The organism is Chitinophaga agri (assembly GCF_010093065.1).
Taxonomy (GTDB): Bacteria; Bacteroidota; Bacteroidia; order Chitinophagales; family Chitinophagaceae; genus Chitinophaga; species Chitinophaga agri.
On record NZ_CP048113.1, the window covers coordinates 2,998,915 to 3,229,600 of the forward strand.

The following is a 230,686-nucleotide window of genomic DNA, read 5'->3' on the forward strand; positions in this document are numbered from 1 at the left end:
GCTGACATCACCATCTTTCCTGTTTAAGTGATCTAGTGATGCGACTGTCGGTGGCCGTACAGCACTGCTGTCAGCATAACCGTAGCTGACAGGATCAGACCAGTCATCGCAACCTTCATCACTGCGTACATACACCACATAGGTACCCGGCGTGGCATAGTATAGATACGGCGCATTACCCGCCAGCACTTCTACACCATCACGATACCATCTGTAGAAGTAACCTGTCCACCACTGTGTCTGCGGATAAGCCACCAGGGTATCATTACCAGGTACGGGTGTACCGTGTATTTCAAGAGATGCATTTACGTGCGATGTGATCATGATATACATTGTCTCTTCAGCGCGTAGATGACCTTCATCATCAAACAACCTGGCTGTGTAGTAACCGGATGTACGTGCAATGAATGCATTTCCGCCCTGACCATTCTGCCAGGCGATGTAATAGTGCTTATCTGCCGGTACACGCACGTTGGCAAAGACCCATATAGAATCTACACACGTTACCTGTCCATACGTTTCGAGCTGAATATCCCATGCGGTATCAATTGGTACGTTGTAGTAATAAGGAGACGACAAAGAAGAGCAACCGTTCACACCAGTCACCCGCAGGCGGTAAATACCTGGTTCGGGCATGGATAAAGCACTGGCATTGGAATATACAGTATCATTCCTGTACCAGGTATAACTATACCTGGCCGGTAATGTATCATTCAATGGCCATGCATACAATGTATCCTGACTATACGTTCTGATCTCAGCAGTGAATGGCCTGTTAATGGTCACCTGGATCGTATCCATAACTCTGATGGCAAAACAACTGTCTTCCGCACCAGCTATATAATAACCAGACTCAGTCACCGCAATGGTCTGGGATGTCTGCCCGCTGCTCCAGTAATAATAGCTCGCCTGCGGAGAGCTGTTCAGCGTCAGGAATACGGTATCACCACAGGCATTAGGCTGTGCAGTGATATGGGCAGTCCATGGTGCTACATAAGGGATCACAAACTGTTTTGATACGGATGCAGTTCTTCCGCTGGCAGTGATCACGGAAAAGGAAACATCATAGGTGCCCGGCTGATCAAAGTGCTGATAGGTGTCCTTTGTAGTACCTCCACTGTAATTATCAAAGTCCCACAAATAGCTTACTACGGCATCTCCAGGTGCTACTTTGACAATACCATTGAAGCCGATACTGCGTGGATCACAGGCAGATATCCGGTAAGTATAATCCACCTGCAATGCAGTTGTGTCCACATTATAGTGTAGTGTGTCAGAGATGTCATTACAGCCGGCATCATTTTGTACGAATACTTTATAGACACCTGGCTGCGGATCGTACAACTGAGGCGAGTTCGTATTCAGGATCAGTATATTGTCCCTGTACCATCTGTAATTATAACCGTACCACCATTCTGTGCTCGGAGAAGCGATGAGTGTATCACTACCAGGTACGGCGCCCGGATGTAGTTCCAGTGTGGCCCTGAATGGCTTGTTAAACGTTACGGTAGCAGTATCAACTGCGTGGATATTTCCCTGTAGGTCTCTCAGCACAGCAGTGTACACGCCTTCTGTAGTAACCCTGATATAAGGGGTAAGTTCACCGGTACTCCACACTAAAGCATAGGAACTATCGGGCGTCGTAATATTTGCAAAGAGTTTAAATACATCGCCGCACGGAGATTCCGGCTCCACAGAGATGTTGATCTTCCAGGAAGTATCAACAGGTGTCACCACGACAAGTGTCTGCGCCGTCATAGTACGACCACATGCGGTGTACCTGAGGGTGATCCTGCCTGTATCAGTCACCGTCACTTTACGCGCGGTACTGATCAGTCTATTGCCCCGATACCATTTGTAGGTACCCAGGCTGTCAAATGACAAGGGTGCAGCCAGATTACGGAGTGTGACAGCACCATGGGCAGGCAATGTGACTGTAGCTGGTAGTTGTGCCATAGCTCCTATTCTGACGAGGTTATCGCCGGACAGGGAGTCGGCGCCAATACGTCCGTGTTTGTCGCGCACTACCAGTCTTACAGGAAATACACCATGACGGGTATACCGGTGTGCGACCTTCGGTCCGGAAGTGGAATCAACTGTACCGTCTCCGAAATACCATTTCCAGGAAACAATGCCGGATTTACCGGGATGGGATGTCATGTCTTTAAAGTTGATCGTCACCGGCGCATTACACGACTGACGTCTGGAAAGATCGAAGTGTACCTTAGGGCCGGGTTGTGCGTATAGGAAATGGCACAGGTACACCAAAACAAACAACAATAGTGTCTTTTTCATAAATAATAGGGGGGTAACGTGAGTTAAACAAAATTAGGTTCACACAAATATATGTGAAAGCGGACATAAAAAATAAATCCTGAAGGTTTCCCTTCAGGATTTACTCACTGGATAATTATTCACAAAGTATATATTCAATATTATGTATACTTAGCGTTCTCTCTCCCACACCTGGAAAGTCATGGCATGTGCATGTTTTTCATCCTTTTCATGCCTTTCATTCTTCACCAGTTTCCATCCACGCGGGTCGAAGTCAGGGAAATAGGTGTCTCCTTCCACCACAGCGTGTACACGGGTCAGGTATAATCTGTCTACTATTGACAAAGCCATTTTAAAGATCTCTCCGCCACCAGTGATAAAGATCTCTTCAGTGCCGAAGGTCTTTGCCTTTTCAATACCTGCTTCCAGGGAAGGCACGATGTACAGTCCCTGCGCAGCATAGTCTTTCTGGCGGGTGATCATGATATTAGGTCTTCCTGGTAATACCTTTCCCAGTTCTTCAAAAGACTTTCTGCCCATGACAATAGGTTTGCCCATGGTAGTGTCCTTGAAGTATTTCATGTCAACTGGTAAATGCCAGGGAAGATGATTATTTACCCCGATTACATTGTTTTCGGAGGCGGCAACGATTATAGAAAGTGTCAAGCAGCAAAATTTAATGTTGAAAGTTAGGTGATCTATCTGTTCCCTTATATCGCTACAGGAGCTTTGATATGCGGGTGATGCTGATAGTTCAGCAGTTCGAAGTCTTCAAATTTGAAGCTGAATATATCTTTTACTGCCGGATTGATCTTCATCGTTGGCAATTCATACGGCTGACGGCTTAGCTGCAGCTTTGCCTGTTCCATATGATTACTATACAGGTGTACATCTCCGAAAGTATGTACAAAATCACCAGGTTCAAGATCGCAAACCTGTGCCATCATCATAGTCAGCAGGGCGTAGGAGGCAATATTGAAAGGTACGCCCAGGAATACATCTGCACTACGCTGATACAGCTGGCAGCTCAGGCGACCATCGGCTACATAGAACTGAAACAGGCAATGACAGGGGCTTAATGCCATATCTGGCAGGTCGCCTACATTCCATGCATTGACGATGATCCTGCGGGAATCGGGGTTGTTTTTAATGGTCTTCACTGCATCAGTGATCTGGTCTATCACTCTGCCGTCTTTCGTTTCCCAGCTACGCCATTGTTTACCATAAACGGGCCCCAGGTCCCCATTTTCATCCGCCCATTCATCCCAGATGCTCACCCCGTGATCTTTCAGGTATTTAATGTTGGTATCACCATTCAGGAACCACAGTAGTTCATAGATAATGGACTTCAGGTGTACCTTTTTGGTCGTGATCATAGGGAAACCTTCCTGTAAGTTGAATCTGAGCTGAGCGCCAAAGCAGCTGGTTGTACCTGTACCGGTACGGTCCGTCTTCACACTGCCTTGATCTATAATATGTTGGAGTAGTTTAAGGTATTGTTCCATGCAGCAAAGTAACGAAATTTTACCTAAGCATGTAAGGGTTACCTTTTACGGACAAATCTGGTAGCACAACCTTCGATACATTGGAGATACCACATTTCCAGACAAATAGGATACCGCTACCCAGCTACCCAACAGGTCACCCGGCACATCTCCCACCGGCAGGTTGTTGTCTTTCTTACAGGCAATAACAGTCAATGCCATGGCTGTCGCCATCACCAGTACTTGAGTTTTCATGCTATTTATGTTTAAGTTCTAAAAAACGTGGACCGTTCTTTCGGTTAGTGTTTTTAAGGTATCCGGAAATGCGCAGCGCTTGTTCCCAGCGTCCGGACTTCACGATCAGTACAAAATAAAACAGCGTTTCATAACAGCTGTATATACTGTTATGAAACGCTGTTCATATTGAAAAGTTACAACGTCTTAGAAAAAGCTTAAATACCTCTGCGCTTTCTTTCCTTGCGGATCAGCCCCAGCTCACGGCCTACTTGTCCGGAGATAGAAGTATTTTCCTGTGCACGGCGCAGCAGGTAAGGCATCACATCTTTTACCGGGCCGTATGGCAGGTATTTAGATACATGATAACCTGCATGTGCAAGGTTAAAGGTGATGTTATCACTCATACCCAGTAACTGGGAAAAGCTCAGGTGCGGGTGATTGTGAGGCAGTTGCTGCTGATGTAACATACTGGCGGCCAGCATGCTGCTTTGCTCGTTGTGTGTACCGACAAATAGTGCCAGTTTATCAAGCCGCTCCATACAGAATGTAACAGCTGCATTGTAATCCTTATCGGTCGCTGCCTTATCAGGCTGGATCGGCGAAGGATAGCCCATCTCTTCTGCGCGTTTGCGTTCTTTTTCCATATAGGCGCCCCTTACCAGCTTTGCGCCCAGCAGGTAACCGTGCTGCTGTGCCTTCTCGAAAGAACGTTTCAGAAAGGCCAGTCTGTCATGGCGGTACATCTGGAAGGTATTGAATACAATAGCCTGCCCTTTATTGAACTGTCCCATCAGCTCGTCGGTCAGATCATCAACGGGCTGCTGTATCCAGGACTCTTCCGCGTCTATCAGCAAACCCACCTTATGTTTGGCTGCTGTGGATGCGATAGTCTGAATACGGGTGCGTACACGGGCATATTCTGCCGCTTCTTCGGGAGTCAGCACCGCGTTGCTGTGGATCTTCTCCAGCAGACTAAAACGCGCGAAACCCGTTACTTTGATGGCTATGAAAGGAATGTTAGGATTACCAGCTGCATATTCAATGGCACGAACGAACTCAGGCACGGCATGATCATAGTTTTCCTCTCCCTCCATGGCTTCTACGCCATAATCCAATGCTACACCTACGTGGAACTTACCTAGCTGGCTGGCAGTCTGTGCAGCCTCCTGGAGGTTCTCGCCTCCACAGAACTGGCTAAAGATCGTGTTACGGATGATGCCTTTGATCGGCAATCCTATTTTCAGCGCAAACGGTGTAACGGCTGCACCTAATTTCACCAGCCAGGGCTTACCAATATTGGTAAACAGGAAGTCAGCTTTTTTTAATGCTTTGTCTGTCTTTGATTCAAAAGCTATGGCGGTATTCTCGAATGATAATGATAGCTGCTTTTCCATGGGGCGCAAAGTTAGTATGCGGACACATTACAGCAAAAATGATCTGGTAAGTATAACAATCCGTTTACAATTGATTAGAAAACATCTAAAGAAAATCTCGTTTCCTTAAATGAATCATCTGATAAATAACGCTTAATTAAACCCAATAAAGCTTCCTTCCTATATTTTTTTCTTTAATTTTATATCTTCATCAAAATCAGTATTCTCAGTGCCTTTACATCAGCCGCAAACTACGATCCGCCCTGTAGCGGGCATTTTCGTCCTTCTATCTGTATTTTGTTCTGTCACTTTTTTCTCCGCCTGCACGCAACAGGGGAAAAAACCTGCGCTAACCGGGTTGCAGCAACAGGGGCTTACCTATACCACGCATGAAGGGGTGATCGGAGAACGTAAGAAGATCGCATTACCTAACGGGGCCGCTGTCATACTGAACAGTAACTCCCGTCTCCTGGTACCGTCAGACTTTGCCCAGAGCCATACCCTGCTGCTGGATGGCGAGGCTTATTTTGATACCACGGCCTTTCCATTGACAGTAAAGACCAATATCCTGACCATGACCGCCCAAAAGCCTTCCGCCTTCAAGTTACGTTGCTTCGAAGCGCAGCAGGGAGCCACCGCTTATGTAACGGCGGGCGAAGTGGTTGTAAAAAAGTCTTATCATTCTCAGACTGACAATCAGCCGGAAACGCTGGGATTAGGAAATATGGTGCTGGCGAATAAAGAAATCGACCTGATGGAGAAAGAGACCTATCATCCGGAGGAGATGACAATCTGGTTACAAGACAAGCTGGTATTTGAGAATCTGCCGTTCATGAATGCTGTCAAGAAACTCGAGGAGTGGTACAGCACAGAAATTTATGTGGAAGGTAATGTGGCCGCTGCGGGCAATGTGAGTGGTGAGTTTAGTGCAGCTTCCCTGGCACAGGTACTGGATAAATTGAAAGAGACGGCTAAGTTTAGCTATAAGGTAAAGAAGAACAAAGTGATGGTGGATTTTTAAGATCCGAAGATTTATACTGATGCCACGCATATGTTAATTAAATAAAAAACGGAGGTATATCACCAGGACATACCTCCGCTCTCAATTGCATAATTACATCAGCTTAGCTCTGCGCCTACTTTCTTCAGCAACTCCAGTGTCTTACGTACACCTTCGTCTTCAGAGAGTTTTGCGCCTTCGTATTCTATTCCGATATGACCTGTATAACCGGCGTCCTTCACGATCTTTAACATCTTAGCATAGTCTGTCTCTATACAGTTCCCATTTGCATCAAAATCGTGCGTTTTAGCACTTACACCTTTTGCAAATGGCATCAGCTCCGTCACACCTTCATAACGGTCATACTCTTCCAGGCATTTGGTAGCGGCCCATCCCTGTGGTGTATTATCTACAGGTTTGGTACGATTCAGGCAAAAGTTACCGAAATCAGGTAAGGTACCGCAGTTTGGTCGGTTTACCTGTTTCATCACGTTTGCCAGCCATTTACCATTGGAAGAACTACCACCATGATTTTCTACGATCACGTTGATATTGTGTGTATTGGCGAAGTCAGAGAGTTTTGCCAGGGACTCTGTCACCGCCTTGGAGACGTCATCCGGTTTGCCCTCTCCTGCCGCATTTACACGGATAGCGTGGCATCCCAGATATTCAGCTGCTTCCACCCACTTGTAGTGGTTTTCCACGGCCTTCAATCTTTTCTTCACATCCATATCTCCCATTTCACCTTCACCGTCAATCATGATCAATACGCTGCGCACGCCAACGTCACTGCAACGTTTCTTGAGATCTGCCAGGTATGCCTTATCAGTCGCCTTATCCTTAAAGAACTGATTTACATATTCTACTGCCTCAATACCAAAGTCATTCTTTGCTTTAGCAGGAAAATCAAGATGATTCAGTTTACCTGAAAACAAGGCTTCGTGAAAAGACCATTCTGCCAGGGAGATCTTAAAGAACAGATCTTTGGCCGTTTTTGCCTCCGGGGTCTGGCCGGCATTGGTACTGTCTTTGCTATCATTCGTGGACGCGCCGTTGTTGCACGAGCTGAGAACAGAAGGTAAAAGGCCTACTCCCATTGAATACAGCGCCATTTGCCTGAGGAAGTCCCGACGGTGTTTAGGATTGTTCATATACGTGGTTTTGTATAACAAAATACAATTTATGAGACAAAGAGAATACCCTATTAAAAAAAACTGTAAAAAATTACCTTAAAAGAATAGTTTTTTCACATTTTGTCATTATCTTGATACCCACTTAGTCGCAAATTCCCGTTTGTCTTTATTTATAATTCCACCTCATTAATGTGCAGCACATTGATTTATGCCGCATTATAACATGATAAACTAAAGCCGTTCCGTTTCAAGCGGGACGGCTTTGTCGCTTTCAGGCACGTCCTTCGGCGGATGCCGGTGCCACCAGGATGCCAGGAGCGAACCGGTAACATTCATCAGCGGACCAAACACTGCCGGCGCCAGTCCGATCGTAGCGATCTTACCCATGTTCTTCGCAATAGCTGTTGCCAGTCCGCCGTTCTGCATACCCACCTCTATCGCAATCGTACGGCAATCCTGTTCATTCATCCTGATCAACCTGCATATCCAGTAACCCAACCCATATCCTGACAGGTTGTGGATAAGAGAAGATAGTATTAACAGCATCCCCACATCCAGTAAACTCTCTCTTCCCTTAGCTGTAATGATCACGATAATAAAAGCGATAGCTGACATGGAGACCTTCGGCATGACGTTATCCAGCCACTTTAGTTTACCACTCAGGAAGTGGTTGAATAACAGTCCGGCGGCCACCGGCAGTATCACAATTTTACAGATGTCCCACATCATAGCCGTCACACTGATATCGACATAGCTGCCAGCCAGCCATTGCATCAGGAAGGGTGTTACAAAAGGCGCCAGCATAGTAGATACTGCTGTCAGTGTAACAGAAAGTGCCAGATTCGCTTTGGCCAGATAGGAAATCACATTAGACGCCATACCACATGGCACCGTACCTATCAATACTACCCCCGCGGCTATCTCCGGAGGGAACTGAAAGAGATGCGCGAGCGACCAGCCCACAAAAGGCATAATAGTGAAATGACATACCACACCCGTGAATACACCCATCGGCATTTTTATAACGCCATAGAAATCGCGTACGCTCATCGCGGTACCCATGCCGAACATAATGATCTGTATCAGTGGCGTGATCAGTTTTGACAGGTCAAAACCTCCTACGGTGAGAAAGTATTGAGGATAATACATCGCGGTCGTGACAGCGGCGAATATCGTCAGTGTATATACAAAGCCGCGGGTCTGCGGACGTCTCGAACAAATAACCGCCAGAACGATCCAGAACGCAATGATGAAAGGCCCGGCGGCAGGAAGTAATGTATTCATAAGTGGAAGTGTGCTTTATTAACAGTAAACATGCTGATCACCAGGTTCTTTTTTCGAGCATTTTATCCAGCTCCTGGCGGGTCATCGGACGTAGCCCCTGCTGCCTGTGCTGCCATTCCAGGAATGCCTGGCGTATTCCATCGGGCCAGTTATTATCCAGCTCTCCCGGTGTATATTTCCCAGCCTTCAGCATCTCAAAACTGAACTTATCTTTTATCTGTATAAAAGCGGCAATACCGATCACCTTTTCTGCCAGGTGAGCCGGCACAAATACCACACCTTCGCTGGATGTCAGCACAAGATCACCCGGTAGTACCACTGCCTGGCCGATACGTACGGGTACATTCAATCCCGTCAGCATTACATTCTTCAGAAATGAAGGATGCCAGTCTCTCACCAGTGCATTAAATCCTGCTATTTCTTTAAGACCTTCGAGGTCTCTTGCTGCAGCGTCAAATACAACTCCATTACCGGAACGGGCATAGATGGCATTGCCCAGTGTAGAACCGATCAATGTTCCTTCTGCTATCTTACCAAAACCATCTGCTACATACACATCTCCCTTAGTCAGCTGTTGTATCGGCCAGGAATTAGTGTTACCTTTAAATCCTTTCTGCTGGCCTCTTTCCTTGACATGCGCTTCCACATCCGGACGGGCAGGGATGAACATCGCTGTTACGGCACGTCCCACTATAGGCTTGTCATCATAGATCATTTTCCACCCGCCGTCAAACTGACTATGGTATCCCTCACTGTCGAGTATCGTCCATACGTCATCCAATCCTACTGTTCGGGCCTGTTCAATAACTGCATCCGGTATTTTAGGACGGCCATCCGGAAAACGTTCGCCTGCCCAGTCGGCAGTCAGAAAAATCAGTTCCTCCCGGGAAATGGTCTGTGCCTTTATTAGGGCAGGCAGCAGCAGTAATGGGAGGAAGAAAGCTAATTTCATATCATTAGTAATTAAGAACCATGAATTGATGATAATGGGTTGCTGTTGGGACATCTGTGTTTGGGCTTATTTAGCCTGTACAGCCAGCCCATTCAGATCATATACTACTTTACCGGCACGGACCGTTAGTTCACAAAGTAACCTGCTGTTACCTGCTACCCTGGTACTGGCGTCAGTGAAACCGAATTTACCATTTTCAACACGTAATAACGCGATATCTGCCACACTGTTTTCGGACAAACTCCCCAGCTCTTCATGACGGATTGCCTTTGCCGCTTCCGATGTAGTCGCCTTCACCAGTTCAGGCAATGCCATACCCATATTCAGGAACTTTGACATTACATTCAACAGGTCTTTCATATCTCCGTTCATACTACCGGTATGAATATCTGTACTGATCGTACTGGGGAAGAAACCGGCTTTTAACGCGGGTATAGCCTGTGAGTAACTAAAGCTGGTACCACCATGCCCCACATCGAACACGATGCCTTTTTTACGGGCATCCTGTACAAAAGGACGCAGGTTTCCGTTATCATCCACAATGGACATACGGCCTTTTACTTTCGCATAAGCATGGGTAAAAATATCTCCGGGACGCAGGTGCTGCATGAACAGGTCTTCCAGTGATAACGGCGGATTGTTACCACCAAAATCGATCATCACCGGACAGGACGTTGCCGTTCCTGCTTCTACGGCGCGATCAACTGGTGTCCATTCACCACCTTCGTAGTGAGCCACTTTCACGCCTACCACCCAGTTCTTAAATCTACGTATGGTTAACGCCGTCATCTTAGCATCCATATCATTGAGGTCCTGCTCATAAGGACCTCCCTGCATTCCATTGCCCACAATATTAATGAAGGCAAACACCCGTGTTTTGGAATGCATGATCGTCTGATTGAGGAACAGCTCAAAGTTGCGCCATCCGGAACTACCGGCATCTACCACGGTAGTCACGCCACAGCGAAAGGTGAATCCGTCAGGTGCGATGGCATCATAACTATTGTTCAGATAACGGTTCGGCGTAGTGCCAATAAAATTATGCGTATGAATATCTATCAGACCAGGCGTGACATAGAGCCCGCTGGCGTCAATTACTCTCTTTGCCGTTGCGGGATCAATATGTGCAGCGACCTTTGCGATCGTATCCTCTCTCAGTGCGACATCCATTACCGCATCTATCTTGTTCTTCGGATCGATCACATGTCCTCCTCTGATCAGTAACGTATACTCCTGGCTATACGCACCAGCATAGCAAAGGCAGCCCGATACCAGGAGTACCAGGTATTTAAGAATGCTCCTCATTGACTTACTTTTTAAATATTGAGACCTGTATATGGAGAGAAGAAGGTTTCCGTATCACTAAACACACCATTTATCAACCATGCGCTTCTGACAGTGCTTTTTCTGTCAGCACTTTCTTTAATTGTGTTGCTACTATCTTTTCCTGTCCTGGTACCAGCATCCAGGTTGTGACATTGAAGGTATGCTGATCTGCGCCATCTGCCACCTCTATGGATGGTGTACCACTACGCAGTTTTTCCCTGATCTCAGCTGCGGTAGCAGGTATCTTTTTCGGATCCCAGGAGATATGTAATGTAGGAATATGATTTGCCAGCGGTGGTACTACGACTTTGGTTTCCACCCCTCCTACTGTTTTCACGGCATCGCTGATCAGCTTGATCTGTGCCTCCCACATCTTCCATTCCCTGTCATGATCGGTGGCCAGATAAGTTTCGAGTGCCACCAGCATCCCAAGGATCTCCTCCTTGTTCACTTTTAAGCCTCTGCCAACGGTATTACCGCGTGGCGGCGCACTTAAACGGGCTGCTTCAATGTATTTTTTCCTGCCCAGTAAAAGCCCTGCGCTTTGCGGACCACGGATACCTTTACCGCCTGAAAAGCATACCAGGTCATATCCCATAGCGGTATATCTGAACAGGTTTTCCACCGGCGGTACATCTGCGGCACAGTCGATCATGGTAGGAATACCATGTGCCTGTGCTATCTTCAGAAATTCCTCTACCTGTATCTTACCGTCGAAGTTGTTGGCATTCAGAAAATACATCAGCGCTGTTTTATCACTGATGGTCTTCTCCAGTTCTTCTTTTGTTTCGATGTAAATGATCTTCAGCCCTGTATTCTTCAGCGCATGTGCATACGCGATATCATGCGCTTTCTGAATGATCACTTCGGTCTTCATGCCCGTACCTTCCAGAAAAGGCAGTTGGGCCACTTTCTTCTCATCCATACCTGTCAATACACCGGCGGCGCCCAATGTCATGGCTGCTGCCGCACCTGATGTAACAGTAGCATATTCACATTTCAGCAGCTTTGCAATACGCTGTCCCACCTTATCCTGTAATTCATCCAGCAGCACGTATTCCTTCGATGCATAATTGATGGCGCTCATCACCTCGTCCCGCATAAGGGAGCCTGTCATGAACGTATACGTACCTGCTGCGTTGATAAACGTACGGATACCCAGTTCTTTAAAGTAATCTTTTGCCCCGGTTGCTTCATCTGCCGATCCTTCAGTTATGGGCAATAGTTTAGCGCTGCCTGCAAAAGCCCCGAATACGGGTATTGCAGACATATTTTTCAATAAGTCTCTGCGGTTCATATGTAAAAAGAAAAGAGTAAAGAAAAACGTTCCCTAGAGCATTGCTATGCAATCCATCTCTACGAGCGAATCGCCTGGCACACCGCCATATACGGCTACCGTAGTACGTACGGGCGGATTACTGCCGAAACGACCTTTATACACTTCATTCATCGCTTTGTAGTCATTCAGATCGTGCAGGAACACACTTACCTTCAGCACCTTGTTCATCGAAGACCCTGCCTTGATCAACACCTTTTCCATTTCTATCAATACATGATCTGTATGGGCTTTGATATCTCCTTCAAAGTGAGCGCCGATACCGGCTACATACACCGTGTTTCCATGTATCCGGAAACTGGAGAACAATGGTACGTCCTGATCATAAATCACCTCTCCCTGCGGAGTGGCATCCGGTAATGCCGGTGCTGCGGCTTTTGCAATGGCGTTGATACCTGTTATACCAGCCAGTGTGGCTGCCATCTTCTTTAATACGGAACGTCTCTGGTTTTGCATGATTTCTGTGTTAGTTATTTTTATCCCACCATACGCGGGTTGTCATAAGGTTTGCTCCCTGGCGGCCGATCGCTTCGGCAAGGCTTGCACTGTTTACACTCTCTTCTGAAGGTGGGTACAGCAAGCGGCGGGGAATTGTGCCACCAGTAGTGTTACCAGGTGCATTTACAGGTGTCAGTACCGGATATCCCGTACGACGCCAGTTAGCATGTATCTCCTGTTCATCCAGGAACAAAGCTATCCATTTCTCCTGACCTATCATCGCCTTTTTAGCCTCCGTACTGCCTGTCAGCGGATGAGCCGCCTGATAGGCCGCGATCTTTTCCTGCGCAATCACACCCGCATTGCCAAATAACGCCCAGTTACGCATAGCAGCACCAATGGCATTGGAATAAGCTGCCGCAGCATCTCCTTCCCACCAGCCCAGCAATGCTGCCTCTGCTAACAACAGATTCACTTCTGCTGCACTCATCACAATAAATGGTGCATTGTATTGCAGGATAGTGGCCGGATTAGGTTCAGACAGGCTCGGGAAATCAGTCGGTTTGTTCAGTAATCCGTTAGGCATACCTTTCTGCAATGCAGTGCTGGTATCTGCCTTACCATTGTTCCACACTATTGCTATTACATTCAGACGGGGATCTTTGTTCGTTTTCAGCACATCAATAAATGTCTGTGCCAGTTTACCACCTTCCGTATTGCTATTACCATTTGCGACTGCATAATCATTCGATAACATACTGGCGGCAGCCGGATTACGATTAATGGCCTGTGAACCATCCACATATTTCATCGTAGCGATATCTGCATCAGCTGTTATAACACCTCCCGCAATTGCCTTCTTCACCCATGTTTCTGCCACTGCCGGCGACTTTCTGGAAATACGCATACCCAAACGCAGCATCAGTGAATAAGCGAACTTCTTCCATTTCGTCACGTCTCCTGCATAGATAAAATCACCTGCTCCGAACGTAGGTGCTGCCGGGTCCAGCTTTGCCGATGCTTCATCCAGCTCCTTTAACATGTCGTTATAGATCGATTCCTGTGTATCGTATGCCGGTGTGAAGTCATTATCGGTATACCCTTTCACTGCCGCTGAATAAGGAATATCCCCATACAGATCGGTGATACGATGCATGATATAGACCCTGAATATGCGCGCAATAGCAAGTTTATTCACATCTGCTGCTACATCCGGTTTCAGACCATTGATGGTCGTACCGATTTCGTTAACAGCGGTCGTATACCCTGTAGTGAAATAGTCATATGGGTAGGTACCTTGCTGGAAGTAATATTTATCACCGATACCTGGTACATCCTTGTAAGTTGCAAAGTGCTGCATGGAACCTCCGCACGCCAGTACATCTGTAGAGAAGTAACTGTTGCCAAAGGCATCGAGCAATGCTTTACTGAACATGTATTCCGGTTGTACACTTGTGGACGCATCCGGATTGACATTCATTTCTTCAAATCCTTTATCACAGGACTGGAAAGCCAGCATAGAAGCCAGCGCTGTATATAGTAAGCAGTTAAAGCGCATTTTCATCCGTAGTAGTTTTAAAAGATTAGAATTTCACCATCAGGTTAGCACCGAAGCTTCTTGTACGTGGCATACCGAATGCTTCAAAACCCTGCGCATTACCATTGGTGTAGCTGGATTCCGGATCGAAGTTATCCGTCTGTTTGTAAAGGATCAGCAGGTTACGTGCTACGAAAGAGAGCGAAGCACTCTGCACGACTTTCAGTTTTGCTACCGGCAACTGATAACTGAATATCACCTGGCGTAATTTAACAAAGCTGCCATCATACAGGAAGTGGTCTGTGTAATTCTTGGTGTTATCATAGTACAGACGCAGGTTAGCTACCGGGATCGTGTTATGATATTCGTTTCCTTTTTCATCCACACCGTTCAGTTCCAGTCCATTCTCTCTTCCTTCCAGTGTTCTCTTATGTAATCCAAAGCGAACAGCATATACATCAGTGCCGGAGAACACCTTGTTACCGAATTTACCATCAACCAGGATATCCAGTGACAGGCGTTTGTATTTGAAAGTATTGCTCAGACCCATTGTGAGTGGCGGTACACCTCTTCCCAATGGTTTCAGCTCGCTCTTCTGCTCATAACCTGTTGTGCTGTTGTAGACGGTCTGACCTTTTTCATTCTTCACAGTCGTATAGCCCATGATAATACCATAAGGCTGTCCGACAGTATTGTGGATGAAAGCCCAGCTACCCACACTGGAGGCCATCTGTAAGGTATTCAGGCCAGCAGCCAGCTGTTCTACCTTGCTCTCGTTGTAGGCCATGTTATAGCTCACGTTCCAGGTAAAATCTTTGCCTTTAACAGGTGTGCCGGTCAGGAGTAATTCAACCCCTCTGTTGGATAATTTACCAACGTTCAGGAGGGCGTTATTATAACCGGAAGCGGTAGAGATCGCAGTGCTTACAATATCATCTGTTGTTTGCTTTTTGTAGTAAGTCAGGTCAATGCCTAGTCTGTTATTCAGGAACTGCGCTTCACCGCCTATTTCATATGTTGTTGATGTCAGTGGTTTCAGTGAGGAGTTGGTCACCAGGTTAACCCCGTTGGACTGTGTCACCTGTTGTACCGGACGACCCAGGTGGCCTCCCTGTACCATTGTATACGTCTGATTCAGGATGTAAGGATCAGGCGTAGCACCACCTACCTGTGCCCATGAAGCACGAAGTTTTGCAAAGCTGATCGCCTTCGGCATCTTCACCGCATCAGAGAGGATGAAGCTACCACCTACGGAAGGATAAAGAATGTTATTGCTCAGTGGGCTCAGTGTAGAGAACCAGTCCTGACGCGCCGTGAAGTTCAGGAAGAATATGGATTTATAATCCAGGTCCAGTGATCCGAACACAGAGTTCGTAGCGATCTTACCTCTTGTAGGCGTTGTCGTTGATGTGGTCAGGTTGGTAGCGCTATAGAAGAAAGGAATGATGAACTGTGTACCTGCGATCGCTGTCTGATTTGAAACAAAACGACGGGCGTTGCCCCCTACGAGCGCATTCAGTCCGATAGTACCGGCGATCTTCGTATTGTAACCGGCAGTCAGCATAGAGTTCGTCTCTGCTACTGAGTTCCTGAACTCACTGTATTCTCCTGCGGCGCCTGTTGTATATACCGTTCCTGTCGGAATGATGCCAACATAGTTATAGTCAAAGAAATCGCGGCTCACGGTTCCTTTCACGTACAGGTTTTTCAACAGGTCATACTTCACGCTTGCCTGACCGATAAAACGGTTTTTGGTGTCATTGTTTCTGAACCGGTTGATCACAAAGTAAGGATTGGAAGCATACGCAGTTTCATTCCACTGGATCTCACGGCCTGTCTCATCATACCCAGGATTCATCCAGCGGACATCGACAGTGTTAGCAACCATATACACGCCCCAGTTGGGGTTACCGGTGGCATCCCCGGAGCTGGGACGGTTGGTTGCATTCTCTACATTATATTGCGCTACAGCTTCAATGCTCAGTTTTTTACCCAGGTAAGCATTCAGATTCAGGTTTGCGATCTTCTTGTCAAACTTAGAATTAGGAATGATGGCCTTACTGTTGGTATTGGAGAGCGAGAAGCGAAAATTCACAGCTTCACTACCACCATTGAATGCTACAGTATTAGTGAATGTAGATCCTGTCTGGTAGAAGTTCTTGATATTATCTTTCTGTGCGACATAGGGATGCATCTTTCCATCAAAAGCGATGTACTCAGTACCATCCATCTTTGTACCCCAGGAGCGGCGGCCGTAGGTAATTGCTTCAGCCTGTGATGTTGGTTTCAGTCCTTTATCACCCTGACCATATTCATATTGCCATTCAGGCATTACAGCAGGTGCATCCAGCGTAAGGGTAGAGTTATAATCCACACCAATACCTTTACGGGCAACACCCTTTTTAGTAGTAATCACGATCACACCATTGGCAGCACGGGAGCCATACAATGCTGCGGCAGAACCTCCTTTCAGTACACTGATGCTTTCGATATCATCCGGGTTAATACCACCGATACCATCACCCCTGTCGACGTTCTGACCACCACCACCGGTAGTAGGTGCACCACCGGGTGTAGTGTTATCGATCGGCATACCATTCACCACGTATAAAGGCTGGTTGTTACTACCGAGTGAATTATTACCACGGATCACCACACGGCTGGAACCACCAGGGCCACTGGCCAGACTGGTTGCATTCACACCCGGGATCTTTCCACTCAGTGCATTTGCCACATTGATCTCACGTGCCTGCGTAAATTCGCTACCCTTTACTTCGGATACTGCATACACAAGTGCTTTTTTCTCTTTTCTGATACCCAATGCCGTTACTACGACTTCAGATAATGATTCATTAGATTCAGCCAGGTTGACAGCCAGCGGTGCGTCCAGATCTGTTACACTCACCTCTTTTTTAGCGAATCCCATAGAACTGACTACCAGCACGAAGGGCGGCGTTGCGCCTTTCAGGTTTAGTTCAAAGCTACCGTCTGGTCCGGCCATTGCGGCAACAGTTGCGTTGCCTTTCAGTACCACGCTGGCACCAGGAATAGGTGCGCCATCAGGACCCGTCACTTTACCTTTCAGTTTGTCAGCCATCAGGCTGTTTACATTCAGTATGGTTGCTGTCGTTGGTACATAAATAGAATATTGTGTTTTATTGACACGCATGAAAGCCAGTGAAAAATCAGTAAGCAGCAGGCGTAGTGCAGCTTCTGTCTCCAGGGTCTCCGCCTTTGCCATTACTTCCGCAGTTATCACTTTCCCATCCAGTAATCCTTCCTTATAGGCGATACGGACATTCTGGAATTTCTTCAGCTTGATGAGCGCTTCTTTCAGGGACACATTAGCAGATACATGTTTTACAGGGATTTTATCAGACTGCCTCATGGCATACATCGAGGGCGTCTGTGCGCTGGCAGATAAGGTAATACCTGGCAGCAGGGCACTGGAGAGCAGCCCCAAAATGAGATTTTGGTTCAAAATGTTCATAGTTTTTTTTTACGTGTCCTAGTATTCCCGCATTAAGCGCGTGTTTTTCACACTTTACTTTCCTGAAGCGATTATTAGTTCCTTCTCCGAAGGCTGTTCAACTCTTACGTTGAGCGTAGTGGTAATTACAGTCAATAGTTCTTCTACGTTAGCTACGTTAATATCTCCTTCGATCTTTAGCTTTCTGATTGATTGTTCACTGAGCTTTACAGTATAACCATAGTTATCCTGCAATGTTTCGATAATTTCTCCTAAAGTGGCATCGGTAAACGTCAGCGGTACCTGTGTCCAACGTTTGATCGATTCTGGTTTGTTTATTTTTTTGGTTAGCAATAATTGATTGTCTGCATATTCAATATAGTCACCGGGCAACATGACAACAGCCTTCGGTGATCTGGGCCCATCATTAAATCCTACCTGTATCTTTCCGGTTACCAGTCCTACTTTAGTTCTTCCGTGGCGGCTTCTCACATTAAAGGATGTACCCAGTACTTCAATGGTCAGCCCCTTACTATGCACAAGGAAACGCTGACCGGGTCTCACATTGGTGGTATCCCTGTTAAGATGTGCTACATCAAAGAAGGCCTCTCCGTCTATCCATACTTCCCTTGGTGCGGTAGTATCCCATTTCTCCTGGAAGGTAATGGAGGTGGTGGCGTTCAATGTCACAACAGAATGATCTGGCAGGGTGATCGTTCTTTTTTCGCCATATCCTGTCGCGATCATCTCCATATGCGGCCTGCTCAGCTGATTGTACAACAAATAGCCTCCTGCAGTAGCTAGCAGTGCAATAGCAGCGGCTCTTACCCATATGTTCATCCGTCGGAATATACCCGGGCGGCGTGATTCTTCTGCTGCGATCGTCGCAGTGATCCTGTCCAGTAAGTGTGCCTTATTATCTTTATTCTCCCACACTTCCTGAGAACGATAGGTGCGGATCACACTAACGGCAAAATCAAAGTTAGCAGCAGCAGATGGATACTTTACAGGGAATTCGCTCCAGAACTGTCCTACAGAAACATCCGTTTCTTTTCCGGACACCCATCTGACGAAGTTGTCATCATCCAGGAAATCCTCCAGTGTATACGTTATATATTTTTCATTGTTCATCACGATATCCCCTATTTACTACTATTAGACATGACATGGTTGAAATTATCCCTCGGGAACAGGAATTTTTTTAGAAAAATTTCTGAGAAGGAAAAAGAGTACACCTAAAAGGGTCAGGAAGCGTTTATCTGACACCTTCTGAAGGTTATCGAGGGCTTTATATAATAACTTGTAAGTGGAGCTCATATTAATGTCCATAATGACAGCTATTTCTTCATAGGACATACCTTCATAAAAACGAAGAAATATAATTTCCTGCTGACGCGCAGGTAATGTGTTAACAAGTGCGATCACCTGACCTCTGAGCTCCTGTTCTTCCTGACGGAAGGAGGCATCAGGTATGAAGCTGACAGCAAAAGCACCCTCTCCGGCGGCATTGTCCAGTTCTACAAATTTTGAAAGGGATTGTATTTTACGAAACAGCGTAGAGCGTAAAGCTTTATACAGATAGTTCTTTACAGAGACAGGATTACCAAGCCGTGCACGGGTGGTCCATAGTCTTACAAAAAGATCATGTACCACATCCTGGATCAGGTCCGCATCCTGCGTAAATTTGCGGCCGTAATTGTTCAACAGTTCATAAAATTCGCCGTAGAGCGCAGTAAAGGCGTCCCAGTCCCCCTCTTTAAACGCATTCCACCATAACACGTGACTCTCCGATTGCATTGGCAGTTTAGTTTATCTAGACGATTCCCTAATAATACAAAAAAATACCGGCAGCCAATAACATTTTCGTTGCAATCAGATTTTCACAATGATATTCTTTTTATACATGATCCATACAGGAATGAATAGCAGTAACACAAGTGTGATGGCGGCGGCGAGTGACGCATTCAATGGTGAAAAGATGGAAGAATATCCCTGGAACATCCCTCCTGACAGGCCTTTAAAGATCATCGGTACAACGCCGGACAATACATAAGCCGTAATGGCATTCCTGCCAAACGCAACAAAAGGAGGTGTAATACGTGTGTATTGTTTTACATCGATCAGCCAGTAGGACAATGCCAGCCCCATTGCTGCCAGTCCGCCGGTATACAGTACGAATGAACTTGTCCACAATGACTTATTGATCGGGAAGCATCCATCCCATATCAGGCCTGCTATCACGGCCAGGAAACCTGCGGAGAACAACCAGGAAACCTTTTCGGCATCCGCCACATCTTTCCTGCGCAACCAGTCGCCGGTCATAATCCCCAGCAGCCCTGTAGCAATCGCCGGCAGTGTGCTTAGTAAGCCTTCCGGGTCCCAGGTGCGGGCCTGCTTCCAGAGATGTCGTTCCCCAAGCACTGTACGGTCTACCCAGGCGGCCAGATTAGTAGCCGGTTCCAGGTTAGCCGGGCCGTATCCTGGCACCGGGATCATTGTCATAAGCACCCAGTAGGTGACCAATAGGCCCAAACAGACCCATATGCGGGCTTTTGCCCCTGTTTTGAGGTAGAGTAGGGAAATGATAAGGAAAACGATCGCAATGCGCTGTAAAACGCCTAAAATGCGCAAATTATAGAAGTCGAATGATGGGATGAGACGGAAGGCCAGTCCGATCGCAAATAAGATAGCCGCCCGGCGGAAAATATGAATGATAAGCGTTTTATGTCCGTCCACATCGGCCTTCCGGCTGCTCAGTGCAAACGTGACGGCAACACCAACCATAAAAAGAAAAAAGGGAAAGACGAGGTCTGTAGGTGTGCAGCCATTCCATTTCGAATGTTCCAGTGGAGGATAGATATATGACCAGCTCCCTGGATTGTTCACAAGTATCATCGCAGCGACGGTGAGTCCGCGGAAAAAATCCAACGACAGGAGCCTCTGTTTCATTGACATGGCAATTTAGTTCTGGTTCCTGGTAAGATAACAGAATAATCTGATCACTCCACATTTTTCCTGTAAGCCAGGAACGCTTCCCTGCCATAGTGATCGGCCTTACGGGTTGTTTCCGGCAAACGGTATGTTGTACACATCTTCAGTACCAGTGTCGTTGCCGTATCCAGAGAGATCTTATGCCCGACAGATACAAACACGGGGTTAATCCCTTCCTGTGATCTCAATGCATTACCGATATGTTCTCCGTTATCTTCTGCCAGTAATGGACTGACGGATCCCCTCTCTGCTCCTGGCTGCTCATACGTACCGAATAACCTGGTCTTCCCACATCCCAGTGCAGGCACATCCAGCACTATCCCCATGTGACAGGCCAGTCCGAAGCGACGGGGATGTGCCAGCCCCTGACCGTCACAGATGATCACATCCGGTCTTTGTGTGAGTTTCTTCCAGGCCTCCAGCAATACCGGCATCTCTCTGAATGAGAATAATCCCGGGATATAGGGAAACGTGACCTCCATACAATGGGTTGCCACTTCAACTACTTCCAGTGTGTTAAAATCAAGCAATACGAACGCACCTGCTATCAGGTCACTGTCTTTATCGTATTCCACATCCACACCGGCGATCAGCTTAATATCAGCAGGCAGCATGTCTGTCTGTATGACCTGTGTTCTCAGCTGCTCCTGCACGTCAATTGCTGCCTGCTCCGTCAATATAGTGTTCATGATAATTTTTCTTTAGATCCCATACAATCGGCAGGGTTTCTCTGTAACATTTGAGTCTGCCATCCGTTTCATGAACATTTACGCATTAGCCCTAGTTATTCAACCAGACCTAAACGATATGAAACGCATCATTACTATTTGTGCCCTGATAGCTATGCTGTCCTGCTCTAAAGAAAACGGCAGGTCCTTCAAGGGAATGATAGCAGCGACAGATCATTGCTGTTCTTCAATGGAAGGCGGCAAACTTTACAAGATCAACATTATTGGTACTGACAGCACGATCACCACAGTATTGCCGGCGGACTACCATCCGGGAGAAGCTATTGCTTTCAATATTCACCGGACAGATACGCCGCCCGCTATCATGTGCCTGGCTATCTGTACAATGCCCCAGATCGTAAAGTTATCAGATGTAACAAGAATAGAGTAACAAACGCATTTATTTCTTGATCACCCCGTCGAATTTTAATACTTTATTTAACTCCTCCCTTATCAACTGTGAAAAGGACGACTTAAACACATCTGCCTTACCTGCATCCAGCACGTACACAGCAGGATCATCTTCCAGGGTGCTGCAGTCGAAGAAATAAGAAGAAAGGCCCTGCCACTGGCCAAAGAAGAAGTGGCTGTCTTTTATTTCAAAAGCGGTGTCCCCCATTTCACGGGCGGACTTCACCGCGTCTTTTCTGTTTTGTACCAGATACGCTACCTCACTTGAATAGTTCCGAAGGATACGCCCCTTTTTCTTACCAAAAATAGCGATGAATTCCACGTAGGCTAAGGGCAGTTTTACATTGAACTGCTGTTCAATAGCTTTTATCTCTGTTTCAGTAACGCCCTGCGGATCACCCAGGTGCTTAGGATATTGCTGTAAAAAATCCAGGTATTTTGACATCGGATAGTCTGATAATAAGCTATAATATTAACTATTTTTTTCATAAAATAGGTGGTTTAATTTCAAGGTTCTCAAATAAGATCAGTGCTGTCGCCGCCGTCTGTCACAACAGAAGGCCCTCTCTCCTGTCAACTATGCTGCCCTGGTGGTGGTGAACAATACAATATCAGCCAGTATTCCAACACGTCTTCAAACTGAGTTATATTTCAGGTATGCTCAAGGTATGTTTGAGGTGGCTTTCTCCTACGTTTCTCCTACGTTTTAAGACGTAAGAGAAACGTAGGAGAAAGCCACCTCAAACATACCTCAAAGCTCTCTTCAGTTTCCTACCGTTACGGTACAATAATTAACACTGTATGAAATAAAATAATGGAGAGAATAAAAGTGAGGGAAAATGTAAGTTGGGTCTGTTAATGGATGAAAGGCCTTCGAAATTACGCACCCTCTCTTTCCCAAAATAGATGCCAGAATGTAGGACAATCTACACACCTTATCCTCACAGTATCAGCTGAGTACGATATTACATAGCTATACTCACTACTTTCCCACTGCACAAACTGCTGCATCAGAAATTTGGCATGTGCAGCAGGTATTGCCGGCTATTACTGTTATTCCGGCCCGACTCAGCCGCCGCAATGACTATACTTTTGCATAGATATGCCGGCCCTTCACCGGCTGACATACGAAACTGGTATGATTTTACGCGATAGTTATCAGAGTTCACTTTAAAATCAGACAGGATGACAAACGCTACCAGGGATTTAGCTGTAATTGCAGGTGTGAGCGCCATTGCCGGCTCCCGGGCTACACTGGCTCCCGCATTGTTATTTCCGGAGAACAAGGTACTGTCTATGATGGCAGCAGGTGAGGCTTATGTAGATAAGCTGCCGGGTATAGGTGACCGGATCGAATCAGCGGGGTTAATAGGCAGAAGTATTTCAGGCGCATTTGCGGGTGCTGTAGTGAGTAAGCGTAAGCGCCGGAATATGTGGCTGGGTGCTTTAGTAGGAGCAGCTGCAGCCTGTGCTGGCGCCTATGTGACATACTATGCACGTAAAAAATTCGGGCAGATCACGGGCACACCAGATCCTATAGCAGGACTGGTGGAAGATGTGGCGATGATATGCCTCGGTAGTGTATTACTGGATGACGACCGGATATAGACTATGTATAAACCTAGGGCCGTCCGCCTTCCGGCGAACGGCCTTCTTGTATCTGGTAACATCCATTATAACAATTTAACAACATCGCTATAATAACAAAGCTCCTGGCCAATGACCAGGAGCTTTGTTATTATAGCGATGTTGTTAACAACTATCTTCTTTCATCATATACACCGAATTCAGAGATAGCCGGCGCATCGCTGAACTCGTCGAACAGGATACGTACCTTACCACCCCATACAGCGTCAAAGCGGTGGATCTTTACGCGTCCGCCACCTTCACCCTTGGCCAGTGGTTTCCATACACCATTCTCGTTATATTCGAGACGGTATTTTTTGATATTGTTACCATCTTCCACGATAGTGATCATGTTGAAACGTTTGTCCTTATCAAAGATGATCTCATACCATGGTTGTTTCACCTCCGGGTTAGACTGCCAGCTGCTACCGAAACGATCATCATTACCAAAGTCCATGATGTTCATATCGTTACTCCAGCTCGAATTGCTGCGCTGGAATTTAGCGATGTTGGAAGAGATAATGGGTGCTTCAGCTGGTGTTAATGCAGGGAGCGGACCCGCATTCTTCCAGCGTTTGCCCACTTCTTCGAGTGCTTTCACCGCATTAGGATCGATCAGGCCATCGCGGTTAGGCGCTACATTCAGGATGAAGTTACACCATGCTTTGTTAAGCGGCACCAGGATGTCGTCTACCAGCTTAGCAGGATCTTTTACCGGTGTGGTAGGGAAATCTGTTTTCCAGAACCATGCACTGTTAATAGGCAGGCAGGATAATGCAGGCAGCCTGTTCGCATCTTTAGAGATGTGCTGACCAGCACCCTGCTCATAAGATTTGATATCTGTGTAAAATAAAGCCTCTGTTGGGTATTTAGCCGCATTGAGGTCCATTACCAGACAGTTAGGCTGCAGGGTCTTAATGAGGCGGTAAACCTCCTCAAATGGGATTTCATCATAAGAGATCCTTGACCATGGAGCATCCCATCCATCAATGATCAGTGCAGAGATCTCACCATAGTTGGTCAGCAATTCTGTCAACTGCTCTTTCACCATCTCAATATGCTTACGGGTGATGTCGCGTGGACGCAGTTTGTGGTGCGTATCCAGGATAGAGTAATACAACATTACTTTCAGGCCTTTCGCTCTGAATGCATTTACATACTCCTTTACCACATCTTTCTTGTATGGACTGTTCATCACATTGTAATCAGTCGTTTTAGTATCCCAGATACAGAAACCGCTGTGATGTTTGGTGGTAAGACAGCCGTAGGTCATATTAGCTGCTTTCGCAGTTGCCGCCCATTGATTACAATCCAGTTTTTTTGGATTGAACAGGGAAGCTGGTGCATCCGGATCAGGCCAGTCCTGGTTGGCGAAGGTCGGGATGTTGAAATGGATAAACATACCAAAGCGCAGATCAACAAATTCCTGTTGCAGGGTTGCGAGTGGTTTGGCGGTTGGTTTTACCTGCGCCTTCAGCATAGCGGGCATAGTTAACAGCATGCCCAATGCCAGACGCAAAAAGAATACATTCTTCATGTGTGTGAATACGATTTTGGATTTTGAGACCGAGTTCGTGGATAAATTAATTCTACAGCCACTAAAATAGGACAAACAAATTATGCTTTTCAGGTATGAGAAGACACTATAATGAATTGCGAAATTCCCATTAGAAAGCAGTGCCTATACGTTAGGTCTCCTTCCGAAGCCTGTTTGTTGTCGTTTCCATGTTTGTTCATGTCTTTTAACAATTTAACTGGAGAATGATGAGTACGTAGCAAAAAGTGGCATGGTGTTGGATTTATGCCGGGTACATAGGTTAATAGAAAGAGTCATTAAAAACAAACACAATTTATATGAAATTTAGACCCATAATATTAGGTTTATCTCTTCCCATTTTTTTATTCTCCTGCGTGAGTTCAAAGAAATTTAAGGCATCAGAGGCGAAGTACGCCGACCTCTCATCGCAGTATGCAAGTCTCCAGAGCAAACTGGAAGACTGTCAGCGTACGCTCCGTGATACAGCTTCCGCATTTGAGCGTAGCAGAAATATAAATGAAGAAAGGGTTGAAGGACTCAAACAAAATAACAGCACGCTCCTGAACCAGTTGAAAGATCTTTCTGTGATCAGTAATTCACAGGCGGAGAGTATCAAGAAGTCTCTCGATAATATAGGTGCGAAGGATGCTTATATCCAGGATCTTCAGTCAGCGATTGCACGTAAAGACTCCCTGAATATGGCACTGGTAATGAACCTGAAAGGTGCCATTGGTAACCTGGATGATAAAGACATCAATATTAAGGTAGAAAAGGGTGTAGTATATATTGATATCTCCGATAAAATGCTGTTTGAAAGTGGTAGCTATGATGTCACTCCAAAGGCAAAAGAAGTACTCGGAAAAGTGGCGAAAGTACTGCTGAACCAACCTGATATTGAGTTTATGGTAGAAGGTCATACTGATACCAATCCTTACAAGAAAGGCGTACTGCTGGATAACTGGGATCTGAGTGTGAAAAGAGCTACTGCTGTGACCAGGGTATTGCAGAACGACTATAATATTCCTCCTTCCCATATCACTGCAGCAGGTAGAAGTGAATATCTGCCAATTGCCAGCAATGATACACCAGAAGGACGCGCGACTAACCGTCGTACCCGTATTGTGATATTACCTCAGCTTGACCAGTTCTTCAAACTGCTCGAGAAAAAAGGATAATCATCCATTTCATTATAGCAGAAAAGGGCGCCTCTCTTACCGGGGGCGCTTCTTTATTTTACAGCATCACCGCCTGGGTTGTACGCGTATCTGTATCAAGAATAAGGATACCTTCACTGCTATCATCCAGTTGTTCTACGACAGCACCGGTACTGTCCCATACAGCCGACTTACCGGCACACTGAAATCCGTCGGACTCCCCTACCGCATTTGACAGCAGCACCATCATATCATATTCACATCCAATAGCCGATAACCGCTCTATGGCTTTGTCAATCCCCCCTGTGGATTTAACGGAACTGGCGAGGTAGAACTGCGCGCCACATTTGTAAGCGTCCTCTACATGTTGTGGAACAGATAATTCATAGCAGATGGCCAATGCCACATCACCATCCTCTCCGAGGAGACTAATGGTGCTCTGACCACTTACAAAATAGGGGGCTTCATCGGCGTGCAGGTATTTCTTGGCATATACATGCCTGGGAGCCTGCGGCTGGAATAAGACCATACTGATAGTAACGCCGGCTGTCGTTCTCAGTGGTATACCAACACCGACCGTGACCTGGTGTTCGTCACTGATGGACTGAAAAATATCCAGCCGCTCATCATGTAATTCGGTTGCAAGATCGTGGGCCAGGGTGGGTTCATAGCCTGTGATGGATAATTCGGGAAAAATAATGGCATCTGCGCCGTGGGTAACTGCAAGATGGATGATCTTTTTATGATTTTCAATATTAGTCAGGATGTCCCCTTTTACCGCTCTTGCCTGTGCTACGCAAAGTTTCATAGTCTAGTAAGTTTTTAGATGGACGCCTAATTAGAATAAGACTAAACTAGTGAATTTAGGTAAAACCGGTCATAATTATTAACAGAAATCGTTTAAATAATGCGAAATTTAGCGCGGAATGCATGTTCAATATCCGTAAACAGAGGACGATGGAAGTACAACACCTTTTGGACACTAATGAAGCCAGATTAAAGGCTGTTATTGAGGCGACTCCTGAATGTATAAAAATTGTAAGCCCTGACGGCCAGCTTCAGTTTATGAACAAGGCCGGCTTATGCATGATTGAAGCCACTGACGCTCAAAGCGTTGTAGGCGGGTGCGTATTCGATCTCATTGCACCGGAACACCGCGCCGCATGGATAGATAACCATAACAGGGTCTGCAATGGCGAAAGTCTGCACTGGGAGTTCGACATTATCGGACTAAATGGTACAAGACGCCATATGGAGACACATGCAGTCCCTATGTCCAACAGTGAGGGTACCCTTTCACAACTGGCCGTTACCCACGATATCAGCCTGAAAAAGGCATCTGACCGGGTACTAAAGCGGAATGCCATCATCCTGAAAGGACAGAAATATGCATTGGAACAGGCTGTCCACGGCAGGCCCATTAAAGATGTGCTGGACACGATCGTCAAAACAGTAGAAGAACAGTCTGAGTGCCAGTTATTTGCCTGTATCCTGCTATTAGCGCCGGACGGCAAACACCTGCTCCATGGTGCCTCTCCCAGTTTGCCACAGCATTATAACGAAGCGGTGGACGGTGGAGAGATCGGGCCCTTCGCGGGTTCATGTGGTACCGCAGCATTTAAGGGAGAAGAGATTACCGTAGCTGATATTGAAAATGACCCACTCTGGGCCAACTACAAAGAGCTGGCATTATCTCACGGACTACGTGCCTGCTGGTCAACCCCTATCCTTTCCTCACAAAATAAGCCACTGGCCACTTTCTCGCTGTATTTCAGGACTAAACAGACTCCTTCGCCCGATGACCGGGAGGCCGTAGAATTAATGGCCCGGACAGCTGGCATTGTGATAGAATGGTACAGGGAGATCTCTGAGCGTAAAGCCTTAATGGCCCAACTGGAAACACGCGTCAGTGAAAGGACCACTGAACTGAACAATGTGAATGCGGAACTACAGAGTTCCAATGACACGCTGGAGCAATTTGCACATGTGGCCAGTCACGACCTGAAAGAACCTGTCCGGAAGATCAAGATATTCACCTCCCGGCTGCAGGAAGAAGTGGGCGACCAGCTCACAGACAGGGGAAAGACCTATCTGAATAAGATCCTTTCTTCTGCCGAACGTATGTCTACCATGATAGAAGGCGTGCTGAATTATTCTGTACAGAACGGGGCAGAACAGCTAACTGAAAAGATCGATCTGAATGTCACGATCACTGAGATCAGGAATGACCTGGAGGTGCTGATCCAGCAGAAGCATGCGGAGATCACCGTAGGCCAGCTGCCTGTCATTGAAGGCGACCGTATACTTATCCATCAGCTGTTTTACAACCTGCTGAACAATTCACTGAAATTTACCAACGATACGACCTATCCGAAGATCGGCATTGAAGCGACGCCGGTTGTAAATGGTCATCAGGCGGCTTACAACATCACGATCACTGATAATGGGATCGGCTTTGATCAGAAACAGCGTGAGAAGATATTTGACACGTTCACCCGGCTGAATTCCAAGGATAAATATGATGGAACAGGGCTTGGACTGGCATTATGCAAGAAGATCGTTCAGCGGCATCATGGGATGATCAGCGCTTCGAGCGAGTATGGTAAGGGGGCGGCCTTCCAGGTGGTACTACCGGTGGTACAACCGGGCAGCGGCGGAGAACAACCGGTGTAATGCTACCTGCACACATTCTATACAAATAAAAAAGCGGTCCGCCAATGGCGGACCGCTCGTATAATATAACCGGTTGATTATCCTTTACTCTGCGGATTGGCAGTGGCCAATACCACTTTTGCACCGATCTCACGGGCTACTTCCATCACTTTCACTACTTCTTCCACTGGTACAGATTTTTCTGCATTGATGACGATAGTAGGATCTACTGTCTCACGACCCAGTGCAGGAATCAGCATCTGTTTCAGACTTTCGAAAGGCACTTTATTGGTACCCACGAAAAACTCCCGTTTGTCATTTATGCTGACAACAACCGTCTGCTTAGACTTGGTATTGCTTTTAGCTTTGGGCAGCGTCAGTTTGATCACATTCGGATTGGCGAGTGTTGACACGATCAGGAAGAAAAGCAACAGAATGAACAGGATATCATTCAGTGCTCCATTGTGCAGCTCCAGGTGCCGCTTATTTCTTCTACTGCGTAAGTTCATATTTAAGAATTACAGATGATCAATGATTTACTTTGTTGGTTCCTGCAAAATATCAATGAACTCTGATGAAGCGGCCTCCATTTTATTGATAACCTTGTCTATCTGTGCATTCAGGAAGCTGTAACCGATGAAGGCTACCAGACCAATGATCAGACCTGTAGCGGAAGTGATCATCTTTACATAAATACCACCAGCGATCGTACCGAGGGTGATATCGGAGGTGATGGAGATGTTAAAGAAGGTCTGGATCATACCAGCGATGGTACCCAGGAACCCGAACATCGGCGCAATACCTGCGATGATGGAGAGTATCACGAGGTTCTTTTCCATCTTATAGATCTCCAGTTTACCTACATTCTCCATTGATTTTTCAATGTTCTCAATAGGTTTGCCGATACGCTGGATACCTTTATCGATCATTCTGGCGATAGGACTGTTGGTATTTTTGGACAAAGAACGGGCAGCAGAGATATTGCCATTAGAGATATGATCTCTGATCATTGGCATAAAGTTATCTTCCAGCTTACCTGCTTTGGAGATAGTAAGATACCTTTCCACGAAGGCAAAAATAGCGATCACTGAAAGTATTCCCAGGGGGATCATCAGGATACCACCTTTTACCAGGAGGTCAAGTAATCTGATTTGCTGATCGGCTGTTGCCGCAGCGGCTGCAGTGGCTGCGCTGGCAACGGTGTCCGCCTTTGGCTGTAATAGAGGTTCCTGTAATAATGTAACGAGTCCTAAGAGCATGAATAAATTTTTAACCTTGCAAAAGTATATATTTCAAGTGCAACAAGGCAGGAAGATACCAATAATATGGTAAACATTTAACGTATGTTCAGCCAAAATATTGCGAATCAACCAACTAATTAGCTCCGTTCTTCCCATACCTGGGCCAGATGCACAATCGTTTGCACCGCTTTTTCCATGTCCTGGATACTTACATACTCATTTTTACTGTGCAGCGCCATCTCTCCCGTGAAGATATTCGGGCAGGGCAATCCCATAAATGAGAGCCTGGAACCGTCCGTTCCTCCACGGATGATCAGTCGTAACGGCTCAACGCCTGCGCGGCGGATCGCTTCTTCTGCATTGGCGGTTACCTCGGGATGCAGGTCCAGCACTTCACGCATGTTACGGTATTGCTGTGTAACGGTCAGGGTCGCACTTGCCTGCGGATAGCGGGCCATCACCGTATTCATCGTATTCCGCAGGAAGTCAGCATGGTCTTCCAGCTTCGCCGTTACGAAATCGCGCAGGATAAAATCTATCTCCGCATGCTCCACAATACCGTGTATACGCACCGGGTGGATAAAACCCTGACGGTCTTCCGTAGTCTCGGGAGACAGGCTGTCTTTCGGCAGCGCATCTACTATCTCACTGGCTATTTTAATAGCACTGACAAGTTTATCTTTAGCAGTTCCCGGATGTACGCTCACGCCATCAATAGCGATCTTGGCACCATCCGCAGAGAAACTTTCATTTTCGAGTGAACCACGCTCGCCACCATCCAGTGTGTAGCCAAACTGTGCACCCAGGCGCTGTATATCCAGCTTTTCCACACCACGGCCTACTTCTTCATCCGGCGTGAACAGGATACGGATATCGCCGTGTTTCACCTCAGGATGCGTCATCAGGAACTGTGCTGCGTCCATGATCTCTGCTACACCTGCCTTATCATCTGCTCCCAGTAATGTGTTACCGCTGGCAGTAATGATGTCCTCTCCTTTCTTGGAGACCAGGTAAGGGTGTTCGGCAGCCCTGATCACGGTACCATCGTGCGGCAGACTTATATCGCCGCCGTCGTACTGGCGGTGAATGATAGGCTTTACGTCTTTCCCGCTGCAATCACTGGAAGTATCCATGTGAGAACAGAAGCAGATCACCGGCACCTGTTTAGTGGTGTTGCCGGGGATGGTCGCAAAGACATATCCATGCTCGTCCATGATGGCATCCGTAATACCTATTTCATGTAATTCGCTGACTAACAACCGGCCAAGGTCCTTCTGCTTTTCAGTAGAAGGAAAAGACTTACTCAGCGGGTCTGATTGTGTATCTATCTGCACGTAGCGCGTAAAACGCTCAGTTACCGTGTATTTATAATTGTTGAACATATTGCAAACGTAAGGAATTTCGGATTCCGGGTAATAAGTACCCTGACGATTTCTCCCATCCACAGAAAAAATTACTGTTTGCATGGATTACATTCAACAAAACAGCACACATCTACTTTTAAAATCAATAATAAAGAACAAAACACCAAATAAAAATACTTTTATTACATTTTGTTCCATATTATTAAGTTTGCACAGAAAATAAGAAGACACTTATATCAACAGCGGAAACTTGACATCATTCAATAACTGTTTGTGGTTTCCCTCCTGTAAAGCGGAAGGAATTAAAAAGGAACCGTGTGTAAATCACGGGCTGACGCGCAACTGTAAGTAACCTACCGGGTATGACCACATATGTTCATTGTCCCGCCTGCGGCAGATGAGAAGAACGGTCGTCACTGTTACAAGCCAGGATACTTGCCTCAGACAGCTGCATATATACTTTCGCAAGTCTCCCATTTTTTACACCATTAAAACATCTAAGTATGCAAACAAACATTCTTGGCTATCCGCGTATTGGTAGCAACCGGGAATTAAAGAAAGCGAATGAAGCCTACTGGGCAGGTAAGATCTCCCTCGAAAAATTACAGCTTACTGCCCGGCAGTTACGCCGGCAGAACTGGGAGACATTGCATCAGGCAGGTATTAACCTGATTCCATCTAATGACTTTTCCTACTATGATCAGATACTGGATATGTGTATCATGACCGGCGCCATACCCGCACGTTTCAAAGCTTTAAAAGAAAACCTCGTAAACCCCGGCAGTCCTGAGCTATATTTCGCTATGGCGCGTGGTTATCAGAAAAATGGCTTTGATGCCACCGCCATGGAAATGACGAAATGGTTCGATACCAATTATCATTACCTGGTACCTGAGTTTGATGCCTCACAGCATTACAGTTTGCTGTACAATAAATGCCTGGAAGAATTCAAAGAAGCTGCGACGCTCGGTATCCATACCAAACCTGTGGTGATCGGCCCTGTCAGCTTCCTGCTGCTGGGTAAGATAAAAGATGAAGCACTGCAGCCAGCAGCATTGCTGGATAAATTACTGCCTGTGTACAATCAGCTGCTGCAGTCTTTACAACAGGCCGGCGCTACCTGGGTACAAATTGATGAACCCACATTGGTACTCGACCTCACACCGGAACAACAGGATCTTTTCCTCCAGGCATATGCACAGATGAGAGCTGCTGTGCCGGCACTGAAACTACTGCTGACCACCTATTTCGGCGGACTACAGGACAACACTCCGTTAGCGGTGCAACTACCGGTAGACGCGTTACACATAGACCTTGTGAGAGCACCTGAACAACTGGATACGATACTGCCGCTCTTACCAGCGAATGTACTGCTGTCTATCGGTGTCGTGAACGGCCGTAATATCTGGAAGAATAACTATGAAGCATCACTCGGGCTGATACAGCAAGCGATCGATGTAATCGGCAAGGATCGGGTACTGATCGCGACTTCCTGCTCCCTGTTACATACGCCTTATGACCTCGACCTGGAAACAGATGAGGCAGTGCTCACGCCACAGATTAAAAACTGGATGGCCTTTGCCAAACAGAAGGTAAACGAGGTGATTGCATTAAGAGACATTATTGCAGGTAACAAGGTATTACTGCAGGCCAATCAGGCAACCATGCAGGAAAAAAGCACCGCTGCCATCATCCACAAACCAGCAGTGAAAGCCCGGCTGGCAGCACTGACGGATGCGGATGCAACACGTAAACATCCTTTTGCTATCCGGCAGCAGGCACAGGAAGCAGTATTGCAACTGCCCTTATTTCCGACCACAACCATCGGCTCTTTCCCGCAAACAGAAGATATCAGAAAACTACGTGCTGACTTCAAAAAAGGTATCATCAGCAAAGAAGCATATGATACTTCCATCCGCAAAGCAGTAGCCGACTCCGTGCAGTTGCAGGAAAGCCTGCGCCTGGATGTTCTCGTACATGGGGAGTTTGAGCGGAATGACATGGTGGAATATTTCGGCGAGCAACTGGAAGGATTTGTATTCACGCAAAACGGATGGGTACAGAGTTATGGATCCAGGTGTGTCAAACCACCCGTGATATATGGCGACGTGCAACGTAGCGTACCCATGACCGTTGAATGGAGCAGTTATGCACAATCGCTTACCAATAAGCCAATGAAAGGCATGCTGACAGGACCTGTCACCATTTTGCAATGGTCGTTCGTACGTGACGACCAGCCACGTGCTGCTACTACCTTACAGATAGCACTGGCTATCCGTGATGAAGTGAATGATCTTGAAAAAGCAGGCATAAATGTGATACAGGTTGACGAACCTGCTATCAGAGAAGGTTTACCCCTGCGTGAGGCCGACTGGCCATCCTACCTGGAGTGGGCTGTTAAAGCGTTCAGGGTCGCGGTATCCGGCGTAGCAGATACAACACAGATACATACGCATATGTGCTATGCGGAGTTCAATGATATTATCAGCAATATTGCTGCCATGGACGCAGATGTGATCACGATAGAAACCTCCCGCTCACAGATGGAATTGCTGGAAGTATTTGCTACGTTCCGCTATCCATATGAGATAGGTCCGGGTGTGTATGACATTCACTCTCCGCGCGTGCCGACCGTACAGGAAATGACGGAGTTGCTGGAGAAGGCAGCACAGTTGCTGCCGGCACGTAACATCTGGGTCAACCCTGACTGCGGACTGAAAACCCGCAAATGGCCTGAAACAGAGCAGGCATTACGTAACATGGTGGCTGCCGCACATAACATGCGCGTAGCAGCTAAGACAACGGTATAATTATATCCTGATAACCATCATCCGCCATTCAAAACAGGACAGTGCAGCAGGTCATCTGCTGCACTGTCCTATCTTCTGCAATCAGCACATATCCAGCGCATTGCAAAACAGTTCCCCGTTTACTGATTCCGTTTCGTAACTTTGCGGCATGGCTTGTCATGAAACCATTACCTGCCCACGCTGCCATGCAGCATTTGAATGCCGCGTTGGCTCGATCCTTCGCTGTCAATGCCAGCAGGTAACGCTGACTGAAGAGGAGCGCACCTTTATAGGTGAGACTTATTCCGGATGTCTCTGCGCCGGATGCTTAAATGACATGAAAAAGAATTACAGGCAAACCCGCTTTAAAGAACGCCTGCGACAACTATTCTCCCTGCGGTCAAAAAGATAAACAAGAAGAACAACTATATGGCATACGAAAAACAGATAGCCGAATCCGTTACACGGATATTCAAAGCGGTATTTCCAAACACAGTGAACCATTATGATACCTTATTCGGCGGTACAGCCATGCAGTTAATGGATGAAGCAGCTTTCATTACAGCGACCCGTTTCAGTCGCATGCGCATGGTTACAGTATCGAGTGACAAGATCGATTTTAAGATGGCTATTCCTCACGGAACTATTATAGAACTGGTGGGCACAGTCGTACATGTAGGTACGACCAGTCTGAAAGTAGAGGTGGATATTTTTGTGGAACAGATGTACAACACACACCGGGAGAAAGCTATTTCCGGCACGTTCACATTCGTTGCGATCGATGATCAGAAACGCCCTACGAAGATCGTGCTGACACATGCATAATGCGATATTATAACATGGCTTAAAAGCAGGAACGCTGATCACCTTTAAGGATGATCAGCGTTCCTGCTTAGAGATTTTACTTCCCCTAGTCTGATTGACTACTTGATCTCTACGAGTTCAATATCGAAAATCAGGTCTTCGCCAGCCAGTGGGTGGTTAGCGTCGAGCGTGATAGAGTTGTCGCCAATTGCAGCTACTTTCACAGGGAATACCTGACCCTGTGGGTTGCTCATCTGCAGATCCATACCTACCTGTGGATTCAGATCAGCCGGGATATTGTCTTTAGGGAACTCCATGATCAGCTCCTCATTCTTTGGACCATATGCCTGATCAACAGGAATCTCAAGTGTTCTTTTTTCACCAATTGTCATGTCCACAACACCATTGTCGAAGCCTTTAATAACCTGACCGGAGCCTACTATGAACTCCAATGGGTCCCTGCCCTCGGAAGAATCAAAGGTTGTTCCGTTAGTCAGGCGACCATGATAATGCACACGCACCGTATCTCCGTTTTTAACTGCTTGCATAAGAAAAAAATTAAAAGTGTTATAGATTTATGTTGCAAGGTAATGAAATAGTGAATAGATATTCAATTTAGGATTATTCTGCTAAACTGCCAATCTTATATATGTTCCCCTAATTAAACTACTTTTATGCTATGTATAAGGTCGTTATTATGTTACTATGCTGTCTGTTCATGACCGCTGCCATGCAGGCCCAGGTCATTACAGGCGCCGAAAGGACCGGGGAATATCTGCCCCTGCTGAAAAACAAGAGAGTCGCATTACTGGTGAATCAGACGGCCACTATCGGGCAAACGCATCTGGTCGATTCGCTGCTGAAACTGCATGTGCATATTCAGAAAATATTCAGTCCGGAACATGGCTTCAGAGGTAATGCAGACGCCGGCGAGAAAGTTGCCAGCAGCAAGGATCCCGGTACAGGACTGCCTATTGTATCACTCTATGGCAAGCACCGGAAAGCGACTGCTGCTGATCTGAATGATGTGGACATACTCGTGTTTGATATTCAGGATGTCGGCACCCGCTTTTATACGTACATCTCTTCCCTGCAGGAACTGATGGAATCAGCAGCGGAAAATAACAAACCGATCATTATACTGGACCGCCCCAATCCTAACGGGCACTATGTAGATGGGCCTGTGCTGCTGGATACCAGCCTACGTTCGTTTGTAGGGATGCAGGCGGTACCTGTAGTGCATGGTATGACTGTAGGAGAATATGCCCGTATGCTCAATGGAGAGAAATGGCTGAAGAATGGTGTCAAATGCCGGCTAACAGTCATTAACTGCCTGCACTACGATCATCATACCCTGTATCAGCTGCCGGTAAAACCATCGCCTAATCTGCCGAACATGGCAGCCATCTACCTTTACCCTTCCACCTGTCTGTTTGAAGGTACGGTGCTGAGTCTGGGACGTGGTACTGACCTGCCTTTTCAGGTATTCGGCCATCCGTCATATCCTAAAGAACTGTACAGTTTTACGCCACGCAGCACACCCGGAGCTAAAGAGCCACCATTAAAAAATGTGACCTGCTACGGGTATAACCTCACCGGTACACCGGAAGCTGTCAATGCTGCAATGGACAGTAAACTGCAGTTAAAATGGCTGTTACAGGCATACGATCTGTATGAAGAGAAAGAAAATTTCTTTACTCCCTTTTTCGATAAACTGGCAGGTAATACTACCTTGCAGAGACAAATCAAACAGGGCCTCAGCGAAGAAGATATCCGCCAGAGCTGGGAACCTGCACTGACACAATTTAAAACTATCAGGAAGAAATACTTATTATATGCAGAGTGAGCTAAAGGACCAACAAAATCTCAGGATCATCTTTATGGGTACGCCGGACTTCGCCGTGGCGTCACTCGATATCCTGGTACAGAACGGATTTAATGTAGTGGCTGTTGTCACTGCGCCTGATAAACCTGCCGGCAGAGGATTACAGTTGCAGCAGAGTGCTGTTAAACAATATGCGGTAGCTAACAATCTGCCGGTATTACAACCTGAGAAGCTGAAGAACCCTGCCTTCCTGGAAGAATTACAGGCCTTAAAAGCAGATCTGCAGGTAGTGGTAGCTTTCCGTATGTTACCAGAATTAGTGTGGAATATGCCGCCTTTAGGCACGATTAACGTACACGCTTCCCTGTTGCCTAACTACAGAGGTGCTGCCCCTATTAACTGGGCTATCATCAACGGGGAAAAGGAATCGGGTGTGACTACCTTTAAACTCCAGCATGAAATTGATACCGGTGATATCCTGTTCAACCAGTCTGTCGTGATAAGAGATGATGAAACCGCCGGAGAACTGCACGACGACCTGATGATCACCGGTGCCCGGCTACTGCTGAAAACAGTGCAGGCCCTGGCATCCGGTACTGCCCGGGAGACGCCACAGGCGGATATTAAAGCGGAAGATATCAAACATGCACCGAAGATATTCAAGGAAACCTGTCAGATCAACTGGGAACAGCCGATTGAGCAGATCTATAATCTCGTACGTGGTCTGAGCCCTTATCCGACTGCCTGGACAACACTCGGTGGTAAGATCCTGAAAATATACAAGGCTACCAGAGAACATACCGCACCATCCGTTGCTCCGGGTGAAGTGGTAAGTGATAATAAAACCTATCTTAAGATCGCTGCACCAGATGGCTATCTTGCTGTGCAGGAAGTACAGCTGGAAGGAAAGAAGAAGATGGATGTGGAGTCGTTCCTGAGAGGATACAAGGTGAATTAGTATTAGCTTTTCAACAGTGTTCATCTCTGTCAAATATGTTCCATCGTCATTAGTCAGAGACAATAAAAAAGTAAGAGGCGCTTCAACAATGAAGCGCCTCTTACTTTTTTATCTGTCAGATCGTTTTCGAAGAAACTTGATCTGTTTAAAAACATTCGTTATCGATTCCAAATTCTCAACTATTCTTCGTAGTTCAGCTGACAATAGAATTTCGCCTCATTCGTGCCCAGTGCTTCCAGTGCAGAATCACTCAGTTTGATGATCAGGCCTTCATTCTGCTTGATCTGCGGAATGGCTTCCAGCACTTTCGCGTAGATGAACTTACCATTCAGCGGATTGGTCACTTTAATGATGGTGCCTCTTGGAGCGGTATTATGCAGGGCATAATATTTACCTGCACTCGCATTGCTCTTGAACCATCCACCCGGGCCCTTCTCGGCTGTTACATTTTTACCATTGCTGGTCTGCTGATTATACAGCGCCTCAAAAGAACCACTGGCAACAGGTCTGGTAGCGCCTGTGTTGGTCTCAGGTGTTTTCACTGGTTCTGGTGGTGCCTGCTGATCAGGTTTTGTTACCGGAGGTGCAGGGGTAGTACCTGCCGGAGGCGTGGTCGCTACCGGTGCAGATGGTGCAGGCGTAGGTGTTACCGGCGCCGGATTTGAAGCAGGAGGTTGCGTGGCTGGAGGAGTAGCTGGCGCCGGATTGCTGGCTACCGGCGCAGATGAAGATGGACTACCGGCACCTTTCAGATAACCGATGATCACGTAGCTGTCTTTCTGCAACCCATCGCCGCTCATGTTATTCCAGCGACGGATGTTGTCCAGCGAAACCTTATTATGATTCACGCTGAGCCTGTAGAGGGTTTCTTTTTCCTCTACCTTATGGTATACAGGCGTTCCGCCTGCATCTGATTTCTGTGAGAAGTTAGTGTTGTTTAAGGGGATCTTTACAGACTGTCCCAGCTGCAAACCCTGTTCCGCTGAGATGTTGTTCTCGGTTGCGATCTGTTTTGGAGACAAACTATAGGACCTGCCCAGACTGTAAAGGGTTTCTCCTTTCTTTACAGTATGTTGTACATACAGATCAGGCGAGGTACCCTGTACCTGTACCCTATCCTGTGCCTGTACACCACCGGCAACACATAATACAAGTCCTGCAATTGTCATGAACGTTTTTACCATTACTACGCTGTTTATACCTTTCAGGTAACTAAATTAAAAATTTTTGCCTACACTTCTTTCAGAATACGGAGTTCCTTAGGATAGTAATTGTTGATACGGTTAGGTAATATCTTTGCCCAGCCAAGCGCCATCCCTTCATACATCATCAAAGCCCAGCCTTTCACATCTGTCGTTACCTCAGGGTCTTCTTTTCTCAGGTAGCGTAAGGATTGCTCACGGGTCAACATCACTTGCGGAATTGTTTCCCTGACCATTGTGCTCATCGCCAGCTGATGATCAGGTATCAGCTCTTTCGCTGCAAGCTGACCTGCTTTTACGCCAGCTTTCCGCAAATATAAGTGCTGTTGCAATAAAGATACAACCGGCATCATATTTTCCGGAAATATTAATACCTCTCCCTGATGATCCATCAGGAAAAGGTTATCAAGACTTTTTATCCATTGTGCTACTTTCTCCTGATCCTTCTTTGCAACGGGTGTAATACTGTCCCTGTGTTTCTTCGCAGTGTATACGTCCCCGGAAGTCTTGCGAAAACAGGTGATAAAGAAACCTTCTCCCTTCACCTTATCAGGATAAAAACGGTACCCTTCTGCCTGTTGTGGTCCGGCTGTCGTTGTTACGATATGCCAGTCTTCACTGACCGGTATGGGAATATTTTTAGCTGAAAGGTGCTCCTGTATCCATTCCATGATCTCTTCATCTTCTTCCTTCGAATAGGAGCAGGTAGCATATATCAGTATGCCGTCCTCTTTTAACGCACCCCAGGCATCCGCCAGTATGCGCTGCTGACGTTGACTGCATAATATTACATTTTCAGGCGACCATTCCGACACCGCTTCCGGGTCACGCCTGAAAAGACCTGAGCCTGAGCAGGGTGCATCTATCACCATCACATCAAAGTAACCGGGCAGTCTGCCAAAATCACGCGGATCATTGTTCGTAACGACCACATTGGCACCTCCCCATTTACTGAGATTATCACCCAGAAGAGCCGCCCTGCTTTTGATCACTTCATTTGACACCAGCACACTGTCAGTACTGATCAGCGATTGCAACAGGGTAGATTTGCCTCCTGGTGCCGCACAAAGGTCCAGTACTTTCAGCGGCGCATTCAGGTCACAGGTGTGACGCATTGCCTGTTCCACGAACATAGAAGACGCTTCCTGTACATAGTAGGCGCCCGCATGAAAGAACGGATCAAAGGTAAATGACGGCCGCACAGGCAGATAGTATCCATACTGTGACCATGGTACCCGGCTTACAGTTGTTGCTGTCAGCGATTGCAGCACCTTTTGCACTGCGGCATCCTCCTGTAGTTTATTCGGATTGATCCTGAGAGAAGTGATTTTTTCGCCTGCCTCATGTATACGCAAAAAGGCTGCCAAATCCATACCTGGCAGTCCTGTGAGTGTGTCAGTAAATTTTTTCGGTAAGAAATCCAACCCCTTATTTTTGCAGCAAAATACAGAAAAAACGGGGCATAGCAGTCAACTCATCCATTACAGGGTATTGACTATTTCAGCTACAAGCTGCTGCAGTACCTGTTTGGCGTCGCCAAACAACATAGCCGTTTTAGGCTGGAAGAACAGGTCATTTTCAATACCGGCATACCCGGGTTTCATACTACGCTTATTGACAATCACGCTTCTGGCGTTTTCCACTTCCAGTATTGGCATCCCATAAATAGGGCTGGAAGGATCACTTTTAGCGGCAGGATTCACCACATCATTCGCCCCCAGTATCAGTACCACATCGGTGGTGGAGAACTGCCCGTTCGCCTGTTCCATCTCCAGGAGTTTATCGTACGAAACATCTGCTTCGGCCAGCAATACGTTCATATGTCCCGGCATACGTCCTGCCACCGGATGAATGGCATACCTGACCTCTACCCCTCTTGCTTCCAGCAAAGTCTCCAGTTCATGACAGGCATGCTGGGCCTGCGCTACCGCCAGACCGTAACCCGGCACGATCATCACCTTATGCGCATAGGCCATCACCACTGCTGTATCGGCCAGTCCGATCTCCTTGTAAGCGCCCTGCTCCTTACTGGCACCTCCACTTTTCGCGCCACCGAATGCACCGATCAGCACATTCTTCAGCGAGCGGTTCATCGCCTTACACATCAGGATTGTCAGGATCGTACCGGCAGAACCTACCAGTATTCCACCAGTCAGCATCACCGGGTTATCATACAGAAAACCACCACAGGCGGCGGCAACTCCCGTAAAGGAATTTAACAATGAAATCACAACAGGCATGTCCGCCCCTCCGATAGGCAATACGAAAAAGACCCCATAGATCAGTGAAAGCACCAGTATAACGGCAAACAATATCACAGTGGCTGCCGGCAATGTAACGGTCACGAATAATGCCAGCAGCAGTATGAGTGCCAGTACTGAAAGGTTAACGATATGCTGCCCCTGAAAAGCAATATCCCGGATACGGCCATTCAGTTTTCCCCAGGCAATGACCGATCCGGAGAAGGATACGGCACCAATGATCATACCTGCAAAGATGATCCCCAGCTGCATGTTATCATCCGTTGATCCTGACAGAGCATCTGCCATATGTTCAAACTCCACCACGGATATCAGCGCCGCACACGCGCCTCCCATTCCATTGAACAGACTGACCATTTCCGGCATAGCCGTCATCTTCACTCTTCTTGCAGAGATAAATCCGATCACACCACCTATGAGCAGACCGGCAATGATCCACCCATAGTTATGCAGGCCCTGGCCATGATGCCTGTACAGGAAAATAGTGCCCAGGATAGCGAGCCCCATACCTCCGGCAGCAATGGCATTCCCTTTTCTGGCAGTGGCAGGATTGCTCAGCATCTTTAATCCGACAATAAATGTAACAGAGCCTATCAGGTAGATCAGCGATAACATAAAACAATGATTAGATACAACTATTTAGTCTTCTTTGACTTGAACATCTCCAGCATCCTGTCAGTGACAACAAAGCCGCCCACCACATTGATCGTACCCAGTATCACCGCCAGAAACCCCAGGATCAGCGCGAGATAATTTTCATCACTGGCCTGTCCCATAACGATGATAGCACCGATGATCACCACGCCGTGAATGGCATTCGCGCCACTCATCAGCGGCGTATGTAAAACGGATGGTACACGTGAGATCACTTCCACACCCAGGAAGATGGATAGAATAACAATGTAGGTCAGCTCCAGGTGCTGTTCCAGAAAAGAAAAAACAGGTTCCATTATGTGGAAATAATTGATTTCAGAATGAATGGACAGTAACTATTACAACTTCACACTTTCTGCCTGTTTCAGTCGCTCATTGGTAATAGCACCACTATGGGTAATACAGGCACCCTGCACAATGTCATCAGAAAAATTCAGCACGAGGTCTCCGTTTTTGATCAGCAACTGCAAAAAGTTAAAGACATTCTTTGCATACAGTTTACTGGCATCTGCAGGCATGGCGGATGGCAGATTGGATTCACCGATTATCGTGACACCTTTATGCACGATCGTCCTGTTATTTTCCGTCAGTGCCGTGTTACCACCTGTAGCCGCTGCCAGATCAACAATCACACTACCTACCTTCATCCTGTCCAGCATCTCTGCTGTCACCAGTACCGGCGCCCTGCGACCCGGGATCTGAGCGGTAGTGATAACAATATCTGCCCTGGCAGTACTCTCCGCAATCTTTTCCTGCTGCCGTTGTTTGTAGGCTGCATCCTGCTCTACGGCATATCCGCCGGCAGCAGAAGCATCTGCGGCACCTTCCACTTCAATAAACTTGGCGCCAAGGCTCATCACTTCCTCTTTTACAGCAGGCCGTGTATCAAACACTTCTACCACGGCGCCGAGACGCCTGGCAGTGGCAATGGCCTGTAATCCTGCCACACCTGCTCCGAGTATCAGTACTTTGGCAGGTGCTATACTACCGGCGGCAGTCATAAACATGGGGAAATACCGGCTGTAATTCCAGGCAGCGAGCAACACAGCCTTATAACCGGCGATATTGGCCTGAGAACTCAGTACGTCCATACTCTGCGCTCTTGTTGTACGGGGTATGCTATCCAGACTGAAGGTCGTCAGTTGCCTGTCAGCCCATTGTTGCATCAGAGACGCATTATACAATGGCTGATATACACCGGTCAGTACTTTGCCTGCCGGGATCATCTTCCAGTAAGACGTTTCTGGAGCCTGTATACTGAGAATAATATCTGCCTGTTGCAGGATATCGGCGGCAGGTTTGATCATGGCACCTGCCTGTAAATAGGATTCATCGGGGTAAAATGCCCGGGCGCCGGCATCCGGTTCTATCCAAACCGTCACACCCTGTTTTTCTAACTGCTTAACCATCTCCGGCACTAAAGAAACCCTGTTTTCTCCTGGCTGTTCTTTAAGGACGCCTGCAATCATCTAATGGAATTTATAATCTGAATTTACGGTAGTTTTTCTAAATATAACGTATCACAGCAAGTTGAACAAAAAACTCTGTGGCTCAGCAGGAAAGGCTTGGCAGGATATTGGTGTGCCTATCAGCAGAAGACAGTCCAGAATCAGGCTGAGCTTGTTTTTGTTAATCTAAACTACTTGTTATGCCAAAAGATCAAAATGGAAAATTCACACCGATAAAAGGAAAACCTTCTGGTAATGGAAAAGAAGGACTTGGATTGAGAAGGTCTATTTCCCCTGATGAGCTGGAAGCAGACCTGGAAATGACGGATAAATATACAATGGGACCGGACGAGCTGCAGCCTTCCGTGCACATGCGTCATCCCAACCGGGACACTGCTAAGAAAGCTGTGCAGCAACAGCATGTAAGAGAAGCGCCCGCTGATAAGGCTGTAGAGGAGACATTCGATCAGCCCCAGCACAACATCACTGCTACGCTTTTGTCAGATACGATAGACAAAAACACTTTAGCAGTACTGGCAGGTGTGAGAGGCGATCTGTGCGTCACGATCTATATGCCTACGCATGCATCAGGACAGGCAGTGAATGAACAACAGGACCTGATCATGTTCAAGAACATGCTGCAGCAAACGCAGAAAAAGCTGGAAGAGAAATCTGTTGCACAACCGCTTATTCAGCGCGTGCTGGCGCCGGGATATGAATTACTGAGAGATGAGATGTTTTGGAAGAATCAACAGGAAGGACTGGCCTGCTTTATCACCGAAGATAGTTTCCGTTACCTGAAACTGCCCGTTTCCATGCAGCAACAGGTATACTGCAATCACTCCTTCATGTTAACGCCGTTACTTCCTGTGTTCACAAATAATGAACAGTTCTATCTGCTGACTTTCAGCAAACACAACGCTAAATTGTTCCTGGCAGATGCATTTAGTATGAAAGAAATACGTGTGGAAGGGATGCCAAATGGTATGGACGATGTGATACACTTTGAAGAAAAAGGTGATCAGCAATTATTCCGTACAGGAAGCTCAGGCGGGGGCCAGGGAGCTAATTATCATGGCATGAACTCCAACCCCGACCATAAGACAGATATTGCTAACTATCTGGAAGAAGTAGACCGTACATTATGGAAAGAAGTGCTGAATGATAAGCACATTCCATTAATGATGGCTGCAGTCGATTATCTCCAGCCTATTTTCAGAAAGGTGACCCGCTATCAGCATGTGACTGATGAAGCGCTTACTGGAAATTTTGAACATGAGAAAGCGATAAAAATATACAGACAGGCCAGAGAGAAAATGCAGCCATTCTTTGAAAAAAAGAAAGAGCAGGCGCTTGAAAAATACTATAATGGATCGGCCGGAGCACTGACAGCATCCATTCCTGATGACGTTATACCGGCGACCTATTATGGACAGGTGAACTGCTTATTCGTAAAGAAAGATGCACAACTATGGGGCACTTTCGATGAGAAAGAAAACAGGGTGATCATACATGAATCACCAGCGCCCGAAGACGAATGCCTGCTGAATAATGCCATCACACAAACCATCCTCCATAATGGCGACGTATACATTCTGGAGGAGGGCAAAATGCCAGCTGAGAGCAGCATAGCCGCTTCTTTGCGCTATGCCTAACATAAGAGACTGACCAGGCCATTCCTGGTCAGTCTTTCTATTTTTCACACCTTGTCTGATGAAGAAGCATCATGCGCTGATGACTCCTCCGTTGTGGCAGTAGTAGTTTCAGGTGTACCATTCTCTAACTTATCAGGCCTTTCTTCCTTAGGGGCGGTACGGAATAACACATCAAATACTTCCTTCAGTTTCAGTGTTGCCCTGTCGGTAAACAATCCTGTCAATAAAGAGATCGTCATCAGTCCGTAGATATTGATATTTGAACTGTCATCGCTCATATTGAGAAATCCTCCCCTGAATACAAAGTATACTGCAATGGCCAGTGCAGCGGCCGTAAAAGGCTTAACACAATACCACAAAATCCAGCTTCTTCTGAATTTGCCTGCACCGATAAACGTTGTAAAAGAAGTTGCAATATGTATCATATTGCCCAGGAAGCCTGCAACAGCTACCAGCATCAATAGCAACGTATTAATGTGAATAACCTGATCCGATGGTCCGGTTATATGCCGGTTCGCCGTCGCTTGGCCGTCGCTAGTTCGTCGCTTGTTCGTCGCTTGTACTATCGGGTCATTTATTGCCGCCGGGCCCTGCACTGTATCTGTTGCTGCAGTGTCAGCCGGTGGCAGGACAGCCGTCTTTTGCATGGCAGCAGTATCCGGCAGTGCGTCGATCAGCCTTACATGGAACCATTGATTGGTATACAGATAAGTCGAAGTCTCTTTCGGACCAGGTATCCTGTCCGGCCAGTGTGCGATCAGGTATGTTCCACTGGACAGTGTGAAAAGAACGATCAGCAATCCGGCCAGCCACTTTCCGGCGGTTGTGATCTCATTACCATCAGCGTCTTTGTAAATAGCGGGAGATGGAGGACTGGCATATTGGTTTTCAGGCATAACAGGTGAATTAAACAATGTAAATAATGTCTTCTTACGTTAGGGTTGTATGTCTTTATATGCTCATTTTGTACATGGATATCAACACGACAAATAAGGTAATGGGGATGAGGGGTTAATGCATCTCTAAGTTAACAAAAAAAAGGCATACTAAAAAGGGTGAAATGCCACCTCAGCAACACTTCACCCTCTTTATTATTCGAATAGTTCCTGTTCGTCCGTATAGTAGGTTTTTCGGCCATTCAGCTCCTTTTGAGCAATGGCGCCCCCTGTAGGACTATGCGTTAGTTTAGGCTGGTGTATTTTCAGGAAATCGCGTACTTCACCGGCGATGATATCCGGGTGAGCTTTTCTAATATCTTTCTCCGCTTCTTTCAGCACCTTATGGATAGCAGTATGTAGTGCTTTGATCTTTGCAGCAGGTATCTTGTTACTGACGGAAAAAGGGGATATACCTGCCTCCCATAAGATCTCATCTGCATAGGCATTTCCGATGCCCCTGATGATATGCTGATCCAGTAACACCTTCTTCACAACTGTCTTCTTTTTACTGAGTTGTTCCTGCAGGAATTTAACGGTCATATCGTCCGATAGTGCATCAGGCACATCCACTTCTTCCGGGTTGAGGGTAGGTACTGCCATCCCCTGGTAGTCTGTCAGCACAAGGCCGGTCTTATCCTCAAACAACAGTTCAATGATGGGGTGTTTATTGGTATTCTCTTCTTCGAAGAAAAACAGTTTCCCATGCAGCATCAGGTGCATTCCCAGCACTACGTCATGCTTAAACTTAAACCGCAATTCCTTGCCTTCCCTGTACACCTTTTCCAGCTTCTCTCCTTCCAGTGCTTTTCTAAAAGCAGCCGCACTTTCCTTGGCTCTCTTCGTATTTTTTATGTGTACTTCTTTCACCACTTTTCCGGACAACTGTTTGTCCAGGTTGTGACTGAAAACCTGTAAGTCTGGTAATTCGGGCATATGTATTAGTATTTGGATGATGATACAAAATAATGTTTTTCATGCAGAAGTATGGCGATCCGGAGGGCTGTTCTTCAATTTGTAAATAATATTCAGCCTGCCGTCCAATGGGGCGTTTTCCTTATCGCATCAGGCATTGGTGAGCCTAATAAGTGTTGCTGCATTTTCAATCGCATATCCGTGAATATCGTTGTTGAAAAACACCCATACAGTATGTCCTTCTTCCCGCCAGTCCACCATTTTCTTTGCATACTTCTTCAACACATTGTCGTCATAGGATGTGCCATAAGACCCATCCGGACCATGAAAGCGTACATAGATATGTTTTGCTGTCACAAATGCTCCCGAGGGCCAGCGGTTACCCGATTCTGCGATCACGAAGGCTATCCTGTACTTTTTGAGCAAGGCAACAGCCTCATCTTCCATCCAGGTTTCATGTCGCGGTTCGAGTGCGAACGTATATCCCTTGTATTGTTTCAGTATGTTGAAGAAATGCGTGGCCTTTTCCGCATGAAATTTCAGGTTGGCAGGTAGTTGTATCAGGACAGGGCCAAGATGTTTATGTACCGGATCAAACACATTGAAAAAACGGGGTAAAGTAACTTCCGGATCATTCAGTTTCTTGGTATGGGTAACAAAGCGGCTGATCTTGGGACAGAAATAAAAACGGGGCTTTACTGTATTCGCCCAGGTCTCCACTGTAGATGGTTCAGGGAGACGATAAAAGCTGTTATTGATTTCTGTCGCGCTGAATCGGTCTGCATAGTATGCGAGGTAGTCAGCAGGTTTAACAGCTGGCGGGTAGAAGATCTCCCGCCAGTGTTTATAACTCCAACCGGATGTTCCGATATATATTTTGCCCGTTGCCATATGGATATGCAACAGAAAAAGTGCCAATAGCAGAGCACTCAGCTATAGTTCTTTGCTGCCTGTATAATAGCAGGTACTGCTACGCCCGTCACGTAATTGCCAGCCAGTCTGATACCCGGGTACCGCTGCTCGAAGAAGCGGATCTGTTGTCGTACCTGTGCGTATCCGACGTTCAGTTGGGGGATCGCTTTTTTCCATTCACTGAAACGTTGCATTTCCGGCGGAGTCGTCAGTCCCAGCAGCGCCATCAGTTCTTTTACGACGGTTTGCTGTAACTTCTCCGGCCCCAGCTGATCGAACAGCTGTTCCTGCCTGGCGCCACCTACGAATACGGTGAATAAAGCTTTTCCTTTAGGTGCACGGGACGGGAAGATCGCAGCATTACAGATCGCCCCCAGGAAATGCTTATTTGCTGCATTAGGTACCAGGAATCCGAACCCTGCAGGCGCCTTTTCCAGCGCTTCGGCACCAAAGCCGAGGTGCAGTACGCCCATACGGGGATAGGCAATATCGCTAAGATGGGATGCCAGTGCAGCATCCAGCCCTTGTATAGCAGTGGCTGTGCTGTAGGCAGGTGTGGTAAATATCACCTTCTCAGCATTCAGCATAGCCGTATTACCATTCTCGGTATATTGTACGATATAGTCTTCCGCTCCACGGGTCACGCCTGTAACAGTGCAGTTGAATCTGATCTTTCCGGTAAGCAGGGAATATAATTTGTCGGTCAGCGTGCTGTTTCCGCCTTTAAATGCTATGATCTTACGGCCGCCCATTGCGGCCTTATTCTTTAGTAGTCCCTGAGTGACACTGCCGTATTTCTTTTCCCATTGCGGCAGCATTGGCAATACTTCTGCGATGGACATCAGGTCGGGATTACCGGCATAGATACCGGACAGAATCGGTTCAAAGAGATATTCGTTGATCTCTTTGCCAAAGCGGCGGGTCACGAAGGAAGAAACAGATTCTTCTCCCTCCGGCGATGCCTTTTTACGGAAACGTTCTGTGAACAAACGCCATTTGGCGCCCCCACTGATATAGGAAGACTGCAGTATCTTCAGCGGATGAGGTGATACCGCGTGTAACTGATCATTTCTGACAAGGAAACGGTTTTTACTGACAGCAGCCGCTTCGAGCACCTGATCATGCAAACCCAGCTGATCGATGTAAGTCATCATCTCGGGTGAAGCGGCCAGTGAGTTAGGACCGGCATCCAGCTCATAACCATCGATGTGTAATGACTTCACCAGGCCGCCCGCATAGGAAGAGGCCTCCATGATTTCATAGGGAATGCCTTTCTGTTGTAATTCGTAGGCAATACTTAGTCCGGCGATGCCAGCGCCGGCAATGATAACGGGTTTTGTCTGCATGATTGCGGATATTGGTAATAACAGGTCAGGACAGGGCTGTCATCCATTTTACCACTGCCTGTACCCATAAAGGATGCACGTTCATACATGGTATCATGGTGAAGCTGTCGCCGCCATTACTGATAAAGCTGTGTTTACCCTCCACTGCAATTTCTTCCAGCGTCTCGAGGCAGTCGGACACAAATGCCGGACAAGCCACCAGTAAACGCTTCACTCCTTTCTTAGGTAATTCTTCCAGTGTTGCTGCTGTATATGGCTTGAGCCATTCTTCCCTTCCCAGGCGGGACTGGAAGGTAACGCTCCACTTCTCTCTTGGTATCTTTAACTTCTCTGCTACCAGTTCCGATGTAATATGCACCTGGTGGCGGTAACAGAACTCATGTGCCGGTGAGTCTACGTGGCAGCAGTCGGCAACCTGCATACAATGCTTCCCTGTAATATCGCCTTTTCGTATGTGCCTCTCAGGTACACCATGATAGCTGAATAACAGATGGTCATATTCCTGCTCCACATAGGGACGCATACTTTCTGCCAGTGCATTTATATAATCAGGTTCATTATAATACGGAGGTACGATATTGAGCTTGAAAGCATATCCTTTCTTCTTATGGACCGCTTTTGCATGCTCTACAGCCGTCTCATAGGATGACATGGCATAATGCGGATACAAGGGCAGCAGGATCACTTCTTTCAGACTGGGATTCTGTTTGAGCAGTTTCTCAAAAGCTTCTTCCTGAGAAGGATTACCGTAACGCATAGACACTTCTACCGGCATTGCCAGGTCATGCTGCACAGCGTTCTGTAATTGTTTTGTCAGCACGATCAGCGGAGATCCTTCGTCCCACCAGATAGACTGGTAAGCCTCTGCTGATTTGGGCGCACGCCTGGGTACAATAATACCCTTGATCAGCAGTAAGCGGAACAGATATGGATAATCAATTACCCGTTTATCCATCAGAAACTCGTTGAGATAACGCTTAACATCAGGTACGGCCGTAGAATCCGGCGACCCCAGGTTCATCAGAATAATTCCTTTATCAGATTTAGCTTCCATCCTTATACTTAAAATTCTTGCAAATGTAACTGCTTATCTGTCCTGCAAATGTCATACAATTGTTGAAATAAATGAATTATTCCCGATTACCTGATAGATAACGTCTATCAGTATGTAAACTGATAAAAATCATTTTTCTCCATGTCATATTACCAGGAGGAGAAATGACACACTAATGACAGCCTGTTGCCCTTTCTTGCATTCTATGCGAGTATTTTTGCACCGGAAGCTTATAAGAACAAAATGCAGGGTAGTCATTCAAAAGATATAGCCCATTTTCATATCGTTGGTATCAACTATAAGAAAACAGATGCTGCTATAAGAGGATCGTTCGCTATTAATCAGGTACAATATCAGCACTTACTAGATAGTGCCAAGTCCCTACACCTGGACGATATTTTTGTACTCTCAACGTGCAACAGAACTGAGATCTATGGTTTTGCTGATGATCCGCAGCAACTGGTGGAACTGGTTTGCAATGAAACCGATGGTGATTGCAATCTATTCAGCCAGCTGTCGTATGTGAAAACGGGAGAAGATGCCATTAAACACCTGTATCAGGTGGGCACAGGTCTGGATTCACAGATCCTTGGTGATTATGAGATCATCGGACAGATACGTAATGCCACCAAATTTTCCAAATCCAATGGATGTTTCGGTGGATTCCAGGAAAGACTGGTGAACAGCGTACTTCAGGTATCAAAATTAATCAAGAATGAAACAGGACTCAGCTCCGGTACCGTATCCGTGGCCTTCGCCGCTGTACGTCTGCTGGAACATAAGGTACCTGACATTCACCACAAGAAGATCTTGCTCGTAGGTGTCGGTAAAATAGGCAGGAATACCTGTAAAAATATGATGGACTACCTCGGTGTCACCAACGTAACGCTGGTGAACCGTACAACAGCTGTCGCACAGGATTTCGCCAACCAGCATGGACTGCGTTATGCGCCATATGAGAATCTTGCAGAAGAATTAAAAGCTGCGGATATCGTACTGGTAGCATCCAACGCACCCGAACCGAACGTGCTGGCAGAACACTTCAGTGGTTCCTCTCCTAAACTGATCATCGATCTGTCTATCCCTTTCAACGTCGCGCCGGAAGTGAACGATCTGTCGCATGTTGAACTGGTTAACGTAGATGAACTGTCCAAGATACAGGATGAGACGTTACAGATGCGCCTGCAGGAAGTGCCAAAAGCATTAGGCATCATAGAAGAACACATGAATGAGTTCCTCTACTGGTACAAAATGCGTAAACACGCGGTAGTGCTGAAAGCTGTAAAGGATAAACTGACCGAGATCCATACAAAGGAGATCCAGCAGCAGAAAAACGGCAACCAGTACAATCTGGAAGATATTGAAGCAGTATCTTCCCGCATCATCCAGAAGATGATCAACCTGATGGCTGGAAAAGTACGCCGCGAAACAGATAAAAGTGATCAATATATCGCCATGATCAATGATATCTTTGAGACTGGCGTTAACCAGGAATAATACATGAATAAAGAAATAAAGATAGGTACAAGAGAAAGCCAGCTCGCACTGTGGCAGGCAAATAAGGTAAAAGGCCTGCTGGATGCGCAGGGTTACAACACAACACTTGTACCTATCAAAAGCGAGGGCGATATAGACCTCGTTACTCCACTTTACGAAATAGGCGTACAGGGTATTTTCACCAAAAGCCTTGATATCGCACTGCTCAATGGCCGTATCGATATCGCTGTACACTCTCTCAAAGACGTTCCTACACAACTGCCTAAAAATATTATACAGGTTGCCGTACTGGAAAGAGGTCCTGTAAAAGACCTGCTGGTATACCGCCAGGATACCGCCTTCCTTGATCAGCCGGCATATATTGCCAACATTGCGACCAGCAGTGTAAGGCGTAAGGCACAGTGGCTCCGTAAATATCCGAAGCACCAGCTGCACAACCTGCGCGGGAATGTAAATACCCGTCTGCAGAAACTTGCAGCGGAAAACTGGGATGGCGCCATCTTCGCTGCTGCCGGTCTGGAAAGGATCAATGTACGCCCGTCTACAAGTATAGAACTCGACTGGATGCTGCCTGCTCCCGCACAGGGCGCAGTCGTAGCCGTATGCCGGGAAGATGATGACTTCTGCAGACAGGCATGTGCGCCATTCAATGACCTTGCCACTGCCCTCTGTACCCGTGTAGAACGCGATTTCCTGCGTACCCTCATGGGTGGTTGTACTACGCCTATCAGCGCTTATGCGACCATCAGCAATGATACCATCCACTTTAGTGGAGAACTGTGCAGTATAGACGGACAACAACTGTTCACCATCGCAGAACAGGCGCCCCTCGCGGATGCCGGACTGATTGGAAAGATAGCCGCTGAAAAGATCCTTGCACAGGGCGGCGATAAAATTGTCGCAGAGATCAGGAATGCAATTAAATAAAAGATATCGCCTGTTAAGCACCAAAACTGTCAGTACGGAACTGATCAGCGTTGCCGCGTCAGCAAACGTAGACATCGATGCACAGGCTTTTATCAATACCGCCCCCCTTGTAACAGATGCACTGAAACAGCGTATACACCAGCTGCTCAGGCAAATGGCCACCGTGATCTTTACCAGCGCTAATGCTGTTAGTGCTATCCATGATCACTATCTTACTGCGGACGGTAAATACTATTACGGTGACTGGGTATCCTTTCCACCAGAGACGACAGAAGAAGAGATTGAAGCGTTCCGGCAGAACGGATATTATACACCCGGATGGAAGGTCTATTGCCTGGAAGGTGCTACCGCCAACACGCTGCGCGAATCCGGTATCCGGCATGAGATCATTGCCACCGCTGCTGATGCAGCCGGCCTTGCCCATCAGATCATACAACGGAAAGAAGAAGGCCCGCTGGTCTTTTTCTGTGGTGACAGGCGCCGCGATGAGCTTCCTGATATACTTGCCGGTAATGGTATTCAGCTGGATGAGATCATTGTATATGCCACTACTGCTACGCCAGTCGTTGCCGCCAATGACTATGACGGTATCCTCTTTCTCAGTCCCAGCGCAGTACAGAGCTTCTTTTCCGCTAATCAGCTGCCAACACATACGGTATGCTTTTCTATAGGAAACACGACGGCAAAAGCGCTGGAACAGTACACCGGCAACAAAATTATTATCAGCACGCAGCAGCGTATGACAGACCTGGTGCTGACAGCAATAAATTATTTTAATAACATCAACTGATACGAATGAGCGCCTTAAAGAATGACCTTTTACTGAGAGCTTTACGCGGAGAAACTACAGAACGTGTCCCTGTGTGGATGATGCGCCAGGCGGGCCGCTACCTGCCTGACTATATCAAACTGCGGGAAAAATACTCCTTCTTTGAACGCTGCATGAATCCTGAACTGGCTACAGAGATCACCGTGATGCCTGTACACCAGGTAGGAGTAGATGCGGCCATCATTTTCTCTGACATCCTCGTAGTACCTCAGGCGATGGGTATGGAAGTACAGCTTATTGAGAAAATAGGCCCCGTATTACCTGACCCGGTGAAAGGCGCCGCAGATCTTAAAAAGCTCTGCGTTCCTGATGTAAAGGATACACTCAATTACGTATTTGAAGCACTCGCGCTTACTAAAAAGACGCTCGCCGGTGCTGTTCCGCTGATCGGATTTGCCGGTGCGCCATGGACCCTCCTCTGCTACATGGTACAGGGTAAAGGATCTAAGACTTTTGATGCGGCGAAAGCATTCTGCTACCAGCAACCGGAAGTAGCTCATCAGCTGCTACAAATGATCACAGATACCACTATCGCTTACCTGAAAGAACAGGTTAAAGCAGGTGCTGACTGTATACAGCTGTTCGATTCATGGGGTGGACTGCTGAGCCCAACTGACTTCGAAAACTTCTCTTTACAATATATGCGTCAGATCGTGGCAGCATTGAAAGATGTTTGTCCGGTGACGGTCTTCGCTAAAGGCGCCTGGTTCGCCCTCGAAGAAATGGCGGCGACCGGTGCAAACTGCCTGGGTGTTGACTGGTGTATACAGCCTGCCCGTGCAAGACAATTCGCTGGCGATAATATCACCCTTCAGGGTAACTTCGACCCGGCGAAACTCCTGGCTCCGATTCCTGAGATCAAAAAATCAGTAAAAGAAATGCTGACCGGCTTTGGTAAACATCGCTACATCGCGAACTTAGGCCACGGTATTCTGCCGAATGTGCCGGTTGACCATGCCAGAGCATTTATCGATACTGTAAAGGAATTCTAAAGGAGACCAGTCATGAACATTAAAGACAACTTTATTTCCCTCATCCATCGCCTGCAGGACGACATCTGCACAGCACTGGAGAATATAGATGGTAAAGCCACCTTCCGCGAAGACCGCTGGGAACGTCCCGGTGGTGGCGGTGGAAAATCACGCGTTATTGCTGATGGCAATGTGTTCGAAAAAGGAGGTGTCAATACTTCTGTTGTACACGGAGAACTGCCGGAACTGATGGCAAAACAGTTTGGTGTAACACAGGCACAATTCATGGCCTGTGGCATCTCCCTGGTCATCCACCCTGTCAATCCGTTTGTACCTACCGTACACGCCAATTTCCGTTATTTCGAGCTGTATGATGAGAACGGCGGACTGAAAGATTCCTGGTTCGGCGGTGGTGCAGACCTCACGCCTTACTACCTGGATGAACAGGATGGTGTACACTTCCATCAGGCGTTCAAGAATGCCTGTGATCCATTTGGAAAGGAATTATATCCGGAGTTCAAAAAGCACTGTGACGAATACTTCGTCAACAAACACCGTGATAATGAAGCCCGTGGTATCGGCGGTATTTTCTACGACTATCAGCGCCCTGGTGAAAGAATGAACGCAGAACAGCTGTTCAACTTTGCCCAGGCAAATGGAGAAGCGCTCATACAGGCGTATATTCCTATCGTGGAGAAAACAAAAGATACACCTTACACGGATGCACATAAAGACTGGCAGGAATACAGGCGTGGACGCTATGTTGAGTTCAACCTGATCCACGACAGGGGCACACTGTTCGGTCTGAAAACCAACGGCCGTACAGAATCCATTCTCATGAGCCTTCCGCCGAGAGCCCGCTGGGAATATGACTACCATCCAGCGCCAGGCAGTCCGGAAGCGCAATTGGTAGCGTTCCTGAAGCCAAGAGAATGGGCAGTTTAATCATTAATAAAAACAGCTATAATCATGATACGCAGAAACAGGATATTGAGAACTTCTCCCGCCATCCGCGCAATGGTTGCGGAAACAATACTGACGCCAAGTGATTTTATTGCACCGCTATTTATTGTAGAAGGAGAAAATGTGAAAGAAGAGATCAGTTCAATGCCCGGTTATTTCAGATACTCTCTGGACCTGACCGTAAAAGAAGTAAAAGAACTGTGGAGCATGGGTATCAAAAGCGTACTGCTTTTCATTAAGTGTGCAGATGAACTGAAAGATAATAAAGGCACTGAAGCGGTGAATCCGAATGGCCTGATGCAACGTGCGATCAGGGCTATCAAGGATGCCGTTCCTGAGATAGTGATCATGACCGACGTGGCACTGGACCCTTACTCTTCCTACGGTCACGATGGTATCGTGGAGAATGGTGAGATCGTGAATGATGCAACTGTAGAGGTGCTGGCACGTATGAGCCTCAGTCATGCGGAAGCAGGTGCTGACTTCGTAGCGCCGAGTGATAAGATGGACGGTCGTATCCTGTCTATCCGTAGTATCCTGGAACAAAACAGCTTCCATAAAGTAGGTATCATGGCGTACAGCGCTAAATACGCGTCCTGCCTGTACGGTCCTTTCCGCGACGCGCTGGATTCGGCTCCGGGTTTCGGTGATAAGAAGACCTATCAGCTGGATTATGCCAACTCCACCATGGCGCTGAAAGAAGCCCTGATGGATGCACAGGAAGGTGCGGACATTGTGATGGTAAAACCAGCATTGTACTACCTGGATGTGATCAGAAGGATCAAAGATGAAGTGCATATACCAGTGAGCGCTTATCACGTGAGCGGTGAATATGCGATGATCAAGGCCGCAGCAAAAATGGGCTGGTTGAATGAAGAAAAAGCTATTATTGAAGCCCTGACCAGCATTAAACGTGCAGGAGCTGATCTGATCGCCACCTATTTCGCCAAGGATGCGGTGCGGTTATTGTAATCAGGTACACATGCTTTTCAGTTAAAAATACTAATCACTACCATGTACACGCAAAGTAAAGCACTATTTGAAAAAGCAAAACACGTTATTCCCGGTGGAGTCAACTCTCCCGTTCGCGCCTTCAAAGGCGTAGGCGGCTCCCCTATCTTCATGAAAAGTGCCAAAGGCGCCTATATGTATGATGTGGACGGGAAACGCTACATAGATTATATCAATTCCTGGGGCCCAATGATCATGGGACACGCCTATGAACCGGTAGTGAAGGCTATTCAGGAATACGCCACCTATTCCACCTCTTTCGGTGCACCTACAGAACTGGAGATTAAGATAGCAGAACTGATCATCAGTATGGTGCCTAATATCGAGATGGTGAGGATGGTGAACTCCGGTACGGAAGCCTGTATGTCAGCACTGAGACTGGCAAGAGGATATACCGGCCGGAACAAATTCATCAAGTTTGAGGGTAACTATCATGGTCATGCTGACTCCTTCCTTGTGAGTGCAGGTAGTGGTGTTGCAACATTAGACATACAATCTGTACCTGGTGTTACGCAGACCGTAGCTGATGATACGCTTACCGCTCCTTACAATAATTTACCGGCTGTGGAAAAACTGATCGCGGAGTATCCTGACCAGATCGCAGCGATCATCGTTGAGCCTGTTGCCGGTAACATGGGCTGTATCCTGCCACAGGAGGGATTCCTGCAGGGGCTTCGTTCTTTGTGCGACCAGCATAATATGCTGCTGATCTTCGACGAAGTAATGACAGGCTTCCGCCTGGCACGTGGCGGCGCACAGGAACTGTTCAATATTAAAGCAGATTTGGTTACCTTTGGCAAGATAATTGGCGCAGGTATGCCGGTAGGCGCCTTCGCAGGAAGTAAAGAGATCATGGAACATGTAGCACCTGCCGGGAAAGTTTATCAGGCCGGCACGCTGAGTGGGAATCCAATTGCCATGATCGCAGGCTATACCTTGTTACAGACGTTAAACGAGCATCCGGATATTTACCGGCAGCTGGCTGAAAAAGCGGCGTATCTCACCGGAGGATTGCAATCTGTATTAAGCGCAGCAGGGATTGTACACCAGGTCAACAATCTCGGATCAATGATGAGTGTTCATTTTGCAGAGTATCCTATTATCAATTTTGAAGCTGCTTCAGGCGCTAACAACGAGTTATTCAAACATTTCTTTCATGCTATGCTGGAACGTGGTGTTTATCTTCCGCCTTCCGCTTTTGAAAGCTGGTTCCTCAGCTCAGCCCTGACAATCGAAGATTTAGATGCGACCGTAGAAGCTGCCCGTTCAGCGATACAGTCTTTACATAGTTAACAATTCAAATCCTGTGCAGAGTGGAAAAACGCCCCGATCATGTGTCGGGGCGTTTTATTTTTATATCGTCTACTTTTTATGAGAGAAAATCCACGGTAGCAGACCAGGTTCCGCGAAAGCATTATCCCAGCTGTTATGCCCCACTCCCGGATACTCAGTATACTTCACATCCGCTCCCAGTTTCTTCAGTGCATCATAGTAGCTGCTGGACCCTATCGGTGGTACTACGTTATCAGCAGCGCCATGAAAGATCCATAGTGGCACTTTTTTGAATTTCGGCGCATTATCCGTATTACCGATACCACAGATCGGAAAGGCAGCCGCCCACATATCCGGGTAACGGGCCAGTAGGTCATAGGTACCTATTGCCCCGAGTGATAATCCACCAAGATACAAACGTCTTTTATCTGCTACACCAGCCTTTACCAGACTGTCCGTCAATAATTTTACCAGCAGCCCGGGTGTAGCTTCCCGGTCAGTACCGTCAGAAAAGGACCGGTTTATTGCCTTGCCTGACTGATCCCTTTCTACTTTCATGGATGCCCACATAGAATCAGGCGGACATTGCGGGAAGATCACGATGGCAGGATATTGCTGACGCAGGGAATCCTTCAGGAAGAGACTACCTCCGTGTAAAAGCTGCGCGGCATTATCCGTACCCCGTTCTCCTGAACCATGCAGAAACACGATCAGTGGATAAGCCTTCTGAGAAGCGTATCCCAGCGGCTTCAGCATACGATAGCGGAGCGTATCACCATGGTGGGTAAAGGTCTCATAACTGAACGCGCTGTAGTCAGGAGTTGTCTGGGCGTTGGCGGAAAGGGCAAAGAGGGCGAAGAGGAAGAATATCTGAAGTGTCTTCATAATTGGAATTGTTTGACAACTAAGATAAATAATTAGGAATTAGCATTAAGAATTAGGAACCGGGTGTCTAATTGCTTCACTATGATACAATGACATCTGCAATGAATGGGGTCTCGAAACAGTAAAAAAGGATGATATTCGGGTGAATGTCATCCTTTTCTCAATTAGATTATGCAAATAGCAATTATTCCTTCACTTCGATCTACGCGGCATTTTTAATTCCCAACTCCTGATTAGTATTTCAATACGAAGTGCTGTTTCACCTTCATCTCCGGCTTGAAAAACACGAGTCCGATAAAGAACAGATCTATAGTGAGTGTTACCCTTGGATGCTGCTGAATGGTATGCCAGGCACTCTCCATATCAGGCGTCCAGTGAATGTCGTCAAAGATAAACAGCGAGTCATCATGCACTTTCTCCAGACATTGCTCAAAGTAAGCCAATGTTGGTGCAGAGCGATGATTACCATCTATATATACATAATCCAGTCTGGGCAGTTCTTTTAGCAGGGAGGGCAGTACCGTATCAAAATTACCGGTATGCTGTTTAATATTACGCAAATGCAGACTTTCAAAATTGCGGCCGGCACGGGCAGCAATATTAGGACATCCTTCAATGGTATGTACGGTGGCACCTGGTGCAGCCTTTGCCATATAGGAGGTAGACATGCCCATGGACGTACCGAGTTCAAGCAGGTATTCCGGCTGGAAATATTGTATCAGGCGATAGAACAGCTGACCAAATTTCGCGGGTTTCGCCGCATGACGGGTAATGTCGCTTACTTTACGCTCATTCCCGGCATTGGTGAGCGAACCTGCTCCCAGATCAGTTACCTGTAATGTTTCAGTACTGGCCAGCAGCGATTTCCTCATTTGTTCAATTTCGCGATAGACGGCTGGTTTTCGCTTATCACGCAATACCTTTTCTATCAGGTCAAATACAAAAGGAGAATGTACATCATGACGATTACCTGCGGTAAAGTAGTAGTGCAGGTATTTTTTTGCTAGTTCCCACTGAAGGCCCAAAATAAACAGTTTAATCAGTTATATATTGCCGCTTTGATCCATCCCCACTTATGCAGCCGATGCTGCAGGCTCACTCTCAACACTCCCAGTCCGTAGATACTGCTGCGTTTAAAGTTAATACTTGAGGCTTCCTCAAAGTATTTGGTGGGGCAAGTTACTTCACCTATTTCATAACCTTTCATAAAAATCTGCGACAACATCTCATTGTCGAAGATAAAATCATCGTCATTAGCCATATAATCGATGTTTTTCAGCACTTCCCCTGAAAATGCACGGTAACCGGTGTGGTATTCACTGAGTTTCTGTCCGATAAGCAGGTTTTGTACCAGGGTCAGGAACCGGTTAGCTATATACTTATAGACCGGCATACCTCCCCTTAAAGCCCCGTTTCCCAGAATACGGGAACCGAGTACAACGGGGTACACATCATAGGCAATAATACTGGTCATGGCACTGATCAGCTTAGGGGTGTACTGATAATCGGGGTGCAGCATGATGACAATGTCTGCTCCGAGTTCCCGGGCCTTATTATAACAGGATTTCTGGTTACCACCGTAACCTTTGTTGTTGTCGTGGCGCACGATGTGCCTGATTCCCAGCTGCTTCCCAACAGCAACGGTTTCATCCTTACTGGCGTCATCGACCAGTACGACTTCATCAACAATATCCAGCGGAATTTCTTTGTAGGTTTTCTCCAGCGTCACAGCCGCGTTGTAAGCTGGCAATACGACCACTATCTTTTTATTATTTAACATGAAAGTGGGTAAATTTGCAATCGAAGTTAACAAAGTAGTTGAAAGACTGCGGGTTTCAACTTATCATAAATTGTTATCTTTGTGTGAAATCGTTTTTTGGCACCATATTTTCATGGATTGTTAAAGAAACGCTAATAACATTGCATGCAGAAACAATTACAGGTCGCAACTGAAAGCGGACGATCTAAGGTCGGCTTTACAGGCAGTGTGTATCCTATTGTGAATGTTTGCTTTTTTTCAAATCAGTTCAAGATCACGCATTTAAATTCTATGAGATATCTGACACTACTACTGATTGTACTTACAAGTTTCCATTATGCCCAGGCGCAGGAACCGGAAAAACCGAAACAACCTACACCTGAGGAGCTTAAACAGGTTAGAACGCAGGACACCACTATCCGCCGGATAATGGAGGAACTGCAACGCATTAATGACAGCGACAAACAAAATTCCAATGCTATTCAGGGATTATTGCAGGGTCGTGAGATTGATAACATCACCAAATATGAACTTATCAGAAATAATATTGTTTTCGCCAGCGAAACATATTATTTGCTTAATAAAAAGATCATTGACCTGAAATCACGTACTACTACCAATAACCTCGATGTATTCATCACCTCACTGAACAACCCGGAAAGTAAAGAACTGGGTTTCTCCCTGAGTGACCGCATCGTGGAACTGGTGGAAAAAGTAGTACTGAAAGGTAAAGCTGACAAAAATGAGAAGAACAGCAAGATCGTGGAGTCCACAAAATCCATCATCTCCAGCCCGATCTTCCAGAGCTTTACTTCCCTGACGCCACCACTCGCCATCGCAAACTCAGTGATGAACTTCCTGCACAGTATCAGCGTGAACAACAAAGAGATCAATCAGAACACACTGAAGGAATTTGAGAAAGAGCTGAACAAATATGTAGTGTACTACACCGCACTGAATGATGCTAACCAGAAATTTGAATATGGTCTGAACTTTAATAAAGATCAGCTGAACTTATTACAGGACAACCTGTATGATCATATCATGTTCACTGCGAGTGCGCTGAAATTCCAGCTGCCACAGCGTGGTAACAAGTCTATCGGTGAAACACTGAATGACTTCTTCTTCGACTTCAAGAGAGATAAAGTAGTGACCTTCTTCAGCGATCTGGAAAATAAATATACCAGAGGTAAAAAGATAGATTACGAAGCACTGCTGCGTGAGAATCCAAACCTGAAAGAAGTGAATAACCAGCTGGAAGATCTGATCCTGCAGACTAAACGTTTTGAGAACCTGTACAGTGAATACTTTACCCTGCTGGATTCCTACTATGGCAAAGTGAACAGCTCTCTGAAAATAGCACAGGATAACGGTCTGGCTGACAAGAACACCATCGATACCAAACAGGCCGAATTCCGTAACCTGAAAGACGAAGCGGTAAAAGAGATCCAGGCTTCTATCAACATCAAGGAACTGTATAACAACACTGACAAGATCAAATACAGATACAGAATATTCTAGTCAAGGTAATTTGACTATTACAAATGACGGATTACGAATGATCAGGATCATCCCTGGTACTATTTGTGATCCGTCATTTTTTTTTGCATACGGATGTAATCTTGGACTGTAGCCGTAACAATGATCTGGCTATTGATCTGCCGATCATCTTAAATCGTAATTGATAATTCGTAATTTTACCGCATGACCACAGTTCAACTAGAATATATCGTCGCAGTTGATACCTACCGGAGCTTTGTCATCGCCGCCGAAAAATGCTTCGTTACACAACCTACGCTCAGCATGCAGATTCAGAAACTGGAAGATGAGCTGGGGGTCAAAATATTTGACAGAAGTAAACTGCCGGTTATCCCTACAGAAATAGGCGTTGAGATCGTAGCACAGGCACGTATCATTCTTAAAGAGAATGGAAAGATCAGGGAAATTATAGGAGAGCATAAGAAAGAAGTACAGGGTAGTCTGCGTGTAGGCATTATCCCGACACTGGCCCCTTACCTCCTGCCCCGTATCCTTACAGGCTTCATGAAGAAGTATCCGAAAGTGAAACTGGAGATATGGGAGTATCCCACGGAGACGATCATGCAGCAACTTAAACAGGAACAGCTGGACTGCGGCCTGCTGGCCACGCCGCTGCACAATCCCAACCTGGATGAGCAACCGTTGTTCTATGAGTCTTTTGTAGTATACGCAGCCAAAACGAATAGCCTGTTTGAGAAGAAATACATCAAACCGGAAGATGTAGATGTACGCGAAGTATGGCTGCTCAATGAAGGCCATTGTATGCGTAACCAGGTGCTGAACATCTGCCGGGACAAATTTACCATGGGAGAATACAAGAACCTTGAATACAATACCGGCAGTGTGGAAACATTGAAAAGAATGGTAGACCTCAATGCGGGCTATACCATTTTACCGGAATTGTCGCTGCAGGAAATGTCCGCCCGCCAGATGAATATGGTACGCTATTTTAAGGCGCCTGAGCCAGTGAGGGAGATCAGTATCGTCACACACCGTTTCTTCATTAAACAGGCCCTTATCGCTGCATTTAAGAAAGAAATACTGGCACATGTACCTGATAAGATGAAAGTGCAGAAGAACAAACAGGTAGTAGAGATCACAGTTGATAAATAACCTGCCTCTGAGTGTATAAAAAGAAAAAGCATCCGCCATTGGCAGATGCTTTTTCCTTTTATCGTAACCGTCAGTATTACTTTTTGATCGGCGTATAATATTTCAGTGCTTCAGGCATGAGGCGTTGCAGTTCAGCTACACGACGCTCATCGCTTGGGTGCGTACTGGTGATCTCAGGTGGTTTATTACCGCCGGACGCAGCTGCCATACGCTGCCAGAAAGGAATAGATTCCTGCGGATTGTAACCGGCCATGGCCATGAAAATCACACCCAGGTGGTCAGCTTCCAGTTCATTTTTACGGGAATAAGCGAGCGTGCCCAGGTTACTACCTACACCAAAAGACTGCAGGAAGATATTCTGTGCCTGCGGATTACGGTTCAGTGCTACGGAACCAGCTACCTGGATTCCCTGTGCTACAACCTGCTGACTCATACGCTCATTACCATGACGTGCGATGGCGTGTGCGATCTCATGCCCCATTACGCAGGCAAGCGCGGTCTCGTTCTGGGTCACAGGTAACAGCCCTGTGTACACCACTACTTTACCACCCGGCATGCACCAGGCGTTCACTTCCTTGCTATCTACCAGGTTAAATTCCCATTTGTAGTTAGCGAGTTCACCACCTGCATTGTGGTCATTCATGTATTTGGTAACGGCAGTAGCGATACGCTGTCCTACTCTTTTTACCATTTCAGCATCTTTGCTGGTGGTAGCCGCGACTGTTTTATTTTGGGAAAGGAAACTCTGATACTCCTGTAAGGCCATTGATTGCATTGTACTTTCAGGGATCAGGTTTAACTGGCTACGGCCAGTAATAGGTACTTTAGCGCAAGCAGTGATCAGCGCCAGGCCTGTACCGAGAAGAAGGAATTTCTTTTGCATCTGTGAAACAGTTTGTTGTTGATGGATAAGGTCCCATCGAAAAGCTACGACAGCTATTAAAGCAGTTTTTGATTATTGACTTATACGGCATACGAATACCTTATAATGTAACAATCAAAAACTGCGGAAAGTTAGTTATTAATCTGATTCAGTGCAATAGATATGCCAGAAAGGAAGGCGGCACATCATCTTTAGCGGAGCCTATTTTTTATCTCTCCTGTTCCTGAATAACGGAACTTTGCTCTCATTACCGTTGATAAGACGGAAAATGTTTTTCTGGTGTGTCAGTACAACCATCAGTGCGACAGCGATGGCAAAGATACGGTAGAATACTTCCGGCTCATTGAAGATGTACAGGATGAGGATCGGAAATGCGATACTGGATAAAATAGAGCTCAGGGATACGTACCTGGTAAGGGATAGGCTCAGCAGGAACACGCCTACGCAGCAGATAGCTACGAGTGGCTGAATAGCGAGTACAAGGCCAAACAGTGTAGCGATACCTTTACCACCACGGAAGTTTGCCCAGATAGGGAAAATGTGCCCCAGCACAGCTGCGAGTCCGAGACCGATCTGGAAGTTAACCAGTTGCGTGGTCACTTCGGTAAGATGTTCAGGATTCTGATAATAGCCAACGAGATAAGCCAAACGCACGGCCATTACTCCTTTGAGCATATCTACCAGCATCACAAAGGAACCAGCTTTTGGGCCGAGTACACGGAAAGTATTCGTAGCACCGGCATTGCCGCTGCCATACTCCCGGATATCCATACCAAAAACCCCTTTACTTACCCATACAGCAGTAGGCACGGAACCGATCAGATAAGCACAAAATAGTAACAATAATTCTGTCATACAACAAGTTAGGTTTTGCTAAGATAGTAAATTCGTTCGTTAAAATTATGAAAACATTAAGAATTTCATTAACACGAAAATTGTATAGTTTTCAGAATAATATTCGTTAATTTATCTTGAAGCCGACACAACTATCGTGCTAATAATTTCATTGCCAGCCAATTATCTTTTTCCAGCTGGGTTTCCAGGACAAGTGCATTTTTACGGGCAGCTTCCAGTATGGCTGCTTCGTCATCCTTTAATATACCACTTAATATCAATATGCCATCCCTGACCAGTAAACGGCGCATATCCGCCATAAATTCAAGTAAAATATTCCGGTTAATGTTGGCAAGCACAACATTATAGGTATTTCTAATGTTCTTCAGCGTATCAGCCTGCCACACCTTCACCGGTAAAGCATTATTTGTAGCAATATTTTCCCGGGTATTTTCTACGGACCAGTCATCGATATCGATCGCATCAATCACAGACGCGCCCATCTTACAGGACAGGATAGCCAGGATACCAGTGCCGGTACCGAAATCAAATACCTGCTTACCCCTGAAATCGACTGTTTCCATCAGCTTAATAACCGAATAGGTAGTTGCATGGTGTCCTGTTCCAAAAGACATTTTTGGCGTGATCAGGATCTCATGTTGCGGCTGCGGATCGAACGGCTCATGGAAAGAAGCCCTGATACCACAGAAATTATCTACCTGTACTGGTTGAAAATTACTTTCCCACACAGCATTCCAGTTAGTCTGTTCAATACGTTCTTTCGTATACGTTACGCCGAATCCTTCCGTTAGCGTGCTTGTTTCTTCTTCATTAAAATCTTCTTCCGGTATATAGGCAACAAGAATATTTCCCTGCTGCTCTTCGAAACCTTCAAAACCTTTTTCTGATAACACTGCAACCAGTATGTCTTTTAATTCATGGGTACAGGTCAGAGTGATTGCGATATGTGCCATAGCAACAAAGATATAGAAACTAACTGCATGATATATAACGCGCTCGAAGGAATGCTATAACTGTGCCTGTTATTGTATTGTTAATTTGGCCATTTTCAGGGATATACACGCATACAACAAGTTTGTTATATTTGTAAAATAATTAATGAAACCATATTGTATGAGAACCTTACTATTTGCAGTGACAATGCTGGTTATCACCCTCACCAGCCAGGCCCAGGAAGTCGTTAAATTATATCATGACGATACCATGAAAGATTCCATTACCTATCAGAACAAAACGAGCATCCTTGTCATTAACCGTATCGACGTGGATAATTATATGAAGGCTATGGACTCTGTATTACAGATCAAATGCTACAGTGATGTTACCGCTTTCCGTAATATACAGTTCAGTCACCTCAATGCGCAGGAAGTTGAACAACACTTCACAACCGCACGGGCATTCCTGGCCGATTCCAGCCATACCGGGCTGCAATACAGCACTGACAACTTCGTGCAGTTCTGGACAGAAGATGAGAACATTCTCCTGCCTTATATAGAAGATATGTTATCCAGTCTGTTGCAGGATGGTCGTATCAAAGTGATCGACAGGGCCACTAATAAAGCTGTACCGCAATACACCATCTTCTGGGAAGATGTAGCTGGTCAGGGTTTCAAGATCTACAAATTACCTTCAGGTAAGATCATATTCAGAGAGAGTAATCATTATATCGAGCAATATTCCGGAGCAGGAGCTGCGCGATAATTGCTGATCACCGATAGTCAGCAAAAAGGCCGGAACTACAGCAGTTCCGGCCTTTTTGCGTGTAGTGATATCAAGCACCTATCATATATCAGAATACTCCGCAGGCTGCAGGAAAATGATCTCTGCCCTGGTCATATTATGTGCATACTGAGGCTGTGCCAGCAACATTTTCCATTGCTCATCCGCGCTGAACGCTTTCCAGTGTTCATCCCTGGAAGCCTTGTTGTCAAATGTGGTCATATACATGAGGTTCGGCATACGGCTGCCACTCAATACTTCCGCATAAAACACCGCGTTAAAACCCAGTCTTTTGAAGATGCCTACTTCATCCCCTTTGTTGAACATATCTACTTTATTACGGTACAGTTTATCCGTCGGACTTTCATAGCTCCGTAATTCGTATACGCGTTCACTTTTGGCGCCTGTTAAGCGGGGCAACGCCATTTTCGGCATACCAGGAAACGCCTGCAGGATAATGGTTTCCTGACGTACATAAGTGGGTTTATCCCATGCTGCATCAATAAAATCCTTTGCAGCTGCCACGTATGTGCTGTTCTGCAATAAGGTGGAAGGCATCTGTAAAAGCTGCTCTGCAGAATTGCCAGGGAAGAATACATAGACCCTCCGGTCAGCCGCAGTATCATTCCCGATGGGTTTGAACACGCCTACGTTTGCAGCACCCGCTTTATGTAAAGCCGGCATCAGCGCATTTTTCAGGTAAGCATCCATCCGGGCTTCCTGCTCAGCATCTTTCAGATGGTAGACCAGTATGCTGTAGTATTCTTTCTTGGGAGGTGCCGGATGTGCCGCCTGTAGCAATGATGGTAACAGGATCAGCAGCAAACCAGCCAACATCGCATGACAGGTGTTCAATGAGACATGTCTTGTTTTCACTTGTGTGGAAGTTTTAATGGACCATAAAATGTGTAACACTACGGTAAGATACGACTTATAAACACTGGCAGGTAACAGGTAGCTACTACAAAATAAAATAGCCTGGAACGGGCATAAAAAAAGCAGCCGGTCTGTGTAATACAGAACGGCTGCTATATATTTTAGTCTGTTGAAAAGACTATTCTTCGTCAAATACTGGTTCCTGAGGATTATCGTTCTCAGGAGCATTAGGACGAGGAGCACGATCACGATCACCGCCACGGTCGCCACCATCACGTGGGCCACGACGATCACCACGGTCGCCACCGCGATCACGGTCACCGCCACGGTCGTTACGGAAAGGAGGACGTCCACCGCGGTCACCTCTGTCACCACGATCGCCTCTGTCGCCGCGATCACCTCTGTCGCCACGGTCACCGCGCTCTCCACCTTCAGGTCTTTCTACATAACCTTCTGGTTTTGGCATCAGTATACGACGGCTCAGTTTGAACTTACCAGTCTTAGGATCGGTACCTACCAGTTTCACTTTCACTTTTTCACCTTCGGTCAGTACACCATCCATTGTTTCAAGGCGTTTCCATGAAACTTCGGAGATATGCAGCAAACCTTGTTTACCAGGCAGGAATTCAACGAACGCACCGTAAGGCATTACTGACTTAACAGTTGATTCGTAGACTTCGCCGATCTCAGGTACAGCTACGATACCTTTTATCCACTCGAGCGCTTTCATCAGCCCTTCTTTCTGTGCGGAGAAGATGCTTACTTCACCGGTTTCACCAACTTCTTCGATGTTGATGGTAGTACCGGTTTCACGCTGAATTTCCTGAATTACTTTACCACCTGGTCCGATCACAGCACCGATAAATTCGCGGTCGATGATCAGTTTCTCCATACGAGGAGCATGTGGTTTTGGTTCCGGACGAGGTGCTTCCATGCAGGCGTACATAGCGTCAATGATGTGGAGACGGCCATGACGTGCCTGCTCCAGTGCTTTACGCATTACGTCCATGCTCAGACCATCTACCTTGATATCCATCTGGATACCGCAGATACCGTCACGGGTACCGGTTACTTTGAAGTCCATATCACCCAGGTGATCTTCATCACCGAGGATGTCGGTCAGTACAGCCCATTTACCATCACCAGCGCGGGAGATGAGGCCCATTGCCACACCGGAAACGTGTTTAGGCAAAGGCACACCAGCGTCCATCAGTGCCAGGGAACCAGCACATACTGTCGCCATGGAAGAGGAACCGTTAGACTCGAGGATATCGGATACTACACGTACGGTATAAGCGTATTCGCTACCTGGCATCATCTGCCTCAGGGAACGCATCGCCAGGTTACCGTGACCCACCTCACGACGACCAGGGCCGCGCATTGGTTTGGTTTCACCCGTAGAGAACGGAGGGAAGTTATAGTGAAGTATGAACTTAGTGTATTTGGAATTAGCTGCGCTTTCGATCAGCAGCTCATCATCCGGCGTACCCAGGGTCACTGTGGTCAGGGACTGGGTTTCACCGCGTGTGAACAGTGCAGAACCGTGTGGAGAAGGCAGGATATCTGTTTCCATTACCAGCGGACGTACCTGATCCAGTTTACGGCCATCCAGACGGATAGATTCATCCAGGATCATGTTACGTATCACTTCCTTTTCGAGGCTATGGAAGTATTTACCTACCAGTGGAGCGTCTTCTTCAGGCAGCTCACCCAGGTGTTCTACCAGCTCTTCGCTGATCTTATCGAATGCGTCTGCACGATCATGCTTCGCGGAAGCAGATCTTGCTACGCCGAGAATGCGGTCTTTAGCGAAATCAGCGATTTTAGCTTTCAGTTCCTCATTCGCATATGGTAAGTCGTATGCACGTTTGCCGGTTACGCCAGCTTTTGCACGGAGTTCTTCCTGTGCTTTCACCTGTACGCGGATAGCGTTGTGCGCGATCTCGATTGCTTTGATAATATCTTCCTCGCTGCACTCCTTACTTTCACCTTCCACCATCATGATGTTCTTGTCAGTAGCACCAATGATGAAGTCCATGTCTGCTTTTTCCAGCGGAGTACGGTTCGGATTTATAACTAATTCACCGTCGATGCGGGCAACTCTTACTTCGGAGATAATTTCCTGGATAGGCACATCAGATACTGCCAGTGCAGCAGATGCAGCCAGACAAGCCAGGGCATCCGGCATCACTTCCGGATCGGAAGAAATGAGGGAAACCAGTACCTGTACTTCGCAGAAATAATCATCAGGGAACAGTGGGCGCAGTGCGCGGTCGATCAAACGTGAAATCAGCACTTCATAATCAGACAGTTTTCCCTCGCGTTTGAAGAAAGAGCCGGGGATACGTCCTGCAGAAGCAAATTTTTCCTGGTAATCAACAGTAAGGGGGAAGAAAGACTGACCAGGTTTGGGAGTTTTCGCCGCAACAACGGTAGCCAACAGGATACAGTTGCCCAGACGAACCGTAACAGCACCATCTGCCTGGCGGGCTAACTTACCAGTTTCAATGGTCACGATCCGGCCATCTCCTATATCGAAATTAACTGAGATAGGTGTCAGATTCATAAAAAGAGAAGATTAAAATGGTATACCTAAAAAAAAACTATTCCCAACCTTATAAGTTGGGAATAGCGCTATAAAAAAGTTCCTATTATTTTCTGAGACCTAATTTCTCAAGCAGGGCACGGTAGCCTGTGAGGTTAGTTTTAGAAAGGTAGGAAAGCAGGCGCTTTCTCTGACCTACCATTTTCATCAAACCGCGGTGTGTAGAAAAGTCCTTTTTATTTTGTTTCAGGTGACTGGAAATGCTGTTGATACGTTCTGTCAGCAGTGCGATTTGCGCTTCTACAGAACCGGTATTTTTCTCGCTTCCACCAAATTCTTTAAAAATATTGGCTTTCTTTTCAACAGTTAAGTAAGACATCTTTAATAAATAATAAAATGATAAAGGTTTATTTAGTCGCTATTTTTCCGGGGCAAAGGTATATCAAATATTGTGAATTAACAATTTCGTAAAAATTTTAGCGGAAAAGATACCCCGGACGTATGGTCTACTTCCAGTTGTTGTTCCTTCACAAAAAGCTTTACTCGTTGATAATCAGATTTGTATATCTCTGCTCAACCCCGTGAGGTGCAAAGTTCTGAAATTTTTCGCAAATAACTACACAAAGGTTACACTTGCGTGGTCAGTTACCTTGCCATTTTCTGTACGTAATACCCTGGACGGGAATTTCTGTAATAATATATAGTCATGCGTAGCCATTACCACAGCAGCACCTTCTTCCCTGCTGATCCTGAACAATAACTGCATGATGCCGTCAGATGTTTCAGGGTCCAGGTTTCCGGTAGGCTCATCGGCAAGGATCAGTTTAGGAGAATTGAGCATCGCACGGGCAATATCCACACGCTGCTGCTCTCCACCACTCAGCTCATAAGGCATTTTAAAGCCTTTCGTGTTCAAACCGACCTTATCCAGCACGTCGTTGATCTTCTCTTCCATTTTCTTATTATCCGTCCAGCCAGTCGCCTTCAGGGCAAACTTCAGGTTGTCATGCACATTCCTGTCCGTCAGCAGCTGAAAATCCTGGAATACCACGCCCAGGTTACGGCGCAGATACGGCACCTTCTTCCAGTCCATCTTCTTCAGGTCAAATCCCACTACCTGACCCGTACCTTCTTTCAGCGATAGATCTCCGTAAAGCGTTTTCAGCAAGCTCGATTTACCGGTTCCGGTACGACCTATCAGGTATACAAATTCTCCTTTGTTCACAGTAATATTCACGTCTGCAAGGATCAGGGATGTACCCTGGTAGATATTCACATTGGATAACTGTATGATCGGTTGTTCTGTCATTTCTGCCGTATGGGTTTAGTAAAAACAAAAATAGCTATTTATAGTAACACAATTCAGGCCAGGTGATCATATTTCTTTTAACATCCATCTATTCCCGGCAGTCATCCCTATGGTAGCGCCCTGCGCTTGACGCTGCTGTACCTTCTCCTGTCTATGGTATCAACAAACAATGTTGTATAACTAAAAAAATAGTTTGTAAACTAAAAAACTAGTTATACCTTTAGTTCAAGCAATAAAACGATAAGGATATGACAGTTGTAAAAACACTTACCAAAGCAGAAGAACAGGTTATGCAGGCCCTCTGGCAAACCGGACCGGCCTTCGTTAAAGACCTGATCGATCTGATGCCGGAACCCAAACCACATTATAATACGGTATCCACGCTGATTAAGATCCTACAGGAAAAAGGGTTTGTTGACTATAAAGCCTTCGGCAAATCCTACCAGTACTTTGCCCTCATCAGTAAAGATGAATACAGCCGTAATACCATGCAAAACTTCGTGAAAGGGTACTTCTCTGGCTCTTTCAGAGAAATGGTCTCCTTTTTCGTAAAGGAAAAAGATCTCAGTGTCAATGAATTGGAACAAGTCCTGCAACAAATCAAGCACGCTAAAAACGAACAACCATGAACGCATTTCTTCCTTACGTAATAAAAATGCTCCTATGTTCCGGCATACTATATGGCTACTATGCCCTCGTACTGAAAAACAGATCCTTCCACCGCTGGAACAGGGCATTTATTCTGCTGGCTGTTATTGCCTCCCTCCTGATCCCCACGTTACAATTCGCTATTAACACGGCGCCACTCCCTGCGCAGCAACTGAATATGGTCATCGTATGTGCATACGCCAGTGAAAGCCTTCAGAAAGCCGGTATGGACCCTGGCGCCTGGTTACCCGGCGGTTTATACCTGCTCATCACCCTCCTGCTGCTGATGAATGTGGCCCGCAACTGGATCATGGTAACACGCCTGGCCCGTGGCGGACAAAAAACCCTGCATAATGGCTACCGTCTGGTAAGCCATCCGCAGGTAAAATCCACCTTTTCTTTTTTCGGTGATATATTCTGGGCAGAAGATGTTACTAAAGACAGCCCTGAAGGTCGCCAGATCCTGAAACACGAACTGGCGCATGTACGCGGCGGACATACCGGAGAAAAACTGTTCATGCAGATCATCTGCGCTATATGCTGGTTCAATCCGTTCTTCCACCTGCTTAAAAAAGAACTGGCCATGGTACACGAATTCCTGGCAGATAAAGCAGCCATCGAAGATACCGGGCGGGAAGAGTATGCACGTACCTTACTGCAGGCCACCTTACAAACACGCCTTCCACTCATGATCAATACATTCGGACAGGCCCCTGTCAAACGCCGCATCCTCATGCTGTTCACACAACGGTCGCGCTATTCGCTGATGAGAAGGATCATTGTGGTACCCGTTGTACTGATCCTGGGTGTTGCCATCGGCTGCCAGCAGGACCTTGATCTTAAACCGGAAAATATAGCCATTGCAGCTAAGTCAGTTACTCAGACAGCCGATGATAATGAAGTATATACCTTCGTCAGCGACCCTCCGACCTTCCCTGGTGGAGAAGATAAGCTGCACATGTACCTGGCCCGTTCGATCAGATATCCACGGAAAGCGCAGGAGAATAATTTAACAGGTACTGTTTTTGTCAATTTCGTGGTGGATGCAGCCGGAAACATCACACAGGTAAAAACAGTGGGCAAAACAATAGGCGGCGGACTGGAAGAAGAATCTATCCGCGTAGTTAAAGGGATGAATAAATGGAATCCAGGCAAACAGCATGGTAAAGTAGTAGCCGTGGCCTTTAACCTGCCCATCAGGTATACAATCCAAGAATAAGATATCGTTACACTATCATAGTAGATCAAACAAGAGGCCCGTCCATATGGACGGGCCTCCTCTATATAGATAGTATTGTTATGATCAGTTATACACAAACTCACCCTGTGTGCTGCGCACTGTTACCTGTTTCACTGCTGATGGCTCTACACGACCTACGATCTGTGCGTCAATGTTAAAGCTTTTGCTGATCCTGATAATATCTGCCGCGATCTCTTCCGGTACATACAGTTCCATACGATGGCCCATGTTAAATACCTGGTACATTTCTTTCCAGCTGGTGCCTGATTGCTCCTGGATCAGCTGAAACAGTGGCGGGATCGGGAACAGGTTATCTTTTATCACATGCAGGTTATCGATGAAGTGCAATACTTTGGTTTGCGCACCACCACTGCAATGTACCATGCCGTGTATACGGGAACGATAGGCCTCCAGGATCTGTTTGATCACCGGTGCATAGGTACGGGTAGGTGATAATACCAACCGGCCCGCATCTATTGTCCCGAAGCCCGGCACCTCCACTTTATCGGTCAGTGATTTTTTACCACTGAATACCAGGTCATAAGGAATACCCGGATCGAAGCTTTCAGGATATCTTTCCGCTACCTGTTTATTAAACACATCGTGACGGGCAGAGGTTAGCCCATTGCTGCCCATGCCGCCATTATAGGATTTCTCGTAAGAAGCCTGTCCATAGGAGGCCAGTCCAACGATCACATCTCCTGCCTGGATAGTATGGTTAGAGATCACTTCTGATCTTTTCATACGGCAGGTAACAGTGGAATCCACTATGATAGTACGTACCAGATCACCCACATCAGCGGTTTCGCCACCAGTGGAATGAATACTGATTCCATGATTACGCAGTTCTTCCAGGATCTCTTCCGTACCATTGATGATAGCGGCGATCACCTCACCGGGGATCAGCTGCTTATTACGGCCGATGGTCGAAGACAGCAGGATATTTTCTGTAGCGCCCACACAAAGCAGGTCGTCGATATTCATGATGATCGCGTCCTGTGCGATGCCTCTCCACACGTCCAGGTCACCGGTTTCTTTCCAGTATGTGTAAGCCAGGGAAGATTTGGTACCTGCTCCGTCAGCATGCATAATATTGCAATATTCTTCCTGTCCGCCCAGGATATCGGGCACTATTTTACAGAAAGCCTTCGGAAAAAGTCCTTTGTCAATATGCTTAATAGCATTGTGCACATCCTCTTTTCCGGCTGAAACGCCGCGCTGCGCGTAGATATTCTGATCCACCAGATAATTTTATAAATGAACAATCTGCTGCAAAAGTAACTGATTAGCCACTTATCTGATATCTAAATGTTGTAATTTGCATAGGATTTTGATCGTTTAAGGCAATTTATGCGGATACACAGGGACCTCACCCATTTGCCAGCTTTGAGGCGGGCGGTAATTACTATCGGAACTTTCGACGGCGTACACAGCGGTCATCGTTATATTATACAGCAATTACAGGAAACAGCTGCAGCCTGTGACGGGGAAACTGTGATCATCACATTCGACCCGCATCCCCGGGAAGTGCTGCAACCTGGCGGAGCGCCTGTCAAACTGTTGACCACCCTGGATGAGAAGATCGAACTGCTCTCCAGGCAGGGCATTGACCACCTGGTCATCGTGCCTTTTACCCGCGCCTTCTCAGCGTTGTCGGCCCAGGCTTATCTGGAAGAATTCCTGATAGAAAAGTTCAATCCACATACGATCATCATTGGTTACGACCACCGTTTCGGCCATAACCGTGAGGGAGGACTTGAATTGCTGGAAGCAGAACAAAACCGTTATGGTTTTCAACTGGTTGAGATTCCCCAGCAGGTCGTACACGATCTGGCGGTGAGCTCCACCAAGATCCGCAAAAGCCTGCAGGATGGCAATATTCAGCTGGCCAATGAGCTACTGGGCTATCCTTATTTTATCCAGGGGAAAGTGATTCATGGTGATAAAATGGGCCGTCAGCTGGGATTCCCGACAGCCAATCTTGAACTGTCCGATCCCCGCAAACTGATCCCTGTAGAAGGTATTTATGCGATCAGGGTCTATTTTGAAAAAGAAGCTACACCACTACAAGGCGTTATGAGTATCGGTACCCGCCCTACTTTTAACGGGACAGACCTCCGGGTGGAGGCGCATATCTTTGATTTCAGCCAGGAGATCTATGATAAAGTGCTGAAAGTAGAAATGATCAGCTATATCAGGGCCAACCGGAAATTTGAGAATATCGATGCACTGGTCTCCCAGATGCATAAAGACAGTCAGGAAGCCCGGGATGTACTGATGTCCTGATCAGTACATCATCTTATAGACCAGTTCCTTCATTAATTCTCCATCCTCTACCCCGCTGTCATTGATACCAATGCTACGGAGGTTATAGGTATGCAGCAGCAGAATAGCCTTTTCCGTGCCTTCCAGCCCATATTGACGTGCGGCATTGATATAGTCCTTCACAAAAAAGGGATGTACGCCTATAGCAGCTGCAATCTCTTTTTCGCCGCCCTTTACACCAAACACCATGATCATTTTACTGAAAAAGTTATACAGGGAAGGCAATACCATCTGTATCGGACCGGCTTTCGGGTTGGCGGCAAAATAGCGGATGATGCGCATCACCTTAGCGATGTCTTTCTGTCCCAGGGCATTCTGCAGTTCAAATACGTTATACTCCTTACTGATCCCAACATATTTCTCAATATCGTTCTCATCTATTTTCTTATCCGGCGGCAGATTAACCAGTAGTTTATCTATCTCATTGGCCATCCGGGAAAGATCATTTCCAATATGGTCTACCAACAGGATACCGGCTTTCTGGGAAATAGCCCTGCCAAGACTGCCCACATAGGCATCTACCCAGGCAGGCAACTGGTTATCATACATCTTCTTGGTACTCAGCAATACGCCTTTCTCCTTGATCAGTTTCGCCAGCTTGCTACGCCCGTCTATCTTCCCCTGTTTATGTGCTACTACGAATATGGTAGAAGCCAGCGGATTATCAATATAAGCTTCCAGCTTCAGGATATCTTTCATGGACTGGGCCTCCTTCAGCACAACCACCTGTCTTTCGGCAAACATCGGGTAACGGCGGCACGCGTTGATCACGGTGCTCCAGTCAGTATCCTTACCATAGAGGATGGTCAGATTAAAGCCTTTTTCCGCTTCGTCCAGCAGGTGATGCTCCGCATAGTTACTTACCTGATCGATGAAGAAATCTTCTTCTCCTTCCAACCAGTAAAGCGGGCGGAATTTCTTTTGCTTCCATTCTTTTATAATATCCTGATATTCCATGCTTTTTATTTTGTAAATACCACGTCTTCCGTCTCCAGTAGCGGAATACCTTTAAAGCGCATCATGAGCTGCCCTACGGCTACCACATCCTTCTGACAATAACTGGCGATCCTTTCCAGATCATGGTCCTGCCAGTATACTTTTCCCACCATACTTCCATCAATGTCATCTTTCGGCGTCGGTATGCCGAGGATGGCCGTCAGCAGTTTCAGTGAAGTATAGTTCTTATAGTCTCCGAAACGCCATAACTGCATGGTATCCAGCATTGGTATCTCCCAGGGTTTAAATCCATGGATCTGTAAAGGCAGCGGCAAAGATAGCTGATGAATGACAGATCGCCTGCAAATAAAAGGAATATCAAATTCTTTGATATTGTGCCCGGCAAACTGGAACCGGGGGTACTTTGTATGAAACTTATTTACCAATTCTAAAAAACTGTTTAATACAACCTTTTCATCGTCATTATGAAATGATTTTATACGTAGTTGATAACGACCGCTTTCCACATGGAAAAACCCTACGGATATGCAAACAATTTTGCCGAATTCGGCATAGATGCCTGCCCTGTCTACATATGCTTCTGCCGCGTCTCCTGAATCTGGCAAAGTTTTTGCAATTTTGTCGGTCCAGAGCGACTGCAAACTGTCAGGTAAACAATCAAGCGTCGCTACAGCTGGAGTTGTCTCAATATCAAGCAACAATAACTGGTCTAAGGATATATTCGGTAACACTATTTTGTACGGTTTATATTTTTTTGTAATAAAGTATTTTTAACAATTACATTTGCATAAGAAGATTTAACCATATAACAATTAACTATAAAACACAAAAACGACTATGACTGAGAACACTTTTAACAAGCCTGCGGCAGGATCTCCCGGACCTGAAAAACCTAGAAGCCGTAACGGTCTGATATATGGTATACTGATTGCAGCATTGGCCGGTACCTGGATATACATGTTATATGACAAAAATAAAACTACCGATCAAATTGCTCAACAGGCAACACAGATAGATTCAATTTCGACTTCAAGAGACGCTTTACAGCAGGAATATAACGCCGCTAATGCCCGTCTGGATGATCTGATCTCTCAGAACAGCCGCATGGACAGTCTGGTAAAAACAAAAGATAAGGAAATTGCAGACATGAAGTCCAGAATACAGGGTATTCTGTCTAACAAGAATGCAACTGCAAAAGAACTGGCTGAGGCCCGCCGCCTGATCGAAACCCTGAAGGGTAACATTGAAGGCTACACAGAGACGATCGAACGCCTGGAAGGTGAAAAGATCGTGCTGACCGGCGAGCGTGATAATGCCCGTAAAGAAAGAGATGAAGTAAGCACCCAGAGAGATAGCCTTAACAAAAAGGTGAACCTGGGTTCCGTATTACACGCATCCAACATTCACCTGCTGCCTATCAACCTGAAAAAGAATGGCAAAGAGGTAGAAACGACCAAGGCTAAACGTGCTGACATGATGCGCGTAACCTTCGACCTGGATGAGAACAGGATCGCTCCTACCGGTGATAAGGAACTGTATGTTTCTATCACTTCTCCTGATGGTTCTCCACTGGCTGTTGAAGCACTGGGTTCCGGCAGATTTACACTGGAAGACGGCACTGAAAAATTATACACTGCCAAGAAAACTGTCAACTACGCGACCGGCCAGAAACAAACCGTTTCTATGGACTGGAAACAAAACTCTGATTTCAAACCAGGCGACTACGCGGTTGAGATCTACCATGATGGTTTTAAAATTGGTTCTGGTAAAGTAACGCTGAAAAAAGGCGGACTCTTCTAATAGTCACTTCCATATATAACATCCCGGATGTCTTACTCCTGAAGGAAATAGACATCCGGGATTTTTTTGTTAATACAATAAGGAGTCCTCAACAGCAAAACCACCTTTATTCCCAATATTTCGAATTTTGTTAACATTTGGTTATTGCCCAATAATCATATATAAAATTATAATTAATTAGTGTTTATTTGCATCCGATTGTATTCATGTGAAAACCGGGGATTACATCAGCTTGCATACAATGTTGCCCCATTTTGTTATTAAGATTGTTAGGCTAACTAACTGCGCTAAATCAAGGTATTTATGGTGGAGAACACTAAACAGGTGTACGTAGTTGACGACGATGAAATATTCCATTTCATTCTGAAAAAGATGTTTGAACAACAAGGGGCTAAACTAAAAGTAACATCCTTCCTCAGTGCGGAAGATGCCCTGGAGCATTTACAACATTCCAACAACCACCTGTTACCCTCCCTGATCATCCTCGACATGAACATGCAACGTATGAATGGCTGGGACTTCATTGAAGCCTACCGGGATATTAAATGCAGTCTTACTCAACAGATCCCTATCGTGATGTGCTCTTCTTCTATTGATAACAGAGATATTCAGAAAGTAAAACGCACGCCGGAGCTGAAGGCGTATATCACTAAGCCCCTGGATTCGGTAAAGATGCAGCAGATAAAAGAATACCTTGGATAGTTAGAAATTGGGAATTAGGTCGACATGCAGCGGAGATGGGTGGGGATGAGATACTTTAATGAACTTATTTAAATGACTTATGTATAAAAGAGAAAGGCGTTCATAATGAACGCCTTTCTCTTTTTATGCCTTCAGGCTTAGGAGAACACCATAACTAGCGCCCAATGCCTAACTCCTGATTCTAATTACTAATTAAATTAGCTAATTGCTACTTTCTCGCCATACATCTCTTCTCTCAGCGATTTCACTCTTTCATCAGCCAGGTACTCATCGAAGGTCATCAGCCTGTCAATGATACCTTTAGGCGTAATCTCAATGATACGGTTTGCCACTGACTGCATGAACGTATGGTCATGGGTAGTGAACAGTACTATACCTTTGAAATTTATCATGCTTTCGTTGAAAGACTGGATAGACTCCAGGTCAAGGTGATTGGTTGGTTCGTCCAGCACTACCACGTTAGGGTCCTGCAGCATCATACGGCTGGTCATACAGCGTACTTTCTCACCACCGCTCAATACGCTGGTCTTCTTCATGATCTCATCACCGCTGAACAGCATTTTACCCAGGAAACCACGCAGAAACGGCTCATCCACGTCTGTTACGTGTGGTGGCACGTACTGGCGTAACCAGTCCATCAGGTTCAGAGAAGGATCAACAAAGAACTTGGCGTTATCGTTTGGCAGGTAAGCGGAAGTTACGGTAGTACCCCACTCGTATTTACCACCATCAGCAGTTGCTTCGCCATTGATAATTTCGAAGAATGTGGTCAACGCCAGATGCTCCTTTGCCAGGAATGCGATCTTATCGTTCTTGTTAACAGTGAAGGTAACATTCTTGAACAGTACGTTACCGTCAATGGATTTCTCCAGTTTTTCCACATTCAGGATCTGATTACCTACTTCACGCTGTTGCTTGAAGATGATACCAGGGTATTTACGGTTGGAAGGCTGGATATCTTCGATAACCAGTTTCTCCAGGGCCTTTTTACGGGAAGTAGCCTGTTTACTCTTGGAAGCGTTCGCACTGAATCGGGCAATGAAGTCCATCAGGTCCTTACGTTTATCTTCCATTTTCTTGTTCTTATCGGCTATCTGGCGGGCCATCAGCTGAGAAGATTCGTACCAGAAAGAGTAGTTACCAGAGAAGATCTGGATCTTGGCACGGTCAACGTCCGCTACGTGGGTACATACAGCATCCAGGAAGTGACGGTCGTGGGATACCACAATCACAATATTCTCATAATCAGCCAGGAAGTTCTCTAACCAACCGATCGTTTCCACGTCCAGGTGGTTCGTAGGCTCATCCAGCAGCAGTATATCCGGGTTACCAAACAGGGCCTGTGCCAGGAGCACACGCACTTTCAGGTTACCACTCAGGTCTTTCATGAGTAAGCTATGCACATCTTCCTTTACACCCAGATCGCCCAGCAGTACCCCTGCATCACTTTCTGCCGTGTAACCGCCCATCTCGCCGTATTCAGCTTCCAGTTCACCGGCGCGCATACCATCCTCTTCGGTAAAATCCTCCTTCGCGTAGATCGCATCCTTTTCATGCGTGATCTCCCACAGCTTCTTATTACCCATCAGTACTGTGTTCAGTACAGTGACGTCATCAAATTCAAAGTGGTTCTGTTTCAGAACACTCATGCGTTCACCCGGAGTGATCTCAACGGTACCTTTGGTAGGGTCGATCTCACCGGATAATATTTTGAGGAAAGTGGATTTGCCGGCTCCGTTAGCGCCTATCACGCCATAACAGTTACCTTTGGTGAAATTGAGGTTAACTTCATCAAACAACACCCTTTTTCCGAAAGAAAGCGATACGTTTTTAACACTGATCATGCTGGCTAAAGAAATTTAAGGCGCAAAGTTACTAAATGTTCCCGGTTTTCCTGTTTGTTGGTTTATTCTTTGTTATATTCTCGACATGGACATTTATATGCAACAGGTCAATAAGGACCTTCGAACCTGGCAGAAGGCCATGCAGCGCGGCATCAGCCTCCCCGGCAAGCTGTCCGGAAAGGTGCAGAAAAAGATTAATCAGGTTATTCCTGAGAAGGTCCACCGGGCGATGACCACCGCGATCAAACAAATGACCAGGGCCGTCATATCCGGCGCTGAATTTATCAGCCCCGCTCCCTTCCACGAAGCAGACCTCGCCATCCGGGAATCCCGTGTCCATTCCCGCATCGCCTTCTACAAGACCACTGCCGCCACTGAAGGGGCCCTCACCGGGGCCGGTGGTTTCCTCCTGGGCCTGGCCGACTTCCCGCTATTCCTCACCATTAAGATGAAGATGCTGTTTGATATCGCCGCTCTGTACGGGTATAATGTGAATGACTACAAGGAAAGACTGTTCATCCTCCATATCTTTTTTATCACCTTTTCCACCCAGGACTTCCGCAATAAGCTCTATCCTGTCGTTGCCGACTGGGACAACTACAGCCGGGACCTGCCGGAAGATATCCATGCTTTCGACTGGCGTAATTTCCAGCAGCAATACCGCGACTACCTTGACCTGGCAAAACTGCTGCAACTGATGCCTGTCATAGGCGCTGCCGTAGGTGCCGTAGTCAACCACCGCCTCACCGACAAGCTGGGTAAGAACGCCATGAACGCCTACCGGATGCGCCTGATGAAACAGTTATGACCGCTTTACTTATCTTTACTTCCTGTCACGGAACATACACGGACCGATTAACCTTAACTTTAAACAGTATACGTCATGACCAGTTACGATGAAATTTTCGACAATAACCGGCTTTGGGTAGCTAACAAAACTGCCGGTGACAAGTCATTCTTTGAAAAGCTGGCAAAAGAGCAGAATCCCGATTATCTCTACATAGGTTGCAGCGACAGCCGCGTACCGACCAACGAGATCATGGGACTGGACGCCGGAGAGGTATTCGTTCACCGCAACATTGCCAATCTCGTTAACAGCGTAGACCTCAATGTCATGTCGGTGATCAACTACGCCGTACGCCACCTCGGTGTAAAACACATTATTGTATGCGGTCATTATAACTGCGGAGGGGTAAAAGCCGCTATGCAATCTGCCGACCTGGGACTGCTCAATCCATGGCTGCGTAACATCCGTGATGTATACCGCCTGCACCGTCCCGAACTGGATGCCATTGAAGACAATGCCGCACGCTTCAACAGGCTCGTAGAACTGAACGTACAGGAACAGTGTATCAACGTGATCAAAACAGCGGCTGTACAGCAATCATATGTTGAAAAAAGCTATCCTGTCGTACACGGATGGGTGTACGACCTTTACACGGGTAACCTGATCGACCTGAAAATTGATTTTGAAGGTATCTTACATAACATCCAGGAAATTTACGATCTGACTGGTAATGGACTCATGAAAAAAAAGGATGATCAATGACGGGACCTATCGGTGTTTTTGATTCAGGCTACGGCGGCCTGACCGTACTGAAAGAAATTGTGGCCACGCTACCGCAATACGATTATATCTACTTTGGAGATAATGCCCGGGCTCCCTACGGCAACCGTGGCTTTGACACGATCCATACCTACACACTTCAGTGTGTACAGCACCTGTTTGACATGGGATGCCCGCTTGTTATACTGGCCTGTAATACGGCTTCTGCAAGGGCCCTCCGCACGATCCAGCAGAAAGACCTGCCCCGTATCGCACCAGACAGGCGTGTGCTCGGTGTGATCAGACCCACTACCGAAATGGTGGGCACCCTCACACAAAGCAGCGAAGTCGGTATTCTCGCCACGAAAGGCACAGTAGCCTCCGGATCTTACCCGATAGAGATCAATAAATTCTTCCCACATGTGAAAGTGCACCAGCTGGCCTGCCCGATGTGGGTGCCCATCATAGAAAATGGTGAAGCTGATAGTGAAGGGGCCGATTATTTCGTGAAAAAATACCTGGACCAGATCCTCACGGACGCGCCCGATATTGACACCCTGGTACTGGCCTGCACCCACTACCCTATTCTGACGAAAAAGATCCGGCAGTTCCTCCCAGGTGGTATTACCTTACTCTCTCAGGGAAAGATCGTGGCGCATAGCCTGAAAGATTATCTGCAACGGCACCCTGAAATGGAGGTACGCCTGAGTAAGAATGGCGGCCGTAAATATTTCACTACTGACGATCCGGGCATCTTTGAAAAGCAAACAGAGATCTTCCTCGGTGAAACGGTAAAGACAGAATATATCGCTCCCTGAGCCGGTCATACACAAAAGTAAAAAGCCCATAGATCATGAGATCTATGGGCTTTTTATTATCGGAAACCAATTTAATCTTATTTACCTTCCAGTCCTAACAGGAACGCATATTGCAACGCCACATCCTCCAGTGATTTGAAACGACCGGAAGCACCACCATGTCCTGCTTCCATATCGGTATGCATTAACAGGGTATGATGGTCCGTCTTCAGCTCACGCAGTTTAGCCACCCATTTCGCAGGTTCCCAGTACTGTACCTGTGAGTCATGCAGTCCTGTTGTGACCAGCATATTCGGATAAGCCTTTGCGGTTACATTGTCATAAGGAGAGTAAGATTTCATGTAATCGTAGTATTCCTTTTTCTTCGGATTACCCCACTCATCAAACTCGCCTGTGGTCAGAGGAATGCTTTCATCCAGCATGGTGGTCACCACATCAACAAAAGGTACCGCGGCGATCACACCATTCCATAGTCCCGGACGCATATTCACAACAGCACCCATCAGCAAGCCGCCGGCGCTACCGCCCAACGCATAAAGATGTGAACTGTCGGTGTAATGTTCTTTTATCAGGTAGTCGGCACAGTCAATGAAGTCCGTGAACGTATTCATTTTCTTGAACAGCTTACCATCTTCATACCATTGTCTGCCCATTTCCTCTCCACCTCTGATATGTGCGATCGCATAGGCAAAACCCCTGTCCAGCAAACTTAAACGGTTGCTGTTAAAAGATGGTTCTATACTGTTACCGTAAGAGCCATAACCATACAGCAGCAGCGGCTTTTTACCATTCTTTTCAAATCCTTTTTTGTATACCAGTGATACAGGCACTTTGACTCCGTCTCTGGCTGTCACGTATAAACGCTCCGTTACATAGTTCTTGGGATCATAACCACCCAGTACTTCCTGGCGTTTACGCAGTTCGTTCTTCTTCGTATCCATGTCATAGTCGTAGGTCGACATCGGTGTTTGCATGGAAGTATAAGCGTAACGCAGCGTCTTTGTATCAAACTCCGGATTGACAGAAATAGCTGCCAGGTAAGCTGGTTCATCGAACTGCAGATAATAGTCTTCCTTCGTCTGTGAGTTGAGCACACGCAACTGGGTCAGACCATTTTTACGCTCACTCAGCACCATATGATGACGGAACAGCTCTATGCCCTGTAACAGCACATCCTCACGATGAGCGATCACTTCTTTCCAGTTGTCACGGGCCGTCTTTTCCAGTCCGGACTCCATCAGGCGGAAATTCACCGCATCCCAGTTGGTAACAATGTAGAATTTATCATCCTGATGATCGACCTCGTACAGATGATCGCGCTTACGTGGTTCAAACACACGGAACGCGCCATCCGGTTTGGAAGCATCCAGAATGCGGTATTCCGTTGATACGGTGCTGCTGCTGTGGATCATAATGAACTTACCAGACTTGGAACGGTCTACATCCACGTAGAAAGTTTCGTCCTTCTCATTGAAGATCTCCTTATCAGTTTGTACATCTGTGCCCGTTACATGGCGTAATACACGCTCTTCCCGCAGCGTAACGGGGTTCTTGGTGGTATAGAAGAACGTCTTGTTATCATTTGCCCAGGCGACGCTCGCAGACGTTTGCGGGATAGCATCTGCCAGGACTTCACCCGTCTGCAGGTTTTTAATATAGATCGTGTACTGACGGCGGCTTACCGTATCCACACCGTATGCCAGCCACTGTGCATCCGGACTTACTGACATACCACCTACCTGATAGTACTGATGACCTTTAGCCAGGTCATTGACATTCAGGATGATCTCTTCGGCAGCTTCCAGGCTACCTTTCTTACGGCAGTATATCGGGTATTCCTTTCCAGTCTCAAAGCGACTGTAATAGTAGTAGCCATTTTTCAGATAAGGCACACTGGCATCCGTCTCCATAATACGCCCTCTCATCTCCTCGTACAGCTTCTTTCTCAGCTCTTTATGGGGGGCCATGATGGTGTCCAGGTATTCATTCTCTGCTGTGAGATAAGCGATGACCTTGGGGTCATTCCGGTCGTTCATCCAGTAATATTTATCAATCCTGGTATCTCCGTGAATGGTCATTGCGGTATCTCTCTGTTCCGCTACCGGCGGCTTTAGTGTATTAATTTCGGCTGACATATTTTTCTTATTTTCCTTACAGGCAAACAGGCCCATGCCTGACAACATCATGATAAATGCAGCGGCTTTCCTCATAGGTGATAAATTGAGGCTACGAATGTAATACTAATACTGTTACACAATTTTCATTTTTTGAGCATCCCAATGCAGCACTTTCTTACTGAAATAGCTTTCATTGGTCACCAGTGCCGGCCCTGCGGCACGTAATCCGAAGGTGGCATCTTCCACCACCGGCTTGCCTGTACGCATAGACTCAAAAAAGTTTATAAAATGGTCCTGGCGGGAGTCATAGCCCCGTGGAGCCGCATAGGCATCTTCTGAGCGCTGGGCCGGTTTACGCTGGTCCGCCGGGTATTTAGCATTGTATTGCTGTACGAAGGTATCCTGTGTCGCCTTGGTGAAGGTATTCCAGGTATCCCATCCACCATAACCAGGCGCAGCCGCCAGTTTATGCTTTTTGATCTTAAAGTCATCCCAGCCCAGTTCCAGTACGCCTTCTGTGCCAATGAAGCGGGTATATTCCCCTCCCCCGCTACCATCGGCGAAGTTCACACGTAACGTCATCTGGAAAGCCGGATGGGTCTTTGTTTCCGGGTAATCGAAGATCGCCACCACTACGTCGGGCACGTCGCGGCCATCCTTCCACTGTACCAGGTTACCGCTGGCATAGATGCGTTCCGGGCCGAGCGAACCGGTAATGAAGTGTAATCCGGAAATGAGGTGTACAAACAGGTCGCCGGGAATACCAGTGCCGTATGCCTTATAATTACGCCAGCGGAAGAACCGCGTAGGGTCAAAAGGCACTTTGGCGGTATCTTTCAGGAAGGTATCGAAATCAATATTGGCGGGAGTGGCATCCGGGGGGATGGAATACTGCCAGGCACCCAACGCGTCATGACGGTCCATACGGGCCTCTACCACGTTCAGCTGACCTATTTCTCCAGCCTCATAGCGGCGTTTTGCCTCTGCGAGGGCAATACTGCTCACCCGCTGGCTACCCACCTGAAAAACAGCCTTTGTGCGCTGCTGAGTGGCAATTACTTTATGGCCTTCTTCGATCTGCTGCACCATCGGCTTTTCACAGTATACCGCCTTTCCTTTCTCCATAGCAGCGATAGAGATGGTATCATGCCAGTGATCGGGTGTGGCAACGATGACAGCGTCAATATCTTTTCTGTTGAGCAGTTCACGATAATCGCGGGTAGTGAAAATATTTTTACCATATTTCTCCTTCACCTTATCAAGATGTCCCTGATAGAGGTCGGCGGCGGCTACGAATTCAACGCCCGGTACTTTAAGAGCGGTATCAACATCGCCAAATCCCATAATGCCCATCCCGATACAACCAATGCGGATGCTGTCGTTGGCAGAGATGCGGATGTCCGGTTTCAGCAGCTGTACGTGCTCCTTCGCGAGTGTGGATAATGGACCTGCGCCCAGCAGGGCAGCTGTACCTCCCAGGTTACGGAGGAATTTTCTCCTGGAGTTGTCTGTCATAACGTAAAATTTGAGTGCAGAAGGGTTTATTAACACAAACAATATACAAAAAAAATCCCCCTCGTTTTAGCGAGGGGGACATGGTATTCACCAATACAATCTTGACAACTACTATTTTTCGTAGGTGAAGCCAGCGGCGATATACTCGCGGTTCAGACGTGCGATGTTTGTCAAAGAAATTTCTTTCGGACATTCTGCCTCACAGGCACCGGTGTTCGTACAGCTACCGAAACCTTCCGCGTCCATCTGAGCGATCATGTTCAGTGCTCTTGATTTCTGTTCAGGATGACCCTGTGGCAGCAATGCCAGCTGGGATACCTTCGCTGAAACGAACAGCATAGCAGAAGAGTTCTTACAAGCTGCCACACAGGCGCCACAACCGATACAGGCTGCTGCTGCGAATGCCTGGTCTGCTTTATCTTTTGGTACCAGGATGTTGTTGGCATCCTGTGCGTTACCCGTATTTACAGAAACATAACCACCTGCTGCGATGATACGGTCAAAAGCACCTCTGTCAACAGTCAGGTCTTTTACTACAGGGAAAGATCCGGCTCTCCATGGTTCAACAGTAACGGTATCACCGTCTTTGAAAGCACGCATATGCAGCTGACAGGTAGTGGTACCGGACCAAGGACCGTGTGCACGGCCATTGATGTGCATAGAACATGCACCACAGATACCTTCACGACAGTCATGATCAAATGCGATCGGCTCTTTACCCTCATTGATCAGACGCTCATTCAGCACGTCGAACATTTCAAGGAATGACATTTCAGAAGAAATACCAGGTACCGGGTAAGTTTCGAAATGTCCCTGTGCGTCTTTATTTTTTTGTCTCCACACTTTAAGTGTGAGATTCATGTTATAATGTTCCATATCTATTGGACTATTACTGTTGTGAATATTATTTATAGCTACGCTGAGTTGGTTTACATTCTACGAACTCAAGTGGCTCTTTATGCAGCTCAAACTGGCTAGGGCCTTTATATTCCCATGCTGCTACATATGAGAAGTTCTCATCATCACGTTTTGCTTCACCATCTTCTGTCTGAGATTCCTCACGGAAGTGGCCTCCACAGGATTCGCGACGGTTCAGTGCATCTACACACATCAGTTCTCCAAGTTCCAGGAAGTCGGCCACACGGCCTGCTTTTTCCAGCTCAGGGTTGAATTCGTTCGCATCACCAGGAACACGTACATCTTTCCAGAACTCTTCACGTAACTGCTGAATTTCCACGATCGCTTCTTTCAGACCTTGTTCATTACGCGCCATACCGCATTTATCCCACATGATCTTACCCAGTTTCTTATGGAAGTGGTCTACGGATTTGGTACCCTTGATGCTCATCAGTTTATTGATGGTATCCTGTACGTTCTTCTCTGCTTCAACGAAAGCAGGGTGATCCAGTGAAATGGCTTTTGTTCTGATATCGTCAGCCAGGTAGTTACCCAGGGTGTAAGGAATTACGAAGTAACCATCAGCCAGCCCCTGCATCAGTGCGGAAGCACCCAGACGGTTTGCACCGTGATCAGAGAAGTTAGCTTCACCCAGTGCATAGAGACCGGTGATAGAGGTCATCAGTTCGTAGTCGACCCACAGACCGCCCATAGTGTAGTGTACCGCAGGATAGATACGCATTGGTACCTCATATGGGTTTTCACCGGTGATCTTAGCGTACATATCGAACAGGTTACCATATTTCTCCGCTACTACTTCTTTACCCAGTTTAGTGATCTGGTCAGCTGAAGCGTTGTGCATCTGGCGTTTGTTCGCTTCAATCTTACCATAACGTTCGATCGCAGCAGCGTAGTCAAGGTATACCGCCTGTTTGGAGCTACCTACACCGTAACCAGCATCACATCTTTCTTTGGCAGCGCGGGAAGCCACGTCACGTGGTACCAGGTTACCGAAAGCAGGATATCTTCTTTCCAGGTAGTAGTCTCTTTCCTCTTCAGGAATATCGGCAGGTTTACGGTTGTCGTTCTGTTTTTTAGGTACCCATATACGACCATCGTTACGCAGTGACTCGGACATCAGGGTCAGTTTAGACTGATGATCTCCGGAAACAGGGATACAGGTCGGGTGGATCTGGGTGTAACAAGGGTTACCGAAGTAAGCACCTTTACGGGTAGCTTTCCAGGCAGCTGTTACGTTAGAACCCATTGCGTTTGTAGACAGATAGAACACGTTACCGTAACCACCAGTACAAAGCAGTACTGCGTGACCGAAGTGACGCTCCAGCTTACCAGTGATCAGGTCACGGGCAATGATACCACGCGCTTTACCATCAATGGTCACCACGTCAAGCATTTCGTGACGGTTGTACATCGTCACGTTACCTAAAGCTACCTGGCGCTCCAGTGCGGAGTAGGCACCTAATAGCAGCTGCTGACCGGTTTGACCGGCAGCGTAAAAGGTACGCTGAACCTGAGTACCACCGAATGAACGGTTACTCAGTAATCCACCATATTCGCGGGCGAAAGGAACACCTTGTGCCACGCACTGGTCAATAATGTTGCCACTCACCTCTGCCAAACGATGCACATTCGCTTCGCGGGCACGGTAGTCGCCACCTTTTACAGTATCATAAAACAGACGGAACACAGAGTCACCGTCGTTCTGGTAGTTCTTTGCAGCGTTGATACCACCCTGCGCAGCAATACTGTGCGCACGGCGTGGACTATCCTGAAAACAGAAAGCTTTCACTTTATAGCCTAACTCTCCCAAAGTTGCAGCGGCAGATGCCCCCGCCAGACCGGTACCCACTATGATCACTTCCATGCTGCGCTTGTTCGCCGGGTTTACCAGCTTACAATGCCCCTTATAGTCTTCCCATTTCTTGTCTAATGGACCGGCAGGAATTTTTGAGTTCAACATATATCCTTACTTTACTTTACTAAACTAATTTGAAATAAATAGCGAGAGGGATGATAGCGAAACCAACCGGAATCAGCACCCCGAATAACCAAACACCCACGAAGTTGATCAGGCCATTGTACTTTACGTGATTCAGACCGAACGTCTGGAAAGCACTCTTGAAACCGTGGATCAGGTGGAAAGACAGACCGATCATACCGATCACGTATATCGCAACTACCAGCGGCTCTTTAAAGGCAACACGGGTGGCGTCATACAGGTCTCTTACCGGATGGAGCATGCCTTCATAGGTTTTCTCATTCATTTCACCGTAGTGCATCATCCACCAGAAATCTTTCAGGTGAATACACAGGAACACGAACAGGATACTACCCATGATCGCCATCTGACGGCTGAACCAGGAAGATGTCTGGTTACCCGGATTAACAGCATACTTCACAGGACGTGCTGCTCTGTTACGGAATGTGAGTTGAAAAGCAAGAATAGCGTGGATAAGAATAACGATCTTCAATCCCCAGGCGATAAACTGGATCAGGCCGTTGTGACTCATGAATGCGGCATAAGTGTTAAAAGCCTCGCCCTCATCGGCTTTGAGTAACGCAAGATTACCAGCCAGGTGCACAATTACAAAACTACACAGGAACAGGCCGGTAGCACCCACTAATAATTTTTTACCGATAGAGGTATTAAAAAACTGTGACCACTTCATAAGTTAAATTCTAAGCTTCCTTAAAGATGATATGATAATAATTCGAATATATCGCGCAAATTTAGCGCAGGAAAAATTAAAACCAAATGATATTTCTCAGTTTTTGGTTTCCAATGAGGAGCAGCCTGTGGCTATGACAACACTGTTCAGGCTGCGACTGACAATCTTTACGCTGCTTACCTCCCGGTTAGCAGCAGCCAGGTTTCTCATACATGGAAATTAAACAAAGATGACTGCCCTTTGTTCGGGGATACTATTCAAGACGACGCATCATAACATTATCAACGAGGGAGTACAGATGCTGTGGCTGATAGGTACGCCACTTCTCGATCTCCAGCAAGTGAACATAGTTGTCCAGGTGTGCGTGCAGGAACTCCTGTTTTGTCTGCTCAGGCATATTGATAGATACGATCCATCCTCCTTCATCCCGGATATCATCCCACCATTCTTCATAATAGCAGTCATCCGATGAATGGAAGTTCATCACATTCTCTGTGATCAATATGAATTTGCTGATCCTGGCTGCGATCATAACGTCAATTACATCACGTTTGAGGGTCATGATGTCATTCTCGATCGCATCATTCCATTCTCCCAGCAGCTCAATAATGGCATAGCTATACTGGTAATCCACAAATAACACCTTGATATACAGTGTACGGGAACCAAACTCGTCCCACTGCGGATGTACATAATAATTATATACGGTATTACTATAAGTAAACTCACTGTATTCCCTGCCATAAAAGGGAGATAATTCATCCTCTTCTGCTGTATACAGGTGCCGCCAGTTATAAAAAGGTTCTATATCATGCATGTCTCACTAACGCTGAAATATTCGTTTCTACAAATTTCGGCCTAAAATTCAAAAAATAGAAACGCTGCATTTCTGGAAAATTTCGTAACTATACATAGTTCTCAATCGCCTTGCGGACGCTGCCTGCCTTCAGTAACAGCGCTTTTGCCTGCTCATAGTCCGTCAGGGACAGCTTTTCCATCAGCATCTTCACACCTCTGTCTACCAGCTTGTCATTGCTCAGCTGCATATTTACCATCTTATTATCTTCCACCCTTCCCAACTGGATCATCACAGCCGTCGAGATCATGTTCAGTACCAGCTTCTGCGCCGTACCACTTTTCATACGGGTACTACCGGTAATGAACTCTGGTCCTACCACGACTTCCACCGGGAAATCAGCGGCGGCGGACACAGGGGCTTCGGGGTTACAACAGATACTGCCGGTAATGATACCATGCTCCCGGCACTTGTTGAGGGCGCCGATCACATAGGGAGTTGTACCGCTGGCAGCGATGCCCACTACCACGTCCTTATCAGATATATTATGTGCCTGCAGGTCTTTCCAGCCCTGCTCACGATCGTCTTCTGCAAACTCTACTGCCTTGCGGATCGCCGTGTCCCCCCCTGCTATCAGTCCGACTACCAGTCCATGTGGCACACCGAAGGTGGGCGGACACTCGGAAGCATCCACAATGCCTAAACGTCCGCTGGTACCTGCACCCAGGTAAAACAGCCGGCCACCGGCCAGCATCTTATCAGCAATGGCTGTTACCAGCTTTTCTATATGTGGTTGCGCCTTGGCCACTGCCTGTGGCACAGTATTATCTTCCTGATTGATGCTGCTGAGGATCTCCTGCACACTCATTTTCTCCAGGTGACGGTAGCTCGACGTCTGCTCTGTTACTCTCTGAAAAGACATTTTTTGCGTATTTGATTATTGATGATATGCGATCAGGCCATCCATGGGACTGCGCAATATCCGGCCCATCTGCAGTTCATACAGTTCACACAGTTCCTTCAGGATGTCCTGGAAATACCAGGCGATGCTTCCCGTGAAGTGCAGCGGGTGCGTCCAGCTTTCGCTGTACTTATAAATATGGTTAAAGAAAAATTCATTCAGACTGTCTTCCAGGATATTCTCAATAAGGTAATGCCCCCTGTTCTCTCCCAGGAACTTCGCAAAACCTGCCAGGTAACGGTTAGGCAGCGGCTTGCGGTATACATTTTCCAGTATTTCCTCGTGGTTGGTATTGTACTGGGCATCAAAGCGGGCCTTCAGTTCCTCATCAAACGAATTGTACAGGTACAGCTGCAGTAGTTTTCTGCCCAGGAAAGCGCCACTCCCCTCATCCCCCAGTACATAACCCAGCCCCGGATTGTTCTTCTTTACCGCCGTCCCGTCAAAAAAACAGGAATTGGACCCCGTGCCCAGGATGCTGGCGATGCCCGGCTCTTTACCGCACAGCGCTCTTGCAGCCCCCATCAGGTCATGGTTCACGTCCGCATCTGCCACCGGCCATACTGACTTCAGGGCCGTTTCGACGATTTCCACGCTTTTTCGCTGGAGGCAGCCTGTCCCGTAATAATGGACCTCACCTATCTGTACATCAGGAGGCAATTGTGGCAGTAACTCTTTCTGGATCAGCTCCTGTATCTGTGTTGCATTCAGGAAATATGGACTAATACCGGTAGTTGTATAGCGCCTTGTCTCTTGGGTCCCCAGCAGGCTCCATTCCGCCTTGGTAGACCCACTATCTGCAATAAGCTGTACTTTCATGACACATCCGTTGAAGGTTGAGCTTTAATATACTATTTTTGCCACAAGTTAAATAAATAGCGACAAGATACAAGTTTACCTTGGGGCTGTTTTCAATACATGATTATGTCGAACAGGAAACTGAATGTTTTTTTACCTCTCTTATTTGCGATAACACTGGCTTTGGGAATGTATCTGGGGCATAAAATGCCGGGAGCCAACACGGGAGCGCAAACGTTACTATTCACCAGACCTAGCAGGGCGCCATTACAGGAGGTCATGGACCTGTTGAAAATTAAGTACGTAGATACCTTACAGGTAGCCCAACTGCAGGAAGAAGCTATAGAAGGACTGCTCAGTCACCTCGACCCGCATTCTATCTACATCCCCCCTTCCAATCTGCAGAGTGTCAACGAAGACCTGGAAGGTCATTTCTCCGGTATCGGTGTGGAATTTAATATTATATCTGATACCGTGAATGTTGTATCTGTCGTACCAGGCGGTCCGTCCGAGACAGCCGGCGTACAATCCGGAGACAAGATCATTAAGGTGAACGACTCGCTGGTGGCAGGTAATAATATTACAGGCGAAAAGATCCGTAAGCTGCTGCGTGGTCCAAAAAACTCTAAAGTGATCGTCAGCATGTTACGTCAGCAGAAAGTAACGCCCATACAGATCGTACGTGGTGACATCCCACTGTACAGTGTTGACGCTTCCTATATGGTCACTCCGGAAATCGGATACGTGAAGATCAGCAAGTTCGCAGGCACCACCTACCAGGAGTTTATGGATGCCGTTCGCAAACTGAGTAAATCAGGGATGAGTAAACTGGTGATCGACCTGCGTCAGAACCCCGGTGGTTACCTCGATGCGGCTACCCGTATCGCCGATGAACTGCTGGACGACAATAAACTGATCGTTTATACAAAAGGAAAGGGTTATCCACGTGCGGACTACCGCTGTGAAAAACCAGGGCTGTTTGAAAAGGGCGGCCTCACCATCCTGACAGACGAAGGTTCTGCCAGTGCGAGTGAGATACTGGCTGGCGCTGTACAGGAATGGGACCGTGGTACCCTGATCGGTCGCCGTACATTCGGTAAAGGCCTGGTACAGGAACAATTTGACCTCAGCAACGGCGGAGCATTACGCCTGACAGTAGCCCGCTACTATCTGAATTCAGGCAGAAGCATTCAGAAATCATATGCAGACGGCCGTCAGGCTTACGACGATGATATCATGAACCGCTTTAACCATGGTGAATTTGTCAACCAGGACAGCATTCACCAGCTGGACACCCTGAAGTACAAGACAGCTGCCGGTCGTGTGGTATATGGTGGCGGAGGTATCACACCGGATATCTTCATGCCGTTTGACACCAGCCGTTTTACGAATGTATTGACAGCTATGTACTCACGCAGTACTTTCAGCAACTTCACTTATCAATACTATAACAGTCATAAGAACGAGTTCGATCAGTATAAAAACGCCACCCTCTTCACCAATCAATACACGGTATCCAATGAGGTGTATAATGCCTTCAAGGCATTTGCTGTCAAGGATAGTATCCCTGGAGTAGCGTCGATCAATGCGCACGATGAAAAAGAGATCAAAACCCGTCTGAAAGCCCTGCTGGCCAGACAGAAATGGGGATATCCGGGTTTTTATGAAGCACTGAATAAGGATGATGAGATGATGAAGAAAGCGGTGGAAGTGCTGAATAAAGACTAGACAAATGAAGAATCAGGAATGGGAAATCAGGAATTTATACTGCAATTGCTTCCCTGCTAATGTAAGGGAGTCATAATAAAAAGGAAATGGCGCTTCACAATTGAAGCGCCATTTCCTTTTATATAAGTTATTAGATCATAAAGGACATCTGCCATTCTCTCCGCTGCATTTCAATTCCTAACGCCTAATTCCCTGATTCCTGATTAAAAAAAAAGCCGTCTCGTTTATACGAGACGGCCAGAATTACTTCTACAAAACAGGATTAGTGTTTTGCTTCTGCAGCTGGAGCAGCAGTAGCAGTTGTATCTGCAGCTGGAGTAGCGGTAGTATCTACAGTAGCTGTAGTATCTACTGGAGCAACAGTAGCAGTTGTATCAACAGCTGGAGTTGCAGTAGAATCAGCAGAAGTAGTAGATGCACCACTGTTACAAGCTACGAAGAACATGCCAGCAGCAGCTGCGAAGAAGAATAATTTTTTCATGCTTAGTTTGTTTTAAAAGATGCGCAAAGGTATAGTTATTTTTAGTTATGGAACAATAGCCTTACTAAAAATTTACCTTTATTTCTTTCTAAAGAATAATTTTAATGGAACGCCTTCAAAATCAAAATTGCTACGAAGCTGATTTTCAAGGTAGTTACGATACGGCGTTTTTACATCATCCGGCAGGTTACAGAAGAACGCAAAAGCCGGTGTATAGGTCGGCAGCTGTGTTACATACTTGATCCTGATAGGGATACCTCTCACAACTGGCGGATGGAAAGACTCGATCGCCTTCAGCATCACCTCATTCAGTTTGGAAGTCTGCACTTTACGCTTACGGTTATCGTATACACGCAGTGCTTCTTCAATAGCTTTGAAGATACGCTGTTTCTCTACTACAGAGGTAAAGATCACCGGTACGTTGTTGAATGGCGCCAGACGGCTTTTCAGGTCTTTTTCGTAGTCCCTGGCCGAGTTAGTGCTTTTATCTTCGATCAGGTCCCATTTGTTGACCAGTACCACCAGGCCTTTACCTTTACGGCCGGCCAGGCTGAAAATACTGAGATCCTGTGCAGTGATACCTTTTGTGGCATCCAGCAGCAGCAAACATACATCTGCCTCGTCCATCGCTTTGATGGCGCGGATCACAGAATAGAATTCCAGATCTTCCTGAACTTTATTCTTACGGCGTAAGCCCGCAGTATCGATCAGTACGAAGTCTTTCTGGAACATTTTGTAGTGCGTATGGATGGTATCGCGGGTAGTACCCGGAATATCAGATACAATGTTCCTTTCTTCACCGATCAGGGCGTTCAGCAGGGAGGATTTACCTACGTTCGGCTGACCGATGATCGCGATCTTAGGCAGTTCTGCTGCCTGTTCATTCAGTTCCTTTGTTTCATCGTCTTCCGGGATCTTACTGGTAATTTCGTCCAGCAGTTCGCCGGTACCACTACCACTAATGGAAGAGATAAAAAACAGGTTGTCGAAGCCGAGGCTATAGAATTCCGTTGCTTCCAGCTGACGGCTACTGTTATCTACCTTGTTGATCACGACGATCACTGGTTTGGAAGAGCGACGCAGCAGATTTGCCATTTCGGAATCCAGATCAGTAATACCTGTAGCTACATCACACATGAACAGCAGGAGGTTTGCTTCCTCCATTGCTATTTTTACCTGTTTGCGTATCTCACGCTCAAAAACATCTTCACTTCTGGATACAAAACCACCCGTATCAATCACGTTGAACGATTTCCCGTTCCAGTCGGCCACACCGTATTGTCTGTCACGCGTAACGCCGCTCACGTCATCCACAATGGCTTTACGCTGTTCCAGCAAACGGTTGAAGAGGGTTGATTTCCCTACATTTGGACGACCGACGATTGCTACTGTAAATCCTGCCATAAATTAATAAAATTAATACCCGTATTCCTTTAAATAATTATCATTGTCCCGCCACTTACCGCGTACCTTCACAAATAGTTCAAGAAACACTTTCTGACCAATAAACTTCTCGATATCCTGGCGGGCCAGTGTACCGATCTTTTTAATGGAAGCTCCTTTGTCGCCCAGAATAATCGCTTTCTGCGTTTCACGCGTTACGATAATCTCAGCTGAGATCTTTGTCAGCGTGTTCTTTTCCTGGAACTGAGATACAGCCACTGCTGTATGATAAGGGATCTCCTCATCAAAGAGGTGGAATATTTTTTCCCGGATGATCTCGCCTACGAAGAAGCGTGTAGACTTATCGGTTAAAGTATCTTCCGGATAGAAGGGTTCGCTCTCTGGCAGCATGGATACGACAGTGGCCAGCAAAGCCGGAATGCCTTTTCCCTGCATGGCTGATATTACAACCACCTTTTCCGCTTTCCCCCACTCCTCACATTTCTGTACGATCACGTCCAGCTCTTCTTTTAACAGCAGGTCTGATTTGTTGATCACCAGTACACTGCGTGCTTTCAGCCTTAGTGATGCGAACAGGGAGAGGTTTTCTTCGAGATTATCTTTTGCGTCCATGATCAGCATGGCCACATCAGCATCTTCCAGTGCGGACTTAACAGCGCCCATCATCTTTTCGTGCAGGCGGTAACGGGGATCAATAATACCGGGGGTATCAGAGAATACGATCTGGTATTCCGGTGTTGTGACCACGCCCGTGATGCGGTGCCTGGTTGTCTGTACCTTCGGCGATACAATGGCCAGTTTTTCGCCCACAAGAGCATTCATCAGGGTACTTTTCCCTGCATTGGCTTTTCCGAAGATATTTACAAACCCAGCTTTATGCATGCACTACTAATTTCTTGAACTTCCTGAAATAAAAAAAGCCGAATCAACTTCGGCTTTTTTTTGCTAGTAGCGAGGAGAGGATTCGAACCCCTGACCTTCGGGTTATGAGCCCGACGAGCTACCTCTGCTCTACCTCGCAATGAGGTTGCAAAGATAGGATTAAATTCATTCCTGCCAAATCTATTTTCAAAAAAAAGAGCATATTCAGTTAAAAAGGGTAGAAAACGTATTTCGAATATCCAACCAGATCCTTTACTACAAAGGCTTTCATAGCTTAAGGAAGAATATTTTAAAATATTGCTGCTGCAAGCAGCTATCAGCTGGTTATGGTGGAAAACGTCCGGTCAAGCCCGCTAAGGTCGTTTTTCGACCTGCTGCTGATGCGTTTGCCAGTGATATTTACCCAGGATTGCTGGTATGCAGGAAGCCTGGAGGTATACTTGAGGTTCGTTTCAGTATCTATCAGGTAAGCTTTCTCCTCCGTTTCTCCTCCGTTTTAAAACGGAGGAGAAACGGAGGAGAAAGCTTACCTGATGAATACTAAAACAAAGGTAAACTGAACGTCTTTTGAACACACGCCTGATCACCCTCATAATGCAAGACTGATACAATTTTGACACCTGCCCGCCGCTTCGCCGTCGCTAGTTCGTCGCTAGCAGGTCGCTTGTCCGTCCCTTCTTATAGTAACTATTATCCATAGAAAAAACATAAAACACTGCTAATCAAACGCCTATTTCTATTAGTTGATAATATAATTATAATTTACAATATTAAAATAACATCAGTTTCTATGATTCATGCTGCTGCTAAACAATTCCCCCCACCCAGACAGACTACTATAGCATACAATTTTTTATCCGGCTTATGACGGGAAAACATCCCTTCGTGACGCGATATCGACAGTTGGTGTACGTTGTTCCGAATCGCGTTAGTATCCTTGCTAATATTATGTCGTTGATCACAGTTAAAGGCCACCCCCATAGCAGCATGCGCCGGTTCCCGCTATACCCGACAGCCGTGATCGCAACACATTTTATTTGTTAATCGTAAAATATTCAATAATGATTTTTGCGAAGAAAGATCGCATAATAACAGGTATCCGCCCTGGTCATCAACCAGACAAAAAGAGGCTGTACCAGCCGATACAACCTCTCTCTGTATGATGAGTTACCTCGTTTCTAAAACGGCAGGTCGTCCGCAGGATCCTCATTCTCCATCACCATCTCTTCTACCTCCTGCTCCCGTTTGCCATCGCCACGGCGGCTGGCCAGCAGCTGCAGGCTACTCACCCGCAACCGCATGATAGAAATGTTGTCTCCCTGCGCATTCACATATGTATCTGCCGAAGGCGTTCCTTCCACATATACCTGGGTACCTGTTGTAAGAAAACGTCCCAGCTTTTCCTTGTTCCAGCAGGAACAATCGACCCAGGTAGTCCTTTCCTGTAAGACGCCTTCCTTCGTACGGTAACGCTCTGTATGCGCCATGCGAAAACCAAGAACAGTATTGCCGTTCACATTCCGCTGTACGGCATCATGTCCCAGATGCCCGATTAATTGTAGTTTAATCATGACTGATCGAATTTTCGGTTAACAATAAAAAGTGTTCAGGGAGTTGAGCAATCAGAGAGAGAATATGTATGCTGATAACCGGAAATTATAATATTTCTGTCATTGTGAAAAATATTTTCACTTTTTAACAGCGACCACTATAACTTTGTCCCTGGAAACAGGAGTGCGCAATCCGGCGCTTTAAACAAAAAACTCCCGGTTTCACCTCGGGGTGCCTTACTATCAGGCTGAGATCAGACCCGTTGAACCTGACCAGGTAATGCTGTTTAGGAAAGGTAAGCGAACAATCTCTTCCTTACCCATTTGTTAAGTTGAAAGCTACAGATTGTAAGCTATTAAACCGTCATAGTCCATGAGACAATTATTATTCCTTTTGCTGCTCTGCAGCTTAAGTACTGTGCATGCGCAAACTGTGCTGACCGGAGTCGTTACCGACAAATCCAGCGGCAAACCACTCGAAGGCGTTTCTGTAAGTATCCCTGCCATCAATGCCGGTATGCAGACAAACGCCAGTGGACAGTACCGCTTCAACATCCCGTCCAAAGGCCGCTATACCTTACAGGTGAGCTACCTCGGATTCAAACCATTTACTACAGCGATCGATGCAAATGGCAATACTATCCGTAATGATTTTTCGCTCGAAGAAACGGGCCTATTTGTAAAACCTGTAGAGATCACCAGTCTGCGTGCTGGTGAACATGCGCCGTTTGCGCAGTCTACGCTGACCGCGGAAGAGATCAAAAAACAGAATCTCGGTCAGGACCTGCCGCTGTTACTGAATCAGCTGCCTGGTGTGGTGACCAATTCTGATGCCGGTACAGGTATCGGTTATACTGGTATCCGTGTCAGAGGGTCTGACATCACCCGTATTAATGTAACTACCAACGGTATTCCTATTAATGATGCAGAATCACAGGGTACTTTCTTTGTCAACATGCCCGACTTTGCTTCCTCTGTAAGCAGCATACAGCTGCAACGTGGTGTAGGTACTTCTACCAACGGCGCCGGCGCTTTTGGTGCTTCCCTGAACCTCAGCACGAATGAATTCAGAGACAAGGCATATGGTGAAGTGAGCACCAGCTTCGGCTCTTTCAATTCCTGGAAACATACGGTGAAAGCGGGTTCCGGGCTGATCAACAATCACTTCACCATCGATGCAAGACTGTCAAAGATCTCTTCTGATGGCTACATGGAACGTGCTGCTTCTGATCTGAAATCATTCTATACTTCTGCTGCCTATATTTCCAAGAATACAGCTATCCGCCTGAACGTCTTCTCCGGTAAGGAAAAAACCTACCAGGCATGGAACGGTGTACCACAGGATTCTATGCCTGTACACCGCAGGTATAATTCCGCCGGACAACGTGCTGATGGTACGTACTACGATAATGAAACTGACAACTATCAGCAGGACCACTATCAGCTATTCCTGAACCAGTCCCTGAACAGCAAACTTGATTTCAACGTTGCCGCACACTATACACGCGGAAGAGGTTATTATGAGCAATACCGTGAACAGGAAGCATTTGCTGATTATGGCCTCCCTGAGCCGGTAGTTAACGGCGCACCTGTTACGCATACGGACCTGGTAAGGCAACGCTGGCTGGATAATCACTTCTTCGGGGGTGTGTTCTCTGTAAACTATAAAGGTGAAAAACTGCACTGGAGCCTGGGTGGCGGCTGGAACCGCTATGAAGGAGATCACTATGGTAATGTGATCTGGGCACAATATGCTATTCCCAAAGACTACAGATATTATACGAACGATGCATTCAAGCGCGATCTGAACTTTTATGGAAAAGGTGAATATAAGATCACATCCGCACTACGTCTGTTCGCTGATCTGCAATACCGCACCGTACAATATAACATTAACGGATTTGATGGCAATCCGTCACTGATACAACATAACTCCTACAATTTCTTCAATCCGAAAGCCGGTATTTCCTACACACTGAATGAGCGCCAGGAAGTATATGCATCGTTTGCAGTGGGTAACAAAGAACCGAACAGAGATGACTTCGAAGCTGGTCTGAAGAACACGCCAAAACATGAAACACTGCATGATGTGGAAGCAGGTTATACCTACCGTACCGGGAATGTTGTCTTACAGGCAAACGCCTATTACATGAACTATAAAAATCAGCTGGTACAGACAGGTCAGCTGAATGATGTAGGTGCCTATACCCGTACCAATATCCCGGACAGCTACCGTACAGGCATCGAGTTACAGGGCAGCACGCGTCTGGGCCGCCTGTTCACACTTTCAGCGAATGCAGCCCTCAGCCGTAATAAGGTGAAAAACTTCAACAACTTCGTTGACAACTACGATACCGGCGTACAGGACACCGTAGTATACAATAGCACGAACATTGCGTTCTCGCCGTCTTTCGTAGGTGGTTATACGTTATCTGCAAGACCGGTGAAAAATCTGGAAGTAAGTCTGATCGGTAAATATGTAAGCAGGCAGTACATGGATAACTCCCAGGTGAAAGAACGCAGCCTGGACGGGTATTATACCAATGACCTGCGTTTGAATTATGTCATCCCGCAGCGGCTGTTTAAAGAGCTGGGTGTGCAGTTCATGCTAAACAATATCTGGAATGCTAAGTACGCTCCTAACGGATGGACCTACGCATACAAAGAAGAAGGGCGTGAAAAATCGTCTAACGCATATTATCCGATGGCTGGCACCAATTTCTTTGCCGGCATCAATATAGCCTTCTAAATTAGCCTTAAAACACAAAGGGCCTGTCAGCAGACAGGCCCTTTGTGTTTATACAAGCTTTTATGATCAGCTCAACAGTTTGTTAACCGCTGTGGCTACTTTCTCAAAAGGAAATCCTTTGATCACTTCTTCCATCATCCGGTCTACTGCTGCATTACCCGGATTACCGATACTACCTTCATGTGTATGGTTAACGGTTTGTGCCGGTGCGAAGTTGCCCTTTTCGATATCGAGTCCGACCTGCTTATAGGCTTCGCGGAAAGGAACACCTTCCAGTACCAGCTGGTTAACTACTTCCACACTGAACAGGTAACGGTATTTCTCATCATCGAGGATGTTTTCCCTGATGCGGATATTTTCCAGCATCAGTCCAGCCATCTTCAGACAGTCTTTCAGTACACCAAATGCAGGGAAAAGATTTTCTTTCAGCAACTGCAGATCACGGTGGTAACCGCTTGGCAGGTTGGTGATCATCATCGCGATCTCATTGGGCAGCGCCTGCAGTTTATTACCATGAGAGCGGATCAGTTCCCATACATCCGGGTTCTTTTTGTGTGGCATAATACTGGAACCCGTCGTCAGTTCATCAGGGAAACTGATAAAGCCGAAGTTCTGGTTCATGAACAGGCAGGCGTCCATAGACATTTTTGCCAGTGTGGAAGCAATACCCGCGAGGGCGAATGATACGATCTTTTCAGTCTTACCACGTCCCATCTGTGCATATACGACGTTATAGTTCAGGTCATCAAAACCAAGCAGCTGTGTGGTCATGGTACGGTTCAGCGGGAAAGAAGAACCATAGCCGGCCGCGGAGCCCAGCGGGTTTTTATTTACGACCTTGTAGGCACCCTGTAAAACAGTCAGGTCATCGACCAGACTCTCCGCATAAGCGCCGAACCATAATCCAAAGGAAGATGGCATTGCGATCTGCAGGTGTGTATAACCGGGGATCAGGTGATCTTTATACTGGATACTTTTCTGCTGCAGCAGGTCGAATAAGGTTTTCACCTCGCTTACCAGCACTTCCAGTTCATGACGCAGGAACAGTTTAAGATCAACTAAAACCTGGTCATTACGGGAACGTCCGCTGTGAATCTTCTTACCAACTTCTCCGAGTCTGCGGGTCAGCAGTAATTCCACCTGTGAGTGAATGTCTTCCACACCCTCTTCCAGTATGAAGTTACCTTCCTGTATCTCTTTGTAGATCTGTTTTAATTCCTTCTGCAGCACAGTCAGCTCTTCTGCTGTCAGCAAGCCAATGCTTTCCAGCATAGTGGTGTGTGCAAGTGAGCCCAGCACGTCAAATGGCGCGAGATAAGCGTCCATTTCACGGTCTTTTCCCACTGTGAATTTGTCCACTTCTGCCAGTGCAGTTTTATCTTTTTGCCATATTTTCATATTCTACAGGATTTCTTCGAGTAAAGTAATATAACTGTCTATACCCTGACGAATTTCGTCGAGGTAAATGTATTCGTCTGCCGTATGCGAACGGGCGGAATCACCGGGTCCCATCTTGATGGAAGTTCCTGGTATCAGTGCCTGATCGGAAGTGGTCGGCGAGCCATAAGTTGTTTTGCCATGACGCAGGCCAGCCTGTACAAACGGATGATCTGCCGGGATACCGGAAGGACGCATACGCATTGAACGTGGCGTTACCTCGCATTGTACATTGGCACGGATGATCTCGAGCACTTCTTCCAGCGTATATTGTTCGGTCACACGTACATCGACCACAAAGGTACAATCAGCCGGTACAACGTTATGTGCTTTATTGGAAGTATTGATCACTGTCACACTCATTTTAACGGGTCCCAGCGTATCAGATACTTTCGGAAAACGGTAGGTACGGAACCATTCCAGGTCAGGCATTGCTTTATAGAAAGCGTTTTCCCCTTCATCACGGGCGGCGTGTCCTGCCTTACCGTGCACGGTACAATCCAGTACCATCAGCCCTTTTTCGGCAGTAGCCAGTTGCGTTTGTGTCGGCTCTCCCACAATAGCGAATTCAATAGCCGGCAATTCTCCAAGAATGCTTTCAACACCATTCCGGCCACTGATCTCTTCTTCTGCTGTTGCTGTGAGGATGATGTTATAAGCCATATCGTTACGCTCATAGAAATGCAGGAAGGTAGCAATAAGACTTACCAGGCATCCGCCGGCGTCATTGCTGCCAAGGCCGTACAATTTACCATCAACAACATCAGGGGAAAAGGGGTCGCGTGTGTATTGCGGGTTAGGCTTTACAGTATCGTGATGAGAATTAAAAACAATTACGGGCTTTGCAGGATCATAGTGTTTATTCTTTGCCCATATGTTATTCAGGTGCTGCTGGAAAGGAATATTCCTTTCTTTCAAAAATTCACCGATCAGTTGAGCTGTCCCCTGTTCTTCCCTGCTAATAGAAGGAATGGAGATCAGCCCTTTCAATAATGTTACTGCATCATCATACAGTCGTTGGTTCCACATAGGTTTAGCGTATTAAGGTACCCGCTACTGTGTCTGTGGTGTTGCTCTGTACGTCATCAGCGTGACCTATCAGCACTTCTGCCACACCACTTTCAATAGCTGCGAAAGCATTTTCCAGTTTAGGCAGGATTCCGTCTGTCAGTACGTTATCAGCTTTTAATTCTTCGTAGATCTGACGGTCTATCAGATTGATGACTGCATTATCATCATTTGCATCATGCAATACACCTTTCTTTTCGAAACAATAGATCAGTCTTACACTGTAGTGTTGAGACAAAGCGATGGCGAGAGAAGAAGCGATAGTATCTGCATTGGTATTCAGGATCTGTCCCTTACCGTCGTGTGTAAGCGGCGCGAATACCGGCGTCATACCAGCTTCCAGCAATGCTTGCAGCGGTGCAGCCTGTACGCTGTCAGTGGTCACATCTCCTACAAATCCGAAGTCTATTTCTTTCACAGGGCGTTTCACTGCAGGAATAATATTGGCATCTGCACCGGTGAGACCGATCGCGTTACATCCATTCGCCTGCAGCTTAGCAACCAGCTGTTTGTTCACTAATCCTCCGTACACCATTGTCACTACGTCAATCGTAGCAGCATCGGTGATGCGGCGGCCGTTCACATACCTTGATGCTATACCTAACTGATCGCCCATGCGGGTGGCTATTTTGCCACCCCCATGGATGAGTATCTTCTTTCCCTTTATAGCAGCGAACTTTTGCAGGAACGCTTCCAGTAAGGTAGGATTATCGATGACGTTTCCGCCTACTTTTATTACGAACAGATCGATCATACGATATTACCTTTTAATATCTCGCTTAATACAGCCTGCGCTGCCCATACGCGGTTGGCCGCTTCCGGGATCACGATAGCATTAGGGCCGTCCAGTACCTCATCTGCAATTACCACGTTCCTTCTTACAGGCAGGCAGTGCATAATTTTAGCAGCATTAGTGCCTTTCAGTTTATCATTGGTTACCATCCAGCTGCTATCCGTGCAGGTGATCTTGCCATAATCTTTATAGGAAGACCAGTTCTTCACGTATACGAAGTCAGCACCTTCCAGTGCTTTATCCTGATCGTATTCGATCTGTGCATTACCGGTGAATTTCGGGTCCAGCTCATATCCTTCGGGATGGGTGATCACAAAGTCAGCTTCACCCCAGCCATTGATCCACTGAGCGAAAGAGTTTGGAACAGCCTGTGGCAGCGGTTTTACGTGCGGCGCCCAGGTCATTACCACTTTCGGTCTGCGGGGCTGCTGCCATTGCTCCTTAATGGTGATCACATCCGTTAAGCTCTGCAAAGGGTGTAGCGTAGCGCTTTCGAGGCTTACAACAGGCACACCTGCATACTTAATGAACTGATTGATATATTTCTCCTTGTAATCAGATTCTTTATCTTTCAGGCCCGGGAATGTACGGATCGCCATGATATCGAAGTACTGCCCCATTACAGCTGCAGCTTCTTTCACGTGTTCCGATGTATTTCCGTTCATGATAGCGCCATCATTCATTTCCAGCTGCCAGCCTTCCTTGTCTATGTTAAATACTACCACTTCCATTCCCAGGTTCTTCGCCGCCACCTGCGTACTCAGACGTGTTCGCAGACTGGGGTTCAGGAATATCATACCCAGTGTTTTGTTCTCACCTAAAGTTCTGTCTTTGAAAGGCTGTTTTTTGTAGTCCAGTGCGATATCCACTAAACGCGGGACACTTGGAACATCATCTACGGAAATAAATTGTTTCATTTTTAGTATGGCTCTGATGATGATTTATTTAGTTTTTCTCTACTTCCTGTTTGAACGCAGTCAGGAACTGATCTGCATGTTCCATGGTCAGTGCCAGGGAAGGCAGCAGTCTGATCACGTTCGGCTTCGCTTCACCGGTAAAGATCCTGTGCTTAAACAACAATTCTTTTCTCACATGGTTCAGCGACTCCGGCAACTCGATACCGATCATCAGGCCTCTGCCTCTTACTTCTTTTACCTGTGGGAATTGTTTCAGCTGTTCGATCAGGTATCCGCCTACTTTAGCTGCATTTGCGATCAGATCATCCTGCTCGATCACTTCCAGCACGGAGAGTGCAGCAGCGCAGGCCAGGTGGTTACCACCGAAGGTTGTGCCCAGCAGACCGTAAGAAGCCTGGATATGCGGCGCGATGATGATAGCACCGATCGGGAAGCCGTTACCCATACCTTTTGCCATTGTGTAGATGTCAGCATTTACACCAGCAAAATCATGAGAGTAGAATTTACCGCTTCTGCCATAACCACACTGTACGCTATCTGCAATAAATACAGCGTTATGTGCATCACACAGACTTCTGATCTTTTGCAGGAAAGATTCACTGGCAACCTGGATACCGCCTACGCCCTGAATACCTTCGATGATAACAGAAGATACTTCATATTGTTTAAATGCGGCTTCCAGTGCGGCTTCATCCTGCCATGGCAGGAATACCACGTTATCAGTTTCATTCACAGGCGCCACGATCTTTGGATTATCGGTCGCAGCTACAGCCAGTGACGTTCTGCCGTGGAACGACTTTTTAAACGCAATGATCTTCTTCTTACCGTTGTGGAAAGAGGCCAGTTTCAGCGCGTTTTCATTTGCTTCAGCACCGGAATTACAAAGGAACAGCTGGTAATCTTCCTTACCGGAGATCTTACCCAGTTTTTCTGCCAGTTGCTGTTGCAATGGTATTTTGATAGAGTTGGAATAGAACCCTACTTTACTTAACTGATCAGTTAATCTCTTTACGTAATGCGGGTGTGTATGACCGATGGAGATAACGGCATGACCGCCATAAAGGTCCAGGTACTGGTTGCCTTTATCGTCCCATACATTGGAACCGGCAGCCCTTTCTATTGTGATGTCATTGATGGGATATACGTCGAATAATTGCATGGTAGCTCAGATTGTTTTCCCGTTTGAAGCGGGAGGATTGTAAAAAAATTGGCACTGGCCGGCATAGTTAAAATACGATAGACTTCAGCCTTAAACCTGCAGTTTCATCAAATCCAAACATAAGGTTCATATTCTGAACCGCCTGACCTGATGCACCTTTCAACAGATTATCCTCAATGGAGTGGATCACCAGTTTGTTACCCACTTTTTCCAGCTGGATCAACACTTTGTTTGTGTTCACCACCTGTTTCAGATCTATCTGTTTATCACTTACGTGCGTGAACGGATGTGCTGCATAATAGGCTTTGTACAGCTGCTGCGCTTCTTCCAGCGACAAGTCGCTCTGCAGATAAGAAGTGACCCAGATACCTCTGGGGAAGTCACCGCGAACCGGTACGAAGTTAACGTCTCCGGTAAAGGAAGGCTGCAACAGCTGCAGGCTTCGTCGTATTTCTTTCAGGTGCTGATGAGACAGTACTTTATACGTAGAGATGTTATTGGCTCTCCAGGTAAAATGGGAAGTAGCCTGGAGGCTCTGTCCTGCACCGGTAGAACCGGTGATACCTGTTGTATGTACTTCAGTCAGCAACCCGGCTTTAGCCAGTGGCAACAATCCTAACTGGATACCTGTTGCAAAACAGCCCGGGTTGGCAATATTATTTGCTGTAATGATCTGTTCGCGTTGCATTTCCGGAAGACCGTATACAAACTCGCGGTCTTTCACTGTTTCACCTAACCTGAAGTCCTGGCTCAGGTCGATGATCTTCACAGCAGGAGCGATATCTGTTACTTCCAGAAATTTCTTTGCTTCTCCATGACCCAGGCAGAGGAACAGCACATCAATGTCGCTGCTCACCTCTCCGGTGAAGGTCATTTCAGTTTCCCCCAGCAGGTCGGAATGCACTGCGTACAGGGGATTACCGGCGTTACTCCGGCTATTGACATAAGTAATTTCTACGTTGGGATGATTCAATAAAAGACGGATCATTTCTCCACCGCCATAACCAGCGCCACCAATAATACCAGCTTTTATTTTCTTGTCATTTGCCATTTTCATCTGTTTTACGCCGCCGGCTATTTGCCCTTGACACTTTCTGCAATCTGATGCCAGATCATCGTCTGGTTACCAAATATTTTGCTGAAGCCTCTTACATCTTCACCACTCCAGCCACTGTTCATTTCGCCGTACTTACCGAATTTGCTGCTCATCAGATCAAATTCAGATTTGATACCAGTTACCTGGAAACGGTAAGGCTGTAAAGTAAGATATACTTCGCCTGTGACGTGTTCCTGGCTGTGTTGCAGGAATGCTTCGATGTCGCGCATTACCGGGTCCATTACCTGACCTTCATGCAGCCAGTTACCGTAGAACTGGGATAACTGATCTTTCCAGGTCAGCTGCCATTTGGTGAGTACGTGTTTTTCCAGTGCGTGGTGTGCTTTGATGATAATTACAGGCGCGGCTGCCTCGAACCCAACGCGGCCTTTGATACCGATGATGGTATCGCCTACGTGGATGTCGCGGCCGATAGCGTAAGGACCAGCCAGTTCCTGCAGGTGCTGAATGGCTTCTGACGGATGAGCGAACGTTTTACCGTTCACGCCGGTCAGTTCACCTTTCACAAACTGTAAGGATACTTTTTCAGCCCCCTCTTTGGTCAGTTGTGTAGGCCATGCTTCTTCAGGCAGGAAGCCATCGGAGGTCAGTGTTTCTTTACCGCCTACAGATGTACCCCAGATACCTTTATTGATAGAATAAGCAGCTTTCTCGAAGTTCATTTCCACGCCCTTACCTTTCAGATAAGAGATCTCCTCTTCACGGCTGAGTTTCAGATCACGGATCGGAGTGATGATCTCAACACCCGGGATCATGATGTGAAAGATCATGTCGAAACGTACCTGGTCATTACCAGCACCGGTGCTACCATGCGCAACAGCGTCAGCGCCCAGTTCCTTTACGTGTTGTGCAATAGCCAGTGCCTGTGTAACACGCTCTGCACTTACACTCAGTGGGTAGGTGTTGTTCTTGAGCACATTACCAAATACCAGGTATTTGATCGCACTATCATAATAAGAGCGTATTGCATCTACCGTTTTGTGGCTCTTTACTCCCAGACTATATGCACGTCGTTCAATTTCCTGCAGTTCTTCCGCAGAAAAACCACCGGTATTAACGATTACTGAATGCACTTCATACCCTTTGTCATCTGTCAGGTATTTTACGCAATAGGAAGTATCGAGTCCTCCGCTAAATCCAAGTACTACTTTTTTCATTAATGATAAGATTGTGCTCCTCCACCACACTACCGTATGGGTGACGCGTTATAATAAAAAAATGATCTCTTAAAATATATTGAACAAAAAGAAACGCTTTCTGCTGGACGGTGCGCCGCCTCCGCTGATGCCATCCTTACCACTTTTCAGCAATACGAATCTTTTGAAACGGAGCCATCTTTCGAACAGCTTAAAGTTCTCTTTGAATTTTCTGGCTTTCTTCTGGTGTTTGATCTGCCCGTCAGCAGCCACCAGTATTTGCGGATGAGCAGCTGTTGCATCCGTCTGAATGTGCAAGGCAGCTTTTTTCAGTGCTTCCTTTTCCGCCTCTTCTTTTGCTTTTTCCACCGGATCGTAGAGCATGGCAGTACACAGACAGTTCTTACGGTTCTTGCTTGTCAGGACCTCAAAGTTAATACAGCTACGGCAACCTTTCCAGAACTCTTCATCATCTGTAAGTTCAGAATAGGTAACCGGCTCATAACCGAGTTCCGAGTTGATCTTCATTACCGCAAGACCGGTAGTGAGACCAAATATTTTTGCGTCAGGGTATTTCTGTCTGGACAGTTCAAATACACGATGTTTGATCGCTTTTGCCACACCATGTCCTCTGAATGCAGGGTTTACGATAAGTCCTGAGTTGGCCACAAATTTCTCATGTCCCCAGGCTTCGATATAGCAGAAGCCTACCCATTCACCTTTATCTGTTACTGCAATAACAGCCTTACCCTCCTCCATTTTCAGCTGAACATATTCGGGAGAACGTTTGGCAATACCTGTTCCACGCGCTTTAGCGGAAGCTTCCATCTCATCTGTGATGGTTTTGCCATAATGCTTATCGTCAGTGGTAGCCACCCTGACAATGATATTCGGATTTTCCAATTTTGTCAATTGAAAACGTAAATCAATAAATTATTATCTGAAATCCATTACTGGATAGGAATACACCTTCTATGACTGTAGTGGTCACGGTGTTGCGATAGCGGGCATTGTATAAGCGGACGCTATCAAATACGAGGTCGTCGGGAAAGATATCTAAAGACGTTGAACCCAATAGAGTACTCTCCTTCCATCAGAGAAGGATGATATGCAGAAAGGTTATGGGCCGCAAAGTTTACCAACTTCAGTTCAGCATTAAATTGTTAAAAACAGTCTTTAATTTAAATCAACCGCAAAGTTATAATATTATTTTTTCTTAACGGCCAAAAAATTCAAGACTGAAAGTTAAATTATCAGGTAGGTAGTTGCAAATTATGGGCCAACATAGATTATTTATATTCATATAAAACAGATGTCCCCGCCACATTGGCGGGGACACACTGAGAATCAATAGTTTAATCATTTAGTGATCACTCCCAGCTCTGCCACACTGGCCCAGTGTTCGTTCTCATTGGCAGGGGCGATCGCCACCAACCTGAAGAAACGGCCTTTCACCGGTGTGTTGAATTTAATTGTCTGTATAACAGGATTGTTAGCGATGTTTGCGAAGTTTCCATGTGCGACCGGTTGTCCCCAGTTCTCCCCATCCTGACTGATATAGAACTCATAAGTATATATGGTACCGGAACGTACCGTCTGGTGTCTGGGTGTATAAGTGAACCCTTTCAATACCAGTGTATCCTGCATATCCACCTGAATCTCATGCGGATATTTTGAAGCATCCGGCTGATAGTTGGTCATCCAGAAGGAGTTCGGGTTACCATCGATCGCTCTGTCCGGATCCGCGCCGTCTGCCTGTCCATCAGTATAGATCACTTTCCATTTGGCCGGCGCTACGTCGAAGGCTGCTGTTACTGTGGTGCTGGCTACTTTTCCTTTCTCCAGGAAAGCCTTCGCTTTCACCACTCCGCCTTTCGGCAGGGAAATGAAGCCGGTATATTTCGGAGATTTAAAGGTAGGTTCCTTCCCATCCAGGGTATAGTGCAGCTCAGGATCAGCTGACGCGCAGGTAATGCTTACCTCGCCATTCTTATTACGCTGGATCATCGGCACGGCCAGTAATCCCGGCGCCCTGTAGACCTGCACTTCGCTGATCACCGGACAAGACAGCGCGTCCTGTATATTGATCCGTACCTGTGTAGTGGTCACATCAGGGAATGAGAGGATACGTTTATGTCCGACAGTAGTCGCAGTCGCAATTTCCCTGAACACACCTTTTTCCAGCACTTCCACACTGAAACCCTTCACACGCTGGCCCAGTGCGATGTACTCCTGCAATACCAGACGATTGAAGGTGGTCGCTTTCGGGAAGGTCAGTGTGATGGTACCTTTCAGCACATTATCAGGTGTTGCCCAGTACGTGTCTTTTTTACCGTCAACCAGGAACTTTGCATTTACTTTTGCGTTGTTCTTACGCGTTTCGGTAGCTGTTACTTTCGCCCCCTTTGCCAGGTTCACCCTAAAGCTGGCGTCTACCATCTTCCTGAACTCCATCAGACGAGTAGAATCAGCGCTGTAGATCAGTCCCCTCCTGTCTACCGGTACATTCAGCAGCATATTACCATTACGGCCAACAGAGCCGTAGTAGATATCAAGTAATTGCTGTACGCTCTTCACCTTATCATTGGTAGAAGGACTATAAAACCATCCCGGGCGGATAGACACGTCACATTCTGACGGTATCCATTTCTCACCGTTCATATTACCCTCATTCAGTACAGACTGCGCTGGTGCGCCTTTGCCAGGCGTAAACCCGGTTACATTCAGCGTAGCCCAGTTGGTAGTTCCTGCGATACCGTCTTCATTACCTACCCAGCGGCAACCCGGCCCGACATCACTGAAGATAACCGCGTTCGGCTGGTTTTTATATACCGTATTGTGGAAAAGCGGCCAGTCGTATACCGGCTTTTTACCGTTCGGACCTTCTCCGTTCGCACCATCAAACCACTGTTCGAATACCGGGCCGTAGCTGCTCAGTACTTCATTTAATGTATTGGCGAAAACCTGATTGTATTCGGGCGTACCGTAAGCCGGGTGGTTACGGTCCCATGGAGAAAGGTATACCCCGAACTTCAGACCATATTCCTTACAGGCGGCTGACAGCTCTTTCAACACATCTCCCTTCCCATCTTTCCAGGAGCTTTCCCTTACCGTATGTGTGCTGTATTTACTTGGCCACAGACAGAAACCGTCGTGGTGTTTGGCAGTGATGATGATTGCCTTCATACCGGCCTGCTTCGCAGTACGTGCCCATTGGCGGGCATCCAGCTGAGAAGGATTGAAGACCTTTGGGTCCTCATCACCATGTCCCCATTCATTATCAGTAAATGTATTGGGTCCCAGGTGGATAAACATGTAGTATTCCATATCCTGCCAGTCAAGCTGGGCCTGGGATGGCAGCGCACCATAAGGAGCGATGTCCTGTGCATGAGCAGAGGCAAGGGAGCAGCAAAGTCCTGCCGTTAATAGAAACTTTCTCATCTAAAATGTTTGACCGCTTGCATCAACGGATGGGTTTCCGGACACAATCAGTTATATAAGACCTGTTATTAAATTCTTATGACCTGTTCTCTAATAAGACCTGTTCTCTCACGTTTTCCACAACGTCGAACTAAAATAGTGTTTAAAAAAGCGTATCGCCTACACCATGATAAAATTGATGCAGGGAAAGGCAAAATAAAACAGAACTTACAACTATTTTATTAACGCTGGCAACAACTATTACGCAATTTTTCTATTTTTAGTCACCAGCATCCATACACCAGCAGTCTTCTTTTAGCAAGAGCTAAAACCAAACAACGCATGAAAAAGCAGCAATTTCACAGGAGAAACTTTCTCAAAACCACTGTGGCCGCAGGTGTGGGATTAACCCTCCTTAATACGCCTGCCCAACTCTTCGCCGCCACACGAAAAGAAAAAGTAAGAATAGGACTGATAGGCGTCGGTGCACGTGGACAGGGGCATCTTGAGCTATGCCTGCAACGGACTGACGTAGACGTGGTCGCTATCTGTGATCCGGATACACAGTGGGCTATTCCGAAATCACGGGACCTGATCAGCAAGGCTTACGGCGCCAAAAAGAAAGTGGCAGAATACAGTAACGGACCAGAAGATTTCCACAATATGCTCAGGCGTGATGACATGGATGCAGTCATCATAGCTACTCCGTGGGAATGGCACACCATACAGGCAGTAGCGGCCATGAAAGCAGGCAAAACGCCTGCTGTAGAGGTATGTGGCGCTTCTGACATCCAGGAATGCTGGAACCTTGTTAATACAAGTGAAGATACCAACATCCCTGTCTTTGGTATGGAAAACGTATGTTACCGCCGGGATGTAATGGCCGTGCTGAACATGGTGCGGCAGGGGCTTTTCGGCGAACTGACGCACCTGCAGGGAGGTTATCAGCACGACCTGCGGAAGGTAAAGTTCAATGATGGCAAACAGTTATACGGAGGAGGGGTAGAATTTGGCGAGAAAGCGATGTCAGAGGCCAAATGGAGGACCAATCACAGTGTACATCGTAACGGCGACCTCTATCCTACCCATGGCTTAGGCCCTGTGGCAAATATGATCAACATCAACAGAGGAAATCGTTTGCTGTCACTGACATCGGTTGCCACCAAAGCCAGAGGATTACATAAGTATGTTGTGGATAATGGTGGTGAAAACCATCCTAATGCCAAGGTAGAATTTAAGTTAGGGGATATTGTATCTACCCTGATCCGCACCAATAACGGAGAGACCATTATGCTGTCGCACGATACCAACTCTCCGCGTCCCTACTCACTCAATTTCCGAGTGCAGGGTACGAATGGATTATGGATGGACGATTTCGATTCAATCTATGTGGAAGGCAAAAGTCCGTATGACCAGTGGGAGAAAGCCGGTAGCGAAAAAGATCCGGCGAGCTACATGGGCAAATATGACCATCCGCTGTGGAAACGTTATACCAGCAGTGCTGCCGGCGCCGGACATGGAGGAATGGACTGGTTTGTGATCAATTCATTCATTGAAAGTGTGAAAAGAGGCGCCCCATATGCACTGGATGTGTATGACCTGGCTACCTGGTATGCGATCACACCACTCAGTGAACAGTCAGTAGCCGAAGGCGGGAATGTGCAGTATATACCTGACTTCACGCGTGGGCAGTGGATGAACCGGAAACCGATCTTTGCACTGGACGACCAGTATTAGCGCCGGAAGACCAGTATTAAATAAAAAGGCCCCGCCAGTAGCGGGGCCTTTTCTATAATTAATCAGTTATTATCTTTTACCTACTTTATGCCCTGCCAGTGCATAATATAGAATGTACAGATAACATGGTACCATACAGTACACAAAAGCGTGTCTGAAGTCCAGTCCTTCCACATAGATGAAGCTCTCAGGATTGTACAGGCGGGAGAAGATCTGTGGCAATACGCCACCACCAACGATGCCCATTACCAGGAAGGCGGAACCCAACTTGGTGAACCTGCCCAGTTTCTCGATACCCAAAGGGAAGATAGCAGGCCACATCAGTGAGTTAGCCAATCCGAGCAGGGCGATAAAGGTTACAGCGGTGTAGCCGGTAGTCAGATATGCACAAACTGTAAACAGTACACCAAGTATGGCGCAGATACGTAAGCTCATAGACTGAGACAGGTATTTCGGGATCGCGATGATCCCTACTACATATCCTACCAGCATGGCAGCAAGCGTAAATGTGGTGAAATATTTGGTCTGGTCGAGGTTCATACCTAATTCCCTGCCATAAGTACCGATCACATCACCGGCCATTACTTCAACACCCACATACATGAATATACAGAGAGCACCCAGTAGCACATATGGATACTGGAAAATGCTGGTTCTGCTGTCGGTCACTGTCTTTCCTTCAGCATCCACGGTTTTGTTTTCCGTTTCTATTTCAGGCAGGGAGGAACGGCTGATGGCTACGGCCACTACCACACAAATCACTGCAAGGATAATATAGGGAAGAATAACTCTGGAAGCGAGGCTGTCCAGCAGACCATTCTTTTCCACCAGGTCAGTAGCCGTCTGGATCTGGGCCTCCAGTTTTGTCGCATCTTTTAAGATAATGGAAGCCAGGATCAGCGGGCTTATTGTACCGGCTATCTTGTTACAGATACCCATTATGCTGATACGTTTGGCAGCACTCTCTATTGGTCCGATGATGCTTACATAGGGATTGGAGGCAGTCTGCAACAGTGACATTCCCGCCCCCTGTATGAACAGACCGGTCAGGAACATACCGAAGCTGCGGGTATTGGCAGCCGGAATGAATACAAGGCAGCCAGCAGCCATGATGACAAGGCTGTATGCCATACCGTTTTTAAAACCGGTCTTCTTGATAATGAAGGAGGAAGGGATGGCGAGGAAGAAATAACCCAGGTAAGAAGCAAATGTCACCAACAGTGCTTCTGCAATAGAAAGCTGGCAGGAAATCTGCAGGAACGGGATCAGTGTTGCATTCACCCACGTAATAAAGCCCAGCATAAAATACAGTATCCCCAAAATCATGAGTGATTGCACAAAACCGGCCTGTTTAGGAGGCGCAGCAAGCGTTGTTGCGGTGTTAGACATTGTTACCCTGTTTTTATAAATTATTAAATGATTCTGATTGATCCTTGCGAACTTAACCAACAATTTCCGCATTTCATAGTTAAATGCGACCAAATGGCGGTCCGGGATAGATTAAAGTTAATTTACGATCTTAAATGGCTTAAATAGTACACTTTTCCAACTCCCTTTCAGGGGTTTAATCAACTTCTATTAAAAAAGAATAGAAATTTTACAACATATTAGCTAAAACGTTTTTGCTTCAGGAAAATAGGCACATTTATTTTGAAAATTTAGGAATTGTCGAAAAATAAATTATAAATTTAACGCGCAAAAATTACAGTAATTTAACACGTTTATGGCTCAACAAACAAAGCAAAGTACACATCCATCTTTCTTTGTACTGATACTTGTATTTTTTTTCTGGGGATTCGTTGCTGCCTCAAACAGCATATTCATTCCCTTTTGTAAAGCGCATTTCCACCTTGGACAGCTGGAATCACAGTTAATTGATTTCTCTTTCTATGGCGCTTACTTCATCGGCTCGCTGCTGCTGTATCTCTTCTCAGCAATACGGGGCGTAGACATCTTAAACAAGATCGGTTACCAGAAAGGGATTATTTATGGCCTGCTCATCTCTGTAGTAGGCGCAATCGCGTTAATTGCCGCAGTGAACATTGGCAACAAGATGGCTGACGAAACTGCCGCTTTTTATCTTATTCTGGGTGCTTTCTTTATCGTTGCGCTGGGCTTTTCCCTGCAGCAAACTGCTGCTAATCCCTTTGCCATTCTGTTAGGCGATCCGGCTAAAGGTACCCACCGCCTGAACCTGGCGGGTGGTATCAACTCCTTTGGTACGACTATCGGACCACTGGTTGTAAGTATCCTTCTCTTTGGTTCTGCAAAAGATGCTTCCGTGTCTGCTGACACTGACATCAGCAAGATCAATGCGCTCTACATCCTGTTGATCGTATTGTTCCTGGTTGCAGCTGCTATCTTCTGGTTCTCTAAAATGCCTAAAGGCACTTCTGATGAGCCATTTGAACAATCTCCCCGTGCGAGTAAATCCCTGGGTGCGATCACCGGCATGTTCATCCTGATTATGGTGGGTATTGTTCTTAATGCTATTAAAACTTCTATTGGTGTTGACGAAGCGACTGACCTCGGTCTGCCTTTCTTCCTGGTAGGTATCGTAGGTATCCTGGCTATTCTGTTCTACTCTCTGAACAGTGCCCGTAAAGACGGAAATGGCTGGGGTGCAATGAGATATCCTCAGCTGATCATGGGTATGATCGCGATCTTCGTGTATGTGGGTGTGGAAGTGACTATCGCCAGTAACATGGGCGCCCTGCTGAAACATCCGGGCTTCCTGACACTGGAAGGTTTGTCAGAATCGCAGATCGACCCATACGTTTCCCTGTTCTGGGGTAGTATGATGGTGGGTCGCTGGACAGGTGCCATCACTGTATTCAACGTATCGAAAACTGCCCGTCAGGTCCTCTCTGTAATTGTACCGTTCATTGCATACGGCGTCGTACTGGGAGCGAATCACCTGAAAGGTACTGACGTTAGCGTGCTGTATCCTTACGCAGGTGTACTGGTTGTACAGATCATCGGCTTCTTTGCCGGTCAGGACAAACCAGCTAAAACCCTGATGATATTCGCATTACTTGGTATCATGGCCATGGTAGTTGGTCTGTTCACCACTGGTGAAACATCCATCTTCGCATTCATCGCAGGCGGTTTGTTCTGCTCTGTAATGTGGTCCTGTATCTTCGCGCTGGCTATTGCTGGTCTGGGTAAATATACCAGTCAGGGTTCTTCCTTCCTGGTACTGATGATCCTGGGTGGCTCTCTGGTACCTCCTGTTCAGGGCGGTCTCGCAGATATCCCATCTATCGGTATCCATTATTCTTACATTATTCCGGTTGTATGCTTTGCATACCTGGCCTTTTTTGCATTCAGAGTTAAAAACATATTAAAATCACAGGGAATAGATTATGAGTCAGCAATTAGCGGTGGGCATTGATATTGGAGGAACCAATACAAAGTTTGGCATAGTAGATCGCAGAGGTAATATTCTGTGTGATGGACGTATGCTAACTAATCAACATGAAGACGTTCATGGCTTCCTGGATGAGTTGCATAGCAATTTGTCCGTATTAATAGAACAGGTAGGAGGTATCCAGAATATCAGAGGTATCGGTGTGGGTGCGCCTAATGGCAACTTCTATACTGGTAACATTGAGTACGCTCCAAACCTGAGATGGAAAGGCGTAGTGCCCTTGGCGAAACTGCTCAGTGAGAAATTCGGTGTGCCGGCTATTCTTACCAACGATGCGAACGCCGCTGCGCTGGGTGAATTCCAGTACGGTGCTGCAAGAAGCATGAGAGATTTTATCGTTATTACACTGGGTACTGGTGTAGGTAGTGGTATCGTAGCCAATGGTCAGCTGATCTATGGTCATGACGGCTTTGCCGGTGAACTGGGTCACTGCATCGTTATTCCTGGTGGCAGGTATCATCCTGGTACTGGTGCACATGGTTCCCTGGAAGCATATGCTTCTGCAACCGGTGTAACCAACACTGCCCTGGAATTCCTGGCTGAACGCCCTGATACAAAGAGCATCCTGCGTGATCATCCGAAAGAGGAGATCAATTCGAAAGTAATATATGAAGCTGCAATGAAAGGCGATCCGCTGGCAGTAGAAGTATACGAATTCACCGGTAAAATACTGGGTGAGGCCCTGGCCAACTTCGTAATGTTCTCCAGCCCTGAAGCGATCATCCTGTTCGGCGGTCTGACAAAAGCAGGTGACATGATCATGAAGCCTGTACGCGAGCATATGGAGAAAAACCTGCTGCCTATCTTCCAGAATAAGGTGAAGCTGGTATTCTCCGAGCTGAAAGAAAGCGATGCTGCCATTCTCGGCGCGAGCGCACTTGCGTGGGAAATGAAAGATTAAACTTTCAACCGGTTTTCCGGTATCATAAATAAAGATTTATGCAAGATCGCAGACATTTCTTAAAAGCAGCGGCCCTTAGTGCCGCTGCTTTATCTTTGGATGGTATGTCATCCGAAGCAAAGGCGGCAACTGCCGCTAAAAAAGGTAAGGTGACAAAGCCTATCGTGGTGTCCACCTGGGATTTCGGTCGTGCAGCTAACGAAGCTGCCTGGGACGTGCTCAAAAAAGGCGGACGTGCACTTGATGCGGTGGAAGCCGGCGTAAAAGTACCGGAAGCAGACCCGAACAACCATACCGTAGGATACAGCGGATATCCCGACCGTGACGGCCGTGTAACCCTGGATGCCTGCATTATGGATGAACTGGGAAACTGTGGTTCCGTGGCTGCGCTGGAACATATCGTACACCCTATCTCCGTCGCCCGTGCTGTGATGGAAAAAACCCCTCACGTCATGCTGGTAGGTGACGGCGCGCTGCAATTTGCCCTGTCTCAGGGTTTCAAAAAAGAAAACCTGCTGACACCGGAATCAGAAAAGGCCTGGCGCGAATGGCTGAAAACATCCGAATACAAGCCTATCATGAACATAGAGAACAATTCCTATGGTCCTGAGAAAGCGACCACTTTCAGCCCGCTCCGGCTGCCCGGAAACCAATACAACCATGACACGATCGGTATGGTAGCCCTGGATGCCAATGGCAACCTGTCCGGCGCCTGTACCACCAGTGGTATGGCTTACAAACTGCATGGCCGCGTAGGAGACTCTCCTATCATTGGTGCAGGTTTGTATGTGGATAACGAAGTAGGCGCTGCTACCTCTACAGGTGTAGGTGAAGAAGTGATCCGCGTAGTGGGGAGCTTCCTGGTGGTGGAACTGATGCGTCAGGGTTATTCTCCACACGAAGCGTGTAAAGAAGCAGTTACCCGTATTGTTAAAAAGAACAGGGAAAGAGCGAAAGGATTACAGGTAGGCTTCCTCGCTATCAACAAAAAAGGGGAGCATGGTGCATACTGCCTGCAGAAAGGATTTAACTACGCTGTGCTGTCTGAAAAGGAAAACAACGTCCTGATTGATGGTAAGCATTATTTCTAACAGATGAACAGAAAGATCACGCTTGAAATATGCGCTGGCTCTGTCGCTTCCTGCATTGCAGCAGAAGAAGGTGGCGCTCAGCGTATTGAATTGTGCGATAACCTGCTGGAAGGTGGTACCACCCCCAGCTACGGCACGATCGCCATGGCCCGTGAAAAAGTAAAGATTGATCTCTATCCGATCATCCGTCCACGTGGCGGAGACTTTCTGTACGATGACCTCGAATTTGAGACCATGCAGAAAGATATCAAACTGTGTAAGTCCCTCGGTTGTAACGGCGTGGTTATTGGCCTGCTCACTGCCGATGGTAAAGTAGACAAGGTACGTACTAAAGCACTGGTCGATCTGGCCTGGCCAATGGGCGTTACTTTTCACCGCGCTTTTGATATGACGGACGATCCTTTACAGGCACTGGAAGATATCATAGAAACCGGCTGCGAGCGCATCCTGACCTCTGGTCAGCGCAATACGGCAACGGAAGGTATCCCCTTACTGAAAACACTGGTAGAAAAGACCGCGGGACGTATTGCTATCCTCGTAGGATCTGGTGTACGTGCCCACAACATTGCCGAACTCGTAAAAGAAACCGGCGCAACGGAGTTCCATACTACTGCCAAAGCGTATGAGGAAAGCGGCATGGTATACCGTAATCCAAACGTCAGTATGGGTGGCATTCCCGGTGTACCGGAATATGGCATCTCCAAGACACAGGTGAACGAAGTGAAAAAGATACTGGCCCTGGCCAATGAAGCTGCCGGCAACTAACAGGTCCCTGCTTATTTACCTTACTGAATAAAGCAAAAAGGGGCGTCTGCTGGATAGCGGACGCCCTTTTTCGTATCGGTTTAGATTTGCTGTGCTTATTATTACAGATCGTTCTGCTGAATGTTACCATTTGCATTGATCTCATCCTGCGGAAACAGGAACTCCCAGCGGATATCCCCTGCAGGTACCTGCATCAGATTATTCGTCAGTGTAGGCGAATGGTTCGCGCCTCTCCTGTCAAGTGCCTGGTTCATACGTTTCAGGTCATAGAAACGGAAACCTTCTCCCCACAGCTCTATACGGCGGTTTACCAGGATCTCCTCCAGCAGTGCCTCACCGGTATTCGTGCTCTTCACGTAGTTCGGATCACGGTTCACCATTAAAGTATACAATACATCTGCTGCACCTGCATTATCGTTCTGACGCACTTTTGCTTCGGCTTCTATCAGGTACATTTCAGCCGCACGCATCAACGGTACGTCCCCGTTGCTACCAGAGGTGGCCACCAGGAATTTCTTGTTGATATAAGGTGCTGTAATACCGCCGGAAGGTACAGGTACATTGGTTCCATCCGGGCTGAATACCTGTCTGCGTACATCTGCCGGGCCCATTTTCTCATAGATCACGGAGTTGATCGCTTTAGGATTGGTCCTGATGTTAGAAGAGTTGTAGTTCGCAGACATAAATGCGTAGAATGAATAGAAATAGGTTGTCTGCTCAGCTATGTGATGACTACCCCAGATCCACTCCGCATTATTATAATCATTGAATCCTTTCAGGTAATCCGCATTCGACATCAGTGATACACCTGCTCTGGCTTCTGCTGCATATTTTTCGGCAGTCGCCCAATCCTGCTGAGTTAAAGCAATACGTGCCTTGATGCCTTTTGCTACCTGTACGCTGATATGTGATCTGTTATCGCCGTTATAACCCGCGAGATTCACCACAGCAGAGTCGATATCGTGATTGATCTGTGTGTATACCTGTGCTACGGTCGCTCTTGGTAACGGTTCTACTGTATTGGTCAGTACAAGCGGTACGCCCAGCTGACTGTTATTACCTGTCGCATCAAAACGTTTACCGTACATCTGCACCAGGTTCCAGTAAGCCCAGGAACGATATGCCAGCGCCTGTCCCTTGATGATCTTCTTTTCAGCAGGATCACCGTCTACATTATCGATATTGGTGATGATCATATTTGCATTGGCAATGATCTTGTAGTAGAAATAGTAAGTGTATTTCAGGAATCCAGCTGATGTAGTACGATGGGTCACCCATTGATACTGGGAGTTAAACCAACCGTTACCAGCAGCGGTCATTACCAGATCATCGCCCAGCATGTCATTGTTGATCATGATGCTACCCTGTCCACCCTGGTCCTGGCTATCGTACTGGATATACAGGGAACGGTGAATACCATTGATGGCAGACCATGCACCCGCGATATTGCTGAATACAGAACCGGAAGGATATGCGTCAGTCGGATTAGTTTCAAGATAGTCCTTGCTACAGGAACTGAAAATTAATACCGGTATAACTATGAGTATAGATAATATTTTCTTAGTCATCTTTCTTTGAGTTTTTAGAGTCCAACATTAATACCTACTGTCACTACGCGTGCTGGTGAATACATGTTAGTAGTCACACCAGAGAATGCCTGTGTCACGTTCATACCTTTACGCGCTGTTTTCAGGTACAGGTTTTCACCGCTTGCAAAAATGTTAGCGCTCGCAATACGCATAGCAGATGTCCATGCTTTGGGCAGCGTATAGCCGAGACTAACTCTTCTCAGGTTGATAAAAGAGGCGCTTGTTAACCAGCGGTCAGAAGTACCGGCATTGATATTGGTAACATTGCTGAAGTGCATTTTCGGCACATTGGTTTCATCACCCGCTTTCTGCCAGCGGTTCAATGCGTCCACGTGCAGCGCCGAACCGTAAGTACCACCGTGCATCAGACCCATATAAGTCTGGTCGTATACTTTACCGCCAATCTGGTAGCTCACCACGAAAGACAACTCAAAGTTCTTATAGTTGAAGGTATTGGTAATACCGCCATATACATCAGGAATAGAAGACCCCGCGTAGTGATAACGGGCGTTGCTCACCAGGATCGTAGCAGTATCGCCATTCTTGGTGACGCGGGTATTTCTGTTGTTAGGATTGATGGTCGTGTTCTGAGCTCTGTAAAGTGGTGCACCATCTTCCGGATCAACACCCAGGTACTCTCTCAGCCAGTAGTCGTACTGTGACTTACCTACCATCAGTTTTTTAGTACCAGATATGATCTCTTTTTGTGGTTGCTCGCTGATCTGGTTCTTGTAAGTAGTCGCATTCAGATTCACATTCCATTTGAAATCCTTGTTACGCACCACATCCACACCTACCTGAAGTTCAAAACCCCTGTTCCACATGGTACCGATATTCCTGCTTTCAAACTTCAGCCCACTGGACAACGGTGTAGGTACACGGAACAGCAGGTTAGAAGATTCACGGTAGAAATATTCAACACTACCGGATACTCTTTCTTTCAGGAAGGAGAAATCCACGCCCACATCAAAAGTCCTGTTCTGTTCCCAGGTCAGATTGCTTGGAATAGAACGTTGTAATACACCGGGTTCATTTGCATTCGCATACGGGTCGTAGAGCGCCTGCCACGCATAATAAATAGCGTTACTGTTTTCATCCAGCAAGGCATCATTACCCACTGTACCATAAGAAGAACGTACTTTCAACAGGTCGATCCAGCTGATGTCCCTCATAAAGTTTTCATTATTCAGGCTCCACCCAGCACCTACAGACCAGAATGTGCCCCATGGATTGGAGAAGCGGCTGGATGCGTCACGACGTACGGAAGCAGCAGCAAAGTATTTCTGATCGTAGTTATAGGTAACACGGGAGAAGTAACCTTCTGTACGGTATTTATCTGTACGTGAACTCAGGGAACTGGTAGTAGTGAAGTTGTCCAGTTCAGTAGAAGCACCATCCACGATCACGGTATTTCTTGCACCATAGAAGTAGTTGTAGGTACGGTCAAAGTTCTCATGACCTAACAACACGTCTACATTATGCTGACCGAAAGAGCGGTTGTAATTCAGCAACTGGTTAAAGGTGAAACCTGTTGTGATACGGTTGGTACGGCTTGCACGACCGGCAGGCGCACCATCACCCACAGTTGTATTATCGAAAGTACCTACCAGGTCATTGGTTACGTCCACACCCAGGTTAGTAGTGAATCTGAAATCACGCAGGAATTTCACTTCACCGAATGTTCTTGCAGACATTGCGTTACGTCGGAAGCTGTTGTCATTCAGTTCTGTTTCCTGGATAATATGACGGCCAGCATTTGCGCCTGCTGGTCTGGCTACCTGACCGCCCAGGGAGCCATCACCCAGGTCATAAATGGTTTGGCCGTTTCTGTCCAGCACCAGCGCGCCGGTTGTAGCATCGTGCGCATGGATCGGATAGATAGGACCCATGTTCCTGGTGAAGTTGAACGGATTGATATAAGCGGAGCTGTTATCAACAGTATTTGCCTGGTTTGATTTAGTGAATGTACCATTCACATTCAGACCTGTTTTAAACCATGACAGCGGATTAGCATTCACATTGATACGGCCGTTGATCCTTTCGAAATCAGACTTGGTAACGAATCCTTTTTCTTTCAGATAACCCAGGGAAATGAAGTAATCACTTTTATCAGAACCACCATTGAAGCTGACACCATAATCGCCACGGCTGCCGGTACGCTCGATCGCTTTTGTCCAATCCAGATCATCGGCATACAGTAGTTGTGCATTAGGGTTCATGGTACCATCGGTACGCACGATATCATTATTTGCTACATTGAACGGATTATATCCCAGGCGATTTTTAATAGCGTTTGTAGCTGTCTGGTTAGCTGCTTCCAAGGTAGTGCTACCGGTGAACAAGGTATTCCTGTAAGACTCCCACATCAGCGGATAGTACTGGAATGCATCTACACGGTCGTATTCAGGAATAGCGCGGGAGGTCACACCCTGCATTGCTCTTACCTGTATGTGGTTACTACCACGTTTACCTTTCTTAGTAGTGATGATCACTACGCCATTTGCCGCACGTGCACCATATAAAGCAGAAGCAGATGCATCTTTCAGCAGCGACATACTTTCGATATCGTCTGTGCTCAGTGAGGAGATGTTACCTTCGTAAGGCACACCATCCACGACATATAATGGATCATTGGAAGCGTTGATAGAACCCACACCACGGATACGGATGCTGGGTCCGGAACCAGGCTGACCACTACCGGAGTTCACCTGTATACCAGGAGCTGCACCTTCCAGTGCATTGAACACGTTGGAGATAGGGCGGGTCTGTAATGCCTTTGCGTCGATTTGAGTGAGGGAACCGGTGAAGGTTTTACGATTGGCAGTACCGTATGCGATGACTACCACTTCATTCAGACCTTTGGTATCTACCTGCAGGGTAACGTTCACAGAAGTACGGCCATTAACAGGCACTTCCTGATCGATATGCCCTACGTAACTGAATACCAGGGTGCCATTGGAAGGCGCCAGCAGGGTATACTCCCCTTTCATATCGGTAACGGTACCAGTATTGGTTTTTGCCACACGTACACTTACGCCTACGAGTGGCGTACCTGAAGGATCAGTGACACGACCTTGTACATTGATATCGGCCATCGCTTCACTTTTAGGAGCGATACCTACCAGTTTATCAGACATTACACGAAAGGTAAGACCGGTGCTGTTAAGCGCCAGTGCCAGTACCTGTTCTACAGTCTTATCTGTTACACTTACCGTCACCTTGGTGTCAGCAGCGATCATATCATTGCTATACACAAAGCGGTAATCGCTTTGCTTTTCAATGATCTTCAGCAATTTAGCCAGCTTTACATCTTCCAGGTCCAGTGTGAACCTTTTCTGTGAGAATACACTGGCAGACACCTGCATGCAGGTCACGAGTGTCAGCAAAAAGGCCAGTTTCATCAATAGAATCGCTTTTAGGAAAGACTTTGGTTTAGGTAAAAGAAGCAGATTAAGTCTGGTTTTTTCCATACTTTTAGGTTGTTTAAGGTCAATAAAATGCATGGGCAGGTCTCATCGCCAAATGAAACTCCCTGTCATGCGCTGATCTTGGTTGAGGGGGAATGTTGCCGCATTTCCCCTTTTTCTTTGTTCAATAGTTACGAATCAATAAGTTCAATAGTTACTGCATAAGTAAAGGCCTGTTTATCGTTTTATGATTATTTTCTTTTTATCTATGTGATAGTGAAAAGGCGATGTAAATCTCAGCGCCTCTAAAGTCTGGTCCACTGTTTCGTTAATAAACGTACCTGTAAAACGGTTCTCTGCTAACTGCTTATCTTCAAAAATTATCTGCACATCATACCATCTTTCCATTTTGAGTGCGATGTCTTCAAAACGTTCGTTATTAAAGACAAGGCAATTCTCTTTCCAGGCTGTTTCGGCTACCAGGCTATCCGTTGGAATGATGGTCACTTCTTCCAGCCTGTATGGCTCTTTATCATGCATGACCGGCATGGATACGGACTTTACCGGTGAGTTCTTTTCTTCATTCTCTAAAACGATTTTCTGATTGGGAGTCAGGATCACCTTTTTTGGCACATCCCCTTTAATAGTTACTTCGACTTTCCCTTGTATCAATGAGGTTTCAACTGTTTTATCCTCCTCATAAGCTCTGACATTAAATGTGGTGCCCAGCACCGTGATATCCATCTTTTTAGTGTGTATGATAAATGGTCTTTGTTCGTCCTTCAATACATCAAAAAAAGCTTCCCCTTCCAATGTGACCTGTCTGCTATTTTCCTGACCATAATCATAGGTCAGTTTACTACTTACATTCAGATAGACGGTTGATCCGTCGGGCAATGTTACTGTTGAACGGGAACCATGCCTGGTGCTGATCTCACTGACCAGCTCCTTATTTTCATGTGGCTGATGCCCGGTAAGGCCCCATAATCCGCCTGCTACCAGCAATACGGTTGCAGCTGCCGCCAGCACACGCCATTTAGTACGGCTGAACCATGACCTGTGTGCCGGTATTTCCGGTATATCCTGCGGAACTGTTACTGCAAAATCAACAGGGAACAGTGCCCGCATACGCAGCATATGTTTTTCCAGTGCAGCCTCTGTATCGTCGGCGCCACCAGGTGTATGCAGTTCCAGCTCTTTCATCAGAGATGCCTGATAACTCAGTTGTGCATCATCTTTCAGTAACACTTCCAGTTCCCGCAGTTCATCTAAAGTAGCCTCCCCTGATATTTTTCTTCCCAGCAATATCCAGGTTCTGTCTTGACTCATAAACGTTTTTATGGGCTTTACATCTATTAAGACAGTCGTTTTTAGAGAATCTACTAATGGATTTTAAAAAAAAGTTAACAAAAAATAAATATTAGCGTTTTGGTAAATATAACCGGAGGGATTCACTGATCTTTTTGCAGGCAATAGCCATCTGTACGTCAATTGTATTGACGGAGATTTCGAGGATGCTGGCTACTTCTTTGTATTTCAGGCCATCTTCACGGATCAGTTTATAAATGACCTTACAGCGGGGAGGCAGGTTATTTACGGCATCTGCCATTTTCTTCGCCATTTCTCCGGAGATCAGGAGCTGTTCGGGGGTATTATCAGCAGCTTTCATGTCAACCGACAGCTCATCGACACTGAAATATTGTAACTGCTGCTGATTCAGATAGTTGAGGGCAGTATTCCTGGTAGCTACATACAGATATACCTTCAGGTTAGTGACCTGTAAGAGTCGCTCCCTGTTCTTCCAGATGTTAACGAATACGTCTGAAGCTATTTCCTCCGCCTGCTCATTAGACTTAACGATAGATGAGGCGAACTGGCACAAAGGCTTATAAAACTGCCTGAATAATTGTTTATATGCCTGCTCGTCTCCCGTGGCTACTCTGGCGGCGAGTACTTGCGTTGTGGCATGGTCTGATGTCTGCACTACCCGGTTAATATTTTTTTCTCTGCACGTTAAAAGTAGTTGAAAACACTTCAAAATCACAATAGAGATCTGAAGTCCGAAAACATATAGTTTTTATCCCAATAAGTTTTACCCTTTGCAGGTGTTTCAATGATCCGCTGTGGTGGCAATATAAAAGTCGTGGCCTGATAGGTCAAACGTACAGCTGTTCTGGCTATTAAACAGCAACAATGTATCGAATATTCCACGGATAAAAAAATCAGAAACATTAAATTTTAGGCTCCTATTAGCTATAAAATGTATACCTGACTTTTTTGTGTAACAAATAAAAATGCTTCATACTGCCGCTGTCGCGCGTCAGTATGAAGCACTTACCGTATCATGTGCGATATCAGCTGTCAGATCTGGCCACCCACACGCTCCAGTCTTTATCGAACTTATACCAGTGACCTTTAGGTCCTTCCCATTTCCAATCAGGCACTTCAGCCCAGCTGCCACCATTATCCGCACTCCACATTAGCTTACCATCAACGATTTTGAGCCATTTTCCATCAGCATCGGCCCACATTCCATCATCCACAGCGGCCCATTTTTTACCGTTAGCACTCCACCATAATTTGGCATCCTTGTCTAACTTATACCAGTAGGTTTTCTTGTCTTTGACTCCCTCCCACACACCATCTTTTGCTTTGGTCCATTCCTCAGCGATGTAGTGCCTGAGTACAGGAGCCGGTTTACCTGCATAGACATGCAGATGCGTTACTGACAAACAAACGCAGGTCATCAATAAAAACAACTTTTTCATAAACATTGAGCTTTTAGAGGATAAATGCCGGAACGTGACAACAAGGGCTGTTTTGTAGCGCCACCGGCGGAATGATTGAGGTTTTCTTCGGCCATGCCCCTTGGTGACCGGTTTTTCACTGCTTGCAGGTTAAGATGTACATCTGCTAGTATTAACGCGATTCGATGTCTGATGGTTTTATCGCATTTATGAATAGTATGTTAAGGGTACTTTATACATTTATCGAATTTTCGTCATTCTTACTTAAACAAAGCCCTAAACTTCTATGTGATTAGAGAGATTTTTTTTAATTTTCCGTCTCGTTTTTAAACCGCATCTAATCCAAAACATTAATCATGACGCTTAATCATCAGGAAATTGAACTGATTGACAGTTTCGAACAGATAGCCGTGGATATATATCCTACCGCTAAGGACGGTTCCAGAGCAGTTGCGCAGGAAATAGCAGCACTGATTAAAGAACGACAGGCAGCCAACAAACAGGTTGTTCTGGGTCTTGCTACAGGTTCAACCCCCAAGTATCTTTATGCAGAACTGGTGAGATTGCACAAAGAAGAAGGACTGAGCTTCAAAAATGTGCTGACCTTCAACCTGGACGAGTATTATCCGATCGAACCAGATGCCTTACAGAGCTATAACAGGTTCATGAAAGAGCAGCTGTTCAATCACATCGACATTCCTGCAGGTAACTACTTCGTTCCGGATGGTACATTGCCAAAAGAAAAAGTAAAGGAATATACGGCTGAATACGAGCGCCGTATTGAAGCTGCAGGCGGCATCGATCTGCAGATCCTGGGTATCGGTACAAACGGTCATATCGGTTTTAACGAACCTGGTTCAACCCTGAATTCACACACTCGTCTCGTTACACTGGACCACAATACCAGACAAGCGAACGCTTTCGAGTTTGCCAATATCAGCCAGGTACCTCGTCTGGCTATTACCATGGGCCTGAGCACCATCTTCAAAGCTAAACGTATCGTATTGCTGGCATGGGGTACCCACAAAGCAAAGATCGTACGCAGATCTGTTGAAGGTCATAGCACGGATCAGGTTCCAGCATCTCTATTGCAACAACACCCTGACTGCAAATTCGTCATCGACGAACAGGCAGCTGAAGAGCTGACCCGCTATAAAGAACCATGGCTGACCGGTGACTGCGAATGGACACCTAAACTGCGTCGTAAAGCGGTAGTTCACCTCGCGCAGAAACTGAACAAGCCCATCCTCATGCTCACAGACAGAGACTACAACGAAAACGGTCTGAATGACCTGATCGTTCAGTACGGTTCTGCTTATGAGCTGAACATCCAGGAGTTTAATGGTCTTCGTGATACCATCACAGGATGGCCAGGTGGTAAACCAGGTGCACAGCTGCCAAGCCACCCTGAGCGTTCCACCCCTGAGAAAAAACGCGTACTGCTGTTCTCTCCTCACCCGGATGATGATATCATCTCTATGGGCGGTACTTTCATCCGCTTACATGAGCAGGGACACGATGTACACGTTGCTTACCAGACTTCCGGTAACATCGCTGTAACTGACGAATTCTTACTGCGTTACATCGACTTCGCCGTAGGTTTCGAAGGCATGTTTGGCATAGATCGTAGCAAAAGCACACAGATCCTGGAAGAAGCAAAAGCATTCCTCCGTGTGAAGAAGCCCAGCCAGAAAGATACGCCTGAAAACCGCGCCATTAAAGGCCTGATCCGTCGTGGTGAAGCAAAGGCTACCTGCCGTTACGTAGGTATTCCTGAATCAAACATCCACTACCAGAACCTGCCTTTCTATGAAACAGGTACGATCGAGAAAAAACCAATGGGTGAAGAAGATATCCAGATGACCGTTGATCTGATCCGTGAAGTGAAACCTCACCAGATCTATTGCGCCGGTGACCTTGCTGACCCACATGGTACACACAAGGTATGTCTGGAAATTATCTTCGCAGCACTCGACAGGCTGAAACATGAAGATTTCATGAAAGACTGCTGGGTTTGGATGTATAAAGGTGCATGGCAGGAATGGAACATCCATGAAATCGAAATGGCTGTACCAATGAGCCCTGACCAGGTATTACAGAAACGCCTCGGTATCTTCATTCACCAGAGCCAGAAAGACGTTGTGCCTTTCCAGGGTTCTGACCTGCGTGAGTTCTGGGAAAGAGCGGAAGACCGTAATGCCAACACCGCTAATCTGTACGATCAGTTAGGTTTACAGAAATACGCTGCCATGGAGGCATTCGCAAGATATCACTTCATGTAGGCTGCCCGCTTTGCAATAATACTTGCCCCCGTTCCTCACCTGCAGGAACGGGGGCTTTTTATTGCACACTTTTTGCTAGCTTTAAGTCATGACACTCGCACAAGCTATATCCATTGCAACCGAAGCCCATGCCGGCCAACTCGACAAATATGGCGCCCCCTACATTGCACACGTTATGCGTGTAATGCAACTCGGCAAAACAGAAGATGAAAAGATAGTTGGTGTGCTGCATGATGTTGTAGAAGATACTTCCTGGACCTTTGATCAGCTCATTGCACAGGGACTTGCCCCTCATCTCGTACAGGCCTTACAGTGTGTGACCAAACTTGCTGATGATGAAGACTATGATCACTTTATCAACCGTATTATACCCAATCGTCTCGCCTGCCTGGTGAAACTCAACGATCTTACCGATAATATGGACATCAGACGCATACCGGAATTAACAGAAAAGGACATACCACGCTTCAATAAATACCTGAGAGCTTATAATAAAATTGCGGAGGTCATTTCCCGTAATTAAATATTCGCTACATTTAGGAAATCGAAAATTTTCAACCAATATCTGACACGCTGTTAATGCTGTTGCTAAACCTGATTAGTTTGTGAATCTGCCACTGGTCATCTAAAAAACAATCACCGTTATGAGTCTGGTTCCTGCCAGCAAGGCTGCTGCCTATTTAGCCTTATTACGGGCCATTGAGTCTAACCGTCCTGAAAGTAAACGCTTGCTGTACGATCCATATGCAAGATCATTCCTGTCACCCTCCTTCAGACTAATAGAAAAACTGTCACGCGTCACTTTCCTTAATAATCTGATTGCCTGGTTCATTGACTGCAACTGGACCGGCGCACTAACCTCCTGTTCTGCCAGGACCCGGTTGATAGACGTCATGACCGTCAATACCATCCAGGATGAAGGCATCAATCAGGTCATCGTATTCGGCGCCGGATATGACTGCCGTTCCCTGCGCCTGCAGCTGAAAAAAAGAGTACAGTTTGTCGAGATAGACCATCCTGATTTTCAGGCAAAGAAACGCGAGATCCTCTCCCATACTTCCGTACGCTCAGGTAAGGAAACAATGACCAATTACGTCACTGCCGACCTGCATACGCAGGAGCCGGACGAAGTACTTTCGCAGATCTTTCAGAAGGGACATTACCGCACCCTCCTGATCTGGGAAGGCGTCACCAATAACCTCACCGCCCCTATTGCCACCAGGGCATTCGATTATTTCAAACGCTTCCGTTCCGGGACCATTATCATCTTCACCTATGTGGACAAAGCCGTACTGGAACACCCGGAGAAATTCACCGGCGCTGTCAATGTCACCAAACTCCTGCGCCGTAATAACGAATTCTGGAATTTCGGCATTGACCCTACTACCATCAAAGAGTTTCTGAGCTCGTATAACATGGAACTGCTATATAACCTTGATGCTGGTAAATACCGTAAAATGTACTACGGTGAGGAAGCAGTACATATGAAAGGATATGAGTTTTACAGGGTAGCGATGGCCAGAGTAAGGTAATATAATACCAGTTTTGCCCTTTGCAGCGACGCCACCAGTTCGCCGCTTCGCCGTCGCTTATTCGCCGCCAGTTCGTCGCTTGTTCTACCCATGTTTGCCCAAAGCGCAATTCAGCCACAGATAAGGGTTTTCTTTTTATTAACTGATTTACAGTAATACTTTTTTCACATTTTCCCGAAATGCCCTTTGCATATGCTGTTCACAACAGATTAAACATGGCTCAATATTCCTGTCTGTAGTATTTACGGGCATTCATTCGTAATTTTAACCATTATGCAGATTTACGATATACTAATAGTAGGGGCTGGTCCTATTGGCATTGCGTGTGGACTGGCGGCACAGAAGGCAGGATTAAGTTATGTTATTGCAGAAAAAGGATGTCTCACCAATTCCCTGTATAATTATCCGTTATATATGACCTTCTTTTCCACTTCGGAAAAGCTGGAAATAGGTGGCATTCCCTTCGTTTCCATCAGCGCCAAACCCGTAAGGCCGGAAGCGCTTGAATACTACCGTCGCGTCACCATCTCCAACGGTCTCAATGTGCGCTTATTCGAGCCTGTAGACGCTATCCGGCGTGAGGGTGAACTATATCATATCACGACGGATAAAACGACCTATCAGGCCAGGCATGTCATCATCGCTACAGGCTTCTATGATATCCCCAATATGCTGCACATACCAGGAGAACACCTGGCCAAAGTCAACCACTATTATAAAGACCCGCACTTCTATGCAGCACAGAAAGTAGTAGTGATCGGGGCAAATAATTCCTCTGTAGATGCAGCTTTGGAAACTTATCGCAAGGGAGCGGATGTCACGATGGTGATCAGGGAAGAAGGGATTGGCAAACGGGTAAAATACTGGGTAAAACCGGATATAGAGAACCGTATCAGGGAAGGCAGTATCAAAGCCTACTTTCATTCCCATGTAAAAGCTGTCAGGGAAAATGAAGTGGACATCCTGACCCCGGATGGGCTGGTCACGATAGAGAATGACTTCGTATTGGCACTAACAGGATATCAACCTAACTTCTCCTTCCTGGAAAAAGCAGGCGTTACTTTATCCCGTGATGCTAAAAAATATCCTACGTACAATCCGGATACCATGGAGACCAATATGCCGGGTATATACCTGGCAGGGGTAGTGTGCGGCGGCATGGACACGCATGTCTGGTTCATTGAGAACTCCAGGGACCATGCAGATAAGATTATTGCACATATAGCAGGTAAGCACGTGTAAGTGCTTACCTGCTATAGGCAGTTATATGATGTTAACTTCTCTTTCCAGCTCCACACCAAATTTCTCCGCTACACTGTCCATTACACGCTGTGACAGCTGATAGATCTCATTACCGGTAGCATCTGCGTAATTCACCAGCACCAGTGCCTGACGGGCGTGTACACCGGCATCTCCTTCCCTGAAACCTTTCCAGCCACATTGCTCTATCAGCCAGCCTGCCGCAAGTTTGAACTCTCCTCCTGCTACCGGATACGCCACAATATGCGGAAATGCCTCTTTCAGGGCTGCGTGCTTTTCTGCTGATACGGTCGGATTTTTAAAGAAACTACCGGCATTACCAATTTTCGCCGGATCGGGTAGCTTGGAACTACGGATATTGATCACAGCCTGACTGATCGCCTGTATGGTCAGCTCGTGTACTCCCATGTGTTTCAGTTCTTCTTCAATCGCGCCATAACTGGTATTTAGTTTCGGCGTTTTCGCTAACCGGTAGGTAACGCTCAGAATAGCAAACTGCCCCTTGTACTGACGTTTGAATACACTCTCCCTGTAGCCGAACCGGCAGTCTGCATTATTAAACTTAACAACAGCATGGTCGTGCAGGTGATAAGCTTCCAGTTCATGAAAGCAGTCCTTGATTTCTACCCCATATGCACCGATATTCTGCATCGGGCTGGCGCCAACATTGCCGGGTATCAGTGAGAGATTTTCCAGTCCTGCACGGTTGTGTTTTATACAATCCATGACGAAGCCATGCCAGGTCTCTCCAGCACCTGCTTTCACATATATATAGCTATCATCTTCTCCCACGACACTGATCCCTTTTATTTCGTTCTTCAGCAGGAAGCCGTCAAAGTTTTGGGTGAACAGTATATTACTGCCACCACCCAGGATCATATGTGGTAAGCCCTGTTGAGGCGGTGTTTTCAGCAACTCTTCCAGTTCTGCTGCATTGGAAAAAGAAGAGAAAAAACGAGCCTGGGCTGCAATGCCAAACGTATTATAAGGCCGGAGCGAAACATTTTCGGATATACGCATATGATCGTCAATTTAGTGTAAGCTGCATTGGCAGCCGCCATCAGCAGGCAAATATAATAAAACCATGCCTCAAACTACTGGCGTAATAACGGTTATACCTGATGGAGATGGGCAGGTATGTGTATATAAAATACGTGAAGAAACGGGCAATCAGGGAGGAAATATGATCACACGCAATCCACATCCGGCACGATAAATACCGAACGGAACTGCTTTTCTGCCAGCAGCCTGATAAAGTGTTCCTGTACAAGCCTTTTGGTATCCGCAATCACTTTCGAATCACGGGGCAGTTTAATCAGCATTTCCTGCAGATAATTGTTACGTACGCGACCTACCAGCGGTGTGGCCGGACCGACGAGTCTAGCGCCAACGTGCGGTCTTAGCCAGTTGCCCAATACCAGGGCGGCCTGTTCTACCGTTTGCTGATTTTTATGTTTCAGGGTTATTTTCAACAGCCGGGTAAACGGCGGATAACCAAAATTTTCTCTTTCTGCTATTTCCGCGGCATACATGGCTTTATAATCATGTGCCGTTACGTAATGCAATACCGGGTGATGAATGTTGCTGGCCTGAATGATCACTTTCCCCTTTCCGTTTCTCCTGCCCGCACGGCCACTCACCTGCTCCATGAGCTGGAATGCTCTTTCGTTCACCCGGAAGTCAGGGAAGCTCAGTAAGCTGTCGGCACTCAGGATACCTACGAGGTTGACATTATCAAAGTCAAGGCCTTTCACGACCATCTGGGTCCCTACCAGTATATCGATATCCCGCTGTTCGAGCAGCTGGATCATTTTATTATGGCTATCCTTGTTCCTGACAGCATCCATATCCATCCTGGCGATACGGGCCTTTGGAAACAGCTGTTGCAGATCGTCTTCTATCTTTTCTGTACCAAAGCTCTTGGGAATGAGCGTCTGGCTACCGCAGGCAGCGCAGGTCTGCGGATAAGGATAACGGGTGCCACAATAGTGACAGGTCAGTTTATCCTGGTTCCTGTGATAGGTCAGTGATACATCACAGTTCTTACAGTTAGGGATCCATCCGCAGGTGGTACACATCAGGAAAGGTGCATAACCACGTCTGTTCTGGAAGAGGATCACCTGGTTACCGGTAGCGACACTGTTGTTGATAGCGGTGTTCAGTTGCGGGGTAAAGTTCTCCTGCATGTTCTTTTCTGCACGTTCCTTCTTCACATCCACAATGGCGATTTCCGGCATTTCCACCCCACCAAAACGCTCTGTCAGTTCCACCAGGCCATATTTACCCTGTTGTGCATTAAAATAAGACTCCAGGGAAGGCGTGGCAGATCCCAGCAGTACTTTTGCCTTAAACAGGCCGGCATAGTAAATAGCAGCGTCGCGTGCGTGGTAACGGGGCGCAGGATCCTGTTGTTTGTAGGACGGGTCATGTTCTTCATCAAGAATGATCAGGCCCAGGTCCTGAAAAGGCAGTAACAGACTGGAACGGGCTCCCAGTAAGATCTTCAGGTCTCCGTTCTTTACCTTGTTCCAGATCTCCACCCTTTCATTATTATTAAACCGGGAGTGATAGATCCCGATCTGATTACCAAAATGTTTTTGCAGGCGGCGTACGATCTGGGTGGTCAGGGCTATTTCCGGCAGGAGGTATAACACCTGTTTACCAGCAGCGACATATTCTTCTATCAGCTTGACATACAATTGTGTTTTACCGCTGGAGGTCACCCCGTGCAACAGGGTCACAGGGCGGGCAGCAAAACTGCTACGTACTTCTTCCAGTGCTTTTGTCTGGGAAGGACTGAGTTCAAAGTCTATCTGTGCTTCTACTTTTCCACCACCTGGCACACGATCTACGACACGTTTCTCTACCCAGAGGATGTTCTTGTCTACAAGACCCTTTAGCTGAGCGGTAGTAGCGCCTGATTTTTTCAGCAGTTCCGTCTGCAATACGCTACCCTGTGTTTTTACCAGGTGCAGGTATGCCAGCAGCAGTTCCATCTGCTTGGGCGCTTTGGAGAGCTCGTTGAACAGGGGGGCGAGCAGTTCCTCCTCTTCATACTGTGCATGCAGCTGTACGTAGTTCTCCTTTTTCTCTTTATATACCTCTTTCAGTTCCTCATACACCAGCAGTACCTGCTTCTCTATCAGCTTTTTGATAGTGGAATAGACGTCTGATTTGTCAAGGATCAGCTGTACTTCATCAATACGGAGTTCCTTACGGATATGCAGTGCTTCAGCGACCATGTATTCATCGTCATTCAGGTCGGAGAAGTCATCGCCGTAGGCGTCATTGAAGAGCAGCAGCGTTTCACTGGAGAGCTTGAGATGGGCTGGCAGGGCGGCGTTGAGCACCTCTCCCTCACTGCACATATAATAGGAAGCGAGCCATTGCCAGAATGACAGTTGCGTAGGATATACGACAGGATCTTTGTCCAGCATATCCAGCAGTGGCTTCGTCTTGTAGTCGGCCGGCGCCTGTCCATGTATCGCTTTCACGATACCGGCGTATTTCTTCTGTTTGCCTAGCTGTACGGCCACACGGCTGCCTACCTTCAGGGAATCCTCCATTTGCGGAGGTACCATGTAGGTGTAATTCTTTGGCAGGGCCAATGGCAATATTACGTCAGCAAACTTCATCTGAAAATTTATACTGTAGCTTTCAATTCCCGTTCCATAATATCAAATACCTGTTGTTTGAGGGCTGGCAGGTCATCCATTGTCAGTCCGGTGACAGGAACAGGTGGCAGATATACGACGCGGCAGATACCCGGCGTCAGATTAAATCCTTTTGCGTGCAGGCGTTTCCCATTATCCAGGTACAATACCGGCTGGATAGGCGTCTGTGTTTCAATGGCGATACGGAAAGCACCATTGTGAAACGGTTGCAACAGGGACTCAGTTTCGTTGGTTGTTCCTTCAGGGAATATCAGGATAGATACCCCCTCCCTGATCATAGCGATCATCTCGCGTACGCTGGTTGCACGCGCCCTTGCGTTGGAACGGTCTACCATTACCACGGCGTTCCGGTAAATGATATTGAAAGCGGGGATCTTATTCATTTCGATCTTTCCGAGTGGGCGGAAAGGCAGTCTCATTACCTGTACGGCGAGAGCAGCATCGAGGTAAGAACGATGATTGACAACGTACAGGTACGGTGTCTGGTCATTTTTATCGTGCTTGTAAATTCTTTTTACCCGTATACCGACTGCGGGGAACCAGGTATGTGACCAGAAGCGCAGAAAATAATAAACGATATTACCTCCTTTGACCTTTCCGAGGAAGGATGCCAGGAAAATAGGAGGAATAATAATGAACATGATAGCAAGGAACACGATCGAGGCATATAACATATATACCAGGTGTAGTGGCTTGAGCAGTAACTTCATAATGAATGCCAATCTCTTTTTAAGTCTGATGCAAGCCGGAAAATTACAGTATACATATGGAAATACCTAATTACAACTACAGGACCAATCCTCATCGAGGTCAATACAGGTCACTACGCTGGTGGTATCTTCGCAGGGAGCGAATACAACGCGGAGGTGCTGTCCTTCTTCTGAATAGCCTTCCAATGCATAGGTGGGACAAGGTTCATCGAGGGGATTCGACTTCTCTGTGTTGACCGTACCTGTTTCCAGGATCTCAACAACTTCTTTTTCCGTCACATGGCGACAGTCCATCCGGCACTTGGCGTGACGGGTGTACTTGAGTGGTGCGTGACGGTTGAGCTTTGCCGGACTATTTGCGGCAACGGTTTCTTTCTCTTTGTCAGTTCTGGTGATACTTGTGTTATTGTATGCGGAAACGCGCGGTTGGTGCTGCGGACCTTTCCACCATTGTTGCTGCCAGGCGACCCACAACAATAATGTTAATAACAACATAGGTACATACTTACCCTTAGATTTCATGGTTATGCTCTGTTACAAATACTTCAGCATTGCTCATGCCGGATGGCAATCTATACAAAATTAGCAATATAACCAGTATAAAAAAAAGGTGCTACCTTTGCGCTCCTTATGACAACAGGTAAAAAAGTAGCATTTCATACCCTCGGCTGTAAGCTGAACTTTTCAGAAACCTCCTCCCTGAGCAGGTTGCTGGAACAGGATGGTTTTGTGAAAACCGATTTTGAGGAGCAGGCGGATGTGTATGTGATCAATACCTGCTCTGTTACCGACAATGCGGACAAAGAGTGCCGTCACCTGGTACGCCGCATCCAGCGCAGAGCTCCCGAAAGCATGATCGTGATCACCGGCTGTTATGCACAGCTGAAACCCAAAGAGATCGCTGAGATCGAAGGGGTGGACCTGGTATTGGGTGCGGCAGAAAAATTTAACATTGTAGAGCACCTGAAAACGCTGACCAAAGGTGACAGCGCGAAGATCTGCTCCTGTGATATTGAAGATGTCAATACCTTCCATGCTTCCTACTCTTTAAACGACCGGACCCGGACCTTCCTGAAGGTACAGGACGGCTGTGACTATACCTGCTCTTTCTGTACCATTCCGATGGCGAGAGGTAAGAGCCGCAGTGACAGTGTTGCGCGTGTAGCGGAGCACGCCCGTGACCTGGCTGCCAGTGGTGTGAAGGAAATTGTGCTGACAGGTATCAACCTGGGAGACTTCGGTAAAGGTCTGGAAGGTGGTAAGAAAAGGGAAGAAACCTTCTTTGAACTGATCCAGGAACTGGACAAGGTAGAAGGCATTGAGCGTTACCGCATCTCTTCAATAGAACCCAATCTGCTGAGTAATGAGATCATAGAATTTGTAGCGAACAGTAAAAAGTTCATGCCACATTTTCACATACCACTACAGAGTGGTAGTAATGAGATACTCGGCCTGATGCGCCGCCGGTACCGTCGTGAGCTGTATGCAGAGAAAGTAGCCCTGATCAAACAGTTCATGCCACACTGTGCTATTGGTGTGGATGTGATCGTTGGATTTCCTGGTGAGTCAGATGCATATTTCCAGGAAACATATGACTTCCTGCATTCACTGGATGTGACCTACCTGCACGTATTCACCTACTCCGAAAGAGCGAATACCGCCGCACTGGATATTACACCGGTAGTACCTGTAAACATCCGTAACGAGCGGAATAAGATGCTGCGCAACCTCAGCCATAAGAAACAACAGTATTTCAATGAACAGCATGTAGGTGAGACAAGAAAAGTATTGTTTGAAAAACATGGAAAGGATGGTATGATGGAAGGTTATACTGATAATTACATTAAGGTAACAACACCTTACCGCCTGGAATGGACGAATCAGCTGATCGAATGGGAGCTGAAGTGATACATTTTACGGTAATTACATGCATAACGTTCTTGCAATAATAAAAAAGTTCTTAATTTATTTTTTTCTATAAAACCTTTAACTGCAAAGGATTTGAAAGCGTGTAACCATCAGCGCAAGTTTACTGTCTGACCACAGATCAGCAAAATAAATTTGGCAGAATAAAAATACTTTCTACCTTTGCAATCCCATCAGACGAAAGGACTGACGGTAACCGAAAAAAATAATGGGAGTTTAGCTCAGCTGGTTCAGAGCATCTGCCTTACAAGCAGAGGGTCGATGGTTCGAATCCGTCAACTCCCACTTCATGTTCTTTTAAATTTCTATTTCTTCAGGGAGTTTAGCTCAGCTGGTTCAGAGCATCTGCCTTACAAGCAGAGGGTCGATGGTTCGAATCCGTCAACTCCCACACCGATGCTTCATCACTCAGATGAGGCTTTTTTTTTCCCGGTACAAGAAATGGCTATCTGCAAAAGCTGGTAGTTTGGCAAAAAGGGAGTTTAGCTCAGCTGGTTCAGAGCATCTGCCTTACAAGCAGAGGGTCGATGGTTCGAATCCGTCAACTCCCACACCAATGCTTCATCCGACGATGAGGTTATTTTTTCAGACACACAATATTGCTATCAGCAAAAAACTGGTAGTGTAGCAAAGAGGGAGTTTAGCTCAGCTGGTTCAGAGCATCTGCCTTACAAGCAGAGGGTCGATGGTTCGAATCCGTCAACTCCCACATCAAAGCTTCATCATTCAGATGAGGCTTTTTTTTTTAAAAATTAGAAATCAGGAATTGAGCAGGTCAGCTCTTCCTCACAGTTAAGAGCACCCCTGACTACGGAGTCCGGAGCGCATTTCCCCGAACCTGACTGTCTTCTTATGAACTAAATTTTCTAATTCCTAATTCCCCATTCCTAATTCCTAATTGACGACTGTTGCATTTTATATTTTTTTAGCGGAATTTGTGCCCTGTTTTAAAGCAGCAGCTACATGGGTCTTACGCTTACTGATAAAATTAAATCGGGCAATTCAGGACTAACCTTTTACAGTCTTACCCCACCAAAAATAACCACCGGTCCGGAAAGGATAGCAGAAATAGCCAAAGGGCAGTTAGAACGTATCAGTGCTCTCGATATTGATGGTCTGATCCTCTATGACATCCAGGACGAGTCTACCAGGACCGACCAGGAAAGAACGTTCGTTTTCACGCCGACACTTTCCCCGGAAGAATACAGCAGAAAGTATTTCCAGGAACTACAGGTACCGAAGATCATCTATAAAAGTATTGCAAACATGAACGGCGACCGCTTTAAACAGTGGCTGACCGATAACAGTGATGTAGCTTATTCTGTATTTGTAGGCGCCTCTTCCCAGCAACAGGTAGAGCAAACGAACTTCACTCTGCGGGATGCATTTACACTCAGACAACAGCATGCACCATCATTGCTGATCGGTGGTGTTACAATACCCGAAAGGCACGCCAAGAAAGGAGATGAACACATCCGTCTCAACGATAAAACCGGACAGGGATGTAACTTCTTCGTATCACAGTGCGTGTACAACGTCAATGACACTAAAGACCTGCTGGCGGATTATTACTATCACTCCTGCGAAAAGAGCTTCTCTCCGGCGCCTATCGTATTCACACTGGCCCCCTGCGGCTCACTGAAGACATTGCAGTTCATGGAGTGGTTAGGCATTAAAGTGCCGAAGTGGCTTTTTAATGACCTGAAACATTCAAAAGATATTCTCCAGTCGTCTATCCATACCTGTCTGAACGTGGCTTCGGAAATACTGGAATATGCTGATAAGAAGAACATGGCGGTAGGATTCAATATAGAAAGCATTGCCATCAAAAAAGAAGAGATCAATGCCTCTATCGAATTACTCGGTGAAGTGATCAGATTAACCAAACCTGCCACCAGGGCAGCTGCCAGCCAACTGCTGGCGGATGTACCGGCAGTGCTGTAGTCAATACATGTTGAAGCTATACACAAAGCCCCTGTCTTTGCAGCAAGACAGGGGCTTTGTGTATAGCTAATGACTAATAAAAGGTTATTTGCGCCCCTTCAGAATACGTTTGAATGCTTTACCCAGCTTGTTCAGATTAGCCAGCTGTTCCTGAATAGGTGCCAGTGTAAGATCTTCCGGTGTAACGCCTGCTTCAATGTAATCTATCTCCGTCTGTTCAGGGTAGATCAATACAACGTTATGCGCGGGGAAATGCCGGCTTAAACGACCAGGCATCCCATCCAAGTAAGGACGGTATGACAGGGTTCCCTTGCGTGCAGCCACGACCATTACCAAATCATTCTTCGTGATATCTTTTGATAACTGCAGGAGTTCCTCTATGTTGTCAAACTGTTTGAAGACGATGTCCACACTAAGCCTAAGCTGTTGCAGGTAGACTGTTATGGCCTGCTGCGTATGACTGTGACAGCATATCATCAGGCGGGCGCCGATCTCTTTGCTCAGCAGGAAGATCTTCTGGATATAGTGCTGAAAACCGATTTCATATTCCGCATTCTTCGGCATGACCAGCACCAGCTTACGCGTTGCGTTCAGCGGATAATGGAAATCACACACGTAAATATTTTCCCACACACTTTGCAGTACGTTATCCAGCGTCGTACCGAAAATAGAGCCGAACAAACGTTCAGTTGTACTGTTCTTATCTGTCCAGCCCAATACCACATCAGTGATCATCAATTCTTTTGCAGCACGCGCAATACCATCAGACACGTTGAGATCAATACGGGTCACCGCCTGTACCTTACTCTCCGTCGCACCGGCATACATAACAGCAGCCTCCATGATCTTGCTGGTCAGCGCTACCTTCTGCTTCGCCTCTTCGTCATCCTGTACAACCGCCAGCGGATAGATCGGTGTATCCGCATCCGGGTCCTTGATCATCAGGGCAAAGTCAAGCAGCGGTTCCATATGTCCCTGGCGGGATATCGGCACCAGCACCCTCTCAGGAACGGCATCCATCGCGGGCTTACTATCTGCATCTGCGATCGCCAGTTTACGGCCGGCATTCTCGGTTACAAACGACCCTGTCAGACAGGTGATCAGGATCAGTATCACGGTTCCGTTCAGCACGTTCTCATTGATGATACCCATATTGAAACCGATCAGGATAACGGCAATAGTAGCAGCCGCATGAGCGCTACTGAGTCCGAATATAACATTACGCTGTGTCGGTGTGTATTTGAAACAGAGCTGTGTAAAGAAGGCCGCAAGATATTTACTTACAAGGGCGAGGGAGGTCAGTACGCCTGCTATCAGCAGTGCCTCGGGACCTTTGAGCAGTACCCGGAGGTCTACCAGCATCCCGACACTGATCAGGAAGAAAGGGATGAATATTGCATTCCCTGTAAATTCGATCCTGTTCATCAGTGGAGAGGTATGGGGAATCAGCTGATTCAGTGCAAGGCCTGCGAGGAAAGCACCGATGATCCCCTCCACACCGGCCAGTTCAGCCAGAAAAGCGGCCAGGAATACCAGGGCCAGTACGAAGATGAAGTGAGACGTCTTATCGTCTTTGATCTTCTTGAAGAACCAGCGACCTATCATCGGGAATATCCACAGGATGATAGCGGCAAAAACCACCAGTGATACCGACAAACGTATCCAGAAATGCGTATTCAGATTGCCTGATGCAGCCCCGGTGATCACGGCCAGTATGACCAGCACAGCTGTGTCAGTAATGATCGTCCCTCCTACCGCTACGGTAACGGCTTCATTCTTGGTAATGCCCAAACGGCTTGCCAATGGATAAGCCACCAGCGTATGCGTGGCAAACATACTGGAAACCAGCATTGTAGCCAGGAAGTTAAAATGCAGCACATAGGTGCACACAAAATATCCCAGGATCAGCGGAATAAAAAAGGTAAAGGCACCAAAGACCAGGCTACGGTTCCGGTTCTTTTTAAACTCCGCCATGTCCAGTTCCAGCCCGGCCAGGAACATAATGTACAACAGACCCGCTTTCCCAAACAGGTCAATACTGCCTTTTTCAATGATGTTAAATCCATGGTCGCCAATGGCCATGCCCGCCAATATCAGACCGATAATGCTCGGTATCCGGAACTTACGGAGTATGATCGGCGCCAGCAGAATGATGAACAATACCAGAGAGAAAATAGGGACAGGGTCTTTCAATGGGAGATTCGTATCCATCAACAATATCATGCCGTTCAATATATTCATAACCTTACTTCTATAGATCACAATAATAGGAATTATCGGCCAATGCGTTCCTGATTTAATTAAAGAGTTGATTTTCATCAATATCACGGCAATATTGCCCTAAAACATTCCTATTTAATTTAACGATTATTAACCGTAGTTTTGTGGAAAGTATTTACCGGATTATGAGCCAGCGTGATCAAACAGGCACAAAGATTCAAGAATGGGAAGATGTATTGGTAGCTGAAGATGAACAGTTCCCTTTCAGCCTTATCGTTTGGAACGATGAGGTCAACACATTTGACTGGGTGATCCAGTCACTGATCGAAGTATGTGACCATACACAGGAACAGGCTGAACAATGTGCGCTGATCATTCATCACAATGGTAAATACGCTGTTAAACAGGGCGAATTCTCCCGTCTGCGCCCTATGTGTGAAGCCCTCCTGGACAGAGGCATCAGCGCTACGCTGGAAGAAGCAGTTGAAAGATAATGCCTGTATTTGAGCTTTCCGACGATTTGATTTTCCCACCTGTTGATCTGGCGGAACCAGATGGGCTGCTTGCGTACGGTGGTGACCTGACAACAGAACGGTTATTGCTCGCCTATAGTGAAGGCATCTTTCCCTGGTATGATGAACCTCCTATCCTCTGGTGGAGTCCCGATCCCCGATTCGTATTATTTCCGGAAGAGCTGAAGATCTCTAACAGCATGAAACAGGTGCTGAAAAAGGGAACATTCACTATTACAATGAACAAAGACTTCCCAGGTGTAATTGCTGGCTGCCGGAAGGTACCCCGTGCCGGACAAGACGGTACCTGGATCACGCCGGAAGTAGAGGCCGCCTATATTGCCCTGCATCAGGCAGGTTATGCACATTCGGTGGAATGCTGGCAGGATAATAAACTGGTGGGGGGCTTCTATGGTATTCAACTGGGATATAACTTTTTTGGAGAATCAATGTTCTCACTGGTGAGCAATGCCTCAAAAGCCGCCTTTATCACCTTTGTGACATATGCCATGGAAAAAGGCCTGACAATGATAGACTGCCAGGTGTATAGTGCTCATCTGGCCTCACTGGGCGCCAGGATGATACCACGTGAGGAGTTCCTTTCCATCATCAAAAAAGAACAATAAAAAACTCCGCCCTGTCATGACAAAGCGGAGTCTGTTTTTATACTGATCGTACTTACTTTACTTAGCTTTACTCTTCTTTGTGAAGCTTCCTTCAAAGAAACAACGCACACCTCTGTAAGCGCCGCAACCGCCAATTTCCCTGATACTTACCTTACCAGATGCAAACTGGAAGGCGATACCACAATCGGTTTCCTTGTCTTTGTATTCGCCTTTGTTAGCGCCTGTGAAATGGCCGGTACCGGACAACTCTCCTTTACAGCCTGTCTTATCTTTTGAGAAAGAAATGAAGAACAGGAAAGACTTCGCATCATCTCCATCACGGATGGAAATAATACTGTTCTCGCCGGAGATATAGTCGCCTGACAGCTTATGCGTTGCTTTCAGGGTATCGATCGGATTAAATAACTGTCCAGCCGCCGCATCACCTGCACTGTTAGTCATGATCAATGTGGTGGCACCATTGTCGGCAACACCAAAGAAGTCTTCCCTGGTCGCTTTGTGGCCGGCACTGAGCTCCTTTTCATTGGTTACCTTGATCACCTGACGGGTATCTATGGAAAAATAATGCAGGTCTTTTTTATCATCCACCTTACCAGCAGGAAGGCGGTTCAGGTAATGCCCTTTTTTATCCAGGAAGCATATATAGGCAGTGGTAGCAGATTTACCCACAGCTTTTACCACAAAATAATTCACCGCAGCACCGTCAATCGCCGCTACCGGGTAGAATTTCACTGCAGTACCTTCCGGAAAATCAGATTTCCCCAATGTATCTGTCAGGAATTCCTTCAATACTTCCGGAGAGATGGCGGTACTATCAGCAGACTTTTCCTGTAAAGATTCGGGGGTCAGCTTATAGGGCAGTTTAGCCTCTGCAAACAACCGGCGGAAGTCTTCAAAAGTGAAGGCATCCTTTCCCGATTTATCTTTTTTTGATCCACAACCCGCCAGCAGACCAACAGTCAACAGCGCTAACACTAGCTTATTCATGCGTATATGCTTGTTTATTACGGCTGAAAAGTTAGAGAAAAAAATGATATGATCAAAATAAGGAGGAGGGTCGGAACGTTGTGTTTGTATTTCTGACACCTTTTATTTAGATTTACCTAAACTTTATTTTAAGGAATTATGAATTTGTCGATTGCTGAGGAGAATTATATTAAGTCGATCTATAAACTGGAGGAAGAGGGACAGGAAGCGGTAACCACAAATGCACTGGCCAACGAACTGGAGACAAAACCTGCATCTGTTACCGACATGGCAAAAAAACTGAAGGAAAAAAAGCTCATTTCATACGAAAAATACCAGGGTATCAATCTGACCGCCGACGGGAAAAAGGCCGCATTAAGCATTATCAGGCGGCACCGTCTCTGGGAATGTTTCCTGGTAGATAAATTATCATTCAGCTGGGAAGAAGTACATGAGCTGGCAGAAGAGCTGGAGCATGTGCGCAGCGAAAAGCTTATCTCCCGTCTCAGCGCGTTCCTGGGTAACCCGCAGATTGACCCTCATGGCGACCCTATTCCGGACGCGCAGGGCAAGATGAGCAAACCACGTATACAAACGCCCTTGCATAAAGCAAAAGCGAAACGACTGGAAGTCGTGTCTGTTTCCGATAAATCAGCCGCACTACTGGAATTTCTGAATGCCAAAGGCATCCGGCTGGGCACGCAACTCGACGTCATCGAACGGTATGAATTTGACAATTCAATAGAATTAAAGATCCGTAACCAACCGGCATTTACACTCAGCGAACAGGTTTCAAAAAACATAATGGTCAAACCGATATAATACAGTCCGCAGCGGTCATACACATACGCCTGTTACAGGTGGTGAAGGGGACAGACTAAAAAATTCAACCACCTGATCCGGTTATACCGGGTGGCCGGCCAGCGGACTGCTTAACAGCTAACATATGGATCACCAGCACACATCGTTAGGCGAAGTTCATCAAAGCGTAGACACTACCGCGACCAGCACCAGCCGCTGGCGCAAACTCCTTTCTTTTTTCGGACCGGCATACCTGGTCAGCGTAGGCTATATGGACCCGGGCAACTGGGCCACTGATCTTGCCGGTGGTAGTCAGTACGGCTATAAACTGCTCTGGGTATTGCTAATGAGTAATCTCATGGCCCTGCTGCTGCAAACACTCAGCGCACGGCTGGGGATCGTAAGAGGCCGCGACCTGGCACAGGCTAACCGTGAAACATACCCCCCGGGTGTTAACTTTATTCTTTACATACTGGCTGAAATTGCTATAGCCGCTACCGACCTGGCAGAAGTACTGGGGATGGCGATAGGTATACAATTGCTGACAGGACTACCGTTGCAGTGGGGCGTAAGTATTACCGTACTGGACACATTCCTGCTACTGATATTGCAACGATACGGCATCCGTAAGATGGAAGCTTTCATCATTGCGCTGGTGGCCATCGTAGGGATCTCTTTCCTGGCAGAACTGTTCATGGCTAAACCCGTATTCAGTGAAGTGGTGACCGGTTTTAAACCAAGCATTCCTGACAATACCGCATTATATATTGCTATTGGTATTATCGGGGCGACCGTGATGCCACATAACCTCTATCTGCACTCAGCCCTTGTTCAGACCCGTAAGATCAAACGGGACGAGCAGGGCATCCGGCAGGCACTGAAACTGAACTTTATAGACAGTGCCGTCGCACTCAACCTGGCCTTCTTTGTGAATGCGGCGATCCTGATACTGGCAGCCGCTGTGTTCTTTAAGACAGGACGGACAGATATTGCGGAGATACAGGATGCACACCAGTTACTGGAAGGATTACTGGGTAACAAATGGGCACCCGCATTATTTGCCATAGCACTGATCGCTGCGGGCCAGAGTTCTACCGTAACCGGTACACTGGCAGGCCAGATCGTGATGGAAGGTTATCTGCGACTGCGTATCAATCCATGGCTGCGCCGCCTGCTCACACGTTTGCTGGCTATCATACCGGCCCTTCTGGTGATCATGCTGGCAGGACCAGAGAAGGTTGGTGAACTGCTGGTATTCAGCCAGGTGCTACTGAGTTTGCAGTTAGGCTTTGCGATCATTCCGCTGATCCACTTTGTAAGTGATAAAAAGACAATGGGAAGCTATGCAGTAGGTCCGGTGGTAAAGGTTATCAGCTGGATTATCACGGCGCTGCTGGTGTACCTGAACTCACGTATGGTGTTTACAGAAGCAGTGAACTACATTGGCAACAATGGTAATATATTCGTTGATATACTGATCGTAGCTGCAGGTATAGGTTTCCTGGTGCTAATAGGTATTACGATAGCTTATCCGCTGATCAGCCGTTATCAGCAGAAGGCTTCTGCACGTATTCATACTACTCCGGATATCTTACTGGGAGATATTCAGCCGCCGGTATACAATCGTATCGCCCTGGCACTGGACTTCAGTAAAGACGATGAGAAGATCATTTCGAATGCACTGGCTCATGGTAATCCGGCGACACAATACCTGCTGATACATATCGTGGAAAGTGCTTCTGCGCGTTACCTCGGCGGGGAGTCGGACGACTTTGAGACCAGGAAAGACAAAGAGCAGATGGACGCTTATATCAATCTGCTACGCAACAGGAATATCAATGCAAAGGGCCTGTTAGGCTACCGGCACCGGGCGGAAGAGATTGTGCGTATCGTAAAAGAAGAACAGGCCGATTTCCTGATACTGGGCGGCCATGGACATACCGGCATCAAAGACTGGATCTATGGAGAGACGACCAATCAGGTGAGGCATAAAGTGCGAATACCGGTATTGGTAGTGCAGTAAATAATTAAAAAGAAAGGGAAAGACCACTTAAAGTCTTTCCCTTTTCTCTTGAAAAAAGCAATATATCTTATAATCCCAATGCGGCTTTCAGCCTGGGATAACCAGTTTTACTTACAGGCACTTTCGCACCGGTTTTTAATATAGCCAGATGATTTTCCTTTTCATATGGCTCGATGCGGGTCACCTGATTTACATTCAGCATGTAGGAACGGTGTACACGCGCAAACTGTTGTGGATCGAGCGATTTCTCGAAGAACTGCATTGTCTTGTTCTTCAGGAAAGTACCTTCCGGTGTAACAATCTTCACATAGTCATCCGCTGCTTCCAGGTAGTGTATTTCCTGTACCGGAATGATCTTGATCTTACCATTGATCTTTACGACAATTCTGTTGCTCTGGATAGGTGAAGCACCGGCAGTCTCTAGCAGGTTGGCAGTCTGCAATTCATCGGCCGCACGACGATCCAGCCATTTCTGCACAGCTTTATCGAAACGTTCCTTTGAAAAAGGCTTCAGCAGATAGTCTATGGCATTCACTTCAAAAGCACGGATCGCATGTTCTTCAAAAGCAGTAGTGAATATCACCGCAGGCAATGCTTCCACGAGCTCCAGCATTTCAAAGCCATTGATCTTAGGCATCTGTACATCGAGGAAAATGATATCAGGTTGTTGCTGTTGTATGGCTTTCAGTCCTTCAAAACCATCTCCGCATTCCTGCATTACGGCTATCTGTGAAAAGGATGTGAGATATTCTTTGACAACTTCTCTTGCCAGGGGTTCATCATCAATTATTACTGCTTTTATCATATAGTTGCGGCACTTTAATCAAGGTAGTAAATATGTTTTCATTTGCGTTTGTTTCGAGAAGGTCCTGTCTTCCAAAAAGCAGGTATAATCTTCTCTGGATAGATGCGAGTCCGAAACCAGTACCTGCAGGAGCCTGTAAGGTAGGATCAAAAGGATTTTGCACCTGTATACAGAGCATCTCATCGGACTGCCATGCAGAGATGGAGATGGTGATCGCATCTGTTGTATCGTATAAGCCGTATTTGATAGCGTTCTCCACAACGGGCTGTAAGAGCATGGGAGGCAGCTTCAGCATACTGGCTTTTTCCTCTGCGGCAATATCAGTTGATAACCGGTGACCAAAACGCACTTTTTCAATATCAAGATATAACTGCAGATACTGCATTTCTTCCGGTAGCAGTATCCATTGCTGGTCTTCACGTTTCAGGGTGCCCCGCAGGAAATCACTCAGCTTCAGTACCATTTCTCTTGCCTGCTGCGGACGTAGTGTGATCAGCGCATTGATAGAGTTCAGACTGTTAAAAAGAAAGTGTGGCTGTAACTGCTGTCTGAGTTTAAATAACTCGGCTTCTCTTGCCAGTCTTTCCGTTGCTTCCTTTCGGGCCAGTTCCTGGCGCTGCTCCTCCATATCGTACCACATAAGGGTTTTGATACCGACAGCGGTTACAACCAGGAATCCTGTGATGAATCTAACCGGGAGAGCAAAGAAGCTCCAGTGCTGATAATAAGGTACATCTTTAAAGATCTCGTTCACCAGCCAGTAGCAACAGCCAGCCCACGCAAAAGTCAGTACGGCTACATATATGAGCAGGAATACGTATCTGCCTTTTGCCGGTCTGTAGTGAGATAAGCTGAAACAGATGGCCACTCCTATCAGCGCCAGTGAAGTGGTATGTACCACACTGTCTGTCCATGCGATGCTGTCACTGATATTGAACCAGAGGATCAGCAGATAGGCCTGAATGACGGTGAATACGTATGTGGTACCTATCATCGCCCATCTGAAAGATCTGTTTGCCAGTATATGATTTGCCAAGGAGTTGGGAATAAAGATGAAATAATCAGGCGCGTTTATCGATCAGGTTAGGCCCTCTCAGGTGCGAAGCCTTGACCTGCAGCCAGGAGATGTACGCATTGGCATCTTCCGGCTCTTCGATGCGGGAATAGAGTTCCATTCCATCATCCAGGGAGGTAAGTACATTCACTTCCGGTACGTTAATAAAGCGCCATTCTACCAGTTCCTGTCTTTGATTCCTGAAAGCATATTGTTCCTGTTTTCCCATCTCACAGGCGCGTTTCCAGGCGTTCTGTTTAGTATCAGCACTGATCAGTTTTAACTGCTCATCGAACTGCGGCGTATGATCACCATTACCACTAATGATCTGGTAAACGATTTTAGCTACAAACCACTGCATAAGATCTATATTGAAAGGATGAAATAAAAGTTATCAGAGATAGTTTCTGATCTCAATGCCACCAAAGATGCAGGTACCTTTGATCACTAAGATCTTTTCAGAGTTGCCGGCATTAGAGAGCAGCTCTACCGGGCGTTTATCTGTCACACCGCCCATGAGCACAGTATCCATTTCCAGGCGTACATCCCAGTTGGTAGGCAGGATGATTTCCACACCGCCAAAAACGCAGGTCACATCAAATACGATCCTGTCCTGAAAGTCGGCCTGGGTCAGGTTCAGGTCAGTGCCTCCGAAGATAGCCGTGATATCGCCACCTTTGAGGTCCTTAGATACCACTACCCTGTTTTGTCCGCTGAATATTACGGTAGAGTCTATAAAATCATCAGAAGTGGATCGGGGAGGCATTACATATTTTTGTTTTTCGCTGGATTCCTGTCTTCTGCCAAACATCAGGGCAAGTCCTACGATAACGAAAATGGCGGGCCACATGAAGCGGGCCAGGTCATCGCTCAGCATAAAGTAATCCTTGGCAAAGAAGACGGTACCTACCAGCATGACGATCAGGCCGCCCCAGTTTTTAAACGCGCTGGCTGTCCAGATAATGAGACCGATGCCGATCAGCAGCAGCTGCCAGGAGAACACCCATTCAGGCAGTGCCAGGTCCATGTTCCTTAAAAAGAGAAACAGACCGATGAGAATAAAGATCAGGCCTTTTCTGATGCCACTGGAACCTTTACGTTCATTTCTTCTTTCGTCCCTGCAACGGCGTCTTTCTGCCTTGCGTTGGTTACGCTCGTCCTTCCAGCTATTTTCGTTTGTATATTGTTGGTTGTCCATATGATGTTTGACATTTACGATACAAACTTAGGAAGGCACAACGGGTCCAGGAAGCCTATTTAGGCTAACAGGAGAGAGAGTTCCGGTAAAATGCATGAAAAGACCGGCGAAAATTAATTAGGAATCGGGAATTACTTCAGCATTCCGCTCATTACAGCAGCCAGCTTCCCTGCCCATACTCCCATACCACGGCCGGAATAGTGCAGACCATCACTGGCTACCAGCCCCGGGTCCTGGGCTGCCTTCCGGGTATCGGGTGTAATATCGATATAGTGTACTTTAAACTTTTTGGAGACGGTTTTGTTAACTGCGTTAAAGGCATCTATTTCAGCTGCGATCTGCTCCCGGTCACGGCCTTCCGCAAAAGGTACAGCGCCCCAGTCAGGGATAGATAGTACCACTACCCTGTCGGAATGATCACCGGCAAAATGGATAGCCTGTTTCAGCAGACTGGTAAACTGCGTCTTGTATTCCGCGGTGCTACGTCCGCGATACTGGTTATTTACACCAATGAGCAGGGTCACGATACTGAAAGTGTCAGTAACATTAGCCTCACCAATAGCGGCCTCCAGCTCATCTGTAGTCCAGCCTGTTTTTGCAATGATACGCGGCGGGGCGACGGTAATACCCTCTTCAGCCAGCAGCCTGACTGCCTGGTTAGGGAAACGGTCCGCTTCGGGTACGCTTTCTCCGATTGTATAACTATCGCCGAGTGCGAGATATGTGAAATGCTGAATGGTTGTGTCCCGGGAAGTACTATGACCTGGTATCATAGGGATTTGCTCATTTTTTGTTCCCAAAAATAAGAAAAAGAGCATTGAACATAGATAGTAGCCCATAAGAATGTGTGTTATTCCGTACCTTTGCGCTCGATTATTATAAATTACGAAACACGTAAAGAAACTGTTTTATGCCGGCAGAAAAAATATCAATGACCAATGGCCAGTTACAGGTGCCTGATCAACCGATTATCCCTTTTATTGAAGGCGACGGGATTGGACCTGATATCTGGAGAGCCAGTGTGCGCGTGTTTGACGCAGCTATTGAAAAGGCTTACGGTGGAAAAAGAAAGATAGAATGGACAGAAGTGCTGGCTGGAGAGAAAGCTTTCCAGCAAACAGGCGAATGGCTGCCGAAAGCGACGCTGGAGGCATTCAAAGAGTACCTGGTATCCATCAAAGGACCATTATCTACTCCGGTAGGTGGCGGTATCCGTTCCCTGAACGTAGCGATGCGCCAGGAACTGGACCTGTATGCCTGTGTACGCCCTGTACGTTGGTTTGATAAGGTACCTTCTCCGGTTAAACATCCGGAAAAAGTCGATATGGTGATCTTCCGTGAGAATACTGAGGATATCTATGCCGGTATTGAATATATGTACGGAACGCCGGAAGCTGAAAAGCTGCTGAACTTCCTGCAGAATGAAATGGGTGTTAAGAAGATCCGTTTCCCTGAAACTTCTTCCCTGGGTATCAAGCCAGTATCTAAAGAAGGTACTGAAAGGCTGGTTCGCGCAGCGCTGAAATATGCAATTGAGCAGAAACTGCCTTCCCTGACCCTGGTACACAAAGGTAATATCATGAAATTCACCGAAGGTGGCTTCAAAAACTGGGGCTATGAACTGGCTGTGCGTGAGTTCGGTGATAAAGTATATACCTGGGAACAGTGGGAAGCCACTAAAAAAGCAAGTGGTGAAGAAGAAGCCAACAAAGAGCTGAATGTTGCCATTGCGCATAAAAGACTGATCGTTAAAGACGTGATCGCTGATAACTTCCTTCAGCAGATCCTGTTAGCGCCTCAGGACTACTCCGTAGTAGCTACCCTGAACCTGAACGGTGACTATATCTCTGATGCGCTTGCTGCAGCAGTAGGTGGTATTGGTATCGCTCCGGGCGCAAATATCAACTACCTGACCGGTCACGCTGTATTCGAAGCAACCCACGGTACGGCGCCACGCTTTGCCAACACTGACACCATGAACCCTAGCTCCGTTATCCTGAGTGGTGTAATGATGCTGGAATACATGGGCTGGAAAGAAGCAGCTGATATTATCGTAAAAGGCCTCAGCACTGCCATTGCACGTAAACGTGTAACTGTAGACTTCTACAAGCTGATGGACGACGCGACCCTGGTGAAAACCAGTGAGTTCGCTGATGAAGTGATCAAGCACCTGTAACCCTACCGGTTACTTATATATCTGGTTCCGCTTTTTAAAGCATTGGTTAGCAGCCATCTTTCATTTTTTTGTAAAAGAAAGGCTGTACTGACACGCTTTGAGAAGCGGAACTTGTAAAATATACCGGGTTATCGTATATTTCACGATTATCACATGAACACTCGTATCTAATTAAAAATCAAAGTCGAAATGGCAGAAAAAATCAAAGTTGCCAATCCCGTTGTAGAACTGGATGGTGATGAAATGACGCGAATCATCTGGAAATTCATTAAAGATAAACTGATCCTTCCTTACCTCGAGGTTGATATCAAATACTACGATCTTGGCATGGAACACCGCGACGCTACAAACGACCAGGTGACCATCGATGCAGCAAATGCTATCAAAGAAATCGGTGTGGGTATCAAATGTGCTACCATCACTCCTGATGAAGAGCGCGTGAAGGAATTCAAGCTGAAACAGATGTGGAAATCTCCAAACGGTACCATCCGTAACATCCTGGACGGTACTGTATTCCGTGAGCCAATCGTAACTTCAAACGTGCCTCGTCTGGTGCCTAACTGGACTGCTCCTATCTGTATAGGTCGTCACGCATTCGGTGACCAGTACCGTGCTACTGACTTCGTAACTAAAGGTAAAGGTAAACTGACCATCAAGTTCGAAGGCGAAAACGGTGAGGTGATCGAGCATGAAGTATTCAACTTCAAAGGTGATGGCGTTGCACTGGCCATGTACAACACTGACGAATCTATCAAAGGTTTCGCACGTGCCTGTTTCAACCAGGCGCTGATGAAAAAATGGCCGCTGTACCTGAGCACCAAAAACACCATCCTGAAAAAATATGATGGTCGTTTCAAAGATATTTTCGAAGAGATCTACCAGAACGAATTTAAAACTGTGTTCCAGGAAAACGGCCTGACCTATGAGCATCGTCTGATCGATGACATGGTAGCCAGCGCGCTGAAATGGAACGGTAACTTCGTATGGGCTTGTAAGAACTACGATGGCGACGTACAGTCTGACACCGTAGCACAAGGTTTCGGTTCACTCGGTCTGATGACCTCTACCCTGATCACTCCTGATGGTTCCGTAATGGAAGCGGAAGCAGCTCACGGTACTGTAACCCGTCATTACCGTGATCACCAGGCTGGTAAGCCAACTTCCACCAACCCGATCGCTTCTATTTTCGCATGGACCCGTGGTCTGGAATTCCGTGGCCGTCTGGACAAGAACCAGGAGCTGATCGACTTCTGTCATGCACTGGAAGCTGTTTGTGTTGAAACAGTAGAAAGCGGTAAAATGACAAAAGATCTGGCTGTTTGTATTCATGGCAACAAAGTTGAGCACGGAAAACATTATCTTTACACCGAAGAGTTCCTGCAGGAACTGGATAATGCTTTGAAAGCGAAGCTGAACAAATAAGTCACGTACGTAATACTGATATAAGCACGAGGGCCTTGCAACTGCAAGGCCCTTTTTATTTCGTCAGATAAGGTTTATTATTTAGCTGTTTTCCTTCACAAAAGAACGGTCTCTCCAGCCGGTGATCCAGCCGGGATATTCAACTGACAGCCTACTCACTTCGTCCAGCTGTTGCAATTCCTCTGCTGACAACCGTACATTCACCGCTCCCAGGTTATCTTCCAGCTGGGATAATTTATTGGCTCCTATGATCACGCTGGTCACCACCGATTGATGTAACAACCAGGCCAGTGCCAGCTGTGCCACTGTCGTGCCTTTTTCCGCCGCCATCGTATGCAGTACGTCCAGTATATTAAAGGCCCGCTCCGTATCTACCGGTATAAAAGACACTTTCTGATAACGGCCGGCATCTGTGGTGGCTCCGTTCCGCTGGTACTTACCACTCAGTAGTCCTGCACACAAAGGACTCCATACCATTAGCCCTACTTTCTGGTCCTGCAGTGCCGGAATGACATCTCTTTCCAGTTCCCGTGTAGCAATGGAATAGTGCGACTGCATAGCGATATAGGGATGCAATTGATATTTCCCGGCTACCGCCTGTGCCTTCATCATATACCAGCCCATATAATTACTGCCCCCGATATAACGCACCTTCCCACTTGTGATCAGGTCATCCATCGCCCGCAGTGTTTCTTCCAGTGGTACCAATGGGTCCCAGTTATGTGCCTGATACAGGTCGATATAGTCTGTTTGCAGGCGTTTCAGGCTGGCCTCCACCTGCTGCATGATATGCTTACGCGAAAGTCCCTGATCATTCACGCCCTTACCCATCGCCGCACAGACTTTTGTCGCAATAACCAGGTCATCACGTTTGAGTCCCAGATTACGGATGGCCTGCCCTGTCAGTTCTTCTGATCTTCCTTCTGCGTAAACATTGGCCGTATCGATAAAGTTAATACCCGCATCTACTGCCCGTTTCACCAGTTCATCAACAGCGGGTTGTTCCAGCGTACCTACCATTTCATAAAGACCTTTGCCCTTGCCTCCGAATGTCATTGTACCCAGACACAGTGTGGATACCATCAATCCGGAGTTCCCCAATACTTTGTATTTCATGCGATATGATTAATGTAATAAATGAAGCTATTCCGGTGCAAAGGTACCCGGAGGGCTAACGGGCAAAGAGCCTCATTCAAAGAAAAAGGTACAAAAATCAAAGAAGGACGTACGGAGAGCAGGGCATAGACGTACCAGGTTATTTTCTAAATTGCAGGGGTGTAACAGCTGTATGCTTCTTGAAGAAGTTATTAAAGTGATTAGGGTATTCGAACCCAAGGCAGTAGCTGATATCAGCAATACTCCAATCGGTGTGTTTCAACAAAGCTTTGGCTTCATTGACTATCCTTTCCGCAATATGGGTAGTGGTGGATTTACCGGTTATTTCCCTGACGGCAAAGTTCAGGTGATTGACATGCACAGAAAGCGCCGCCGCATAATCGCCAGCCCTTCTAAGCACAAGTGTACGCCGGGGTGACTCAATAGGGAACTGCCTTTCCAGCAGCTCAGTAAATATAGCGGCGATCCGCTCATTGGCATTCCTGTGGCGCGCGCCATTCAACGCTGGCTGCATCTTCAATGCCTCATGGATAACGAGCTGTATATAATTCCTGATGATGTCATGCTTGTAGACATAGTCCGACGCCGCTTCTGCGATCATCTTATCAAACAGGCCACAGAATATTGTGAATTGTTCCTTATCCGGAAAGAATACATTATCCCCTCCCACCCTGAACAAAGGTGATTCCTGGAGTCCTTCTGCCCGCTCGCCTTTTCTGAAATACTGTTCTGTAAAAACACACCAGTATCCCCAACGGGCGTCGTCTTCCGTTTCAAAGGAATAAGGCACTAAAGGATTAGAGAAAATAATCGCAGGCTGGTCTTTGGAAATATACACCGTCTTATCCGCAAAATGGAGCCTGCTTTCGCCGACGATGATCCATATCTTGAAATAATCCCGCCGGTGATAAGGCAATGTAATGGGGAGGCTCGGTACTTCATAGTAAGCCACGTTCACATCAGGAGGTGTGTTATTATGAAATACCGGCATGCCGGCCTTTACCTTTTCTGCTACCGAAAGATGATCAGACATGTGTGCAAAGGTACGAAAATCAAATATCTGCTAACGCTTCATCTGCTTCCGCAGCACCTTGTCTTCGCCGTAGATGTCTTCATGAAATACCAGTCTGCCGTCCCTGCCTTCTGCTGAAAAATAACGGAAGTAAATAGGTACGCCCCGCTGGATATCGATCTGCTTTTTCTCACCATTCGCCAGCCACTTGCGCATACTGTCCCTCGGATGCCGGGTGTCTCCCTTGGTTAGATACATAGAGAGACTGTCCCATTGCTGCACACGTACGCAGCCATGGCTAAGGGCACGGTAGGAATTACCAAAAAGTCCCCTGCTATTGGTATCGTGCAGGTACACGGAATATTTATTCATGAAGTTAAACTTCATAATACCCAGTGAGTTTTCCAGGCCATCCATCTGGCGCAGTACATATGGGAAGTAGTTCTTGTTTAATTTATTCCAGTCAATACTGCCAGGATCAACTGCGTCGCCATTTCCATTAATAACTTCCAGGTTCTTCTTTGCCAGATAGCCACGGTCTTTTTTAATAGCAGGCAGCATTTCCTTGATCGCGATGCTGTACGGTACTCTCCAGTAAGGATACATCACGAAGTTGGTCATACGGGAATTAAGCAGCGGTGTACGGGTACGTGGTGCACCTACGATCACCTTTGATGTGACGACCACCATATTGCTATCCCACAGATCCATCCGGTAGCCGGGCACATTGACCATGATAAAGCGTTGAGGCAATGAATCAGGCAGCTTACGCCAGCGGTCCATATTTACCGCTACCTGGGCCTCCCAGTCGGCAAAGGACTTATTCAGCGCCTGCAGGGTCTTTTTACCTGCCTGTCCGTCTTCATACATATTGAACTCCTGCTGGAAAGCTTTGATGCCTTTTTTCATCAGCGCCGTATCAGCACTGTGTCCGCCGGAGGTATCGAGATGTCCACTTTGTACCAGGCGGTTGATCAGCTGCTGGCGGAACGCAGATGTATCGGTATAAGATAGTGGCAGGGAGTCCCATTTCATCAGACTATACTTCCCTTTAAAGTTCGTCCAGGCCGACTTGAGTAACTGGTAACCCTGATATTGCGGCTCCTGTGCCCGTAAGGTGGGTCCGATAATATGCTGATGTAAAGCGGACGTAAGATAATTAGTCAGTAAAGTGTCTGAATACACAGAGTCCTTGCGCAGGGTGATACTATCCCGCGGCCCGGTACCAAAACGCAGGTCCGTCACCATCTTCATAAATGCGTCCGTCATCATCACATCTATCTGTGCCCAGAGTGTCGCATCTTTTTTTGCGGCAGCATCATCGCGCACCTGTGTGATAGCTCTTTCCAGCGCCGCACTGTGATAATCAGCAGGACGCAGCCCTGCTTCGTCCGCATGCATGATGTAATAGAACATAGAATCAGCCTGACCATCCAGCACGCCTTCAGAAGACCATACCGGGTTGTTATTCGACTGCTGGTAGAAGTAATTCAGTACCGCACTGCTGATGGCGGGCACACTATCTTCCATGACATCCTGATTGTCAGCGATGTATTCAAGACGTTCAGTAATATTCTCCGGAATGACTTCACTTAGCTGACGAACGTCACCTACAATTTCTCTTTCCCGGAGTACCCGCTTTCTATGGCAGGCAAACAATGATGATAATACAATTACGATAAGTAGATTGTCCCTTAGAAACCTGTAATTCATTGGCGTCAAAACAATGTTTAAAGATAGACATTTGCTATATACTAAATCAGGAAATATATAGTTTGCCGTTAGTAAGCAATTGACGGGCCAGATGTGACCGCAAAAGAAAAGGGCTGACATGAGTCAGCCCTGACGGAAAGCAACAATTTACTAATAGATTGGAATAGTTATTTACAACAATTCTTCTTCATAAACAGTGACTGAATGAACCTCAGCACTATTATTACAGTCTTCTTCATTTTCTTTTTGTTGAAATATTGAAAATATTGTGCTCGAACCGTAATGTAAAGGTATTAAATACATTGCGAGACATATCACCAAATAATTGTGTACGGTAAGAAAAGTCCAGACGCGTTGCACTATTAAAAATGAACTGAATGGCCGGAGCCACGTCCAGGTACTGATTCCGGCTAACCGCATCCGTATTTGCCTTTCCTAAAAATTCTATATAAAGATTAAGATTGGTCTGATCGTAACTACGATAACGGCGCGGTAAAAGCAGATAACCGGCCGACAAACTATAGTTTACAGCGTTAGCTGACATATAGTCGGGCAGGTTATCTTTCGTATTATTCATAAACCGGTTATATCCCAGCGTAGCTGAGATAGCCAGTTTATGCAGCAACTGTGTAGCGATAATACCACCGGATACGCCTGATGCACCACCTTCGAGGTCAAGCTCCTGGTTGTCAAACGGCTTGCTTGTCTGCTCCCGCATCACTGGTACAAACGGATTATTGATCACGGAGCCCTTTACATAAGCCGCCATCCGAAAATGGGAATGCAGATCATCTTTTGATAAGAAGCGGTATTTAGCATATATACTACCTCCCTCCAGTTGAATGGAAGGTTGCATCTGGTTGGAAGCCAGTCCTGTTACATGCACCATCAGTTTTTTAGAGATCCCCCACATGACTTCGGGTTCGATACGCATACCGGTCACCCCTTCGTGTTTCATCTTAAAGAAACGGTTGGTGACACGGAAACCGAAGGAATTCGCAGGCATATTACTGGCAGGTTCTGTAGAGACATACAGCTCCTGGGCCTGTAAAAAGACAGGCAAAAAAAGTACGATAAAGAATAGACTTCTTTTCATTTACAGGTATTGAGGGGAATGCCCCCGGGTAAATCAGATGGTAACGTGATAGATGCGTTCAGGCGCGGCATGACCTTCCATTTTGCAGCAGCTGGCCATAACGCCGGTCTGGTAACAAGACATGGTGGTCTGGGTAGCAAACTTCTTAAACTGCCTGGCAGAAACGAAGTCTTTGTCTATCACTGTTATCTGCTGATCACCTGACAATACCTGTTGTTTAGCATTGACGAAGTGAAACGTTGCTCCTGCATATTTAACGTGTGCGTCTTTCTCTACCGCTATCTTGTCGAAGGAAGCGGTCAGTACCAGTTTGGCAACGGAAAAACCGGCGTCTTCAACCTTGGCTTTGATCTCATCGATGTTCACCTGGGCGTCTGGTTTGAAAGAAAGCAGGAAAGTGGTGTTGTTAAGATCTGTGTCGATCTTATCCACAAAAGGAAGTGTTTTCAGCGCTTCAAGCGTTGCTCTCGAACACATGGCACATGTCAGTCCTGCTGCCTGCAGGGATGCTTTTTTAATCTGTGCGTAAGAAGAGATATGCAGGCCGATGGCCAGGAATATAATAGCAAATAATGATTTCATGATCTGATAATTGTATACGTATAAAAAATAATCATAGCTGCTATATGAATAGCAGACAGGTACTTATTAGCGATATACGTATCAGATCAGATATGTGCAGTATTGAATATACAAGGGTATCCTCTTACAATCATCGGGCGGACCGTGATCGTAATGTGAGATGGGTTGTGTATTGCTAATGGCTGGTACCGGTACAATGGCTACCGGCAGACTAAGGTCTTTAACAGCTGGTTCACTGCTTTGCTGTGCTTTGGCAAGCTGGTGAGAGGAAACATCTGCCTTGCAGAATTTAGCTTCCTCCCGGCAACATTTACCTTTCTTCTTCTTTTCGGGCTTACTGCATTTGTTGCACTGGTCATTTTCATGAGAACTAAATTCCAGGGACGCAAGCTTACCCATACAGTAATGCACATTCACCGTGAAGCCACTGGTGAGCGTGATATACAGGAAAGCTAGTAATATGGTTGTTAGTCTCTTCATGATAACGGATGCAAAAATAGCAATTTGCTGCCAGATTTACTACATCCCTGCGCTCTCTTCTATCTTATCAGCCAGACCAAGTAAAAGGGACATACTGGCTACCTTATTAGATTCAGCTCTGATATGTCCATCCAGATCGTGTTCAAAAATAACGTCCTGACCGTGAACTTTAACGAGAAAACGGGGAGAATGACCGTTTAAAGGTTTCACCATATATCTGTCCGCGTTATAAACTACTGTAAAGGCCTTCATATAAATTGCTTTTATACAAACTTAAACAAAGAGCACGCCAGAAGGTTGCAGTCAAAACCGATTCTACCAGCTTAAGTAGTGGTAAAACGGTTTACTTCAATTTTTTCTAACATAATGGTTTAAAGACCTTTACAATGCATAACACTAGCAGTTTCAGCCATTAGTTAACGACTGGTTAATTAATAAACCACCAGCGTAAACCCAGTCTGAATGTGAAGTTATTGTATGGATAAGCCGGTCCGGCGAAGTTATTTGTAGCGAAGAAAGTATTGAGATTTTCCCCCCTGATAAATGCTGACAAAGACTTAATACGGAAGTGTACAAATGCAGCGAGATCAGGCGCATAATACTTAATTCGTTGGGTAGTCTGATACACAAATTGACCGATCACCGGAGAATAATCATCCGCGTAATAAGACGTATTATATTTTGCTTCAATACCTGTCATCAGGTTCAGGTTATTGAACAATTTAGTCTCATACGCTAACCGGTGACGCGTCCAGAATGCAGGCACGTTGATCCTTCCGTCACCATGCACCTGCTGGAAGGCAAATTCCGCGTACCAGTTATATTTTTTATACTTGAAGTGCTTATTCAAAACAACCTGTAACAGGTTAAAAAGCGCCGGTGCCTGCGCACTGGTGTAGTAATTGGAGAAGTAGGTATAGTTCTCCATCAGGTAATAGTTCACCGCCAGGTTATACTTCAGCTTCCTGTTATCCGCAGAGAACTGTAAGAGTGTTGTATTTTCCTTTCCAAGTGAATTATTGTACCAGCTGTCGTAGGTACTGCTGAAATATTTGTAGATATAAGAGGCCTCCCGGTTGGTATTACTGAAAAGCAAATGTACATTACCCAATGTCTCATTGAGATAACGGCTTAGCATACCAGTTATATTATAGTCCCCGGCGTTTTGTCCGGTGAGATAAAATTCACCTTTAGCCTGCAGGTCCCATTTCTGGTTACGCGTTTTGTTACGGTATTCTCCATGTAAAACCAGGTTGCTGAAACTAATATTAGCGTCCAGGAAAGTCCCCCGTATGCTTTCATACCTGGCACCGGCACTGATAAAGTGCCCCTGGTTTCCACGGATAGGGAACTGTATCAGGGAGATATCATTGGAGATATTCCGCCATTCATGACGGGCACGGATCGTGTCACCATTGAAGCCCCAGTTATATTTATTAGCATAGAAGAACGTATCCGGCTGACCGTCCAGGTATTCCAGACCATCATTATCTACCTTAAACGTATACTGTACACGAAAGAAAGGGTCGAATTTATAATAATCGGTGGTGTCATTCACATGAATAGTATCTCCCTTACCCCAGTCGTACTGCTGTACGAACATGAAGCCCGACTGCTTGTTGGTCGTTTTTACCGGCAATGTGGTTGTGAACAGCCCTGAACTGGTAGCTGAATAGTTACCAAGGTTCACATCGACTGTTTTGCGCTGACTATAGGTAGGATTATCCAGTATAGAATCCCCTCCACGGATCCCACCGTTCTCACCATTATTAAACTTATTATAGAAATAGCTCAGGTAAGCGTTATAGCGCTTGTTTTTACTATTGAAACGACCTGTTACACGGTAAATGTCGTGGTTTGTTGCCTGTGAGCGGAAGAAGCCTGGTGCATATTTCTTATTATACTCAAATCCGAAGTTGAAACGGTCGGTACGGTTCTGGGTATGGAGTACACCGATATGCTGTTCCTGCTGACTACCCACCAGGTAGCGCAATTCAGAATAGGGCTTGGTAGTAGTATAGATACGGGCATTCTCATGATTGAACCCATACACATCAAAAGTATGATAGCCGGCATCAAAACCAGGCTTCATAAATGGTGTGAACAGCAGGTTACGGGCAGGAGCGCCAGTATTGCCCAGGAACATGTAGGTCGCGGGTACACGCAGGTAGGAATCAGTGAAGTCGGCAAGTGATGAGTCCAGCCTGTAGTCCGTCGGCTCGCCAAGCCGGCGGTAGCTGATGGTGATCGTATCCGGTTCATGTGTATGTTTGCCGGTGTCCTTCTGCATAGAAGCACCTCCGCCACCGCCCATATTGCCGAAACGTTGGCCGATCTGCGCGTGAACGCACTGAACAGCAGCCAGCAAACAACATATTAAAATAAATGACCTCATCCTATGATATAATTTCCTGCTTCGAGCTTCTTAATTTATTGGTATTGACACATTTCAACTATGCGACCAGTTAGTCCCGGGTCTGATGAACGGATGTTTTCAGACGGATGCTACCGGCCATCCCTGCGGAAAATTTCCGTAGGCAGGGCTGCAAGCTAATACAAGGTATTTATATAACCTTAACCAGCTCCCTGAAAATTAGCGTTAATTTTGGTTCGGCTGCGTTTGCCGCTTCCAGTACTTCCTCGTGTGTAATGACATTTTCCTCCTCACGGATGCCGATATCAGTAATAACACTCATTGCTAATACTTTCATTCCGCTATGGATGGCCACGATCACTTCAGGCACCGTACTCATACCTACCGCGTCTCCCCCGATGATATGCATGTACATATATTCCGCCCTTGTTTCGAAAGTAGGCCCCTGCACCCCTACATAAACGCCGGTGTGTACAGGAATACTATTCGCGGCAGCGATTTCTTTTGCTTTGGCAATCAGCGCCTTGGAGTAAGGCTCGCTCATATCCGGGAAACGTGGTCCCAGGGCATTGATATTAGGTCCGCGCAGCGGATGTTCCGGCTGCAGGTTAATATGATCGCGGATGATCATCAGATCTCCTACGTTAAATGCCTTATTCATACCACCTGCCGCATTGGAAACCAGCAGGGTTTCCACACCCAGGGCCTTCATGACCCGTACCGGAAAAGTAACCTGCTGCATCGACAGGCCTTCGTAAAAATGGAACCTGCCGGCCATCGCTATTACCGGACGACCATTCAGCTGGCCCAGTATCAGCCGGCCTTTATGCCCTTCTACAGAGGAAGAAGGGAAATATGGGATCTGCTCATAGGGGATTTCTGTGCTGTCAATAATATCACCGGCCAGGTTACCCAGTCCACTACCTAAAATAATACCCACTTCCGGGGTACCAGACCATGATTTGCGGATATAGTCCGCAGCAGCAGCTATTTGTTGTAAGAGATCACTCATTATATTAATGTCTTTAAAACAGGTTGCGCAAAGTTATTTTTAATTCACAAAACACTACGGTTTTATATTTAAATCATAATGACCTATTTTAGCGGCAAATTTTTATCAGATGAACTTACATGAATACCAGGCTAAAGAACTGTTGAAGAAATATAACGTACCGGTACAGGAAGGGATTCCGGTAGATACCCCTGAAGCGGCGGCAGAAGCTTATAAGCAACTTAAAGTGCAATATGGTAACGAGTTTGCTGTCGTAAAGGCGCAGATTCATGCCGGTGGACGTGGTAAAGGTACCATCCGTGGTAAAGAACAGAGAGGTGTGGCTGTAGGTAAGAATGCCGAAGATGTGAAAACCATTGCCGGAAACATCCTGGGTGGCGTACTGGTGACCATCCAGACCGGAGAAGCCGGAAAATTAGTTAACAAGGTGCTGGTAGCACAGGACGTGTACTACCCTGGCCCTAACCCAATAAAAGAATTTTATCTGTCTATCCTGCTGGATCGTGCAAAAGGTCAGAACGTGATCATGTACTCTACAGAAGGTGGTATGGATATCGAAGAAGTAGCTCACAACACTCCTGACAAGATCTTCAAAGAGTGGGTACAGCCAAACACTACCCTCCAGCCGTTCCAGGCAAGGAAGATAGCGTTCAACTTCGGTCTGAGCGGTGAAGCTTTCAAGAACATGGTGAAATTCGTGACTAACCTGTACAACGCGTACGTTGGTCTGGATGCCGGCATGCTGGAAATCAACCCACTGTTCAAAACCAGCGATGAGAAGATCATTGCAGTTGACTGTAAACTGAACCTTGACGACAACGCACTGATGCGTCATCCTGATCTGGAAGCACTACGTGATATCTCTGAAGAAGACCCAACAGAAGTAGAAGCAGGTAAATTCAACCTGAACTATGTAAAACTGGATGGTAACGTAGGTTGTATGGTAAACGGCGCCGGTCTGGCAATGGCTACCATGGACATGATCAAACTGAGCGGTGGTGAGCCGGCTAACTTCCTGGACGTAGGAGGTACTGCAAACGCACAGACCGTAGAAGCTGGTTTCCGTATCATCCTGAAAGATCCTAAAGTAAAAGCGATCCTCATCAACATCTTTGGTGGTATCGTACGTTGCGACCGTGTTGCACAGGGTGTGATCGACGCTTACCAGTCTATCGGTGATATCAAAGTTCCTATCATCGTACGTCTGCAGGGTACTAACGCTGAAGAAGCGAAAAAACTCATCGAAGAAAGCGGTCTGAAAGTACAGTCTGCAATCCTGCTGAGCGAAGCTGCTGCACTGGTAAACAAAGCAGTAACTGCTTAATTACAATTTGTAGTGATTGACTAAAAATAGAAAATGAAACCCCGGATCTTATCCGGGGTTTTGTTTTTGTATACCTGTTATACCCCCACCCCGGCTTTCCATCACATATTAGCAGGCATTGATCACTTTCTGGTACAGGAGCTGATAAAAAATCGTACCTTCATTATCCATCCTTCACTATATACCTGCATTCCGCGGGTACCTTTTTATTATATATACCAAATTGTACAATTATCATGAAGCGCTTCCGCGACTTTTTCCTGTTTTGTTCAGGAGTGCATGTGCCTATGCTAAAGAAAGCCCCATCAGAAACAAACAAGTATGGTGGCATTGGCGCGACGATCTTTTTCACGGGTCTGCTGGCAGCCTTTTCCGGAGGGTATGCACTGTGGACCGTATTCAGTTCGCCCTGGGGTGCTATCGTTTTCGGCATCATATGGGGACTGATGATCTTTAACCTGGACAGGTATATTGTGTCCGGCATGAAAAAACGTAACAAATTCATGCAGGAATTTGGTATGGCTGTACCTCGTCTCCTGCTCGCTGTCCTTATCGCCATGGTGATATCAAAGCCACTGGAACTGAAGGTGTTTGAGAAAGAGATCAACCAGGAACTGATCGTCATGGAACAGCAGGTCTTCAAAACACAGGAAGACAAGGTAAAAGACCGCTTCCAGGATCAGGTCACTACCCTGAATGCTGAAATTGCACGTCTGAATGAAGACATCCGGTTACAGGCCGCCAAACAGGACACCCTCCAGCTGATCGCGCAACAGGAAGCTGACGGCACCGGTGGCTCGCGTAAACAAAACCTCGGCCCTATCTACAAAGCGAAAAAAGCAGATGCAGACAGTGCCGGCGCTTTATTACAGCGGATCTCTGCCCAGAACGGTACCCTGATTGCACAGAAGCGTCAGCAGCTGGCCAGTATTGATTCCGCCCGTCAGGCAACAGTAGGTTCGCTGGACCGTAGCCGCATTGACGGACTCGCATCCCGGTTGGATGCGCTGGGGCACCTGACAGAGCGTAGTCAGCCCGTGCTATGGGCAAACTGGTTTATCATGCTGCTTTTCATCACTATTGAGACAGCCCCGGTATTTGTAAAACTTATTTCTCCCCGCGGTCCGTACGACGATCTGCTGGAGGCGCATGAACATGCCTACATCATCTTCCGTAAGGAACAGATAGAGAAAAGAGAAAGAGAATACAATAAGCGTATGATGATAGGACAGGCAGCAGGCATAAATTCTTAACAGGAGCGACAACCATAAAAAAGGGATATCAGCGGCACCGTTGATATCCCCTTTTTTTAACGCCTTTACAGGTACCTGATAAGCTAACGATCAGGTCACTTCAGCGACACCAAAAGGTCACTTCAAGGGCACTTCAATATCCCGGGGATATTGAAGTGCCCTTGAAGTGACCTTTTGGTGAAGTATGGGTACCAATAAAGTAAGCATATCAGACGCCGTTTTCATACAGAATAAAAACCTGTAAAATGTATGGATGTATTATGATCAGGCAGGTACAACAGACTACCTGGCCTACCCACAAATGGCAGGCGGCACAGCGTGAAGGTCAGTAGTCAGAAAAGATAGGAGAAAAATGCTTTATAATAGCTGGCGATGAAAAGATGGGGATCCGTTTTATGCAGCAACGGCTTCCACTTCATATACGGGACTGAAGAGGTACATTCTTTTGGTTGCTACTTCCTCGCAGCGGTAACGCTTACGGATGCGTTCCCCCTTACGGAAAATGCGACCGTCTTTAGTACGAAATAACTGGTTGAGCGACAATTGTTCCACCAGAAAATGATTCTCTTTCTTCCGGTCATAACGTTTTAGTACACGCATCAGTTCGTCATCTGCACAGGAGCTGGCAGCCGGATTGCGGATACTCTGCCGGAGAGCAGCTTCCACATCTGCCGGCAGGTAACCCTTCCCGACAAACTCTTTCAGGATAGCGGAGAAATGCGTTTTCCATTCCTTCCCGTGAGATGCGACGCTGTTGGCATACTGCATGTAGGTGGTAAGGTGCGAGATCTCGTGCAGCAGGGTGACAAGAAAGGCATACTTGTTAAGATTACCGTTAATACTGATGCGATGCCCTCCCCTCCGGTCGGGATGCCGGTAATCTCCGAGAATGCTTGCCCGTTCACGTGTTACTGTCAGGTGTACCCTATACTGGTTGAGGTAGGCCATCACCTGCTCGAAGGTTCCTTCGGGCAGATATGCAGCTAATGCATTTAAAGGAGCCTCCTTTTTCACGGAATTGCTAATTTTTTCTTCTGGTGATTTTTTGCAGACTGAAATTCTCTACTACTGCATAGGCAGCATAGAAGAACATCAGAATGAAGATAGTCATTTTGCTGGTATGTGGTCTGTTCACGACAGCATAGATGGTTATACCTGCGAGGCATAACATCATTCTGGTGATCATGGAACCATACACATTGAGAAGGAAAACACTACTAACGTCGGATTGAATCCCTTTACGGCTCATATTGTAAGTGATGCCGGATAGTGTAGCCAAAGCCAGGTTGCCGATAATCAGTGCACTGAAGTGCGCTCCATTGTCAAGCAACCAGGCTTTTGATAATATTAATGCGCCGATCAAAATAATGAAAAGGCCGATGACTCTAAAGTAAAACCTGTCACTCATTCCTGCTGGTATCTTTGATAATTTGGCGCAAAATTAAGACTAAAGCGATTAAAGACAAAATGATCAGAAAGAAAGGGAATGACCATCCTGTCCACTGGTCGATTTTATAACCAGCAAATACCGCTATGCCTAATGTGGCCATCATCTGAAAAGCCAGCCCTGTATACTTAAAGATTAACCTGTTATCAGGCTTGCTGCCCTTCGATCTTTTCTTTAGCGGGTTGTTGTTGTTGTTGTTGTTGCTGTTTTCCATTTTTATCTTTATCCTTCTGGTTTGCAGCTGCAACCTCTTCAGGTTCCATGTAGCAACGACCATTGAATTTTGCGGTAGGCTCCATTTCGAAGTGAGCAGTGTACAGATCACCTTTCACCAGTGCATTACCCTTCAGGAACAACAGATCTTCCACTTTGATAATACCTGTTACCTTACCCAGGATGTCAGCGCTCTGACATATCAGGTCACCGATAATCTCCCCTTCCGGACCTACTACAATTTTAGCTTTTGTTGATACCAGGCCGTTCACCTGCCCGTCAATGCGAATGTCTCCTTCGCTTACGATGTCTCCCTGGATAGTAGTTCCACTGCCAATAATGTTAACATTGGATGATGGCATTACTGATTTGCTCTCGCTTCTGGCATTACGATTGTTATTGCTAAACATAGGATTCTAGGTTTTTCAGCTTTTAGTTAGTGTGATGTAAGATAGTATTATTTTTTAAAATATTTATTTTATGAATTGACAATCAACTTCATTCATGAAGTAATTCACATGCTTCCATTAACGTTATCCGGCCCCCTTTGCGTACTGACCAAGTTATATATTTTGTCCCGCAATATTTTGTGAACCTGACCTGAGTTAGTTAGTAAGTGCTGTTATCAACTTTCGGAACTTTAATGGTAGTCGTGTCGAGCTTGCTTGTGGAAAAGTCACCGCTGATCACCTGTTTTATATTGTCAAGGTATTTATCACGTGCATTAATAGCGGACTCCAGTGAATCGGTGCGCATCTTCAGCCTGATGAATTCTCTGCGCTGTTTCAGGTCACCATATCCGGGGATATAATAACGCAACGGCGTAAATACCACGGTAGCGACAGTGATCGTTACCAGCAACACAAACAAGGTGCTTAGTGCAATATACACACTCATCCTCGATAATTTGAATGATGTTACCTCTTCATAAGTATTGTCATTCATGATTACCAGGCGGTACCTGTTGCCGATCCGCCCCACATTTCTGCCTTTTTTATCGCGCTTATTAGCCATATCCGCTATAAAAATTGAATAATTTTTCTGATTATCAACCGGCTAAAGTTAAACATTTATATTATTTCGTATTTAAAAAATTGAATAGGACTCATTTTTAGTCGTCATATGCACATTTGACAGCCTCAAAAAAATTATACTATCTTTAAAATAAATTCCTGACATATAAGTTATATAGGCTAAGCCTATACACCCTGGCATCCATGAATTATCACAGATCAGTTCGCATATTTCTATCATATACCTGTTTCGTAAGTTTATTTTTGTGCTGTATCGGAATTAACAGGGTCGACGCCCAGCGACGGGATACCACGGTTACGAATAACCAGTCCAGAAATAACAACAGCAGGGCCCCTCAAAGGACCATGCAAAAGCCGCTTGTACCCAAAGTAGCACAGCCGAAAGGTGAGAACAGACGTATTCCGGCAGAGATGCTTGCGGAACGCCGCTGGACCATCAAACGGAAGCTGGTACAGAACATGCTGGCGCGATATAACTATTTGTTCAATGCCCGCAAGAAGCTGCGACTCATCACGCACAATGTGAGCCGCCAGGGACAGGATAACTACAACTACCTCCTTCCCTTCTACCCTTACAGTTTACAGAACCTGGGCCTCAGCGCCGGTGACCTGGACACTGTCATCGAAAAAGCATCTATCAACATCCAGATACACGATCCCCGCAGTAAATGGATCGACGACAGCTACCTCGTTATTGGTCAGGCTTACTTCTACCAGGGGGAATGGGATAAAGCCAACCGTACCTTCCAGTACATTAACACTACCTACGCTCCTAAAAAGAAATCAGATTATAAAGCTGTGGTAGGTTCCAGTGCAAAAGACGAACTGTCCATCGCCTCCCGTGAGAAACGGAAGCCACCATTCGGCTATTTTAAACATACCTATGCGCGAAACGACGCATTCGTGTGGACAGCCAAAACATACCTGGAAATGAAGGAGTTTGACCAGGCCCGTTCTATTATGAACATCCTGGAGCATGACCCGTATTTCCCTAAAAGACTGGCAGGGGAAATGGCTGAAGTAAGAGCCTATGCCCTGTACAAGCAGGAGCGTTTCAAAGAAGTGATCGTACCTTTACAGATAGCTGTTAAAAGCAAAAAGAACAAAGACGAACGTGCCCGTATGTTTTACATCCTGGGCCAGCTGTACACCAACTACAGCCTCCCGGATTCAGCAGTAATGATGTTCTGGAAGGTGATCAAACAAAAGCCGGATCCTATCATGGACTTCCAGGCACGCATGCAGATCGCCAAACTGGATGCAACCCGTGAAGGCGGTTCCTTTGATGAAAGTCTGTCCCGCCTGAAACGCATGGTGCGCAAAGAGAAATACTATGAGTTCCGTGACGCGATCTATTACACCATGGCAACCCTGGTACAACCTAAAGATCCCGACCTTGCGATGGAATACCTGCGTCAGTCACTCAAAATGGAGAGCAGCAACACGATGCAGAAAGCGCTGTCCTTCAAAGGAATAGCCGATATCTACTACGGACAGCGCCAATACCGCCTGGCCAGGAACTTCTATGATAGCACCGCTTCGGTAATGCCACCGGAGTTTACGGATTCCGCTATCGTGAATAAGCGCAAACGTGTACTGAATGATGTGGCTATCCGCGTAGAAGCTATTCAGCGGGAAGATAGTCTGCAGCGTATTGCAGCTATGCCGGAGTCGGACAGAACGATCTTCCTGGAAAAACTCGCCGGTCAGATGCGCAGGGAAGCAGAAGAGAAAGCGAAACAGGAAAAGGAAAATGCAGAGAAGGGCATATTGCCTGAAATGACCAATAATAACCCGCTTGCCAATAATATGGGCAACAATAACAATCCGGCAGCTCCTAAAAATGACGATGCCGGAGAGTGGTATTTCTATAATAATGGCAGTAAATCAGCAGGTTATTCCGAATTTAAAAAACGCTGGGGAAACAGGGCACTAGCCGATAACTGGCGTAGAAGTCAGACGGGGGCGGTGGCTGCCAATCAGAATCTGCAGCCGGAAGATGAAAGTGGTAATCCCATTAAACCAGATGCAAATAAAACAGCTGCCGACAGCTCCAGCGCTAAATCACTGGCAGCGGGACTGCCACTCACACCGGACGATCTACGGAAATCCAATGAGATAGTAAAAGATGCCTATTATGACCTGGGTAAACTCTACAATGATCAGCTGGATAATACGGAACTGGCCATCGAAACTTACGATACCCTCCTGAAAAGATATCCGCAGCACCCGAATAAAACAGAGGTGGTTTATTCACTGTATATCTGGCATACCAAGCTGGGACATAATGAGTTAGCTGCGAAGTATAAGCAAAGCGTGGTGACACAGTTCGGCGACTCTAAATTTGCCAGCATCATTAAATACGGGGCACTACAGGATATCAACGAAAGCAAAAAGAAAGAGATCTCCACATCATACGACTCCGTGTATGTGAATTACCTGCGTGGCAACCTGGCAGAAGCCTATGCGATGAAAAAAGCAGCTGATTCTACCTATGGACTGACCTTTATGCAGCCTAAATTCGACCTGCTGGAGGCTATGATCATCATGAAAATGGATACCTGCGAATTTGGACGTCAGGCCGTTGTGAATGTTATTAACAAATACAAACAGGACGACGCGGTACAGGCAAAAGCCCAGTCCCTGCTTGAAGCACTGGATAACAGGGCGGCCCTGGTAGTATACCTGTCCAGACTGGAAATAGACAAGAGCCGGGATAATGGCAATATAGTGGATGAAAACATCTCTATCCGTTATCCATGGCAGAAACCGGAGCCTAAGTTCGAGTCAGAAAAACTGAAAACCGCTACGGCTGATTCGGTAAAGGTAGCAGCTAACGCACCACTGAAAGTGGCACCACTGCCGGCACCAATGAAACCTGTGACTATCTATAAACTGAATGCCAGCAATCCGCATTTCGTTGTAATGTACTTCCTTCGTACCAACAAATCAGCTATTGATGAGGCACTGACCCAGTTTACGAAGTACAACGCAGAAAAACATGGCGGGGAGAACATCCAGGTAGCTAACTTCGTACTGACCCAACAGGATGTCATGCTGATATTCAGGCTATTCCCGAACGAAGACAAGGCACTGGACTATTATGATGAAGTGAGGTTCGAAGCAGAAAAGATCGCTCCGCGTATCCGTCCGTCAGACTATACCATGTTTATCATCTCCAGGGATAACTTTATCCAGATGAACAGTACGAAGGACGTCGAAGGCTATAGAAAATTCTTCAACGACAATTACGTTACGCAATAAGGGACAATAAGATAGAAAACATATTAATTCATTTAGACAGTTAAATCAACCTTTTAACATTAATTGGGGGAGATCAACCCGTTTTTTTTAATAGTTTTGCCCGCTATTACATGCCATTATGTATTAAGGCCCGTAAATTGCTATAACAGAGTTAGATGCCAACCCTGTGCAATACTGGCCGGGCAAATCAAATATCTAAAGCAAGTATGAAAAAATCGGTTAAAATATTGTGGATCACAGTGTTATCACTGACTGGAATTTTCCTGTTATTGATATTGCTAGTCAATTTCCGCATTATTGGCAACATGCCATCCATGGAAACCCTGGAAAACCCAAGGGCTGCCCTTGCATCTGAAGTGATCGCCGAAGATGGTACCATTCTCGGTAAATACTATCAGGTAGACAGGTCCAGTTCTGACTACAATGAAATTTCTAAAAACGTTATTAACGCACTGGTTGCTACAGAAGACGTGCGCTTTTATGAGCACTCTGGTATTGACCCGTACGCGACTGTTGCTATTCCCTTTTACCTGGCGATCGGCAAGAAAAGAGGTTCCAGTACTATTACCCAGCAGCTGGCGCTTAACCTGCAGTATGACAATACCGGTACCGGACGTGCGAGAAATTTTATTGAAAGAAGCTTCCAGAAAATGCAGGAATGGCTCATTGCAGTGCGCCTGGAAAGGAACTTCACAAAAGAAGAGATCATTACGCTGTATTTAAACACAGTACCTTTTGGTGATAACGTCTATGGTATAGAAAACGGTGCGCGTACCTTCTTCAGTAAAGATGCAGGTCACCTGTCCATCGAAGAAGCCGCAACCCTCGTTGGCATGCTGAAGGGTACCAACCTGTATAACCCACGCAGGAATCCGGTATCTGCAATGAACCGCCGTAACACCGTGATAGATCTGATGCAAAAGAACGGTTTCATTACCAAACCGGAAGCTGCGGCAGCAGCAAGCAAACCAATCGTATTACGGTATAATAAGGTAGATCATAACAAAGGTCTGGCACCTTATTTCAGGGAAGTATTACGTGACGAACTGAAAACATGGTGTAAAGAACATAAGAAAGCAGACGGTTCCGAGTATAACCTGTACCGTGATGGTCTTAAAATATATACTACGATCAATCCACGCATGCAGCTGTATGCCGAGGAGGCAGTAAGTCATCACCTGAAAGACCTGCAGAAAGTATTTGCTTCACAGGCAAATATTAAATCAGGTAGTGTGTGGAAAAACTGGCAGAGTTATGTTGATCGTTACATGAAAGAGTCTGACCGTTATAAGGCCATGAAAGCGGATGGTGCTTCTGATGAAGATATCAAAAAAGCCTTTAACACGCCTACTAAAATGAAGGTGTTTGCCTGGAAGAGCTTTACCGAACCTGAACTGAATGAACTGGACACGATCATGACCCCGATAGACTCTATCAAGTACATGAGAGTGATGCTGCAGGCAGGTTTTATGGCACTTGATCCGGAAAGTGGAGAGATCAAAGCCTGGGTGGGCGGTCCTGACTTCCGTTATTTCAAGAACGACCACGTCGCTAAAACCCGCAGACAGGTAGGTTCTACTTTCAAACCTTTCCTGTACACATTTGCGATCATGAATGGCTTTTCACCTAACCAGATGTTACCTAACGAACCGGTATCATTCCCTAAATATAACTGGACGCTGACCCGTAATTCAGAAGGTAGTGTAGGTGGTAATATTTCTATGGCTGGTGCGCTCGCTAAATCACTCAACCTGGTATCAGCATACCTCATTAAACAGTTAGGTCCGCAGGCAGTCGCTGACTTTGCGAAGAACAAGATCGGCTTCAGCGCGGAAATTCCTCCTTACCCTTCCATTTCCCTGGGTACACCGGAAATCTCGCTGTTCGAAATGCTGCAGGCCTATACCATGTTCCCAGCCCGCGGTATCATCACAAAACCAATTTATATCACCCGTATAGAAGACAGAAATGGTAATATTCTTCAGACATTCGCACCTGAAAAACGCGAGGTGATCAGTGAGAATGAATCTTATACCATGGTAAAAATGATGCAGGGGGTAACTGGTCCTGGTGGTACTTCTGCACGTCTGCGTTTCCGTTATGGCATCCAGGGCGAAGTGGCCGGTAAAACAGGTACTACGAATGATAATACCGATGGCTGGTTCATGGGCTTCACACCACAACTGCTGGCAGGTGCATGGGTAGGTTGTGAAAATAACTTTATTCACTTCAGTTCTACTGCAAATGGTCAGGGGGCTAATACGGGCCTCCCCATATGGGCATACTTCTTCCAGAAAGTATATGCAGATAAGACACTGAAAATTGATGAGAAAGCGACCTTTTCTATTCCTCAGTCTATTAACAGTGAGTTCTACGAGACATTCGAGCCCAACCAGGAAGGAGGTGCTATTCCTGTAGATCAGGGTAGTGGTACGGCTGAAGAATATGGAGCAGAACCTGCAATAGATGTGAATGAGTATGAGCCGCAGGCAGATAGGGAAGCAAGAGACAGAGAGCGGGCAAAACAACAGGAAGCGAATAAGGACAAACCAATTAAATCTACAATGCCAGCACCAAGGCCGGTAACGAAACCGCAATAAAACTAATTACATATAAAAGGCGTCCGCAATAAACGGACGCCTTTTTACATTTATACCACAGCATATCTACTTCTTATCTTCTACCTTCTTCTCATTCTCCACGTAGTGTATTTCAGCATACTTCATCGCATTGTTAATCAGCTGAATACCCAATTTTAATACCAGTGCTTCTTCCTTTGCCTTCAGCTTTTCCACATCATCGGTTGGTTTGTGGTAATCGTCATGCGGACCAGTATGCAGGAAAATTACCGGTACATCATGCATGTAGAAGTTATGGTGATCAGAGGCGCCTTTACCGGAACCATCAGTGAAGTATTTGATACCAGGTTCCTGTGCTTCTTTAAATACGGCGGGCCATTCCTGCGCAGTGCCATATCCACCTATACCCAGGCCTCTTTCCTCATTATAACGACCGATCATATCCATATTGAGCATGAAATGCGCGTTGGCCAGCGGCATAGTAGGGTTGGCAGTGAAGTATTTGGACCCCTGCAATCCCAGTTCTTCCCCACCAAAAGAGATAAACAGGAAGTTAAAAGGTTCTTTCACACCATTCTCCGTATAGTACCTGGCCAGTTCAAGCAATCCGGCAACACCGGATGCATTGTCATCCGCACCGTTATGGATCTGTCCGATGGGGTATTTACCATCAAACAATCCGGCTGTGCCCAGGTGATCATAGTGAGCGCCAATGATGATCGTTTTGGCAGCGCCGTTATCCAGGTAACCGATCACATTGCGGCTGGGAATGTTCTTGTGTTCTTTCCTGTCGAAAGTGAAGGGCTGAAAGTAACTGTCCCCGTTACCTGGTTTCAGCCCCAGTGCTTTGAATTGTTTAGCTACATAATTGCTGGCTTTGATACCACCTTTTTCGGCAGTACCGCGGCCCTTTAATTTTTCAGATGCCAGGTAAGAGACCGTCTTTTGAATACGGGTGGCAGATGGCTGGTAGTCCTGTGCGTAGGCACCACTATAAACAGTTGTAGCCGTAATAAGAAACAATAAGTACTTCATTAGGTATGATTATGCATGATTTTCCTGAAAATACAGAAGGCTTCCAATGTGGGAAGCCTTCTGTTAATATTCTATGTTCATTAGGTTATATACTATTGCTTTTTACGCTGTTGTATATCCTGTTGACGTTTTTGCATTTCCTGTTGTTTCTTCTGCATTTCTTCCAGTTTGCCCTGCCATTTTGATTTGGAAGCAGGTTTCTTTTTATTCTCCTGGATCTGTGCATGGATCTTGTCGTGATTCACAAAGAACTTCTGGATCACCCACTGCAAACCGATACTGATCACGTTTGACAGGAAGTAGTAGAAGGTCAGTGCAGATGCCAGACGGTTGAAGATACCTAACAGCATGATCGGGAATACATAAGGCATGTATTTCATTACCGGATTGCTCTGATCAGCCATACCACGGTTGTTGAACGCCAGCATTAAGCTGGTAGCGGTCATCAGCAGGGTGAACAGGCTGACGTGGTTACCGTAGAACGGAATCTCGAAAGGCAGGTTCAGGATGGAATCGTAGGCAGAAAGGTCTTTGGCCCACAGGAAGCTTTCCTGTCTCAGTTCGATAGAAGATGGGAAGAAGCTATACATCGCCACCAGGATAGGTAACTGCATCAGGGCTGGTAAACAACCACCGAGCGGATTCACACCTGCGCTCTTGAATAACTTCATTTGCTCCATACCGAAGGTCTGCTGGTCATCAGCATATTTCGCTTTCAGTTCATCTATTTCTGGTTTCAGCACTTTCATCTTGGCCTGTGAGACATAGCTCTGGTAGGTGAAAGGCGCGATCAGTAAACGGATGAATACAGTCAGCAGGATGATGATCAGACCGTAGTTTCCGATAAATCCGCTCAGGAAGTTGAACACAGGGATAATGATCCATTTGTTCACATATTTTACGAAAGCGAAGATACCTGAACCCAGCGGAATGATGCTTTCCAGTCCGATATCAAAGGATTTTAAGGTCTTGTAGTGGTTAGGACCGTAGTAGATCTCTATAGGGAAAGAGAAGTCATGTGCACGGTTGTAGGGAATTTCCAGCTTGGTGAAAGTCTGTCCTACGATATTGCCACTCTCAGGTACTTTGGTAGTGATATCAGCACCACCGAAGAAAGCATCCTTTCTGGCAATGAAGGTCGTATTGAAGAACTGCTGTTTAACACTTACCCACTGCAGCTTATTGTCCCATTTCTGGCTTCCGGTACGCTGTAAAGTGAAGTAATCGTGTTTGCCATCAGTATCGCGGTAGTGAACCTGATTGTTCTGGCGTTCGTTCTGCATGTCTTGTTCCTGTTTGTCATTTTCAGAATCCCACTGTAAGGACAGGGTTTTCTGACTGGCAGGCAGTACATTTTCCAGACCGATGGCATGAATGTCAAAATCTACCGCGTAACCATCCTGCTTCAGGGTATATACATACTCCAGGTATTGTTCAGGATTAGAGGTAGGCAGGCGGTAAGAGATGGCCTGGCTGCCATCTGTGAGTTTCTGCACGGTACCGCCGGTAAAGAAGAGATCAGCAGTATTTAATAAGGTATTGTTATTAGCAGGGACCTGCAGGGAAATACGGTTGAAAGAGCTGTTTGCAAGCAACAGTGGTTTTCCTTCAAAGTCCTTGAACTTTTTCAGTTGTACCTGAGATGGCTGACCACCCTGGTTAGAGAAGGTGATTTTCAGCACCTCGTTTTCCAGAACGGTTGTCTGAATAGCACCATTAGCAGCACCGGCAAAAGTACCATAAGCACTTGCCAGTTTACTGGAATCAGGTGCGCCACCTGTAACATAGGCGGCAGTATCAACAGGTTTCGGCTTATTTAGATTAGCGAGAGAATCCTGACGGGCCTTCTCTTTTTTTGCAGCAACCTGTTGTTTGTTGTTGAAGAAGATGTAACCGACAAACAACACTCCCAGCAGTGCAAAGCCAATGACTGAGTTTCTGTCCATGAAATTCAATTAAAATTTAGGCAGCAAAGGTAAGTAAAAGCAACAAGCTTTCAGCCGTAAACAATAAAGATAATGCCTTATTGTTACCACTGAAAGCCTGTCAGTTATAGATAAATATTATTGATGTGCGATCTTTTCTTCCGCAATCTTGGCCTTATTCGTCTTGTCTTCGGCATACTGTTTAGCCGAAGCGATAAAGTGTACGAACAGCGGAGCTGGCGCTTCCACGGTACTTTTCAGTTCCGGATGGAACTGGCAGCCTACAAAGAACGGATGATCCGGTAATTCCACCATTTCAACCAGGCCGCTTTCCGGGTTACGGCCGGAAGGAACCATACCAGCCTTTTCGAAATCAGCCAGGTACTGACCGTTAAATTCGTAGCGGTGACGGTGGCGTTCGCTTATCTGGGTACTATCATAGATGGCAGCCGCTTTTGAACCAGGGATCAGGTCACAGCTGTAAGCACCAAGCCGCATTGTACCACCTTTTACAGTAATTTTCTTCTGCTCTTCCATGAGACCGATCACCGCGTGAGGTGTTTCAGGGTTCATTTCGGTAGAGTGTGCATCGGTCCAGCCGATCACATTACGCGCAAATTCTACGACAGCCATCTGCATACCCAGACAGATACCGAAGAAAGGCAGGTTATTTTCACGGGCATACTGAATGGCAACGATCTTACCTTCAATACCGCGGTGACCAAAACCAGGTGCTACCAGCAGACCGTCTAGATTACGCAGCTTTTCAGCAACGTTATCGTGTGTCAGGAACTCTGAATGGATGTTCTGTACCACTACTTTACATTCATTCATAGCACCGGCATGAATAAAGGACTCGAGGATAGATTTGTAAGCATCCTGCAGTTCCACATATTTTCCGATCAGACCGATGGTCACTTTGGATTTCGGATATTTCAGCTTATCCAGGAATGTACGCCATTTGGTCATATCTGGTTCCTTTTCAACAGGAATACCCAGCTTCTTCATACAGATCACATCCAGTTTCTCACGCAGCATTTCCAGCGGCACTTCGTAAATGGTGCTCATGTCTGTAGCCTCAATTACTGCATCAGGCGTTACGTTACAGAACAGTGCAATTTTCTTTTTCAGATCATTATACATGGGCTCTTCTGTACGACAAACGATCACATCAGGATGTACACCGTTTTCGCTCATCATCTTAACAGAGTGCTGAGTAGGCTTGGTTTTCAGCTCTTTTGCAGCACGCAGGTAAGGAATAAGGGTCAGATGCACTACCAGGCAATCCTGCTCATCCAGCTCCCACTGTAACTGACGAACCGCCTCAATGTAAGGCAGGGACTCGATATCACCCACAGTACCACCCAGTTCGGTAATGACGATATCATGTTTACCATCTTTACCCAACAGCAGGATACGACGTTTAATCTCATCCGTGATATGCGGAACTACCTGTACGGTTTTACCCAGATAGGCGCCTTCACGCTCTTTGTTAATAACAGTCTGATAAATACGGCCTGTAGTCACGTTATTCGCCTGAGAAGTAGGCGTATTCAGAAAACGCTCATAGTGCCCAAGGTCAAGGTCAGTTTCGGCGCCATCTTCAGTTACAAAGCACTCACCGTGTTCGTAAGGGTTTAATGTTCCCGGATCCACATTAATATATGGATCGAATTTCTGAATTGTCACTCTAAAGCCACGTGCCTGCAATAGTTTTGCCAGCGAGGCAGCTATAATTCCTTTACCCAACGAGGAAGTAACACCTCCCGTAACGAAGATATATTTTGCCATAAGATCTAAAAATTCTGTAGATATACTTGACCTAAAGAGAAGTGCCGGACGACGTTTGATGTGAACCAGTCAAGTAAAAATAACTTCCGAAGGTCATGCAAAGTTAAGACAAATTTAAAGCGCTCCCAAAACGCTTTTCAACTTTTACCTATTACCTAATATGTAAAGCGTTTATTTAAAACAGCTTACAGGGTGATTTTTGGCCTATAAATTTATCATGGAAGAAATACTTGTATGACAGCGGCATTTCTTGCGCCTGTCAGCAAACTTCTTGCTAATTTGCGGCCGTAACAAATCAGCATATGACATTAACGCCCAAGCGTGCGCAGGACTCGGTGATCCAGATGACGGAACTGGTGCTGCCCAATGACACCAACACTTTCGGTAACCTGATGGGAGGCCGCCTTATGTACTGGATGGACATAGCAGGTGCCCTCGCCACCATGAAACATTGCAGTGCCCCGGTAGTAACCGCTTCCGTAGACAACATCTCTTTTGAGACGCCTATTAAGCTGGGCAATGTAGTACATATTGAAGCGAAGGTTAGCCGGGCCTTTTCCACCTCCATGGAAGTACATCTGCGGGTATGGGGAGAAGATCCTGTACAGCAGTACCGTTACAAATCCAACGAAGCATTCATGACCTTTGTGGCGCTCGACCCGAATGGTAAGTCCAGACTGGTACCTCAGATCATTCCGGATACGGAAGAAGAAAAACAATTGTACGAAGGTGCTATGCGCAGACGTCAGTTGAGGTTGATCCTCAGTGGTAAAATGAAACCACAGGACGCTGAAGAGCTGAGAGCCTTGTTTCTTTAATATCTCTATTTTATAAGTCCCCGGATAAGGTATTCTTTGTCCGGGGACTATTATTTTAACCGGATCAGCTTTCTCCCTCCCACTCCTGGTAGAATTTATCCAGGAATGTCTCCATAAAGGCATGCCTTTCAACCGCCAGCTGACGTCCTGTATCGGTGTTCATTCTGTCTTTTAGTAGCAGAAGTTTCTCGTAAAAGTGATTGATTGTAGGGGCCGTACTATGCTTGTACTGCTCTTTGGTCATGTTCAAATTGGGTGGTATAGCAGGATCATAGATCGCCCGGTTCTTGAATCCACCATAATTAAACGTCCTGGCAATACCAATGGCACCGATAGCATCCAGCCGGTCAGCATCCTGTACGACACCCAGTTCAGGAGAATAGAAAGTACCATTATTGTGCCCCCCCTTAAAAGAGATATTCACAATGATATCCACGACGTGCTGAATAACCGGCTCGGGTGTGGCAATTGATTCCAGGAAAGTCCTCGCTTTACGGGGACCTACACTTTCGTCACCACCATGAAATTTTGAATCTGCAATGTCATGCAGCAGCGCGCTGAGTTCAACAACCAGCATGTCTACCTGTTCTCGGGCGGCGATTTTCCGCGCCAGTTTCCATACCCGGTAGATATGCCACCAGTCATGACCACCTTCCGCTTCTGCCAGTTCTTTTTTTACAAATTGTTCCGTTGCTGTAATCAGCTGATGGGTTTCAACAGTGTTTGGACTCATGGGTCAAATATACATCAGGGCTAACAATAACAGGAAAAACGAAGAAAAGGAGAAACTGAAAAAAAGCGGCTCATAGCATTAATGGTTTGAGATGTTCATGTTGTTGTTGTATAACCTTCTCCATCTCTTTTTCTGTTTCTCCCTCCCGGGATTCAGGCATGCAATTTAGAATTGTCCAGGGACCTTGCTTCACTAAGATCTTCTCCGTTTTTCCTTGAATGGTTTCGGATAGTCGACAGATTAATTTGGTGTAAAAGCCATCCGGTTGTTATTGCATTTTAATGGTGGCATTATCACGATTTAGATCTTGAAAAAAATCTGTCCCCTTGAAAAAGGGGGCAATCGACATAGTCGCTATTTGCGATATAGATTCTGGTTGATAAAACTGTAAAGCGTTCAAGGCTTTCCGTGAAAGATACCTTAGCGAGGCCCCTTTTGGGCCTCGTGCCATAAGGTATTTACTTCAGGGAAGCGGGAATATTTTATAGTTGGCGCGGCGCAAGGCGGGGGATAAACTCAGTGTATCCCCTAACTGCGAGGTCAAAAATCTTGTTGGCCTTGCTGACCCTAGTCATGGGATGTCCCCGCCTGTTGCCGCTAAGAATTTCAATTTATGATGTACACCCTTTTGGTGTACCAGTAGCTTAAAGAGCAGTGCCTGCTTTTACAGAAGCATCGCAGGACTGTACTGCTCTGATGGCTGGTTTAAAATTTTTTATTGTCTGATCTTTTGTGATGGAGGTATGTTGATTAACTGCAGCACTGGTATATGTATACCAAACCTTTTTAATCACCAGTCTGCTGAACCTGTTTTTTGAAGCTATTCTCATACCGCCATAACATATTGTAAAAAATATAATCTATGTATTACTATCTGTATATAATCAAATGTTGAAATAGAATTACCATATTTCATCATAAAAATAGCAATCATGATTGATATTTTACAAGCAATACGCTAATAAAACACATATATTTTTATATATAATATTATATGTAACTAGTAAGAAGAAGATGAAACAGATTGAAAGAGAAGGGTGTTTGAACTGAAACAATACAGATATTAACAACCACATTTACCGGGTTGTAAATAGAGAATGGACATCTCTTATTAATAATAAGCCTATATAAGGTGTTATTGGAGGGTTAATCTTTTTTTACCAGAACTTCAGTTATCTGGTTCAATTGCCTTACTTTTTCTGTAAAGTCGCCTTTGATCCTATCGCGGATCAACTGCAATTTATCAAGTACTTCATTGATAGATACAGGAATGACTTCCTGCAGTACTTCCTTCAGACGTTTGGCCACGGTAGGGGATTTACCATTGGTAGATATTGCTATTTTCAATTGCCCTTTCTGTACAATAGAGCCCAGATAGAAATCACACAGGTCCGGCGTATCCGCCACATTGATCAGCACCCGACTGCTTTTTGCCTTTTCCCAGATATACAGGTTCACTTCACGGTTGCCTGTAGCTGCAATAGCCAGTTCCTTACCCAGCATGTCTCCACAGGAAAACGGTTTCTGGATCAGCTCCACGTTTGGTGCATCTTTCACTAGTTCGGTCAGTTCCGGTAAAAAGCTGGTAGCCACCACAGTAATATTTGCCGACGGACAATTCTCCAGCAATGCATTTACCTTCTCAAGACCAATAAGTCCGCCTCCGACTACCAGTACATGCAACTGGCTCAGCTTAAAAAATACCGGGAAAAGATGATTTTCTTCCATAAAGACCTGATTACAAATTACAGTGCGACGGACTACATTAGCTGCGGGTGAGCCTTATCCAGTCCGTCGCCTGTAATATATTAGTTATACTGCAATTTTGAGTTGTTCTGCGATCTTTTCCTGCACTGCCTGGAAAGATTCATGGAATCTCACCACCTCACCCACCACAATAATAGCCGGGTTATGCAGATTTTCACGCAGGGCAATTTCCTTCAGATCAGCCACATTTCCGATACCCAACTTCTGATCGGGTAGCGTACCATTCTGAATAATCGCTGCCGGAACATTGCCCTTTCCCTGCGCCACATATGCTGCTGAGATCTCATCCAGTTTGCCCATTCCCATGAGTACTACCACCGTGGTATCTGCCTGAACAGCATAGGCCAGGTCACGGGATAAGCTCCCACTCTGCGTGTTACCTGTCAGGACCCAGAAACCTTCGCTCACATTCCGTGCCGTAACAGGTATTCTGTTAATACCCGGCACAGAGATCGCGCTGGTTACTCCTGGTATCACTTCCGTAGCTATGTTAAATTGCTGTGCAAAGGCCAGTTCTTCCTGGCCCCGGCCAAATACGAAAGAGTCTCCTCCTTTAAGGCGGACTACATTACCATAGGTCAGTGCATATTTCACAATCATGCGGTTGATCTCATCCTGAGAGTACACATGCATACCCGCACGTTTACCCACAAAACGCTTCAGACAAGTGCTGGATGCATGCTCAAGCAGCTCGTTATTTGAAAGCGCATCATACAGGATCACTCTGGCCTGCTGAATTGCCTTCAGACCTTTTACGGTGATCAGTTCCGGATCGCCAGGTCCTGCGCCTACCAGTGTCAGTTTCGGATGTATATTCTGCATAGTGTACATTTAAGATGTGATAACCGCTGTGAATGACTATACTGTCGCTACAGCAGTTTGTTTTCTGTATGATTGTGCCTGTTGATAGAAATCAGCTGCCTGCTGATAATATTGTTTTGCAAAGCTTTCAGAAGGTTCATGCTGATTGATCTGCAACACCAGTGTTTTGAAGCTGCCTTCGAGTGCCCACTTACCTGTTTCCACAAAATGTTTATCGAAGTCGTTGATGATGCCGGTCTGAGTATTACAGCTCACGCCTTCACCCAGCAACAGCGCCTTTGCTGTTTGTACGAACGTAGAATAAGAATGGTAGATACTGTCCGCATATTGATTCTCATCCATAGCGACTTTACTCAGCTGCAGCTTTTCTTCGCCTTCGAACAGCAGAGTCGCTACCAGGTCAATTACCACACTCGCACACTCACCCACACCGATGGCAGTAGCAAACTTGTCGCCCTGGCCCCAGTCAACGAAATCCTCATCGATCAGCGAAGCCAGATCTGTCAGTGGTTTCAGCAGGTCATAGAAATATTTCTCTCCCTGACGATCATAATAATCATTAAACTTTTCATTCTCCTGGCCATTTGTATCGTAATCAGCCAGCAGGGTACGCAGCACATCCGGACCACGTTTACTTGGTACCTTGATCACTTTGTCTGCCACACGGCCAACACCATCACCCACAATGCCGCCACCTAACAATACCTGCAGGGCTGGCAGCACCTTACCTCCACTCTTCAGAGAAGAACCGTGGAAACCAATGGAAGCAATACCATGCTGCCCACAGGAGTTCATACAACCACTGATCTTGATCTTAATGTCTTTATTATATATCAGGTCAGGAAATTCTTCCTGTATTACCAGTTCCAGTGCAGTAGAGATACCCGTGCTGCTGGAAATTGCCAGGTTGCAGGTGTCAGTACCAGGACAGGCCGTAATATCTGCAATGCTGTCAAAACCTGGTTCTGCGAAACCGGCTGCATCCAGCACACTGAATACATAAGGTAAATGCTCAGGCAGGATGTATTTCAGCAATAATCCCTGATTTGCAGTAACCCTTACGTCATTAGCAACCACAGGTCTGAGGCCTTCGATCAGCTGACGGGATATTACAGAACTGATATTTCCCAGGGGTACGCGTACATATGCAGCAAAATAGTCTGCCTGACGCTGGCGGAATGCATTCGTCGTTTTCCATGCCTCGTATTTTTTAGCATCCTTTATTTCGTAAGCTGGTAATACTGTGCCTGCTGCTGGTAATTCAACTGCTGGCCAGGCATCCGCATCCACATGGAATGATTTTACCTTGTTAGCGATGTATTCCTCTGCCACCAGTCTTGAAAATTCTTCAAAACCGAGTTTCTGCACCAGGAATTTCATACGTGCCTTATGACGGCTGGCTCTTTCGCCATGGCGGTCAAATACACGCAATACCGCTTCTATATATGGGATCAGCTGATCAGCTTCCAGAAATTCATGCGCTACGTGTGCCAGGTAAGGCTGAGCGCCCAGGCCGCCACCCACCAGTACTTTGAATCCACGTACTTCTTCCCCGTTCACGATACGCACCTTCGGGATTGCACCCATATCATGCATAAAGCTCCAGGCCGTATCTGCATCGCTGCTGGAAAAGGACATTTTTATCTTACGCCCCATATCCTGGCACACGGGGTTACGAAGGAAATAACGGAAGGTCGCGTCCGCATAAGGAGTCACATCAAACGGCTCCTGCGGATCAATACCCGCCCTGTCGGATGCCGTGATATTACGAACGGTATTACCACATGCCTCACGGATCGTGATATCATCAAGATCCAGCTTGCTCCACAGTTCAGGCGTTCTGTCCAGGCTCACAAAGTGGATCTGCACATCCTGACGGGTGGTCAGATGCAGATTACCGGTGGAATATTCATCAGATACGTCGGAAATACGCTTCCATTGTTCCAGGGTCATTTTACCATAAGGCAGTTTGATACGGATCATCTGTACCCCAGGTTGACGCTGACCATAAATACCTCTTGCCAGACGCAGGCTACGAAACTTCTCCTCCGGGATCTGCCCTTCGCGGAATAAACGGATCTTCTTCTCCAGCTCTATGATATCTCTCTCAACGACAGGATTTTCGAGTTCTGTTCTGAAGCTTTGCATAAGTAATATTTTCTTGGTGGTAAATTATCAGAGATTAAAATGTTATTGTTCCTTATCAGTATAAAGCATAAAGCCTCCGTACGTTGTCGGAGGCTTTGTATATATAGTTTGATTCCTTATTGATCATTCACCGTATACAACTGCGCCTCCATCTGCCATTTGCGACTGTGCAACGGCATTCAAAACACATAAACTGTCTATCCATTCCTATATTCCCCATTACTTTAGTAGACTATTACAAAGTTAGAAATCTAGGGGAGATTTCCAAAAGTATTTTAGGAGGGCGCAACAAGGTGCTAATAGTACCGTGGAGGTTCTTTCGTAAGCGCGTGATCCACTGAAAAGCCCTGTATGACAGGCTACGCCAGAGATAGCAGCCCTGGGACTGTGATCAATGTCATAACTATAGATTATACGGCATAACTATTATTTATGCCCCAGCACAGCAAACGTGTGTTTCTGCCCGGCCTGTTGTAACTTTGCGGCGCGGATTAAAAGAAAAGCACATGATAAACACGGTGATTTTTGATATGGATGGGCTGCTGATTGATTCTGAGCCACTTTGGGGTGAAGCAATGAGCGAGGTTTTCGCCACTGTAGGCGTTAACCTGACATCAGAACTGTACAGCCATACTACCGGCCTGCGTACAGCGGAAGTAGTTGACTACTGGCAGCATTACTTCAAATGGGAAGGAAAAGATAATAACCAGGTTACCAACGAGATCATCGATGCCGTGATCGCAAAGATCCTGGCAAAAGGTGAAGCAATGGAAGGACTGGAATATATACTGGACTATTTTGCTAAAAAGAACTTCAAAATAGGACTGGCCTCTTCCTCTCCCCTGCGCCTGATCGAATCAGCTGTTGATCATATGGGTATCAGGGATCGTTTTGACGCTATCTCTTCTGCCGAGTTCGAGTCACATGGTAAGCCACATCCGGCGGTTTATCTGGCTTGTGCCAAAAAGCTGGGAAGCATGCCGATCGATTGTATTGCTTTTGAAGATTCTGTAACGGGTATGACAGCAGCTAAAGCTGCACGCATGAAAACTGTAGTGGTGCCTGAGGCGCACAACCGCCAGAACAAACGTTATGCACTGGCAGACGTACAATTAAATTCCCTGCTGGACTTTAATGATGAGATCCTGGACAGATTAAAAGCCTAAACTGCTAAATATCTAAGTAGAAAGAAATCCCGGTAGCCAATGGCTACCGGGATTTCTTTTTTATCACCAATGTGATAGTTCTCCTCCCCGGCTCTCCTGCACAAACTACAGGTCGTAGGGTGATACGTCACACAGGATCATGTATAAAAAAGAAGGGTGTCCGCTACTGCGAACACCCTTCGTGTATTTCAACAACCTAAAAAAGATTATTCACCTTTCTTTTCGTCGCCTTCGTTCTGCTTCAGCTTCTCTCTCAGTTCAGCCAGCGCACCCAGGTCGCCAAGGGTAGCTTTTTCTACCTTGTTCTGGATAGTTTTCACTGCTTTACGAGTTTTGTCAGCTTCTGCTTTTCTTTCTTTGGCAACTGCTTCTTTCTCTTCGTTCTTAGCTTGTTCCCACACTCTTGTATGAGATACCAGGATACGTTTTTCGCTACGATCGAATTCAATGATCATGAATTCTTTCACATCTTCAACGTTGATTGGTTTCTCATCTTCTGTGCGCAGGTGACGAGCAGGAGCGTAGGCTTCGAGACCGTACTGCAGCTGAACTGTAGCACCTTTCTCGTCTTTCTTCACTACAGTACCTTCGTGAACGGAGCCGATCGGGAAGATAGTCTCGAAAGTATTCCAAGGATCTTCTTCGATCTGTTTGTGGCCAAGGCTCAGTTTACGGTTATCTTTATCGATACCCAGTATAACTACCTCGATTTCGCTACCCACTTTAGTGTATTCACTTGGGTGGTTGAAGCGTTTGATCCAGCTCAGGTCAGAGATGTGGATCATACCACCGATACCAGTTTCCAGCTCAACGAATACGCCATAAGGAGTGATGTTCTTCACGATACCTTTGTGACGGCTGTCCAGCGGGAATTTAGTTTCGATAGTAGCCCAAGGATCTTCTGTCAGTTGCTTGATAGACAGGCTCATCTTACGCTCTTCTTTGCTCAGGGTCACTACCACTGCTTCGTATTCTTCGCCTAATTTGAAGAATTCTTTAGCATTGATAGGAGTTGAAGCCCAGGAGATCTCAGATACGTGTACCAGACCTTCTACACCAGGCAGAATTTCCAGGAATGCACCGTAATCTTCGATGTTCACTACCTTACCTTTTACGCGCGCACCTTCAGTGATGTGAGCAGGCAGGGTATCCCATGGGTGAGGAGTAAGTTGTTTGTAACCAAGGCTGATACGTTTTTTCTCGTCGTCGAAGTCCAGTACAACCACATTGATCTTTTGATCCATCTGCAGTACTTCGCTTGGATGAGAGATACGTCCCCAGCTGATGTCGGTGATGTACAGCAGACCATCCAGACCACCCAGGTCGATGAATGCGCCGAAATCGGTGATATTTTTGATAGTACCTTCCAGAACCTGGCCTTTTTCCAGTTTGGAGATAATATCCACTCTCTGCTGTTCGATGTCGCTTTCGATAAGCGCTTTGTGGGAAACAACTGCGTTTCTGATAGCCTCGTTAACCTTAACTACCTTGAACTCCATTGTTTTACCTACAAACTGATCGTAGTCTGTAACAGGCTTAACGTCGATCTGAGAACCTGGCAGGAATGTTTCCATACCATAAACGTCTACGATCAAGCCGCCTTTGGTTTTGCTGGTAACGGTACCAGTAACCACTTCGCCAGTTTTGTAAACTTCCACGATTTTTTCCCAAGCACGCTGTTGACGAGCCTGTTTACGGCTCAGGTGCAGGTTACCATCGCGGTCTTCTTTTTCAACAACCAGTACTTCAACTTCGTCTCCTACTTTCAGACCCTGCAGATCACGGAACTCGTTCAGTGAAATCAGACCGTCAGATTTGAAACCGATGTTGATCACTACGTCTGTTTTGGTTAAACCAACTACAGTACCAGTGAGCAGACCGTTTTCTTCAATCACTTTGAAAGTGTTGTCGTACGTTGCATCGTACTTCGCTTTCTCTTCTTTAGAATAAGAAGATACATTGCGTTTGTCCACGCTCCAGTCGAAATCGTCGTGAGCGGTTACGGCAACAGGCGCATTTGTTGTCGCTGTTTCCTGTGCTGATGCTACAGGTGCCTGTTGTTCAGCGTTTTGTTCGTTAGTAATGTTGTTTTCTGCCAAAATTTGGTTCCTCCTTTTAAATTAAATTCCTTCGGATTTTGTGCCCGAAAGTTTTAGTTGGACGGCAAAGATAATTAATAATCATTAAAAAGTCAGTTTTTTTCACATGTTTAACAGCGTTGCCGCCTCTTCCTTCCAATCTCCCCGAGAGTCGCTATCCCAAGGAAAAAAATGTAATGTTAAATAGATTTACGATTGCAGATTTTGTACTAATTTTCAACTATGAACGGGACCTCATTCAGCTCTGATATTCGCTACTGGCTTAAACAAGGAAACACCATTAACCATCTTCTTTTCTGGAATGTCGTTGTTTTCCTTGTCCTGGGAATTATGCGCCTGACCGGCAAATTTGCTACATCGTTAACTCCCATTACCGACTTTATAGAAAATAATCTTGCCCTGCACACCAATATTATGGCTGCATTGCAGAAACCCTGGGGCCTTCTCACCTACATGTTCACGCATTTTGATATTCTGCATGTGTTCTTCAATATGCTGAACCTGTACTGGTTCGGGAGCATTTTCAGGTCTTTTCTCGGCAATCAGCGCATACTTCCGCTATATTTATTAGGTGGTATCGCTGGTGGTATCGCCTGCCTGCTGCTTTATAACCTGGCCCTGGGTGGATACAACGCGCCTATGATCGGTGCTTCTGCTTCTGTTATGGCCATTCTGATCGCCTGTGCGACCAAACTGCCCAATTATGAGATAGGCCTTCTCTTCATAGGTTCTATCCGGCTCAAATGGCTGGCTATCGTAGTGATTATCCTGGACCTCGTTTCCCTTACCCAGGGTAACTGGGGCGGTATCTCTGCTCACATGGGCGGCGCCCTGTTCGGTTTCGTTTATATCAAGTTCCTGAATAATGGTACTGACCTGTGTCAGCCCCTGATCTGGCTTTTTAGTAACCGTTCCCGCCGGGCTTCGGCTGCACGGCGCCGTTTCAAACCGAAAAAATCTCCTCTTAAAGTGGTAAAAGCCGGCCAGGAAGAAAACAAACAACTGCGGCTGGACCAACTGCTCGACAAGATCAATGACAATGGCATGGAGAGCCTCAGCCCGGAAGAGAAAGCATGGCTGAAGAAAATGAGCCAGGAATAACCTGCCTTGTATCCCTGCCGTTCAAAATATGTAACTTTGCCGCCAGATGAAAACATTTAACGTTCCTATTATATATCGCAGTCCGCTGATCTCGGCTATTAAGAACCGCCGTAAGCAGCAGGACCGTATGAAAAAGGATTTTACACCGACTGTGCTGGACTTTGGTCCACTGAAAATATTACTGGCCCGCCACTTCGGCTTCTGCTACGGTGTCGAAAATGCCATTGAAATAGCCTTTAAGACAGTAGAGGAAAATCCGGACAAACGGATCTTCCTGCTTAGTGAAATGATCCATAATCCACATGTCAACAATGACCTGCTGGCTAAAGGTGTACGGTTCATTATGGATACTGCAGGCAAACAGCTGGTTCCATGGGAATCACTGACCCCTGATGATATTGTCATCATCCCTGCCTTCGGTACCACCCTGGAAATAGAAGCAAAACTCTCGTCCCTGGGCATCGCTCCCCTGCAATACAATACCACCTGCCCATTTGTGGAAAGGGTCTGGAATAAAGCTGAGCAGATCGGAAAACAATCCTATACGGTGATCGTACACGGCAAACCAGGACATGAAGAAACCCGTGCAACCTTCTCCCACAGCCTTAGTAATACGCCTACTGTTGTGGTAAAAGATATAAAGGAAGCCGAACTGCTGGCTACCTTCATCACCGGAGAAAGAAAAGCGGAAGAGTTTTATACGCACTTCAATGGCCAGTACTCCCCGGGTTTCGATGTGACCAAAGACCTTCAGCGTGTGGGCGTCGTCAATCAGACGACCATGCTCGCCACTGAAACACAGGCAATTGCTGACTACATCAAAAATGTGATCATGGACCGATATGCCCTGACTGCTGATAACGTCAGTGAGCGTTTTGCCGATACCCGTGATACCCTATGCTATGCAACCAACGATAACCAAAGTGCAGTAACCGGCCTGTTGCAGCAGGATGCTGATCTTGCTATTGTCGTAGGTGGTTACAACAGCTCCAACACCTCACACCTGGTAGAACTCTGTGAAGTGAAACTGCCTACCTATTTCATTTCTTCTGAAGAAAAAATGGTGTCATCCAGTGAGATCCATCACTGGGACTTCCACCACAAACAGGAACTGCACAGCACCTCCTTCCTTCCGGAACAGGAACAGATCACTATCATGCTGACAAGCGGTGCTTCCTGCCCGGATGCGCTCGTTGAAGCAGTGATCAGAAAACTGTTGTCCTTCTATGATCTGGAATATAAAATGGAAGCTGTCGCAGCTACTTTTGCCTAAATAATGCTGACATCATTCTCCGAAAGGTATAAAAGCAAAAAAGACACCAGGCGGTGTCTTTTTTCTTTGGGGCTAATCAATGCTAGTAATGCAGAGAAAAAAAATTTTATATCGTAATAAGTTTAAACCTGAGTCAAAAGTAGTCGTTCAGGCGTATGCACGCAATAGAGAATTATTATCCGGTGGTCTATTTCCTGTAAGTGGCGTAAAACAGATTAAATCTGGTTAGAACTGCATCGCTTTTTTAAGGAAATCTGCCTTCCTTCTTCTCGAAATTTCTACCTGCGTTCCATCACTCATCAATGCAAACCCGCCTTCACCCTGTATATACGACTGCATTTGCTGTAAGTTGATCAGGTGTGAATTGTGTACCCTGAAGAAGTCAACATCCGTGAGCAGCTCTTCAAACTCTTTTAACGGCCTGGATACCATGAGATTCTTCTTATCTGTAAAAAAGATCCGGGTATAATTACCTGTTGACTCACAACGCACTATATTCTGTACAGGCATAAAAACCAACCCGTTGATAGTCGGCAGTGCTATCTTCTTATGTGTCTGGTGCAGTGTCTTCATGTTCTGCAGGAAGACTTCCAGGGGAGAAGTATTCATTTCCGGCTGCGCACTATTCCCTGCGGCGTTTCGCCGGCTGATACATTTCTGTATCGCGTCCTGCAGCTCTTTAACGCTAAAAGGCTTTAGTAAATAATCCAGTGCATTGAACTTAATGGCTTTCAGGGCATATTGTTCATAAGCGGTGGTAAAGATCACATCAAAAGTGATCTTATCAAACATTTTCAGTAACTCAAAACCGTTCTGATGAGGCATTTCCACATCCAGGAATACGACATCCGGCTGCACTTCCATTATCAGCTCCTTTGCCTCTTTCACACTGTTCACGCCTCCCAGCACAGTCACTTCCGGACATTTCTTCTGAAGCATAGTCTGGAGAGCATCTATACAATGTTGCTCATCATCAACAATGATTGCTTTAATTTCGCTCATGCTGTGTGTGTAGGTTTTTTAAAATATAAATTCTACGGGTAAGATCAGTGTCACCTTTGTACCCAATGCTTTACCCGTCTCATCTTCCAGGTCTATAATCGTCACGTCCGCTTCTTTCGTATTGTTGATCTTCCTGATGAGGTCTATACGGCCTTCTGTTACCTTCATCCCCATTGAGCGATGGGTCTGTCCCTTTTTTTCCTTGATCTCGATTGCTTTTTTACGTCCTATACCATTATCTGTAACCGTACAGGTCAGGGTTTTTCCTTTCAGTGTGACAGCTATATCCAGCATCCCCTTGCCTGATTTATGTACAAGACCATGCCAGATCGCATTTTCTACATATGGTTGAATGATCATCGGTGGAATCATTACTTCCTCCTCATTAATATCGTCTTCTACATTGATCTGGTATTCAAATACATCATTGCAGCGCAGCTTTTCCAGGTCCAGGTAAAGGCGTAATGACTCCAGTTCCTTGTTCAAAGATATGAATGTGTATTGGGTGTTATCAAGGATCATCCTCATTAGCCGGGAAAATTTCGTCAGATAATCTGACGCCTCTTCCTGGTTATTACTCCAGATGAACCGGTGAATAGAGCTGAGTGAGTTGAAAATAAAGTGAGGATTCATCTGGGCACGCAAAGAACGAAGTTCCAGCTGAAGGGTCTGTTTATTGGTTTCCAGGTTGCGGTGTCTGATATAGAAGAACCCTCCTATTATCAGCATCACTAAAAATCCTGCCATCGACAATGTATATACCACATTACGTTTGGTACGTAATTCACCCAGCTGTTTATCATGTTCTAATGACTTGATCTGGTTATCTTTACGATCCACATCATAGATCGCCTGCGTTTGTGCCCACGCCAGCGAAGACTGTTCACTGATCAGACTGTCCTTATACACAAGCGATTTTTCCATTGCTTCCATTGATCGTTTGAAATCACCGGAAGCCTTGTAGTCCTTGGCCAATGCCTTATACCCTTCCATCAGCAGGTATTTAAAACGCCAGCTCTGGCTAAGGTTGATGGACTGCATAAAGTATTTACGGGCTTCTTCATGCTTTCCCTGCAGGCTCCACAGTTTCGCAATGTTCAGATAACTTTCTGCCACATGGACCTTATCATCTACGTTACCGTTGACTTCCAAAGCTTTATTCAGATATTCAAGTGCCTGGGCGTAGTCTTTTTTCTCCTGATAGGCGGAGCCGAGCGAGTTATAACAGATGGCCAGTCCGATACTGTTATTCAGTTGCTGATTTACTGCGAGGGATTTCTTATAATATTCGATCGCAAGGTCCAGTCGTTTTAGTCCCTGATAGGCGTAGCCTATGTTTCCCAGGTTGATCGCTACTCCCAGATTGTTCTTGCTTTGCTTCTCCAGTTCGAGTGCCTTTTCAAAATGATTGATCGCCTCTGCATATTTTTCGGTAGAGAGATTAATGTTTCCGATGCTATTGATCGCTACGCAGATATTACGGACATCATTGATCTTCTCGGCCAGTTGCAGGGCCCTGAAATGATAATCAAATGCCTTCTCCAGCTGGTCATCCATCCGGCGGTAGTCCACACCGGTATTGTTCAGGGCAATACAGAGCCACAGGTCATTTCTTGCTTCTTCAGCGTATTTAACAGCTTTCTGGTGATAATCAGCAGCGAGGAGATACTCTGATTTGTTTCTTTTAGCGCTACCCGCTTCATTATATGCATTGAACAGTCCATACGCATATTTTATGCGCTGCGACAACAGAATTGCTTCCTGGAAAAAAGGATTTTCCGCCCCTTGTTTATCAAAGTAGCGTCCAAGCGATTTGCCTTTCTCTATTAACCATTTCACCTTACCTGTATCTGCCGGGAGCCTTTTGGCAGAATCAAGCGTACGGAATACAAGCACCGAATCCTGGGCTATCACATCATTCCCCTTTACCAGGAAGAGCACGAAAAGTAGATAAAAGTAGCCTTTAAACATGCATCAGCCAGGTAATACCACAAGTTAAATAAAAAAGCGAAAGGGCGAAAGAATTCGCCCCTTCTTCCTATTAACCGAATACACCTACTGAAAATATGGAACAAAGCAGGCATTCCTGCCCTGCACCACATTAAGTTTAATAAATATCAGCCCACAAAGCCACGATATATATAATCTAAGTTTCGTAACGGTTAATAGCAACAGGTCTTTGGATATAGTTATAGTAAGATCGTTGAGACCTTATACGACTTCTCTTGACCCTGTTGGGTAAAATATATTTGATTAAACGGCGCACTGTATGAACCGGTCAACACAATACAATAATAAAATTGCAGGAAATTCTAGAGGATGTGGAAAATTACTGAAAGGGTTTCTCTCCGGTCGGTACCGGGAATACAACAAATTTAAAAAGGATTTTTTAAAACTAAAAAATAATTTCAGGACTGCACCAAAACAGCATCTTCTATCCACTGCATCACCAGCTTCAGCTGTTCATCCTGGGTTAACTGACTGTTGTCAAGGATAATGGCATCTTCCGCCTTTCTCAATGGGCTGATCTCCCTGTTTGTGTCTATATAGTCTCTGAGCTCAAGGTTCTCTTTTACCTCGTGAATACTGATATTCTTGTTCTTGGCATACAATTCCTTGAACCTGCGTTCAACACGAATGGCTGTGTCAGCGGTCATGAATATTTTTAGTTCTGCATGTGGGAATACCGTTGTACCGATATCCCTTCCATCCATTACAATACCCTTTCTTTTGCCCATTTTCTGTTGCTGTGCAACGGCAAGTTCGCGTACTTCCTTTATGGCTGCCACTTCACTTACCTTTTCAGCAACCAGCATTTCCCTGATCATGTGCTCGACATTTTCCCCGTTCAGGGTAATTTCCGATGCCTGTGACATAGGGTTGAACTCAAACTCCAGGTGAATGTCTGCCAATGCCGCCTTTACCGCGTCATGGTCGTTCCAGTCCACCCTGTTCTGAATAAAATAAAGCGTTATTGCACGATACATGGCCCCACTATCAATGTAGACATAATCAAGCTGCGCTGCCAGTTGTTTTGCCAGCGTGCTCTTCCCACATGAAGAATAACCATCTATCGTGATAATAATCTTTTTCAAAACCCCGGTATTAAATGCTGTAGAATGAATTAGACGGTGTAAAGTTAAAGGAAAAATGTAGAAACGTGAAAGCCTGATCGCCCGGTTTAGCGAAATAAAATGAAATGGGTGGTACCTGCTATACATTTTGCCAGCACTCTCCCATTTTATGCCCTGACAAATGTCTGATATCGGGTCTATATCGTCACTTCAAGGGCACCAAAAGGGCACCTCAATATCGCCGGGATATTGAGGTGCCCTTTTGGTGCCCTTGAAGTGACGGTAAGATGCCTATTAAGTAGGCTTACCAGGCGCTATATGAATGCTGGATGAACGGATATAAAAAGCATACTGTTTGTTATCCACATACCTGGCACACCCATTCCGAACTAAACCCGATCTACCCGTAACACAATCAGGATCAATGGTCTATAACCACGACTTTGCAAACATACGCCTGCTTGCCGCTCTCCTTGTGTGTCAGTACCAGGAAGTACGTACCGGTAGGCATGTCCCTGATATCCAGCTCACTTTGACCGACCATCTCCAGCTTACGGATCTGTTGTCCCCAGGTATCATATATCTGTACGATCAATGGTGTCTTAATACCTTTGACAGTTACCTTAAACTGACCGTAGTTCGGATTCGGGAATACTGTAGCCTGGATCAATGGTCCTACCTCCCTTACGTCGGTATAGACATACTTACCAGTAGACGATACGGCCTTGATGCGGTAATAGCTCCATCCGTCGTAAGGATTGTTATCCTGCCAGTAATATTCCAGGCGGGTGGTACTGTAACCACCGGGTGCCTTGGTAGCAACGGTCCCTATTTTCTTAAATGACGTTTCATTATCCAGCATGCGCTCGATCTCAAAGACAGCATTATTTGTCTCGCGGCTCGTTGTCCACACCAGGTCAACCAGTGAATAACTGATGCGGTAAGCATTGAAATGAATGATATCTGCCGGCAGATAACTGTACGATAATGAAGTCAGTTTCGTAAAATAGGCATCACTACCCAGTCCCGGCATCCCCCTCGAATGCATTGTAGCGGTTTGACGCATCGGCTGTGTCGTCAATGTACCGGGCGCCATATTATCATTAACGCCTGTACGTCTTTCCCAGCTATTGTCACCGAACTGGCTGATATAACTGCTGGCACGATTCACCTTATACTCTGCGGCCTCATCGGCATCCATATGCTGCAGGGCCACAGTGGTCAGTCCTGAACCTGTACCATCCTTACCAAGATGCCATGACTTAAATACAACGCTGTCATACAGTATCCTTCCTGCTATCGCCTGTTGATATACACTGTCAAATACTCTTGCCTTAAAGTCCTCCGGACTACCCTCATACCTCACACCAGCCGGCGCATAGTTCCTCGCACTGGTGCCTACAGGAAAGACCACCTGTCCGGATGCATTGCTCAGCTTTGCACGATACAGGAACCCTCCAGCCGTCTCAGGGCCGGTAACGATAAAACGCTGATCACTGTATCCGCTGATCGTACCAGGATTATTATTTCCTACCAGCAGGTTCCAACCATTCAGATACACATGCCCGTTAGTTAGTTGTAATGTATTCCTCACCTGCAGATCATTGAGATCTGCCAGTATAATACCATTGGCATTACTGACTTCCAGATTGGGGAAACTGGCACCTGATCTTGCAGCAACGTTATATCCACCGGCAACGATCTGCTGACCTTTATTGCCTGCAAACCTGAATATTCCGCCGGTACCGCTGGTACCTGAAGTACTTTCGTCAGATAGAAGTGCTGTATATCCGTTCGTCCATTGTTTTCCCAGGAAATAAAGCACTGACGCCGGACTGGAGCCCAGCGTCCCATCATTGGTCACATCACCAAAAAAGGCGACGTTCCCAAAACTCCACACTTTACCATCAGCAGGAATGTATGCTGCCTGCTGGGCAGTGATGGTATCTATTGAGAGTACCAGAAAACATAATAGGAGTAAATATCTCTTCATGCAGGTATTATGTTTTATAGTATCGCTTCGTGTGCATAGTTATTGAACAAAAGATGTAACGATCCATCTGCTATCAGCACCAGAATAGATCAGGCTCACAGAGCCCTGACCATTTGTTTTGATGGTATTGCCCATTGTATTGATCCTGTTAATGTCGGTTCCTCCACCCTGGTTTGCAATGGTCATATCGTTACCAGAAGCATTGAAAATAGTGATCATACGGCCATCCGTTCCACCTGCAATACTGTTTATCGTAAAATCACCACTGGCAGAAACCCGGATAAAGGTAGCCGTGCCGATATTCAGGTTCGTATTAGCACCGTTGTTGTTACTGGCTGTTAACGTCGGACCGTTACCATTGGTACCAACCGTCAGGGTCGTGGTACTTCCACTACCCGCAGTACCAACACTCACATCGCCATTGCTGTTAATAACCAGTGGAGAACCACTACCAGAAGGCAGGTTGGCGATACGTAGTACATCATTGTTAGCGTCTATGTGTAAACGTTTTGCCGGAGTGGCACCTGCCAGACCAATACCCACGTTATTATTCTGCAAACGCATGATCTCAGTGAATGTTCCCGGAGAAGGTGCATAGGTATAGCTTTTGAAAACAATCGGCTCATCGCCATCATCCCCGATGATAAATTCAAATCCGCCGTTATTGTTCGTACCGGTTGCACCAAATTCGAAATAATCTGTTCCGGCAGAACTACCTTTCATACGGAAGTTCCCGTCTGCAGTTGTCCACATCTTTGGTTTATAGAAGCTTACTGATGCAGGCACCGAAAACTGTAGTGCGGAACGCATATACGTTACCATCTCATCGTTATCGGTATAATCTGTATAGCCTTCTGTGAGACCCAATGTTTGTCTGCGTCCAAATTCCAGCAATGGCGTGTTATTGGACCTGATCACCATTCTATTGTCATCAGTAGTACCAAGGAACTGGTTATTGGCATCAACACCACTGTTACCACTGATCAGCCAGTTATTCGCTGCCGCATTCTGCGTAACGATCACATCGCCGTTGTTGTTAATCGACAATACCTTACTGTTGTAGGCCTGTACCGTTGCAGCGTTGAGGTCCTTTAAACGCAGGCCTGATATGCCGGTAGCAGCAGTAGTACCTGCTACCTCCAATGTGTTGTTGGGAGCATTGGTTCCTATACCCAGGCGGTTAGTCGTATTGTTCCAGAAAAGGTTCGTATTCTTTTGAGATACCAGTCCGCTGGCGCCCGCGAACAATATAGAACCAGCTGTCATAGATGTCAGCGAGAGGTTATTTCCTATAGTACCGTTACCACTGATGGAGAAGTTAGCCGTCTGTATGCCGGCGCTGATATTCTGGATATAGTTACCCGAACCTGCAGGCAGATCAGTAGCGGCTAAAGCACTACCTGTAGTCACGCGTCCCTTGGCATCTACAGTTACTTTAGTATAGGTGCCGGCGGTGACACCACTGTTTGCCAGTGTTACAGGAATACTGGTCGTACCGCTACCAGTTGCATCACCGGTTAAGGTAATGGTAGTGGAAGATGCAGCAGGCGTATAATATTCAAAACCGTTGGCGGCGCTGTTTACTCTGATCGATTGTCCGGCGGTTCCGTAGTAGTTAATACCCAGACCACCTCTTGCAATAGGGAAAACACCAGTCGTTATTTTAGCAGCATCCAGGTTCGGGATGTCACCAGCGGCCAGTGTGGTACCATATGTGACCCTCCCTTTCGCATCGGTGGTTACTTTGGTATAGGTACCGGCAGTACCAACGTTCACAAGTGAAGTATTCACAGAATAAAAGTTGCCTGTAGCTGTGACATCACCGTTAAAGTTGGGTGTAGAGGTCAAAGCTACATAGTCATTTGACCATTCAATACCACTACCATCTGCTTTTACTTTCATCACATCTTTGGCGGAACCGAGGTAGTTGATACCAGTACCTCCTCTCGCCACTGGCAGCACACCACTGTTGATCTTTGACGCATCGAGGCCAGGGATATCGCTCGCGTCAAGCGCTCTGAAAGACGGCTGTCCGGTACCCCATGAAGGAGCAGCAAATACCAGGTTTCTGGCCTGATCATTGAAAGCAGCCGTTAAGGTACCGGTTGAGGTCACCGGACTATTTGTTACGTTGAATATGGAAGGCATAGATAATCCTACTGATGTCACAGTTCCGGCACTGCCGGCCGTCGGCGCTTTGGGAATCCATCTACCCGTTCCGTTATCCCAGGTTAATACATCATTATTGTTAGGCGTATTATTGGAAACATTCCTTCCCTGGAGTTGGGAAGCGTTCCAGAGCGCAGAAGTATTTAAAGCGGAGATCACTCCACCTCCAGTAAGGCTGATACCAGTACCGGCACTGAATGCGGCCCTTGCCCTTGCATCTGTGTAATACAGGTTTACAGACTCAGAAATATCGTTGGTGGTTAATGTTACGGCAGGACCTGTTTGTCCATTCACCGATGTAATGCCAGTGGTAGTTGTTTCATCGATCAGTTTTCTCCACACACCATTTTTCCTGATGTAGAGCATTTTATCAGGAACATAGTAAATGATCATACCATCAGGTGCAGCGTTCAATGGCGCAACGCCGTAATTACTTACACGGGGCATTAATAAACCCTGTTTATCACTGTTCAGTTCTAACAATGCAGATTTCTCGATCACGGTAGGAGCAGCTCCCAGCTTCAATTGCTGAGCGTGTGTAAGAGCGGGTAGTAACATCACACACAATCCAAGTAGACCGCTGCGACAATTCAATATTTTCATAGGTCTTTAAAGGTTGCAGGAAATGCTGAGAAGCATGAATAACAGGAGCAGTGGTTCACTGCTCCTGTTAGATAATATTTCTGATTATTTCCGGATGATGTACCAGTTAGTACCATCAGTTTGTATAGTTACGAAGGTCCAGTCGTTATAGATCATATAATCCGCACCACCTTCGATTGTAGCGGTAGTTGGCAGGATCCTGACTGTGTTGTTGATATCGCCTGTACCAATCTTTTTGATGGTGTAGATACGACCTGCAATAGCAGCAGTCGGAGCCGGCAGAGTGATGGTCAGTGAACCACCGGTTGCATCCGCCAGAATGGTGTTATCATTAGCAGTTACTGTGTAAGAGCCGGTAGTTTTATAGATCTTCATCTGTACGGAACCGTTCACTTCCAGGGTAGAGTTAGCCGGAGCAGCAGAACCTACAGCTACACCTGCAGCGAAACTCTTGTTACCCGCGAAGCTCTGGTTACCGGTAGATACAACACCTCGCTGGGCAGCAGTGTGAGAAGCATCAACTGCGCTTGCGTTTGGCAAATTAAACGATACATCATTGGCAGTGGCCTGAATATCGAAGTTAGTGCCAACGCTGTCAGTTTTGAAAGCCACATTCACATTATCAGTAGTACCAGTACCTGCATTGATGGTACGGATCGCTTTAGAGATCGCATCCAGATCAAAAGGTCTTTTGGTTACGGCACTACCTTCACGTACTAACACATCATAAGATGCAGCAGTAGCAGCGTTTGCCACGCTATTCAGCGTAACAGGGCCATTGAGTGTGGTTGCGTTAGTGACAGCCAGTGTATTCAGTGTGGATGCACCGCTTACAGTCAGCGTACCACCTAAGTTGGTATTACCGGTTACATCTAACGTACTACCTACAGTGGTAGCGCCGGTCAGTGTACTGGTGCCGGTTACAGCTAAAGTATTGGATAAGGTGGTGGCACCTGTTACATTTAATGTGTTACCTACTGTGGTCGCACCATTGAAGGTCTTGTCTCCACCGAAGGTTTGTGTACCCGTAGTGACAATACCAGCCTGGGTTGCACCGGCAGCCACCAGTTCCAGTTTATAGCTGGCAGTTGCTGCATCATAGGTAATACGTCCACCTCTGTTAGCTTCAGCAGCAGCTACGGTTGTAATGAAATCAGCGATGGTCATGTTTGTACCGCTGGACAATGCCTGCAGTTTATCCCAGTCTGATTTTTTCAGGAAACCATAAGTCGCGGTGGTAGATGGTGCCAGGATCGGCGCATTTACAGTGATCTGCCCGGTAGCAGCATCTTCAGTTACGTTGAACTGCGCATTAGCAGAGTCGGCGCTGGTTTTGATATTGGCAAGCAGGCTATTGAAAGCGGTTTGCGGCAGAGATCTCTTAGAAACGATACCAGTAGTGGGATTCAGCAATAATACGTCCAGCAGCGCATTATTTACATTAACAGCGGCAAACTTCAGCTGTCCGTCAGTCTGTACACCGATAGCTTCAGTTGCGTTGGTACGGATAGAGAGCGGCTGCGCATCAGAAGTTCCGATATAATCAGTAGCCGTAGTACCTGCGTTACCTTTGAGGCTCCAGTTGGCCATAGCATCACCGGCACTGGCGATCTTCACCCAGGCCCCTGCTCTTCTCATATATACTCCGTCATTAGCGGGAGTACCACTGGCCAGGTATACGATCATACCATCCACGGGATCAGTCCCTATAGCGGCATCAATAGCGGTGAAGTTGGGTACCCTTGGCAGCAGGAGACCCTGTTTGGTACTATTCAACTCGAGTATCGCTGATTTAGTGATCTGGGACGGATTATCACCGATTTTCATCTGAGCGTTAGCCGCTGTAGCTGCGAGGGTGATACCACCAGCCAGAACAAGCGTACGGGAAGTGTTACGTATAACTGATTTCATAGTATAGGGATAGATATATTTATATTATCTGTTAATTAATTAAATAGTATCTGGCATCTGCAAACGATCCATCACACTCAGGGTCATAGTTTTCCTGTTGTACCATTGCATGACACAACAGGTCACTACCTGTGTTTGCGGTTTAGCTCAGTCTTTCCGTAAAATGTAGGTTAAAAAGTTGTGGATGTCTTATTGTTCACATGTATCCGTTTACGAATGTCGCTATATGCTGACACGCCAGACGAGCCCGGCAGTAATATTGTATGGTGCAAATATCTAATATTATTGACATTCTGTTATGACATGAACGTATCATTTTGGCAAATAGTGTTGTTTCATATAGCATTGATTATCATTTATATATTTTTTCGCATACTGAAAAGGGACTGATAATCATATCCCTGAATTCAGGGATATCGCTTTGACATAACACATTAATGTTATAAAAGATATATCCATATGATATACTGCGCGTTTTTATTCCCGAACGGATGGGTATATAAACAAAAAATCCCGGACTTACGCCCGGGATTCTATTAAAACAATGTCTATCAACTATGGCTTATTATGCCTCTGATTTTTCGGATTTGTTACTTTTTGAAGAGTTCTTCAAGGTGAAGATCAGTTTCTGATTTTCCTTGTCGAGATCCGCAATCAATACATCGCCGTTATGAATATTCATATTCAGTATTTCCTCCGCCAGCGGGTCTTCCAGGTATTTCTGGATGGCTCTGTGCAGTGGACGGGCACCGAACTGCTGATCGTAACCTTTCTCTGCCAGGAAGCCTTTGGCCTCTTCTGTCAGTTCCAGGCTGAAGCCCAGGTTGTTCAGGCGTTTCAGCACACTCTGCATCGTGATATCTATGATAGTATAGATATGCTCTTTGCTTAGAGAGTTGAATATGATCACGTCGTCGATACGGTTCAGGAACTCAGGAGAGAAGGTACGTTTCAGTGCTTTTTCAATTACTGATTTTGTGTTGTCTTCTTCTGTGTTTGCTTTTGCAGTGGTGGTGAAACCAACACCTGCACCGAAATCTTTCAACTGGCGTACACCAATGTTAGAAGTCATGATGATGAGGGTGTTCTTGAAATCCACCTTACGACCCAGACCATCGGTCAGGATACCATCGTCCAGCACCTGTAACAGGATGTTGTAGATGTCAGGGTGAGCTTTCTCGATCTCATCCAGGAGGATAACGGAGTAAGGCTTGCGGCGTACTTTTTCAGTCAGCTGACCACCTTCTTCATAACCAACATATCCCGGAGGCGCACCTATCAGACGGCTTACAGAGAATTTCTCCATATATTCACTCATGTCGATGCGGATCAGGCTATCTTCAGAGTCGAACATATAGCGGGCCAGGGATTTAGCCAGCTCGGTTTTACCAACCCCGGTAGGTCCGAGGAAGATGAAGGTACCGATTGGTTTTTTAGGATCTTTCAACCCTACCCTGTTACGCTGAATGGCCTTTGTTACTTTAGAGATGGCTTCATCCTGACCAACTACAGCGCCTTTCAGGTCTTCACCCATACGACGGAGTTTTTCAGTTTCGGCCTGTACCATACGTTTAACAGGGATACCTGTCATCATGCTCACTACTTCAGCGATAGCTTCTTCGTCGATCGGGTAGCGTTTGTGTTTCACTTCTTCTTCCCACACATTTTTCGCACGCTCCAGGTCTTCTCCGAGTTTCTTTTCGGTATCGCGTAATGCAGCTGCTTCTTCGAAACGCTGGCTCTTAACTACTTTGTTCTTTTCCTGTTTGATGTCTTCGATCTGTTTTTCCAGGTCGAGGATATTCTGCGGAACATTGATGTTCTTCAGGTGTACTCTTGCGCCCACTTCATCCAGTACGTCAATAGCCTTGTCAGGTAACAGACGGTCTGTCATATAGCGATCACTGAGTTTCACACATGCATCAATAGCGTCCTGTGAATAGCTCACGTTATGGTATTCTTCATAGCGTGGTTTTATATTATTCAGGATCTGAATAGTCTCATCCACGGTTGGAGGTTCTACCATTACTTTCTGGAAACGACGGTCTAATGCACCATCTTTCTCGATGTACATACGGTATTCATCCAGGGTGGATGCACCGATGCACTGAAGTTCTCCACGAGCCAGTGCCGGTTTGAAGATGTTGGAAGCGTCCAGGGAACCGGAAGCGCCGCCCGCACCAACAATGGTATGGATCTCATCTATGAAGAGAATGACATCGCGGTTCTTTTCCAGTTCGTTCATGATGGCTTTCATCCTTTCTTCGAACTGTCCGCGGTATTTTGTACCTGCCACCAGGGCTGCCAGATCTAGGCTTACGACGCGTTTGTCAAACAGTACGCGGGACACTTTACGCTGCACGATACGCAACGCCAGGCCTTCCACGATGGCTGTTTTACCCACGCCCGGTTCCCCGATGAGGATCGGATTGTTCTTTTTACGGCGGGACAATATCTGCGATACACGCTCAATTTCCTGCTCGCGGCCAACAATAGGGTCTAAGCTGCCACTCTCGGCCAGCTTTGTAATATCCCTGCCGAAATTATCCAGCACAGGGGTTTTTGACTTCGTATTGGTTTGCTTAGCCTTGGAGGCAAAACTCTTGCGCTCATCTTCAAACTCCTCCTCTCCAGGATCATCAAACTCCGCCTTAGGATCGGCTGATTTTACGAAGCCCAGCTCGTTTTTAAAAGTGTCGTAATCCACGTCAAACTGTTGTAAGATTTGTGTACAAACGTTTTCTTTATTCTTGAGGATTGAAAGCATTAAGTGCTCTGTTTCTACGGTTGGGCTTTTTAGTGCCTTCGCCTCGAGCACGGTAACGCGTATTACCTTTTCTGCCTGCCTTGTGAGTGGTAGACTGTTGATATTGGCGATATTTTTTCCTGTTTTATCTTTTACGGCCAACTCAACCTCTTTACGAAGTTCATAAAGGTCTACATTTAAGGCCTGCAGAATTTTAACAGCTGTCCCTTCCCCTTCTCGAATTATGCCAAGCAGCAGGTGTTCTGTGCCGATGAAATCATTCCCTAAGCGTAAAGCTTCCTCCCTGCTAAACGAAATGATCTCCTTTACTTGCGGTGAAAAATTCTGGTCCATTGTGAGAATATTAAATTATTAAAACCCTTACGGGGACTTGCTTATACAATATTAGCAAATAATTTTGATTTACCTTTACCCTAACACTTTAATAGTACAAGTATACAATTAAGGCCAGTGAAGTAAGAAAGAAGGCTGTTATTTGGCAGGATTCCCGATTACTTATTTACTAACTTATAAAAGAAAATCTTGCTTATGGAATTCAAAATTGATACCAAAGAAAAAATACTGGTTGTACAGCCTCAAATTAAGCAACTGGATGCTAATTTGTCAGCCGGGTTTACTAAAGAGGTATCTGAATTACCAGACCTGGAAGGTCGCAACCTCATACTGGACATGGGCTTGGTGGAAAATGCGGATGAGAGTGGGATTAAAGCCATTTTAACAGTATATCACCAGCAGTATGACAGCGGCCTATCCTGTGCCGTAACCGGCCTTAACAGCACTTTAACAAATGCCCTTAAAAATGCGGATGATTCCGTGTATAATGTTGTCCCTACTATGTCTGAAGCAATTGATATGGTAATGATGGAGGATCTTGAGAGGGAATTATTGCAGGACGAAGAATAATTTTTTCTCCTGCTCACATATTGATGCCCTATTTTTCCGGTATGTGGAAATACGTTCCATTTCCCGGAATAAATAAGGAAATTTGGTAATTATTTTTTTCCGTTCATGTTTGCAGTCACCATATTAGGTAATAACTCAGCACTTCCCACGTTAGAAAGACACCCAACAGCTCAGATAGTTACATGTAATGATCAGCTGATACTGTTGGATTGCGGAGAAGGCACACAATTACAATTTGCGCGTTATAAGATCAGAAGAAGCCGCCTGAGATACATATTCATCAGTCACCTTCACGGAGATCATTATTTCGGCCTTATAGGGCTTTTAAATAGCCTTAGTCTGCTGGGCAGGCAGAATCCGCTGACGGTGTTCGGGCCCCCGGAACTGGAAACCATCATTCAGCTGCAGCTGCAATGCTCCGGTACCATCCTACAGTTCAAGCTGCAGTTCGTTCCCCTGACAGATGACAAACAAGGCGTTATCCTGGAAGATAAAGACCTGACGGTCAGCTTCTTCCCTGTACAGCACCGTATTCCCTGCTACGGATTTGTGTTTGAAATGCAGAAACGGAAGAGGAAGATCATTCCCGACCAGGCCAAGGCATATGAGATACCTGCTGCGTATTTCTCCCACCTCCAGGCGGGCGCTGATTATCAGCGTAAAGACGGGTTGCTTGTTAAAAACGACTGGGTGACCCTGCCACCTCCCAAAGGTAAAAAATATGTATATTTTGCTGACACCGCCTTTTCGGAGTCACTGATCCCATACGCCAATGATGCGGACCTGGTATATCATGAAACTACCTATCTCGGCGATCTGGCGGAAAGAGCCGCTGAAAGATTTCATAGCACAACGGTACAGGCTGCCACACTGGCATTAAAGGCTGGAGCCCTCCGGCTTATTGTAGGGCACTTCTCATCGAAATACACCGATCTGACCCCTTTTGAGACAGAATGCCGCGAAGTATTCCCCAATGCTGATGTGGCCATGGAAGGTACCAGCTATATTATCTGACAAATCTGTACAAAACAGCGATCCCCGTGCTGCCAGGCAGCACGGGGATCCTTATTTTACCGGTTACCGGTTTACTTGTAATTCTTGTTGAAAGCAGCGATACGGCTCTGTAAACCAGCGCTTACAGGCACTACCGGCAGGCGGAATACGTTCTCGATCAATCCACCTTCAGCCATAAACGCCTTCACACCAGCAGGATTATTCTCTTCAAACATCAGGTCGAAGGATTCCTGCAGCTTGTAATGCAGTTCACGTGCTTTGGCATTATCACTTGCCAGTGCAGCTCTTACCAGGTCAGCTACATCTTTCGCAAAATAGTTAGCTGCCACAGAGATCAGCCCGTCCATACCTGTAGCAATCTGAGGAAATGCCAGCGCATCATCACCACTGACAACCAGGAAGTCCTTCGGTTTATCCTTGATGATCTGCATACACTGGATCATATCACCGCTGGCTTCTTTCATCGCCACGATGTTTTCTACCTCTTTTGCCAGACGCAGGGTTGTCTGCGCTGTCATATTACGACCAGTCCTGCCGGGAACGTTATACAGGATGACAGGTTTCGGAGATGCTGCTGCAACGGCTTTATAATGTTGGAACAATCCTTCCTGGCTAGGCTTACTGTAATACGGCGCAACGCTCAGTATCGCAGCTGCCTCGTCCAGTGGACAGGTTTCGAGTCGCTTGACTACGTCGCGGGTATTGTAGTCACCAATGCCTACAACTACCGGCACACGCTTATTCACCTTTTCAAAGGTAAACTTCATAACGTCCAGCTTCTCTTCTGAGCTTAGTGTAGGCGTTTCTCCGGTCGTCCCCAGGGATACTACATAGTCAACCCCGCCGGAAATCACATGATCAATCACTTTCTCCAAAGCATTCCAGTCAATGCTTTCGTCTTTTTTAAAGGGCGTAACCAGTGCCACACCGGTGCCTTTCAATTGTTCCATATTGAGTGTAAATTCCAGATAACAAATTCCAAATCGCCCTCTTTATCAATCCTAAAGAGGTGCAAAGATGACAATTTGGAACGGTATATAACGAAATATTTTTAGCGTTCTTCAAAAAAGCCCATGTTGCTGAATTTATCGATACGTTGCTCTATACGTGTATCAGCATCGATCTTTCTCAGTTCAGCCAGGGTATCCTTGATCTTCTGCTTCAGGATGTCCGCCATTTCGTCCGGATTCACATGCGCACCACCCAGTGGTTCTTTGATAACACCATCCACCAGACCGAAGCGGCTCATGTGGTCGGATGTCAGCTTCAGCTCTTCAGCAGCCTTTTCCTTAAAGTTCCAGCTACGCCAGAGGATAGTTGAACAGTTTTCCGGAGAGATCACCGTATACCAGCTGTTTTCCAGCATCAATATCCTGTCTCCGATACCAATTCCCAACGCACCACCGGAAGCACCTTCGCCAATGATGATACAGATAACCGGTACCCGCAGCTTCACCATTTCGAAAATATTACGGGCAATCGCCTCTCCCTGTCCGCGCTCTTCAGCTTCAAGTCCAGGGTAAGCGCCGGGAGTATCTATCAGCGTAACAATAGGCTTATTGAACTTTTCTGCCAGTTTCATAAGGCGCAGGGCCTTTCTGTAACCTTCCGGGTTAGCCATACCAAAGTTGCGGATCTGACGCATCTTCGTATTTACCCCTTTCTGCTGACCAATGAACATGACTGTCTCACCATCCAGATCAGCAAAACCACCGACCATGGCTTTGTCGTCTTTCACGTTCCTGTCGCCATGCAGCTCCACGAAATTGGTACACATCTTCTCGATGTAGGCAAGAGTATAGGGCCTATCGGGATGCCTACTGAGCAGGACCTTCTGGTAACTGGTAAGGTGTTCATACAGTTCAAGACGGGTATTAGCGATCTTTTGCTCATACTCATTTACAGTAGCTGTAACATCTACACCTGACTTTGCTCCATTCTCCTTCAGTTTTGCCAACTGATCATACAGGTCCTCAATAGGTTTCTCAAAATCCAGGAATTGCATATTTTTTATAAAATTGGTTAAAGTACGCTGTAAAGATAAACCCTAAAATATTTTTTAAAAAAGATTTGCAAAATTGATTTGTTTGTTGCTATCTTTGCAACCCCGAAACACGGGAAGGATCAGTAGTTCAGTTGGTTAGAATGCCGCCCTGTCACGGCGGAGGTCGCGGGTTCGAGTCCCGTCTGGTCCGCAGGAACAAAAAAGCCTTCAGATAATATCTGAAGGCTTTTTCTTTAAGACCATGTTGCGAATGATGCCGACCGTAACCCATTTAGTGGCTTAATCCTATCTTTCTCCACAAAAAGAACAGGCTAGTTTCTCAAAAATATTGAACTTATCAGATTAAGAAATCTGGAGCTTTGGACGTCTGGTCATTTTTTGACCAGAGTTATTGCTTGTAATTTTGATGATTTGACTACAATAGAATCGTGAGTAAATCCTATTTTCGTTGTGCGTTGTAAAAAACATCACGTTGAATAAGCCTTCATATCATTCTGTTTAATTCAAGATAGATTCTATGTAACTGCAAGGGATAATCATAAACTGTTCTAACTTTACTGCTTTCAATATCTGGCGTTTGTTTGGTCATCTTCAATTTTACCATATTTGTATGATAACAGTAGATAGAAACATTCATTCAATATACTTATTCAAATCAGTTCCCGAGAACCTCTAATCGCCTCATCTGCAGGTTCATATGGTGTACCACAACTTTATCGTAATCATTAGACTTATCACCCATTTTACTAAAAAGGACCAGCATCTCTATAAGTAGAAAGAACGAAATCCATAGCAACCAGAAACCTAGTGCCACATAAGAACCAGACAACATCCGTGTCATAATTGTTAATTCATCCAGAAAGCCCGTTTTCGCTTTCATTTCCTTCTCCAGTTCAGGCCTCATGTGCAGTAACTTGTTCTCCTTTTGTGCTTTTTGGTCCCTCATGTTGCCAATAACGGAGTCAAGGGATGGCAGCAGTGTTATTTTAGAGTTTGGTAATTGTGTAGTTCCAACAATATAATCACTGGTTGTACGCCAGATAGTCGTATCCTTACCAGAGGATGATATAGCTTGAACAGGTATCCGTTTAGTTGCTGTTTGGGTAGTTTTTACCACTGTAGTGGGGTGTTTACTGATATCATCAATGTAACTGGCCTTTTCTTGTTCCTTTTTATTAATCGTCGTGTCCAATGCGGCTATCTGCCTTAATAATTCTTCATTTTTTGATGGTAAAATCTTGTCAACTTTTTCGGATACATATGTTATTTTCTCAATCTCAATATCTTTTTCAAACAATATCTGATCAATAATTACCGCGCCCAGGATGGACATCATGAAAGCAAGGCACACCCTGGATAATATCAACAACCGACCTGGATTAATAGTAAGTACAATCTGCCTTTCCACCTGTACAATGATTATTATTGAGAGGATTCCCGCTAGTATGCACCCAGGAATGCTGAGTGATAAGTAACGATGTGCGAATGTAAAGCCAATAAAGAACCACAGAATACAAACGATCAGAATGGCTGCCGTATACTTCTTCACGGTTTTAAAGGCAACTTCACTGCAGCGCTGCAAGATGCTATAGTTATAGCCAGTCATGAAGCAACCAAAGCGGATCCATAGATGTTTCATAACGCTAGTTTAGAAGTTTTTGTTTAAAATAATATGACCGGAAATGGCGGCAAGACCATTTCTGAATCCCCGGGTATAGCTGATAACGATACCATGTCCCACTCCTTCATTAACTTTTGCCTGCTCTTCAATCTCTTTGACCTGCTTAATATGGCTCTCGGCAATTTCCTTCTTGACAGTAAGCTCCTCCACTGTGTCTATCATTCCACTTCTGCTCCTGCTAGCAATATGAAAATTAATTTGACGGATAAAGTCTTCATAAAAGGTCTTCACTTTTCTAATAGATCTTTCAAGATCATTTTTCAACGCAATCACATTCTGTTCGAGATGGGTTGTGTCTGGATTTATCAATGCATCATTATATCCTTTCGATTCGTAATTTTTATCCAGAAAATCGTATAAAACATGTATCCCACCATTTAGGGGCGCAGCGGGTTTGTCCTCGTTCTGCTCCTGGTGTACAGTCTCCTTCTCTATGAAGGTCGTTTCTGGAATATCGGCTAAAGGTCGTTCAACTGTCATAGATTGGTCGTGCCCATTTAGACGCTCCCGGTTGAAAATATTAAATAATCCCATAGATAATTTATTAAATAGTGATTGTAGGTACTTTATATTTATTATGTCCTTTGCTATGACAAGATTCACAAAGCGTTATGAGCAAATGATCCGGATAATCCCAGGGAAGGCGAAACTTCTGCTCAATTGTCGAAAAGTGATACTGGCGGTGATGTACCTGCAGATCTTTATCGCTATGGCAGTGAACACAGCGGTACATATCGCGATGTAGTATTTTCTTTCGCTTTGCCTTCCAGTTTGGGTGCAATAATAGTGAGCCATAACTACCATGGGATTTAGTACTTAAGGCAATAAGTTTAGCAGATTTTGTCAAGGCCGATATTGCGGGAAAGACTGCCTGATTATATCTTCTATAAAATTGTCCGCCTTTAAATTGCAAATATTTATATGGCAGATCGTTTGAAGTTATCATAATAGTATAGATTGGATTTATTAAAATAAAGTCCCAATTACAAACAATTCATTACTCCTCTTACAGAACTAGCCGGTCGATTCACACCTGGTCATGGGGTCATTTCACTACAGCATTTATACACTTAACTCACAAATAGCGGACATTCATATTTCATAAAATTTTAGCATTGTATGAATAGCAAATGACGGCTATAGTTAAATCATGTCTTTAAATGAGAAATCTCATACGAAGTTATGAAGCTGTGATTATTCCAAAGGAGGGGATTTTTCCGGTATTTCAGATGCAATCTTCCGGTAAAACTAATAGCATAGCAGCATGACAATTATATGTTTTTACAGACTTCAATTATAAATATCGGCAAAGATATAATTGTTCCAATTAATCACCTGTTTCTACTGATGTCATCTATAATGTTTACCAGCAGATAAATTCTTCAAACGGCTCCAAGCTTGCATACGCTACTCTCTGCACAAAAGGGACAAATCATACTTGTGATGATCTGTCCCTTTTCATTCAATGCATACTGCCGCTATATGCATTACATGCTTTATCCTATCTTAGTTCTTCCGGCTGACTTTCCGATCTAAAAAATCTCTTATGACAGCCCCTATCTCTTCTCCGCAACTTTCAAGTGCGAAGTGACCTGCATTAAACAGATGATATTCCAGATTTTTGACATCCCTTTTATATGCCTCAGCGCCGCCTACCGGAAATATGTAATCATTCTTTCCATATACGATCAGCATCTCAGGGTTGTGGTCACGGAAATATTGCTGCCACTCAGGATATTTAGGCGGATTGGTCCTGTAATCATAAAAGAGGTCAAGCTGGATCTGCCCGTTCTCAGGCCTTTCCAAATGACGCAAATCAACTTCCCAGTTGTCAGGACTAACCACCGAGGTATCCGAAACACCATGAGTATACTGCCACCTTAAACCCTCCGGGTTGTGAAAAGTCCGTAATGTGTCTTCAGCAACCTTATCATTTCTGTCTTTCCAATAGGCCTTGATTGGATCCCAGAATGTCTCCAGCCCTTCTTCATAGGCGCATCCATTCTGAACAATGATCGTTTCAACATTTTGCGGATACTTAGATGCCAATCTCCAGCAAACAGGCGCACCATAATCCATCGCATACAGACTATACTTCGAAATATCCAGTTTTTCCAACAGTGCTTCGATGATCAATGCATAATTGTCAAAAGTATAGGAGAAACTGGCGATAGGAGGTTGTTCACTCCTGCCATAGCCAGGATAATCAGGAGCGATCAGATGATATTTATCTGATAGATCATTGATCAGATTTCTGAACATATGCGAAGACGCAGGATAACCATGCAGGAGAACAACGGTCGGTGCATCCTTAGGTCCGGCTTCGCGGTAAAAAATATTGACGCCGTTGATGTCAATAAAATTATAGGTTGTCTTAGTTCTCATTATGTGATTTTTTATTCTTGAATAAAACGTTTGATTAATCCGGCTGCGAATTCATGGTGCTCCTCCAGCAAAAAATGTCCACCATCAATTTGAATTATTTCGGCATTGGGCAGATCCTTTTTGTAAGCATCTCCACCAGGTGCTATAAACAAACTATCATTCTTCCCCCATAACACCAGTGTGTCTGGCTGATGCGCTTTAAAATACTTATGCCATTCCTCATACGATGCAATATTGCTTCCATAGTCCCGGAAAAGTGCCAGCTGTATCTCATCGCTCCCATCCCTGTCCAGGTAGTACTGATCAGTTACATAACTATCGGGACTTATGCGGCTTATATCACTGGCGCCGTTCAGATATAGCCACTTCGTCGCCTCTGCTGTCAGGAAGAAACGGGCTGCCTGTTCGTGCTCTGCGTCAGGCTTACGGATATAGGTCAGCAATGGCTCCAGTGCCTGTCCTAGTCCTTCATTATATGCGTTCGCATTTTGTATGATGAGTGAGCGGATCAGATCAGGACGACGGCTCGCAATCCTTAGTCCTACAGGACCACCGTAATCCTGGATATACATATTAATATTCCTGAGCTGCAGACGATCAATAAACTGTTCGATGATCGCCGACAGGTTATCAAACGTATAAGCAAACTGATTCACATCCGGGGCGCTGCTCTGGCCGAATCCCGGATAGTCAGGAGCAACGATATGGTATGCATCTGACAGATCTGCAATAAGATCTCTGTACATGTGAGACGAGGAAGGAAAGCCGTGTAGCAATAACAAGACCGGCCGGCCGGCGGTACCAGATTCACGAAAAAAAATATCCAGTCCATCTATTTCAATCGTTCTGTAAAATATCTGCTCTTTCATAAAAAACTTTAAAATATCAATCAATAATTTAGTCCAACGCTATCTCCATCTGCAGGCGCATAAACAGGCTTTGTCAGCGTAACCTATATACAGGACTGCATCCAGCAGATAAGTGATTGTATGAATGACAGCCACCACGACCCGCCTTCTTTCATGATATAAAATGTGACGTTGAAAGGCGATCGGATTAATAAATCAAATTTGAATAGAAGTAAGTGATCAGACAAATAACTGCAGTAATAGCAACTCCTATAATTTTAATTGTCACTTTCCTTTCAAATCATATTCATTTGTGTAAAAAAGCAGTAAAAAAGAATTATACTACTATGAAGAAAAAGACATCTCTTCCTGTAGACAATAACACTCAACAGCCGACGCCATATACGCCTTTTCTGGATTTCATGTCGCAGGACATCGTAATTGATCACACCATCAAAAAGCTGGTGGAAGAAAACTGCAGGCTGGTAAAATTCGCAAAAGGGAAAAGCCTGCTACAAACAGGTAATGTATGTCAGTACATTTACTTTATCATTGAGGGACAATGTGTCTCCTACTTCACCGATTTTAAAGGAAAAACAATCACCTGGTTCTTTCATTTCAACAGCGAAGAAAGCACCGCGAAGAATATTTTCGCTGTAGACTACAGAAGCTTTGTTTCCCAACAACCAGCTACGCTCACCATCGACACTTTATCACCTGTAACCGCTATCCGGTTCTCTTCTGAAGAATTAAAAAAGCTGGTAGGGGCATCGCCTGCAGTTGAGCATTGGCTGCGTTTACTGACTGAAAAAGCATTTATACAGGTATATGACCGAATCAACGTACTACTAACATTGTCGGCTCCTGATCGTTATAAAAAATTTCTTGCAGATGAATCATACCTGCTAAACATGTTCTCGAATTACCTGGTCGCCACCTACCTGCATGTAACACCGCAATCATTAAGCCGTATCAGAAAACGGCTCAGACATAATTAACCTGCCTACTACATTAATTACCCCAGGTTAATCAACATGTGGTTTTCATGGCAGAATTTTGCATCTCTTTTTGGAGAAAGATGAAAAGCCATAATTAGTGTCCTTATTAAAATAAAAAGATGATGTATTTAAAGAAAACGTTCGCATTGATCGCTTCGATGCAAGGCCTGATGCTACTCACCAACTGCACAACTCCGGACTCCCAAAGCAATAAGGTCGACTATTTTATAACAGATACAACGACCGTGCAAACCGGAGGTGTTAAGATGGTCCCCATAACAACACCTAAAGGCGTTTTCAACGTGTGGACAAAACGCATTGGCAATAATCCGAAAATAAAGGTGCTGCTACTGGCCGGCGGCCCCGGCTTTCCTCACGATTATCTGGAAGCATTCGAAAGCTATTTCCCAAAAGAAGGAATTGAATTCTATTACTATGATGAGCTGGGCAACGGCAATAGTGACAAACCTGGCGATAGTTGCCGTTTCAACGTCGAAAGTGCTGTAGACGAGGTAGAACAGGTACGGCAGTCATTACAGCTGGATGCCTCAGACTTCTACCTGTTCGGCCATTCCTGGGGAGGCTTACTGGCGATGGAATATGCGGCAAAATATCAGCAGCACCTCAAAGGCATGATCATCTCAAATATGGTATCAAGCGGAATGGAGTTCAACAAGTATATTCAGGAAGTACTGGTGAAACAATTGCCACCCGCAGCATTGGATACTATCAATGAACTGTCGGCCAGGAATGACTATGGTAACCCGAAGTATTCAGAACTTGTGATGAAACACTTCTATTCCCGGTTTATTTGTCGCCTGCCATTAGATAAATGGCCGGAACCTCTCAACAGGGGGCTTAGCAAACTAAATATGCCTTATTACCTGGCATTACAGGGTCCCAGTGAATTCGGTATCATCGGTAGTCTACGTACCTGGGATATCAGCGACCGACTGAAAGGAATTACCATACCGGCATTGTTTATAGGCGCCAGATATGATGAAATGAATCCTGAACATATTAAATGGATGAGCCAGCAGTTGCCTCATGGACAATTCCTTTATTGCGCCAATGGTAGCCACCTGAGTATGTACGATGAGCAACCATTTTATATGAACGGGATCATTCATTTCATCAAAGACGTGAATAACAAGTCTCTGAACCACGAATAAACCATGTTGCAAATGAGCCATCGCAGGATATGTCCTGCCGAAAAAACCGAAAGCCTTCAAATCCTTTGATGTGAAGGCTTCCTATTCAGGGTGCGCAGTTCTATATTTCTCCCGGGCATCTTATACCCGGGTTTTCTACATTGATCTCACTTTGTTACGGATTTGCTGATGTTATCCTAGAATTTTTCAACAATGACAACACCTGCAATTATCAATAATATACCGAGGCCCCGCCATATATTAACAGGAGACGGCTCAGCCACCAGGATGTTAAAATGATCAAGCAATACCGAAATGATCACCTGTCCGGCCACTACCAATCCAAATGTAAGTGCCATTCCCAACCTTGGGAGTGCCAGCATACTGATGGTAATAAACACCGCGCCGATCAAACCTCCGCCCAACACAGCTGTGATCGTACTACCCTTAAACAGTTGCCAGGAGAATGTTTCCTTTGTAAAGGGAACGTACAAGGCCATAGCGATTGCACCTACGATAAAGCAGATCATTGCCGCATAGATGGGACTATCCATTGATTTGGCCAGTTTTGCATTAAAACCACCCTGTAGCGGCAATAAAGCGCCACACAAAAAGACCATAAGGAGCCAGGCTACTTTCATAATAACTTATACTTTTTAATGAGATAGACCGTAATATTCAGATGAAGCGTTCCTTTTAACACGATAGCGATGATCAGTTACTACCCTATTTGCCAGCCGCTAACTGCTCTTTCAATTGCTTTACTTCGGCTTCCAGCTGCGAAATATACTTACGCTGTGAAGCAAACGCTTTGTTGATCTCGTCAAGAGAATAGCGGGGGGTAATATGCTGTTGGCAGTTCCAGTCGTAGGCTTCTACATCGAATAGCATCATTCTTTCCGGGCGAAATTCATATCCTTCCAGATCAAGTTTTGCAAGTAGTGCCTCGTCATCGCCCAGCTCAACGATCCGGGCCCTGGCATATAATTTCAATCTCGTCCTTGTTGGATAATCCACCATAATCAACGCTACGTTATTATGAGTGGCGATATTACCTACAGTGATGTACTGGGCGTTGCCTTTGTAATCAATAAACCCCAGTTGCTTTGTATTCAACACCTTGATAAATCCCTTGGGACCACCTCTATGCTGTATATAAGGATACCCATTCTCCCCAATGGAAGCCATGTAAAAGCTATCTCTGTCTGAGATAAAACTTATTTCATTCTCCGTAAGACCATCCACATAGCTCCTGCCCTCCAAACGGGCATAACTTTTACGGCTACCCAGTTTTTCCTGCATATCTCTGACGGCATCCGTAAATGCCAATGATGCATAGTTCATTGCTATTTATGATTTAGTTATGCCTGATTCCGAAACAGAAATGTCCTGGTCTGATTCCCTAACTATCGCCGTACTGATGATTGTTGTCAGGTCTGGATGTTGTGCTAGTACTTCATCCCACAGTGAATCACCACACTCATCTGGTATAACTACTTTATTGGATGATGATTCATCTGAATCCTGTGATTCGCTCGTAGTAAGTTGTGGATTTATTCCGTCCGATCTGTGTGTGTGTTCCATACTCATAAAAACAGATTTAGTTTAGCATGATAAAAAGTGTGTGCTCATTCCACTCCAAATCTCTGTTCAATCATCTGATTATTAAAATCACTATATTAATCGGTCCTATCAAAAAAATAATATGCGTTTGTCCTTTCCAGTACTCATGAATGCCTTCCGAATAAGCTTTGCACTAATTCTATTACGGGGTAGACACTGGTTACTGTAAGTAATGTAAAAATAGTACATATTGAGTAGGATATTCCGTCTGTTCATCAGTTCCCATTGCTATATAGTAAGAAATACAATAAGTTTGTCCCGTAAATTGACTCTAAATTTCGATGAAGAGACAAACACCGTAATGATTGGTCTTATTATTTCAAGAATGAAAAGCGGAGTTCTCCTGATCTTAAACAGCGCATATTAAACCCGGTTTCGCCTCGTATCCTGCCTGATTAAGCTGCGCAAGAGGCGGCACAGTATTCTATATACAGGGTATATATATTTTATAATTTCTAAATTTATTATAATTTTCCAAGTAGCTATGACCATCAGAAAAAAGGTATTGATTGTGGAAGATGAATTCATTGTAGCCAGTAATCTGCGGCAGGTATTGCAAAGATCAGGCTATGAAGTAAGTGGTATAGCTACCTCTGCTGAAGAAGCAGAAGAGAATTTACAAAGAGACCGGCCAGACATTGTATTACTCGATATTCGTTTGCAGGGAGAACGTTCTGGTATCGATATTGCCCGGAAATTAAAATCTCAGCACATTTCCTTTGTTTATTTATCAGCCAATTCAAACCAAAAAATACTTGAAGAGGCCAAGTTGACCTATCCCGATGGTTTTTTAGTGAAGCCATTCAGGAAGAAAGACTTACTGATTATGCTGGATATTGCCTGGTCGCGCCATGCCCAAAGCCTGGAAACAAGGACGGAACGGGAAATACTTCTGCAAAGACAATTAACCGAAATAAGCAACGCACATTCAGACAGCCGGCAAAAACTATTGCAGATTGCCGAGATAATGCAGTCCTGCATACCATTCGATCTTATCACCGCTGGACTAAGGCCACTAAATACCGGGCAGTTCAACGACGAAGGTTATTTGCGCGTCGGATTCAATGAATACCAGTTTATAGGTGAAAAAGCATTACTGACAATCACTAATCTGAAAAAAACAGCATTATCTGTAATCCTTGCAAATAGCCATGTGGATATCAACACGATCATTTATAACAATGGTGCTACCAGCGAAAAACCGAATGTACCTTCACTTCAGAAAACACTGATTGAAACTTTTAATATACAATCGTATCTGGTATTTCCTGTCTTACTGAGCAATGGATTATCATTTCATTACTTTTTCTACAGTCGTCAGAGGAATATGTACAACAGTAATCACGTTGCCTTACTGGATCATTTAAGATTAAGCCTGGCGGCTGTAGCTGAAAAGATGATCTATGGGGACGATCCTGCCATTTCAAGACCTGGTCAGATCAATCCGGAAAGAGGCACGCAGGACGGTACGGTGAATTACCCCGAATTCCGGAGCATCATTGGCAACCACCATCTCCTGTTGGGAGCACTGGATCTTGCTGCACAGGTTGCATTTTACAATACATCCGTTCTAATTCTTGGAGAAAGTGGAACGGGGAAAGAAAAACTGGCCAGGGCCATTCATTTATTGTCTCCAAGAAAGAAGGCACCCTATGTCACTGTAAACTGTGCAGCTATACCACCTACGTTAATAGAGTCAGAATTATTCGGTCACGAAAAAGGCGCGTTTACCGGTGCTACGGAAAGAAGAAAAGGTAAATTCGAACAGGCTGAGGGTGGTACAATTTTCCTGGACGAAGTCGGAGAGCTGTCGCCAGATATGCAGGTAAAGATCCTGCGTTTTTTACAGGAGAAGGAAATTCAATGTATTGGCGGCAATTCACTGATAAAAGTGAATGTTCGCGTAGTAGCTGCGACGAACCGCAACCTGGAGAAAGAGGTCGCAGATGGTAAATTCCGGCTTGACCTGTATTATCGCCTGAATGTTTTCCCTATTACATTACCATCATTGCGCGAACGTAAAAGTGACATCAAAGAACTGGCCGTTTATTTTGCAGAAAAGTTCTGCCAGGAATTCAATAAGCCATTCCATGGCATTCTACCCTCCATGATGGAAGATATGATGGGCTATGATTGGCCGGGAAATATACGGGAATTGGAGAATGTGATAGAACAGTCTGCCATCCTCAATGATGGCAAGTCAAAATTAGCGCTGAAACGAAAGCTGGGAGGACAACCAGCAACATCGGCGCCCAAGGTGATTAAAACATTGGAAGATGTTAAAACCGCCCAGGCGGAAACAGAGCGGGAATATATCATTTCCATACTGAAACAGACAGAAGGCCGCATCCGTGGTACAAATGGTGCAGCACACCTTATGAATATCAAGCCGACTACCCTGGAATCAAAAATGATCAAACTGAAAATCAGGCGGGAGGATCTCTGACTATACAGGTGAACCGGTAGTACTCCTCCGAAAATATTGGAGGCAGACGTTAGTGCCCCCGATATTTTCGGAGCACCGCGTGATTAGCCTATCTCTATCAATAGCCAAATCTGAATTGCAAGCTTGTTTTTCAGCATATTGCGTATTCCAATTTTATTCCTATATCATTTACTGGCAAATGGCATTCAAATGGCATATATGTCAATTCTGACACAGCCTATTAAAAAATCCAATCCTTAAGCCATGTTAAATCTGGAGTGGTTTAGAACATTTAAAGCGATCTATGAGACGGGCAACCTATCTACTGCTGCGCAGGCATTATTTATTTCCCAGCCTGGCGTAAGCGTTCATCTCAACTCACTGGAAGCTTATACCGGGTATCGTCTGTTTGAACGCGTTACCAAAAAAATGGTGCCTACAGAAAGGGGCATCATGCTGTATAATTGTATACTAGACCCTATTAATAAACTGCAGGAGGCAGAAGAATCGTTTCATAGGAATTCCAGGGTGGAGAAGCCAACTATCAGTGTAGGTATGGGCTTTGAGGTCTTTAAATACACCCTTGAAGAACACCTGGCACAATTACCTTTCAATCTTGTCCTGCGGTTTGGCGATTATCGTCAGATACTGCAAGAGCTGGACACCGGTAAGCTGGATCTGATATTAACCCCGATGAAGGGAAGTCAGACGAACCTCGAATACACTCCTTTCACAACAGAACGTATCATACTGATCTGTGGCAATGACACCGATACTAAACAATTTGATAGCCTGGTATTAACGAATGAAAGACCAGCCATCAGAGAATGGCTGAAAGAACAGATCTGGTACACAACAGCAGCTGACATGGAGTATCTGCAGCATTTCTGGATGGCAAATTTTGATTGCCTGCCAGACCTTAAGCCCAACTACGTCGTTCCCTATTTCTCTTCCATTTTGCGTTGCCTGAGTAAAGGAAAAGGATTTGCTGTGATACCGGATTTCCTTGCTAAAAAAGAGCTTGCGCTTAAATCGGTTAAACTTGCCTGGGAAGGAAGTCCGCATGTGGAAAATACCCTGCATTTCGGTAAGCGCAAAAAAACAGCCTATTCCAATGAGATCCGGCAACTTGAACAGCTGCTGACGATGAACTGGTTTTAGAATGATCCCCCGAGGAAACTGATCGCTATCTCCTTATGAGACTGTGCTTATTTACACGAAGGCTGTTTTTTTCACATTGTTCTATTAGCATTTGTACATTGCATATCTAAACTGCCTAACCATGCGCTTCCTCCTATCGCTTCTCATGATCTTCGCAGTCCTTCCGTCGGCAGCCCAGGAATTCAGCCCACACCAGGCCGATTCGCTCAGGTATGAGTTAACAAATACCCACGACAACCATACAAAAGTAAAAACACTCATACATCTGGCGGAGTACCATATCTGGAAAAAAGGAGAACTGGCGGTAAACATCGACAGTGCTGATGTATGCCTAACCGAAGCCGACCGGTTAAACAAAATAGTACAGTCGACAGAACTGGCAGGCTACATCCTGCTTATGCGAGGGTTTCTGCTCACGGAACTGGGAAAAAGAAAAGAAGGCGAAGTGGCCGTATTAAAATCCATTCCCCTACTTGAAAAAAGCAATAGTCAACGTCTGCTTGGCATGGCCTATTTCGAGCTGCAGGCCTTTTACGATTATGCAGATGCGGTTCAACGCAGCAAACGTATCCGTATTACAGCACTTGCCGTAAAAGCCTTTCACCTCGCAGGAGACAAGATGCTGGAAGGATGGGCACTCACCACACTGGGAGACCTCCATAGCATACAGGAAGAGTATGCCCTATCAAACCAGTATCTGCTGCAGGCTGTGAACGTATACGAAGCCATTGGGCATAGGAAAATGCAGGACATATATGAACTGCTTGGCAGAAACTGTAATAATCAGGGGGATTACAAAAGTGCATTCGAATATGCATTACTCGCACTGAAAGCAGCGAAGCTGACCAACGACTCCAGCATGCAAATGGCCACCATTAATAATCTGCTTGGGTCGCTGTACAAAAATGCCGGGAGGAGAGAAATAAGCATTGCTTATTATCATGAAGGGCTCACAATAGCCCTACGGCATAAAGATGCCCTGAATGCAGTGTCATTGGCATATGTACTGGGTAGTACCTATCTGGATCTGAACCAGTCCCGTAAAGCACTCAAAGTATTGGATTCATTTCCGCGTAACTTACTCGACTCATCCAATAGCAGGGTAAAGGCCATCACAGGAATGCTGTATATGGAAGCCTACCGGGATTTGAAACAATATAAAAAAGCCTATAAATATGCTGACATGCTGGAAAACCTGGTTGACAGGAATACACTGGCTGCAGAATGGACCAACCGTGTTTGTATAGCTTTGGCCAGATATCATTTGCATGGACATGATATTGCCAAAGCCCGCCTTTACCTGGATAAATGTATGACAGTGTCACTGCTTTCCACTTCACCTGAATGGGTGTCAAGATATGAGATCAGTTATAAGGTGGATTCTGCTGAAGGAAATCACAGGGCTGCGTTCTACAATTTACTGATGTATAAAACCCAGGACGATTTACTGCACAATGCTGTCAAAACACGTCAGTTTCAACAATTGGAAGTAGAATATGAAACCTATAAGAAAATAGATTCTATTTCTTTGCTTACTCAAAAGACCAACCTGCAGGCCACCAACCTGCGACAAGCGCACCTCATCCGCAACATTACGATGCTTGGCATTGTGCTGGCACTGGCCGTTATCGGACTGCTCTATCGGCAGTACCAGCTCAAACAGCGTAATAATAAGGCAATGGCCATCAAAAACAACCATCTGGAACACCTCGTTACAGAAAAAGAATGGCTGTTGCAGGAGGTAAACCATCGCGTTAAGAATAATTTACAAACTATCATCAGTCTGCTGGAATTACAAGCTGACACTCTCTCCGGTGATGCTCATTTTGCATTGCAGACCAGCCAGAATCGTATATATGCTACCTCCCTGCTGTACCAAAAACTGTACAGGAATGAGAACGTATCTTCAGTGAACATGAAAATGTACATCACCGAACTTGTACAGCACCTGCAGGATGCACTTGGTACCAGTCAGTTCGTGTCTGTATCCCTGGATATTGCGCCTATTGATCTTGATGTCTCACAGGGTGTTCCCATCGGACTAATGATAAATGAAGTCATCACCAATTCGTTCAAGTATGCCTTTGATGATACGATCTCCTATCCGGAAATCCTGGTTACACTGACTATCAGGGACGATCTCGCCAGTCTCATCATCAAAGACAATGGCATCGGTTTTCCCAATGCAGGTGGTGGTAACTTTGGAATAGGGCTGAAACTGGTAAAAGGATTGGCAGAAAATATAAAGGGAGAAGCTACTATTGTGTCAGATGAAGGAACCTTTGTTGAAATCGTCTTCCTGCCAAAGAGTTCACCCGAATCTGAGATACATCGTATTACAACATCAGATGCGCTCAGTGCGTAATTGCAGGAGATTGTCCTTAATCAAATTATGAGCTGTTCATCCGTTTCAGGAGTTATTCACCCATGCATTTTTAGAAAAGCAGGCCAGGTAGGAAACGAGTGTACGCTTATTCAAAGATCTCTTGCTTCCTATTCCATAGATCCTGGTGATCCAGCGTTAATTCTTCATTCAAAAAAGAAGCATTAATCATTTCCTGCACTGTAATATTCTTACCCTTAGGGTGTAATTTCCTACCTCAACTTCCGCCTGGTATCATCATATCCGCCGCATTCAAAGTGTAAGTTAGCTCCGGATACGTAAAATCCGTACTCCTGTTCTCCTGTCCTCTCAGTTTATAAAAATCTGTCTCCTGTTCCTCATTCGCCAATTCCAACCGCATCCCATTGGAAAAACAGGGCTCCTCCCCAATAAACTGAATATAAGTCTTTGATACCCGGAAGGTGATCCCCAACCATTTATTATCCGGCACCAACATCTTTGAACCCGGTGCAGGCTCCAATATTATCTTATGCTGGAACTTTGTATTGGTAGCCATAGAAAACAGCACAACTGAATGGTGTGTTAAGGCCATCTCAGACTCCTCATTACTTACCTTATCTCTTATCTTCAGCTTTCTGATATGTTTGGGGGAAAGTACTTCCGGATGTTCATAACAGGAGAAAACACCGATATATGAATCCTCTGCTAAATCCAAAGCCTGATCTGAATGATAATTCATTTTAACATACGTCGCATCGTACACCTCTATCAACGCATTATTGAAAGGCTGTGCAGGTATATCAACGCCAGCATCTTCTTTTATACACTCATTGATACAGGCAATGATCCTATCATGAAGCGCTGCAAATGGCTGCGCAGGTATATTGTATTTAGTGGTAGTCCTGACTATCGGAACCCCCTTATCATCCACCTTTATCAGATGGTTACCTAACCGGCCTTTCGCAACTGGCTCAAACGTTGTCAACGCTGACAACTGACTGAATAAATCTTCCGGCAGATCAGGCGTGACTTTATAAAATGCAGTATTATTCGTCATTTCCTTTGCGGAGGTTTAAATTAAAATATCGGTTTCTCATAGTCACCTGCATTCATACTGAAGTGAGTTTTACCATATTTGATCACCTGCTCTGACTGATTCTCTTCTCTGTAAGAACTTCTCAGTTCTTCTTCTGTTTCCGCTGTCATACTCTCCAGTTCAATAAATCTGCCGTTATCTTTGATATACGCCTGGTTATTCACATACTTTGCCTCCAGATTAGAGCAACGTACTACATATCCCATTCTGGTAGGCATTTTATCTGCGTTCAGCATGGACGGCCTGATCTCGTGTGTATATAATCTGTTGGTAGACAACGGTATCATAAACACGGAATTAGGATACAATGTAACACTGAACTCCTTTTCCAATGTCGTGTCAGTCACCGTACTTTTCAACTTAAAATACAGCCTCGTCAAGCCACTCACCTCTTTATAACACCTGTCATAGCGGTCTGTCGCGGATGGTTTCAAATGTTCCACATCAGCATTATCATAAAACGTACAAAAGACAATCAATCCTTCCTGCGGCATATCCTTCGTCTTATCAGAATGCGCTTTAATTCTTGATTTCACCTCCTTGTCCACTCCTTCTGTCCTCGCTTTGTTTTCATATATCTGTGCCAATACATGATTCAGCTCCGTTTTGTATTCGAAAACATAGCTGACAGCATCATTCAGCACAGCTATAATTTTACGATCGGTGCTTCGAAAATTATCTGTTGGCCCGGTGAGATTACTGGAACATCTTAAAAGACGATAGTGCAGCACTTCGTTTCCTGATTCGTTTTCCTCCTTTGTCACATTTGTCAGATATATTCCTTTCCTGAAAGCCTTTGAAGGTTTATTGGATTCAGTCAGTTCCTGAAATGCATGCTCTGATTTAATCCGGCCGAAGTAGTCATCATCAGTAAATAACTTCCTGAAATATACACCCGCATTACTGACAATAACCGGTACTTCACCCAGTGTTATGATATGGACGTTATTTTGATCACTATTCCTATAATTAGCAGAGAGTTCTTTTATGACGTAGATAGGATAAGATATGTCTTCTACCTGACCGATATCGCCAAATACATAGATCCTATTCTTTGCTGCCAGCGTCGGCATATCAGCAAAGCTCTTTACAACCGTTCCGCAAAACCGGCTGGTCAAATCGCGCATTTCTGCATTCATCATGCTATATTCCAGTAAAACAACAAGAACATTCCTGTCTCTGGCGATCCTGTTCTCGGTTGGAGGTGTATTCATAGTTTTCATAGTTAATAGGCTTATGAAGTATTGGGCAATTAAAATTAGCATTTTAACCCTGAACTTCCGCCTGCATGCACTGAAACGTTGATAGTTTCCACCTAAAAAACATCCAAAAAGTGCCAGTGGTAATTTTTTTTTTGGTAACTATCCGTTAAATAATGGATTGACCTTATATATTATCACCGTCAACACAACTAACTTTAACATGGGAACGTTCTTGACTACTTTTTTCTGCGCCTGACCTGATGGCCCTCCCTGCTGAATATCAGCACTTTTACATACCTTAGAACCCTAACCTGTATCTATGCCAGCTTTTAATCGGCGTAACATTGTGCTGACAACGCTCTTTATGATATTGATGCATTGCAGTGTTTACTCCCAGGATAAAATATATGTTGTTAACGGCTCAGAGATCGGCTACATTGATCTTGCCGACTATACATACAAATTTGTCTGTAACGCTGTACCGTTCGGAGATATTGCCATCACCCCTGCTGGTAAGATCTATGGCTATTACGATGCCTTATATGAAATCGACCCGGTAGCAAACACCTACACCCTGATCCCTGTAGACATGAGTAATGCTCCTACTTTTTATGGGGCCAATGCCATGGTCAGCGACCGGGATGGTAATCTGTACGTTGCCGGTACAGCTACCCTTTTCAAAATAGACATGAAAAATGCGACAATGTCTTTTGTGGGTAACATGTCCACCTTTCCTGCCGGTGACTTATGTTTCTCAGAGGGTAAACTTTATATGGCTGCCATGAACAATGTGCTGATCGAGTTGACCCTGGGCCCTGGCGGTAACAGTATTGTGTCGGAGCGGGTTGCAGGAACAATGTTACTCGATGGCGATGTATATGGTATCGGGGCGAATGAAAACGGCATCTGTTACGCCATCACAACGAGAAAAGAGCTAGCCCTCATCGATACGGAAGATGCGACTGCCTATATCATCGCTAAACCTCCGAAAGGCAATATTATGGACGTCAATGGTCTGGCACTACTTCGTGAAGGGGTTAATGACAAAGACATTGAGATCTGTGGAAATGGTATCGATGATGACCACAATGGTTTTACTGATGATAATGATATGGCATGCCGCCTAAAACGCGGGCTCTGTACATCTGAAAGCCAGGAGATATTCCGGGAGACTTTTGGCGCAGGTAGCGGATTCGGCACAGCCCTTCCCAACCTCAGTGCTGCGGGCTATACATTCTCTACCACCGCTCCACTTTCAGAAGGCCGCTATACTATTGTGAGTGATCCCCGCCTGGCGCAGGGTAATGCTACCTGGAAAAGTATGGCTGATCATACCGGTAATCCCAACGGCCGTATGATGGTGATCAACGCCGCCTACAAACCAGGAGAGTTTTACCGTAAAAAGATCACGGACCTGTGTGGCGGACATCAATACGCCATTTCTGTGAGCGCCAGTTCTGTCATTTCTACTGGTATGAACTGCGGCCAGGATGTAGTAAGTATTCCTGCACGCATCCGCTTCCACATTGAAGACGAAAATGGCAATATACTTGGACAGGTGGCCGAAAGATATATTCCTGCTGATGACAATCCTGCGGGTACATGGAAAGAGTACGGAATGATATTTACCTTACCTGATAATGTCAGCACGATACAGATCGTACTACTGGATGATGCACCAGGCGGTTGTGGTAATGATCTCGCCATAGACGATATCGTATTCAGCACCTGTCAGCCGACACCTGTAGTCAGTCTCAATGGTGATTATAATGGCCCCTTCACAGGTTGCATTAACTCGGAAGCTGTTTTCCAGGTAGATACCGCCATGCTCAGGTTACGCCAGCCCTCTTTCCAGTGGCAGAAAAGAACTGCTGCAAACGCACCATGGGTGAACATTCCCGGGGCTAACGACATTTCTTATACTATCGCACGATTACAACTGGCAGATGCCGGAGAATATCGTATCCTGATCACGGAAGATCCAAATATTACCTGTCCGAAGACATTAGCCTCTATGGTAATGCTATTTACAGTACAGGACGTTGCGGCATTCCAGTTAACACCACCCTTCACGGCCTGTGTCGGCGAACCAATAAACCTCTCGGTAACACCTTATAATAATCTGCAGGAAGCACGCTGGACGTATCCTAATGGCGACCAGACTTCCGGCGTCACGCTGCTCGTTACCAATACAGCTGCTATGTCAGATGCCGGTGAGTACACATTGAAGATCAGGACCACGGAAGGTTGCTCTGCTACCCTGAAAACAACTGTCACTGTCTTACCCTATGAAACTATCGGATTCACTTTTACTACCTCACAGGCTTGTGTCGGACAACCAGTACAGGTACAGTCAGATGGCTCCTGGCAACCAGGCACATGGCAATGGACTGCCAGTGGCAATGGTGTCATCAGCCAGGCGGATACAAAAACACCTATCATTATCTGGCAAACGCCGGGCGATCAGCAACTGACACTACAGTCCACCGGACAATGTATACTGGATCAACATGTTACAAAAGATATCACTATTCAAAATGTACCTACGCCAGGTATGCTTTCTGCTCCGGAACAGGTTTGCGTAGGTACACCATTGGAAATGACGGTCACGGGTTACACAGGAGGCACTATTGCCTGGAATATCACTGGTAATCCCATCCTGACCGGACCACCAGACCGGCAACAGGCAATATGGAATACCATTGGTACTTATACGATCAATTATACTGTCAGTGGCACCTGTGGATCTGTTACACTTCCTGCTCCAAAACCCGTTATCATCAAAGATGCACCCTATGTTTCGCTTGTCCATGATACAACCGTTTGCCGGGGTACCCCGTTATACCTGCAACCTGTGTTTAGTGGTGATGCAACACTCTTCAGCTGGCAGGACGGGCCTTTTGTAGCTGAAAGTAAGTACATCGCTGAGCAGGAAGGTGTATATAAACTTGTTGTACAGGATAACTGGGGATGTTCCACACAGGCAGAGATCAATGTGCAATGGATGAATTGTGGCTGTGACATTTTTATTCCCACAGCTTTCTCTCCCAACGGCGACGGGCTTCATGATATTTTCAAGCCTGTTATCCACTGTGTGACCGCCAGCTACGAATTCCGGATATATAACCGCTGGGGACAGCTGATCTATCTCTCACGCAGACCCGGAGAAGGATGGAATGGTATACTACATGACGGCAGGCCGGCAGAAACCGGCGCCTATACGTGGGTATTGGAATACAAGAGTTATGAATATCCTGCACCGATGCTACAGAAAGGATTTGTCACTTTAGTGAAATAGCAGTAGCTGCAAGGGTAATATAACAATATCGCTTACGCAAAAATGTGCAGATAAAAAGTGAATATCTCTGCAGTACGCTTTAAACATCCCATTTACGGACGGACCAGGCCATACAGTCACCTAAGAGGAAGGTGTGCTGAAATAATGCGAACGGCAACGATCAGAATGCCTCATTCAGACCGAGAAAGAACCCTTTCGCACCAAACTTACCAAAGGCGTAGTCGAGACACAGATTGGTGCGGGTCACTTTATTGAATAAAATGCGTAATCCTCCGCCACCACCAGGCTGCATCACCTGAAATATT

The 230,686-nt window shown here is 46.1% G+C and carries 190 protein-coding genes, 6 tRNA genes and 2 riboswitches (2 of these 198 running past the window's edge); of the genes, 69 read left to right on the forward strand and 127 right to left on the reverse strand.

The annotated features are described in order from the left end of the window. The 5 genes from GWR21_RS11760 to GWR21_RS11780 all read right to left on the reverse strand — a co-directional run. Positions 1–2,295, reverse strand: partial view of a T9SS type A sorting domain-containing protein gene (locus GWR21_RS11760; RefSeq protein WP_162331939.1) — the 5' portion only. The gene continues 231 nt to the left of window position 1, outside the view; 2,295 of the gene's 2,526 nt are visible here — the first part of the coding sequence; the start codon lies at positions 2,293–2,295; the stop codon falls past the left edge of the window. Between the two features lie 150 nt (positions 2,296–2,445). Continuing rightward, on the reverse strand, positions 2,446–2,940 hold the full coding sequence (locus GWR21_RS11765) for a dihydrofolate reductase (protein ID WP_162331940.1): 495 nt from the start codon (positions 2,938–2,940) through the stop codon (positions 2,446–2,448). 44 nt (positions 2,941–2,984) lie between these two features. Then, complete coding sequence (locus GWR21_RS11770) at positions 2,985–3,779, reverse strand: thymidylate synthase (protein ID WP_162331941.1); 795 nt, start codon at positions 3,777–3,779, stop codon at positions 2,985–2,987. Positions 3,780–3,824: 45 nt separating this feature from the next. Further along, positions 3,825–4,013: a hypothetical protein gene (locus tag GWR21_RS11775; protein WP_162331942.1), complete on the reverse strand. Its 189-nt coding sequence runs from the start codon at positions 4,011–4,013 to the stop codon at positions 3,825–3,827. 197 nt (positions 4,014–4,210) lie between these two features. Further along, positions 4,211–5,389, reverse strand: coding sequence for a proline dehydrogenase family protein (locus GWR21_RS11780; RefSeq protein WP_162331943.1), 1,179 nt, complete (start codon positions 5,387–5,389; stop codon positions 4,211–4,213). Positions 5,390–5,597: 208 nt separating this feature from the next. Here GWR21_RS11780 and GWR21_RS11785 point away from each other — a divergent pair, with 208 nt between their 5' ends. After that, positions 5,598–6,389, forward strand: a complete 792-nt coding sequence (locus GWR21_RS11785) for a FecR family protein (RefSeq protein ID WP_162331944.1) — start codon at positions 5,598–5,600, stop codon at positions 6,387–6,389. 98 nt (positions 6,390–6,487) lie between these two features. On the opposite strand, the gene GWR21_RS11790 is transcribed toward GWR21_RS11785, so the two are convergent. From GWR21_RS11790 to nfi, 12 genes are all read right to left on the reverse strand, one after another. Next, on the reverse strand, positions 6,488–7,519 hold the full coding sequence (locus GWR21_RS11790) for a sugar phosphate isomerase/epimerase family protein (protein ID WP_162331945.1): 1,032 nt from the start codon (positions 7,517–7,519) through the stop codon (positions 6,488–6,490). A 213-nt stretch (positions 7,520–7,732) separates the two neighbouring features. Continuing rightward, the gene (locus GWR21_RS11795; protein WP_162331946.1) at positions 7,733–8,785 is read right to left on the reverse strand and encodes a bile acid:sodium symporter family protein; all 1,053 of its coding nucleotides are present in this window, start codon (positions 8,783–8,785) and stop codon (positions 7,733–7,735) included. 37 nt (positions 8,786–8,822) lie between these two features. Next, positions 8,823–9,737, reverse strand: a complete 915-nt coding sequence (locus GWR21_RS11800; RefSeq protein WP_162331947.1) for an RraA family protein — start codon at positions 9,735–9,737, stop codon at positions 8,823–8,825. A 66-nt stretch (positions 9,738–9,803) separates the two neighbouring features. Then, positions 9,804–11,042, reverse strand: a complete 1,239-nt coding sequence (locus GWR21_RS11805) for an amidohydrolase/deacetylase family metallohydrolase (protein WP_162331948.1) — start codon at positions 11,040–11,042, stop codon at positions 9,804–9,806. A gap of 73 nt (positions 11,043–11,115) precedes the next feature. Next, the gene (locus GWR21_RS11810) at positions 11,116–12,333 is read right to left on the reverse strand and encodes an aminotransferase class V-fold PLP-dependent enzyme (protein WP_238430314.1); all 1,218 of its coding nucleotides are present in this window, start codon (positions 12,331–12,333) and stop codon (positions 11,116–11,118) included. Between the two features lie 60 nt (positions 12,334–12,393). Further along, positions 12,394–12,855, reverse strand: coding sequence for a RidA family protein (locus GWR21_RS11815; protein ID WP_162331950.1), 462 nt, complete (start codon positions 12,853–12,855; stop codon positions 12,394–12,396). 10 nt (positions 12,856–12,865) lie between these two features. Beyond that, positions 12,866–14,401 (reverse strand): SusD/RagB family nutrient-binding outer membrane lipoprotein, encoded by a 1,536-nt coding sequence (locus tag GWR21_RS11820; RefSeq protein WP_162331951.1) that lies wholly within the window; start codon positions 14,399–14,401, stop codon positions 12,866–12,868. 19 nt (positions 14,402–14,420) lie between these two features. Beyond that, positions 14,421–17,864: a SusC/RagA family TonB-linked outer membrane protein gene (locus GWR21_RS11825; RefSeq protein WP_162331952.1), complete on the reverse strand. Its 3,444-nt coding sequence runs from the start codon at positions 17,862–17,864 to the stop codon at positions 14,421–14,423. Positions 17,865–17,918: 54 nt separating this feature from the next. Beyond that, entirely contained in the window at positions 17,919–18,974 is a 1,056-nt protein-coding gene (locus tag GWR21_RS11830; RefSeq protein ID WP_238430413.1) for a FecR family protein, read from the reverse strand. A 45-nt stretch (positions 18,975–19,019) separates the two neighbouring features. After that, a complete protein-coding gene (locus GWR21_RS11835; protein WP_162331954.1) occupies positions 19,020–19,640 on the reverse strand; it encodes an RNA polymerase sigma factor in 621 nt (206 codons plus the stop codon). A gap of 75 nt (positions 19,641–19,715) precedes the next feature. Next, positions 19,716–20,792 (reverse strand): acyltransferase family protein, encoded by a 1,077-nt coding sequence (locus GWR21_RS11840; RefSeq protein WP_162331955.1) that lies wholly within the window; start codon positions 20,790–20,792, stop codon positions 19,716–19,718. Between the two features lie 50 nt (positions 20,793–20,842). Then, a complete protein-coding gene (nfi, locus tag GWR21_RS11845; RefSeq protein WP_162331956.1) occupies positions 20,843–21,523 on the reverse strand; it encodes a deoxyribonuclease V in 681 nt (226 codons plus the stop codon). A gap of 118 nt (positions 21,524–21,641) precedes the next feature. Here nfi and GWR21_RS11850 point away from each other — a divergent pair, with 118 nt between their 5' ends. Beyond that, positions 21,642–21,953, forward strand: a complete 312-nt coding sequence (locus GWR21_RS11850) for a hypothetical protein (RefSeq protein ID WP_162331957.1) — start codon at positions 21,642–21,644, stop codon at positions 21,951–21,953. A gap of 9 nt (positions 21,954–21,962) precedes the next feature. Here the strand turns inward: GWR21_RS11850 and GWR21_RS11855 are convergent, their stop codons facing one another. Beyond that, positions 21,963–22,418 carry an SMI1/KNR4 family protein gene (locus GWR21_RS11855; RefSeq protein ID WP_162331958.1) on the reverse strand — a complete coding sequence of 152 codons (456 nt, stop codon included), beginning with the start codon at positions 22,416–22,418 and terminating at the stop codon, positions 21,963–21,965. A 740-nt stretch (positions 22,419–23,158) separates the two neighbouring features. Here GWR21_RS11855 and GWR21_RS11860 point away from each other — a divergent pair. Further along, positions 23,159–23,581 (forward strand): hypothetical protein, encoded by a 423-nt coding sequence (locus tag GWR21_RS11860; protein WP_162331959.1) that lies wholly within the window; start codon positions 23,159–23,161, stop codon positions 23,579–23,581. Positions 23,582–23,732: 151 nt separating this feature from the next. On the opposite strand, the gene GWR21_RS11865 is transcribed toward GWR21_RS11860, so the two are convergent. Beyond that, positions 23,733–25,136 (reverse strand): alpha-L-fucosidase, encoded by a 1,404-nt coding sequence (locus GWR21_RS11865; protein WP_162331960.1) that lies wholly within the window; start codon positions 25,134–25,136, stop codon positions 23,733–23,735. A gap of 374 nt (positions 25,137–25,510) precedes the next feature. On the opposite strand from GWR21_RS11865, the gene GWR21_RS11870 reads away from it, so the two are divergent. After that, positions 25,511–26,311, forward strand: a complete 801-nt coding sequence (locus GWR21_RS11870; protein WP_238430316.1) for an OmpA/MotB family protein — start codon at positions 25,511–25,513, stop codon at positions 26,309–26,311. A 58-nt stretch (positions 26,312–26,369) separates the two neighbouring features. On the opposite strand, the gene GWR21_RS11875 is transcribed toward GWR21_RS11870, so the two are convergent. Beyond that, entirely contained in the window at positions 26,370–27,098 is a 729-nt protein-coding gene (locus tag GWR21_RS11875) for a carbon-nitrogen hydrolase family protein (protein ID WP_162331962.1), read from the reverse strand. A gap of 149 nt (positions 27,099–27,247) precedes the next feature. On the opposite strand from GWR21_RS11875, the gene GWR21_RS11880 reads away from it, so the two are divergent. Next, positions 27,248–28,963 carry a GAF domain-containing sensor histidine kinase gene (locus GWR21_RS11880; protein ID WP_162331963.1) on the forward strand — a complete coding sequence of 572 codons (1,716 nt, stop codon included), beginning with the start codon at positions 27,248–27,250 and terminating at the stop codon, positions 28,961–28,963. Positions 28,964–29,040: 77 nt separating this feature from the next. On the opposite strand, the gene GWR21_RS11885 is transcribed toward GWR21_RS11880, so the two are convergent. From GWR21_RS11885 to pepT, 3 genes are all read right to left on the reverse strand, one after another. Then, positions 29,041–29,451, reverse strand: a complete 411-nt coding sequence (locus tag GWR21_RS11885) for a biopolymer transporter ExbD (protein ID WP_162331964.1) — start codon at positions 29,449–29,451, stop codon at positions 29,041–29,043. Between the two features lie 27 nt (positions 29,452–29,478). Beyond that, positions 29,479–30,201, reverse strand: coding sequence for a MotA/TolQ/ExbB proton channel family protein (locus tag GWR21_RS11890; RefSeq protein ID WP_162331965.1), 723 nt, complete (start codon positions 30,199–30,201; stop codon positions 29,479–29,481). A 119-nt stretch (positions 30,202–30,320) separates the two neighbouring features. Then, positions 30,321–31,565, reverse strand: a complete 1,245-nt coding sequence (gene pepT / locus GWR21_RS11895) for a peptidase T (protein WP_162331966.1) — start codon at positions 31,563–31,565, stop codon at positions 30,321–30,323. A 239-nt stretch (positions 31,566–31,804) separates the two neighbouring features. Further along, positions 31,805–32,004: riboswitch (cobalamin riboswitch) on the forward strand. A gap of 46 nt (positions 32,005–32,050) precedes the next feature. Here pepT and metE point away from each other — a divergent pair. The 3 genes from metE to GWR21_RS11910 all read left to right on the forward strand — a co-directional run bounded on the left by metE (position 32,051) and on the right by GWR21_RS11910 (position 35,161). Continuing rightward, positions 32,051–34,357, forward strand: coding sequence for a 5-methyltetrahydropteroyltriglutamate--homocysteine S-methyltransferase (gene metE / locus GWR21_RS11900; protein ID WP_162331967.1), 2,307 nt, complete (start codon positions 32,051–32,053; stop codon positions 34,355–34,357). A 148-nt stretch (positions 34,358–34,505) separates the two neighbouring features. Then, the gene (locus GWR21_RS11905; RefSeq protein ID WP_162331968.1) at positions 34,506–34,748 is read left to right on the forward strand and encodes a cysteine-rich CWC family protein; all 243 of its coding nucleotides are present in this window, start codon (positions 34,506–34,508) and stop codon (positions 34,746–34,748) included. Positions 34,749–34,765: 17 nt separating this feature from the next. Continuing rightward, on the forward strand, positions 34,766–35,161 hold the full coding sequence (locus GWR21_RS11910) for an acyl-CoA thioesterase (RefSeq protein WP_162331969.1): 396 nt from the start codon (positions 34,766–34,768) through the stop codon (positions 35,159–35,161). A 98-nt stretch (positions 35,162–35,259) separates the two neighbouring features. Here the strand turns inward: GWR21_RS11910 and GWR21_RS11915 are convergent, their stop codons facing one another. After that, positions 35,260–35,688 carry an FKBP-type peptidyl-prolyl cis-trans isomerase gene (locus tag GWR21_RS11915; RefSeq protein ID WP_162331970.1) on the reverse strand — a complete coding sequence of 143 codons (429 nt, stop codon included), beginning with the start codon at positions 35,686–35,688 and terminating at the stop codon, positions 35,260–35,262. Between the two features lie 131 nt (positions 35,689–35,819). On the opposite strand from GWR21_RS11915, the gene GWR21_RS11920 reads away from it, so the two are divergent. Together GWR21_RS11920 and fmt are read left to right on the forward strand one after the other, a co-directional pair. Continuing rightward, positions 35,820–36,986, forward strand: coding sequence for an exo-beta-N-acetylmuramidase NamZ family protein (locus GWR21_RS11920; protein ID WP_162331971.1), 1,167 nt, complete (start codon positions 35,820–35,822; stop codon positions 36,984–36,986). Next, positions 36,976–37,923, forward strand: a complete 948-nt coding sequence (gene fmt, locus GWR21_RS11925) for a methionyl-tRNA formyltransferase (RefSeq protein WP_162331972.1) — start codon at positions 36,976–36,978, stop codon at positions 37,921–37,923. The genes GWR21_RS11920 and fmt overlap by 11 nt, the downstream gene beginning before the upstream one ends. Before the next feature lie 179 nt (positions 37,924–38,102). On the opposite strand, the gene GWR21_RS31690 is transcribed toward fmt, so the two are convergent. The 5 genes from GWR21_RS31690 to GWR21_RS11950 are packed head-to-tail and all read right to left on the reverse strand — an operon-like array spanning position 38,103 to position 43,509. Next, a complete protein-coding gene (locus GWR21_RS31690; protein ID WP_162331973.1) occupies positions 38,103–39,107 on the reverse strand; it encodes a LysM peptidoglycan-binding domain-containing protein in 1,005 nt (334 codons plus the stop codon). Between the two features lie 47 nt (positions 39,108–39,154). After that, on the reverse strand, positions 39,155–40,549 hold the full coding sequence (locus tag GWR21_RS11935; RefSeq protein ID WP_162331974.1) for a methyltransferase RsmF C-terminal domain-like protein: 1,395 nt from the start codon (positions 40,547–40,549) through the stop codon (positions 39,155–39,157). Positions 40,550–40,606: 57 nt separating this feature from the next. Continuing rightward, positions 40,607–42,001 carry an NAD(P)(+) transhydrogenase (Re/Si-specific) subunit beta gene (locus GWR21_RS11940; RefSeq protein ID WP_162331975.1) on the reverse strand — a complete coding sequence of 465 codons (1,395 nt, stop codon included), beginning with the start codon at positions 41,999–42,001 and terminating at the stop codon, positions 40,607–40,609. Between the two features lie 20 nt (positions 42,002–42,021). Next, positions 42,022–42,336: an NAD(P) transhydrogenase subunit alpha gene (locus tag GWR21_RS11945; protein WP_162331976.1), complete on the reverse strand. Its 315-nt coding sequence runs from the start codon at positions 42,334–42,336 to the stop codon at positions 42,022–42,024. A 42-nt stretch (positions 42,337–42,378) separates the two neighbouring features. Then, positions 42,379–43,509: a Re/Si-specific NAD(P)(+) transhydrogenase subunit alpha gene (locus GWR21_RS11950; RefSeq protein ID WP_162331977.1), complete on the reverse strand. Its 1,131-nt coding sequence runs from the start codon at positions 43,507–43,509 to the stop codon at positions 42,379–42,381. A gap of 179 nt (positions 43,510–43,688) precedes the next feature. On the opposite strand from GWR21_RS11950, the gene GWR21_RS11955 reads away from it, so the two are divergent. Next, positions 43,689–45,143, forward strand: coding sequence for a baeRF7 domain-containing protein (locus GWR21_RS11955; RefSeq protein ID WP_162331978.1), 1,455 nt, complete (start codon positions 43,689–43,691; stop codon positions 45,141–45,143). A gap of 44 nt (positions 45,144–45,187) precedes the next feature. On the opposite strand, the gene GWR21_RS11960 is transcribed toward GWR21_RS11955, so the two are convergent. The 5 genes from GWR21_RS11960 to hemH all read right to left on the reverse strand — a co-directional run bounded on the left by GWR21_RS11960 (position 45,188) and on the right by hemH (position 50,305). Beyond that, entirely contained in the window at positions 45,188–46,039 is an 852-nt protein-coding gene (locus GWR21_RS11960) for a hypothetical protein (RefSeq protein WP_162331979.1), read from the reverse strand. A 195-nt stretch (positions 46,040–46,234) separates the two neighbouring features. Next, the gene (locus tag GWR21_RS11965; RefSeq protein WP_162331980.1) at positions 46,235–47,014 is read right to left on the reverse strand and encodes a DNA-formamidopyrimidine glycosylase family protein; all 780 of its coding nucleotides are present in this window, start codon (positions 47,012–47,014) and stop codon (positions 46,235–46,237) included. 129 nt (positions 47,015–47,143) lie between these two features. After that, positions 47,144–47,884, reverse strand: a complete 741-nt coding sequence (locus GWR21_RS11970; protein ID WP_162331981.1) for a DUF72 domain-containing protein — start codon at positions 47,882–47,884, stop codon at positions 47,144–47,146. 38 nt (positions 47,885–47,922) lie between these two features. After that, positions 47,923–49,251 (reverse strand): protoporphyrinogen oxidase, encoded by a 1,329-nt coding sequence (gene hemG / locus GWR21_RS11975; protein ID WP_162331982.1) that lies wholly within the window; start codon positions 49,249–49,251, stop codon positions 47,923–47,925. 25 nt (positions 49,252–49,276) lie between these two features. Next, the gene (hemH, locus tag GWR21_RS11980) at positions 49,277–50,305 is read right to left on the reverse strand and encodes a ferrochelatase (protein WP_162331983.1); all 1,029 of its coding nucleotides are present in this window, start codon (positions 50,303–50,305) and stop codon (positions 49,277–49,279) included. Between the two features lie 186 nt (positions 50,306–50,491). On the opposite strand from hemH, the gene hemA reads away from it, so the two are divergent. The 7 genes from hemA to hemL are packed head-to-tail and all read left to right on the forward strand — an operon-like array spanning position 50,492 to position 57,796. Continuing rightward, positions 50,492–51,802, forward strand: coding sequence for a glutamyl-tRNA reductase (gene hemA, locus GWR21_RS11985; RefSeq protein WP_162331984.1), 1,311 nt, complete (start codon positions 50,492–50,494; stop codon positions 51,800–51,802). A 3-nt stretch (positions 51,803–51,805) separates the two neighbouring features. After that, positions 51,806–52,729: a hydroxymethylbilane synthase gene (gene hemC, locus GWR21_RS11990; RefSeq protein ID WP_162331985.1), complete on the forward strand. Its 924-nt coding sequence runs from the start codon at positions 51,806–51,808 to the stop codon at positions 52,727–52,729. Then, a complete protein-coding gene (locus GWR21_RS11995; RefSeq protein WP_162331986.1) occupies positions 52,716–53,519 on the forward strand; it encodes a uroporphyrinogen-III synthase in 804 nt (267 codons plus the stop codon). Before hemC ends, GWR21_RS11995 begins: the two co-directional genes overlap by 14 nt. Positions 53,520–53,524: 5 nt before the next feature. Next, positions 53,525–54,550 (forward strand): uroporphyrinogen decarboxylase, encoded by a 1,026-nt coding sequence (gene hemE / locus GWR21_RS12000; protein WP_162331987.1) that lies wholly within the window; start codon positions 53,525–53,527, stop codon positions 54,548–54,550. 12 nt (positions 54,551–54,562) lie between these two features. Continuing rightward, the gene (gene hemF / locus GWR21_RS12005) at positions 54,563–55,474 is read left to right on the forward strand and encodes an oxygen-dependent coproporphyrinogen oxidase (protein WP_162331988.1); all 912 of its coding nucleotides are present in this window, start codon (positions 54,563–54,565) and stop codon (positions 55,472–55,474) included. Between the two features lie 24 nt (positions 55,475–55,498). Next, a complete protein-coding gene (gene hemB, locus GWR21_RS12010) occupies positions 55,499–56,464 on the forward strand; it encodes a porphobilinogen synthase (RefSeq protein WP_238430318.1) in 966 nt (321 codons plus the stop codon). Between the two features lie 42 nt (positions 56,465–56,506). Then, a complete protein-coding gene (hemL, locus tag GWR21_RS12015; protein WP_162331989.1) occupies positions 56,507–57,796 on the forward strand; it encodes a glutamate-1-semialdehyde 2,1-aminomutase in 1,290 nt (429 codons plus the stop codon). Positions 57,797–57,865: 69 nt separating this feature from the next. Here the strand turns inward: hemL and GWR21_RS12020 are convergent, their stop codons facing one another. From GWR21_RS12020 to GWR21_RS12030, 3 genes are all read right to left on the reverse strand, one after another. Next, the gene (locus GWR21_RS12020) at positions 57,866–58,660 is read right to left on the reverse strand and encodes a carboxylesterase family protein (protein ID WP_162331990.1); all 795 of its coding nucleotides are present in this window, start codon (positions 58,658–58,660) and stop codon (positions 57,866–57,868) included. A 233-nt stretch (positions 58,661–58,893) separates the two neighbouring features. Continuing rightward, a complete protein-coding gene (locus GWR21_RS12025) occupies positions 58,894–59,685 on the reverse strand; it encodes an O-methyltransferase (protein WP_162331991.1) in 792 nt (263 codons plus the stop codon). Between the two features lie 14 nt (positions 59,686–59,699). Then, positions 59,700–60,440 carry a glycosyltransferase family 2 protein gene (locus GWR21_RS12030; RefSeq protein ID WP_162331992.1) on the reverse strand — a complete coding sequence of 247 codons (741 nt, stop codon included), beginning with the start codon at positions 60,438–60,440 and terminating at the stop codon, positions 59,700–59,702. 270 nt (positions 60,441–60,710) lie between these two features. Between GWR21_RS12030 and GWR21_RS12035 the strand changes: the two genes are divergently transcribed. Continuing rightward, positions 60,711–61,940: a hypothetical protein gene (locus GWR21_RS12035; protein ID WP_162331993.1), complete on the forward strand. Its 1,230-nt coding sequence runs from the start codon at positions 60,711–60,713 to the stop codon at positions 61,938–61,940. Between the two features lie 183 nt (positions 61,941–62,123). Then, positions 62,124–63,071, forward strand: coding sequence for a hydrogen peroxide-inducible genes activator (locus tag GWR21_RS12040; protein ID WP_162331994.1), 948 nt, complete (start codon positions 62,124–62,126; stop codon positions 63,069–63,071). Positions 63,072–63,147: 76 nt separating this feature from the next. Here GWR21_RS12040 and GWR21_RS12045 read toward each other — a convergent pair whose 3' ends face one another. The 3 genes from GWR21_RS12045 to prmA form a co-directional block, all read right to left on the reverse strand. Continuing rightward, the gene (locus GWR21_RS12045; protein WP_162331995.1) at positions 63,148–63,954 is read right to left on the reverse strand and encodes a M48 family metallopeptidase; all 807 of its coding nucleotides are present in this window, start codon (positions 63,952–63,954) and stop codon (positions 63,148–63,150) included. 201 nt (positions 63,955–64,155) lie between these two features. Further along, positions 64,156–64,809 (reverse strand): glycerol-3-phosphate 1-O-acyltransferase PlsY, encoded by a 654-nt coding sequence (gene plsY / locus GWR21_RS12050; RefSeq protein WP_162331996.1) that lies wholly within the window; start codon positions 64,807–64,809, stop codon positions 64,156–64,158. A gap of 131 nt (positions 64,810–64,940) precedes the next feature. Continuing rightward, entirely contained in the window at positions 64,941–65,762 is an 822-nt protein-coding gene (gene prmA, locus GWR21_RS12055) for a 50S ribosomal protein L11 methyltransferase (protein ID WP_162331997.1), read from the reverse strand. A gap of 160 nt (positions 65,763–65,922) precedes the next feature. Between prmA and GWR21_RS12060 the strand changes: the two genes are divergently transcribed. After that, a complete protein-coding gene (locus tag GWR21_RS12060) occupies positions 65,923–66,510 on the forward strand; it encodes a hypothetical protein (protein WP_162331998.1) in 588 nt (195 codons plus the stop codon). 81 nt (positions 66,511–66,591) lie between these two features. Here GWR21_RS12060 and GWR21_RS31770 read toward each other — a convergent pair whose 3' ends face one another. The 4 genes from GWR21_RS31770 to GWR21_RS12080 all read right to left on the reverse strand — a co-directional run bounded on the left by GWR21_RS31770 (position 66,592) and on the right by GWR21_RS12080 (position 71,258). Then, positions 66,592–67,677: an NIPSNAP family protein gene (locus tag GWR21_RS31770; protein WP_317165873.1), complete on the reverse strand. Its 1,086-nt coding sequence runs from the start codon at positions 67,675–67,677 to the stop codon at positions 66,592–66,594. Beyond that, positions 67,583–69,970, reverse strand: a complete 2,388-nt coding sequence (locus GWR21_RS12070) for a polyribonucleotide nucleotidyltransferase (protein ID WP_162332000.1) — start codon at positions 69,968–69,970, stop codon at positions 67,583–67,585. Before GWR21_RS12070 ends, GWR21_RS31770 begins: the two co-directional genes overlap by 95 nt. 85 nt (positions 69,971–70,055) lie before the next feature. Then, a complete protein-coding gene (gene rpsO / locus GWR21_RS12075; protein WP_162332001.1) occupies positions 70,056–70,328 on the reverse strand; it encodes a 30S ribosomal protein S15 in 273 nt (90 codons plus the stop codon). A 237-nt stretch (positions 70,329–70,565) separates the two neighbouring features. Next, positions 70,566–71,258, reverse strand: coding sequence for a cell division ATP-binding protein FtsE (locus tag GWR21_RS12080; protein WP_162332002.1), 693 nt, complete (start codon positions 71,256–71,258; stop codon positions 70,566–70,568). A 248-nt stretch (positions 71,259–71,506) separates the two neighbouring features. Here GWR21_RS12080 and GWR21_RS12085 point away from each other — a divergent pair, with 248 nt between their 5' ends. Together GWR21_RS12085 and GWR21_RS12090 are read left to right on the forward strand one after the other, a co-directional pair. Further along, positions 71,507–71,887: a BlaI/MecI/CopY family transcriptional regulator gene (locus tag GWR21_RS12085; protein WP_162332003.1), complete on the forward strand. Its 381-nt coding sequence runs from the start codon at positions 71,507–71,509 to the stop codon at positions 71,885–71,887. Then, a complete protein-coding gene (locus GWR21_RS12090) occupies positions 71,884–73,125 on the forward strand; it encodes a M56 family metallopeptidase (protein ID WP_162332004.1) in 1,242 nt (413 codons plus the stop codon). Before GWR21_RS12085 ends, GWR21_RS12090 begins: the two co-directional genes overlap by 4 nt. Before the next feature lie 84 nt (positions 73,126–73,209). Here GWR21_RS12090 and GWR21_RS12095 read toward each other — a convergent pair whose 3' ends face one another. Further along, positions 73,210–74,388 carry an AIR synthase related protein gene (locus tag GWR21_RS12095; protein ID WP_162332005.1) on the reverse strand — a complete coding sequence of 393 codons (1,179 nt, stop codon included), beginning with the start codon at positions 74,386–74,388 and terminating at the stop codon, positions 73,210–73,212. Positions 74,389–74,496: 108 nt separating this feature from the next. Between GWR21_RS12095 and GWR21_RS12100 the strand changes: the two genes are divergently transcribed. After that, on the forward strand, positions 74,497–75,432 hold the full coding sequence (locus GWR21_RS12100) for a bifunctional riboflavin kinase/FAD synthetase (protein WP_162332006.1): 936 nt from the start codon (positions 74,497–74,499) through the stop codon (positions 75,430–75,432). On the opposite strand, the gene holA is transcribed toward GWR21_RS12100, so the two are convergent. After that, positions 75,433–76,428 carry a DNA polymerase III subunit delta gene (gene holA, locus GWR21_RS12105; protein WP_162332007.1) on the reverse strand — a complete coding sequence of 332 codons (996 nt, stop codon included), beginning with the start codon at positions 76,426–76,428 and terminating at the stop codon, positions 75,433–75,435. Between the two features lie 5 nt (positions 76,429–76,433). Further along, entirely contained in the window at positions 76,434–77,033 is a 600-nt protein-coding gene (locus tag GWR21_RS12110; RefSeq protein WP_238430320.1) for a ribonuclease H-like domain-containing protein, read from the reverse strand. A gap of 232 nt (positions 77,034–77,265) precedes the next feature. Between GWR21_RS12110 and GWR21_RS12115 the strand changes: the two genes are divergently transcribed. Next, entirely contained in the window at positions 77,266–78,228 is a 963-nt protein-coding gene (locus GWR21_RS12115; protein ID WP_162332009.1) for a coiled-coil domain-containing protein, read from the forward strand. A 303-nt stretch (positions 78,229–78,531) separates the two neighbouring features. After that, a complete protein-coding gene (locus GWR21_RS12120) occupies positions 78,532–78,930 on the forward strand; it encodes a response regulator (RefSeq protein WP_162332010.1) in 399 nt (132 codons plus the stop codon). A 197-nt stretch (positions 78,931–79,127) separates the two neighbouring features. Here the strand turns inward: GWR21_RS12120 and GWR21_RS12125 are convergent, their stop codons facing one another. After that, positions 79,128–80,774, reverse strand: coding sequence for an ABC-F family ATP-binding cassette domain-containing protein (locus tag GWR21_RS12125; protein WP_162332011.1), 1,647 nt, complete (start codon positions 80,772–80,774; stop codon positions 79,128–79,130). 85 nt (positions 80,775–80,859) lie between these two features. Between GWR21_RS12125 and GWR21_RS12130 the strand changes: the two genes are divergently transcribed. The 3 genes from GWR21_RS12130 to murI all read left to right on the forward strand — a co-directional run bounded on the left by GWR21_RS12130 (position 80,860) and on the right by murI (position 83,138). After that, the gene (locus GWR21_RS12130; protein WP_162332012.1) at positions 80,860–81,582 is read left to right on the forward strand and encodes an EcsC family protein; all 723 of its coding nucleotides are present in this window, start codon (positions 80,860–80,862) and stop codon (positions 81,580–81,582) included. Between the two features lie 75 nt (positions 81,583–81,657). Continuing rightward, positions 81,658–82,323, forward strand: a complete 666-nt coding sequence (locus GWR21_RS12135; protein ID WP_162332013.1) for a carbonic anhydrase — start codon at positions 81,658–81,660, stop codon at positions 82,321–82,323. Next, complete coding sequence (gene murI / locus GWR21_RS12140) at positions 82,320–83,138, forward strand: glutamate racemase (protein ID WP_162332014.1); 819 nt, start codon at positions 82,320–82,322, stop codon at positions 83,136–83,138. The genes GWR21_RS12135 and murI overlap by 4 nt, the downstream gene beginning before the upstream one ends. Before the next feature lie 77 nt (positions 83,139–83,215). Here the strand turns inward: murI and GWR21_RS12145 are convergent, their stop codons facing one another. The 8 genes from GWR21_RS12145 to GWR21_RS12180 all read right to left on the reverse strand — a co-directional run bounded on the left by GWR21_RS12145 (position 83,216) and on the right by GWR21_RS12180 (position 92,933). Further along, positions 83,216–85,348: a S9 family peptidase gene (locus tag GWR21_RS12145; RefSeq protein ID WP_162332015.1), complete on the reverse strand. Its 2,133-nt coding sequence runs from the start codon at positions 85,346–85,348 to the stop codon at positions 83,216–83,218. Between the two features lie 39 nt (positions 85,349–85,387). After that, entirely contained in the window at positions 85,388–86,770 is a 1,383-nt protein-coding gene (locus tag GWR21_RS12150) for a Gfo/Idh/MocA family protein (protein WP_162332016.1), read from the reverse strand. Positions 86,771–86,881: 111 nt separating this feature from the next. Continuing rightward, positions 86,882–87,646 (reverse strand): succinate dehydrogenase/fumarate reductase iron-sulfur subunit, encoded by a 765-nt coding sequence (locus tag GWR21_RS12155; protein ID WP_162332017.1) that lies wholly within the window; start codon positions 87,644–87,646, stop codon positions 86,882–86,884. 28 nt (positions 87,647–87,674) lie between these two features. Beyond that, positions 87,675–89,648 (reverse strand): fumarate reductase/succinate dehydrogenase flavoprotein subunit, encoded by a 1,974-nt coding sequence (locus tag GWR21_RS12160; protein ID WP_162332018.1) that lies wholly within the window; start codon positions 89,646–89,648, stop codon positions 87,675–87,677. Positions 89,649–89,667: 19 nt separating this feature from the next. After that, complete coding sequence (locus GWR21_RS12165) at positions 89,668–90,357, reverse strand: succinate dehydrogenase cytochrome b subunit (protein WP_162332019.1); 690 nt, start codon at positions 90,355–90,357, stop codon at positions 89,668–89,670. Between the two features lie 253 nt (positions 90,358–90,610). Then, positions 90,611–91,174, reverse strand: a complete 564-nt coding sequence (locus tag GWR21_RS12170; protein WP_162332020.1) for a hypothetical protein — start codon at positions 91,172–91,174, stop codon at positions 90,611–90,613. A gap of 88 nt (positions 91,175–91,262) precedes the next feature. After that, a complete protein-coding gene (murQ, locus tag GWR21_RS12175) occupies positions 91,263–92,075 on the reverse strand; it encodes an N-acetylmuramic acid 6-phosphate etherase (protein WP_162332021.1) in 813 nt (270 codons plus the stop codon). A 15-nt stretch (positions 92,076–92,090) separates the two neighbouring features. Then, entirely contained in the window at positions 92,091–92,933 is an 843-nt protein-coding gene (locus GWR21_RS12180) for an N-acetylglucosamine kinase (RefSeq protein ID WP_162332022.1), read from the reverse strand. Between the two features lie 105 nt (positions 92,934–93,038). On the opposite strand from GWR21_RS12180, the gene GWR21_RS12185 reads away from it, so the two are divergent. Then, positions 93,039–94,640: a S41 family peptidase gene (locus GWR21_RS12185; RefSeq protein WP_238430322.1), complete on the forward strand. Its 1,602-nt coding sequence runs from the start codon at positions 93,039–93,041 to the stop codon at positions 94,638–94,640. A gap of 262 nt (positions 94,641–94,902) precedes the next feature. Here the strand turns inward: GWR21_RS12185 and GWR21_RS12190 are convergent, their stop codons facing one another. The 5 genes from GWR21_RS12190 to GWR21_RS12210 form a co-directional block, all read right to left on the reverse strand. Beyond that, positions 94,903–95,121, reverse strand: coding sequence for a hypothetical protein (locus GWR21_RS12190; RefSeq protein ID WP_162332024.1), 219 nt, complete (start codon positions 95,119–95,121; stop codon positions 94,903–94,905). Between the two features lie 78 nt (positions 95,122–95,199). Continuing rightward, entirely contained in the window at positions 95,200–96,525 is a 1,326-nt protein-coding gene (gene der / locus GWR21_RS12195) for a ribosome biogenesis GTPase Der (protein ID WP_162332025.1), read from the reverse strand. A gap of 12 nt (positions 96,526–96,537) precedes the next feature. Further along, entirely contained in the window at positions 96,538–97,407 is an 870-nt protein-coding gene (gene era, locus GWR21_RS12200; RefSeq protein WP_162332026.1) for a GTPase Era, read from the reverse strand. 67 nt (positions 97,408–97,474) lie between these two features. Next, positions 97,475–97,546 (reverse strand) — tRNA-Met (locus tag GWR21_RS12205). A 1,039-nt stretch (positions 97,547–98,585) separates the two neighbouring features. Further along, positions 98,586–98,978, reverse strand: a complete 393-nt coding sequence (locus GWR21_RS12210; RefSeq protein WP_162332027.1) for a single-stranded DNA-binding protein — start codon at positions 98,976–98,978, stop codon at positions 98,586–98,588. Between the two features lie 197 nt (positions 98,979–99,175). Then, a riboswitch (TPP riboswitch) is annotated at positions 99,176–99,268 on the forward strand. Between the two features lie 62 nt (positions 99,269–99,330). Between GWR21_RS12210 and GWR21_RS12215 the strand changes: the two genes are divergently transcribed. Further along, a complete protein-coding gene (locus tag GWR21_RS12215) occupies positions 99,331–101,706 on the forward strand; it encodes a TonB-dependent receptor (protein ID WP_162332028.1) in 2,376 nt (791 codons plus the stop codon). Between the two features lie 66 nt (positions 101,707–101,772). Here GWR21_RS12215 and argH read toward each other — a convergent pair whose 3' ends face one another. The 9 genes from argH to GWR21_RS12260 form a co-directional block, all read right to left on the reverse strand. Then, positions 101,773–103,104: an argininosuccinate lyase gene (argH, locus tag GWR21_RS12220; protein WP_162332029.1), complete on the reverse strand. Its 1,332-nt coding sequence runs from the start codon at positions 103,102–103,104 to the stop codon at positions 101,773–101,775. 3 nt (positions 103,105–103,107) lie between these two features. After that, positions 103,108–104,172: a M20 family metallo-hydrolase gene (locus tag GWR21_RS12225; protein WP_162332030.1), complete on the reverse strand. Its 1,065-nt coding sequence runs from the start codon at positions 104,170–104,172 to the stop codon at positions 103,108–103,110. Between the two features lie 4 nt (positions 104,173–104,176). Continuing rightward, positions 104,177–104,965, reverse strand: a complete 789-nt coding sequence (gene argB / locus GWR21_RS12230) for an acetylglutamate kinase (protein WP_162332031.1) — start codon at positions 104,963–104,965, stop codon at positions 104,177–104,179. Then, positions 104,962–105,921 carry an N-acetylornithine carbamoyltransferase gene (locus GWR21_RS12235; protein WP_162332032.1) on the reverse strand — a complete coding sequence of 320 codons (960 nt, stop codon included), beginning with the start codon at positions 105,919–105,921 and terminating at the stop codon, positions 104,962–104,964. Before GWR21_RS12235 ends, argB begins: the two co-directional genes overlap by 4 nt. A gap of 28 nt (positions 105,922–105,949) precedes the next feature. Continuing rightward, positions 105,950–107,080 (reverse strand): aspartate aminotransferase family protein, encoded by a 1,131-nt coding sequence (locus GWR21_RS12240; RefSeq protein ID WP_162332033.1) that lies wholly within the window; start codon positions 107,078–107,080, stop codon positions 105,950–105,952. Between the two features lie 67 nt (positions 107,081–107,147). Continuing rightward, positions 107,148–108,131, reverse strand: coding sequence for an N-acetyl-gamma-glutamyl-phosphate reductase (gene argC / locus GWR21_RS12245; RefSeq protein ID WP_162332034.1), 984 nt, complete (start codon positions 108,129–108,131; stop codon positions 107,148–107,150). A gap of 23 nt (positions 108,132–108,154) precedes the next feature. After that, positions 108,155–109,354 carry an argininosuccinate synthase gene (locus GWR21_RS12250; RefSeq protein ID WP_162332035.1) on the reverse strand — a complete coding sequence of 400 codons (1,200 nt, stop codon included), beginning with the start codon at positions 109,352–109,354 and terminating at the stop codon, positions 108,155–108,157. 69 nt (positions 109,355–109,423) lie between these two features. Further along, positions 109,424–110,236 (reverse strand): GNAT family N-acetyltransferase, encoded by an 813-nt coding sequence (locus GWR21_RS12255; protein WP_238430324.1) that lies wholly within the window; start codon positions 110,234–110,236, stop codon positions 109,424–109,426. Between the two features lie 456 nt (positions 110,237–110,692). Further along, positions 110,693–112,774, reverse strand: a complete 2,082-nt coding sequence (locus GWR21_RS12260; RefSeq protein ID WP_162332036.1) for an alpha-L-fucosidase — start codon at positions 112,772–112,774, stop codon at positions 110,693–110,695. Between the two features lie 321 nt (positions 112,775–113,095). Here GWR21_RS12260 and GWR21_RS12265 point away from each other — a divergent pair, with 321 nt between their 5' ends. Further along, positions 113,096–114,490, forward strand: coding sequence for a Gfo/Idh/MocA family protein (locus GWR21_RS12265; protein WP_162332037.1), 1,395 nt, complete (start codon positions 113,096–113,098; stop codon positions 114,488–114,490). Positions 114,491–114,559: 69 nt separating this feature from the next. Here GWR21_RS12265 and GWR21_RS12270 read toward each other — a convergent pair whose 3' ends face one another. Next, positions 114,560–115,879: a sugar MFS transporter gene (locus GWR21_RS12270; protein ID WP_162332038.1), complete on the reverse strand. Its 1,320-nt coding sequence runs from the start codon at positions 115,877–115,879 to the stop codon at positions 114,560–114,562. Between the two features lie 334 nt (positions 115,880–116,213). On the opposite strand from GWR21_RS12270, the gene GWR21_RS12275 reads away from it, so the two are divergent. Genes GWR21_RS12275 through GWR21_RS12290 form a run of 4 tightly spaced genes read left to right on the forward strand, consistent with a single transcriptional unit; the run spans position 116,214 to position 120,677 of the window. Then, positions 116,214–117,884: an MFS transporter gene (locus GWR21_RS12275; RefSeq protein WP_162332039.1), complete on the forward strand. Its 1,671-nt coding sequence runs from the start codon at positions 116,214–116,216 to the stop codon at positions 117,882–117,884. Further along, a complete protein-coding gene (locus tag GWR21_RS12280) occupies positions 117,856–118,821 on the forward strand; it encodes an ROK family protein (protein ID WP_162332040.1) in 966 nt (321 codons plus the stop codon). The genes GWR21_RS12275 and GWR21_RS12280 overlap by 29 nt, the downstream gene beginning before the upstream one ends. A gap of 38 nt (positions 118,822–118,859) precedes the next feature. After that, positions 118,860–119,912 carry a N(4)-(beta-N-acetylglucosaminyl)-L-asparaginase gene (locus tag GWR21_RS12285; protein WP_162332041.1) on the forward strand — a complete coding sequence of 351 codons (1,053 nt, stop codon included), beginning with the start codon at positions 118,860–118,862 and terminating at the stop codon, positions 119,910–119,912. Positions 119,913–119,915: 3 nt separating this feature from the next. After that, the gene (locus GWR21_RS12290; protein ID WP_162332042.1) at positions 119,916–120,677 is read left to right on the forward strand and encodes a copper homeostasis protein CutC; all 762 of its coding nucleotides are present in this window, start codon (positions 119,916–119,918) and stop codon (positions 120,675–120,677) included. Positions 120,678–120,778: 101 nt separating this feature from the next. Here GWR21_RS12290 and GWR21_RS12295 read toward each other — a convergent pair whose 3' ends face one another. From GWR21_RS12295 to GWR21_RS12315, 5 genes are all read right to left on the reverse strand, one after another. Continuing rightward, positions 120,779–122,245: a RagB/SusD family nutrient uptake outer membrane protein gene (locus tag GWR21_RS12295; RefSeq protein ID WP_162332043.1), complete on the reverse strand. Its 1,467-nt coding sequence runs from the start codon at positions 122,243–122,245 to the stop codon at positions 120,779–120,781. A gap of 14 nt (positions 122,246–122,259) precedes the next feature. Further along, positions 122,260–125,736 (reverse strand): TonB-dependent receptor, encoded by a 3,477-nt coding sequence (locus tag GWR21_RS12300; RefSeq protein WP_162332044.1) that lies wholly within the window; start codon positions 125,734–125,736, stop codon positions 122,260–122,262. A 174-nt stretch (positions 125,737–125,910) separates the two neighbouring features. Next, positions 125,911–127,002, reverse strand: a complete 1,092-nt coding sequence (locus GWR21_RS12305; protein WP_162332045.1) for a FecR family protein — start codon at positions 127,000–127,002, stop codon at positions 125,911–125,913. 91 nt (positions 127,003–127,093) lie between these two features. Beyond that, a complete protein-coding gene (locus GWR21_RS12310; protein WP_238430326.1) occupies positions 127,094–127,657 on the reverse strand; it encodes an RNA polymerase sigma-70 factor in 564 nt (187 codons plus the stop codon). Positions 127,658–128,027: 370 nt separating this feature from the next. Next, positions 128,028–128,441 (reverse strand): hypothetical protein, encoded by a 414-nt coding sequence (locus tag GWR21_RS12315; RefSeq protein WP_162332047.1) that lies wholly within the window; start codon positions 128,439–128,441, stop codon positions 128,028–128,030. Between the two features lie 335 nt (positions 128,442–128,776). Between GWR21_RS12315 and nagB the strand changes: the two genes are divergently transcribed. The 4 genes from nagB to GWR21_RS12335 all read left to right on the forward strand — a co-directional run bounded on the left by nagB (position 128,777) and on the right by GWR21_RS12335 (position 133,476). Then, positions 128,777–130,702 (forward strand): glucosamine-6-phosphate deaminase, encoded by a 1,926-nt coding sequence (gene nagB / locus GWR21_RS12320; protein ID WP_162332048.1) that lies wholly within the window; start codon positions 128,777–128,779, stop codon positions 130,700–130,702. Between the two features lie 88 nt (positions 130,703–130,790). Beyond that, on the forward strand, positions 130,791–131,225 hold the full coding sequence (locus GWR21_RS12325) for a phosphohydrolase (RefSeq protein ID WP_162332049.1): 435 nt from the start codon (positions 130,791–130,793) through the stop codon (positions 131,223–131,225). Between the two features lie 121 nt (positions 131,226–131,346). Then, positions 131,347–132,234 (forward strand): class I SAM-dependent methyltransferase, encoded by an 888-nt coding sequence (locus GWR21_RS12330; RefSeq protein ID WP_162332050.1) that lies wholly within the window; start codon positions 131,347–131,349, stop codon positions 132,232–132,234. 273 nt (positions 132,235–132,507) lie between these two features. Continuing rightward, a complete protein-coding gene (locus tag GWR21_RS12335) occupies positions 132,508–133,476 on the forward strand; it encodes a YpdA family putative bacillithiol disulfide reductase (protein WP_162332051.1) in 969 nt (322 codons plus the stop codon). A 21-nt stretch (positions 133,477–133,497) separates the two neighbouring features. On the opposite strand, the gene murB is transcribed toward GWR21_RS12335, so the two are convergent. The 4 genes from murB to GWR21_RS12355 form a co-directional block, all read right to left on the reverse strand. After that, entirely contained in the window at positions 133,498–134,514 is a 1,017-nt protein-coding gene (gene murB / locus GWR21_RS12340) for a UDP-N-acetylmuramate dehydrogenase (protein WP_162332052.1), read from the reverse strand. A 167-nt stretch (positions 134,515–134,681) separates the two neighbouring features. Next, positions 134,682–137,129 (reverse strand): replication restart helicase PriA, encoded by a 2,448-nt coding sequence (priA, locus tag GWR21_RS12345; RefSeq protein ID WP_162332053.1) that lies wholly within the window; start codon positions 137,127–137,129, stop codon positions 134,682–134,684. A gap of 8 nt (positions 137,130–137,137) precedes the next feature. Further along, a complete protein-coding gene (locus GWR21_RS12350) occupies positions 137,138–137,878 on the reverse strand; it encodes a lysophospholipid acyltransferase family protein (protein ID WP_162332054.1) in 741 nt (246 codons plus the stop codon). 66 nt (positions 137,879–137,944) lie between these two features. After that, positions 137,945–138,400, reverse strand: a complete 456-nt coding sequence (locus GWR21_RS12355) for a DUF4258 domain-containing protein (RefSeq protein ID WP_162332055.1) — start codon at positions 138,398–138,400, stop codon at positions 137,945–137,947. A 108-nt stretch (positions 138,401–138,508) separates the two neighbouring features. Between GWR21_RS12355 and mtaB the strand changes: the two genes are divergently transcribed. From mtaB to GWR21_RS12385, 6 genes are all read left to right on the forward strand, one after another. Beyond that, positions 138,509–139,786, forward strand: coding sequence for a tRNA (N(6)-L-threonylcarbamoyladenosine(37)-C(2))-methylthiotransferase MtaB (gene mtaB / locus GWR21_RS12360; protein WP_162332056.1), 1,278 nt, complete (start codon positions 138,509–138,511; stop codon positions 139,784–139,786). Between the two features lie 228 nt (positions 139,787–140,014). Beyond that, positions 140,015–140,089: transfer RNA gene (locus tag GWR21_RS12365), tRNA-Val, on the forward strand. Between the two features lie 31 nt (positions 140,090–140,120). Continuing rightward, positions 140,121–140,195 (forward strand) — tRNA-Val (locus tag GWR21_RS12370). An 85-nt stretch (positions 140,196–140,280) separates the two neighbouring features. Continuing rightward, a tRNA-Val gene (locus GWR21_RS12375) sits at positions 140,281–140,355 on the forward strand. An 83-nt stretch (positions 140,356–140,438) separates the two neighbouring features. Continuing rightward, positions 140,439–140,513, forward strand: a tRNA-Val gene (locus GWR21_RS12380). A gap of 254 nt (positions 140,514–140,767) precedes the next feature. Further along, entirely contained in the window at positions 140,768–141,748 is a 981-nt protein-coding gene (locus GWR21_RS12385) for a methylenetetrahydrofolate reductase (protein ID WP_162332057.1), read from the forward strand. 84 nt (positions 141,749–141,832) lie between these two features. Here the strand turns inward: GWR21_RS12385 and GWR21_RS12390 are convergent, their stop codons facing one another. Beyond that, entirely contained in the window at positions 141,833–143,989 is a 2,157-nt protein-coding gene (locus tag GWR21_RS12390; protein ID WP_162332058.1) for a cation:proton antiporter, read from the reverse strand. A 143-nt stretch (positions 143,990–144,132) separates the two neighbouring features. Here GWR21_RS12390 and GWR21_RS12395 point away from each other — a divergent pair, with 143 nt between their 5' ends. Further along, complete coding sequence (locus tag GWR21_RS12395; protein WP_238430328.1) at positions 144,133–144,462, forward strand: ATP-dependent Clp protease adaptor ClpS; 330 nt, start codon at positions 144,133–144,135, stop codon at positions 144,460–144,462. Further along, positions 144,462–145,106: a leucyl/phenylalanyl-tRNA--protein transferase gene (aat, locus tag GWR21_RS12400; RefSeq protein ID WP_162332059.1), complete on the forward strand. Its 645-nt coding sequence runs from the start codon at positions 144,462–144,464 to the stop codon at positions 145,104–145,106. Before GWR21_RS12395 ends, aat begins: the two co-directional genes overlap by 1 nt. A 57-nt stretch (positions 145,107–145,163) precedes the next feature. On the opposite strand, the gene GWR21_RS12405 is transcribed toward aat, so the two are convergent. Continuing rightward, on the reverse strand, positions 145,164–146,093 hold the full coding sequence (locus tag GWR21_RS12405) for a hypothetical protein (protein WP_162332060.1): 930 nt from the start codon (positions 146,091–146,093) through the stop codon (positions 145,164–145,166). Positions 146,094–146,231: 138 nt separating this feature from the next. Here GWR21_RS12405 and GWR21_RS12410 point away from each other — a divergent pair, with 138 nt between their 5' ends. Together GWR21_RS12410 and GWR21_RS12415 are read left to right on the forward strand one after the other, a co-directional pair. Further along, positions 146,232–146,894 (forward strand): metal-dependent transcriptional regulator, encoded by a 663-nt coding sequence (locus GWR21_RS12410; protein WP_238430330.1) that lies wholly within the window; start codon positions 146,232–146,234, stop codon positions 146,892–146,894. A 124-nt stretch (positions 146,895–147,018) separates the two neighbouring features. After that, entirely contained in the window at positions 147,019–148,896 is a 1,878-nt protein-coding gene (locus GWR21_RS12415; RefSeq protein WP_162332061.1) for an Nramp family divalent metal transporter, read from the forward strand. Positions 148,897–148,963: 67 nt separating this feature from the next. Here the strand turns inward: GWR21_RS12415 and GWR21_RS12420 are convergent, their stop codons facing one another. From GWR21_RS12420 to GWR21_RS12440, 5 genes are all read right to left on the reverse strand, one after another. Then, on the reverse strand, positions 148,964–149,701 hold the full coding sequence (locus GWR21_RS12420; RefSeq protein WP_162332062.1) for a LytR/AlgR family response regulator transcription factor: 738 nt from the start codon (positions 149,699–149,701) through the stop codon (positions 148,964–148,966). Then, positions 149,679–150,737 carry a sensor histidine kinase gene (locus GWR21_RS12425; RefSeq protein WP_238430332.1) on the reverse strand — a complete coding sequence of 353 codons (1,059 nt, stop codon included), beginning with the start codon at positions 150,735–150,737 and terminating at the stop codon, positions 149,679–149,681. Before GWR21_RS12425 ends, GWR21_RS12420 begins: the two co-directional genes overlap by 23 nt. 25 nt (positions 150,738–150,762) lie before the next feature. Continuing rightward, complete coding sequence (locus GWR21_RS12430; protein WP_162332063.1) at positions 150,763–151,116, reverse strand: DUF4288 domain-containing protein; 354 nt, start codon at positions 151,114–151,116, stop codon at positions 150,763–150,765. A gap of 33 nt (positions 151,117–151,149) precedes the next feature. After that, positions 151,150–151,953: a LiaF transmembrane domain-containing protein gene (locus GWR21_RS12435; RefSeq protein WP_162332064.1), complete on the reverse strand. Its 804-nt coding sequence runs from the start codon at positions 151,951–151,953 to the stop codon at positions 151,150–151,152. Positions 151,954–152,084: 131 nt separating this feature from the next. Continuing rightward, positions 152,085–152,726 (reverse strand): SGNH/GDSL hydrolase family protein, encoded by a 642-nt coding sequence (locus tag GWR21_RS12440; RefSeq protein ID WP_238430334.1) that lies wholly within the window; start codon positions 152,724–152,726, stop codon positions 152,085–152,087. Positions 152,727–152,863: 137 nt separating this feature from the next. Here GWR21_RS12440 and icd point away from each other — a divergent pair, with 137 nt between their 5' ends. Together icd and GWR21_RS12450 are read left to right on the forward strand one after the other, a co-directional pair. Beyond that, the gene (gene icd, locus GWR21_RS12445; RefSeq protein ID WP_162332066.1) at positions 152,864–154,129 is read left to right on the forward strand and encodes an NADP-dependent isocitrate dehydrogenase; all 1,266 of its coding nucleotides are present in this window, start codon (positions 152,864–152,866) and stop codon (positions 154,127–154,129) included. Between the two features lie 189 nt (positions 154,130–154,318). Then, positions 154,319–155,551, forward strand: a complete 1,233-nt coding sequence (locus GWR21_RS12450; protein WP_162332067.1) for an NADP-dependent isocitrate dehydrogenase — start codon at positions 154,319–154,321, stop codon at positions 155,549–155,551. A gap of 81 nt (positions 155,552–155,632) precedes the next feature. On the opposite strand, the gene GWR21_RS12455 is transcribed toward GWR21_RS12450, so the two are convergent. The 9 genes from GWR21_RS12455 to GWR21_RS12495 form a co-directional block, all read right to left on the reverse strand. Next, complete coding sequence (locus GWR21_RS12455; protein ID WP_162332068.1) at positions 155,633–156,667, reverse strand: aldo/keto reductase; 1,035 nt, start codon at positions 156,665–156,667, stop codon at positions 155,633–155,635. Between the two features lie 139 nt (positions 156,668–156,806). Next, entirely contained in the window at positions 156,807–157,700 is an 894-nt protein-coding gene (locus GWR21_RS12460) for a helix-turn-helix domain-containing protein (protein WP_238430336.1), read from the reverse strand. A gap of 30 nt (positions 157,701–157,730) precedes the next feature. Further along, positions 157,731–159,392, reverse strand: coding sequence for a L,D-transpeptidase family protein (locus tag GWR21_RS12465; RefSeq protein WP_162332069.1), 1,662 nt, complete (start codon positions 159,390–159,392; stop codon positions 157,731–157,733). A 235-nt stretch (positions 159,393–159,627) separates the two neighbouring features. Then, entirely contained in the window at positions 159,628–160,488 is an 861-nt protein-coding gene (locus tag GWR21_RS12470) for a transporter family protein (RefSeq protein WP_162332070.1), read from the reverse strand. Positions 160,489–160,521: 33 nt separating this feature from the next. Further along, a complete protein-coding gene (locus GWR21_RS12475) occupies positions 160,522–161,070 on the reverse strand; it encodes a heavy-metal-associated domain-containing protein (protein ID WP_162332071.1) in 549 nt (182 codons plus the stop codon). An 81-nt stretch (positions 161,071–161,151) separates the two neighbouring features. Further along, a complete protein-coding gene (locus GWR21_RS12480) occupies positions 161,152–161,550 on the reverse strand; it encodes an HYC_CC_PP family protein (protein ID WP_162332072.1) in 399 nt (132 codons plus the stop codon). 39 nt (positions 161,551–161,589) lie between these two features. Next, positions 161,590–161,802: a hypothetical protein gene (locus GWR21_RS12485; RefSeq protein WP_162332073.1), complete on the reverse strand. Its 213-nt coding sequence runs from the start codon at positions 161,800–161,802 to the stop codon at positions 161,590–161,592. Between the two features lie 175 nt (positions 161,803–161,977). Next, entirely contained in the window at positions 161,978–163,945 is a 1,968-nt protein-coding gene (locus GWR21_RS12490) for a putative porin (protein WP_162332074.1), read from the reverse strand. A gap of 169 nt (positions 163,946–164,114) precedes the next feature. Beyond that, the gene (locus GWR21_RS12495; protein WP_202929080.1) at positions 164,115–164,936 is read right to left on the reverse strand and encodes a purine-nucleoside phosphorylase; all 822 of its coding nucleotides are present in this window, start codon (positions 164,934–164,936) and stop codon (positions 164,115–164,117) included. Positions 164,937–165,045: 109 nt separating this feature from the next. Here GWR21_RS12495 and sucC point away from each other — a divergent pair, with 109 nt between their 5' ends. After that, on the forward strand, positions 165,046–166,260 hold the full coding sequence (sucC, locus tag GWR21_RS12500) for an ADP-forming succinate--CoA ligase subunit beta (RefSeq protein ID WP_162332075.1): 1,215 nt from the start codon (positions 165,046–165,048) through the stop codon (positions 166,258–166,260). Between the two features lie 236 nt (positions 166,261–166,496). Next, positions 166,497–167,513, forward strand: a complete 1,017-nt coding sequence (locus GWR21_RS12505) for a DUF4407 domain-containing protein (RefSeq protein ID WP_162332076.1) — start codon at positions 166,497–166,499, stop codon at positions 167,511–167,513. Between the two features lie 393 nt (positions 167,514–167,906). On the opposite strand, the gene GWR21_RS12510 is transcribed toward GWR21_RS12505, so the two are convergent. The 5 genes from GWR21_RS12510 to GWR21_RS12530 all read right to left on the reverse strand — a co-directional run bounded on the left by GWR21_RS12510 (position 167,907) and on the right by GWR21_RS12530 (position 170,187). Beyond that, positions 167,907–168,527 carry a SprT-like domain-containing protein gene (locus GWR21_RS12510; RefSeq protein WP_162332077.1) on the reverse strand — a complete coding sequence of 207 codons (621 nt, stop codon included), beginning with the start codon at positions 168,525–168,527 and terminating at the stop codon, positions 167,907–167,909. A 7-nt stretch (positions 168,528–168,534) separates the two neighbouring features. Beyond that, on the reverse strand, positions 168,535–168,921 hold the full coding sequence (locus GWR21_RS12515) for a hypothetical protein (RefSeq protein ID WP_162332078.1): 387 nt from the start codon (positions 168,919–168,921) through the stop codon (positions 168,535–168,537). Then, positions 168,914–169,174, reverse strand: coding sequence for an AtpZ/AtpI family protein (locus GWR21_RS31885; protein ID WP_394367267.1), 261 nt, complete (start codon positions 169,172–169,174; stop codon positions 168,914–168,916). Before GWR21_RS31885 ends, GWR21_RS12515 begins: the two co-directional genes overlap by 8 nt. After that, a complete protein-coding gene (locus GWR21_RS12525) occupies positions 169,107–169,583 on the reverse strand; it encodes a bactofilin family protein (protein ID WP_162332080.1) in 477 nt (158 codons plus the stop codon). The genes GWR21_RS31885 and GWR21_RS12525 overlap by 68 nt, the downstream gene beginning before the upstream one ends. A 199-nt stretch (positions 169,584–169,782) precedes the next feature. Continuing rightward, the gene (locus GWR21_RS12530; protein ID WP_162332081.1) at positions 169,783–170,187 is read right to left on the reverse strand and encodes a hypothetical protein; all 405 of its coding nucleotides are present in this window, start codon (positions 170,185–170,187) and stop codon (positions 169,783–169,785) included. Positions 170,188–170,552: 365 nt separating this feature from the next. Between GWR21_RS12530 and porW the strand changes: the two genes are divergently transcribed. Both porW and GWR21_RS12540 read left to right on the forward strand, forming a co-directional pair. Next, on the forward strand, positions 170,553–173,471 hold the full coding sequence (gene porW, locus GWR21_RS12535) for a type IX secretion system periplasmic lipoprotein PorW/SprE (RefSeq protein WP_162332082.1): 2,919 nt from the start codon (positions 170,553–170,555) through the stop codon (positions 173,469–173,471). A gap of 206 nt (positions 173,472–173,677) precedes the next feature. Beyond that, entirely contained in the window at positions 173,678–176,071 is a 2,394-nt protein-coding gene (locus GWR21_RS12540) for a penicillin-binding protein 1A (protein WP_162332083.1), read from the forward strand. Between the two features lie 66 nt (positions 176,072–176,137). Here GWR21_RS12540 and GWR21_RS12545 read toward each other — a convergent pair whose 3' ends face one another. From GWR21_RS12545 to GWR21_RS12555, 3 genes are all read right to left on the reverse strand, one after another. Then, a complete protein-coding gene (locus tag GWR21_RS12545) occupies positions 176,138–177,085 on the reverse strand; it encodes a M20/M25/M40 family metallo-hydrolase (protein WP_162332084.1) in 948 nt (315 codons plus the stop codon). A gap of 92 nt (positions 177,086–177,177) precedes the next feature. After that, entirely contained in the window at positions 177,178–179,031 is a 1,854-nt protein-coding gene (gene yidC, locus GWR21_RS12550; protein ID WP_162332085.1) for a membrane protein insertase YidC, read from the reverse strand. Positions 179,032–179,148: 117 nt separating this feature from the next. Beyond that, a complete protein-coding gene (locus GWR21_RS12555; RefSeq protein ID WP_162332086.1) occupies positions 179,149–180,801 on the reverse strand; it encodes a CTP synthase in 1,653 nt (550 codons plus the stop codon). A gap of 302 nt (positions 180,802–181,103) precedes the next feature. On the opposite strand from GWR21_RS12555, the gene GWR21_RS12560 reads away from it, so the two are divergent. Next, complete coding sequence (locus GWR21_RS12560; protein ID WP_012794180.1) at positions 181,104–181,619, forward strand: acyl-CoA thioesterase; 516 nt, start codon at positions 181,104–181,106, stop codon at positions 181,617–181,619. Positions 181,620–181,683: 64 nt separating this feature from the next. On the opposite strand, the gene GWR21_RS12565 is transcribed toward GWR21_RS12560, so the two are convergent. From GWR21_RS12565 to GWR21_RS12580, 4 genes are all read right to left on the reverse strand, one after another. Further along, positions 181,684–182,352 (reverse strand): HD domain-containing protein, encoded by a 669-nt coding sequence (locus GWR21_RS12565; protein ID WP_162332087.1) that lies wholly within the window; start codon positions 182,350–182,352, stop codon positions 181,684–181,686. Between the two features lie 1,146 nt (positions 182,353–183,498). Beyond that, positions 183,499–184,080 (reverse strand): precorrin-2 dehydrogenase/sirohydrochlorin ferrochelatase family protein, encoded by a 582-nt coding sequence (locus tag GWR21_RS12570; protein ID WP_162332088.1) that lies wholly within the window; start codon positions 184,078–184,080, stop codon positions 183,499–183,501. 84 nt (positions 184,081–184,164) lie between these two features. Next, positions 184,165–184,941, reverse strand: a complete 777-nt coding sequence (cobA, locus tag GWR21_RS12575; RefSeq protein ID WP_162332089.1) for a uroporphyrinogen-III C-methyltransferase — start codon at positions 184,939–184,941, stop codon at positions 184,165–184,167. 36 nt (positions 184,942–184,977) lie between these two features. Further along, positions 184,978–187,089, reverse strand: a complete 2,112-nt coding sequence (locus GWR21_RS12580) for a HEPN domain-containing protein (RefSeq protein WP_162332090.1) — start codon at positions 187,087–187,089, stop codon at positions 184,978–184,980. Positions 187,090–187,595: 506 nt separating this feature from the next. Here GWR21_RS12580 and hxpB point away from each other — a divergent pair. After that, a complete protein-coding gene (gene hxpB / locus GWR21_RS12585) occupies positions 187,596–188,255 on the forward strand; it encodes a hexitol phosphatase HxpB (RefSeq protein ID WP_162332091.1) in 660 nt (219 codons plus the stop codon). 206 nt (positions 188,256–188,461) lie between these two features. On the opposite strand, the gene rpsA is transcribed toward hxpB, so the two are convergent. Next, positions 188,462–190,354: a 30S ribosomal protein S1 gene (gene rpsA, locus GWR21_RS12590; protein ID WP_162332092.1), complete on the reverse strand. Its 1,893-nt coding sequence runs from the start codon at positions 190,352–190,354 to the stop codon at positions 188,462–188,464. A 222-nt stretch (positions 190,355–190,576) separates the two neighbouring features. Between rpsA and GWR21_RS12595 the strand changes: the two genes are divergently transcribed. After that, positions 190,577–191,455 (forward strand): rhomboid family protein, encoded by an 879-nt coding sequence (locus tag GWR21_RS12595; protein ID WP_162332093.1) that lies wholly within the window; start codon positions 190,577–190,579, stop codon positions 191,453–191,455. Positions 191,456–191,501: 46 nt separating this feature from the next. Beyond that, positions 191,502–192,728 carry a 4-hydroxy-3-methylbut-2-enyl diphosphate reductase gene (locus GWR21_RS12600; RefSeq protein WP_162332094.1) on the forward strand — a complete coding sequence of 409 codons (1,227 nt, stop codon included), beginning with the start codon at positions 191,502–191,504 and terminating at the stop codon, positions 192,726–192,728. 225 nt (positions 192,729–192,953) lie between these two features. On the opposite strand, the gene GWR21_RS12605 is transcribed toward GWR21_RS12600, so the two are convergent. From GWR21_RS12605 to GWR21_RS12635, 7 genes are all read right to left on the reverse strand, one after another. After that, positions 192,954–193,730, reverse strand: coding sequence for a LytR/AlgR family response regulator transcription factor (locus tag GWR21_RS12605; protein ID WP_162332095.1), 777 nt, complete (start codon positions 193,728–193,730; stop codon positions 192,954–192,956). Positions 193,731–193,748: 18 nt separating this feature from the next. Continuing rightward, complete coding sequence (locus GWR21_RS12610) at positions 193,749–195,701, reverse strand: tetratricopeptide repeat-containing sensor histidine kinase (RefSeq protein WP_162332096.1); 1,953 nt, start codon at positions 195,699–195,701, stop codon at positions 193,749–193,751. Between the two features lie 437 nt (positions 195,702–196,138). Continuing rightward, positions 196,139–196,825 carry a (d)CMP kinase gene (gene cmk, locus GWR21_RS12615; protein WP_162332097.1) on the reverse strand — a complete coding sequence of 229 codons (687 nt, stop codon included), beginning with the start codon at positions 196,823–196,825 and terminating at the stop codon, positions 196,139–196,141. A gap of 400 nt (positions 196,826–197,225) precedes the next feature. Next, positions 197,226–198,797 (reverse strand): T9SS type A sorting domain-containing protein, encoded by a 1,572-nt coding sequence (locus GWR21_RS12620; RefSeq protein WP_162332098.1) that lies wholly within the window; start codon positions 198,795–198,797, stop codon positions 197,226–197,228. A 39-nt stretch (positions 198,798–198,836) separates the two neighbouring features. Continuing rightward, positions 198,837–201,569 carry a beta strand repeat-containing protein gene (locus tag GWR21_RS12625; protein ID WP_162332099.1) on the reverse strand — a complete coding sequence of 911 codons (2,733 nt, stop codon included), beginning with the start codon at positions 201,567–201,569 and terminating at the stop codon, positions 198,837–198,839. Between the two features lie 84 nt (positions 201,570–201,653). Then, positions 201,654–203,480: a beta strand repeat-containing protein gene (locus GWR21_RS12630; protein ID WP_162332100.1), complete on the reverse strand. Its 1,827-nt coding sequence runs from the start codon at positions 203,478–203,480 to the stop codon at positions 201,654–201,656. A gap of 565 nt (positions 203,481–204,045) precedes the next feature. Next, complete coding sequence (locus GWR21_RS12635; protein ID WP_162332101.1) at positions 204,046–206,580, reverse strand: ATP-dependent Clp protease ATP-binding subunit; 2,535 nt, start codon at positions 206,578–206,580, stop codon at positions 204,046–204,048. 195 nt (positions 206,581–206,775) lie between these two features. Here GWR21_RS12635 and GWR21_RS12640 point away from each other — a divergent pair, with 195 nt between their 5' ends. Then, complete coding sequence (locus GWR21_RS12640) at positions 206,776–207,150, forward strand: STAS domain-containing protein (RefSeq protein WP_162332102.1); 375 nt, start codon at positions 206,776–206,778, stop codon at positions 207,148–207,150. A 105-nt stretch (positions 207,151–207,255) separates the two neighbouring features. Beyond that, positions 207,256–208,164, forward strand: coding sequence for a ribonuclease Z (locus GWR21_RS12645; protein WP_162332103.1), 909 nt, complete (start codon positions 207,256–207,258; stop codon positions 208,162–208,164). A gap of 71 nt (positions 208,165–208,235) precedes the next feature. On the opposite strand, the gene dapA is transcribed toward GWR21_RS12645, so the two are convergent. Both dapA and GWR21_RS12655 read right to left on the reverse strand, forming a co-directional pair. Then, positions 208,236–209,114 (reverse strand): 4-hydroxy-tetrahydrodipicolinate synthase, encoded by an 879-nt coding sequence (gene dapA / locus GWR21_RS12650; RefSeq protein WP_162332104.1) that lies wholly within the window; start codon positions 209,112–209,114, stop codon positions 208,236–208,238. A 101-nt stretch (positions 209,115–209,215) separates the two neighbouring features. Beyond that, complete coding sequence (locus tag GWR21_RS12655) at positions 209,216–210,169, reverse strand: acetyl-CoA carboxylase carboxyltransferase subunit alpha (RefSeq protein WP_162332105.1); 954 nt, start codon at positions 210,167–210,169, stop codon at positions 209,216–209,218. Positions 210,170–210,285: 116 nt separating this feature from the next. Between GWR21_RS12655 and GWR21_RS12660 the strand changes: the two genes are divergently transcribed. Further along, positions 210,286–210,359 (forward strand) — tRNA-Asp (locus GWR21_RS12660). Between the two features lie 465 nt (positions 210,360–210,824). Here GWR21_RS12660 and GWR21_RS12665 read toward each other — a convergent pair. The 4 genes from GWR21_RS12665 to GWR21_RS12680 all read right to left on the reverse strand — a co-directional run bounded on the left by GWR21_RS12665 (position 210,825) and on the right by GWR21_RS12680 (position 215,104). Then, entirely contained in the window at positions 210,825–211,808 is a 984-nt protein-coding gene (locus GWR21_RS12665; RefSeq protein WP_162332106.1) for a DUF4407 domain-containing protein, read from the reverse strand. A 9-nt stretch (positions 211,809–211,817) separates the two neighbouring features. After that, positions 211,818–212,384, reverse strand: coding sequence for a hypothetical protein (locus GWR21_RS12670; RefSeq protein WP_162332107.1), 567 nt, complete (start codon positions 212,382–212,384; stop codon positions 211,818–211,820). Positions 212,385–213,356: 972 nt separating this feature from the next. Then, positions 213,357–214,235, reverse strand: a complete 879-nt coding sequence (locus tag GWR21_RS12675; protein WP_162332108.1) for an alpha/beta fold hydrolase — start codon at positions 214,233–214,235, stop codon at positions 213,357–213,359. A gap of 11 nt (positions 214,236–214,246) precedes the next feature. Next, complete coding sequence (locus GWR21_RS12680) at positions 214,247–215,104, reverse strand: alpha/beta fold hydrolase (RefSeq protein ID WP_162332109.1); 858 nt, start codon at positions 215,102–215,104, stop codon at positions 214,247–214,249. Between the two features lie 326 nt (positions 215,105–215,430). Between GWR21_RS12680 and GWR21_RS12685 the strand changes: the two genes are divergently transcribed. Together GWR21_RS12685 and GWR21_RS12690 are read left to right on the forward strand one after the other, a co-directional pair. Then, positions 215,431–216,081, forward strand: coding sequence for a Crp/Fnr family transcriptional regulator (locus GWR21_RS12685; RefSeq protein WP_162332110.1), 651 nt, complete (start codon positions 215,431–215,433; stop codon positions 216,079–216,081). Between the two features lie 119 nt (positions 216,082–216,200). Further along, positions 216,201–217,253 (forward strand): proline iminopeptidase-family hydrolase, encoded by a 1,053-nt coding sequence (locus tag GWR21_RS12690; protein WP_162332111.1) that lies wholly within the window; start codon positions 216,201–216,203, stop codon positions 217,251–217,253. 176 nt (positions 217,254–217,429) lie between these two features. Here the strand turns inward: GWR21_RS12690 and GWR21_RS12695 are convergent, their stop codons facing one another. Both GWR21_RS12695 and GWR21_RS12700 read right to left on the reverse strand, forming a co-directional pair. After that, positions 217,430–217,873, reverse strand: coding sequence for a DMT family transporter (locus GWR21_RS12695; RefSeq protein WP_162332112.1), 444 nt, complete (start codon positions 217,871–217,873; stop codon positions 217,430–217,432). An 85-nt stretch (positions 217,874–217,958) separates the two neighbouring features. Then, entirely contained in the window at positions 217,959–218,576 is a 618-nt protein-coding gene (locus GWR21_RS12700; protein ID WP_162332113.1) for a pyridoxamine 5'-phosphate oxidase family protein, read from the reverse strand. 763 nt (positions 218,577–219,339) lie between these two features. Here GWR21_RS12700 and GWR21_RS12705 point away from each other — a divergent pair. From GWR21_RS12705 to GWR21_RS12715, 3 genes are all read left to right on the forward strand, one after another. Next, positions 219,340–221,301, forward strand: coding sequence for a sigma 54-interacting response regulator (locus GWR21_RS12705; protein WP_238430338.1), 1,962 nt, complete (start codon positions 219,340–219,342; stop codon positions 221,299–221,301). A 243-nt stretch (positions 221,302–221,544) separates the two neighbouring features. Continuing rightward, complete coding sequence (locus GWR21_RS12710) at positions 221,545–222,441, forward strand: LysR family transcriptional regulator (protein WP_162332114.1); 897 nt, start codon at positions 221,545–221,547, stop codon at positions 222,439–222,441. A gap of 121 nt (positions 222,442–222,562) precedes the next feature. Continuing rightward, positions 222,563–224,806, forward strand: a complete 2,244-nt coding sequence (locus GWR21_RS12715; protein WP_162332115.1) for a sensor histidine kinase — start codon at positions 222,563–222,565, stop codon at positions 224,804–224,806. 235 nt (positions 224,807–225,041) lie between these two features. Here the strand turns inward: GWR21_RS12715 and GWR21_RS12720 are convergent, their stop codons facing one another. Then, entirely contained in the window at positions 225,042–225,842 is an 801-nt protein-coding gene (locus GWR21_RS12720; protein ID WP_162332116.1) for an alpha-ketoglutarate-dependent dioxygenase AlkB, read from the reverse strand. 20 nt (positions 225,843–225,862) lie between these two features. Beyond that, positions 225,863–227,095, reverse strand: coding sequence for a hypothetical protein (locus tag GWR21_RS12725; RefSeq protein WP_162332117.1), 1,233 nt, complete (start codon positions 227,093–227,095; stop codon positions 225,863–225,865). Positions 227,096–227,402: 307 nt separating this feature from the next. On the opposite strand from GWR21_RS12725, the gene GWR21_RS12730 reads away from it, so the two are divergent. Beyond that, positions 227,403–230,381, forward strand: coding sequence for a gliding motility-associated C-terminal domain-containing protein (locus GWR21_RS12730; protein WP_162332118.1), 2,979 nt, complete (start codon positions 227,403–227,405; stop codon positions 230,379–230,381). A gap of 160 nt (positions 230,382–230,541) precedes the next feature. Here the strand turns inward: GWR21_RS12730 and GWR21_RS12735 are convergent, their stop codons facing one another. Next, on the reverse strand, positions 230,542–230,686 hold the 3' portion of the coding sequence (locus tag GWR21_RS12735) for a BamA/TamA family outer membrane protein (RefSeq protein ID WP_162332119.1). The gene runs 1,223 nt beyond the window's last position; 145 of the gene's 1,368 nt are visible here — the last part of the coding sequence; the start codon falls outside the window, past its right edge — the gene reads right to left on this strand; its stop codon occupies positions 230,542–230,544.

Excerpts from the sequence above, each read along its gene's own strand:
- GWR21_RS11770 (WP_162331941.1), bottom strand. The coding sequence starts at position 3,779 with ATGGAACAATACCTTAAACTACTCCAACATATTATAGATCAAGGCAGT.
- GWR21_RS11775 (WP_162331942.1), bottom strand. The coding sequence starts at position 4,013 with ATGAAAACTCAAGTACTGGTGATGGCGACAGCCATGGCATTGACTGTT.
- GWR21_RS11780 (WP_162331943.1), bottom strand. The coding sequence starts at position 5,389 with ATGGAAAAGCAGCTATCATTATCATTCGAGAATACCGCCATAGCTTTT.
- GWR21_RS11790 (WP_162331945.1), bottom strand. The coding sequence starts at position 7,519 with ATGAACAATCCTAAACACCGTCGGGACTTCCTCAGGCAAATGGCGCTG.
- GWR21_RS11795 (WP_162331946.1), bottom strand. The coding sequence starts at position 8,785 with ATGAATACATTACTTCCTGCCGCCGGGCCTTTCATCATTGCGTTCTGG.
- GWR21_RS11800 (WP_162331947.1), bottom strand. The coding sequence starts at position 9,737 with ATGAAATTAGCTTTCTTCCTCCCATTACTGCTGCTGCCTGCCCTAATA.
- GWR21_RS11805 (WP_162331948.1), bottom strand. The coding sequence starts at position 11,042 with ATGAGGAGCATTCTTAAATACCTGGTACTCCTGGTATCGGGCTGCCTT.
- GWR21_RS11810 (WP_238430314.1), bottom strand. The coding sequence starts at position 12,333 with ATGTCTGCAATACCCGTATTCGGGGCTTTTGCAGGCAGCGCTAAACTA.
- GWR21_RS11815 (WP_162331950.1), bottom strand. The coding sequence starts at position 12,855 with ATGCAAAACCAGAGACGTTCCGTATTAAAGAAGATGGCAGCCACACTG.
- GWR21_RS11820 (WP_162331951.1), bottom strand. The coding sequence starts at position 14,401 with ATGAAAATGCGCTTTAACTGCTTACTATATACAGCGCTGGCTTCTATG.
- GWR21_RS11825 (WP_162331952.1), bottom strand. The coding sequence starts at position 17,864 with ATGAACATTTTGAACCAAAATCTCATTTTGGGGCTGCTCTCCAGTGCC.
- GWR21_RS11830 (WP_238430413.1), bottom strand. The coding sequence starts at position 18,974 with ATGAACAATGAAAAATATATAACGTATACACTGGAGGATTTCCTGGAT.
- GWR21_RS11835 (WP_162331954.1), bottom strand. The coding sequence starts at position 19,640 with ATGCAATCGGAGAGTCACGTGTTATGGTGGAATGCGTTTAAAGAGGGG.
- GWR21_RS11840 (WP_162331955.1), bottom strand. The coding sequence starts at position 20,792 with ATGAAACAGAGGCTCCTGTCGTTGGATTTTTTCCGCGGACTCACCGTC.
- nfi (WP_162331956.1), bottom strand. The coding sequence starts at position 21,523 with ATGAACACTATATTGACGGAGCAGGCAGCAATTGACGTGCAGGAGCAG.
- GWR21_RS11850 (WP_162331957.1), top strand. The coding sequence starts at position 21,642 with ATGAAACGCATCATTACTATTTGTGCCCTGATAGCTATGCTGTCCTGC.
- GWR21_RS11855 (WP_162331958.1), bottom strand. The coding sequence starts at position 22,418 with ATGTCAAAATACCTGGATTTTTTACAGCAATATCCTAAGCACCTGGGT.
- GWR21_RS11860 (WP_162331959.1), top strand. The coding sequence starts at position 23,159 with ATGACAAACGCTACCAGGGATTTAGCTGTAATTGCAGGTGTGAGCGCC.
- GWR21_RS11865 (WP_162331960.1), bottom strand. The coding sequence starts at position 25,136 with ATGAAGAATGTATTCTTTTTGCGTCTGGCATTGGGCATGCTGTTAACT.
- GWR21_RS11875 (WP_162331962.1), bottom strand. The coding sequence starts at position 27,098 with ATGAAACTTTGCGTAGCACAGGCAAGAGCGGTAAAAGGGGACATCCTG.
- GWR21_RS11880 (WP_162331963.1), top strand. The coding sequence starts at position 27,248 with ATGGAAGTACAACACCTTTTGGACACTAATGAAGCCAGATTAAAGGCT.
- GWR21_RS11885 (WP_162331964.1), bottom strand. The coding sequence starts at position 29,451 with ATGAACTTACGCAGTAGAAGAAATAAGCGGCACCTGGAGCTGCACAAT.
- GWR21_RS11890 (WP_162331965.1), bottom strand. The coding sequence starts at position 30,201 with ATGCTCTTAGGACTCGTTACATTATTACAGGAACCTCTATTACAGCCA.
- pepT (WP_162331966.1), bottom strand. The coding sequence starts at position 31,565 with ATGTTCAACAATTATAAATACACGGTAACTGAGCGTTTTACGCGCTAC.
- metE (WP_162331967.1), top strand. The coding sequence starts at position 32,051 with ATGCAAACAAACATTCTTGGCTATCCGCGTATTGGTAGCAACCGGGAA.
- GWR21_RS11905 (WP_162331968.1), top strand. The coding sequence starts at position 34,506 with ATGGCTTGTCATGAAACCATTACCTGCCCACGCTGCCATGCAGCATTT.
- GWR21_RS11910 (WP_162331969.1), top strand. The coding sequence starts at position 34,766 with ATGGCATACGAAAAACAGATAGCCGAATCCGTTACACGGATATTCAAA.
- GWR21_RS11915 (WP_162331970.1), bottom strand. The coding sequence starts at position 35,688 with ATGCAAGCAGTTAAAAACGGAGATACGGTGCGTGTGCATTATCATGGT.
- GWR21_RS11920 (WP_162331971.1), top strand. The coding sequence starts at position 35,820 with ATGTATAAGGTCGTTATTATGTTACTATGCTGTCTGTTCATGACCGCT.
- fmt (WP_162331972.1), top strand. The coding sequence starts at position 36,976 with ATGCAGAGTGAGCTAAAGGACCAACAAAATCTCAGGATCATCTTTATG.
- GWR21_RS31690 (WP_162331973.1), bottom strand. The coding sequence starts at position 39,107 with ATGGTAAAAACGTTCATGACAATTGCAGGACTTGTATTATGTGTTGCC.
- GWR21_RS11940 (WP_162331975.1), bottom strand. The coding sequence starts at position 42,001 with ATGTTATCGCTGATCTACCTGATAGGCTCTGTTACATTTATTGTCGGA.
- GWR21_RS11945 (WP_162331976.1), bottom strand. The coding sequence starts at position 42,336 with ATGGAACCTGTTTTTTCTTTTCTGGAACAGCACCTGGAGCTGACCTAC.
- GWR21_RS11950 (WP_162331977.1), bottom strand. The coding sequence starts at position 43,509 with ATGATTGCAGGCGTCCTTAAAGAACAGCCAGGAGAAAACAGGGTTTCT.
- GWR21_RS11955 (WP_162331978.1), top strand. The coding sequence starts at position 43,689 with ATGCCAAAAGATCAAAATGGAAAATTCACACCGATAAAAGGAAAACCT.
- GWR21_RS11960 (WP_162331979.1), bottom strand. The coding sequence starts at position 46,039 with ATGCCTGAAAACCAATATGCCAGTCCTCCATCTCCCGCTATTTACAAA.
- GWR21_RS11965 (WP_162331980.1), bottom strand. The coding sequence starts at position 47,014 with ATGCCCGAATTACCAGACTTACAGGTTTTCAGTCACAACCTGGACAAA.
- GWR21_RS11970 (WP_162331981.1), bottom strand. The coding sequence starts at position 47,884 with ATGGCAACGGGCAAAATATATATCGGAACATCCGGTTGGAGTTATAAA.
- hemG (WP_162331982.1), bottom strand. The coding sequence starts at position 49,251 with ATGCAGACAAAACCCGTTATCATTGCCGGCGCTGGCATCGCCGGACTA.
- hemH (WP_162331983.1), bottom strand. The coding sequence starts at position 50,305 with ATGGAAGCTAAATCTGATAAAGGAATTATTCTGATGAACCTGGGGTCG.
- hemC (WP_162331985.1), top strand. The coding sequence starts at position 51,806 with ATGAATAAAGAAATAAAGATAGGTACAAGAGAAAGCCAGCTCGCACTG.
- GWR21_RS11995 (WP_162331986.1), top strand. The coding sequence starts at position 52,716 with ATGCAATTAAATAAAAGATATCGCCTGTTAAGCACCAAAACTGTCAGT.
- hemE (WP_162331987.1), top strand. The coding sequence starts at position 53,525 with ATGAGCGCCTTAAAGAATGACCTTTTACTGAGAGCTTTACGCGGAGAA.
- hemF (WP_162331988.1), top strand. The coding sequence starts at position 54,563 with ATGAACATTAAAGACAACTTTATTTCCCTCATCCATCGCCTGCAGGAC.
- hemB (WP_238430318.1), top strand. The coding sequence starts at position 55,499 with ATGATACGCAGAAACAGGATATTGAGAACTTCTCCCGCCATCCGCGCA.
- hemL (WP_162331989.1), top strand. The coding sequence starts at position 56,507 with ATGTACACGCAAAGTAAAGCACTATTTGAAAAAGCAAAACACGTTATT.
- GWR21_RS12020 (WP_162331990.1), bottom strand. The coding sequence starts at position 58,660 with ATGAAGACACTTCAGATATTCTTCCTCTTCGCCCTCTTTGCCCTTTCC.
- GWR21_RS12030 (WP_162331992.1), bottom strand. The coding sequence starts at position 60,440 with ATGTTAAATAATAAAAAGATAGTGGTCGTATTGCCAGCTTACAACGCG.
- GWR21_RS12035 (WP_162331993.1), top strand. The coding sequence starts at position 60,711 with ATGAGATATCTGACACTACTACTGATTGTACTTACAAGTTTCCATTAT.
- GWR21_RS12040 (WP_162331994.1), top strand. The coding sequence starts at position 62,124 with ATGACCACAGTTCAACTAGAATATATCGTCGCAGTTGATACCTACCGG.
- GWR21_RS12045 (WP_162331995.1), bottom strand. The coding sequence starts at position 63,954 with ATGCAAAAGAAATTCCTTCTTCTCGGTACAGGCCTGGCGCTGATCACT.
- plsY (WP_162331996.1), bottom strand. The coding sequence starts at position 64,809 with ATGACAGAATTATTGTTACTATTTTGTGCTTATCTGATCGGTTCCGTG.
- prmA (WP_162331997.1), bottom strand. The coding sequence starts at position 65,762 with ATGGCACATATCGCAATCACTCTGACCTGTACCCATGAATTAAAAGAC.
- GWR21_RS12060 (WP_162331998.1), top strand. The coding sequence starts at position 65,923 with ATGAGAACCTTACTATTTGCAGTGACAATGCTGGTTATCACCCTCACC.
- GWR21_RS31770 (WP_317165873.1), bottom strand. The coding sequence starts at position 67,677 with ATGGTGGCGACCGTGGCGGTGATCGTGATCGTGCTCCTCGTCCTAATG.
- GWR21_RS12070 (WP_162332000.1), bottom strand. The coding sequence starts at position 69,970 with ATGAATCTGACACCTATCTCAGTTAATTTCGATATAGGAGATGGCCGG.
- rpsO (WP_162332001.1), bottom strand. The coding sequence starts at position 70,328 with ATGTCTTACTTAACTGTTGAAAAGAAAGCCAATATTTTTAAAGAATTT.
- GWR21_RS12080 (WP_162332002.1), bottom strand. The coding sequence starts at position 71,258 with ATGACAGAACAACCGATCATACAGTTATCCAATGTGAATATCTACCAG.
- GWR21_RS12085 (WP_162332003.1), top strand. The coding sequence starts at position 71,507 with ATGACAGTTGTAAAAACACTTACCAAAGCAGAAGAACAGGTTATGCAG.
- GWR21_RS12090 (WP_162332004.1), top strand. The coding sequence starts at position 71,884 with ATGAACGCATTTCTTCCTTACGTAATAAAAATGCTCCTATGTTCCGGC.
- GWR21_RS12100 (WP_162332006.1), top strand. The coding sequence starts at position 74,497 with ATGCGGATACACAGGGACCTCACCCATTTGCCAGCTTTGAGGCGGGCG.
- holA (WP_162332007.1), bottom strand. The coding sequence starts at position 76,428 with ATGGAATATCAGGATATTATAAAAGAATGGAAGCAAAAGAAATTCCGC.
- GWR21_RS12115 (WP_162332009.1), top strand. The coding sequence starts at position 77,266 with ATGACTGAGAACACTTTTAACAAGCCTGCGGCAGGATCTCCCGGACCT.
- GWR21_RS12120 (WP_162332010.1), top strand. The coding sequence starts at position 78,532 with ATGGTGGAGAACACTAAACAGGTGTACGTAGTTGACGACGATGAAATA.
- GWR21_RS12125 (WP_162332011.1), bottom strand. The coding sequence starts at position 80,774 with ATGATCAGTGTTAAAAACGTATCGCTTTCTTTCGGAAAAAGGGTGTTG.
- GWR21_RS12130 (WP_162332012.1), top strand. The coding sequence starts at position 80,860 with ATGGACATTTATATGCAACAGGTCAATAAGGACCTTCGAACCTGGCAG.
- GWR21_RS12135 (WP_162332013.1), top strand. The coding sequence starts at position 81,658 with ATGACCAGTTACGATGAAATTTTCGACAATAACCGGCTTTGGGTAGCT.
- murI (WP_162332014.1), top strand. The coding sequence starts at position 82,320 with ATGACGGGACCTATCGGTGTTTTTGATTCAGGCTACGGCGGCCTGACC.
- GWR21_RS12145 (WP_162332015.1), bottom strand. The coding sequence starts at position 85,348 with ATGAGGAAAGCCGCTGCATTTATCATGATGTTGTCAGGCATGGGCCTG.
- GWR21_RS12150 (WP_162332016.1), bottom strand. The coding sequence starts at position 86,770 with ATGACAGACAACTCCAGGAGAAAATTCCTCCGTAACCTGGGAGGTACA.
- GWR21_RS12155 (WP_162332017.1), bottom strand. The coding sequence starts at position 87,646 with ATGGAACATTATAACATGAATCTCACACTTAAAGTGTGGAGACAAAAA.
- GWR21_RS12160 (WP_162332018.1), bottom strand. The coding sequence starts at position 89,648 with ATGTTGAACTCAAAAATTCCTGCCGGTCCATTAGACAAGAAATGGGAA.
- GWR21_RS12165 (WP_162332019.1), bottom strand. The coding sequence starts at position 90,357 with ATGAAGTGGTCACAGTTTTTTAATACCTCTATCGGTAAAAAATTATTA.
- GWR21_RS12170 (WP_162332020.1), bottom strand. The coding sequence starts at position 91,174 with ATGCATGATATAGAACCTTTTTATAACTGGCGGCACCTGTATACAGCA.
- murQ (WP_162332021.1), bottom strand. The coding sequence starts at position 92,075 with ATGTCTTTTCAGAGAGTAACAGAGCAGACGTCGAGCTACCGTCACCTG.
- GWR21_RS12180 (WP_162332022.1), bottom strand. The coding sequence starts at position 92,933 with ATGAAAGTACAGCTTATTGCAGATAGTGGGTCTACCAAGGCGGAATGG.
- GWR21_RS12185 (WP_238430322.1), top strand. The coding sequence starts at position 93,039 with ATGTCGAACAGGAAACTGAATGTTTTTTTACCTCTCTTATTTGCGATA.
- GWR21_RS12190 (WP_162332024.1), bottom strand. The coding sequence starts at position 95,121 with ATGAAAAAATTATTCTTCTTCGCAGCTGCTGCTGGCATGTTCTTCGTA.
- der (WP_162332025.1), bottom strand. The coding sequence starts at position 96,525 with ATGGCAGGATTTACAGTAGCAATCGTCGGTCGTCCAAATGTAGGGAAA.
- era (WP_162332026.1), bottom strand. The coding sequence starts at position 97,407 with ATGCATAAAGCTGGGTTTGTAAATATCTTCGGAAAAGCCAATGCAGGG.
- GWR21_RS12210 (WP_162332027.1), bottom strand. The coding sequence starts at position 98,978 with ATGATTAAACTACAATTAATCGGGCATCTGGGACATGATGCCGTACAG.
- GWR21_RS12215 (WP_162332028.1), top strand. The coding sequence starts at position 99,331 with ATGAGACAATTATTATTCCTTTTGCTGCTCTGCAGCTTAAGTACTGTG.
- argH (WP_162332029.1), bottom strand. The coding sequence starts at position 103,104 with ATGAAAATATGGCAAAAAGATAAAACTGCACTGGCAGAAGTGGACAAA.
- GWR21_RS12225 (WP_162332030.1), bottom strand. The coding sequence starts at position 104,172 with ATGTGGAACCAACGACTGTATGATGATGCAGTAACATTATTGAAAGGG.
- argB (WP_162332031.1), bottom strand. The coding sequence starts at position 104,965 with ATGATCGATCTGTTCGTAATAAAAGTAGGCGGAAACGTCATCGATAAT.
- GWR21_RS12235 (WP_162332032.1), bottom strand. The coding sequence starts at position 105,921 with ATGAAACAATTTATTTCCGTAGATGATGTTCCAAGTGTCCCGCGTTTA.
- GWR21_RS12240 (WP_162332033.1), bottom strand. The coding sequence starts at position 107,080 with ATGCAATTATTCGACGTATATCCCATCAATGACATCACAATAGAAAGG.
- argC (WP_162332034.1), bottom strand. The coding sequence starts at position 108,131 with ATGGCAAATGACAAGAAAATAAAAGCTGGTATTATTGGTGGCGCTGGT.
- GWR21_RS12250 (WP_162332035.1), bottom strand. The coding sequence starts at position 109,354 with ATGAAAAAAGTAGTACTTGGATTTAGCGGAGGACTCGATACTTCCTAT.
- GWR21_RS12260 (WP_162332036.1), bottom strand. The coding sequence starts at position 112,774 with ATGAGAAAGTTTCTATTAACGGCAGGACTTTGCTGCTCCCTTGCCTCT.
- GWR21_RS12265 (WP_162332037.1), top strand. The coding sequence starts at position 113,096 with ATGAAAAAGCAGCAATTTCACAGGAGAAACTTTCTCAAAACCACTGTG.
- GWR21_RS12270 (WP_162332038.1), bottom strand. The coding sequence starts at position 115,879 with ATGTCTAACACCGCAACAACGCTTGCTGCGCCTCCTAAACAGGCCGGT.
- GWR21_RS12275 (WP_162332039.1), top strand. The coding sequence starts at position 116,214 with ATGGCTCAACAAACAAAGCAAAGTACACATCCATCTTTCTTTGTACTG.
- GWR21_RS12280 (WP_162332040.1), top strand. The coding sequence starts at position 117,856 with ATGAGTCAGCAATTAGCGGTGGGCATTGATATTGGAGGAACCAATACA.
- GWR21_RS12285 (WP_162332041.1), top strand. The coding sequence starts at position 118,860 with ATGCAAGATCGCAGACATTTCTTAAAAGCAGCGGCCCTTAGTGCCGCT.
- GWR21_RS12290 (WP_162332042.1), top strand. The coding sequence starts at position 119,916 with ATGAACAGAAAGATCACGCTTGAAATATGCGCTGGCTCTGTCGCTTCC.
- GWR21_RS12295 (WP_162332043.1), bottom strand. The coding sequence starts at position 122,245 with ATGACTAAGAAAATATTATCTATACTCATAGTTATACCGGTATTAATT.
- GWR21_RS12300 (WP_162332044.1), bottom strand. The coding sequence starts at position 125,736 with ATGGAAAAAACCAGACTTAATCTGCTTCTTTTACCTAAACCAAAGTCT.
- GWR21_RS12305 (WP_162332045.1), bottom strand. The coding sequence starts at position 127,002 with ATGAGTCAAGACAGAACCTGGATATTGCTGGGAAGAAAAATATCAGGG.
- GWR21_RS12315 (WP_162332047.1), bottom strand. The coding sequence starts at position 128,441 with ATGAAAAAGTTGTTTTTATTGATGACCTGCGTTTGTTTGTCAGTAACG.
- nagB (WP_162332048.1), top strand. The coding sequence starts at position 128,777 with ATGACGCTTAATCATCAGGAAATTGAACTGATTGACAGTTTCGAACAG.
- GWR21_RS12325 (WP_162332049.1), top strand. The coding sequence starts at position 130,791 with ATGACACTCGCACAAGCTATATCCATTGCAACCGAAGCCCATGCCGGC.
- GWR21_RS12330 (WP_162332050.1), top strand. The coding sequence starts at position 131,347 with ATGAGTCTGGTTCCTGCCAGCAAGGCTGCTGCCTATTTAGCCTTATTA.
- GWR21_RS12335 (WP_162332051.1), top strand. The coding sequence starts at position 132,508 with ATGCAGATTTACGATATACTAATAGTAGGGGCTGGTCCTATTGGCATT.
- murB (WP_162332052.1), bottom strand. The coding sequence starts at position 134,514 with ATGCGTATATCCGAAAATGTTTCGCTCCGGCCTTATAATACGTTTGGC.
- priA (WP_162332053.1), bottom strand. The coding sequence starts at position 137,129 with ATGAAGTTTGCTGACGTAATATTGCCATTGGCCCTGCCAAAGAATTAC.
- GWR21_RS12350 (WP_162332054.1), bottom strand. The coding sequence starts at position 137,878 with ATGAAGTTACTGCTCAAGCCACTACACCTGGTATATATGTTATATGCC.
- GWR21_RS12355 (WP_162332055.1), bottom strand. The coding sequence starts at position 138,400 with ATGAAATCTAAGGGTAAGTATGTACCTATGTTGTTATTAACATTATTG.
- mtaB (WP_162332056.1), top strand. The coding sequence starts at position 138,509 with ATGACAACAGGTAAAAAAGTAGCATTTCATACCCTCGGCTGTAAGCTG.
- GWR21_RS12385 (WP_162332057.1), top strand. The coding sequence starts at position 140,768 with ATGGGTCTTACGCTTACTGATAAAATTAAATCGGGCAATTCAGGACTA.
- GWR21_RS12390 (WP_162332058.1), bottom strand. The coding sequence starts at position 143,989 with ATGAATATATTGAACGGCATGATATTGTTGATGGATACGAATCTCCCA.
- aat (WP_162332059.1), top strand. The coding sequence starts at position 144,462 with ATGCCTGTATTTGAGCTTTCCGACGATTTGATTTTCCCACCTGTTGAT.
- GWR21_RS12405 (WP_162332060.1), bottom strand. The coding sequence starts at position 146,093 with ATGAATAAGCTAGTGTTAGCGCTGTTGACTGTTGGTCTGCTGGCGGGT.
- GWR21_RS12410 (WP_238430330.1), top strand. The coding sequence starts at position 146,232 with ATGAATTTGTCGATTGCTGAGGAGAATTATATTAAGTCGATCTATAAA.
- GWR21_RS12415 (WP_162332061.1), top strand. The coding sequence starts at position 147,019 with ATGGATCACCAGCACACATCGTTAGGCGAAGTTCATCAAAGCGTAGAC.
- GWR21_RS12420 (WP_162332062.1), bottom strand. The coding sequence starts at position 149,701 with ATGATAAAAGCAGTAATAATTGATGATGAACCCCTGGCAAGAGAAGTT.
- GWR21_RS12430 (WP_162332063.1), bottom strand. The coding sequence starts at position 151,116 with ATGCAGTGGTTTGTAGCTAAAATCGTTTACCAGATCATTAGTGGTAAT.
- GWR21_RS12435 (WP_162332064.1), bottom strand. The coding sequence starts at position 151,953 with ATGGACAACCAACAATATACAAACGAAAATAGCTGGAAGGACGAGCGT.
- GWR21_RS12440 (WP_238430334.1), bottom strand. The coding sequence starts at position 152,726 with ATGATACCAGGTCATAGTACTTCCCGGGACACAACCATTCAGCATTTC.
- icd (WP_162332066.1), top strand. The coding sequence starts at position 152,864 with ATGCCGGCAGAAAAAATATCAATGACCAATGGCCAGTTACAGGTGCCT.
- GWR21_RS12450 (WP_162332067.1), top strand. The coding sequence starts at position 154,319 with ATGGCAGAAAAAATCAAAGTTGCCAATCCCGTTGTAGAACTGGATGGT.
- GWR21_RS12455 (WP_162332068.1), bottom strand. The coding sequence starts at position 156,667 with ATGAAATACAAAGTATTGGGGAACTCCGGATTGATGGTATCCACACTG.
- GWR21_RS12460 (WP_238430336.1), bottom strand. The coding sequence starts at position 157,700 with ATGTCTGATCATCTTTCGGTAGCAGAAAAGGTAAAGGCCGGCATGCCG.
- GWR21_RS12465 (WP_162332069.1), bottom strand. The coding sequence starts at position 159,392 with ATGAATTACAGGTTTCTAAGGGACAATCTACTTATCGTAATTGTATTA.
- GWR21_RS12470 (WP_162332070.1), bottom strand. The coding sequence starts at position 160,488 with ATGAAAAGAAGTCTATTCTTTATCGTACTTTTTTTGCCTGTCTTTTTA.
- GWR21_RS12475 (WP_162332071.1), bottom strand. The coding sequence starts at position 161,070 with ATGAAATCATTATTTGCTATTATATTCCTGGCCATCGGCCTGCATATC.
- GWR21_RS12480 (WP_162332072.1), bottom strand. The coding sequence starts at position 161,550 with ATGAAGAGACTAACAACCATATTACTAGCTTTCCTGTATATCACGCTC.
- GWR21_RS12485 (WP_162332073.1), bottom strand. The coding sequence starts at position 161,802 with ATGAAGGCCTTTACAGTAGTTTATAACGCGGACAGATATATGGTGAAA.
- GWR21_RS12490 (WP_162332074.1), bottom strand. The coding sequence starts at position 163,945 with ATGAGGTCATTTATTTTAATATGTTGTTTGCTGGCTGCTGTTCAGTGC.
- GWR21_RS12495 (WP_202929080.1), bottom strand. The coding sequence starts at position 164,936 with ATGAGTGATCTCTTACAACAAATAGCTGCTGCTGCGGACTATATCCGC.
- sucC (WP_162332075.1), top strand. The coding sequence starts at position 165,046 with ATGAACTTACATGAATACCAGGCTAAAGAACTGTTGAAGAAATATAAC.
- GWR21_RS12505 (WP_162332076.1), top strand. The coding sequence starts at position 166,497 with ATGAAGCGCTTCCGCGACTTTTTCCTGTTTTGTTCAGGAGTGCATGTG.
- GWR21_RS12515 (WP_162332078.1), bottom strand. The coding sequence starts at position 168,921 with ATGAGTGACAGGTTTTACTTTAGAGTCATCGGCCTTTTCATTATTTTG.
- GWR21_RS31885 (WP_394367267.1), bottom strand. The coding sequence starts at position 169,174 with ATGGAAAACAGCAACAACAACAACAACAACAACCCGCTAAAGAAAAGA.
- GWR21_RS12525 (WP_162332080.1), bottom strand. The coding sequence starts at position 169,583 with ATGTTTAGCAATAACAATCGTAATGCCAGAAGCGAGAGCAAATCAGTA.
- GWR21_RS12530 (WP_162332081.1), bottom strand. The coding sequence starts at position 170,187 with ATGGCTAATAAGCGCGATAAAAAAGGCAGAAATGTGGGGCGGATCGGC.
- porW (WP_162332082.1), top strand. The coding sequence starts at position 170,553 with ATGCAAAAGCCGCTTGTACCCAAAGTAGCACAGCCGAAAGGTGAGAAC.
- GWR21_RS12540 (WP_162332083.1), top strand. The coding sequence starts at position 173,678 with ATGAAAAAATCGGTTAAAATATTGTGGATCACAGTGTTATCACTGACT.
- GWR21_RS12545 (WP_162332084.1), bottom strand. The coding sequence starts at position 177,085 with ATGAAGTACTTATTGTTTCTTATTACGGCTACAACTGTTTATAGTGGT.
- yidC (WP_162332085.1), bottom strand. The coding sequence starts at position 179,031 with ATGGACAGAAACTCAGTCATTGGCTTTGCACTGCTGGGAGTGTTGTTT.
- GWR21_RS12555 (WP_162332086.1), bottom strand. The coding sequence starts at position 180,801 with ATGGCAAAATATATCTTCGTTACGGGAGGTGTTACTTCCTCGTTGGGT.
- GWR21_RS12560 (WP_012794180.1), top strand. The coding sequence starts at position 181,104 with ATGACATTAACGCCCAAGCGTGCGCAGGACTCGGTGATCCAGATGACG.
- GWR21_RS12565 (WP_162332087.1), bottom strand. The coding sequence starts at position 182,352 with ATGAGTCCAAACACTGTTGAAACCCATCAGCTGATTACAGCAACGGAA.
- GWR21_RS12570 (WP_162332088.1), bottom strand. The coding sequence starts at position 184,080 with ATGGAAGAAAATCATCTTTTCCCGGTATTTTTTAAGCTGAGCCAGTTG.
- cobA (WP_162332089.1), bottom strand. The coding sequence starts at position 184,941 with ATGCAGAATATACATCCGAAACTGACACTGGTAGGCGCAGGACCTGGC.
- GWR21_RS12580 (WP_162332090.1), bottom strand. The coding sequence starts at position 187,089 with ATGCAAAGCTTCAGAACAGAACTCGAAAATCCTGTCGTTGAGAGAGAT.
- hxpB (WP_162332091.1), top strand. The coding sequence starts at position 187,596 with ATGATAAACACGGTGATTTTTGATATGGATGGGCTGCTGATTGATTCT.
- GWR21_RS12595 (WP_162332093.1), top strand. The coding sequence starts at position 190,577 with ATGAACGGGACCTCATTCAGCTCTGATATTCGCTACTGGCTTAAACAA.
- GWR21_RS12600 (WP_162332094.1), top strand. The coding sequence starts at position 191,502 with ATGAAAACATTTAACGTTCCTATTATATATCGCAGTCCGCTGATCTCG.
- GWR21_RS12605 (WP_162332095.1), bottom strand. The coding sequence starts at position 193,730 with ATGAGCGAAATTAAAGCAATCATTGTTGATGATGAGCAACATTGTATA.
- GWR21_RS12610 (WP_162332096.1), bottom strand. The coding sequence starts at position 195,701 with ATGTTTAAAGGCTACTTTTATCTACTTTTCGTGCTCTTCCTGGTAAAG.
- GWR21_RS12620 (WP_162332098.1), bottom strand. The coding sequence starts at position 198,797 with ATGAAGAGATATTTACTCCTATTATGTTTTCTGGTACTCTCAATAGAT.
- GWR21_RS12625 (WP_162332099.1), bottom strand. The coding sequence starts at position 201,569 with ATGAAAATATTGAATTGTCGCAGCGGTCTACTTGGATTGTGTGTGATG.
- GWR21_RS12630 (WP_162332100.1), bottom strand. The coding sequence starts at position 203,480 with ATGAAATCAGTTATACGTAACACTTCCCGTACGCTTGTTCTGGCTGGT.
- GWR21_RS12635 (WP_162332101.1), bottom strand. The coding sequence starts at position 206,580 with ATGGACCAGAATTTTTCACCGCAAGTAAAGGAGATCATTTCGTTTAGC.
- GWR21_RS12640 (WP_162332102.1), top strand. The coding sequence starts at position 206,776 with ATGGAATTCAAAATTGATACCAAAGAAAAAATACTGGTTGTACAGCCT.
- GWR21_RS12645 (WP_162332103.1), top strand. The coding sequence starts at position 207,256 with ATGTTTGCAGTCACCATATTAGGTAATAACTCAGCACTTCCCACGTTA.
- dapA (WP_162332104.1), bottom strand. The coding sequence starts at position 209,114 with ATGGAACAATTGAAAGGCACCGGTGTGGCACTGGTTACGCCCTTTAAA.
- GWR21_RS12655 (WP_162332105.1), bottom strand. The coding sequence starts at position 210,169 with ATGCAATTCCTGGATTTTGAGAAACCTATTGAGGACCTGTATGATCAG.
- GWR21_RS12665 (WP_162332106.1), bottom strand. The coding sequence starts at position 211,808 with ATGAAACATCTATGGATCCGCTTTGGTTGCTTCATGACTGGCTATAAC.
- GWR21_RS12670 (WP_162332107.1), bottom strand. The coding sequence starts at position 212,384 with ATGGGATTATTTAATATTTTCAACCGGGAGCGTCTAAATGGGCACGAC.
- GWR21_RS12675 (WP_162332108.1), bottom strand. The coding sequence starts at position 214,235 with ATGAGAACTAAGACAACCTATAATTTTATTGACATCAACGGCGTCAAT.
- GWR21_RS12680 (WP_162332109.1), bottom strand. The coding sequence starts at position 215,104 with ATGAAAGAGCAGATATTTTACAGAACGATTGAAATAGATGGACTGGAT.
- GWR21_RS12685 (WP_162332110.1), top strand. The coding sequence starts at position 215,431 with ATGAAGAAAAAGACATCTCTTCCTGTAGACAATAACACTCAACAGCCG.
- GWR21_RS12690 (WP_162332111.1), top strand. The coding sequence starts at position 216,201 with ATGATGTATTTAAAGAAAACGTTCGCATTGATCGCTTCGATGCAAGGC.
- GWR21_RS12695 (WP_162332112.1), bottom strand. The coding sequence starts at position 217,873 with ATGAAAGTAGCCTGGCTCCTTATGGTCTTTTTGTGTGGCGCTTTATTG.
- GWR21_RS12700 (WP_162332113.1), bottom strand. The coding sequence starts at position 218,576 with ATGAACTATGCATCATTGGCATTTACGGATGCCGTCAGAGATATGCAG.
- GWR21_RS12705 (WP_238430338.1), top strand. The coding sequence starts at position 219,340 with ATGACCATCAGAAAAAAGGTATTGATTGTGGAAGATGAATTCATTGTA.
- GWR21_RS12710 (WP_162332114.1), top strand. The coding sequence starts at position 221,545 with ATGTTAAATCTGGAGTGGTTTAGAACATTTAAAGCGATCTATGAGACG.
- GWR21_RS12715 (WP_162332115.1), top strand. The coding sequence starts at position 222,563 with ATGCGCTTCCTCCTATCGCTTCTCATGATCTTCGCAGTCCTTCCGTCG.
- GWR21_RS12720 (WP_162332116.1), bottom strand. The coding sequence starts at position 225,842 with ATGACGAATAATACTGCATTTTATAAAGTCACGCCTGATCTGCCGGAA.
- GWR21_RS12725 (WP_162332117.1), bottom strand. The coding sequence starts at position 227,095 with ATGAATACACCTCCAACCGAGAACAGGATCGCCAGAGACAGGAATGTT.
- GWR21_RS12730 (WP_162332118.1), top strand. The coding sequence starts at position 227,403 with ATGCCAGCTTTTAATCGGCGTAACATTGTGCTGACAACGCTCTTTATG.